A 224,915-nucleotide genomic window follows, 5' to 3' on the forward strand; every position below is an offset into this window, starting at 1 on the left:
GTCGCGCTGGGCGCAATGGTCTGCGTCTCGGTGATGCGGGACGCTACCGCCTGCCCTGCGTTGATCGCAGTGGATGAAATCGCCTCTAGCATTGTCAGCTCCTCAGAAGATCGATGGTCATGCCGAGCATCGATCTCACCTGCTTCACGACCTGGAGATTGGCTTCATAGGACCGGTTGACTTCCCGCATGTCCGCCATCTCGATCATCATGTTGACGTTCGGCATCTTGACGTAGCCGGCCTTGTCGGCCGCGGGGTGTCCCGGATCGTACTCGACGCGATAGGGCGTGGTGTCGACCCCGATCTCCTTGACCTTCGCCAGCTGCGTGCCCGAGGCTCGATCCATTGCGGCGTCGAAAGTGATCGTCTTGCGCTGATACGGATCGGCACCCGCGGTACGCCCGGTCGAGCTCGCATTCGCGAGATTTTCCGAGACAACCCGCATGCGCGTCGACTGCGCTTCGAGCCCGGAGCTTGCGACCGTCAGTGAGGCCGATAGCGCGTCAAGCATGTCAGTTCACCTCAGGTCTTCGCGCTGGTCAGGATCATGCGATTGAACGAGCGCACGATCGCCGAGTTCATCGAATAGTCGCGATTGACATCGCTCCCCTTGATCATTTCCTGCTCGAGGCTGACCGAGTTGCCGGAGTGGACGACGTCCCAGCTATCCTTCTTCGCGGTTGCCCGCGTATCGGTTTCGGCCGGGGACAGCTGCATATGCGTGGGCGATGTCGTCGCGAGCCTGACCGGCATTCCGTCGAGCACCTTGTTGAAGGGTTCGACGTCGCGCGCCTTGAAGCCCGGCGTATTGGCGTTGGCGACGTTGGTGGCGATGGTCGACTGACGAAGCTCGAGCCAGCGTGCCTGCGACGATGCGAGTTCGAAGAGAAAAAGCGGTCCCACGACAGCCCCATTATGATTCATTGGAAAGAACCCTAGGGCGTTAAGCTTTCGTCAAGCTGTTGGGCGAAGCATCATCCTCGTAAATCTACTGAACCTTTTCGGGCCGCGGCGTTTGCTTCGACTGCAGGAAGTAGATGATCTCGGCTACCGGGCGGAAGAATTCGGCGGGGATCACCTGATCAACCTGCACCGCTTCGTAGAGCGCGCGCGCGAGAGCCTTGTTCTCGATCACCGGGATCCTGTTCTGCTCGGCGGCCTCGCGGATCTTCAGCGCGATCACGTCCATGCCCTTGGCCACCACGAGCGGCGCCGGGTTTTCGTCGCGGTTGTAGCGCAATGCGATCGCAAAGTGCGTCGGGTTCGCGATCACCAGCGTCGCGCGCGGCACGGCGGCGATCATGCGCTGGCGCGAGCGGTCGCGCGCGAGCGAGCGCAGGCGCGCCTTGATCAGCGGATCGCCCTCGGACTGCTTGTGCTCGTCCTTGATCTCCTGCTTGGTCATGCGCAGCTCGCGCCGCCAGCGGAAGCGCGCCCAAGCGAGGTCGATCGCGACCAGAACGATCGTCGCAATGCAGATCGCCGACACGATCCGCATCGCGATGGTGAGGATCATCTCCGGCAACGCGACAGGATCTGTGTACATCGCCTCGAACGCCCTCGCCTCCGACGATCGCAGGACAAAGCAGACCACCGCGGTGACCGAGGCGAGCTTGAACATCGACTTGGCGAATTCCACGAGGCCCTGTGTTCCGAAAATGCGGCTCCAGCCGCTGGCCGGGGAGATTCGGGAGACGTCGGGCAGTATGCGCTGCAGCACCAGCCGCGGCGCGTTTTGCAGCAGCGAGGCGGCGAGCCCGAACACCGCAATGATCACGACCAGCGGCACCAGGAATCGCAGCGCCTCGAGGCCCACCACGGTGAGAAGATTCAGCGCGTCCGCCGCGGTGCTGAGAGGGAAGCCCTCGGGTTCGTCGATAAAGCTCTTCAATGTCGGCGTCAGCCGCTGCACGCCCTGGCCGATCAGGAACGCCTGAATCACCATCAGCGCCGCCATGGTCGCGAACATGGATGCCTCCCGAGAGACCGGAATATTGCCCTGTTCGAGCGCATCGCGGACTTTCTTCTCGGTCGGCTCTTCTGTTTTGCTCTCCTGATCGGATGACTCTGCCATGCCTGCTCAGCGGTCAGCGGAAGACCAGCTCATCCTCCTGGTCGGGATTGAGCTCGATTTCACCCTTCTCGGCGAGGTCGAGGGCGAGGTCGGTGATGACGCGGCGCGCCTCCAGCACATCGCGCTGGTTCGACGGCTCGCCGATGGCGAGCTCGTGCTCGACGACACGACGGACGCGCGAGGCGACCGCGGACAGGATCAGCTCGCGGAAGTGCTTGTCGGTACCCTTCAGCGCGACGACGATACGATCGGTCGGCACCTGGTCGAAGATCATAGTGCGCGCCTTCGGTGCCAGGTTGATGACGTCGTCGAAGGTGAACAGCAGCTCCTTCAGCACTTCGGCGGACTTCGGCCGCTTCTCCGACAGGCTCTTCAGCATGTCCTCGATATGGCCGCGCTCCATCTTGTTGATGATGTCGGCGACGCGGGCGTAGGTGTCGGCGCCGAGGTTGCGGGCGAAATTGAGCGTCAGGTCCTCGTGCAGCGTCTTCTCGAGGACCTTCATCGCATCGTCGACGATCGGCTTGAGGCTGAGCACGCGCCGCATCAGCTCGTTGCGCAGACCGGACGGCAACTGGCTCATCACCTTGGCGGCGCAGGATGGCTTGACTTTGGACAGGATCAGCGCCGCAGTCTGCGGATGCTCCTTGGAGAGGTAGGTCGCCAGCGAGTTTTCCGACACCGACGACACGCGGTCCCACACCGACCGGCTCGAATTGCCAAGCAAGTCCGACATGATCGCGGTGACCTGGTCGGCGGGAAGCACATCGCCGAGCACGGCTTCGAGGCCGCCGATGGTGCCGAGAATGTTCGCGCCCATCGAGAACTGCTGGGCGAACTCCTCGACGATCGACTCGAGTTCCTGCGCCGTGATCGGCCGCAGCTCGGCCGCGGCCTTGGTGACGATACGGATGTCCTGCGGCTCGAACTGCGCGAGCACGCTCGCAGCCGCCTGGCGGCCCATGGCCAGCAGGAGCGCCGCGACCTTTTCCGTTCCGCCCAGCGTGGCAACGCCTCGCTGCTTGATGGGAGCGATGCCGACCTGTGCCGCCATGGTCAGGAATCACCCTGCCCCAGAGGTCCGACGATCTCGGTCAGCGAGACACCGAAGCGCGAATTGTCCTCTTCGACGACGACCACTTCGCCGCGGGCGACGACGCGGCCGTTGACCACGACGTCGACGGGCTCGCCGACGCGGTGATCCAGCGGAACCACGGCGCCGCGGCCGAGCTTCATCAGGTTCGCCACCGGGATGGTCGCCGATCCCAGCACCACCTGCATGGTGACGGGAATGCGCAGGATGGCATCGACATTGGCGAACTTGCCGGTCTCCTCCGCGGTGCGCGCGGCGATCTCCGCCAGCCGCTCCAGCGGAGACGTTTCGGCATCATCGGATGCGGTTGCTGACTCGTAGTCGAAGGATTGCGCCATTTGGTATCGCCTCTTGGTATTTCCGCTCCCGGAGCGCCGCGACGTTCCGATCTATCCGTTCAGCCGGTCCCGGCCCTAATGCTTGTTGACCTCAGTGCTGTTCGCGGTCGCAGCGGGCTGGAGCCCGGTCCGCGCATCGAGCGCCGCGATCACCTCGTGAGCCTGGTCGATCTTCGTGGTCAGCACGTTGGCGAGCCGGCCAAGATTTGCGGTGGAATCATGCGCCGCGGTGATCACCGTATCGAAAGTGCCCGCGGTCTCGTGGACGATGGTCGAAAACTCGCCCTGATAGCTGCGCAGCCGCGCCAGCTCACGGTGCATCCGGGTCACCCGCATGCTGGTGAACGCCAGCGCAATCAGCAACACGGCATCAACGAGATAGGATATCATCGACGAACTCCCGCTTCTGATCGACGGGATCTGCCACCTGCATGGCGTAGTAGCCATCGAGCTGGCCGATCTGGCACCAGAACAGCACCTGGTTGTTGCTCTCGAGCCGCGCCAGCGTGCGGGGCGTGGCTTCTAGCTCGAGCACCTGTCCGACCTTGAACTTCACGACGTCCTCGAGGGATATCATCTTCTCGTCGAGCACCGCGCTCAGCGTCACCTCGGTGCGGTGAACCTCGCTCTCCATCTGCTCGCGCCAGCGCGGGTCGGCCGCGCGACCGTCGCTGACGACGACGTGGGCGAGCTTCTGCCGCAGCGGGTTGAGCGCGGAGTGCGGGATGATCAGAAACATCTGACCGCCGCGGTAGAGCGCCTGCAGCATGATGTTGGCGCAGATCGACATGTTGCCGCTCCGCCCGATCGCCAGCGATGCCATGGCGGTCTCGACCCGCTCGACGCGAAAGGTGACGTTCGAGGTGCCGGCGAAGGCGGTTTGCAGCGCCTTGGCGAAGCGCTCGAACAACGCCTGGACCAGGCGTATCTCGATGTTCGAGAACGAGCGCTCGACGTCGAGCGGCGGTTCGGCGCCGTCGGAGCCAAACATCGCCTCGACCATGGTGAACACAAAATCGCGGTCGAGCACGATGATGACGCGGGAATCCCACTGCTCGGCATAGAGCACGGCGGCGACGGCGTTGCCCTCGTAGTCCTTGATGATATCGCCGACGCGATCGTTGACGATACCATTGACCGAGAAATAGCAGGGTGTACCGGCTATCGGCTGCAGGCTGTCCGTACACGATGCCGCCATGCGATCGAAGATCACATTGAGCATCGGCATGCGTTCGATCGAGATGCCGGCCGCGTCCAGCAAGTAGTTCGGCAGCTGCTTCCGCTGATCGATCTCGACGTCTTCCATCGTCATGCGCGTGCAGCCTTGGGTTCAGCTTCGGTCACGACGGCCTTGGGACCTGCGATCGTCTCGTTCTCGACGACGTCGATCGACGGCCGCTCACCGCTCGCGATCATCTTGCGGCCGTGCTCGACGGCGATCTGCGGCATGGCGCCGTTCATGAACGCCAGCAGCGTCTGCTTGACGATGATGTAGGGCCTGCACTTCTTCTCGCGCGTCATCTTGATCTTCAGCGCGAAGGGCGAAATGATGCCGTAGGACAGGAAGATGCCGGCGAAGGTGCCGACCAGCGCCGCGCCGATGAAGCCGCCGAGCAGCTTCGGCGACTGATCGAGCGCGCCCATGGCCTTGATGACGCCGAGCACGGCGGCGACGATACCGAGCGCCGGCAGCGCCTCTGACACCGTCACCAGCGCATGGTAGGGCGTCAGCTTGCTCTTTACAATGGTGTGGATCTCCTCATCCATGAGCGCCTCGATCTCGTGCGTGCGCGCATTGCCCATGATGATGAGGCGGACATAGTCGCAGATGAACTGGAGCAACGCCGGGTCCCCGAGCACGCTCGGAAACGCCTTGAAAATCTCCGAGGACGAGGGATCGTCGATATGCGCCTCGACCTCGTTGCGGCCCTTGCCGCGCAACTCGCGCATCAGGGCATGAAGCGCTCCGAGCAGATCGAGATAATAGCGCTCACTCGGCACCGCGCCGGTGATGGCCTGCATGCAGGCGACCCCGGTATCCACGACCGTTTTCCACGGATTGGCCACGATGAAGGTGCCGACCGCGGTGCCGATGATGATCACGAACTCCCACGGCTGCATGAGCACGGCCAGATGCCCGCCCATGGCGGCAAATCCGCCGAGCAGCGCCGCCACCGTGATGAAAATCCCCACGAAACTGAGCAACCCGCCACTCCATCGCCGATCCCATCGGGAATATCTAGTCGGCGACGCTTGCGTGAAGCTGGCTTCGGCATGGCCAGCCCCGCGCAAGCAACTCGCGGCAGCTTGAGACGATGTCGCAATAGCGGCCAAAGGGGCGCGTGCCATGCTATCCACGATCGCGGATTACACCAGGCTGACCACGGATATGAGCAAGTCGCTGACTCAGGTCGAGCAGCAACCTGACGTCAGCCGCGATACCGCCTACTACCTGGCCAATATCGGCAACGTGAAGAGCATCGACGATTTCCTGAATAACTATAAGCTCTACTCCTATGCAATGAAGGCCTTCGGCCTGGACGACATGATCTACGCCAAGGCGTTCATGCGGAAAGTGCTGACCGAGGGCATCGCGACCGCGAACACCTTCGCCAACAAGCTGAGCGACAGCCGCTACAGGGACTTCGCCGCCGCCTTCAATTTCGCGGCGCTCGGCGCCAATGCGACCCAGAGCAGCGCAGCCACGACCGGCACGGCCAGCCAATATGCCACCCAGACCCTGGAGCAGGATGCCGGCGACCAGAACGAGGGCCTGCGGCTTGCGCTCTACTTCACGCGCAAGGCCTCCTCGATCACGAGCCCCTACCAGATCCTCGCCGACAAGGCCCTGACCCAGGTGGTGCAGACCGCGATGGGCTGGTCGTCGATGATCTCTTCGTCCGACATCGACATGCAGGCCAAGATGATCACGGACAAGATCAATCTCACCGATTTCAAGGACCCGACCAAGGTCACAAAATTCGTGCAGCGCTTCGCCGCGATGTGGGACGCGACCCAGGCCCAGAGCGACACCTCGACCAACCCCGCGCTGGTCCTCATCACCGGCGCATCGACGTCGTCGGCCAGCATGGACACCAACTTGCTCACGACGCTTCAGAACATCAAGTTCAACAGGTAAGCCATGCAATCGGCTCTTTATGTAGGATTGTCGGCGCAGGTCGCGCTCGAAAAGCGCCTGCAGACGATCGCCAACAACGTCGCCAACGTCAACACGTCCGGCTTTCGCACCGACGTGGTGAAATTCGAGACGGTGTTGTCCAAGGCTGCCGCGAACCCAGTCGCGTTCTCCTCGCCCGGCGAGAACATCATCTCGCGCGAGGCCGGCAACATCACCGAGACCGGCAACCCGCTCGACGTCGCCGTGGTCGGACAGGGCTGGATCGCCTTCGCCGGCCCCAACGGCACTGTCTATACCCGCGACGGCCGGCTCCAGATCGCCTCCAACGGCGACCTTCAGACGGTGTCGGGCTTCCCCGTCATCGATTCCGGCGGTGCGCAGATCTCGCTCGACCCGAACGGCGGGCCGGTCTCGATCTCCCGCAGCGGCGCGATCACCCAGGACAACAACGAAATCGGCACCATCGGCCTGTTCAACATTCCAGCTGATGCCGGTCTCGACCGGTACGGCAATTCCGGCGTCACGCCCGACCGTCCCGCGACCGCCATCGGCGATTTCAGCCGGGACGGCTTCAAGCAGGGCTATGTCGAGGGCTCCAGCGCCAATCCGATGATGGAATTGACGAAGCTGATGTCGGCCTCGCGCGCTTTCGACAGCACCAACTCGCTGATCGAGGGCACCGAGAGCACGCTCAGCAACGCAATCCGGACGCTGGGCGATCCGAGCAAGTAGGCTGCGCGTCGCGCGTAATTTGGGTGGACGGTTTCATTGAACGCTCTTCGTCAACTTGAGTGGGCGCTGCTCGAGCTCCAGCAGAGTACGCCGCTGGCGAGTATCAGCGGTGCGATCTCCGAGATCGCGCCGACGCATTTCCGCGTCTCCGGCCTGTCGCGCGCCGTCAAGCTCGGCGAGCTGATCGGAGTCAATTCCGGGGGCAAGCCCCAGATCGGCGAGGTGGTGCGGATCGACAGCGACGGCATCGTCGCAAAGCCGTTTGACCGGCAATTCGCCGGCGGGCTCGGCGCGGCCGCCTACCGCATGCCGGCATTGTCGTTCGCACCGGATTCGAGCTGGAAGGGCCGCGTCATCAACGCGCTCGGCGCCCCGCTGGACGGAATGGGCCCGCTCACCCCGGGATCGCGTGCGGTCTCGGCGGAGACGGACGCGCCGCCCGCGATGAAGCGGGCGCGCGTCCACAAGCCGCTGCGCACCGGCGTCCGCGTCATCGACCTGTTTGCGCCGATCTGCGCCGGCCAGCGCGTCGGCATCTTTGCCGGCTCCGGCGTCGGCAAATCGACGCTGCTCGCGATGCTCGCCCGCAGCCAGGGTTTTGACACCGTCGTGCTGGCATTGGTCGGCGAGCGCGGCCGCGAGGTGCGCGAATTCATCGAGGACGTGCTCGGCAACGACCGCAACCGCTCCGTCACCATCGTATCGACCGGTGATGAAAGCCCGATGATGCGGCGGCTGGCACCGAAGACGGCGATGGCCGTGGCCGAATATTTCCGCGACCGCGGCGAATCGGTGCTGCTCGTGGTCGATTCGATCACCCGTTTCGCTCACGCCGCCCGCGAGGTCGCGCTTGCGGCCGGCGAGCCCGCGGTGGCCCGCGGCTATGCCCCGACGGTCTTCACCGACCTGCCGCGCCTGCTGGAGCGCGCCGGGCCCGGCGAGGAGGGCTCCGGGACCATCACCGGCATCTTCTCCGTGCTGGTCGACGGCGACGACCATAACGAGCCGATCGCCGACACCATTCGCAGCACATTGGATGGGCACATCGTGCTCTCCAGGCACATTGCCGACCAGGCGCGCTATCCCGCCGTCGACGTACTGGCCTCGGTCTCCCGCCTCGCCCACAACGTCTGGGACCCCGAGGAGCGCGAATTGGTGAGCAAATTGCGCACCCTGATCGCCAAATACGAGGACACCCGCGACCTTCGCCTGATGGGCGGATATCAGTCGGGACGTGATTCCGGGCTCGACCAGGCGGTCGACATGGTCCCGCGAATCTACAACGCCATGCGACAAGACGTCTCAGCTCCACCGAGCGCCGATCCGTTCCGCGAACTCAGGGACATGCTCAAGGGCGAGTAGCGGCGCGGGCTGCTAGCCGGCCGCGCGACCCGCGCCCGCGCATCTCACCCTCGATGCGCGCATGTCGTGGCACAAACTGCATAGGCGTTTGTTCGCCAGCAATGTTCGCCACGCGAATCTCAACCATTTGGATGACACGATCAGCATGGTCGTAGAAAACGACACGCGGATGATACTCCAGGCACACCATGGCAACCGACACGTGTAATCCCTACAAATTCCCCTGATGCCGTCATGGCGATTCCGGAAGCAGATCGCGGAAGTTGTGGATGACTCCCTAAGTGCACAGCGACTGTCGTGCACAAGCTTCGATCATCTTGCATCAACGACGGACAGCAATATCCGTGCAATCAAACGGACGTAGAACTACGTGCATCTAGCCCGTTAGACTGCGTATTGCGTTCACCATCATGTGTCCTGAAGAGCGAGATTGTCTTGAACGTTACATCCGTCTGCAACGACATCCGCGCTCCACGAGTGTCTCTACTTGATTTTGTTGAGAAGCTCATTCATCGTTTCGGTCGAACATAAGAAACGTCTGCGTGTGACTTGAACTCAGGGGCTTCGGTTGTACAACTCCGATCCATCGTCCGGCAGTGACGGCAGCTCGGGCTTGCGTTCGACGACTCTGCGGTTGGCAAGCCATCGGCAGCAGCGTTTTTCGCGCAGTATCCTGCGATGCTCATCAGTCCAAGTCATGTGCCGTGCAGTCCAGGGCTTCGCGCTGAAGCCGGCCACGGCGCACGTATCGGATCTTGGTGGGCATCAGGAATCTCGTGAGACATTCGCGCGCCATGGCGGAAAGCGGCTTCGGGGCGCCGCACACGCGATTCCCGGGGCGAGGTAGGAATTTATGCCGTTGGCACGTGAAGCAGTCGAGCTGCTGGTTCAGGCGGCCAGAGCCTGGTATTTCGAAGGCAATCAACACGGGTTGCGCGATCGGGAGTGGATGGCGCTACGCTTCCTCGGCCGCGCCAATCGCTTCTCGCGCACACCATCCGCACTCGCCGGCTTCATCGGCGCGACCAGGGCGACCGCGTCGCAGATCGTGAAGACGCTGGAGAGCAAATCCTTCCTGGTGCGGAAACCGTCGCAGGAAGACAAGCGTTCTGTCGTGCTCCACGTCACCGCGCAGGGCGAGAAATGCCTGAGCCAGCACGATCCGATCAATCATGTCGTCAATGCCGTCAGGGCCCTCGAGACCGGCGAGCGCCTGCAGCTGCGCGACTCGCTGCGTGAGGTTCTCAATCATCTCGACGCAGCCCATCAGCGGCTCGATGCCAGCGTGTGCCGCGATTGCATGTTCCTGGCCGAGCGCAGCCCCGGCATGGGCAAGGGGCGCGCCGCCGCCGAGTTCATGTGCCGGCTGTATCGCGCGCCCGTCTCGCTCGAGGAGACGGAGCTGCTCTGCACCAGCTTCGAGCGCACCCGTGACCGCCCCAAGATCGAGGAGCATCTCGATCGCGCGCGCGTAGCAAGCCAGAGTTGAGGCAGCGGCGCGAGCGGCCGGCCAGAGGCCACGAGGCGTGTTGCGCGCAATCGCTTCTGCGTTGCCCTTGCGAGCGCAGCGCATCAATCCAGAATCCCTCCGCGGAAAGACTCTGGATTGCTTCGCTGCGCTCGCAACAACGGAGTATGAGGCAGTATCGCGCTTGCCCGCGCCTCTCGCGCCGTTACTGCGCGCCCGATCCGCCCTGCACGATCTTTTCGTTCAGCTTCTGATCGACGGTATCGACCGTGCGGTCGATCTCGGCATTGGGCGCGCCGATCTGATGCGAGATCAGTTTAACCAGAAGGTCGACACGCTCGATGAACGGCGCGCCGCCGGCCACGGCCCGCGCCGCCGACGACGGCTTGAGCAGGCTTTCGGCGGCCTTGGCATATTTCGCAAACGGCACCTGGTCCTGCGGATCGGCGCCGAGGCGGCGGGCGATGGCGTCGACATGGTCGTAGATCGTCTGCGAGCGCTTAAGGTCCCCGTGCACGGCGTCGCGGATCGACTGCGGCTCGTGCGGCGTGATGCAGCGATAATTGCCGGTGAGCAGCATTGACCATTTCGCCAGCGGCACGAACAAGGACTCGAACACTTTCAGCTTCACCGGCACATCAAGACCGTCGAGCGTCACCGCGTCGATATCGGCCTCGAGCTCGCGCAGCACCTTGTTGTGCTTCTCGTCGGCGAAGGCCGAGGCCTTGAAATTGGTGGGCAGCCCGACATGCAGCACGTTCGCCGCCTCTTCCGGCGGACGGAAGGCTTGCGGATCGGGCGAGCACAGCGTCACCAGCCCCGGCTCGAACCGCTCCCACACCTGCGCGTTGGTGTAGGCCTCCTCGAGATCCATGTTGGCGAGCGCCGGAATGCGCTTGAGATAGGGCAGCGGCGGCATATTCATGATCGAGAGGCACGGCAGCTTCGCCGCGGCGATCTTGACCATGAGCATGCGGACCGTGTGGTTGGTATATTGCGGCTCCTGCATTGCAAGGCCGACGAGATCGTAGCGGGAGACGTCGACATTCTGCGGCGTCACCGCGTCGAGCTTGCCGGGCAGGTCGCGCGAGAAGATCGCGCGGTGCACTGCCTCGTCACGCAGCTTGATGCGCACCTCGGTACCGTCGCGGTTGATCAGCTCCGCGGTCTTGGCGCGGCAGACCAGGGTTACGTTGTGCCCGGCCATCAGCAGCTTGGTGCCCAGCAGGGAGCCGTAGGAAGCTCCCAGAATCAGAACGTTACGCGCCATGTTCGTCCCCTCGACAATGTGTGTGATTTTTGAGCCCCGGGCGCCATCCGCGGGTGCGTTGGCGGCATCTAAGGCAAACCCGCCGGGGATGGCAACTGGGATAATGCATACAAGGAAGCACCAAATATTCCGTAATGCAGACAAAACCGGCAGCAGGGTTCCCTCGACATAATTTCGATTTTACAGAATTATGGATCCGCCGGTCATCTGCCCTCATCCCGGCCCACACTTCCACGGCCTTCGAATCCCGGCTGAAAATCCATCGTGGGCAACGCGACGTGATTCGCCGTGTTTCGCTCGACGCATCGCGCTTCGATTGATAAGCCCCTGTCCGCGAATGGAAGGGCCTGAGTCGGGATGACGGTTGCGATCGAGATGGGGTTGACCACGGCGGGCGCCGCGGCGACCATGGACCTCGAGGAACTCTTGGCGACCCGTCTCCTGGTGCAGGGCAATTCCGGCTCCGGCAAGTCGCATCTGTTGCGGCGCCTGCTCGAGCAGAGCGCGCCCTGGGTGCAACAGGCCATCATCGACCCCGAAGGCGATTTCGTCACGCTGGCCGAGCGCTTCGGCCATCTGGTGATCGAGGCCGAGGATCACACCGAGCGCGGCCTTCAGGTTGCGGGCGAACGCGCCCGGCTGCATCGGGTCTCCACTGTGCTCAATCTCGAAGGGCTGGATGCGGAGAACCAGATGCGGCGCGCGGCCGCATTCCTCGGCGGCCTGTTCGACGTGGAGCGCGACCATTGGTACCCGATGCTGGTGGTGGTCGACGAGGCGCAGCTGTTTGCGCCCGCGGTCGCCGGCGAAGTGTCGGACGAGGCGCGAAAACTCTCGCTCAGCGCCATGACCAATTTGATGTGCCGCGGCCGCAAGCGCGGGCTCGCCGGCATCATCGCAACGCAACGTTTGGCAAAGCTCGCCAAGAACGTCGCCGCCGAAGCTTCGAACTTCCTGATGGGCCGGACCTTCCTCGACATCGACATGGCGCGCGCCGCCGATCTGCTCGGCATGGAGCGGCGACAGGCGGAAGCCTTTCGCGATCTCGAACGCGGGCAGTTCATGGCGCTCGGACCTGCCCTGTCGCGCCGTCCGCTGCGGCTGAACATCGGCCCGACCGACACCTCCCCGCGCAATTCGACACCGCGGCTGATGCCGATGCCGGAAGCGGCGCTGGAGGACGCGCGCGCGGTGATCCTGGCCGCGCCGCCGCCGGATGCCAGCCGCCCGCAGCGTCGCCCTGCGCCGGATCTGCTCGAGCAGCTCCGCGCCGCAAAGGCAGCGGCGCCCGAGGTCAGCCCCGAGGTGGTCGAGATCCCGGTCAGTGCCGAAGAGCTCGCCGAGCGGCGCGAGCGCGTGGATCGGACATTGCGCGCCGTGCTGGCCGCGCCCGATGCCGGCTTCCGCGCCATCGGCGTGCTCTATCAGGAATTCGTGGTCCGCTGCCGCATCGAGGGACTCGGCGCGGCCGTGCCTGACCTCGGCGAATTCCGCCGCATGCTGACGCATGCGCGCGCAGGCCTCGGCACGGATATCGCCGAGGACGATGCCTGGCAGGAGGTGACACTGCGCGCCTCGATCCTGCCCGACGACATGCAGGGCGTATTCATGATGATCGCCCGCGCCGCCAAGGAAGGCTGGCCCTGCCCCGGTGATGCCGCGATCGCGCGCGCCTATGGCTCGCACTCGCTGCGCCGGGCGCAACGGCTGCTCGGCTATATGGAGGAGCAGGGCCTGATCGTCGTCCAGCTCGACGGCGGCGGACGCAGGTTCGTGACGCTGGTGGAGCTCGCATGGGCGACCGCTCCGGGCGATCCCAATGGCGACGATCAGCCGACGGAGACGGTCGCGAGCGCGGCTTCGGCTTGATCGCAACCACGGAGAAGGTGCGCTCCCTCTCCCGCTTGCGGAAGAGGTTGGGGAAAGGGTCTCTCCACAGTGGGATTCCCCCACAGAAGAAAGCCGCCGGTGCAGAGATTGTAGAGCACGACGCAACGACGGCTGGGCTCAGGCCGCCTCGGTCGCATCGAGACCATCTGGCGTAGCGCCGCGCGCGTCGGCGAACATGCGGCGGTAGAGCAGGCTTGAGACGAGCCAGGCAATCACGAACAGTACGATCACCGCGAAGCCTACATTGGCGAGCGACTCATTGAGGGCATCGACCAGTGCCCACACGCCGCCGCTAAGTCCAAGCCGGTCGGAGATCAGGCCAAGCGCCTCGATGCCGCCGATGAACAGCGCCACCGCGACGGACGCGCCGGTGATGGTGAGGTTGTACCAGAGCTTTCGCATGGGATCGACGAAGGCCCAGCGATAGGCGCTCACCATCAGCGCCGAGTCGGCGGTGTCGACCAGCGCCATGCCTGAAGCGAATAGCGCGGGGAAGACCAGGATATCGACGAGCGACGCGCCGCGCGCGGCTTCGGTGGCGGAGATGCTGAGCAGGCCGATCTCGGTCGCGGTGTCGAAGCCGAGCCCGAACAAGAGGCCGAGCGGAAACATGTGCCAGGGCTTTGTCACCAGCCGGAACATCGGGCCGAGCAGGCGCGCGAGGAAGCCACGATGGGCCAGCAGCGCATCGAGCCCGGCGGCGTCATGAACGCCCTGCTCGCGCGCCGTGCGAAAGGTTCGCCACAGGCCGACGAAGATAACGAGGTTGATGGCCGCGATCGCCAGCAGGAACAACGCCGACACCGAGGTGCCGATCAGGCCACCAATGTCCCTCAGAAAACTGTCGCCGCCGAGGCTGACCACGCCGAGCGCGAGCAGCATGGTCGCGATCACGACCACGCTGGAATGGCCGAGCGCGAAATAGAGGCCGACGCTGCGCGGCGTATCGCCCGCCTGCATCAGCTTGCGCACGACATTGTCGATGGCCGCGATGTGGTCGGCGTCGACGGCGTGACGAAGGCCGAACACCCAGGCCAGCAGCGCCGTCGCCATCACCGCGGGCCGGTCACCAAACGCCGCAAAAGCCCAGGCCCATGCGGCGACATTGGCGGCGACGAGCCCGCTGAACAGCAGCACCATTCCGGGCTCGACCGCCCGCAAAGACCTCGTCACAAAACTCATCCCGCCGCCGCGCCTCGTTGCGTCAACGGTATGATCTTTTCATAGAATGATCATACGGACCAGTGCAATCCCGCGCGACCAGGACGACTTTCGTGCATGCCCGCCTTACGCCGCCTCGGACCCGCCGAGATAGGCGTCGCGCACGCGAGGATCGTCCTTCAGCGTCCGCGCCGACCCCGACAGCACGATCTTGCCTGTCTGGAGCACGTAGGCCTCGTGCGCGATCTCGAGCGCGAGGCTGGCATTCTGCTCGACCATGAAGACCGAGACGCCCTCTTGGTTGATGGTGCGGATCAGTTCCAATACGCGGTCGACATAGAGCGGCGACAGGCCCATGGTCGGCTCGTCCATCACGATCATCCTGGGACGGCTCATCAGCGCGCGCGCCATCGCGACCATCTGCTGCTCGCCGCCGGACAAGGAGCCTGCCCGCTGCGACAGCCGCTGGCCAAGCTTCGGAAACAGCGTGAGCATCCTGTCGAGATCCTGCGCCACCGCATCGCGGTCGTTGCGCACGAAGGCGCCCATCAAGATGTTCTCGCGGACGCTCATGTCCGCGAACAGCCGCCGCGCCTCCGGCACCGAGGCGATGCCACGGCGGACAATCTGCGGCGTGGTGAGCCCGAGCAGCGAGGCGCCGTCGAACGTGACCTCGCCCGAACGCGGCTTTACGAGGCCCAGGATGATCTTCATCGTCGTCGATTTGCCGCTGGCATTGCCGCCGAGCAGGCAGACGATGTGGCCGCGGCCAACGGTGATGGACAGGTCGAAATGCACCTGGGCCTGGCCGTAAAACGTGTTGACGTTCGTCAGCGCCAGCAACGGTTCGGGTGCAGTCATGCCGCGCTCTCCTGCTCCGCCGTCCCCGACAGCCCGTGGCCGAGATAGGCCTCGATCACCTTGGGATCGTTGCGCACCTGTTCGCCCGGCCCTTCCGCGATCTTCTGGCCCTCGTCCATGACGATGACGCGGTCGGAGAGGCGCATCACCATCTCCAGCTTGTGCTCGATCAGGAGGATGGTCAGCCCTTCCGTCTTCAACTCGGCGACGAGGCCCTGCATCTCCGCGGTCTCGCTCGGATTCATGCCGGCGGTCGGCTCGTCGAGCAGCAAGAGGCGCGGCTTCAGCGCCAGCGCGCGGGCGATCTCGACGCGGCGGCGATTGGCGTAGGACAGGCTGTAGGCGGGCTGGTCGATCCGTGGCAGCAGCCGCTCGCCGAAGCGAGCGAGAATGGTTTTCACCTCTTCGCGCAGCCGCTCTTCCTCAGCCTTGACGCTGGAGGGCCGTAGCAGCGCCAACCCCAATTCGAGCAGCGGACCGATCACGGGCACCGCCGGCTTCACGGCGCGCAAGCGGGTATGGGCGCCGATCAGGACGTTGTCCATCACGCTGAGATTGCCGAAGACGCGGCCGAGCTGGAACGTGCGCGCGATGCCCTGCGACGCGAGCCGCTCCGGCGAAAGCCCGGTGATGTCCCGCCCCTCGAAGCTGACAGTGCCCGCGTCAGGCCGGTCCAGACCGGTCACGAGATTGAACAGTGTGGTCTTGCCGGCGCCGTTCGGACCGATGATGCTGACGAGCCCGCCCTTGGCGAGATCCAGATCGATGCCATCGACGGCCGTGAGGCCGCCGAAGCGGCGCGTCAGGCCGCGCAGGGACAACAGCGGTGCATGCGCCATCAGATCGTCCCCAACAGGCCCTGCGGCCTGAACCGCACGAGCAACAAGAGCACGATGCCGTAGATCAGGATACGGTACTCCGCCGCGATCCGGAACACTTCGGGGATACCAACCAGCGCGACCGCTCCGACGATGGCACCGACGACATTGCCGAGCCCGCCGAGGATCACGACGGTCAGCGCCAGGATGGATTGCTGCGTGTTGAAGGTTTCGTGGTTGATGTAGGAATAGAGATGCGCGGCGATGCCGCCGCTGACGCCGGCGGCGAACCCGCCGAAGATGAATGCCAGCGACTTGTAGCGGTTCAGGCTGAGGCCATAGGCGCGCGCGGCGATGTCGTCGTCGCGGATGGCGCGAAAGCTGCGGCCGAGATGCGATGAGAGCAGGCGCGCCTGGAGCAGCGCCAGCACGACCATCACGGCGAAGCTGAACCAGTACACCGATTTTGGATCGACCAGATCGTAGCCGAACAGCGATAGCGGCGGGATGCCGGAGATGCCAATCGGGCCGCGGGTGACGCTTTCCCAGTTCAAAATCACCAGCGACACGATCTCGCCGATGGCGAGCGTAGCGATCGAGACGTAGTGCCCGCGCAGGCGGAACGACGGCGAGATCAGGATCGTGCCGAGCGCGGCACTCATCAGGCCGCCGGCGATGATGGCGAGGCCTACCGGGACGGAGAGCGTCAACGACAACAGTGCAGACGTATAGGCGCCGATCGCGAGCAGCGCGGCATGTCCCAGCGAGACCTGGCCGATCGTGCCGGCAACGAGCGTAAGGCTGAGCGCGAGCATGCCGAGCAGCCAGGCGTTGATCAGAGTCTGGAGCACGTAGAAGGACACTGGCAACAGCGGCAGGACCGCGAACGCCGCGACCGTGACCAGCAAGACCCAACGTGGAATGCGCACCGGCCGGCTCGGCGCGATGAACGTGCCGGTGAGCGGTTCGGGCGGCGCCTGCCGCGCGCTGGCGAACAGCCCGTTCGGCCGCAACACCAGCACGACGACCAGCAGCAGGAAGGCGAACAGATTGCGATAGCTGGTGCCGAACACGGCGACGCCGTAGCTCTCGACGAGGCCAAGCAGCAGGCTGCCGACCACGGCGCCGGGCACGTTGCCGGCGCCGCCGACGACTTCCGCGACGACGCCCTTGAGCGTCGCCTGCAGGCTCATCGCGGTGTCGATCTGGTTGTAGTACATGCCGACCAGCAGGCCGGAGACGCCGCCGAGCGCAGCCGCGATGCCGAACACCGCCTGATTGACGCGGTTGACGTCGACGCCCATCTGCATCGCGGCGTCGCGGTCCTGCGAGGCCGCGCGCACCGCCCAGCCGAGCTTGCTGTAACGCAGGAACACGAACAGCAGCAGCGCGCTGGAGATGCCGACGCCGGCGATGAGCAGATCAAGCGGGCCGATCGTGCCGCCGCCGACCTGGAAGCGCACATCCGGCAACTGGCTCGGCAGCGCGCGCGGATTGGGCGAGAAGGTCAGCATCACCAGCTGGTCGAGCACGAAGCTGATGCCGATCGTCGCCAGCAGCGGCGCGATGCGCACCGAGTTCTGCAGCGGCCGCAGGCCGAACCGCTCGATGATCAGCCCGACCAGCGCCGCCACCACCGCGACCAAGATGATGGTGAGCGGCAGCGGCGTATGCAACTGCACCACCGCGACCCAGCCGATATAGGCGCCGACGAGATAGATCGAGCCTTGCGCAAAGTTGATCAGCCGGCTGACGCCGAAGATCAGCGCGAGCCCGACCGCAACGAGGGCGTAGACATTGCCGACGATCAGCCCGTTGATCGTGTAGTCGAGCCAGGAAGACACGCGATGGTCCCAATGAGAGAAAAGCGGCCGAGGCTAGCGCCCCGGCCATCATGTCAGGTCGGCTTGCCGTCCCAAAGCGCGAACTGGCCCTTGCGCACGACGAGCTCGGCATTCATCGCGCCCTTGACGCGGCGGCTGGCAACGTCGAACGTCGCGGTGCCGAAGATGACGCTCGGGACGTCCTTGACCTTGGTGAAGGCGTCGCGGATCGCCTTGCGGTCGGTGCCGCCGATCTTCACCACGGCAGCCGCCATGTTCATCGCGTCATAGGCATAGGCGTTGAAGGCATCGGGCTCGAGCCCATTGTACTTCTTCTTGAAGCCGGCGATGAATTTCTGCACCTCGGGACGCGGATCCTCCGGGAAGTAGCGCGTGCCGACATGGACGTCCTCGACGGCGTCGCCGCCGAGCTCGAGGAATTTCGGCGAGTAGACCGAGCTCGCGGCGCAGATCACCTGCTTCAGCCCGACCTGCCGCGCCTGGCGCGCGATCAGCGCACCGTCGGAATAATAGGAGATCAGGACCAGCCCGTCCGGATTGGCGTCGCGCACGCGGACCAGCGTGGAGCGGAAGTCGCGCTCCTCGGCGATATAGCCTTCGGTGACGACGATCTCCGCGCCGTATTCCTTGGCGGCGTTGTTGAAGTAGTCGCGGCTGGTGCGGCCCCAATCGGTGTTGAGGTGCAGCACCGCGAGCTTCTTCAGCCCGAGCTTCTTCACCGCATAGGCCGCCAGCAGCGGCTGCTCGTCGGCCTGGCTCACCGACGTGCTCCACATGAAGTCACCGCCCTTGGTGAAGTCAGGGTGCGAATTGGTGAAGCCGAACTGCACGAGGCCGCCGCGCTGATAGATCGGCGAGGCCGCCATCGAGGCGGGGCTGGAGAAATCGCCGAGCTCCAGCACGATGCGGGGATCGGAGACGAACTTTTGGGCGATCGCCACCGACTGGCGCGGATCGCTCTGGCTGTCCTCGAAGCTGTAGGCGAGCTTGCGGCCATTGATGCCGCCGCCGGCGAGGACCTCATCGAGCGCGAGGTCAAAGCCTTGCTTCCACTGCGTACCATATTGCGCGTTGGGCCCCGTGAGCGGACCGCTGACGCCGAGCAGGATCGGCTCGGCGCTGTCGGCAAAAGCTGTACGCGAAAGCGCCGTTCCCGCGATTGCGGCGGCGAGCGAACCCTTGACCAGGGTTCTGCGATTGATGTTGCTCATGCACGGCTCCATCCAGTCGGGTGTTACAAACAAGGCAGCAAGTTTTGTGCCGGTGAGAGTGCCTATTTCGAGGGCTCACCGAGCGACAGCATCAGCCGGTTCGCCCAGTTGAAGAACGAGGCGCCATTAATGACGTCGACGATTTCGGCATCGTCGAGGCCCGCGCTGCGCAGCTCCGCGATATTGTCAGGGCCGAACGCAATCGGCGTCGCAGCAAGCGCCACCGAGGCCTTGACCACGGCGTTCCAGCGTTCACCGAGATCGGCGCTGACGCCTTCGTCGAGCAGCTTCTGCACGTCCTCACGGCGCTTGGAATAGGTGCTGGCGAAGCGCGCATGTACCGAGGCGCAATAGATGCAGCCGTTGTAGCGTGAGGTCGCAGCCGCGGCGAGCTCACGCTCGGCACGCGGCAAGCCGTCGGCGACGTTGTAGAAAATGTCCTTGTCGGTCTTGGTGCGGGCTTCCAGCACCTCCGGATCGCGCACCAACAGGCGGAAATATTCCGACTTGGCGCGGGCGCGATCGACCAAACCAGCGTAATGCCGCTCGGTCAGCTCGGCCTCGGGCAGCGGCTCGATCCAGGAGACCCAGCCAAGCTCATCCTGGGTGAAGACGACGGGCGGATTGACGGTGGCGCTCATGATGCGGCCTCCTCTTATGCGTTCGCTGCGGCGAGCGTGCGCAAGCCGCTGACGACCCGCACCTGAAACGACAGGAACGCGACGAGTTGCGAGAAGGTGACGATGCCGGTGCTCGACCAGCCGGCGGCAAGCAGCGCCTTCATGTCGGTGGACGCCGCATCGCGCGGCCGGAACACCAGGAGATGCGCATGCTCGAGCGCCGCGACGAGCCGGGCGCCGAGAACGGATTTGCTCGCCGCGCTCACGCGATAAATCAGACCGGCCGTGTTCTCGACCGACAGCGGACCTGAAGGAAACGAGCCATACGGACCCGAGGTCTTGCCCCGCGCGATCTCGGCGTCGATCGCTTCAAGCAGGGCCGCCCCACCCGCGCTCGCCGCAAGCTTCTCGCGATAGAAGGTCGCAACGGGGGATTCGCCATGGAGCCCGGCCACGAAGGCCGCGACCGCAGCTCGCTCCAGAAGCGAGAAATCGCCGGTGTCGATCGGCTCGAACAGGGAGAGATAGCTCTTTTGCGCGTTGTCGCGCGCCTGCAGGCGCCGTGCGCGGATGGTGTCCAGCGCCGATCCCGGCTTGATCCCGGCGAGCGTGTCGATGATGTCAGGCGTACTCATCATAAGGCCTCGTACAATCCAAAAAAAATCCCGACTAGCCTGCCAGCGCCACGTCGGGCGCCGTCCGGGTCCAGCCCAGTGCCGGCGCGACCTTGTCCGCGACCAGCTCGATCGAGCGCAGGACGTAGGGGTGCGGCGCATCGACCGAGTGAACCTGGAAGACCAGATCGGTTACCCGTTCCAGCGTCGCGTCGGTGCGCAGCGAGGCGATGACCTCGTCGGCGCCGCCGACATGGGTGTCGAACGCCGTGATCATCTCCTCCAGCGTCTCGCCGGGGGGAAGATGACCGCTCTTCATGAATTGCGGTAGCGCGCGGCGCAGGCCGATATCGGCCAGCCGCAGCGCCTCGCGATGATCGTCGGCGACGAACACGCTGCGCGAGGCCATGATGCGTGGCTCGGCGCCCGGCGGCAGTGCCGCGAGATAGGCGTCGATGATCGGGTTCTGGATCTCGGCGAGCGTGGCATTTGGCGCGTCCTTGGCCCGCGGCTGGGTGCGCGAGAGCAGCAGGCCGTCGCCGGCCTTGCCGGCCCGCGCGCCGCCCGCCACCGAGAATGTCGCCTGCCAGATGCGCTTGTCCAGTTGCGGCCGCTGCGGGTAGAGCGTGTCGCCGCCGTCGAGCGGCTTGCCGGTCAGCGCCTTGCGGACGACCTCGAGATTGCGCGCAAATATCTCGTTGCGCTGGGTGCCGTCGAGGCCGAAGGCGGCAAACGCCGACGGGTTGCCGCCGGTGCCGACCCCGAGTTCAAACCGGCCGTTGCAGAGCAGATCAAGCACCGCGGCGTCCTCCGCCACCCGCACCGCGCTCTCCAGCGGCAAGGTGACGATGCCGGTGCCGAGGCGAATGCGCGAGGTTTGGGCTGCGACATAGCCGAGGAAGGTGAAGGGCGACGGCAGGCCGCCCTCGCGCTCGTGAAAATGGTGCTGCGCGATCCACGCGGAGTCAAGACCCGCCTTCTCGGCTCGCACGATCTGCTCGGCGGCGAAGCGATATCGCTCCGCCGGCGGCGCCTCGTCGAGCAGCCGCGTGAAGAATCCCAGGCGTTTCAGGTTTGCAAAGCGTTTCATACGACCCCTGTCGGGCGAGGATGGCCACGGCCCCGATGATGTCGGTTGCCGCGGCCCGAGACAAGCGGGCAATGTGCAAGGCTGCCCGCCGGGATCGGTCCCCGCGCTGGACCTTAGCTAGGCAGATTGCCTACCAGCTCGGCAACACCGCGCCCTTGAACTTGGTGAGGATGAACTCCTTCACCTCGGGCGTGTGGTAGCTATCGACCAGGATCTTGACCCAGGGCTTGTCCTTGTCGGCACTGCGCACCGCGATCAGGTTGACATAGGGGCCCTTGGGGTCTTCCCGCAGGATCGGATCCTTGACGGGATCGAGGCCCGCCTGGGTTGCATAATTGGTGTTGATCGCGGCGGCGTCGACGTCGTCGAGCGCGCGCGGCGCCTGGGCCGCATCGACCTCGACGAATTTCAGCTTCTTGGGATTCTCGGTAACATCCAGCACGGTCGGCTTAAAGCCTGTACCGTCCTTCAGCTTGATCACGCCCTTGTCGCGCAAGAGCAGCAGCACGCGGCCGCCATTGGTCGGATCGTTGGGGATCGAGATCTTGCCGCCGTCGGGAATGTCGGCGAAAGCTTTGTGCTTCTTCGAATAGACGCCGATCGGGAAATTCACGGTGAGGCCGACCGACTCGATCTTGTAGCCGCGGTCGGCCTTCTGGTTGTCGAGATAAGGCTGGTTCTGGAACGAATTGGCCTGGATGTCGCCGGCATCGAGCGCCGCGTTCGGCACCACATAGTCGGAGAATTCGATGAGCTGGATGTCGAGCCCCTGCTTGGCGGCAACCGGCTTCACGGCCTCGAAGATCTGTGCATGCGGGCCCGGCGTCACGCCGATCTTGATGGTCTCGGCTCCTGCAGCGGCCGACCATACGGCGAGCATGGTCGAGAGGATCAGGGCGGAACGAAACGACATCTCTGGTCTCCGGCTATAACAACGGTGGGAACCGTCTTCCCCTGCCCGGAGCGCAAAATCAATGGAAAGAACGTTCATATTTTCCGCCTGCGGCGGGCGACGTTTCTCCGTGAGACGTCAAATGGGAAACGAATCCAGGGCCACGCGCCCGCTCTAGCCGCGATCGGCACGCCAGGTCGACGGCGACAGCATGATCAGCACGCAGATCGCAGCGTAGGCGGCGAGCGATATCGTGACCATGGTGGCAAGCCCCGTCATTCCCGCGCCGAAGCTCGCGACCGCGATCCAGCCGCCGCCGGCCGCGATCAGGATGCGCGCGAGCGAGCCGACGAGCGGGCCCAGCGCACGGCCAGTACCCTGGACCGCGAAGGACGTGACGAAGCCGAAGCCGAGCGCGGCATAGGCCGGCGCCACGATGCGTAAATAAGTCATGCCTTCGTTCACCACTTCCGCGTCGTGGCTGAAGAGCTGCAGCCAGGCGTTCGGAAAGATCGCGACCAGCAGGCCGATCGAGCCGGTCATAATCATGCCGGCGGCGCCGCTGACCCAGCCGATCCTCCGCGCACGCGCCGTCTGCCCTGCGCCCATGTTGACGCCGACCATGGTCAGCGTCGCCGTGCTGATGCCGAACAGCAGCGGGATCATGATATAGTCGACCCGCGAGGCGATGCCGTAGCCGGCGAGCGCGGAGGTGCCGAATAGTCCGACCGCGCCGGTCACGAGGATGACCGTGAGGTTGGTCAGCACCGCGTTGAAGGCGGTGGGGATGCCGACCTTCAACATGTCGCCGAAGATCTTTGCGCGCAGCGGCACGATGTGCAGCCTCAGGCCCGATGCGCCCGAAGACATGTAGCGCAGCAGAAACAGCATCGCCGCGCCGTAATAAAGGCCGAAGGCAATGCCGGCGCCGCCGATGCCGAGGCTTGGCACGGGGCCGAAGCCGAAGATCAGCAGCGGCGACACCGGGATCGTCACGATCGCGCCGATCAGCGTTACCAGCGCCGGCACTTTGACGTTGCCGGAGCCGCGCAGCGCCGCCGCCTGGAGATTGACGATCCAGACGGGAATCGCGCCTGCAAACAGATAACTCGAATAGGTGATGGCCGCATCGAGCGCGCCGTCGCGACCGCCGAGGGTGCCGAACAGCGCCGGGCCGCCGAAGTGCACCCCCAGCGTGAACAGCGCGCCTGCGATGATGGCAAGCACGATCGCATGGAACAGTGCCGCATCCGCATCGTCGCGGCGGCCGGCGCCGACCGCGCGCGCCACCGACGAGGCGACGCCGGAGCCGAACCCGCCGTTCGACATCATGGTCATCAGCATGAAGATCGGAAACACCAGCGCGGCACCGGCCAGCGCATCGGTGCCGAGATAGCCGACATAATAGGCCTCCGCGATATTGACCGCGGTCTGCGCCACCAGAACGGTCACGGTCGGCAGCGCGAGCTTGAGCAGCGTCGGCAGGATCGGTGCGGTCAGAAGCGCGCCGCGCCGCTGATCGGCGGATGTCGGCGTCTTGTGCGGCGCGGCCGCGCTGCGCGCCGGGGGCTCGATCGCGGACAAGGGCGGTGCGGCGACGTCCTCGACTGACATTCCTGAGGTCCTGTTGTCTTTCGGGGCCGCCGCCGGCGCGTCAACCATTGAATTACGACCATAATGCTTTATTATGATCGTAATGCAATAGAAGATCGCTCACGATCCTGTGGCCGGCACTTCCAGGCCGGCCGGCAAGAGGGAGTTAGGCCCCATGCGCTACGACAAGGGACACAAGGACGAAACCCGCCGGCACATCCTCGATGTCGCCTCCGCGCAGTTTCGCGAGAGCGGGATCGCCGCGGTCGGCCTCGCCGGCATCATGTCGGAGGCAGGCCTCACCAACGGCGCCTTCTACTCGCACTTCGCCTCCAAGGAGGAGCTGGTGCGGGAGGTGCTGACCGATGCGCTCACCCGGCGCGAAGAGCGGCACAAGGCCAATCTGGAAAACGGCGTCGCGCTCGAGACCACGATCCGTGACTATCTATCGACGCGGCACCGCGACCGCGCCGGGACCGGCTGCCCGATCGCCGCGCTGGTCGCCGAGATCGCACGGCATCCAAAGGCGACACGCGATGCCTTCACCGGCAAGGTCGCTGACATCATCGTGCTGATGGCGGAGCAGATCAGGCAAGGCCCCGCGAAAGAGCGTCGGCGCAGGGTAATCACGATCTACTCGACCATGGTCGGCGCACTTCAGTTGGCACGCGCGGTGAACGACAAGTCACTGTCCGACGAAATCCTGGAGAATGCGGTGGAAGCGGCGGTTGCTCTTGCGAGCGAACGCTGATGCGCTCGAATTGCCCGGCCGCCATCTGTGGCGGTTTGGAGGCAGCAGTAATGAATCTCTGGCCGTTGCAACACAGCGAAACTTGATGTGCCCTCGGCGGTCGGGTTAGCGTCTGCGCGCGGCCTTACAACTTCCCCAAGTTCGCTGAGTTCGCACTGGACCCGTCGCCTGAACCTCGTGTCAGGCGACGGTCCAGTTTCTTTCAAGACGGTCTAGTCAAGCCCCTCGACCGCCACCATGTGGCGCTCGGACGTGCCAATGGTGTATTTGAGCGCCTCCGAATATTCAGGCGAGTTGTAGCATTTCACCGCGGCATCGAGGCTCGGGAAACGCGCAACGATGCTGCGTTCGTAATTGCCGCCCTCGAGGATCACCTGCTTGCCGCCACGCGCGAGAAACACGCCGCCATGCTTCTCGATCGCAGGCCCGGCGAGGGCGGCGTACTTTCCGTAAGTTTCGGGATCGGTCACGTGAACGCGCGCGCACCAATAGGCAGACATGGCTCTTCCTTTACGATTGGGAGGACGAAAGTGTGGGCGCGCAGGCGCCGCTGTGACGGTCGAAACCGTTCAGATGCTCCAGCACAGCGCAGATCGACGCGGTATCCCGCGCCGCAAAGCCGAGCGCCTCGCCCGCGTGATAGAGCTGCTCGGCCGCAGCGTAGACCGGCAACGTACATCCGAGCTCGGCTGCGAAGCCCGAGATGATCGAGAGATCTTTCAGATGCGTCCGGATTGTCGCGGTCGGATTGTCGTAGTTCTCGTCGCGCATCAGCGGCCCGCGCATCTGGAACATGCGTGACGTCCCCGCGCTGTCGGCAAGCGTATCGTAGACCAGGCCGGGATCGATCCCGGCCTTCATGCCGAGCAGAATCGCTTCCGCCGCAGCGGCATTGTGGATCGTCACCAGATGATTGGCGATGTATTTCATGATGCTGCCGGTACCGAACCGGCCGAGATAAACCTGACGCCGCGACATCCCGGCCAAGGCCGGCCCGCAACGTTTGAACGCCTGCTCGTCGCCGCTGCCGAGGATCACGAGATCACCGGTTGCAGCCTGCGCACCGGTGCCGCTGACGGGACAATCGAGCAGGATCTTGCCAGCGCTCTCCATCGCGGCGAACGCCTCACGCTTGGCGGAGAGCGGCAGCGTCGAACATTCGATCAGAATCTGTCCGGAGCCAGTCGCGCCGGCGACGCTAGCTGCGGCCTCCGCGAGCGCGGCCGCGCTAGGGAGCGAGGCAAAGCTGATTGCCGCGGCCTCCACCACATCCCTCGGCGACGACAGCGCCTTGCCGCCCATGTCGGAAAGACGATCCCGTGCCGCCGGCACGGGATCGTAGCCAACCACGGCAAAGCCGGCCTTGATCAAATTCCCCGCCATGGCGGAGCCCATGATCCCGATGCCGAGCATGCCGATTGTTTCAGTCATGACGTCTCGTTTCTTGTTTTGATGAGCATACCCGGGTTCAGTTCTGCGCGGCCTTCTGGGCGTTGGCGAAAGGATAAACCAGGTCGCCGGACTTGTACTTCGGCGGGAAGATGATCACTTCCTTGCCGGCCTGGGTGAACTGCTGGATGTCGTTGCCCTTGATGTTGCGGAATTGCACCGCGAACATCCGCGGTTCGACCCACTCGCCATCAGGACCGAAGGTGATGTCGCCGACCACGGTCTGGAACGTGTTGCCATGGATGTAGCTGATCAGCTTCTGTTGATCGACGCCGCCGGTCTTGGTCACGGCCTCGCCGAGGACCTGGAGCGCCGAGTAGACGAACGCCGGCACGTAATAGCCGAGTGCGTCGACGCCGACCTCCGCCGCTTTGGCCTGGTACTTCTTCAGCATGTCCTCGATCCCCGGGAATTTGACGGTCGGCTCGGGGATGTACTGCTCGAAGGAGACCACGCCATTCAGCGCCTCGCCGAGTTGCTGCTTGATCGCGGCATATTGGGTTCCGACCATCGCGCCGCCGAACACCTTTGGCTCGAGATTGATCTCGTGCGCGGTGCGGATGATGCCGACCGTATCGGACGGATAGGACGCGACGAACACCAGGTCCGGCGACGTCGCCTGCAGCGCCTTCAGCACCGGCGTGAAATTCACCGTCGTCGGCGGATAGACCTTGTCGTAGACAATGGTGAGGCCGAGCCGCTTGGCCTGCATGCGGGCGCCTTCCAGTGCATTCTTGGAGAACTCCGCGTCAGCGCCGACCAGCGCCACCGTGGTCGGCTTCGGGTCCATCGCGATCGCGTTCTCGAAGAAGCCGCGCGTCAGCGAGTCCTTGCCGTTCGGACCATAGGGCTGGATCTGGAAATAGCCGGGATATTTGAACTGCTCGTTGATGGCGAGCGCGAACATGCCCATGATCAGCCGCTTGTGCTGGATGATCGTCGGCATCGCCGGCGCAGTCTGGTTGGTGTTGTTCGACAGCAAGAGATCAACCTTGTCGACGTCGAGCAGCTTGGAATAGATGCCGGGCACGAGGCCGGGATTGCTCTGGTCATCATAAGGCACGAGCTCGACCTGCCGGCCGATCAGGCCGCCGGCCTTGTTGACCTCGTCGGCCCAGATCTGCGCGCCGAGCAGCGCCGCCTTGCCGTTGCCGGCGAGCGGTCCGGTCAATTGGATGCCGAAGCCGATCTTGATCGGATCCGCCGCGCGCGCCGCATCGCTGGACACATAGAGTGCGGCAATTATTGTCGAGAGCGCCAGTGCAACGCCCCTCAAGCCAGTCAGCCGAAACATCCTCACGTCGTCCTCCCTGTTTTATGTTTTGGGTTCTACATGCCGAGATAATGCTGTCGTATCAGGTCGCTCTGCCGCATCTCTTCAGGGCTCTCGCCCCGGAAGGCGATCTCGCCGTGGACGATCACATAGCCCTTGTCGGCGATCCGCATGGCTTGCGTAAAGTTCTGCTCCGCCATCAGCACGGTCAGATGATAGCGCTCCTTCAGCTGCGCAATCATGTCGATGGTGCGGCTGACGAACAGCGGCGCGAGCCCGACGGAGGGCTCGTCGACGATCAAGATGCTCGGCGCCGACATCAGCGCGCGTCCCAGTGCCAGCATCTGCTGCTCGCCACCGCTCATGGTGCCGGCGAGCTGCGCGCGCCGTTCCGCAAGCCGCGGGAACGCCTCATAGCAATAGGCCATGTTGTCCTTCAGCCGCGCCCGCGCCGTCGGACGGTAAGCGCCGAGCAGCAAATTCTCCTCGACCGTGAGGCGCGGAAACAGCCGCCGTCCCTCAGGCACCAGCGCCACGCCGAGGTCGATGATCTCCTCGGTCTCCTTGCCGATGAGATCGTGGTCTTTCCCGTCGATGGTCGCGACGATGCGGCCTGAGCTCGGCCGTACGACGCCCATGATGGTCTTGATCAGCGTGCTCTTGCCGTTGCCGTTGGTGCCGAGCAGCGTCACCGTCTCGCGGGCGCCAACGTTCAGTGACACGTTATGGAGGACGCGCACCGATCCGTAACCGGCATTGATGTTGTCGATGCGGATGCTACTGGCCAAGATACGCCCCTATCACCCGCTCGTCGGCGATCACGTCCTTCGGCGCACCGTCCGCGATCTTCTCGCCGGCGACGAGCACCACGAGCCGCTCCGAGAATGCCATTACGGCGCGCATGATGTGCTCGATGAAGATCACGGCGACGCCGCGCTTGTTGAGCGCGAGCAGCAGCGCCAGGATCTCATCCACCTCCGAATGCGACAGGCCCGCCAGGGCCTCGTCCGACACCAGCAGCGTCGGGTCCGTTGCCATGGCGCGCGCGAGCTCGAGCTTGCGCATCTCGACCTGGGTCAGATCGCCCGGCAGCCGATGCAGCTTGCCGCCAAGGCCGAACTCGCCGAGCAGCTCCGTGCTGCGCGCGCGGATCTGCTGCTCGGTCAGATGCGTGCCGCCGCGCGCGTTGACGGCGTAGACCAGCGGGATGCGCAAATTGTCGAGCAGCGACAGGCTGTGGAACGGCCGCGGCAGCTGGAAGCTGCGGCCAAGCCCGAGCCGCGCGCGCTGATAGGACGAGAGATGATCGATCGCCCTGCCCGCGAACGAAATCGAGCCGCCATCCGTCTTCAGCGCGCCGCACAGGCAGTTGGTCAGCGTGCTCTTGCCCGAGCCGTTAGGGCCGATCAAGCCGAGCCGCTCGCCGGGCCGGACCGCGAGATCGACACTGTTCAGTGCGACAAAGCCGCCGAAGCGCTTGGTGATGCCGCGTGCATCGAGGATCAGCTCCTTCGCCACAGCTGGGCTCGCCTCGATCGTCATTGGCTGCTCCGCTTCTCGGTCACGAGCATCGCTGCGAGCGGGTTGGTCTCGGGATCGACCTTCTTGCCCCCTAAGGACCGGATCAGTCCCAGAATTCCGTTCGGCGCGGCGATCACGAAGATCACGAGCAGCACGCCGACCACGAGCAGATTGACCGACGACGAAATCAAGACCGTCATCGCCTGTTGCATGGTGCCGAGCAGGACCGCGCCGATCACCGGCCCGAGCCAACTCGTGGTGCCTCCGACCAGCGGCATCGCGACGCTGTTGACGGTGTAAGCGAGGCTGAACGAGGAGGTCGGCTCGACATAGGTCAAATAGAACGGCAGCGGCGCGCCGGCCATGCCCATCAACGCGCCGCTGATGGCCGCGGCGACCAGCTTCAGCCGCAGCACCGGAACGCCGGATGCGGCAGCCGCCGTTTCGTCGTCGCGAATGGCGGCAAGGCCGAAGCCGAAGGTCGAGCGTTCGATGACGCGCGCGATGACGACGGAAGCGACCGCGAGCACCGTCATCACGAAGAATAGATAGGCGACGTAGCTGCCGAACACCGGAACATCGGTCGGCCGCATGATGTAGATGCCGCGCGAGCCGCCGACATAGTCCCAATTTGTGATGAAGGTCTGGACCACGACCGAGAGCGCCAGCGTTGCGATGGTGAAGTAGACGCCGCGCAGGCGGATCGTCAGGTAGCCCATGGCGAGGCCGACGGCGCCGCAGAGCACGCCTGCAATCGGGATCAGCACCGGAATCGGCAGGTCCAGCCATTTGTTCAGCGCCGCGGCGCTGTAGAGCCCGATGGCGAGGAATGCCGTCGTGCCGAAATTGACGTAGCCGACATAGCCGCCCAGGATGTTCCAGGCCGTCGCCAGCACGACATATTGAAGGACGAAGTACGCCGCGAACACATAATATTCGTTGGTCACGAACGTGCTGGCTACGACCAGCGCGACGCCGACCAGGCAGGCAAGCAGGATGAAGCGCCCGTTCGACATCAGGCTCTCCCGAACAGGCCGGCGGGCCTGACCACCAGTGCAATCAGCAGGAAGCCGAACGCGATCGCGGGCGACCATGACGGACCGTAGAACGTCGCCGTGATGCTCTCGGCGACGCCGACGATCACGGCCGCGATGAAGGTGCCCGGCAACGAGCCGACCCCGCCGAGCACGCAGATCGCAAAGATTCTCCCGATATAGTCGCGGCCCATCGACGGCTCGACCGGCTGGAGAATGATGAGGAAGACACCGGCCATCGCCGCCGTCGCAGTAGAGAGCCCGAAGGCGATGCGCTTGATGCGGACGGGTGCCGCGCCCATCAATTGGAGCGCGAACTTGTCCTGGGCAACGGCCATGATAGCGCGCCCGGTGAAGGTGCGCGTGAAAAAGATTTGCAGGCCGACCAGGAGCAGCACGGAGGCCAGGAACGGAATCAGCATCCGGACCGGCACCGAGACCGGTCCGATATTGTAGGACGGCCCGATATAGGGCGCCTCGACCAGACGGTAGTCGACGCCAAAGATCAGCTGAAGGCCGACCTCGGTGATGAAGAGCAGGCCGAAGAAGAACGCGAGGCCGCGGATCAGCTGCGTACCGCGCCGCTCGAAGGCGAATTCATAGGCGGTGTAGAGCAGCGTGCCGAGAAAATAGAACGGAACGGTCGCGAGTACGCCGACCAGGATCGGATCCCAGCCGAACTGGGAGTTCAGCACGTAGGCGATGAACGAGCCGAGCAGAATCAGCGCCGGATGGGCGATATTGCTGATGCCGAGCATGCCGAACGCGATCGAGATGCCGACCGCCATGGCGGCGTAGAAGCCGCCGACGAGAACGCCTGATACGATGGAATCGAGCAATAATCCTGCGACTTGACCCATCCGCTCCCGGCCCTCCTCCTGTTTGCGTACGCAACCGACGTTCTTGTTTTCGTTTTCGCAGAGTCACATGGAAGCGGCTGTCCGCCTCCATCAGAATAGTCAGGGTATGAGCAGCGACGACCCCTTGGTGGATCCGGCCTCGAGATCACGGTGCGCCACCGCCGCCTCGGACAGTGCATAGCGATGCCCGATCATCGGCTTGATCACGCCCTTGCCGACCAGGTCGAACACAGCGGCGGCCGAGGCCACGAGATCCTCGCGCGCGGCGATGTAGGTCGCAAGCGTCGGCCGCGTATAATAGAGAGATCCGTTCTTCTGGAGCAATGCCGCCTCGAGCGGCGGCGGCGCGCCGGTGGTCGCACCGAAGGTGACGAAGAAGCCGCGCGGGGCGAGCGAGGCCAGCGTCGCCTCAAAACTGTCCCTGCCGACGGAATCATAGGCAATCGCGACGCCTTTGCCGCCAGTCAGCGCCTTCACCTGCTCGGGGATGCGTTCGGTCTTGCGATCGATCACCGCATCGTAGCCGTGCGCGAGCGCGAGCTCCGCCTTCTTCCCACCGCTGGTGACGCCGATCATGCGTGCACCGAGATGCTTGCCCCATTGGCCGGCGATCAGACCGACGCCGCCGGAAGCCGCGTAGAACAGGACCTGCTGCCCCGGCTTGACTGCAACGCAGCGGTTCAAAAGGTACTCCGCCGTCATGCCCTTCATCAGCACGGCCGCGGCGGCCTCATCACTCACGGATTGCGGAATGGGAACGAGGCGTGCGGCCGGCATCAGGCGGTGGGTCGCATAGGCGCCCGGCGCCGAGCCGCCATAGGCGACGCGGTCGCCGGCTTTGAACTCGGTCACGCCCTCGCCGACGGCCTCGACAACGCCAGCGGCTTCCGCGCCGAGGCCAGCCGGCAGATCCAGCGCATAGGAGCCGTCGCGGAAATAGACGTCGATGAAGTTGAGGCCGATCGCGGTCTGCCGCATCAACACCTCGCCCTTGCCGGGCGCGGCCAGCTCGACCGTCGCCAGCTTCAGAACTTCAGGGCCGCCCTGCGCGGCCACGCGAATTGCCTTGGCTTTCGTACCCATACAAGAATTCCCTTGTCCCAATCCTGCCGGGCTACGATGCCATCTTGATGTCAGCGCCGTGCGGAGCCTTCAGCCGCACGCTGTCAGGCACCGCGAGAGGCATGTTGGCGCTGTCGAGAAACTCGACCGTGGTGAACAGCAGGTCCGTGGTGCCGATGTTTTCGACCGCATGCACCATGTACTCGCCGGCGCCGAAGGCGAGATGCCTGGTCTCGCCCTTGAAATGCTCGACATCGACGATGCGGCCATCCTCGAAATAGCCGCGCGCCTTCCCCGGATTATGCGCAGTCCAGAAATAGGTCAGCACGTGGCGATGGAAGCCGCAGCGCTTGCCGGGCGCAATCGACAGGTGCCAGACGCGCACGCGATCGGTCTCCGACACCAGCACGCTGCCGACGCAGCCGCTGTTGCGCCCTTCCTCGTATTCGCGCTGCACTTCGACGGGCCAATGAGCGCGGGGATTTGAGTCCGACATGAGCCGTTTCCTTCCAGATGCTAGCAATTGTCGTGGAGTGACGTCGTCACGCCACTTCCTTCCTGGTCTGGGTGACGCCGCCGCGGGTCTTAACCACGACCTTGATGGCGTCGTCGATACGATTGCGCGCGTAGTGCAGCGCCATCGGCAGGTCCGCGAGCGGGAATGTATGGGTGTGGATCAGCGTCGCGTCGAACCGCTTCTCCGCCATCAGCGCCATGGCGCGGTGGGTGGCGCTCTTGCCCTCGCCGCGGATGCCGTAAACATAGATGTTGTTCTTCACGAGAGCACCGATATCGGCGAGCACCGGCTCGTGCGGAAATGCGGCGAGGCAAATTTTTCCGCCGCGATTGACCATCTTGGCGGCTTCGTTGATCGCCGTGTCGGTGCCGGCGCATTCGACGACATAATCGGCGCCGCGGCCCGTCATCTCCTTGACGACAGAGACGAGATCCTCGTTTCGCACGTTGACGACGCGATCGGCACCGAGCTTGGTGCCGATGGCAAGCCGCGCATCGCGGGTGCCCGACAGGATCACCGGGCTCGCGCCGAGCGCCTTGGCGACGGCCACTGCAAGAAGCCCGATCGGCCCCGGCCCGGTGACGACCACGCTCTCGCCGGCCACGAGGCCGCCAAGCTCCGTGAGGCCGTACATCGAGGTGCCGGCGGTGACCACCAGCGTCGCCTCCTCGTCGCTCATGTCGTCGGGCACGCGCGACAGCGTGTTGATGTGGTTGACGGCATATTCGGCGAAGCCGCCATCGGTGGTGAAGCCGTTGGCGCGATGGCCCTTGTCGACATCGCCGTAGTTCAGGCCGTAGTTGTGGCAGGAGGTGTACATGCCCTGCCGGCAGCGCTTGCACTGCCCGCAGCCGGCATGGATCTCGACCGTGACGCGCTCGCCGATCCTGTATTCGTCGACGCCGGGACCGAGCGCGGCGACCGTGCCCATATATTCGTGGCCGGGCGTGAAATTCTTGTTGAAGGGCGGACCGCCATGGATCAGCGCCGGCGTGCCATGCTCGATGATCTCCAGATCCGTTGCGCAGATCGCAACCGCATCGATGCGCACCAACACCTCCGCGCGCTTCGGCATCGGCACCGGCTTTTCAGAGAGACGCAGCTGGCCGGGGTCGCCCAGCACCCAGGCCTTCATCATATCAGGAAGCGGCATGTCGGTTGACGTGCGAACGCTGGCAGCCTCGACCATCGCAACGACCCTCACCTATTGGTCAACCAATTTCACAATTGGCTTTTTGATTGGTTGGAGCCTCGCTTTCAAATCCACTGCTGTCAACGTCTAACTTCCATCACCGTCGTTTTGGTCTTGCATTTGTGAACGCAATAGGCGTGAAATAGAGATTGGTTGATATTGGTTGCGGGAGAGGACTGGACCCGTGTTCGATTTGTTGGCTCGATTGACTGAAGGCGGTCCCGGCACGCGCCTTCCTCCGGAGCGACAACTCGCGGCGCAATTCGGCGTTTCACGCAACGAGATCCGCAAGGCGCTTGCGCGCCTCGAACTCGACGGCCGCCTCTCGCGCGAGGTCGGCCGCGGCACATTCATCCGCGCGCCCGCGGACAACGGCAGCGCCAATCTCGCCGCGCTGCGCGACAGCACCAGCCCGCGCAACGCGATGGAGGCAAGGCTCGTACTGGAGCCGGAGATCGCCAGCCTCGCCGCGGTCAACGCCACCTTCAAGCAGATCGAAGGCATGCGCGTGCTGGCGCGGCAGATGCGCGAGGCCGAAACGTGGAAGGACTACGAGACGCTGGACGGGCGGCTGCACCGCCTGATCGCGGAGGCAACTGGAAATCCGCTGCTGTCGGCGATTCATCGGACAGTCGACGACGTCCGGCGCGCCGTGGTGTGGCGATGGCTCGACACCAGGCCGGAGCGACCGCCGGAGGATTATTCCTCCTTTGCCGAGCACGACGCGCTGATCGATGCGATCGAGCAGCGCGATCGCATGCGCGCGATGGAGGCGATGCGCCGGCATCTGCGAACCACAATGGACAAGCTGATGGGAACGCAGGCCTGATGTCCCACATAAAAACAACAAGGTGCCGGCCATGAAACTGGGCTTCTTCACGATGCCGATCCATCCGCTGGAGAAGGACTGGCGACAGTCCCTGCAGGAGGACCGCGAGGCGTTTCTGCTGGCCGACGAGCTCGGTTTCAGCGAGGCCTATGTCGGTGAGCATGTCACCGACCGGGCCGAGAACATCACCTCATGCATCGCGTTCCTGGCCTGGATTGCGGCTGCAACGAAGCAGATCAAGCTCGGCACCGGCACCGTCAACATGCCGAACGTTCATCCGGCCACCGTCGCCGCCACCATCGCGATGCTGGACCACATGCTCGACGGCCGCCTGATCTTCGGCATCAGCCCGGGCGGCCTGCTCTCGGATGCCGAGCTGTTCGGCACGCTCGAGCGCGACCGCAACGCCATGTTCCTCGAGGCGATCAACCAGGTGCTGCAAATCTGGGCGAGCGAACCGCCCTACGATATCAGGGGCCAGTTCTGGAACATCACGACCGAGAAGACGCTGATGGCCGACATCGGCCAGGGTTTTATCGCGCAGCCCTTGCAGCGGCCGCATCCGCCGATCGTCGTCACTGCCGTCGCGCCGTTCTCCAAAGGGGTTACTGAGGCCGCGGCGCGCGGCTGGGATCCGATCTCGGCCAACTTCCTGATGCCGAAGTGGGTGAAGAGCCATTGGCCGAAATATGTCGAAGGCTGCGAGCGCGTCGGCAGGACGGTCGATTCCGGCAATTGGCGCGTGGCAAAGAGCGTGTTCGTCGCCGAGGACATGGCGACCGCCAAGGCTTACGCCACCGATCCCGACAGCCCTTACGTCTATTACTACCGCTCGCTCTTCACCAAGCTGAAGCGCAATGGGCGCATCGAGCTGTTCAAGACGCGACGTGACCAGCCGGATGACGAGGTCACGCTCGAATCCGTCTGCGAGAAGCTGATCATCTACGGCACGCCCGACAGCGTTGCCGACCAGATCCTGGCGTTTCAGGAGGAGGTCGGCGAATTCGGCACGCTGCTCTATGCCGGCAAGGATTGGCGCGATCGCGAGCTTGGGCGCCGCTCGATGATCCTGATGGCCGAGCAGGTGATGCCGCGCGTCACCGCCGGTACAAAATAGTCTCAGCCCAGCACGACAGGAAGCTCACGATGGCCCTCAGTGACCGCATTCCCTATCAGGCCCTGATCGACCGGCCGAAGCTGAAGCTGCCGAACGGCAAGCGGCTTGCGGTCTGGGTGATCCTCAATGTCGAGGAGTGGCGGATCGAGAACGCGATGCCGCGCGTCGTCCTGAGCCCGCCGATGGGACAGCCGCTGCTGCCTGACGTGCCGAACTGGTCATGGCACGAATACGGCATGCGCGCGGGCTTCTGGCGGCAATTCAAGGCGCTGACGGATCGCAACATGAAGGTGACGCTCGCCGCGAATGCCGATGTCTGCAACGCCTATCCGCGCGTCGCTTCCGCCGCGCGCGAGGCCGGCTTCGAATTCATGGGGCACGGCTTCATGCAGGGCCCGATGCACCGGCTTCCCGACCAGGCCGATGCGATCAAGCGATCGGTCGAGACCATCGCCAACTTCACCGGGCGCGCGCCGCGCTCATGGGAGTCTCCGGGCCTGACCGAGACCGAGGAAACGCTCGACCTGCTGCGCCTCAACGGCATCGACTATGTCGCGGACTGGGTGATCGACGATCTGCCGCAGGACATCGCGACGCCACACGGCACCATCACGACGATCCCCTATACGGTCGAGACCAACGACATCGTCGTTCATGCGCTCCAGCATCTGCCGTCGGACCAGTTCTTGAAGCGCGGCATCGATCAATTCGACCGGCTGTATCTCGAAGGCGCGGACAATGCGCGGGTGATGGCGATCTCGATCCATCCCTACATCACCGGCGTGCCGCACCGGATCAAATACCTCGAACAGCTGCTCGACTACGTCATCGACCATGACGGCGTCGCGCTGATGACGGCGAGCGAGATCGGCGACTGGTATCGCGCCGAGATGACGCGGGTCTGACGCAGGCGACCGCGCCTGCCGGCCGCACGCGCCTCCTTTGCGCGCCCGCGGACTATTTCCGGCGCATCGCACCGGATCGCGCATCGAATCGGGCGACCGGCCGATCCATCTGCCAAAGCTCGATATCGTGGCCGTCGACGAGCTTTTGGGCACGGGTGATAGCGGCGTCATCATCGCTGCAATCCAGTTGGATCACGCCGATCGCTCGATCGTGTCGCCCGACGATCAATGCACGGTAAGCGGACATTTTGACCTCCAGGTCATGTGTCAAAGCCAGCATTCGTCCGGAAGATGACGCTGACGGCATTTAAATTCGATGGGGATCGCACCCTTCAGTTTTAGGCGCGGCATAAGTTTTTGCCTGGCGGCGAGATCGCATCCTATGCCGCTCATATACGGCGAGCGCCGGGGCAATCTCGAAATCATACTGCATCCGGCACCATATCGGCGGCGTCACGCACATTCGCGTGACGCCTGGCGGGCCTCTCCTGCCGGGCAGCAACGAACGTACCGGTGAACTCATGTCTACCCCTCTTGTCGGCGACAGGATCCTCGATCCGATGATGGCGATCACGGGCTGCACGGCGCGCCAGCGCATCATTGTGATCGGCGCGAAAAGCATGGAATTGATGATGGCGCTGCACCGCCGCGGGTACCTGCAGGCGGCTGCGGCAGGCAATTGCGGCGTTCCGGCCGGCCAGTATGAGGTCGCGCTGGTCGATTGGCGGCGGCGCACGCTGAATGCGCTGGATACGACAATGGACTGGCTCAACAATTTCCTCAGTCCGCGTGCCGTGCTCGCGATCTGGGTCGATGCACAGAAGCCGGCCGCGAAAGACAATCTCCGCGCCGCCGTGAGCAGGCACGGCTTTATCGTTCTGCAAGGCGCCGAGCATCCGTGTGGCAGCATGCTGTTGGCGCGACGTTCGCAGGCCTATCCCTTCCAGCAGGCGGCGTAAGCGGGAGACCAGCAGATGTTGAGATCCAGGATACGACGCGCCGTCATTCGCGAGTGGATGGCCCTTCCGCCGGCTCAGCGACGCTCCGGCGAGCAGGCCACAGCCTTTGCAAAGGGCGCAATCGTACGGCACGCGCTGCCCCGCAGTCGGCTGACGCCGCAGAGCGTGGTCATGGCCTGGCTGAGGCCCCGCACCGGACGCGCGTAGCAAGCGCTCCTACACCGGATCGAACGCGCGGATCGGCGGCAGATTGCCGGTGAACTTCTCCACCTCCACCGCCGTGAGCTGGCCGGTGCAGCCCTGCGCAAAGGACGAGGTGCCGATGTCGCGGGTGAGCACGTTGGGATTGCCGTGCACGCAGAGCGGCGCCTCGTCTTCCGGGTCCATCGGGTCGTACCAGGCGCCGGTCGACAGCTGCACCACGCCGGGCGCGATGCCGTCGGTAACGTTCACCGCGGCCAGGCAGGCGCCGCGCTCGTTGAAGAGGCGAATGATGTCGCCATCGACGATCCCGCGCGCGTCAGCGTCGCGCGGATTCATCCGCGCGACCTCCCGGCCGCGATGTTTTGCGGCAAGCGAATGTCCGCCGAAGTCGAGCTGGCTGTGCAGCCGCGTCACCGGCTGGTTGGCGACGAGGAAGCATGGCGCGCCGGGCTTCGGCATGTCGCTCTTCTCGAGCCAGACCGGGTGTCCCGGACAATCCGCATCGTTATGAGCAGCGATCTTCGCGGAGTAGATCTCGATGCGTCCGCTCGGCGTCGGCAGCGCGTGCGCGACCGGATCCTCGCGAAAACTGCGCAGCCGGCCGCCATCATCAGGCTGCTGCGGCACGACCAGGCTGCCGCGCTGCCAGAACTCCTCGAAGCTTGGGGCTTCCAGGCCGCGCTTGGCGAGTGAGGCGCGGGTCGGCTCGTAGAGATGCTCCAGCCATTGCCGCGAGGTACGGCCTTCGGTGAAGGGTTCGCGCGCGCCCAGGCGATCGGCGAGGTCGGCAAAGATCTCGTAGTCGTCACGCGCCAGCCCGAACGGCTCGGCGATGCGGTGCATGGCGACCATCAAAGGATCATTGGTGGAATAGCCGATGTCCTCGCGCTCGAGCGTCATCGTCGAAGGCAACACGATGTCGGCGTGGCGCGCCGTCGCGGTCCAGGCGAGCTCGTGCACGACCAGCGTGTCGACCTTCGCGAACGCCTTGCGCAGGCGGTTGATGTCCTGGTGGTGATGGAAGGGATTGCCGCCAGCCCAGTAGACCAGGCGGATGTCCGGATAGGTGCGCGTCTCGCCATTGTAGCGATAGGTGCTGCCGGGGTTGAGCAGCATATCGGCGATGCGCGCCACCGGAATGAAATCACGGACGCCGTTGCGGCCCTGCCCCAGCGTCGGCCCCGGCACGTCGTTGACGCGGCGGCCATAGTAGCCGATCGCGCCCAACGAATAGGCGTAGCCGCCGCCGGGAAGACCGATCTGGCCGAGCGCTGCCGCCAGCACCATGCCCATCCAAACCGGTTGCTCGCCATGTTCGGCGCGCTGCAGCGAATGCGAGACGGTGATGAGCGCGCGCTTGCCGGCAAGGCGCCGTGCCAGCGTGCGGATGGTGTTCGCGTCGACGCCGCAGATCGCGGCGGCCCATGCAGCGTCCTTGGCCTGCCCATCGCTCTCCCCGGTGAGATAGCGCAAGAACACCGGCCACCCCTCGGTGTAGCGATCGAGGAAGGCCTGATCATGCAGACCTTCGCTGACCAGCGTGTGGACCATGCCGAGCATCAGCGCGGTGTCGGTGCCTGGGATGCAGGTCATCCATTCCGCGCCGGCCTCGACCGGCAGGTCCTCGCGCAGCGGGCTCATCAGGATGAACGCGCAGCCGCGCTTGCGCGCTGCTTCCATCGCACCGCGCTCGACATGCTTGCTGATCGAACCGCCGGCCACCATCGAGTTCTTCAGCGCCATCCCGCCGAAGGCGAGCACGATCTCGGTCTCGGCCGCGATCTGCTCCCAGGTGACATTGCGCTTGGTGATGTCCTCGTAGCCCGCCATGATCTGCGGCAGCAGCACCGAGGACGCACCCGAGGAGTAGGAATTCACCGAGCGGACATAGCCGCCCATCGCGATGTTGAGGAAGCGATGCACCTGGCTCTGCGCGTGATGCAGCCGGCCCGCACTCGACCAGCCATAGGAGCCACCGAACACGGCGCCGGGCCCGCGCGTGTCGCGGAGGCGCATAAGCTCGTCGCCGAGCAGATCCAACGCCTTCTCCCAGCTGACGGAGACGAATTCGTCGCGGCCGCGCCGGTCGTCGGGACCGGGCCCGCGCTCGAGCCAGCCGCGACGGATCGCGGGCTGGGCGACGCGCGCCTGGTGGCGCAACGCGCCGGGGAAATTGTCGATGATGCCGTTCGGGTCGGGATCGCCCGCATAGGCCCTCACTTCCAGCCCGGCTGCGCTGTTGCGTGCGGAAAACACGCCCCAATGCGAGGTGTGCGGCTTGAAGCCGTCCGACAGGTCGAGACCGGGGTCGGGGAAGCCAATCGTATCGTCCATCGCGTGGCCCTCATCGCGGAGCACCGCGCAGGCAGCTCCGGTCGCAACTACGATGCCAATATAATGAGGCGCGTGCGTGGAGGGCAACGGATTACCGATGCCTGGAACCGCGCGCATGGCCGCATCCCGTAGATCGCACGCCGGCCTGCGGCGCGCTCTCCCTCAACTGGTCATCCCGAGTTGTGTGCCGCTCAGCACTGGGCATCGACCCGCCATTTCGCCGCAGGGCTTTCCGACGTTGTCGGCATTGCCGCCTCGTCCCTGATGCAACATGATGGGGTGCCGGTGACGACTGTTCTTTGACGGTTGGAGGTCATCTGATGGACGAACACGACATCCGCGGCTTCGTCGCCGAGGTGAAGCAGGGCACGCTCTCGCGACGCGCGTTCATCCAGACCATGGCCGCGGTCGGGATCGCTGCTCCCGTCGCAAGCCAGATCCTGCTCTGGAACGACGTGGCGATGGCCGACGCCACGCTGGCCTACAAGCCGACCAAGGCCGGCGGCGGCGGTCCGCTCAAGCTCCTGCTCTGGCAGGCTCCGACGCTGCTCAATCCGCATTTCGCGCTCGGCACCAAGGACCAGGTCGCCTCGCGCGTCTTTTTCGAGCCGCTCGCCGGCTGGGACAAGGAAGGCAACCTCATCCCCTGCCTCGCCGCCGAGGTCCCGACCAAGGCGAATGGCGGTCTCTCCGCCGACGGCACCACCGTAATCTGGAAGCTGAAGCAGGGCGTGCGGTGGCACGACGGCAAGCCCTTCACCGCCGACGACGTCGTCTTCACGTGGGCTTACGCCGCGGATCTCGCCACCGCCGCCTACACCACGGGGTCCTATCAGAATATTACGGTCGAGAAGATCGACGACCACACCGTCAAGGTGATCTTCAAGGCTCCAACTCCGTTCTGGGCCGATCCCTTCGTGGGCTCGGTCGGCCAGATTCTGCCGAAGCATCACTTTGGCGACTATGTCGGCGCGAAGTCGCGCGACGCGCCGGGCAATCTGAAGCCGGTCGGCACCGGTCCCTACAAATTCGTCGAGTTCAAGCCGGGCGATTTGGTTCGGGCCGAACGCAATCCCGATTATCACGTCAAGAACCAGCCGTATTTCGATACGTTCGAGATCAAGGGCGGCGGCGACGCAGTCTCCGCAGCGCGCGCCGTGCTGCAGACCGGCGAATATGACTACGCCTGGAACCTGCTGGTGGAGGACGAGATCCTCAAGCGCATGGAGAGCGGCGGCAAAGGCAAAGTGGAGTTCACAATCTCAGGCGGCGTCGAGTTCATCATCCTCAACACGACCGACCCCTGGACCGAGGTCGACAGCGAACGCTCCAGCGCCAAGACCAAACACCCGACGCTGTCCGATCCGGCGGTGCGCCGGGCGCTCAACCTGCTGATCGACCGCGACGGGATCCAGAAGTTCATCTATGGCCGCGGCGCCGTCGCAACCGCAAGCTTCGTCAACCAGCCCGGTCAGTTCAAGTCGAGCAAGCTGAAATACGAATTCAACGTCGACAAGGCGAACGAGATTCTCGACGAGGCCGGCTGGAAGATGGGCGCCGATGGCATCCGCGAGAAGGACGGCAAGAAGCTCAAATACGTATTCCAGACGTCGATCAACGCGCCACGCCAGAAGACGCAGGCCATCATCAAGCAGGCTTGCCAGAAAGCCGGCATCGAGATCGAGCTCAAATCGGTCACCGCATCGGTGTTCTTCTCGTCGGACGTCGGCAACCCCGACACCTATTCGAAATTCTATTGCGACATCGAGATGTACAACACGACGATGCCGCAGCCCGATCCGGAGCGGTTCCTGAATCAATGCGTCTCCTGGGAGATTGCCAACAAGGACAACAAATGGCTCGGCCGCAACGTCTCGCGTTGGTCCGATCCCGAGGCGGACAAGGCCTACAAGGCCGCGCAACAGGAGCTCGACCCGATCAAGCGCGCCGCGCTGCTGATCAAGGTCAATGAGATTTTCTGTGAGGCCAACATCTTCCTGCCGCTGCTGTCGCGCTACATCACCGGCGGCGCCGTCAACAACCTCATGACCGACATCTCGGGATGGGACGTCACGACGTGGAATGTGGCGAGCTGGTATCGGAGTTGACGGCCGTCGCCTGAACACCCGGCTCCGCTAGTCTCAGCGCGCCGGGCCGCATGCCGTATTTGCGCATGATGGCTTTGCTGAGGGCGCTCTCGGACGCATATCCGACCTCGTCCGCAATCTTCGCGATCGGATCGGACGTGCCAGCGAGCCGCTTGCGCGCGATCGCCAATCTCAGATCGGACAGGAACGTCATCGGCGCGACGCCTGCGCGCTTCTGGAAACCGCGCACCAGCGTTGCGCGCGAGGCGATCGCGACCGCCGCCATCTCGTCGAGCGTCCAGTCGCGGGCGAGATCGCCAAGGATCGCCAGCACGACGCGGGCCGTCGTGCGGTCCTGCAATAGCGAAAGCGTCCCATTTCCGGAAGCCTGCTCCGTCAGATGATCGCGAAGCATCATGACGAACAGGGCTCTGGCGAGGTCGGCCGCGACCATCTCCGATCCGGCCCGCCCCACATCCAGCTCTTCGCGGATATCGAGCAACAGGCGCCGAAACCTTTCCAGCAACGGCTCTCCTGCCGTGCGCAGGATGATCTCGTCCGGAAGGGCCGCAATCAGAGGGTTCTCGTCTGAGGTTTCGAACAGGAAGCGGCCGCAGAGCAGCTCGGTATCAACGGCGGCATCAAGTGTGGCGCGCTGGCGGACACCGTTTCGGACTTCGGTCGAAACCCGCCCTGCAACGCCCCTCACCTCGCTTCGCACCAGGTGACTGTCTCCGTGCGGCAGCAGGAGAATGTCGCCGGCCTCCAGCCTTTGCGCGCCCAGGCCCGGCCTCTCGACGACGCATGAGCCGCGCGTTACCATGTGGAATTGCGCCCATCCCCTGCCATTCGGCGCGTGCAGCGACTCCCAAGCGCCGCCGAACCTGCAGGAATCGTCAATCACGGGGCGGATCCTGAACAGCGGCACCATCGCCTTCAACAATTCGGCTGCTTCAGCCTCCGACATTCGCACTCCTTGATCCGCCCGGACATGTGCTCGAGCCGCCCGGCCATTTCCCGGCACGGCAACCGCCGGCACATTAGAGGCCAGGAGACCAATGGAGGTTAACATGGCCATGCTCGACTGGAACAACTATCGCCGGCAGGTCGTCGCCGGCGTCGGCGAGATCGGGAAGCTGTCACCGGAGACGGTCAAGGGCTACGCGACCCTGAGCGGCGCGGGCGCCAAGACCGCACACCTCGACGCCAAGACGCGCGAGCTGATCGCGCTCGCCGTCGCCATCAGCCTGCGTTGCGACGGCTGTATCACCGTCCATGCCGCCGAAGCGAAGAAGCACGGGGCGACGGAAGGCGAGCTTGCCGAGGCGCTCGGCACTGCGATCTCGGTCAATGCCGGCGCCGCGCTGGTCTACGCGACACGTGCGCACGAGGCCTTCAAGGAAGCTTGAACGACAATAGGAGTGAGCGCGTCAACGCTCACTCCTTCTAACACAACCTAACGAGCAATCGTCGCGGCATGCGGTAAATGTCACGACATCAAGGCGATCCGGTTTTCCAAATCACACGATTATCAGCGGGAGGTCGCATGACGTCCAAGGCGCCAATTGATTTATCGCCACGCTCCGCGAGCGTTTCGCGTCGGGGCTTTGTGGGAGGCCTGTCGGCGGGCATTTTGAGCGTCGCCGCGACCGAGGTGGCCAATGCGGAATCGCTGGCCGACGTTCCCGATCGCGGGCCTGGTGCTGATCTCAGCGCGCACAGCGAGCGATCCCGCTTCGCCAAGATCGATCGGATCCCGGAGTCCACACCCGGCAAGCGCAACATCGACCCCAGCGATGCGATCAACTCCAAGACACCGCATCAGAAGCTGGTCGGCAACATCACGCCGACCGATCTGCACTACGAGCGCAGCCATTCCGGCGTGCCCGATATCGATCCCGCACAGCACCGGCTCCTCATCCATGGCATGGTCGGCAAGCCGCTGGTTTTCAGCGTCGACGATCTCAAGCGGATGCCGTCGGTCTCGCGGGTGATCTTCATCGAATGCACCGGCAACGGCTGGGAGAACTGGAAGAAGGCCGATCCCGATTTGACGGTGCAGAACACGCACGGTCTCGTCAGCACCAACGAATGGACCGGCGTGCCGCTCAAATTCCTGATCGACCTCGTCGCCAAGGACAAGGGCTCGACCTGGATGCTGGCGGAAGGAGGCGACGGCGCCGGCGTCGACCGCAGCATTCCCCTCACCGGCGAGATCGTGAACGAGGCTTTCGTTGCTTACGGGCAGAACGGTGAGCCGTTGCGGCCCGCGCACGGCTTTCCGATGCGGCTGGTGATGCCGGGCTTCGAGGGCAACCTCAACATCAAATGGCTGCGCCGCCTCAAATTCGGCAACGCGCCCTGGATGACGCGCTGGGAGACGGCGCGCTACACGCAGTTGCTGGCAGACGGCAAGGCGCGGCAATTCCAATTGAGGATGGACACCAACTCCGTCATCACCCAGCCGTCGGGCATGATGCAGATCCAGCCTGGCTACGTCAGCATCTCCGGCCTTGCCTGGAGCGGCCATGGCAAGGTCGCCAAGGTCGAGATCTCGACTGATGGCGCCAGGACCTGGGCCCAGGCGCAATTGAGTCAACCGGTGCTGTCAAAGGCGCAGGTCCGCTTCCAGATGGATTGGGTCTGGGACGGCAAGCCGACCAGGATCGTGAGCCGCTCGACCGATGAGCAGGGCAATGTCCAGCCGGACCGGCAGTCCTTCATCGCTGCGATGGGGACCAACGCGCTGTTTCACTACAACGCCCAGCAGACCTGGAGCATCGACGAGGCCGGGAGGGTTCGCAATGTCCTCGCATGACAAGCTGTTTCTCGCCGGCATCCTCGCTGTCGGCCTACTCACCGGCCCCGCCTTTGCCTTCGATTTCGGACGCCCGGCAACGCCAGCCGAGATCAAGCTGTGGGATATCGATGTCGGGCCTGACGGCAAAGGCCTGCCTGACGGCAGCGGCACGGTCGCACAAGGCAAGCAAGTGTTCTCGGATTATTGCTCGGCCTGTCACGGCGAGAACGGTCAGGGCGGCATCAAGGATCGTCTCGCCGGCGGACAGGGCACGCTCGCCTCCAACATGCCGGTCAAGACCGTCGGCAGCTTCTGGCCCTATGCAACGACGCTGTTCGACTACATCCATCGCGCGATGCCGTATCCGACGCCAGGCTCGCTCAGCACCGACGAGACCTACGCCGTCACCGCCTACATCTTGAGCCTCAACGGCATTGTTCCCGCCGACGGCAAGGTCGACAAGGACAGTCTGCCGAAGATCAAGATGCCCAATCGCGACGGCTTCATTCCAGAGCCGGAATTCGACCCGGCCCGGCTATTCCACAACAAGTGAGCGGGCGACGATGAGGCTTTCGGTACTGATCAGGATCGTCGCTCTAATCGCAACCATATGTTCATGGGAGACACAAGCCATGGCCACAGACGGACTCATCACCATCAAGAGCAACTTCGGACCTGAGGACACGATGAAGCGGCTGGAGGCCGAGGTGAAGGCCAAGGGCCTGACCGTGTTTGCCCATGTCGATCACGCCGCGGGTGCGACCGCGGTCGACCTGAAGCTGCGGCCGACGGACCTTCTGATCTTCGGCAATGCCAAGGGCGGCACGCCGTTGATGCAGCAGGCGCAGACTGTCGGCATCGACCTGCCGTTGAAGGCGCTGGTCTGGCAGGACGACCAGGGCACGACCTGGCTGTCCTACAACGATCCGGCCTATCTCGCCGGCCGTCACGGCATCGGCGAACCGGCCAAGGCCGCCGTCACCGCGATGACGGCTGCGCTGCATGCCATCGCGACCAAGGCCACTGCGCCATAAGCGCGTCGCGCGCCCGAGGAGAGGCCCATGACCAGCACCGATAATCAGTCGACCGCGCCATCCAGCCCCGGAGGCGGCAAGCTCTCCAGATGGGTCGTCATCGCGGTCCTGTCCGCCCTGCTCATCGCCGCCTGCGTTCTCGGCTATCTCGGCTGGACCAGCACAGACACCAAGGTGCCTGAGGCGGGCTATGTCGCGCTGGTGCTCGGCGTGGTGTTCTCGCTGGTCGTCGGCGCCGGCCTGATGGCGCTGGTGTTCTAGAGCAGCCGCAAGGGCTACGACGAACCCGTGGTGCTGATTCAGGAGCCGGAGAGCGATCCGGACGATGGACGCAACCCGCACTGACGACACATGATCGCCGCGCGGAACTGGGCTGCGTTGCCATCTCTTGGACTTCAGTCAATTGGCAGGCTAGTTCTGGCTTGATCCGGAATGCTGAAAGGGCCTCGGTGTCAACCGAGGCCTTTTTCGTGCCCGGGCGTGTCCCCGTTGCAATTGTCTGAAATGAAGCCATACGACAACAGAGCCTGGTTCCTGGTGCTGCCTGCCCTGGTCATCGTGACCTTCGTCGGAATCCTCCCTCTGGTCGCCGTCACCAATTACTCCTTTCAGGACCTGTTCAGCCTGAACAACCCCTATTGGGTCGGCGTCGACTGGTACCGGAACATCGTCACCTCGGAGCGATTCTACGCGAGCTTGGGGCGAAGTTTTCTGTTCTCGGCCATCGTGCTGTCGATCCAGCTGCCGCTCGGCGTCTGGATTGCGCTTTTGCTGCAACGATCGCATCGCTTCGTCGTCAGCACCGTCCTCGTTCTGATCACCGTGCCGCTCGTGGTGCCCTGGAACATGATCCCGGTGATCTGGCTCAACTTCATCAATCCCAATATCGGTCTCGCCGGCCGGATGATGGCCTGGCTGGGTTTCGGCTTCGACTACAAGTTCAATGCCCTGCACACCTGGATCGTGCTGGTGGTGATGGACACCTGGCACTGGCTGGGTCTTGTCGTCGTGCTGGCCTATGCCGGCATCTCCAGCATTCCGCCCGCCTACTATCAGGCCGCCGCCATCGACGCCGCGTCGCCATGGCAGGTGTTTCGCTTCATTCAGCTGCCGAAAATGAAAACCGTGATGTCGATGGCCGTGCTGCTTCGGTTCATGGACAGCTTCATGATCTATATCGAAGCCTTCCGCATCAATGCCGGAGGCCCCGATAGCGCCACCGCATTTCTCAGCCTCGACCTCGGCGAGGAGATCCAGTCCTTCAACTACGGACCGTCCGCGGCCCGCTCGATCGTCTACTTCCTGATCGTCCTGACGGTCGCCTGGACTTTCAAGGCGGCGACGAGCACACAAGCGCCGGTCGCCATGGAGCCGGCCAAGTGAAATCGCCGTCATCCCTGGGACGGATCGCGTTGTTCACAATGGTCGGTGCCTTCGTCCTGGTGCCGCTGGCGCAGACCATCATCACGAGCTTCGTCTCGACGCTTCCGAGAGCGGGGATCGCGGAAGGGCATTTCAGCCTCGTCAACTACCAGAACATCCTTCATTCGCCGCTTCTGAAGGAAGCGATTCTGAACTCCATCATCTACGTCGTGCTCAACGTCGCGCTTTGTCTCGGCGTCGGATTGCCGGCCGCCTATGCGTTCGCGCGCTACAGCTTCGTCGGCGACCGGCAGCTGTTCTTCCTGCTGCTGGTGTTCCGCATCACCCCGACCGTCGTACTGTCGCTGCCGATCTTCGTTCTGTTTGCGCAAGTAGGCCTGGAAAATACCCCGGTCGGCATCGCGCTGGTTCACTGCGTCTTCAACATCCCGATCTCGATCTGGATCCTGGAGGGCTTTATCGCATCAGTGCCGCGCGAGTTCGACGAGACGGCCTTTCTGGACGGCCATTCGCTTCCCAGCTTCTTCTTCCGCCATCTCGTTCCGGCCATCGCGCCGGGCATCGGTGTGACCGCGTTCTTCTGCTTCATCTTCTCCTGGGTGGAGGTGGTGCTGGCGCGCATCCTGACGACGACCGGCGGCAAGCCGATCACCATGGCCATCAACGCGCTGTTCGGCTTCCGAACCGATTTCGGCCTCGTCATGGCGATGACCGTGCTCGCGCTCGTGCCGGGGGTAGCGATGATCTATTTTGTGCGGAACCATCTCGCCAAGGGCTTTGTGATCCGCACGTAAGCCGTATCGATCAGATGCCCCAGCGTAGCGCCGCGGTATGAACGGGAGCGTCCCACAATTCCTTTGACTGGCTGTCGAGCACGGAGACGGTAATCGAGGCACCGGCCATGTCGAGGGACGTCACATAGGATCCGGTCAGGAAGCGCGTCGCCGTGATCCCGGCTCCGTCCAGAATGCGCTTGGCGCTGTTGGCCATCAAATAGAGCTCGATCAGAGGCGTCGCGCCGAACCCGTTGATGAGAAGCAGGGCTTCGCTGCCCTTGCTGGGTGCGAGATCACCCAGGATCGCGTCGAGCATCTCGGCCGCAATCGCATCGGCAGATCCCAGCGGCACCCTGCGGCGACCCGGCTCGCCGTGAATGCCGACGCCCATTTCCATTTCGTTGTCAGCCAGCGTGAAATTCGGCCGGCCGGCCGCCGGAACGGTGCACGGCAGGAGCGCCACGCCCATCGAACGGGTGCGGCGATTGACGTCATCGCCGAGCGTCTTGAGCGCGGCGAGCGGCATGCCTTTTTCGGCCGCAGCGCCGATCATCTTCTCCACGATCAGCGTGCCTGCGACGCCGCGGCGGCCGGTCGTGTAGGTCGATTTCTCGACCGCGACGTCGTCGTTGGTCACCACACTGACGATCCCGCGCCCGGCCATCTCGGCGGCCATGGTGAAATTCATCACGTCGCCTTCGTAGTTCTTGACGATGAAGAGCACGCCTGCCCCGGTGTCGACGGCCTCCGCCGCCTCGATCATCTGATCCGGCGTCGGCGACGTGAAGACCTGGCCCGGACACGCGGCATCGAGCATGCCGACGCCGACGAACCCCGCATGGAGCGGTTCATGGCCGGAGCCGCCGCCCGAGATGAGCGCAACCTTGCCCGGCTTCAGGGTACGGCGGCGCACGAACTTCCGCTCGGCGCCGAGCAGCAGGATATCGGCATGTGCAGCCGCCAACCCGTCGAGACTCTCTTCGAGCACCGTGTCGGTGCTGTTGATCAGCTTTTTCATGGCGTCCTCCCGGTTATCTTTTTTTGCGTTTCGAATTCGTCAGCCGATGCTTTCGGCGTAGCGCGCGAGCTGAGCAGCGAAGTCGACGATCAGCTGCTCGAGCGCGCGATTCTTCTTGTCGTCACCGAGATCGGGCACCGTCACGGTAACGACACGGGTGCGCGCCTCGCGATGGGCTCCGCGCAGCCGCCCCGGATGCGCGCGCCCATAGGCTTCGAGGAAAGCCGCACGCTCGGCACCTGCGAGATGGCAGACCTCGAAGATGATGGGAACATGCTTTGCCGGAATCGGCACCAGATAGGCCGGATTGGTGATCTGGCTCACGAAGGAGCGGTTCTTGCCGAGCGCCGCCGCGAGCTTCAACCGCGTCCCGGACGGCCGGTTGTCGAGCGCCCGCCGCAGGATGAGCTTGTAATCTGCGACATTGCTGTCGCCGGGCCGGCTCGTGTCTTCGCCTGCATCATCAGTCATACGGTCACCCCGGCGATGGCGGCCTTGAGCCGAGCCACCGCAATCGGCGAGACCGAGAGGGTCGTCAGGCCTGTCGCCAGAAGCGCCGCCGTCAAGCGCGTATCGGCCGCGGCATCGCCGCAGAGCGAGACCTCGACGCCGCGCTTGCGCCCGGCCTCGACTGTCCGCGCGATCAGCGCCAGCACGGCCGGATGACCGGCGTCGTTGAGGTCGGCAACAGCGCTGATGTCGCGCGCCGCAGCCATCGTATATTGGGTCAGGTCGTTCGACCCGATGGAATAGAACGCCGCGCCAAAGTCCTCCGCGCATAGCGCTGCCGCCGGCACCTCGACCATGATGCCGAGCGGCGGCCGGGCGCAGGCGATGCCTTCTGCCGTGAGGGCCGCAAACTCCGCATCCAGCATGGCGTTGGCGCGATCGAGCTCTGCGGGGATCGCGACCATCGGCAGCATCACTTTCAGCGTCCCATGAACGGCTGCACGGCACAGCGCCCGCAACTGCACGCGAAACACCTCCGGCCGTGCAAGCGAGAGGCGGATCCCGCGCAGGCCCAGGAATGGATTGCGCTCGCCATCGACCGTCAAGCCGGCGATCGGCTTGTCGCCGCCGGCATCGAGGGTGCGGATCGTCACAGGCCGTCCCGCAGCCCATTCGAGAATGCGCCGATAGACCGCATGTTGCGCATCCTCGTCGGGCAAGCCCCTCGATCCCTCGAACAGAAACTCCGTCCGCACGAGGCCGATGCCGTCGCAAATAGCCGGATCGAGGCCTGCGAGGTCTTCGGGCGCGGCGACGTTGAGAAGGACGGCGATGCGCCGGCCATCGGCCGTCAGCGCCGGCTTCAGGCGGCCGGCATCGGCAGCAATCTGCGCGGCATTCGCGGCCGCCATGCGGTGCTCGAACAGGCGGCGCGTTTCGGGCTTGGGATCAAAGATCACGGTGCCGGCGTCGCCGTCGACCAGCGCCAGTGACGGCGGCTGTCCGTTCCATGGCAACGGCCCCAATCCGACCACCATGGGAGCGCCGCGCGCCCGCGCGAGCATCGCGACATGCGACGACGGCGATCCACTAGCCAGGGCAATGGCGCCACCACGGGCCCAGTCGACAGCCAGAAACGTCGACGGCGAAATGTCATCACCCATGACGACGGAATCGCCCGAGATCTTTGCAATCGCATCAGCACCATTCAGACCCGCGAGCACGCGGTCGCGGATATCGACCAGATCGGCGGCACGGGCCCGGAAATATTCCTCATCCGCCGCGCGATAGCCGGCGATCTCCGCGTCGAGCGCCGCGCGCCAGGCTTCATCGGCCGCCGCACCGCCTGCAACAGCTTCGTAGGCCCCCTCCGCAAGCGCGTCGTCGCCGAGCATCGCGACCTGGAACTCCAGAATCTCAGCGGCCTCGCCATGAACCGTCGCAATCAGCTCGACGAGCTCCGCTGCTGCCCGCTCGATCGCTGCTTTCAGCGCTGCGGCCTCCTGAGCGGGATCGCCCTTCACCGCTCTGCGCACCACGGCACTCGTCAGCACGGCGACCGGGCCGATGGCGAGACCTGGCGAGGCGGGGCGGCCGGTGAGATGGATCTCGCCCACGATTCTACGCCTCGCCGAAACCGTCATGCACCAGCGCCAGCATGGCCGCGAGCGCCGCCTCGCCATCGGGACCTGCAATGCGGAAATGCAGCGTTGCGCCCTGCGGCGCCTTCACACGCATCACCTTCACAGGGCTCTTGGCGTCCGTCCAGGGTCCGTCGGCGGCGAGCGCGATTTCGATCTTTGCGGTAAAGCCCTTTGCCAATTGCGTGAGCTTCACCGATGGCCGTGCGTGCAGGCCGACCGGATTGACGAGGACCGCGGAGGCGGTCAGCGGCGCAAACGTCTGGGCCGCCCGGTTGGCGTTGGCATCATGCATAGAATTCCTCCGCGCTGCGCTTGACGGCGGCAAGCGGCGAGCCGCCCGAAGACTCGGTCGCAGCGATCACAGCCCCCTCGACCACCGGGGCATTGCAGACCAGGACGCGCGCGCGCCGATCCTCAGGGAGCATCTCCACCGCCATCTCCGAATTGGTCTCGGCGCCGCCGAGGTCGACAAGGATCGCAACGCCTGCCGGTGACCAGGCCGTCTCGATCGCCTCGAGGATTCCTGCAACGTTCGTACCGAGCCCGCCGTCCACATCGCCGCCGGTCCAGGCCAGCGGCACCGCGTCTCCGACCATCTGGCGCACCATATCGGCCGCACCTTCCGCGATCTTCGGCGAATGCGACACGATGACAATTCCGACATTGCCGGGACGTAGACTGCTCATGTATTGACCTCGAACTCCAGTGTCTCAATTGCTGCGCCGATCAGAAGGGACACCGAGCGCGAGCCCGGGTCCATATGACCGATGGAGCGTTCGCCAAGAAACGACGCACGGCCGCGAATCGCCTGCATCGGCGTGGTGCGATCGGCCGCTTGCGCAGCCTCGGCCGCAATCGCCTTGGCGTCGCCGCCTCCGGCTAGAACGGCGTGAACCGGCACCAGGACATCCAGCAGCGTCTTCTGCCCGGCTTCGGACCGGCCGCGCGCCTTGACGGCATCGATCGCCTTCTCCGTCGCCGCGACGAGATCGGCCCGGCTCGGCTGTTCCGGAAGCGCCTTGCCCAGCTCCATGAAGAAGGTCCCGACCAGCGGCCCCGAAGCACCACCGACCTTCATGACCAAAGTCATTCCGATCGCCTTCAGCATCTCCGGGAGCGATTTGTCGGCAAGGCCCGGCAATGTCGCGAGCACGGCCTCGAAACCGCGCTTCATGTTCAGACCATGATCCCCATCGCCAATCGCCTGGTCGAGGCTCGTCAATTCGTCCGCGTGTTCGATCACCGCCCCCGCCAGCGCCCGCACCAGTCTTTCCCTGGCTACCCGATCAAGGCTCATGCCGCTACCCTCCAGCCCTTCGCATCGAAAAACAGCGGCTTGTTCAGATGGAGCGAAACAACATCTCCGGCACCGAAGCCCGCCTCGGGATCCGCCAGGGTCACAACAGGCCGGCCGGCGAGATCGAGATGGAGATGGCTCTGGTCGCCGAGGTGTTCGACCCGTTTGACGGTCGCCGACACGTCGCCACCGCCGCGCGCAATTGTGAGGTGCTCGGTCCGCGCACCGATCGTCTCGGCGCCATCAGGCGCGCGGCCGAACAGTGCTGCCGGCAGCAGATTGATCGTGGGCTGGCCCAGCCTTGCTGCGACATGCGCGTTGATCGGGTTCTCGTAGATCTCGCGTGGCGATCCGATCTGCATCAGCCGTCCGCCTTCGATCACGCCGATGCGCGAGGCCATGGTCATCGCCTCGGTCTGGTCGTGGGTGACATAGAGGATGGTCGCGCCGAGATCGACCTGGATGCGCTTGAGCTCGAGGCGCAGCTCGCCGCGCAGCTTGGCATCCAGCGAGGAAAGAGGCTCGTCCATCAGATAGATCGAGGGCGAACGAACCAGGGCGCGGCCGATTGCAACGCGCTGCATCTGCCCGCCCGACAGCTGCGTCGCCTTGTTGTCCAGCTTGGTCTCGATGTGAAGCAGGCGCGCCACCTCCTGCACCTTCGCGCGAATATCGGCTTCGGGCACGCGGCGGGTCGGCGCGCGCAACGCGAACGCCATGTTCTCGAACACGGTCAGATGCGGATACAGCGAATATTGCTGGAAGACAAAGGCGACATCGCGGTCCGCCGGCGCATCGCCGGTCACGTTGCGTCCGTCGATCCGAATCGAACCGCTGTCCGGCTGCTCCAATCCGGCGATCAAACGCAAGGCCGTGGTCTTGCCGGCACCCGTCGGCCCGAGCAATGCGACGAATTCGCCGTCGCCGATGGTCAGCGACAGATCGCTCACGGCCTGCGTCTTGCCGAAGGCCTTGGAAACAGCGTTGATCTCGACCTCAGCCATGCGCACCTCCCTCATGCAGCGCGGTGCGAATGGCCCGGCCCGACGCCTTGTCGAAGATCGACAGCGTATCGGGGCGGAAGTCGAGCCCGACGGTCTCGCCAGTCCGAAACGATTTGCTGCTCGGTGAGCGGGCCTTCAGCGCGCCGTAGTGCGTCGTCACGGTCACGATCTGCGTCGTGCCCAGATATTCCGTCCCATAGACCTCGCCGCGCACCATGCCGCGATCGGTGAAGCGCACATGCTCGGGCCGCACTCCAAGCACGAGCTCGCTTTCCGCCATCGCCTCGCGCGCAGTCGGAATTGCAACGTCGCGCTCACCGAGCCGGATCGCCTCTGCGCCGGTCTGCAGGCCGCCACGGAACGGCAGGAAGTTCATGGGCGGCGAGCCGATGAAATCCGCGACGAACAGCGAAGCCGGCCGGTCATAGATGTCGCGGGGGCTAGCAACCTGCTCGACGACGCCATTGTTCATGACCGCGATCCTGTCGGCCATCGCCATCGCCTCGAGCTGGTCATGCGTGACATAGACGGTCGTTGCTCCCAGGCGGTCATGCAGGGCCCGCAGCTCATGAATCATGGCCTCGCGCATCTCGGTATCGAGCGCGCCGAGCGGCTCGTCCATCAGAAAACACTTGGGCTTGCGCACGATCGCCCGTCCCAGCGCGACGCGCTGACGGTCGCCGCCGGCAAGGCCCGACACGGAGCGGTCGAGGAGATGGGAGATCCGCAGGATGCGCGCGGCCTCGACGACACGCCGGTCGCGCTCGGCCGCACTGATTCCTTCGCATTTCAGGGGAAAGCCGATGTTGCGCCGGACATTCATGTGTGGATAGAGCGCGAAGAGCTGGAACACGAAGGCGATGTCGCGCGCCGATGCGCGGTTCATCGTCACGTCCTCGCCATCGAGCCGGATGGTGCCTGCCGTCGGCAGCTCCAGGCCGGCAATCATGCGGAGCGTGGTGGTCTTGCCGCAGCCGGACGGTCCGAGCAGGCATAGGAATTGGCCGTCTTCCACCGTGAAGCTGGCGGACTTGACCGCATGAAACGCACCGAAGGATTTGTCGAGCGCCTCGACCCTGATCTGTGCCATCGCGTCCTACTCCCGAACCTTCGACACGATGGTGAACATCACCGTGCCGAACAGGGTCGTCGCAAACGACCAGGAATACAGCGTCAGCGAGAATGGCTGCATCAGCATGACGACGCCGGCGGCGATGATCGTGGTCGCTGCGGCCTCTAACGGACCACGGCGCAGAATGCGGTCCGCAAGACCGTGACGCGCGATGGATGGGGTGGCATCGATACTCATTTGCGGACGGCTCCAAAGGTGATGCCACGCAGCAGATGCTTGCGCAGAAGCACCGTGAACACCACGATCGGCACCAGGAACAGCGTGGTTCCGGCAGCCACTGCGGGCCAGTCCTGCCCGCCCTCGCCGATGATGATCGGAATGAAAGGCGGCGCCGTCTGCGCGTTGCCCGAGGTGAGAAGCACCGCGAAGGCGTATTCGTTCCAGGCGAAGATCAGGCAGAAGATCGCGGTTGCCGCAATTCCTGTGGTCGCCTGCGGCAGCACCACTTTCACGAAGGCCTGGAAGCGGGTGTATCCGTCGATCATCGCCGCCTCCTCGTACTCGCGCGGGATTTCGTCGATGAAACCCTTGAGCAGCCAGACCGCGAGCGAGACGTTGACCGAGGTGTAGAGCAAGATCATCCCGAGCCTCGTGTCAGACAATCCGATGGTGCGGTACATCAGATAGATCGGGATCGCGACCGCAATCGGCGGCATCATCCTGGTCGATAGAATGAAGAACAGCAAATCGTCCTTCAGGGGTACGCGGAACCGCGAGAAGCCGTAGGCCGACAAGGTGCCGAGCGCGACGGCGAGCACGGTCGAGCCGAACGCGATGATCAGGGAATTGATAAAGCGCGGCACATAGTTCGAGGGACCGGCGACCACCATGTTGCGGCTGCGCGCGATGCTGTCGCACATCCCCTGCGGCGGGCCCAGTGAGCGGATGAACTCCGGCGTCTGGCGCGAGCGCGTCGTGAACAGGTTGCAGAAGCCTTCAAGCGACGGCTTGAACATCACCTTGGGCGGATAGGAGATCGCATCGTCCGGCGACTTGAAGGCAGTGAGCATGATCCACACCAGCGGGATCATGGTGATGACGGCATAGAGCACGACGAGCGAGCCGGCAAAGCGCCGCGTAGTGGTCGACGGCTCGACGACGGAATGGGCTGCGGTGGCTGAGGTCATCGGCTTTTCACCTTGTTCAGCGCCTTGACGTAGATGTTGGCGAGGCCGAAGACCGTCACGAACAGGATGATCGCGAAGGCCGAGGAATAGCCGGTGCGCCAGCTCTCGAACGCCGCACGCTTGAGCGTGATCGAGGCGACTTCCGTGGTTGATCCCGGCCCGCCGCCGGTGAGCAGATTGACCATGTCGAACATCTTGAAATTCTCGATGCCGCGGAACAGCACCGCCAGCATGATGAACGGCAGCGCCATCGGCAGCGTGATCGACCAGAACTGCCGCCATTTCGACGCGCGATCGACCTCGGCCGCTTCATAGATGTAGTCCGGGATCGAGCGCAGGCCTGCCAGGCAAATCAGCATCACATAGGGCGTCCACATCCAGGCATCGACGATGACGATGGCCCAGGGACTCAGCGTGACATCGCCCAGCATCTGGAACGACGAGGCCGCGCGACCGGTGAAGAAGGCGACCACGTAGTTGAACAAGCCGATCTGCGGCTGGTAGAGGAACGTCCAGAAATTGCCGACGACCGCGGGCGACAACATCATCGGCAACAGGATGATCGTGGTCCACATTCCGTGGCCACGGAACTTCTTGTCGATGAGGTAGGCCAGGCCAAATCCAAGCACGGTCTCGATTACAACGGTCCAGATCACGAAATGCGCCGTCACCTGCATCGCGGCCCAGATGTCCGGATCGGTCAGGATCGACTGATACCAGTCGGCCCCGAGCCAGATCGTCGGCACGTTGGCGCGATTGGCGCGGTAGTTCGTGAACGAGAGATAGATCGTCCACAGCAGCGGGAAGATATTGATCGCCAGCAGCAGCACGATCGTCGGCGTGATGAAGAGCCAGGCGAGCGTCTTGTCCGACAGGCCCCGGATACGACGCGCCATGCCTGGCCGGACCATGACGGCCCGATAGGTGATCCGCGAAGAGGCACTCAATTCATTCATTGCATCGACCGATCCTGGAACCCGGCGCGTCGACGATGCGACAGTTCCGGTCATCTCGAAGGAAAGTCCGGAGCGCGAGCGCACGCGCTCCGGACGAGCTACTTCAGAACTTCTTGCCTTCTTCCTTGAAGATCGCCTTCCAGTCCTTCACCAGACCGTCGAGCGCTTCCTGCGCGGTGCCCTTGTCGGCCACCACATAGTCATGCACGCGCTTCTGCTCGGCCTGCAGCAGCTGGGCGTAGGACGGCTCGGCCCAGAAATCGACGACCATTCCCATCGACTGCAGGAACTCCTTCGCGAACGGCGCGCTGGTCGGGAAGCTCGGATCGTTCAGCACGGACTTGGCGCAGGAATAGCCGCCGAGCGCCCACCACTTCTTCTGGACGTCGCCGCCCGAGAACCACTTGATGTATTGCAGCGCCTCGGCCTGGTTCTTGGAGTAGGAGACCACCGAGATGCCCTGGCCGCCGAGCTGCGTCGCCTGCCCGGCGGGACCTGCCGGATTGACGAAGAAGCCGATCTTGTCGCCGCCGACATTCGGGTCCTTGTAGAGGCCCGGGAAGAAGGCGAAGAAGTTCATCTGCAGCGCGACCTGGCCGGACTTGAAGGCATCAAGCCCCTCCGACATGTAGGAGTTGGAGGCGCCGGGCGGCGTGCAGCACTTGTAGAGCTCCTTGTAGGCTTCGAGCCCCTTCACGGCGCCGGCTGAGTTCACGAACCCGTCCATCGCATAGGGCTTCTTCGGATCGTCGTATTTGAAGCCGTAGTCGTAGAGGTAGTTCGAGACGCCCATGGTGATGCCTTCCGAGCCACGCTCAGTGTAGATCGATGCGCCATAGACCTTCTTGCCGTCGATCTCGCGGCCCTGGAAGAATTGCGCGATGTCCTTGAGCTCATCGAGCGTCTTCGGCACCCCGATATCGCGGCCGTATTTGGCCTTGAAGTCCTTCTGCACGTCCGGCCGTGCGAACCAGTCCTTGCGATAGGTCCAGCCCACCGCATCGCCCATCGCCGGCAGCGCCCAGTAGTTCGGCGTGTTCTTCGGCCACTCGGAATAGCCGACCACCGTGGCCGGCATGTAGTCGTCCATGCTGATTCCTTCCTTCTTGAAGAAATCATTGAGCTTGACGTACTGGCCGTTCTCCGCGGCGCCGCCGATCCATTGCGAATCGCCGATGATGAGATCGCACAGCGAGCCGTGCGAATTGAGTTCGTTCAGGAAGCGATCGGCGTAGTTGGTCCACGGCACGAATTCGAACTTCATGCCGATACCCGACTTGGCAGTGAAGTCCTTCGACAATTCGACCAGCGCGTTGGCCGGATCCCATGCGGCCCAGCACAGCGTGATGGTCTTGCCTTGCGCCTGTGCGGGCGTGGTCCCCGCTCCGACACTGAGCGCGGCGGCAACAGCCCCGCATGCCACAACAAGCGTCTTCATCGTTCGTTTCATTACACGTTCCCTCCGAGTGGGCCGGCCATCGACATGGCGCGGCTTTCCAACCCGCTCGAATGCTTCGAGCAGAGCGACACAGTCCGTGACGAGCTGAATAACTAAACTAGCGTTTCCTCGCGCCACCCGGATTCTAGAGGCCCGGCAGGCTCGATTTGTTTAGTGAACCACCATTTACTAAACATTGCAAGCGACGTCGGCGCCTTCTTCGACGCGGGCGCCCGGCGCCGACGGCGCGATCGGTGTTTGGGATGTTGTGAGGGCTCGCGCACAACGCGCTGTTGAGCTCCGAGGTCGCAGCTGAGTAGCCGGGACTCTCGCGCCAGCATCTGCCCCGTTTTCAATGCGCCGCCAGGATTTCTCCCAGAAACTTCCTGGTACGATCGTGCTGCGGGTTCTTGAAGAAGCTTTCGGGCGCTCCTTCCTCTACGATTCTGCCGTCGGCCATGAAGATCACGCGATCGGCGACCTGCCGCGCAAACCCCATTTCGTGAGTGACGCAGATCATGGTCATGCCGTCGGTTGCGAGCGCGATCATGGTATCGAGGACCTCCTTGACCATCTCGGGGTCGAGCGCGGAGGTCGGCTCGTCGAACAGCATGACCTTCGGCTCCATGCAGAGCGCGCGCGCAATCGCGACGCGTTGCTGCTGGCCGCCCGACAGCTGAGCCGGATATTTTCCGGCCTGGTCCGCTATTCTGACCCGATCGAGCAAACGGCGCGCTGTCTGTTCGGCGCGGTCCCTCGGCACAGATCGGGACCGCATCGGGGCCAGCATGCAGTTTTCCAGCACGGTCATGTGCGGAAACAGGTTGAACTGCTGGAACACCATGCCGACCTCGCGGCGCACGGCGTCGATCGAGCCCGCGGCATCATTCAGCCGCGTGCCGGCAACGACGACTTCGCCGCGCTGATAGGCTTCCAGCGCATTGATACAGCGGATCAGGGTCGACTTACCCGAACCGGACGGCCCGCACAGGACGATCTTCTCGCCCGGGCGGACAGTCAGGCTGATGTCCGTCAGAACCTGATAGGTGCCGTACCATTTGCAGACGTCGCGCATGGCGATCATCGGATCAGGAGCGGATTGCATCACGATTTCGCCCGACATGACATTCGCTCCCTGGCTAACTGACGTTGAAGGGGATACCGGGAATGCTGTCCGGAAAATCCGGCAGCGGATTGTTCATCCACTTCTGATAGATCTTCGCCAGCTCGCCATTGGCCTTGATCTTCTCGATGAAGCCGTTGGCGAAGGCGTTGATCTCCTTCTCGCCGAGCCGGGTGCAGGCGCCATTGTAGAGTTTTGTGAATTCGAGCTTGTTCTCGTAAGTGCCGGGTTTCGATTCATTGAGGCGCGGAACGTAGAAGATGTTGCCGCCGACCGCCTGGACCTGTCCCGACAGCAGCGCTTGCATGGTCGGCGCGTCGCCGTCAAAGCGGCGGATGGTGGTGCCCGACGGTGCGGCCTTGGTCACGTCGGTGTCCTGCACGCTGCCGCGCGCAACGCCGATGACGTATTTTCCCATGTCGGCGGGGGATTTGATCTCGATATCCTTCGGCGCGATGAAGGTGATGATGTTCGCGCCATAGGGTTTTGAGAACTGTACGGCCTTGGCGCGCTCCGACAGCATGGCCATGGTCGCGAACAGGATATCGACTCGTCCCGAGGTCAGGGCCGGGATGCGATTGGCGACCGCCAATTGCGTGAACTCGGCCGGCACGCCAAGCTCCCTGGCGAACAGCGCCGAAATCTCCGCGTCGTAGCCATCCTGCTTTCCCGTCGCATCGACGAATCCCCAGGGCGGATTGTCGCCCTGGATGCCGATCAGAACCTTGCCCCTGGCCTTGATCTCCGCTGGCGTCACGGCATAGGCGGCGCGCATCAGCACAAATGGTGAGGCAATCGTTACGGCTCCAAGCGTCAAAACGCGGCGCCGGCTCAATCCTGTGGTGTTCTTGCTGGTCATCATTCCCTCCTCTGTCCTCGTCCTGTTGTCTGTTGTTGCCTCTTCATCGCGCGGCGACGGCCATTCGGCGCTCAAGCTGTGCGCCATAAAGCGACAGCGGCCAGCAGATGGCGAAATAGAGGGCGCACACCAAGCCGAGGACGAGCAGCGGCTTGAAGTTCTGGTTGGAAACGATGGTTCCGGCCCGCATCAATTCGGTGAAGCCGATGATCGCGGCGAGCGACGTCCCCTTGATCAACTGGACCAGAAACCCGATCGTCGCGGGCAGCGAGATGCGGATCGCCTGCGGCAGCACGACGTCCCTCGTCCGCGAGATATAATCGAGGCTCAGCGCCTTGGCGGCTTCGACCTGGCCTTTCGGCACCGCCTCGATCGCGCCGCGCCAGATCTCGCCGAGGAAGGCGCCGGAATGCAGCGTGAAGCCGATGGCGACCGAGACCCAGGCGTCCAGCTTGAGGCCGGCCAGCGCCAGCCCGTAATAGACGACGAACAATTGCATCAGCAGCGGCGTGCCCTGGAACAAGGCGATGTAGCCGGCCGCGCAGCGCTCCAGCGCAGGGCGGCCCGACGTGCGCGCCAGCGCCACGCCGAGGCCGGCGGCTGAGCCGACCACAAAACCAATCGCGGACAGCGCAAGCGTCCATTTGAGGCCGCCGAACACGAAGAGAAGCTGGTTCCGATCCATGGCGCCCTCACTTCACGGGATAGCTGAAGTAACGGGCGTTGATCAGCGCGAACATCTGCATCAACATCCACGACATCGCGAAATAGAGCAGCGTGACGACGCCATAGACCTCGAAGCTGCGGAAGGTGTTGGTCTCGATGGTCTGCCCGACCGAGGTCAGCTCATAGGCCGAGATCGCAGATGCAATGCTGGTCGTGAGCGTCAGCATGATGAACTGGCTGGTCAGCGACGGATAGATTGCGCGCAGCGCCGGCTTCAGCACGATCAGGCGGAACACCTGCGCCCGGCTGAGACTGAGCGCGAGCCCGGCTTCGACCTGCCCCTTGTTGATCGACTGCACACCACCGCGGATGATTTCGATCGCATAAGCCCCGCCGTTGATGCCGAGTGCGATGATCGCGGTCAGAGTTGGATCGAGGCGAACGCCAACCAGCGGCAGCGCGAAGAAGATGAAATAGATCTGCCCGAGGAACGGCGTGTTGCGGATCGCCTCGACAAAGGCGATGACGAGCCATCGCAGCGCGGCGATGCGGGACTGACGAAGCACGACGCCGCCGATCCCGATCGCGAGAGCCAGCACCATGCCGGACAGCGCGAGCTGAAGCGTACCGGCGCAACCCCAGAGCAGGTCCGGCAGTCCTTCCAGCACGGGGCCAAAATCGAACGTGTAGTTCACCTCGTTCCTCCCTCCGGGCGGCCTTGTTGCCGGCGTCGTTGAGATCGCGCCGCGGCTCTGCCCATTCTGATCCGCCGAGCGGCGGCGAATTTGTTTGCGGCTAGGAAGCGCTTTGCTTGTCCGGCTCAGTCAGCGCGAGCGCTTCGTAGCGACTGCGCAGTTCGACGCGTCGTCCGCTCGCGGCCGCCTCAGCGACCGCCAGGGTCGCGATCAGGCTTCGTGCGCCATCCTCGGCCGGCTGCAGCGACTGCGCCGTCCCGCTGATGATGTCGCGGAAATGGTCGAGCTGGGCGACATAGGGATCGAGCGAAGTGGCATGAAGGCGCTGGGCCTGGATCGGCTTGTTCCAGTCCTGGGCGTCTTCGGCTTGCGACCATTGCACGAGCGCCGGAAATTCGATCGACCCGCGGCGGCCGAGGAAACGATAACTGCTCTCGCCGCTGAACGGGAATTCGGGTGCCTCGCCGAGCCCCTGCTCGGACGTCCAGGGCGAGACGGCGCTGTCGCTGATGAAGAAGGTGCCGAGCGCGCCAGTGTCGAACTCGATCAGCGCCGCGGCGGTATCCTCGACCGCAAAGCCACGCTGGCGGTTCGACGCAATTGCTTCCACCGCGACGATCTCGCCCATTGTGAAGCGCAGGAAATCGATCTCATGGATGAGGTTGATCAGGATCGGACCGCCGCCGGCCTGCGAGCGCCATGGCGCGATTTCGAAATAGGCGGCGGGCTTGTGCGTGGCCCAGATCGCCGATACCCCGACGACATCGCCGATCCGCCGATCCCCCAAGCTCGCCTTCAGCATCCTGACCTGCTGATGGTGGCGGCGGTGATGCCCGACCAACGACTGGATACCAGCCTTGCGGACCTCGGCGATCAGGCTTGCCGCGCTTTCCAGCGTATCGGTGACCGGCTTCTCGATCAGGATGTGAATGCCGCGTCTAGCGCATGCGATGCCCTGCTCGGCATGAAGCTGGTTTGGCGAGGCGATGATCACGGCTTCCGGCCGCGCCTCGTCGAGCAGTTTCCGGTAGTCGGCAAACACAGGGGTGTCGGGATGCTCGGTGGCGACCCGATCGGCATTCACGTCCGCGATGCCGACGAGCTCATAGTCTTCTCGCTCGGCGAGCTTGGCGAGGTGCTTTCGCCCGATCAGGCCTGCGCCAATGACGCCTATGGTGATGTTTTTCATCTCACGTCGTCCGTATCAAGGTTGAGCCGCCCTCTTCGCGGCGATGCTCTGGTCTCAATGTTCCCAGCGGCTGATGGTCGAGCAGGCGCCTCGCAGCGCTGTACGCCGTGGTAAGCCGGGCCCGCACATCAAGAGCGGGCAACGGCATCTCGACGCTGAGGCTGGCGTCGGCCGGAAGCACGTCGAGTAGCCCGCTGAGCGGCAACGCCCCCTCGCCGGGCGGCAATCGGCCTTCGCGCGCCTCGGCGATGATGGCCGCATCGCTCGCGGGGATGTCCGCCGCAGCGTCGCACAGCTGCGCGGTACGCAGATAGCGCGCGGGGAGCGCGATCAAGTCTGCCGGCTTGCCGCCGGACCGATTGAGGTGCAGCGCATCGACGAGAATGGCGCCATTCGCCTTGCCCGCCCCACGCACGATCGCCTCGGCCTGCGGCAGCGAGCCAACCGCGCGCCAGCGCATGAACTCAAGATCGACACGCAAGCCAAATTGCCGCGCCAGGTCGCAGAGTTTTGCGAAATGCGCGGTGAGCCGGGCGTGATCGTCGTCATCTCCCGATGCAGTCACTGCCACCGCGCCGAGATCGACCGCGGCTTCGAACAGGCCCGCAAGGGCCGGAATGTCGATGACGGGCGTGAGCTGAACGAACTCGATCTCGTTCAGCCGCACGCCCTCGTCGGCGAGGAGTCGTTTGAGGTCGCGGTGCGCGGCCGTTCCTACCTGCGTCGGATAGGCCGGTCCGCCGGTGGTTGCAGGGATCATGCGCAGGCCGATGAAGCTGAAGCCGGCGCGCGCGGCCTCGGGCACCAGCGTCGTCGGCTCAAGATCCAGAGCCGTCAGATGAGCAAGACCGAGATCAATCACTGCTAATTATCCTATGGGATAATTACAATTAACCCATAGGATAATTGATGTCAAGCACGGCTGATTGGGTTATGAATGGAGAGGCAAGCAGGCTTGGCCGGACGCGAAGGACCGAACCGCCAGATGAGACCCAAGGAAAAGCCCGTCGCGGCGGACTCGAAGCAGCCGCCGGTCCGGCGGCGCGACCGGGAGCGCACCAAGCGCGAGATCCTCGAGATCGCGTTCGCGGAGTTCGCCGAGAACGGCCTGGCCGGCGGCAATACCGATGCCATCGCCGCGCGCGCCAACATCACCAAGCGGCTGATCTTCTACTACTTCAATTCCAAGGAAGAGCTGTTCACGGCCGTCCTCGAAATGGCCTATGCCAAGATGCGCATCGCCGAGCAGGATCTTCATCTCGAAGCGCTCGAGCCGGAAGCTGCCATTCGCAGGCTGGCCGAGTTCACCTTCGATTTCGACCAGGCCAACCCGGAATATGTCCGGCTGGTCACGATCGAGAACATCCATCGCGGCCGGCACATCCGCGGCAGCAAGAAACTCAAGGAGATGACGCGGCCGATCATCAGCCAGGTCGCCGCGGTGCTGGACAGAGGGGTTCGCATCGGCGCGATCAGGCCCGGCATCGACCCGATCGAGCTGCACATGTCGCTGAACGCGCTCTGCTTCTTCTCGGTTGCGAACCGGCATACGTTCGAGGCGCAATTCGCATCCGACATGTCATCGCAGAAAGCCAAGACCCAGCGCCGGCACGAAATCGCCGACCTGCTCTGGCGCTATGTGCGCAGCGACTAGCGCGGGCGGAGAGCCGCCGCTACGAACGCATCCGTCTCTCGGCCTCGGGGCAATCGCTGCGTCTTATCTCCCGATGAAGGCGATCTTCGGCGGCTCGATTCCACGCTTGATGGCATCCGCCCGCGCGGTACGGCCACGCCTTGCATCTTCCGAGCTGTGAAGCGGCATGGTGACGTCCAGGATCATGGCATCGGCCGATGGCACGCCACCCCCGGACCACGCCTTCAATAAGGTTCGTATCGCCGCATAGGAGCGCGTCGGTCCGGTCGACAGATCCTGCGCGAATGTCAGCGCGGCCGCCTCGACCTTGTCAGCAGGAAGTACCGTTGTCGCAATGCCCAGTTCGCCGGCGACGGCGCCCGTCATCGGCTCGCACAGCATCGCGTAGCGCGCCGCGCGCGAGCGGCCGATACGCTCCGCCAATCGTTGCACCGCGCCGGCAACCGGTGCCGACCCGACCGACGCCTCGATGCAGCGAAAAACTGCGTCGTCAGCCGCGACAATGAAGTCGCAGGCGAGCGCAAGCTCGAAGGCGCCGCCATAGGCGGCGCCCCGAACGGCCGCGACCGTCGGGACTTGCAGCGCTTCGATGGCGCGGAACGACTGGTTGCATTCGGCAATGAAGGTGCGGAACTGATTGGTGCTCTTCTCAAGGAAATCGAGCACGTCGCCGCCCTGGCTGAAATTGGGACCTTCCGCCCTCACCAGCAACGCCCTGATGTCGCTCTCGCTGGCCTCCTGAACGGCCTGCTTGAGGTCGCTCGAGAAGGCCGAAGCGATGAGGTTTTTCGGTGGATTGGCCAGCACGATGTGACCAACGGCTTCCGACTGTTCGAACTTGATAACGGGCATTTCAACCTCCCTAGTTTGCGTTTGTGAACCTTGAAAGCAGCGTTTCGTCCCTAGCCCGTCTCGCGCACCAGCGACGTGACCGTTTCGCTCGGTCGCAGTTGCCAGTACACGACAAGGAGACACAGCCCACCGAGCGCAGCCAGCGTCCCGCCGACGGTCGAGAGCGCCGAGCCCAGTGCGCCCTGAAAGAGATTTTCGGCGACGATGGCCACCAGGGTCGGCGCAATCGCTGTTCCCGTGATACCGACCCAGGCAAAATGAACGGCCGTGATCTTTCCGATCGCGACTCCCGGCGACAGATGCACGATCGTCGACGTTCCGATGGTGAAGAGGCTTGCTGCCAGAAGATTGAATACGGCAAGCAGCATCCAGACCGAGACAATCGACTCCGCTGCCGGAGCAAAGACCGCTGGAAGGACAATCAGCGCGGAGATCACGACGCCAAGGGCCGGGATCGCCGGCAATCCCCATCTCCGATAAACCGTATCGACGAGAAACCCGGCGATGAACTGGCTGGCAGTGCTGAGGAACAGGACGATGAGACCGTAGGTCAGGCCGATCTCGCCGGCTGGAATCTTCCATACCCGCCCGAGAAAGGCCGGTATCCAGGACGCGTAGCCCACCGACAGCATGATCGTCGCGGCGTTCGCCAGAAACAGCGGAGCAAAGACAAGCCACTGATCGCGAACGGCTTCGAGGGCATCCCTCAGTGCGATGGGGCTATCCGTGCTTGCGGACCGCCGCGTTGGCTCCTTGAACGTATAGACCAGGACGGCGACCGGCAGCGCGATCGCGCCGCACGCAATCAACACGAGCTGCCACGAGCGAACCGGAATTCCCAGCACAGGAAGGATATAACTCCCGTTCTCGCCGACGAAGTGCAGAATTGCGCCGCCACCGAGCAACGCAAGCCCGCCACCGACGCTCGCCCCCATCGCCCAGATCGCGACGGCCCGGCCACGAAAGCGCGGATGGAATGCGTCCCTGACGAGCGACATGCTCGAAGGCCCGCAGGTGGCTTCACCCGCGCCGACACCACAGCGGCCGAGAAAGAGGCCAGCATAGGTCGTGACCGAGCCGCAGAACATCGTCGATATCCCCCATGTGGCAATCCCAATGGCCAGGATGCGCCGGCGCGGAAAGCGATCGACCAGCATGCCGACGAACCAGCCTCCGACGGCGTAGGTGATGATGAAAGCCGCGCCGATCAGGAAACTCATCAGCGTGTCGGATATTTGCAGGTCGCGCTTGATCGGCTGTACCAGCAGCGGCAGCGCCGCGCGATCGATGAAAGCGACGGCATTTACGAGGCAGAGCACGCTCACCAACCACCAGTGCCCGGGGCTGGGCCGCTCGACGTCCTGTTCAGCTTCCATGCGTTTCTTTCTCCCTGGCGCGACTGCGCCCATCCCTTCACGCTTGCGCTGCGATGCTGCGGACGACCGCATTGAATTTCGAGGGCGCTTCGAGCTTGAGCATATGGCCGCAATCCTCGAACGAATGCGATGTCGCCCAGGGCGCCGCCGCGAGAAGCCGCTCGGCGTGATCCCGATGGGGCGCGACCTGGTCGAGGCTGCCGAAGAGGATAGCCATCGGACACTTGACCGCCGGAATGACATCAGGCGTATGAACGGTGAACAGCGACCGGATCGCCTGACGCCAGCCATCGGTCGTCATGTCGTCGCGCAAGCGCTCGACATATTGCCTGACCAGCGCTGGCGTGCGTGGCGTGAGCAGCCTGCTCGCGATCGCCTCGCGCGACACCGGGATGTCGACATCCGCCGTCTGAAGCCATGCATTGAGCTCGGCATCGCGGGCCTCACCGGTGATGTGGCCCCTTGCGACATTGGGCGCGGAAAGAACCAGACTGCCAATCAGCGCGGGATAGCGTCGCGCGAAGGCCAGCGCGACGACGCTCCCCCATGAGCTGCCGACCAGCGCAGCCGGCCGTCGCACCTTGAGCGCGCGAAGCAAGCTCTCCAGCGCGTCTGCATAGTCGTCGATCCCTGCGTCTTGCCCCAGGATGGGCGAACTGCCGCCGAAGCCCGGCGCGTTCCAGGCGATGACGTGAAAGTCTCGCGACAGCCCTGCGAATTGCGCGCGGTATCCCGCCGAGCTGGAGCCGAGCCCATGAAGCATCAGCACCGTCGGTTTGTTCGGATCTCCGGCGGCGCGATATTCCATCTGGCCGCGCTGCCCGGAGAAGACCGAAGACGCGACGTCAACCTGGGCAAGCCGGGGCAAATCCTGCGCGAGCAGATCGGCATCGAGCGTGGACAATTCAGCCATCACTCAAGCTCCGGCCGCAAGCGCAAGAGGCCCGGCTGGCTTGCGAGACCGCTCCGCCTCGTAACCGAGCCGATACGACAGGTCCTTCGCCGTCTCGCGCAAGGCAGTTGCGAATTCTCCGTCGAGATCGGCGCGAAACCGGTTTGATTCACCCACCGCTGTCAGGGCCAGCACAGCGCGACCATCCGCATCGAGCACCGGCGCGCTAAGTGCGTTGATCAAGGTCTCGCTGCGATAGAAGGTCTCCAGTCCCTGCCGGGCGAGACCTTGCCAACGCACTTCTGCAAGGCGTTCGTTCCAATCGTCCTCTCCTGGCGCCGTATCCAGACCCGGCCAGTCAGCCTGCGCGATGGCTTCGGGAGGAAGATGTGCCGCGAAGGCCAGACCGGTTGCGCTCGATGTGACCGGCAGGATCAACCCGACGGGGAGGGCTTCGCTCACCGGAGCCGACGACGGCTCCCAATGGGTGATCGTGGGGCCGTGGGCGCCCCAAACGGCGAGCGCCATCGTCTCGTCGAAGCGCCGGACGAGGCGCTCGATCGCACGCGTGCCGAGCCGCATCGCGGTGAGCTGAGACTGCTTGCGATCAGCCGGCAATGCGCCGTCGGCCAGATCGTGAGGATCCGCCAGCAGGTACCGGCCGTTGCCGAAGACGAGCGGCTTGCGCTCGGCCTGATCGATCGCAAGGACTTCGCCGACATAGATCGTGTGATCGCCACCGGGCACACGTGACACCACCCGGCATTGCAGACGGGCGCTGCAATCGCGGAGCAGCGGCACGCCGCCCACGCCGGTATCGACATCGATGCCAGCGAACTTGTCATGCGACGACTTCGCAAAGCGGTTCGACAACCCGATCTGGTCCTCGGCCAGGATGTTCACCGCAAAATGCCCGGCCTCGAAGAACGCAGGATGACTGTGGCTCTTCACCGCCTGGCTCCAGAGAACCAGCGGCGGATCGAGCGACACCGAACTGAACGAATTGGCGGTCACACCGTGGAATTGACCCGCCTCGTCGACTGTCGTGACCACAGTCACCCCGGTGACGAAGCTTCCGAGCACGCGCCGCAAGTCGCGGCTGTCGAACCGAGGCGTATCGGGCATTTCTACCTCCTTGCGCTGATCCGTTTCCCCTAAGCGTTCATGCGGCGACCGCTTCAGCCGCTTCGACTGCCGGCATGACCTGCTCGGCGAAGCGGCGGATCGAAGCCGCGGCCGCGGCGTGCGGCATGGTTCCGAACATGAAGCTTCCGATCACGTAGTTCAGTCCGCCCAACGCGACCTGCTCGGACAGAATCTGCGTCACCGTTCGGGCCGAGCCGACTATCGCATGGCCGGCTTCGACGAGTTGATCGAATGCGGGTGGCAGCTTCGCATTCACGGGCTGCGTGCCATGCTTGCGCCAGAGCTTGATGAAATTGTCGTAGAACGACGGCCAGGCCTTTCGACCCAGCTCGTGAGCTTCGCGGTCGGTCTCGCCGACAATGATGTAGCGATTGACGCCGATCAGTGGGCTATTGCCATTGAGGCCCGCCGCGGCCATCTCCTCGCGGTAGCGGTCCGAGATCGCACGCACGCGCGAGACCTGCCCGCCGCAGACCACGTTCACACCGTTGCGCGCCGGCCAGACCACGGAGTCCGGCGAGCCGACCGCGTACCACATCGGCGGACGTGGCCGCTGCAACGGCTTCATCTCCACCGCATAGTCATTCAGGCTCCAGAACTCGCCCGTCGTCGTGACGGAGTCCTGCCTGAAGCAGCGCTGGATCGTGTCGAAGGCCTCCGCATACATCTTTGCGGCCTTCGTGGAGTCGATCCCGAGCGCGTCGAGCTCGTGCGGTGAGGCGCCGCGCCCAATTCCGAACTCGAAGCGGCCGCCGCTCAAATGATCGAGCATGCAGATCTCTTCATACAGGCGCGCGGGATTGTAGGTCGGCAACAGATAGACCAGCGGACATAGCCTCAACCTCTCGGTCCGCTGGGACAGCGCGGCCATCCACACGCTGGGCGATGGCGTCGTGCTCAGCGGTGTGCCGTGGTGCTCGCTCATGTGGAAAGCGTAGAAGCCGAGGCGATCATAGAGCTCGGCGAGACGGAGCCGATTCTCGTATTGCTCCGCCAGCGGCAGACCGGACCTGTCATTCTGATCGAAGACGCCGAACTTCATGATGACTCTCCTCGTTGGATTCGATTGGCGTCGTCGGCTTGGGCCGAGGCGCCGGGTCGGATGTGAAGCTGAAACAGATTGCCTTCGGGGTCGGCGAAGGTTGCGACGCCGCCATGCGCGCCCATGTCGCGGCTGGCGAGATGCCGGCCGCCGAGCCGTTCGATCCGCGCTGCGACCGGCGCGACATCCACCGCCTCGAACACGATCACGCTGCCGCGCGCGTCCTTGGCCGCCTCGGATGCCGAGCTCAGCGCAAACGCGATCGGGCCGGCCTTGAACTGGCACCAGTTGTCGCGATCCCGAAACGCCAGCGGAAGCTCCAGCGCCTCGGCATAGAAGGCCTGCATCCGATCCATGTCATTGGCGACGGTGTAGACGCTGCGGATGGCACCAAGGGGCATCGCTTTTCCTCTCTCTGAGATATTCAATATAGTTGAATACATATTTTATTGTTGTATTCTGCTCCCGCCGGCCATTTGTGTCAATCTGGATTCGCTGAACCGCTCGAAGGAAGCAGATGCAAGAGAAGAAGCCGCGCCGAGGCATTCAGTCGGTCGAAATTGCCTTTCGGATTCTGAGTGTTATGCAGACGAGCCAGCAGGCGATGGCCTTGAAGGACATCGCGCCGCTGGCGGATCTGACGACGAGCGCCGCGAATAACTATCTCGTGAGCCTCGTCAGAATTGGGCTCGCCGCCGCGGACGAAAAGCCGGGCCACTATCGCCTCGGGCCTGCGGCGCTCTCGCTCGGCGTCAGTGCCATCCAGCAGATCGACGGTTTCGAGATCGTTCGCCGCGAGGTCACCAATCTGCGTGACGCGACGCGGAGAAGCGCCGCCGTCACCACTTGGACCGATGATGGGCCGATCAGCCTGTTCAAGCAGGACGGCGACCAGCGCGGCGCGTTCGAGTTTCGCACCGGACTGATCCCGATGTTGAGTTCTGCTGCAGGCAAGATCTACGCGGCCCGATTGCCGATGAACCTGACCACGCATCTTATCGAGCAGGAATGGGACGCCGTATTCGGCGGCAAGGCCGATGTCGGCAAATTCAGAGACGATGCGGCACGCGAGCTCAAACGAAAGGGCTACACGACCATCGTCCGCTCTGATCTCGCCGGCTACGTCTCCGTTGCGGCGCCCGTGTACGACTGGAATGGTGACGTTCGCTTCACGCTCAGCCTCGCCGGCACCCGGGCTTCCATGACGGTCGACACGTCGAGCGACCAAGTGAAGGCGTTGATCGAAAGCGCCGCACGCGCAACGCGGGCTCTCGGCGGCAAGTTCGACGCGCGCGACTAGACCACGATCCGGATGCGCGCGAATCTGTCAAACAGCAGACGCGCCTTTGCGGCCTCGCGGCCGATATCGCCCGAGCTTTGCTTCGTCGTTCCACCCTCTCGTCCAAGAGGGCGCAGGGAAGACCGGGTGCTGACCTCGCACCCGCGGTCCGCTGCGCGAAATGTGTAGCGCAGGAAAACCGCACAGCAGCATACAGGTGGTGCCAATCACTCGGCCTTCCCTGCGCAGTGGGTTGACGGCTTATGCCGTGCTCTCCCGGGAGCCGAGTTCCTTCTGGCCTCCCTCGCCTCGCAGATGAGCGATGCAGTTGACCCGGTTGGGCGCTCCGCACCTCCGCGAAAAGCTTGACCGTAGCAACGACGGCCAGGACCACACGGTTTTGCCGTACGCACGGCTCGCTTGTTCGCCGCATGATCTTCCAGCGTTGTCGACGTTGCCGGAAGAATGCTGGCGAGACGAACCTAGACAACGCCGCTCGTCGGCACGCGGTTTCGGGCTCACAGGGACTACCCGCCCTGCCCGCACCTCTCGTACCCAACGCTGCCCGCGTCCACCGCAAGCCCGGCTCGCAATCAAGACGACACGAGATCGCCCCTCAAGGATGAGCCGGGATGCCGCGATGCATACGCCATTTCCGAATTTCGGTAAAGTGGAATATTTTTGTAGGGAGGGGTTGACGGGGTGGCGAAACAGGCTGTTTTTTGCCCGACGTGTCATCGAGCGGGCAATCCTTCACGCTTTTCCCGTCTCAAGGGCTTGCGTCAACGAACGCTAGAAGCGCTGCCGGCTCAGACCATTTTTCTATTTCCCTTCTCCTCGTCATCTCGATACACGTCTTGCTTGGGTATGAGGGGCGTTCGTATGCCGCATGGCTTCGTCTATATTCTCGTTTCACCGAACAGCGATCACATAAAAATCGGCCGTACTGAGCGGCCCATCAGCGAACGCTTACGCGGAATAAATGGTGGTGAAGCGTACGCAGCTCACGGACCGTGGGAGCTATCAGACTTCGTTCATGTCACGGACTGCACTGTCGTCGAAAGCGCAACGCATCGCCATTTCAGCGCCAGAAAGGTCAATGTAGAGGGGACGAACGAGTTGTTCAGCGTCGCTCCTCACGAGGCGAGGAAGGAATTGCGGCGGATAAGCGCACCTCTCCGCGTCGATAGCGACAGGACGGATCAGCTCTTCCATAACCCCGATGTGACCTTGTTTCTTTTCAGTTTGTTTCAGCTCTCGGGGTTGTACGGAAACCTCGACATGCAGGGCTCGTGGACTTTGAGCGTGCTTCCCCAGACGAACGGAGGCCGCTGGTTCACATTGAATATCGGGTCGCATGAAGTTGCATTTAGCACCCGCACGTCAAACGGCGCCAAGTTTTCGCACTACCTCGTGCTGGACCGCCTGATTTTGGAGTACCCAAACACGATCATGTGGCTCGGCCAACACGGCGGCGACGTTCGACGGGCCGAATACAAGGCGGCCGAAAGAGCGGTATGCGTGAGCTTTGACGAAGATTTTGCAAAGGCTGAACGCTTCTTCGCGCGCGAAGGAGTTCGCCGCGCAATGGTCGCTTACTGGGCTGACGCTCTAGCCGATCTTCGCGAGCGGAATGCGAAGAGTGTCTACGCAAGGTATCATTCCTACGATGCCGTTTCGCAGCTCCTGGAATACAAGAGAGCGCGAGATAAGGTGGTGCTAAGTCCGTAGCCCGCAGAGTTACGGTGCACCGAATTCCGAATAGCAATCGCTCGATAGATACCGATCCCATCATCACTGCATGCCGCCTGGGCGGGATCGGCGGAAGGTGCGATCGGAGACCTTCCCCGGACATGGTCAGCCAATGAGGCGGGCTGTTGCCTGAAGAAAGCGTGAGCTTGGCGTTGCTCTGTAGGAGAGATGCGGGAGGCGATGCACTCTATCCTACAACGTCAGCGCCGTAGCGGCCCCTTCGTTTAGGTCGCACTGTTGTTTTGAGGCAGAAGCAGAGGCCCTCGGAGTCCAGACAACCCTTTCGTCAGACAGCCTTTGATCGCTGCTAGAATCACTTCTTTGTTCTCCGTACCCTTGTCCCAGACGTAGCCATGGGCGAGGCTAATCACTATGCCGCTGCTCAGATGCAGCAGGAAGCCACCCGGAATCGCTGTAATCAGCAGAATGGTGGCTCCTCCGCGCGTGAGCCCCTTCAAGGCCGGTTCAATTAAGCCATGGAGATCGTCTTGCTCAGATTTCCTGATTAGGAAATAGGCTCGACCGAGAGCGACTAAACTCACCAACGGTGCGACCACGTTTGCGTAAACAATCCCGCTGCATTCAGTCGCCGTAGCAGACGCCACCAATTTCGTTGGGTCGTTCCAGTTGCAATAGATTGACACGCCGCAAATGTCGCCACCCACAATCTGAGCTACATTCACGCTATCTAAGTGCTTAAAATATTCGCTTACCTGATCCACCTGATCGATTATCAGAATCGGCATGCCGCGCGTAGTGATTAGGTCTTTCCAATACTCATTTGCCCAGATGCCAAGTTTGTCTAGCGCGGCAACGTCGGGCAACGCCGAACTAACGGCCTTCCAGCTACCAGCAAGAGTATGACCACCGTCGCATAGCCTGTGCCAACCGCCGCCCACGTGAGTGCTAAGATACTCAGCGTCCATAGCCCTACTAGCGATGGTCGCGCATTGGTTACTCAGATGATTTGTCAGCCAACTGCTAAATTCGCTGTTGTTCTTCCAATCAAGCGCCGCCGTGTATGCCTCGCCAGCAACAGAGGCCGTTGCACTCAATCCGCCTGCTACCGAGGTGCTAATACGTTCAGAGACTAAGCGGCCAGCATCCCGCAAGCGGGATACGGCGCTCACGGTGCGCTGACGCAAACCATCCTTCGAATCCATATGGCCCCGCCCCAACAAAGCTCGAAGTCTCGTTCAATGACCCATTCAACGTTCCCGAGCGCAACCGCCCTAACTAATACCTTCGTCGAGACGCTTCGACGCGGTCTTATGTCGCAAGCGTACCTTAAGCTACGAGGAATACGTTCTGAAACGGAAGGCATGCCTGGACCGTAGCCGCTATTCACGGCTCATCCGATGAGCCATCGCCCTTTATGGATATCGAACTTCACCGAGCCTTCGTCTCGCATTTTCAACAGGAGGGACTGGCAAGCTTCCTCGTTCGCGACGTTGGCGCGTTTCATGACTTCGTAGACTTTGAGCGGCTTCTCCCGAAGCGCCATCAGGATATTTTCTCGATCATTCAACACGACGAAACTCCTCCTGCCAACAAGCGCGCCAGATCACTGAAAGTACGACAGCTGATCTTCCGTTACGACCCGCTCGACATTCCCCGACTTGCTCTTGATACGGTATCGAAGACGTCCATCTGCTTCGATGGGCATACATTGAACGATGGTGTAAACCATTGCCGGATCAATTACTGCACGTCCTTGTGGACCTTGGGGCTGGTGGCGAACGTCTTCATTCAGCTTATAGGCATATGACATGTGCTCACCTCTAAAGTCGTCTATGGTTGCTCTAGCGTAGAGCATGCTGTGACGCAATGTAACCAAGCGTTCGTATGACAGCTTCGCCGGTGCGCAGGGACCGTTGAGCGAGACGCCCTGCACTTTTGAGGTCGCCGCCTGCGCGACAAGCGTCTATTGGCCCAGGACTCATTTGGATAGTTCCGGACAAATCGCAGGTGCAGGGATCGAGCAATGACCAAACGGAAGCGCTCCGCCGAGCAACAAGTCGCGGATGAAGCAGACCGAAAGGCGCAAAATCCAATCGGGGCGCGGCAAACGATAGCGGACAGCCACGCCGATCCGGAGTTCCAGGAAAACCACAAGCGCCTCAGGGCGGAGCGCCTGGCGCGAGATGCCGATCGAGGAGATTCGACGATGGATACGCTTCAGGCCACGCCGCAAATCACCCCCGCTCCAAGTAACCTGTCGCTTCACGTGGCGGAAGCTGCCGCGGAGGCCGAACGATCTCGTGGCGGAAGGCGATGACGTTTGTAGCTGACGGCGCGTAAGCTCATCTGGACCAATTACGAAGATTTCGCTGATCAAGCGTTAACCTGACATCGCCGGCAACGCGATCTGGAAGGACGTCGCGCAGCGGCTGCTCGACAAGACGTGCCAGCAGCGCACCGGCAGGTATGAAGAAGACGGGTGCTGGCCAGCGTTCGAGACGCCGTAGCCCGCTCCAGATCGCCAATCCGATCTCTTTGCGTCTGGATGTCTGGATGGCCCCGAAGTATCACCCTACGCCCCTGTCGGGCGGCGACCGCAAGGCTCTGACGAAAGAGCTTGGCAAGGCGCGGGCAATGGCCAACATCCTGGCTACCCACCCGGCGGAGATGCAGGCGAAGGGGGAAGCGCTTATCCAGCGGGCCGACAAGTTGTTATTTGAAAGTTGAAACGAACGCATCTGGTCAGACGGCGAGGCGCAACCACCGATACCGAGATTGGGTCCAAGTCGCGATCTGACCAAGATCTCCAAGGGGCGCGCTAAACACAGCGCAACGGCGAAGGCCGTGTGCCATTATCGCGTGTCGACGCGGCCAAGTGACTCGGATAGGCTCAAGACTTGACTATCGGACGCCGCCCCCCGCGGCGCTCCAGGCAGCACGGCAACCGAGCTGCCTGGCAGAATTTCGGAAATTAAATGAACATCAGACTGATTCAATTGCAGAAGCACGGTGATGAGCGTGGCATGCTCATCGCCCTTGAGGACGGCAAGAACGTGCCCTTCGTCATCCGAAGGGTGTACTATCTCTTCGACACCAAAAGCGGCGTTCACCGCGGCCTTCATGCCCATCGAAATCTACGGCAGCTTGCCGTCGCGATGCGCGGTTCGATGACGTTCCGCTTGAGCGATGGATTCAGCCGCAAGGAAATTGTCTTGAATAATCCGGCCCAAGGTCTGTTGCTCGATTGTATGATATGGCGTGAAATGCGCGACTTTAGCGAGGACTGCGTATTGATGGTTCTTGCTGACCAGCTCTACGATCCAACCGACTATATTTGGGACTACGACGAATTTTGCCGACTTGCTCAGGAGGGCGCTCGACGGTGAAGCCTCTCATCCTGATCGGCGCCGGCGAGTTCGCCCTGATCGCGCTCGAATATTTCACCCATGATTCCGAGTACGACGTTGCCGCCTTTTGCGTTGAACGTGAATATCTCAAGCAAGCGGAGATCGAGGATCGGCCGGTCGTACCTTACGAGGAAATCGAAACCCATTTCCCTCCCGCGACGTTTGAGGTGTTCGTCGCGATTCCATCCTCCGGGCTGAACAGATTGCGGACGCGTTTCTATCTGGATGCAAAGCAAAGGGGCTACCGCTTCGCCACCTACGTGAGTTCGCACGCTTTTGTCTGGCGCAATGCGAAGATCGGCGAAAACACCTTTATCTTCGAGAACAATGTCATTCAACCGTTCGTCACCATAGGAAACAACTGTATTCTGTGGAGTGGCAATCACGTTGGGCACCGAACAGTGATCCGAGACCACGTCTTCGTTGCATCACACGCAACCATTTCAGGTTACTGCGAAATCGGCGAGAGCTCTTTTATCGGCGTAAACGCAACGATCAACGATTTCGTCAAAGTTGCCGAGAACTGCGTCATAGGATCGGGCGCCCTTATCGCTCGGGACACAGAGCCCGACCGGATTTATGCGAGTTCGCCCGCCCGAGCCGTACCGGGGAAGTCGAGCTTCGACGCAGGCCTCTAAAATGTTCGCATGGGAGAAGAAAGGGCTCGTCTTCGACGTGGCGAAGCACGGAGTGGGCGGATGGATGGATAACTCCGCGCTAACGCCTACGCCCTTTCGCATCAACGATGAGATCATCCGGGTCTTCGCGGGATTTCGCGACAGCGCGGGGGTGAGCCGGATCGGTTATGTCGACGTTTGCGCCGACAACCCGACTCGTATCGTCTCGGTATCGCGCGAGCCGGTGCTCGATATCGGCCGGGCAGGCTGCTTCGACGACAACGGAGTGATACTGGGCGACGTCGTCACCGGACCGGGCGGCCTCTACATGTTCTATGTAGGGTTTCAACTGGTCGCGAAGGCCAAGTTTCTAGCCTTCAGCGGAATGGCCAAGTCCGTGAATGGCGGCGACAGCTTCGCCAGGGTTTCCGAGGCTCCAATTCTCGATCGCGCACCTGGCCAGACCACGATTGGCGCCATCCACTCCGTCATGTTCGAACGAGGACTCTGGAAGATCTGGTACGCGAGTGGTGACGATTGGCAGTTGATCCAGGGTCTGCCCTATCCCCGATACCACATCCGCTACACCGAGGTTCGTGATCCGCTCGCGGTGCCCCGCACCGGAACCACTTGCCTGGTCGCCCAAGGCGATGAATACCGGATCGGTCGTCCAAGGGTTTATCGCATTGGCGGACAATACGTGATGTACTTCACCAAAGGCACGATCACCGGAGATTATCTCGCTGGGCTTGCATACTCGCGGAACGGAATCGACTGGGACCGGAAGGATGACGAAGTGGGAATTGGGCTGAGCCCGACCGGCTGGGATTCGCGAGCGCTGTGCTATCCGGCCATCATCCGACATCGCGATGCGCTCCTCATGTTCTACAACGGCAATGACATGGGACGAGACGGTTTCGGCTTGGCTCTGGCCCCCAGCGACCTCGAAGAACCGGCAGGATGAGCCGATGATCGAGATACGTCCTTTCGAAGCGGCCTATGCACCGATTTGGAATACGGTCGTATTACAGTCCCGGTCTGGCAACTTACTGCACTTGCGCCACTACATGGAATATCATGCCGACCGGTTCGTTGATCAATCGCTGATCGTTGTTCGAAAGGGCCAGCCGGTCGCGGTGTTTCCCGCGAGCCAGGACGGTGAAGCGATCGTCAGCCATGGCGGCCTTTCGTACGCGGGGTTAATCTCGACGCCGGCCTTGCGCGCGGAGGCCACGTTGGCTGCGCTGGAGCATATCGCGACGCATTATCGGCAGCGCCGCTACACCAAGCTTTTGTACAAAGCGATACCGCACGTATTCCATCGTTATCCCACCGAAGAGGACCTCTACGGATTGTTCCGGTTGGGCGCTCGGCTGGTTCGTCGCGATCTTTCCTCCGTCATCGATATTGGCCGGATGGCAGCTTTCCCCAGCTTGCGGACGAGGTCGGTCAGCAACGCCAAGAAGAAAGCTATCACTGTCGGTCGTGGCACCGATCTCGAGACGTTTCACGGTATGCTCAGCGAGAGAGCCGAACAACTCGGCAGGATGCTCACACACAGCGCAGCAGAACTGCGGCTTCTCTCGACCCGCTTCCCACAGGAAATCGTTCTCCACGAGGCACGGGACGACGACGGGCGGTTGCTCGCGGGCGTCCTGATATATGATTTCGGTCCAACCGTACACACACAGTACATTGGCGCTTCTGACACCGGACGAGCGATGTCTGCGCTTGATGTGCTCTTGATCGAACTCATTGATCGAACCTACGCAGACCGGCGCTTTTTCAGCCTCGGAATCTCCACCGAGCATTCTGGCCGTTTCCTTAACGAAGGGCTGGTCACACAAAAGGAGCGCTTTGGTGCGCGTGCCGTCACGCATGATTTTTATGAACTGGACCTTTAGATGACGACTCCGTTTCTGAGTCTCAAATCCGTCAATGCGCAGTACGCCGACGAGCTGAAAGCCGCAGCAGGCCGCGTCATCGACTCCGGCTGGTACATTCTCGGTGACGAGCTCGTCTCCTTCGAGCGTGAATTTGCCGACTATTGCCAGTCCCGATTCTGCATTGGGGTAGGAAATGGTCTCGACGCGCTAAGCCTCATCCTTCGAGGCTACAAAGTGCTGGGGATTCTCGACGAGGGCGACGAGGTCATCGTGCCGGCCAACACCTTCATTGCGTCGCTTCTCGCGATCTCCGAGAACCGCATGCGTCCGTTGTTGGTCGAGCCGGATCCCGCCACGTATAACCTTGATCCCGCGGCGGTCGAGAAGGCGATCACGTCGCGCACCCGGGCTATCATGGCCGTCCACCTCTATGGTCAGATTTCGGGGATGAATGAACTCGTGGCAATTGCCCGTCGTCACGGGCTTCTGCTGATCGAGGATTGCGCACAAGCGCATGGTGCAATGAGCAACGGCGTGAGGGCCGGCGCTTTTGGCGATGCAGCGGGTTTCAGCTTCTTTCCCGCCAAGAATCTCGGCGCACTCGGCGATGGCGGCGCGGTGATCACCGGCAACGAGGTCCTCGCCGAGCAAATCGCAACCTTGCGCAACTACGGCTCCCGGACCAAGTATCACAACCTTTATCAAGGCGTGAACTCGCGCCTGGATGAAATGCAAGCTGCCTTGTTGCGTGTGAAGCTAAGATATCTCGATACTGAAAACGCCCTCCGGCGAAATGTCGCCGAACGGTATCTGGCCGAGATCCGCCACCCTTGGATCGAGTTGCCACAACCGGCCACCACAGACGAAGCTCATGTCTGGCACCTCTTCGTGATCCGCAGTTCGCGACGAGATGCACTGCAGCTTCACCTGGAGCGCCACGGCATTCGCACGCAGGTGCACTACCCCGTTCCACCACATAAGCAACCGGCCTATGCAGCGCTGAACGGCCTTGTATTACCGGTGACAGAGGCCATTCATCGGGAGGTGCTGAGTCTTCCGATTGGGCCGACGATAGTGATGGAAGACGTAGATAAAGTCATTACCGCATGCAACAGCTTCTAGCGGAGCACACATGAGTATCCTCCGCTCGGGTGCGCTTTCTGCAATCGCTACGGCAGCTCGTCTCATCTCCGGTCTTGTGATCATCAAGCTCGTAGCCTTGTTCGCCGGCCCGGAAGGGGTGGGAAAGTTTGGCCAATTCATGAGTCTCACGGCACTGCTCGCTGTTCTCGGCAGCGGCGGGATCACGACCGGTGTCGCCAAATACGTCGCGGAATATCGCACCGATCCCGACAAGCTGAGCCGCCTTCTCGGCGCCAGCGCACACTATGTGCTTGTAGCCGCGTGTCTAGTGTCAGCGCTAACGTTCATTTTGTCGGCTCCACTGTCGTTGTGGCTGTTCGACGACATACGCTATCGCAACCTGGTGTGGGCACTGGCGGCCGCGCAGCCGGCGATCGCCGCCGGCAACTACATAATCGCCGTCCTCAACGGACTGATGGACGTCTCGCGCGTCGCCACCGCCTATGTCGTGGCATCCTCGTTGGCAGTCATTTTAACGGGCACTCTCGCTTATTCCTTTCGGCTCCACGGAGCCATTCTTGCACTGGTGCTGGGTCAGGCGGCCGTGCTGATGATCAGCCTTCCGTTGATCAGGCGCAGCCCGCACTTCGACGCATCGATTCTCAAGCGTCCTTTCGAGCGGGTTATGACCTCTCACCTCGCCGCCTACTCCACCATGACACTATCGTCCGCTCTGTTGAGCCCATTGGTCAGCATCGGGATTAGGAACTATCTGGCGGGGCGCTTTTCCTGGGAGGAGGTTGGGTACTGGCAGGCCGTCGGCAAGATATCAGAAGCATATCTGGCGTTTTTCACGGGCTGGGTCGGCGTCTACTATCTTCCGAGATTGTCCGCTATCGGCAACCGCAAAGCGTTCGTGGTCGAACTGCGGAAAGCCTATACGCACGTGTTGCCCATGGCCGCGGCGATCGCGACCATGATCTACATTCTGCGCTACACGATAACGACGCTTGTCTTCGGCGAGCAGTTCGCGGCGGCGAGTTCGCTGTACGGGCCGCAACTTCTCGGAGACGTTCTCAAGGTCGGCTCCCAACTCTTGGCCTATATCATGATGGCCAAGGCGATGAAGGGCGCATTCATAACCTCAGAAATATTCTTCAGCGCCAGCTATGCGGTTCTGGTGTACTTTTTCACTGACTGGTTTGGCTTGGTGGGCTCGATGTATGCTTTTGCGATAAACTACGCATTATATCTTGTCTTTTCCGTCGTTCTGGCCCGCATCTACATTCTGCGCATGTAGTTTAAGGTTCGTACAGCTCTTACACCAGCCAAGTCCCTATGTGCTTCACGTCTTCGTCGCCACTTGTGTCGTTGTTGATCCCGGCTTTCAACCACGAGAAGTTCGTGGGGGATTGCCTTGCCAGCGCCTTGGCAGACCCCTACCCCAACAAGGAACTGATAATTATCGACGACGGCTCGGTTGACCGTACCCCGGACATCATCGAAGCGTGGGCGGAAATGCACCGCTCCGTGATAAGAGTCGATTATCTCAGGCGACCCAACCGGGGTATCGCGGCGACACTGAATGAACTCGCTGCACGTGCTAACGGCGATTTCCTGAGGCTCGGGGCCAGCGATGACTGTTTCATGGCTGGCGGGTTGCAGGCACAGGTTGAATACCTTCTGGACCATCCAGACAAGCTGGCGGTCATCGGCGACTGCACCGTCGTCGATGCCACGGGCGACAGGTTGCACGACAGTGCCATGGTCGACCTGTACCGGGTAGACAAAGCTGCATACGCTTCCGACAGCGGGATCCGCCGCCAAATCATTAGCCGATGGGCAATCAGTGGCCCCTCCACAATGATTCGTCGGGAAGCCCTTTCAGAGGCAGGTGAATGGAGCGAAGATCTCCGGATCGACGACTGGAGCTTCTTTCTCCGGTTGGCTGCTCTCGACCGACTTGGTTTCATCGACGCGAAAGTCGGCGCTTATCGAATTCACGACGACAACACATCCCGAACGCGCAATGTCGCGAGGCGCATTGCCAATCTTTCGGATGCCATCAAAACAGCTCGTCGGCACCTACCTCTTTTCGGTCGGTCGGATCAGGCGTTATTGGCCGCGCAATCCAACCTGATCGCAGCCAAGATTTCTTTTCTTGAACGACGCCCGGTTTCTCTGGTGGCGAGCATGATTCGATTCATGCTGCTGAGCGCAAGGGCGCACATGCATGCGAGGATCGATCGTTGGGGGAAGCGGCCATGAAAGCCCTTCTTCGCTATCCGTCATTCTATTTCACAGTCCCGATGTTCGTTTCGTGCCTGGTGACGCTGGCCTGCTTCAGGTTGCCGGACAACTACCTTCCGGGAATTTACCTATTGGCAGGCGTGTCGGCCGTGTTTGTTGTAGTCGATAGCGTCATTCAGATACGCCTGCCGCCAGGAAGCACGTTCGCGGCAATGCAATTCGTAGGCACACGCGAAGGACTCGTCGCCGCTGTCTTCGGCATGATTATCATCGCCTTCTGTCTTATCGACGTCACGCTCTTTCCGATCCCGCTGATCGTGGATCCTTCCTCTTACGCAACATTGGAAGATGGGCGGGCCGCCATCCGCCATGTCTCCTACATGAGCTGGACTCTCCCTCCGATCGCGCTGCTTTGTCTGCGGAACAGAACGTCACGCTATTTGTTCATCCTGGTTGGTTTCATTTTCCCCATCCTCGTTATCGACCGCAACAGGCTGTTGGCTGCCCTGTTCTCTACCCTCGTCGTTTTGGCTCTTCGGAAAAAGACAACTGCTCCCTTACCTTGGGTTACTATTGCGCTGCTAACTACAATTGTCGCCGCGACGTTCTCGGTACTTGGCATTATACGGACTGGCTCGCTGGACTTCCTGCCGCTCCCCTTCAGTGACTTTTTCCAAAGCTCGCCGCCGGCCCTGAAGTGGCTGTTCCTCTATGCAAGTGCGGGCACCTACAACTTCAGCGCTATTCTGGCGAAGAACTATCACAATGCCGATTTTCTCTTGAACCAGCTCGTGCCACTCCGCGGATCGATAGCGACACTCGGCACGGACATTCCACTAGACGCACAAACCATCAACGTCGGCACGGAATATTTCCCGTTTCTTATGGCCCTTGGTTGGCCTGGGGCCCTTGGTGCCATCCTCGCGCTTTACGCGATGCTGGTGTTAAGCGTCACGCTGCTTTGCTGGCGGATAACTCCATTTTTGATATTGATCTTCCTGCGCATGTCTTACGTGTGCGTCATGGCTCCTTTTGCTCCGCAGGCCTTCACATGGAGCAGCTTCGCGTTTGTACTTCTGTGTCTGTTGTGCCACTGTTTCGCGATAACTTTGCCTACGGCCGCGACGCGATACCAATGACCAAAACGCCAACATTATCGATTTCGATCGTGACCTACCGATCTGACGTCGGAGCGTTTCGCAAGGCTTTGCTCGCGCTTCATCGTGCCTTGGCGGTCGCCTCTGAAGCATATCCTCTCTCGACCACTCTGTTCATTGTCGACAATTCATGCGACCCGGCCTGGTCGAACTGCCTTGAGGCAACGATGCTGCAAGCATTCCCCGAGACGGCGACCGCGCGTGCCGAGTTCATCAAGTCGACATCGAACTCCGGCTACGGGCGAGGCAACAACATCGCCATCGAGAAAGCGCGCTCGGATTACCACTTGGTTTTGAATCCGGACGTCTACCTGGAGTCCGATGCACTCCGCGGAGCGATTTCCTACATGGAGCACAACCATCAGGTCGGACTGCTTTCACCAGCCGTATATGGTAGCGACGGGCGTCGTCACCACATATGCAAGCGCGATCCGGACCTTCTCGTGATGACTCTTCGCGGCTTCTGCCCGAGCCGGCTCCGGAGCTTTTTTCAGCGGCGGCTCGATCTTTTCGAAATGCGGGACCGTGACTACGCGCAGATAATCACCGACGTCCAGTACCCAACTGGCTGCTTCATGTTCTTCCGCACCCGCGACCTGAAGCGAATCGGCGGCTTCGATCCCCGCTTCTTTCTGCATTTTGAGGATGCAGATGCCGGCAGACGGCTTCGTCAGATCGCAGCCATCCACTATTTGCCGAGCGTTCAGGTCGTTCACGATTGGGCGGGAGGAGTACGTCAGTCCTGGCGTCGTCGGTGGCTGGCGGCGAAATCGGGCATCATTTACTTCTCGAAATGGAATGGAGCTCTTGGCGCCTCAGAATCCGTAGCCATGCCCAGACCTGAGTTGCGAGAGAAGCGATGACAGAAGATGAAGTTCAATTGGTCGAAATCTTCCGGGTTCTGGCGCGTCGCAAAGCCTGGCTATTCGGGGTCCCTCTCGCAGCCATGGTTTGCGCCTTGATTGCTGTTCTTCTGTTGCCTCAAGAATGGGAAGCTTTGGCTGTTGTTCGGATCGGCCATACTGGCCAAGCTCAGGGCGATCGGCTGATCGAGCCGGTGGCCAGCAGCATCGAGCGACTGCAACTACGGCCGTTCCAAGACGAAATCCTGAAAGCCCTTGCGCAGCCTGTCGATGGCTCCGGGGGGAAACTCTATCGCCGGAGCATCACCGTTACGGCGGTCCCGGGTGCGGATGATCTCGTCCGCATCAAGGTACGTGGCTATACGACAGGAGAAGCTCGACAGTTAGCGCAAAGCAACACCGACGCACTGATTGCGATTCATCGCGGAATGCAGCAACCCGCGATCGATCTGATGCGATCGCAATTGGATCAAATCCTCGGAGCATTGCAAGAAGCGAGCAGTATCCGAAGCGAGCTGGGACACAATGCTGTTGCTCGCAACACGGAGGCTACCGCAGCAGACGCTCTTCAAATAAATGTCGTTCAATCGGCCATGAACACGGAACTCAATGCTCTTCGCCAGATCAAACTCAACGTCTCTGAACGGCTGAGTCCGGTTCACACCTTTCCCACCGCATTGCTCGACGAAGTCTCTGTTTCCGATAGAGCCGTCTTCCCAAACAGACTTCTCATTTTTGCGCTGGCCGGAATCGTTGGCCTTGTCTTGGGAATCCTTGCCGCCCTGATACGAGACTACGTTTTTCGAGCACTGACGGAACAGAGTCCCGCGCTCGTGGGGTCCAGGTGAGCCGCTACAGGTTCAGCAGGAGGAGTTGGCTTCGGAGGGGACGGAGGCAGATCCGCAGGGATAAGCCGTTTCCGAAAGGTGGCGCTTGGATGCGGCGCGCATCAATCCAACTTGTGGGTTGAAGGCCGAGAAATGTCTTCTTACCATTTGCTTGCTCGTTCATGGGGATGCAAATGGGTGATGTCAGGTTGAATTTCGGCTGGCCAAGGAGAAGTGCGTAAGGGCAGATTTCAGGCCGTGTTGGTGATGGCCTTCCAATCGGCCATAGCTTTGAGACGATGAAGATGGGTGGGGAAAGCGCGCCGTTTTGAGCGGGGCGGGACGAAATGGTTTCTGATTGCGGAAAAGACCGAACCAAAGCGCTGAAGGTTAATCGACGACCGAAAGCCTTGCATCGCCCGCTCGCGCTTTCGGATCGGCAGGTGCGAATTCTCGGCCCGATTGTTCAGGCCTTTGTGTGATCGGTGCTCGACATCGGGCATGACCTGTCGTTTCGCAGCGCCATAGGACCGAAGCTTGTCGGGGATGATGCGTTTCGGTACCAGCCCCTGCTTCTTGAGCAAGCGCGCCAGTAAGCGCTTCGCCGCGTTGTTGTCGCGGCGGTCCTGAACGATCTCGTCGAACACGTAGCCGTCATGGTCGACAGCCCGCCACAGCCAGCGCTTCTTGCCGCAAATCGAGATTACGACTTCATCGAGATGCCAGATGTCGTGCCGCGAAGCCAGCTTGCGGCGAAGCCGGTGGACATACCCAGGGCCGAACTTCCTGGCCCAGCAGCGCACCGTTTCATACGAGACCATGATGCCGCGTTCCAGCAACATCTCCTCGACCAGGCGCAGGCTCAGCGGAAACCGATAATACAGCCACACAGCGTGGGCGATGACTTGGGGCGGAAAGCGATGACGTTTGTAGCTGACGGCGCGGAAGCTCATCTGGACCAATTACGAAGATTTCGCTGATCGAGCGTTAACCTGACATCGCCGATCCAAGGCCTCCAATTCCCGTCGGAAGACTGGCAGAGTGAGAAGCGCTTCGATGTCGGACTCCCTAATCTTCTAGATCTCCGACGGAAAGAAGCCGTGCACTCTTAGCTCAAATAGCTCAAGAATTGAGTAGATGATCTCGTGCGCCACTCGACGCTCGTCTGTCGCCATTTCTACGCTGCTGTAAGCACCGCCTTCTACAAAAGCAGTCATTGGTCGGCGACGCCGCAGGTCGGAAATTCGGTCCGAATATTTAAGGAAGATATCAGCTCCCAAACGCCGATTGTTGGTGTACAGCGCTGTGAATATAGCGATACATCCAATGATGACGGTCCCAAGAGTCATAAATCTAAGAATGTGATCAATCACCGAAAAATCTCCCTCTTCACGACGTTGCGTTTGGAACCAGATGAAAATCAAATTGCGCGCAGCGTTGCTGACGCGTCGAAGGCATAAGCCACTCACGCGCCTGACATCAGCAAGGGTGCAGCAACACGGCAAAGACAGCGCAACGGCCCAGTATTGTTATATCTGCCCGGAGCCTTCTCCCCCTCCAAGCCGTCAACCCTCCGGCAGGACGCAGCTACGAACGAAACGTGCGGCGATACACCGCGGGAGGCATTCCTGTGGCCCGCCGGAACGCACGGGTAAAGCGTTGAGGCTCAAAGCTGCGACCAAGACGGCAGCCATGATACGAAGGATCGGCATATTCTCATCTTTCGTTGGCGCACGCATTCCTTCTCAAGGACGAGTAGATTGGCGCGATAGGCGCGACCTCACTGCGTCCTCGTTCGGGGCGATCACGCCGACTTTTGCTACGTCAGAGGGATGGACGGCTTTAGGAACGCGAAAGCTTGGATCTAGGAAGATGGCATCGGGAGGCTGCAACGTCTTTCCCCTGCTTGCGGTCATTTTTGCCGTTCTTGCTTGGACCGCAGACTTTTATGGCCATGATCATTGCGTCGCGCCGGATCGGCGTCATTACCGCGCCGGTCACGCCATTTGGCGGGGATAAGCGAGGCGCCGCTCAGCGGTGCCATGCAGCACGCCCTCAAGGTAGGCGCGGCGCAGTCCGTGGGCGTGCGGGAAGTCGAGATGGGGCTCCATCCACTTCCATCCCTCGGCAGCCCGTGGGGCGTCCGCCTCCCGGCCAAGCCGTGCTGTCACCAAGAGATCGAGCCGCGCCAGGCCTTCCAGATAGCCGCCGCGATCCTCGGTGAAGAGGTCCCGCAGAATCGTACCGCCCGCCTCGATGTAGGCCTCGAGCCCGACAAACCGCGCGCGGCGATCCGTCGCGGCGACATGAGTTTCGGTGAGCAAACGGCGGATGGTACTGGCATCGCGGTCGTAGGACAGGCGTTCATAAACGCTTTCCTGCCGCGCCTGATCGTCGGTGATGCGATATGGAAGACCTCGCAGGCATTCATAAGCGGCTATCCTTTCTCGGGATCGAGATCCGCGCGGTCCATGAAGGCGTCGTCAATACCGTGCTGGTCGGCCTTCGCGGTTTGGTCGGACAACTCTATCGCGAAGACAACGCACATAAAGTGCGTCGCGGTCTGGCCGGGCGGATCAAACAGGGCTTGGCTGGAGGCGGCCCGACATACGGATATGCCGCGATCGCCGGAAGAAGCGGCGAGCGCGCCATCGTCGAGGCCGAGGCACAAGCTGTTCGGCGCATCTTCCAGGAATACGTCGAGGGTCGAACCCCTCGCGAAATTGCGCACGATCTCAACAAGGACGGGGTATCACCTCCGCGAGGCCGAGCATGGAATGCTTCGACGATCAACGGCAACCTTGAGAGGGGAGCCGGCATCCTGCAGAACGAGCTTTATGTGGGACGTCTCGTTTGGAACGAGGTCAGGAAGGTGAAGGATCCTGACACGGGAAAACGACTGTCACGCCCGAACCCGCGGAGTGAGTGGCAGGTTGCTGACGTGCCGCATCTTGCAATTATCAAACCCGAACTGTTCGCAGCGGCTCAGAAGCGCAAAGAAGAGCGCGGTCATACCCATCCCAGCCATCAACGTCGGCCACGCCGGATGCTGTCTGGTCTGCTCCGTTGCAGTGCGTGCGGCGCCGGTATGTCGACCAATGGCAAGGACAAATCGGGGCGCGTTCGCATTCGATGCTCAGCTGCGACGGAGAGCGGCACGTGCTCTGACCCAAAGACCTTCTATTTAGACACAGTTGAGAGCGCGGTTCTCAGTGGTTTGCGGGCCGAGTTGCGTGCGCTGAAAGTTATTGCGGAGGACGTGCGTACTTACCTAGAAGAACGAAACGCCTCGGAATCACATCGAATGCAAAGAGGCAGCGTCTCGAACAGCAGCTCGGGCAGTTGAATCGGGAAATCGAACGGTTAGTGGACACGATTGCAAAAGGGCACGGCGACCCATCCGTTCTCGGTCCGCAATCGACTGCCCTGGATGTCAAACGAAAGCGGATATCTGAAGCGTTGCAGAGCGAACCGCCGGCCGCAAAAGAGGTCGCGCTGCATCCAGCTATTCTCAAGCGATATGAGGAACAGCTAGATCGGCTCGAGGAGGCGCTAACGAAGGGTATCCGTTCGGGCGACGGAGAGGCCGCCGAAGCCATCAGAGACCTGATCGACACGGTCACCGTCTTCCGAGATCCATCACGCCTCGGTGGCGTCACGGTGGAGATATCTGGCCCGTTAAACGCCCTGTTGGGCGAAAAAGCTTTCCCGAACCAAGTCAAAGGGGTGTGGGGAAAGATGGTAGCGGGAGAGGGACTCGAACCCCCGACCCCAGGATTATGATTCCCGTGCTCTAACCAGCTGAGCTACCCCGCCACAGGGTCACGAGGGCCGAAACAGGCCGATCTCGCGAACGCGCGGCATATAAAGAAGGGGGCGGCGGGAAGTCAAGCAAAGTGCTCCGCCTTTTCCGCCTTCGCTGAGGCCACGGCGGGATGTGCCGCCTTGTGAATATGGCCTTTTTTATCGCTGAAGCCGTCATGGCCGGGCTTGTCCCGGCCATCCACGCCTTCGTTGCCCCGGCCAAAGAACGTGGATGCCCGGGACAAGCCCGGGCATGACGGAGATTGGGACGCGGAACAGGCCTTATTTCGGCCGGACCGTGGGGTCGCCGCCGGGGCTGCCGGGAGGCGGGATGACGGGCATGCTGCCGTCCGTGCTCGGCGCGGGGGCGTGCATGTCAGGGTCGACGCCGGCGGGCGGGCAAAGCACGCCGTCGGATTTTGCCAGCTTGTCACCGAGCGGTTCCCGGGACTGGCCGGTGGTGATCCCGTCCGGCGCGGTGGCGCGGTTCGGGCGATCCTGCGGCGTGCAGTCGGCGGCACGCTGGGTGGATTGCGGCGCGGTCGCTTGCGGCGGCGTTGCAGGTCGCGGCGGGGCCTGCGCGATCGCTGGCGCGGAGGCGGCGATCAGGAGGCTGGCCAGGATGATGTTTGCTGTGGTGCGCATGGACAGGAAACGCGCGAGGCGCACGCCCTGTTCCAGCCTCTGAACATTACGATTTGTGGTAGCGGATCAGCGAGAAATGGCCCATCGGCGGCATGGGGCGGCGCTCGGCCAGCGTGACGCCGCCGTGCTTTGCGGCCCAATTCGCCAGACGCTGCCACGGGAATTCCGGACGCCAGCCGAGGCGGCGGGCGAGTGGCGCAAACGCTAGCTCGGAGAGCTTGCGAAAACCCCTTTCGGCGCCGATGTGGTTGACGAGGATGAGCTCGCCGCCGGGCTTGAGCACGCGCACGAACTCGTCGAGCGTGCCTTCGGGATCGGGCACGGCGGTGATGACATATTGCGCGACCACCGCATCGAAGGCGGCGTCGGGAAATGCGAGATTCTTCGCGTCCATCACCGAGAGCACTTCGACGTTGGAGAGGCGAAGGGCCCGCACGCGCGCTTGCGCCTTGCGCAGCATCGGCTCGGAAATGTCGACGCCGCAGATCTTTGTGGTGCGCGAATAATCCGACAGCGACAGGCCGGTGCCGACGCCGACGTCGAGGATGCGGCCGCCGATGCGGTCGGCCTCCGCGATGGTCGACTGCCGTCCGGCATCGAACACCTTGCCGAACACAAGATCATAGACCGGCGCCCAGCGGCCATAGGCCTTCTCGACCCCGGCCCGCGAGATGTCTGCTGCCATGCCCCCTGCCCTAAATCTTCTCAGCCGCGCACGGCTTCGGCGAGCGGACGCGCGGTGTGGCCTGCGACCTTCGCCGCGGCGCTCTGGATAAAACCGCCGCCGAGCACGTGCGCCTGGCCGCTGGGCGCGTCGTAGAACACGCAGGCCTGGCCGGGCGAGACGCCCTCTTCGCCGGCAACGAGCTCAACCTCGTAATGGCCGTTCGCGCCGCGCAGCCAGGCCGGCTGCGGCGCGCGCGTGGAGCGCACGCGGACGAACAGCTCGAGGCCCGAACCGATGGCGCGGTCGATGTCGCCGCCGCCGATCCAGTTGACGTCGCGCAAGGTGATGCGGTGCATCTTCAGCGCATCGCGCGAGCCGACGACGACGCGGCGGTTGGCGGCGTCCAGGCGCACCACGTAGAGCGGTGCAGCGGCCGCGATGCCGAGGCCGCGGCGCTGGCCGATGGTGAAATTGGCGATGCCGTGATGCTGGCCGAGCACGCGGCCGTCGAGATCGACGATGTCGCCGGGGTCCATCGCGTTCGGACGCAGACGGGTGATGATGTCGGTGTAGCGCCCGGTCGGCACGAAGCAGATGTCCTGGCTGTCGTGCTTGTCGGCAACGGAGAGACCGAAGCGGCGCGCGAGCTCGCGCGTCTCGGGCTTGGTCATGTCTCCGAGCGGGAAGCGCAGGAAGTCGAGCTGCTCCTGCGTGGTCGCGAACAGGAAATAGCTCTGGTCGCGATCGCTGTCGGCCGCACACACCAGCGCGCGCGAACCGTCATCGCGGCGGCGCGAGGCGACGTAATGGCCGGTGGCGAGCGCCTGCGCCCCTAACTCACGCGCGGTCTTCAGCAGGTCGCGGAATTTGACCGAGCGGTTGCACTCGATGCACGGCACCGGCGTCTCGCCGAGCGCGTAGCTGTCGGCAAAGTTGTCGATGACGGACTCGCGAAAGCGGTCCTCGTAGTCGAGCACGTAATGGGGAATGCCGAGCTTGGCGGCGACGTCGCGGGCGTCGTGGATGTCCTGGCCTGCGCAGCAAGCGCCCTTGCGGTGGGTGGCAGCGCCATGATCGTAGAGCTGCAGCGTGATGCCGACGACGTCATAGCCCTCCGCCTTCAACAGCGCAGCCGTCGTCGAGGAATCGACGCCGCCCGACATGGCAACGACGACTCTGGTGTCCTCGGGACGGCCTTCGAGATCCAGACTGTTGAGCATGGGTTTTACGAGTTGACGGCGGCGTTCGGTGATCCGCGATTTCTGTGCCTTTGACCGGGACATCGGCGATCCCCGGGAACTTCGGTTCCCGAAGGGCAGCGCGGCTTGCCCGGTCGAAAGCGGCTGAGAGCACCCTTTAATATAGGCGGCATTCCGGTGAAGCAATCGCACCGGTCGAAAGCTTAGGGCAATTCTTGCCGGGGCGGCAGAATTGACGGGGCTGGAAGGGCACCGGCAAAGGTGGCACCAAACAATCAAGATATTGATTTCATTATATAAATTATCACATCGCGAGATTGGCCCGCTCCTTGCTGACCTCCTGACCCGAAGATGTTTTCAAGGGGTCGCCTGTGGTTGGTGTGACGTCAGACGTAGCGGCAAGTGCGCCGGCCTCCAGCGCGCAGCAAAAGCCTGCCCGGTCGCAGACCAAGGACCAGACGCCGAGCGACTCCTTCGGTGCCCTGGTCGACAGCAACACCCAGGCCATCAGCAACAGCGCCTCGTCCTCGAGCCAGGACAACGCGCCGCGACGCGGTGACTCGTCCTCGTCGTCGTCCTCCTCGTCCGACCGGAGCACGCGCGACTCGTCCTCGAGCGACCAATCCTCGCAGAACCAGGCGAGCAGCAGCACCGACTCCTCGACGCAGGCGGCGAGCAATACGCCGGCCGATCCGACCAACGCGACGACCAAGACCAAAGACAAGTCCGACGCCTCCGCCACCAAGGCGGGCGACAAGTCCGACGATTCGAAGAAGAGTGACAAGACCGACGGCACCACCACCGATGGCCTCGCCGCCGCGGTCGATGCCTCGGCCGCGGCACAGGCCGCCGGAACGCCGGCGACGCCCAATCCGACCGCTTTCCCCGTTGCCGCGCCCGTGCTGCCGGTCGATCCGAACGCGACAGCCAGCCAGGCCGCCAACACCGCCTCCTCGCCGCTGACGATTGCAGCCGCCGGCATCGCCGCCAGCGCCTCGACCGCAGCACAGATCGCCGGCGCCAAGACCGATACGACCGGCAAGACCGACGGCAAGACCACCGACGCCAAGGCCGCGCTGACCGACGCGGCGACCACGACAACGGGTGCGACCGCAACCGATCCCGCGGCCAACGCCGCGCAGCTCACGGCGGTCGATCAGGGCACGCCGAAGACGTCGTTCAAGGCTGCGGCGACCGCGCAAGGACAAACCGACGTTTCCAATATCGGCCAGGACACCGGCAAGACCGCGCAGACTGCGGCCACCGCGCAAAATCCCGCGATTGCGACGACGGCCAACGCCGCCGCGCATCCGCAAGCCGCCAAGCCGCAGACTGATGCAGCTGCTGCCGACGCCAAGGCTGATGCCGCCAATCGCACGGCTGATGCGGCGCCGGCCACGCCGACCACGCATGCGCATGCCGACACGCAAGCCGTTGCCGCTGCGACGACCGACGCCAGCACGCAAGCGGCCAACGCCGTGCAGGCGCCGCTGACCAATACGACATCAACGGCCACCGCTTCCACCGCGACGCTGACCGCGACCGCGGCGACTTCGAACGCCGTGCCGATCAGCGGCATTCCGGTCGAGATCGCGGCCGCCGCGCGCTCCGGCAAGACCCGCTTCGACATCAGCCTCGATCCGGTCGATCTCGGCCGCATCGACGTGCGCATCAATGTCGACCGCAACGGCCAGGTCACCTCGCATCTCACCGTCGAGAAGCCGGAGACGCTGCAGATGCTGCGGCAGGACGCGCCGCAATTGCAGCGCGCGCTCGACGATGCCGGCCTCAAGACCGGCAGCAACGGGCTCTCCTTCAGCCTGCGCGACCAGAATTCGTCGGGACAGAACTCCGGCCAGAACAATGACAATTCCGGCAATTCCCGCCGGCTGATCATCAGTGACGAGGATTCTGCCGCGGCCGCGCCCGTGAGCCGCAGCTACGGCCGCATGCTCGGATCGAGCAGCGGCGTCGACATCAGAGTGTGAGGAGTATTCGCCAATGACCACCACATCAGGCACCGCACCTTCGGTTGTTTCGGGTACGACCCAGCTTCCAGCGTCATCCTCGTCAAGCTCGAGCCTCGGCTCATCCACGGGCGCGACGCTCGCCGGCAACTTCCAGACCTTCCTGACGCTGCTGACCACGCAGCTGCAGAACCAGAACCCGCTCAGTCCGCTCGACACCAATCAGTTCACCCAGCAGCTGGTGCAGTTCGCCGGCGTCGAGCAGCAGCTCAAGACCAACGACTCGCTGTCGCAGCTCGTCACCTTGCAAAAAACCACGCAAGCGACCCAGGCGCTCGACTACGTCGGCAAGACCGCCGTGGTCGACGGCACCACCGCGACCATGTCGCAGTCCTCGGCGACCTGGCACCTCAACGTGCCCTCCAGCGCGACCGTCGATATTTCCATCGCCAATTCCAGCGGCCAGACCGTGTTTACCGGCAAATATACCGCCGGCGCCGGCAGCGACATTCCCTTCACCTGGAACGGCCAGGGCAATGACGGCACGCAATGGCCGGACGGAAAATATACGATCACGGCGACCGGCAAGGACACCTCGGGCAACAATGTCGGCGTCGCAGCGCAGGTGCAGGGCACGGTGTCGTCCGTCGACCTGACCCAGTCGCCGCCGCTGCTCACGATCGACGGCAACAGCTACACGCTGAGCCAGGTGAAGAGCATCGTCGCCACCAGCAGCAGCTCCGGCAGCTGAGGCGGCGCGCTGAGGCTACAAATACGGTGTCATCCCGGCGAAAGCCGGGATCCATACCGCGTGATGGATCGGTGAGACGCAGGTAACAGTACCGCCGAAGACTTCTCGACTGCGAGACTTCGCCACACTGCCCCCTGTGGTCATGGGTCCCGGCTCCCTGTGCGCGATTGCGCAACTCGGCCGGGGCGACAGTAAAATTAGTAAAATATTTACGAAGACCCCGCTCGGCCCGCTGAAATTGCGTTTTCAGCCCGCCGGGCCGGCCGTGTTCCCGCAAGTTTCAACGAGAATTGTATTGAAGCCTTAGGCTTAGCGGATTTTTAAGCCGCGATGCGTACGGTTGTGGAGTGAGTTCAGTGGTTGAGAGTTTGTGAGTACGCCATGACAGAACCCCATCGCCCGAGGGTAAAATACGTCATCGGGCCGGACGGCAGTCCGCTGACGATTGCAGATCTGCCCGCACCCGGCACCAAACGCTGGGTCATCCGCCGCAAGGCCGAAGTCGTTGCCGCTGTCCGCGGCGGACTTCTCTCGCTCGAGGAGGCCTGCAGCCGGTACACCCTGACGGTCGACGAATTCCTCTCCTGGCAGTTTTCCATCGACCAGCACGGTCTGGCGGGCCTTCGCACCACCCGCATCCAGCAATATCGCCAGTAAGCAATCCGGAAATCTGCTGCTTTTGACGAAAATCGGCCCCGCTTTGCGAGGCCGATTTTTTTCATGTTTCGTTTTGGCGCTACTTTTGTCCGAGCTCTTAACCTTCGTTAACCATATCGAAACCATCACCTAGGCAATAATTGCCCACTCGGCCGCTCAGTTGCGGGTCGAAGCTTCGGGGCGGTTGCTTGCAAGGTCTTGCGGACTTCTTAAAAGGTATCGGCGCCGCCCGCTTCGGGGCGATGATCGCGGTCACCGCCGCGCTCATCGGCTTCTTTGCCTTCGTCATCATGCGCGTCACCACGCCGCAGATGACGACGCTGTTCACCGACCTCTCGGTTGAAGATTCTTCCAGTATTATCAAGGACCTGGAACGCCAAGGCATCCAGTTCGAGCTGCGCAACGAAGGCACCATCATCATGGTGCCCAAGGACAAGGTCACGCGTTTACGGATGAAGCTCGCCGAGGGCGGCCTGCCCAAGGGCGGCGGCATCGGCTATGAAGTGTTCGACAAGTCGGACGCCCTCGGCACCACCTCTTTCGTCCAGAATATCAATCACCTGCGCGCGCTGGAGGGCGAGCTCGCCCGCACCATCCGCGCCATCGACCGGATCCAGGCCGCCCGCGTCCACCTCGTGCTGCCCGAGCGTCCGCTGTTCTCGCGCGAGGCGCCGGAGCCGTCGGCATCGATCGTGGTCCGGGTCCGCGGCTCGCTCGAAGCCCAGCAGATCCGCGCCATCCGCCACCTCGTCGCCTCCGCCGTCAACGGGTTGAAGCCGCAGCGGGTCTCGATCGTCGACGAGGCCGGCACGCTGCTCGCCGATGGCGCCCAGACCGATCCGGACCAGGAGATCGGCGACGAGCGTCGCACCGCCTACGAGAAGCGGCTGCGCAAGCAGGTCGAGGACATCGTGTCCTCCGTGGTCGGCTCAGGCCGCGCCCGCGTCCAGCTCTCCGCCGATTTCGACTTCAACAAGGTCACCCAGACCTCGGACAAGTTCGACCCCGAAGGCCGCGTGCTGCGCTCGAGCCAGACCCGCGAAGAGCAGAGCATGACCGCCGACAATAACGGCCAGGTCACGGTCAACAACGAGCTTCCCGGCCAGCAGCAGAACAGCGGCCCGGCGGCGAAGGACCAGAGCAAGAAGACCGAAGAGACCAACAATTACGAGATCTCCCGCACCACCAAGACCGAAGTGACCGAGGCCGGCCGGGTCAACCGCATCTCGGTCGCGGTGCTGGTCGATGGCATCTACGCCAAGAACGACAAGGGCGAGCTCGCCTACACCGACCGCACCAAGGAGCAGCTCGACCGCATCGCCACCCTGGTGCGCTCGGCGATCGGCTTCGACCAGAAGCGCGGTGACCAGGTCGAGGTCGTCAATCTGCGCTTTGCCGACGCGCCCTCCACCGCCCCGATCGCCGAGCCAAGCGGCTTCCTCGGCATGCTGCAGTTCACCAAGGACGACGTCATGTACTTCGTCGAGCTTGGCGTGATGATGCTGCTCGGCCTGGTCGTGATGTTCATGGTGATCCGCCCGCTGGTGAAGCGCATCCTCGCCTCCGACGAAGTCGCCGCCGCGATCTCCGGCGTCCTCAGCGGCCCCGCGGCGTCCGAAGAGGGCGCAGCCGCCGGCGCAGGCGGCCAGGCGCTCCTGCCGAGCGGCGCCGCCAGCGCCATCGACGTCGCCACCATCCAGGGCCAGGTCCACGCCCAGTCCGTTCATCGCGTCGGCGAGCTCGCCGAGCGCAACCCCAACGAAACCGTCGCCATCATTCGCCAGTGGCTGGCCGAACCCACGAAATGATCGAGAAGTGAACTGACATGGCCGCCTCCCTGCAGAATGCCAACTCCAACGACATCACCAGCGTGATCTCCACCCTCGGTCAGCGTGCCGGCGACCGCGCCAAGGGCGGCAAGGGTCCGGACCCATTGGCCGGACCGCGGCGCGCCGCGATCCTGATGCTGGCGCTGGGCGAGCAATATGGCGGCAAGATCTGGAGCCTGCTCGACGATGACGAGGTGCGCCAGCTCTCGCTAGAAATGTCGACGCTCGGCACCGTCGAGGTCGACACGGTCGAGGACATGCTGCTCGAATTCGTCTCGCGCATGTCGGCCTCCGGCGCACTGATGGGCAATTTCGACGCTACCGAACGCCTGTTGCAGCAATACCTGCCGCCTGAGCGCGTCAACGGCATCATGGACGAGATCCGCGGCCCCGCCGGCCGCAACATGTGGGAGAAGCTTTCCAACGTGCAGGAAGAGGTTCTCGCCAACTACCTCAAGAACGAATACCCGCAGACCATCGCCGTGGTGCTGTCGAAGCTGAAGCCCGAGCATGCCGCGCGGGTGCTCGGCATCTTCCCCGAAGAGCTCGCGCTCGACGTCGTCAATCGCATGCTGAAGATGGAGGCCGTGCAGAAGGAGGTGATCGAGAGCGTGGAGAAGACGCTGCGCACCGAATTCATGTCCAACCTGTCGCAGACCCGCCGCCGCGACGCCCACGAGGTGATGGCGGAAATCTTCAACAATTTCGACCGCCAGACCGAAACCCGCTTCATCACCTCGCTGGAAGAGGACAACCGCGAATCCGCCGAGCGCATCAAGGCGCTGATGTTCACCTTCGACGACCTCGTGAAGCTCGATTCCGGCTCGGCCCAGACGCTGATGCGCAACGTCGACAAGGACAAGCTCGGCGTGGCGCTGAAAAGCGCCAACGAGGACGTCCGCAACTTCTTCTTCGGCAACATGTCCTCGCGCGCGGCCAAGATGCTGCAGGACGACATGGCGGCGATGGGCCCGGTGCGCCTGCGCGACGTCGACGAGGCCCAGGCGCTGCTGGTCAACCTCGCAAAAGACCTCGCCGCCAAGGGCGAGATCATGCTGACCAAGAACCGCGCTGACGACGAGCTGGTGTATTGATGGGCGCTCCCGCCAAATTCCTGTTCGATACCGACTTCGCCGCGCCAGACCGGACGCGCGAGAAGGCCGCGACCGCGGCCGAGATGGCGCAGAAGGTCGCGGAAGCCGAAGCGCGCGCCTATCAGGACGGCTTTGCCGCGGGCCAGCGCGAGGCCAAGGCCGAGAGCGACCGCCGCGTCGCGCTCGCCATGGAAGAGATCAACATCGCGATCCGCGGCATCGCCGCCGGCATCGGCGGCATCGAGACCAAGATGGAGACCGAGGCGGTCGACGTCGCGGTCGCGGTCGCACGCAAGCTGTGCGCCGATCTGGTCGCGGCCGAGCCGCTCGGCGAGATCATGGCGCTGGTCAAGGACTGCTTCTCGCATCTGGTGGCGACGCCGCATCTCGTCGTCCGTATCAACGACGCGCTCTACGACAGCGCGCGCGAGAAGATCGAGCGGCTTGCCAAGCAGAGCGGCTTCGAAGGACGGCTGGTGATCCTGGCCGAGCCCGAAATTGCCACCGGCGACTGCCGGATCGAATGGGCCGATGGCGGCGTCGTGCTGGAGCGCAGCGCCATCGCGGCCAAGATCGACGACATGGTCGGACGCTATATCGCGTCCCGCAGGGGGAATTAAGCCATGAGCGACAACGACGGACAGGTCCCGCTGCCCGACCTCAACGGCCCATTGCCGCCGACCGGCGCCGACGTGAGCTACAACGAGGACGAATATGCCTCGCGCGTCGCCGCCGACCTCGAAGCCGTCTTCGACGTGCCGGTGCAGGTCTCGGCCGTGCTCGGGCGCTCCAAGATGGACGTCGGCGAGCTGTTGAAGCTCGGGCCCGGCACCGTGCTGGAACTCGACCGGCGCGTCGGCGAGGCCATCGACATCTACGTCAACAACAAGCTCGTCGCCCGCGGCGAGGTGGTGCTGGTCGAGGACAAGCTCGGCGTGACCATGACGGAAATCATCAGGACTGAACGCGGCTAGCGCCAAACAGGGAATGACGCGCGGCAGCGCGAACAGACGGACAGGAGACTGACATGCGGCTTCTCATCGTTGGCACACTGAAGGGCCAGCTCACCACCGCCACCAAGATCGCGATGGAGAACGGCGCCACCGTAACCCACGCCGAGGATCACGAGCAGGCGATGCGCGTGCTGCGCGGCGGCAAGGGCGCCGACCTGCTGCTGGTCGACGTCGCCCTCGACATCCGCGACCTCGTGATGCGGCTCGAGGCCGAGCACATCCACGCTCCGATCGTCGCCTGCGGCATCACCAATGACGCTCGCGCGGCGGTCGCCGCGATCCACGCCGGCGCCAAGGAATACATCCCGCTGCCGCCGGATCCGGAGCTGATCGCAGCGGTGCTCGCCGCCGTCGCCAACGATTCCCGCGAGTTGATCTACCGGGACGAAGCCATGGCGCGCGTCGTCAAGCTCGCCCAGCAGATCGCAGGCTCCGACGCCTCGGTGATGATCACCGGCGAATCCGGAACGGGCAAGGAAGTGCTGGCGCGCTACGTCCACACCCGCTCGGCCCGCGCCAAGCGTCCGTTCATCTCGATCAACTGCGCCGCGATCCCCGAGCATCTCCTGGAATCCGAGCTGTTCGGCCACGAGAAGGGTGCCTTCACCGGCGCGATCGCCCGCCGCATCGGCAAGTTCGAGGAAGCGACCGGCGGCACGCTGCTGCTCGACGAAATCTCCGAGATGGACGTCCGCCTGCAATCGAAACTGCTTCGCGCCATCCAGGAGCGCGTGATCGACCGTGTCGGCGGCACCAAGCCTGTACCGGTCGACATCCGCATCATCGCGACCTCGAACCGCAATCTGGCGGAAGCCGTGCGCGAAGGCACGTTCCGCGAGGACCTTCTGTTCCGCCTCAACGTCGTGAACCTGAAGATCCCGCCGCTGCGCGAGCGTCCCGCCGACATTCTCGAGCTCGCCCAGCATTTCGTGAAGAAATATGCCGAGGCCAACGGCGTGCCGGTGCGGCCGATCTCGGCCGAGGCGCGCCGCGTGCTCTCCACCAACCGCTGGCAGGGCAACGTCCGCGAGCTCGAAAACACCATGCACCGCTCGGTGCTGATGGCGCAGGGCGACGAGATCGGGCCCGATGCGATCCTCACCCCGGACGGCGACCGCCTCGACCTCGCCAAGACAGCACCGGCGGTGGCGCATGCCACCATGGCCGCCGAGCAGGTGACGCGGGCGCTGGTGGGACGCACCGTCGCCGACGTCGAACGCGACCTGATCCTGGAGACACTCAAGCACTGCCTCGGCAACCGGACCCATGCCGCGAACATCCTGGGCATCTCGATCCGCACGCTGCGCAACAAGCTCAACGAATACGCCGACGGCGGCATCCCGATCACGCCGGCCGGCACGCCGGGCGAGTATCCACGGATGCCCGCGATGGGGTAAGCGCTGAGCTTCAGGCTCCACGTCTGCAAACAGGCCCGGAGTGCGCAAGCGCTCCGGGCCTGATCATGTCGCGATCGATCCGAACTATTTGCCCGGCGGGACGTAGGAGCTTGCGAGCTTCGCTGCCTTTTCCGCGATGCTCTTGAATTCACCCATCTTCCATGCGCGCACGGTCTCGATCTTGGAGATGGCGCCAGTGGCGGCGGCCACCATTCCAATCGCAATGGCATCGGAGCCATCGGGAAACTCCGTGACGAGCACTGCGTCGTGCTGACCAGTTGTCATGAAAGCTCCCTGGAGCTTTCCGCCGGCCTTTTCGACCAGCGCACCGATGACTGAGGTACGATCGATCGGCTTGTCGACCATTCCCTTGATACCCGCGTTTGAGTATGAGACGTACGAGATGAACAGCGGCATGTTTCTCTCCGTCGAGGGTTACGACAACAGCAATGAGGTTCTGAAAAAGCGCTCTGATTGGGAGCGAGGCATGGCCTGCCGACGGCATGCGAGCTGCCTTGAAATCAGAGAGTGGACTTCGGCACGTCCAATTGGCAGCTGGGCGCGAACTATAGCCGCTTTTCGCTGCGACACAATGCAGCCATGTGCGAGCGCGAAGCCAGATCGATCAATCCAGAATTGAGCTGACTTACCTGCCCGACGCCGTGTTCCTTCAACGATGTTCGTGTCGTCCGCTCAGGGGAGGGCTGCATTCGGCGACTAGGTCGCGGACGAAACAGGAATTATAGGTACGTCAGTATTGATGCACGAGGTGATGATGCTGGAAGCTCAAATCACGGATTGGCTGGCGTCGCAGCGGCAGGCGATGATCGATCTGCTGCGCGATGTCGTCAACATCGATTCCGGGTCCTATGACAAGGAAGGCGTCGATGCGGTCGGTGCGCGGTTCGAGCGGCACTTTGCCGAGCACGGCATTCCCTCGCGCAGAGAGAGCCACGGCACGTTTGGCGACGCGCTCCACGCAGAAGTCGCAAAACCCGGCAGCAACGAGAGGCCGGTGCTGTTGATGGGGCATCGCGACACCGTGTTCGGCAAGGGCGAGGCCGGACGTCGACCGTTCACGATCAAGGACAAGCGAGCCTATGGGCCGGGCGTCGCCGACATGAAGGCCGGCCTCGTCATGAACGTGTTCGTGGCGACCGCCTTCCACAAATTCGGCGGCAACCCGCATCCGATCAAGGTGCTGATCACCTCGGACGAGGAGATCGGCTCGCCGTCGTCGCGGCCCGTGATCGAACGCGAGGGGCGCTCTGCGCGCGCCGTGTTCAATTCCGAGCCGGGCCGCCCCACCGGCAATGTCGTCACCAGCCGCAAGGGCGGCATCTTCATGCATATGGCCGTCACCGGCAAGGCGGCGCATTCCGGCGCCAATTTCGCCGCGGGCATCAGCGCGATCGGCGAGCTTGCGCACAAGATCATCCAGATCCACGCGCTGACCGACCTCACCAAGGGCATCACGCTCAATGTCGGCCTCATCTCGGGCGGCCAGTCGGTCAACACGACGGCGCCTAATGCCGAGGGTCAGATCGACATGCGTTATGTCGATCCGAAGGACCGTGCGACGGTGATGGCAGAGATCGAACGCATTGTTGCTACGCCTTACGTGCCCGGCACCAGCGCTGTGCTGACCATCAAGGGCGAGTTCGTGCCGGTGGTGCAGAGCGAAAGCTCGAAGGCGCTGTTCGAAAACTATCAGGCCGCCGCAAAGCAGGCCGGCCTCACCACGCTGCAAGGCGAATTCTCCGGCGGCTGCGCCGATTCCGGCTTCACCGCCGCGGTGGGGACGCCGACCATCTGCGGCGTCGGCCCCGTCGGCGGGCTCGCCCATTCGCCGGAGGAATATCTCGAGCTCGACAGCATCGTGCCGCGCGCGCAGACGCTGGCGCTCGCGATCTTGCGGGGATGAAGGTGTGCTGACCTCGTAGGGTGGGTTAGCCGAAGGCGTAACCCACCCCACGAATCCCGTCACGAATAGCTCGGCGCGTCGGGCTTGCGGAAAATGTGGATCGGATCGCCCGGCACGAACGGCTGGCCGCGGAACATCGCATAGGCGTAGAGCACAAGATACGCGATCGCCAGCGCGCCGACTGCATAGAAGGCCCAGGTCCCGACGCGCTTCATCATCTCGCTCCGTTGCCTCCCCGATACGGGAGGCTCAGGAGCGGCTTCTAGAGCGATGATGGGGAAAAGGCCAGCCTGGGGCGCTCAGATGCCGCGGCGGCCGCGCGCGGGAACGCTGACGTCCGCAAGCCTCGCGGCATCCTCGTCTTGATCGACCGCCACATACTGGCCGTGCCAATAGGCGAGCGCAGCCGTTCGGGTGGAGTTCCTGATGTCCCTGACGCGGCCGATGACGATGCCGTGCGAATGGCGCTCGACGATCTCCTCGACTTCGCAATCAACGGCAGACAGTGCGCCGACCAGCAGCGGAACACCGGAGACCGCCGTGACCCACTGGGCGCCGGCGAAACGATCCGCACCCTTCAGGCCACCCTTGCCGGCAAAGCGCTCGGCCACATCGAGCTGATCGGCTGCGAGGATATTCACGCCGAAGGCACCGTAACGACGGATCAGCGGAAATGACGAGGCATCGCGGTTGATGCTGACGATCAGCGTCGGCGGATCGACCGACAGCGATGTTACGGACGTCACCGTCATGCCGGTGATGTCCCTGCCCCGCCCGGCGGTGATGACGCTGACGCCGCCGGTGAGATGGCGCATGGCGCCGCGGAAATCGGCGGACGAGACGGCAGTTTCGGTCATGAGATCGCGGGGCACTACATTCATGGCGTGGTCCCCGAAGCGGGGCTCCCTTCTATTTAGGTACGATCGTCCGCCGACAAAAGATGGTTCAGGATCGAGCCCTCGAGGCTCGCAAGCTCGGCGGAGCCGCGTTCGCGCGGCCGGGCGGTGTTGACCATGACGTCATGGGCAATCCGGCCCTCGTCGATCACCAGCACCCGGTCCGCCAAAGCGACAGCCTCGGCCACGTCGTGGGTCACCAGGATCGCAGTAAAGCCCTGGTCGCGCCAGACCCGCTCCAGAAGCTGCTGCATCGAGATCCGGGTCAGCGCATCGAGCGCGCCGAGCGGTTCGTCGAAGGCCAGCACGCGCGGACGGGAGACCAGCGCGCGGGCCAGCGCAACGCGCTGCTTCTGGCCGCCCGACAGCACCGACGGCCACTGGTCGCGCTTGTCGGTCAACCCGACCTCGGCAAGCGCCTTCCCGGCACGGGCGTGCGCATCGCTGGACGAGCGATCGCGACCGAGACCGACCTCGACATTGGAGAGCACCCGCGCCCATGGCAATAGCCGCGGCTCCTGGAACATCACGCGGATATCCTCGGGCTGGATCGCCGCATCGCCAAAACTGATGCTGCCGGCGTCGACCTTTTCCAGGCCGGCGATGAGACGCAACAGCGTGCTCTTGCCGCAGCCGCTCTTGCCGACGATGGCGACGAACTGGCCGGCGGGAATGTGCAGATCGATGCCGCGCAGCACCTCGTTGTCGCCGAAGGATTTGCGCAGGCCGCGGATGCTCAGTGGCAGGCCACTGACATGCAGCGGCCGCTCCTCGCGCGCCACGCGGGCCGCCGGCGCAAAATTGGCGCGGCTGGCGAACTCGGTTTCCGGGAGGGAGGTCCGAAGGGCTGTCTGCATGTCACACTCAGCGTTTCTGGAAGGCGGGGTGCCACGAGAGCGTCAGGCGCTCCAGCACGCGGGAGGCGCTGTCGGCGAGCTTGCCGAGCAGGGCGTAGATCAGGATCGAGAGCACGACGACGTCGATCAGCATGAACTCGCGCGCCTGCATCGCCATGTAGCCGAGGCCCGAGGACGCCGCGATGGTCTCGGCGACGATCAGGGTCAGCCACATGATGCCGAGCGCAAAGCGGATGCCGACGAAGATCGACGGCAGCGCGCCCGGAAAAATCACGCGGCGGAACAGCTCGCCGTCGCTCATGCCGTAGATGCGGCCCATCTCGATCAGCTGGGGATCGACGGTGCGGATGCCATGCAGCGTGTTGAGATAGATCGGGAAGAACACGCCGAGCGCCACGAGAAACAGCTTTGCGCTCTCGTCGATGCCGAACCACAGGATGACCAGCGGGATCAGCGCCAGATGCGGCACGTTGCGCACCATCTGCAGCGTGGTGTCGGTGAGTTTTGCGGAGAGCTGCGACAGGCCGTTGGCAAGTCCGAAGGCAAAGCCGATGCTGCCGCCGATCAGGAAGCCGATCGAGGCGCGCCAGAACGAGACCCAGATGTTGCGGGGCAACTCGCCGGAGAGCAGCAGCTTCCAGCCGGCCAACGCGACATCGCTCGGCGCCGGCAGCACGCGCACCGGGACGAAGCCGGTGACGCTCGCCACCTGCCAGATCGCGATGATGGCGAGCGGCACGATCCACTGGACAAGACCATCGACGCGCGGCAAACGGAAGTTGCGCGGGAGTGAGACGCTGTCGATGAGGCTCATGATTGCGACACCCGATGCTGCGGACGGTAATCGCTGCCGACCGTCTCGCCGAACGGACCGCCGTTGAAGTGCAGCTTGGTCACGTTGCTCGGCAGATCGAGCGAAAGCAGCGGGAACACCAGCTCGGCGAAGCGATAGGCTTCTTCCAGATGCGGATAGCCCGACAGGATGAAAGTATCGATGCCGATGTCCTGATACTCCTTGATGCGGGCCGCGACGGTCTCGGCATCGCCGACCAGCGCCGTGCCGGCACCGCCGCGCACCAGGCCGACTCCGGCCCAGAGGTTCGGCGCGATCTCGAGCTTGTCGCGCTTGCCGCCATGCAGCTGCGCCATGCGCTGCTGGCCGACCGAGTCCATCCGCGCAAAGTTCTTCTGCGCGGTCGCAATGGTGTCGTCGCTGACATGCTTGATCAGCTCGTTCGCGGCGCGCCAGGCTTCTTCGTTGGTCTCGCGAACGATCACGTGAAGGCGGATGCCGAAGGAGAGCTTGCGGCCACGCGCAGCAGCGATGTCACGCACCTTCGCAACCTTTTCGGCGACCAGCGCCGGCGGCTCGCCCCAGGTGAGATATTTGTCGACGGCGTCCACCGCGACATCGATGCCGGCATCCGACGAGCCGCCGAAATACAGCGGCGGACGCGGCGACTGGACGGGGTGGAACAGCAGCTTGCCGTCCTCGATGTGGATGTGCTTGCCCTCGACATTGACGGTCTTGCCCGCGAGCAGGTCGCTATAGACGTTGAGGAACTCACGAGTGACCTCGTAGCGCTCGTCATGGCCGAGGAAAATGCCGTCGCCCTTGTTCTCGACGGGATCGCCGCCGGTGACCACGTTGATCAGAAGCCGGCCATTGGTGATGCGGTCGAGCGTCGCGGTCATCCGCGCCGCCACGGTCGGCGATTGCAATCCGGGACGGACCGCCACGAGATAGCGCAGCCGCTCGGTGAAAGGCGCCACGCTGGAGGCGACGACCCAGGAATCCTCGCAACTCCGTCCCGTCGGCAACAGCACGCCGAAATAGCCGAGCTGATCCGCCGCCTGCGCGACCTGGCGCAGATAGTTGAAATTGACCTCGCGGCCGCCGATGCCGGTGCCGAGATAGCGGCCATCGCCGTGGGTCGGCAGGAACCAGAGGATGTTGGCGCTGGATTGCTTGCTCATGTTCCTGGCCTCCGCGCCACGTCGGAAATCTTGATGGCTTTGGGGATCAGGTTGAGCGCGAAGAACGCATCTGCAACCTGCTGCTGATCGGCAATGACGGCATCGGTCAGCGGCTTGATGCCGTAGGCCTGCCGCTTCAGCGCCACCTCGACCACCGGGACGGACAGGCCGATCGCCGGAGCCAACTGCTCGGCCACCGCATGGATGTCGCCCTTGGCCCAATCATCCACTGAGCTCAATTCGGCAAGCACGGCGTCGACGATCTTCGGATTGGCGTCGAGGAATTTCTTCGAGGAGAAATAGAACTGGTAGTTGGCGACGATGTCAGTGCCATCGACCAGCGTACGCGCGCCGGTCGCGGCTTCCGCCGCGGCCTGGAACGGATCCCAGATCACCCAGGCATCGACCGCGCCGCGCTCGAAGGCAGCGCGTGCATCGGCCGGTGCCAGGAACACCGGCTCAATTTCCGAATATTTGATGCCCGCTTTCTCCAGTGCCTTGACCAGGAGATAGTGAACGTTGGAGCCCTTGTTGAGTGCGACCTTCTTGCCTTTGAGGTCAGCCACCGATTTCAGCGGGCTGTCCTTCGGCACCAGGATCGCCTCGCCCTTCGGCGCCGGCGGCTCATAGGCGACGTACTGGATCGGCGCGCCCGCGGCCTGCGCGAAGATCGGCGGGGCTTCGCCGGTGTTGCCGAAATCGATCGCGCCGACATTGAGCGCTTCGAGCAGCGGCGGGCCGGACGGGAATTCTGTCCACACCACCTTATAGCCGTCGGCAGCTAGCTTCGGCTCCAGCGTGCCCTTGCTCTTGAGCAGCACCAGCTTGCCGTATTTCTGGTAGCCTATGCGGACCACCTTGTCCTGACCGTAGGAGGTGCCGACCGCAGCCGCGACGATGCCGATCGAGAGCACGATCGCCGCGATCAGACGCTGAATGATACGCCTCATGTTCAACCCTTTTGAAATGGGGAGATTGGTTGGCACGATCAGGTCGCCGTGCTGCGCCAGACGATGTCGCGGATGACGATCGGCTTCGGAATCAGGCCGAGCTTGGCGAAGCGGTCGGCGACGCCCTGCTGGGTGGCGACGATGTCGTCGGTGACGGGGCCGATCACGAAATTCGCGCGATCGGCCGCGACGGCCTGGATGTCCAGCGGGACGCCGGTGATCGCGGCCAGCGACCTTGCAACCTCGTCGCGGTGCTGTTCAGCCCATTGACCGGTCGCGGTGGTCACGTCGACGATCTGTTGCAGGATCGCGCCGTGGTTGTTCGCGAACTCGCGGTTGGCGATGTAGAAGGAGTTGGTCTTGGTGACCTCACGGGCATTGATCAGGATCCGGCCGTTCTGCCTGGTCTCGCCGATCGCGAAATAAGGATCCCAGATCGCCCAGGCCTCGATGCTGCCATTGGCGAAGGCGGGACCGGCATCCGGCGGGGTCAGATAGACCGGGGTGATGTCCGCGTAGGTCAGGCCCGCCTTCTCCAGCGTCTGCACCACGACATTGTGGGCGCTGGAGCCCTTGGTGAAGCCGACGCGCTTGCCCTTCAGGTCCGCGATCGAGCGGATCGATGAATCCTTGGGCACCAGAATGCCCTGGCCGTTGGTGATGGGCTGGCCGGCGGCATAGACGATCGCCGCGCCGGCGGCCTGGGCGAACACCGGTGGGGAATCGCCGACCGCACCGTAATCGACGCTGCCGACATTCATCGCCTCCATCATCGGAGGCCCCGAGGAGAACTCGACCCATTTCACGTCGATGCCCTGCGGCGCGAAATGTTTTTCCAAGGTCGCCCGTTGGCGCGTGATGACCAGCACGCCGGTCTTCTGGTAGCCGATACGAATTTCCTTCACCGCGCCCTGCGCGTTGGCGCGCGAGACGAACGCGGCGGCAACGGCGGTTCCAGCCGATAGTTTCAGAAAATCACGACGCTGCATTCCGAACTCCCGGCCGTGACCGGCCGTCATCATTCATGTCTGGGGATGATGGTGCGGAGCGGGAAAGGTGTCGAGACGTGCGGGAAAATAGCGATGCATGCACTGCCCGTGTGGCAGAGCGCATGATTAATCTTTCAAACGGCGGAGCGAATGAAGATGGAATTTTTCTGCACGCGGATGTGAAAGCCGCGCATGTTCAGTCTCGGACTCGCGACCGGAACAAAAACGCGAAAACAACCCCATGCACAGTAGCCGGGATGTGCGAAAACAATCACTTACGAATTATCCGAAATAAATTTGACACGTCGGGCAAAACAGGTGCAGGATGGCATGATGGCGGACTGGAGCTGGCGTGGCGCGAAGCGTATTCCACTTCCGCTGTCATTCCCCGCGAAGGCGGGGAATCCAGTATCCCAGAGACGTCAATGCATCACACGACTGCCGCGGCGTACTGGATCGCCCGCCTTCGCGGGCGATGACACCGAAACTGTTAATGCCACCGCACCGGCAAATTCTGCAAGCCGCGGAACGCCCAGCCGCCGATCCGCGCCGGCTCGTCATCGGCAATCTCGATATGCCCCGCACGCGCAAACACCGTCGGCAGCGCGACGTCGGCAATCATCGCGCGCGAGGCCCAGGCGCCGGCGCAGAAATGCGGACCGGCACCGAAGGCGACACTCTTGGACGTATCACGCCGCACGTCGAACTGGTCGGCGCGCTCAAAATGCTTCTCGTCGCGGTTGGCGGAACCGAACATCAGGAACACGCGCTCATCAAGCTCGAACGCAACGTCGCGGATACTCCACGGTTTTGCGATACGCCGCGGCGACATGCCGATCGGCGAGATCCAGCGCGCGTATTCCTCGAAGGCCTCGAGCCACGTCACCTCGCCCTTGCGCACGAGCTCTAGTTGATCGGGATGGGTCAACAACGCCCACACCGTGCCGGCGATCGCCTTGCGCGGCTCGTTCTGGCCGCCGGAGATCGCGAGTTTTACATTCGCGCGCACGCTCTCCATCGGCATGCCGGAGGCGAGCAGCACGCCGAGAATGCTCTGATCAGGATTCTTGCGCATCACCGGCAGGATGTCGTCGATCGCGGCATCGATGCCCGACGTCGCCGCGTAGCAGCGCGCCTCGACCGCGGGATCGCCGCCGTAATTGGCGATGCCCTCGATCATGCCTTGCGACCACGCATCCATGTCGGCGAAGCCGATATTGGTGAGGCCGGTGATCGACTTCAGGCATTCGCCGGAAAACGGCAACGCGAAGTCACGCATGAAATCGATCCGTGTCCCCGGCGCAATCGCATCGATGATGCGATCGGCATGGGCCTGGAACAGCGCGGTCCAGTGCGCCTTCACCGTCTTCGGCGACACTGTCGGAAACATCGCGCGGCGCTCGACCTGATGCGCCTCGCCGTCCTTGCGCATCATGTTGTGTCCCATCAGCCGGTTCATCAGGCCGGCGGGCTGGTGCGAAGAGAACACGTCGATCTGCTTCTCTGAGATCGAGATGTCGTCGCGGCAGCTCAGCAGCGTCGAGCCGAGTTGCGGCACAAACGCGATCGGCGCTTCTTTCCGCAGCTTGGCGAGCATCGGATAGGGATCGGCCCAGAACGAGGCCGGGTCGATGTCGATGCGCGGCGCAGTGCTCAAGGCGGTCTCCCTGGATTCTCGTGTGATCCCGGCCAGCCTAGCGAACTCAGGGGACCGACGTCTGTCCCTAGCGATAGGGACAGACAGTATCAGGGCGAGTCTCCGCAGGCCGGGTGCGCGCGGGCACGATGGCGGGTCCGCATGGCCCCCATGTCGATGACGATCAATCGATGGTCTTTCGCCTCCGGATTGCCGGTTCCGGTATGTTCTGGTACAACCTGCAGCTGTCGGGACGGCATTCCCGTCCCGCATTTGGGGAGATGTCTCATGAGATTGTCATCAGGCTTCGCCGTGCCGTCAGCCGTCGCTATTGTGTCAACTCTCTTGCTGTGCAGCACAAGTGGTACGGCACTGTCGCAACCCACAACAGGCTCCGACTCCTCGCTTCCCGCCGTCTCGGTCGAAGCGCCGAAGCAGATGGCAAGACCAACGGTTGCGTCGCCGCGGAAGTCAACGACTGTGACCGCCCACCGGACATCCGGCCCGTCATCCGCTCAAACGCCGGTCTTCGCGCCGAATACAGCTTTGGGGCGGCTTGCCCGGCTGGAGAGATCCGCGAGCACTTGCAACGGTGGTTGCGAAACAAGTTACAGGGTCGGCAACGCCCCCTGGGTCGGATGCAGCCAGCATACGGATCAGTGGATCGGAAGTTTCTCGTCAACCTGCCGAGACACACTGACCTACAACACCTACGCGCAGTGCATCGAAACCAAAACCTTCCTGGGCTCGACATCCAGGGAGTCTCGGTGGCTTTGCAGCAGCTTACAAGCCGGAGGCAAGTTGGCCGGCGAAAATCGAGTCGCCGAAATCAGGCAATCGGGCCACCGCTAGTCAACGCCGCCCGCCGGCTGCGCCCAAGACACAGGATCGCATGGCTCGAGGGATTTCGAGCCATGCAGAATGCCCGCGTCGGGCTAAAAGCGGCGGCCGACCCGACAACCGTAACGTCACGTCTTCCCCGGATAGCGGAAGTTGCGGCGGCTCTCGTAGTGTTTAGCCGAGGGCCAAAAGCTGCGACCACGCGAAATGACGCGATAGGTTGGCTTCGGATTACAGAAGCTGCCGTCAACAACTCGGCCAGGATTCCACCAAGAGTCCGGGAATTGCTACGCAGGCTGATCGTCGATCACGCCTCATACGATGCATCATGCTTTGCGCTGAGAATCGCTTCAAACAAGCGACCAAGCTGCAGAGGCGAAACGACTCGGCCCGCATCCGTATCAACCCTGTGCACCAATATGAGGTCCTGCTCCGGCAGCACCATCATCACATGACCACCGGCTCCTTGAGCACTGTAGCCTGGAGGCATGATCGTTGCCGGGAAATGAATGCCATCGCGGACCACCCACCACATGTAACCATAAGCTCCGGCCGGGCCCGCATCTGAATAGGGTTGCACACTGAGCTTCACCCATTTCTTCGGGACCACTTGGTGACTGCCCCAGCGTCCGCCACGGAGGTAAAGCAACCCAAACCGCGCAAGATCCCTGGCCGTGAGACGGAACGGATAGGCGCGGTGGATGCTGTTCTCGAGCTCCACATAATCGCCGTCCTTCGCGTCCGGCCCATAGCGAAAATCTTCCATGCCGCAGGGTGTGGCGATCCGATCCCGAAAGGCCTCATACAAACTAAGACCGGCGCATTGCTCGAATATCGTGCCGAGCGCGTTGAAGTCCCAGTTGTTGTAGCACCAGAACGTTCCTGGACCGTGGCTGTGACGCGCTTCCCGCCTTGCGATCATTAAAGCGGTTTCGTACCCCGTCGGATGGAAGACACCGGAGCGTGCCATGAGCAGCGAATTTATGGACGCCAGGCGCTCGCGATCGGTCAGTCCCTCCTTGTCGTCGATTCCGAGTGACGCAAGAGTGGAAGACAGATCAATTTTTCCTTCAGCAACGTAGATACCGAACAGAGCCGACAAGAGGCTCTTACGAATCGAATGACACATGAAGCGATGGGCGACCGCGCCCCTCTGATGAACGACTGCGCCGCGTTCGATAATCATCAGAGCAGCGGTCCCAATCTCATCCGCGATTGCGTCTACATAAGCGAGCGCGTTTGGAGACCAGCCCTCGGCCTCGGGCGGTGTAATTTGCCAGATCGGCTCCGGCCACTTTTCCTCGGTTCCAAGCCCATCCACAAAATGCCCCTCGACCTTCGCGAAAATCCAGGAGGCCGCCCGGGTACCTGCTCCAACCTTGCCCCCGGTTCAATGTTAGCTTGTGGCGGTCCCGCTTACTAGCTCAGAGCGAGAAGCAGGAGACAGCAAGGTACATCGTATTGGTCTTCGAGTTGGGGAAGGAAAATTCCACAAAGGGCCATAGGAATGTTGAGGATCGGGCCTCTCCGACATGGGCCTGTTGACCTCAAGAGGTGGTTTGACGCTATTTCCCCAGTGCCGCGGCGACTTCGCCGACCAGTTGCTCTGCCAGCGTGTGATAGCCCTCTGGCGTAAGATGTTGGCCATCAGGCTGATGCGGAAGTCCGTGCAGCATTCCGTTCGGGAGCATAACAACCTTGATTCCCATCGCGCTCAGCCGACTTTGGATGGCAGGCGTGTTGTCGGCGGCTAGCTTTCTCCGATCGTTTCCGCCGGGTTGAAGGATCACAACGCTCGTTCCTTTCGGGACCACGCGATCGAGTCGGGCCAGCATGCCTCCCGTGGTGTCGCCGTTGACGCCAGCATTGATGACATGGACGTTGAGACCCTTCGCACGAAGAAGCGTTTCAAGCTGTGCAGGATAGGATTGGCTACGCGATACACCCTTACCGAAGGTGTTGCTGGCTCCAAGGGCCACAACGGTTGCAGCGTGAGCAGTGCCAAGCGCGGAGAGCATCACGAATGCACCAAGAAGAATGATCTGGCTAAGCTTTGCTGCCACTCCCGCGTCCCCCGATAGGCATGAATTCCCATCGCATGCTTATCACCAATTGCTCATTATGAGAACGCGGAATTCGCCTGTGAGTCACAAACCGACGATCCCAGAGGGCGGGCCGCGTGTCCGCCCCGCGCTCGGAAGCAGAGATCGCGGACTACTTAAGCGCACCCCTCAGTTCAGGCGACCAGGCTCCGCAAGCAAGCGCAGCACGATTCCGAACAACTCGTTCTGCGAGGAAATGCCGAGCCGCTCATAGGCGCGCTTGCGGTAGGTCAGGGTCGAATGCAGGCTGATGCCGAGCGCCTGAGAGATCGCCTCTGAGCTGAGACCGAGCAGGATATGGCGGCAGACCTCCTGCTCGCGCGGCGTCAGCGCGGAGAGTGGCGCGCGCGTCGCGAACAGCGCAGCGAGGTTCTGGTCCGGCGTTGCGGTCGCGGCCGGCTGGAAATGACGCGCGACGCTGGCGCCGATCGCCGGCGCGATCGCCTGCAGCCGCGCACGCTCAGCGTCGCCAAAGCGGCCCTGCGCCGTGACGCGGTAGAAATTGACGTAGAAGCAGGTGTCGTCGACCCAGATCGCTGTCGCGCATTTGTCGACGATCTTGGAGTCGTTGAAGAAAATTTTCCGGTAGCGCGCGCCGTACATGCGCGGCGCGAACGACGGCAGCATGATCGGCGCGCTGCCCGCGCCTTCGAACAGCGCATCCCGATTGGGATCGGATTCGTGGAACTGCCCGGCATAGGCCGCGCCGAGATCGCCGCCGGTCGGGATATTGCCGGCGTCGAGCAGACAGCTCGCCGCGCCGGCGCGGCCCAGCGCGAACACCATGCAATGGCCGACGCCGGCCTGCCGGCGCAAGGTGTCGATGAGGATGTTCGGGAAGTCCGGACGGCCAATGGCGAGCACCGCGGGCGTGACGTCGCTTGAAGCCGGGTTTGAGGGCCGCATTGGTTTCCTCCGTCAAGGTCCTTTTGACGGACGATATCAGCAGGGGGATTTGGCTGGAAGTCGATAGGCCGACGTATGTCGCCACATGGGTCCCGGCTCTGCGCAGCATCGCTACGCGCTGCAGCGCGTCCGGGACACGAGAGTTATTGTTTCGCCGACAGACTCGTGCCCCGGATGCAGCGCAGCGCTTCTTCAGCAGTGCGCTGCTGGGCCGGGGCCCATGCCTCCGCAGCAGGAACGCTCGACTGCCCCTACCCCGCCGCCGCCTTCGCGGGCGCGACGTTGATGGCGAGCTTGCCGTAGCGGTCCGTAAAGGCTTCGGTGTCGATCTCTTCCAGCTTGATCTCGCCGCTCATCACGCCCTGCTTCCAGGCGGCCTGCGCCGGATCGTTCTGGAACTCGGGCATCACCTCGCGGCCGAACAGCTCCAGCGACTCGCAGATGTGCTCGTGGCTGTTCTTGCCGGCCTGGTTGAGCAGGATGACCTGGTCGATATGCGAGCTCTGAAAGCGCTTCAGCTTCTTGCGGATCGTCTCCGGCGAGCCGATCAGGCCGCCGCGCAAGGCCGCCTCCTGCGCTTCCGGGTTGTCGCGCTTCCACTTGTTGTACTCGTCCCACATGTTGACGGTGTAGGGCGCGGGACGCTGGCGGTTTTGCGAGGCGCCGTAGAAGCGCAGCGCGAACTGGAAGAAGGTGGCGCCGTCGGCGCGCGCACGCGCCTCTTCATCCGTCTTGGCACACATGAAGAACGACACCAGCGCCATGTTCGGGTTGATCTCGTAATCGGCGAGCTTGGCGAGACGCTTGGTCATCGCATTGTAGTAGGCATGCACCCAGGCGTGTGCGGCATCGGCGCTGACGAACTGGAAACCGAGTGCGCCAAAACCGTGGCGGCCGGCACGCTCGATGGTCGGCAGCTGCGAGCAGGCCATCCACAACGGCGGATGCGGCTTCTGCACCGGCTTCGGCACGACGTTGCGCAAGGGGATGTCGAAATACTTGCCGTGATGCTCGCTCCCCGCATCCCTGAACATCGGGAAGATCGCGGCGACGGCCTCCTCAAAGACTTCCTTCTTGGTCTCCATGTCGCGGCCGAACGGCGTCAGCTCAGTGATCGACGCGCTCTCGCCCATGCCGAATTCGCAGCGGCCATTGGACAAGAGATCGAGCACCGCGACGCGCTCGGCGACACGCGCCGGATGATTGGTGGTGAGCTGGAGGATGCCGTGGCCGAGCCGGATGTTTTTTGTGCGCTGGCTTGCGGCAGCGAGGAACGACTCAGGTGACGGCGAGTGCGAATACTCTTCGAGGAAGTGATGCTCGACGACCCAGGCGTGGTCGTAGCCGAGACTGTCGGCGAGCTCCATCTGCGAGAGCGCGTTCTGGTAGAGCCTGAGCTCGTCGCCGGCCACCCAGGGCCGCGGCAGTTGCAGCTCATAGAAGATGCCGAACTTCATGACGCCATCTCTCCCGCTTATTTTTGTTGCGGGCATCTTAATGCGCGAGGCGGCGCTGTCTACGCAGTCGCAATTCCGCCTTGCGGGAGAACGCGCTTTGGGGCGCGGCGGCCATTCAGGATCGTACCGATGAAGGTGAAGCGCACCAAGAGATGATAGCTCGCCAGCATCGGCGGAAGCGCGACGACGAGAATGATTGCGAACTTGATCAGCCCGGGCCAGTCGAGTTGCGACAGCACGACCTGCAGCGCCATCACGATCGGCAGGTGGATCAGATAGAGCCAGTAGGACGCATCTGCGAGGTAGCGCCGGGTCGGGCTGAAGCCCGACATGAAGCGAAGCGCGAGACCGATGGCCGCGAAAGTCGAGATCCAGATCGCCGGTGCATAAAGGATCGCGGAGACAAGCCGGAGCGTGGCGAAGCTGAAAGGCAGTTTCGGCGCGCCCGGCGCAGACAACATCACACCCGACAGCACGAAGCTGATCAGGATCAGCACGACTGCGAGCAAGAGATACGGAAGCCAGCGCCGCTCGAGAATCCGCAGCAGATCGATCTGCCGATGCAACAGCCAGCCGACGGCGAAGGCGGTGCCGAAGCCGATCCAGGCCTGCGCATTGGTGATGAGCGATTGATCCGGCGTCCTCACCCCCATCACATTGATCCAGCGCTGGTCGAGGCTGAAAACGATGCCGATCGGGATCGCTAGAAGCAGGGGAGCCAGCGGGCTTCGCATGATGCCTGCGAAAAAGCGGTCAAGGATCGTTCGCAGCGTGCCGGATGCATCGAGCCAGACCATCGCGCCGCGCAGCAGCAGCATGGCGACATAGAGCTCCAGCAACACGTAGAGAAACCAGAGATGGGTCAGCGGGAAATTCGGCAACACCGGTGGCCAGCGCGGCGCGCCGGGGATCGGACCGCCATTCGGAAAGTTCGAGGCCCAGATGACCACCAGAACGATCGGCGTAAACACCAGCGGCCAACCTATCACGAGCGGCAGGGCGATCCGCTGCAACCTATCCTTGACGAACCCCCAGTTCCCTCGGCGATGAAAGCTCATACGGGCGAAGAAACCGGCCAGCAGGAAGAAGGTCGTCATCCGGAAGACGTGGATCGTGAACAACAACAGGCCCAGGGCGAGACTCGGATGAATGTCCTGGATGATCCAGAACCGGGGCGAGGCCGGCACAAACGACAATGTCGCATGCAGGACGATGCCGAGCAGCAGCGCAAAGCCCCTGACCGCATCGAGGGCGTGGAGCCGTTCCGATGCAGGGGTGACAGCGGTTGAATGGGACATGAACAGGCTCTTGCTGGCTGGACGGGGCTTTCTGCCGGACAGTCTGCCAAATCGGGGCAAGTCTCTCTCTCCCGTTCCAAAAATCGGCTAGCCGATTTCTCGGCGCGATTGGCTGATCCCGGGATCGCAGTCAGTTTCCGGCCGGCTCAGCGCCTCGCGCCGGAATTCGGTCGGGGTCACCCCGGTCTCGGCCTTGAAGGCGCGATTGAAAGGCCCGATCGACTGGAAGCCCGCATCCATGGCGATGGTCAGGATCGGGACCTCCCGTTGCGTCACGTCGGACAGCGCCAGCTTGGCATCCTCGATGCGATAATGATTGAGGAACGCATTGAAGTTCCGATAGCCTAGCCCTTCGTTAATGGCCTGGCGTAGCCGGTGCTCGGGAACCTCGAGCCTCGCCGCCAGTGCCCCGATCGCGAGGCCTTCCTGGCGGTAGGTCCGCTCCACCGTCATGAGATGGTCGAGGCGCCGCAGCAGGATCGGATCGACAACGACCCGTTCCGCGGCGGCGCGATCGGCCACCTGGACCGGCTTCCCCGCGTCACCGGATGCGATCGCGGCCGTGGCGTCGCTGACGGCCGCGACCGGCGGACTGAGCACGCCCAGGGCCGCGAGCGTCGCCACCACGAACAGGCTGAGCGCGGTCGGCAGGCTGCCGTACGCGCCGGGTGCCGCAACGGGAATATCGGCGACAGCAGCAACTGCGACGGGAACGATGGTCGCGACATTGATGGCGAGCACCGCCAGCCGCAGCCGGCGCCGCCGCATCACCAGATCCACGCGCCAGGTCTTGACCGTCTGGATCGCGGCGGCCAACGCGAGCCCCAGGACGAGCAACGACAGGACCTTGCCGCCGGACCTGGCCAAAGCGGGCCATTGCGGGAAACTGAGCGACACTGCAAATCCCCAGGCAACGACGGCCAGCCACAGGGCGCCGTGCCAGCGCCTGAGCACGAAATCGTCATCGAACGCTGCGCGCGCCCATAACCAGAAGACGGCGGCGAGCGAGGATATGAACGGCATCGTCCACCACCAGGACGCCTTGGGAAAGAAGGGCGCTGTGACGATCGCATAGAACACGCCTCCCGCGCACATCGCGATGCCCAGCAAAGCGTTCTGATTGATGGCACGGCGCTGCAGCGCCACCAGGACGATCAACAGGAACACGCCGCTCGCCGCGCCGCGAAGCCCGAGATCGATGGCCGTCAGCCCGCTCACGCTGTTCATTCTCCCGCTCGAGAGCTCAACTCTCGCATCGCCTTCGCACGCGCACAATCCAAACTTGTGCTTGCGGTCGTGGCAACTGCAGTTTTGGCGGCTGCGACGATCGCAACTTGATCGGTTGATCCAGATCAACGCGTCAGCCGGCCTGTTGCATCTAAACTGCAGCAAGGCAACGGCCCGGATGCCGTCCCGATTCCCCAGACCATTTCAGAGAGACCGAATATGTCGGCCCCTGACGACACGATGTCGCGCGTGCGCCGTAAGCGCATGGAGATCTTTGCGTTCCTGTTCCTGACCGCGGTCGTGATGCCCGTCCTCGCGGTCGGAACGGTCGGCTCCTACGGGCTTGGCGTCTGGATCTACCAGATGTTTGCCGGCCCTCCCGGCCCACCACCCTCCCCGCATTAGTCCCTCAAAGCGAAAGACAGGCATCATGGCTCACGCCACACTCAACCGCCGTGCATTGATCACCGGCCGGGTGCTCAGCACCGACCGCGTCGTCCCGCCGCCCGGCTGCGAGATCGCCAGCATCATTGTGCAGGCTCGCCCCGAGCGCCTCGCCGCGCTGGAGGCCGAGATCATCGCGATTCCCGGCTGCGAAATCCATGGCCGCGATGCGCGTGGAAAACTCATCGTCGTCACCGAAGCGCCGGACTCCGGCAGCCTCGGCACCATCCTCAACACCATCCAGTCGCTGGGAGACGTCTATTCCGCAGCGCTGGTCTTTCACGCCATCGAAACGGCCTGAGGGCCGGGAGAGCCATCATGACATCGCCGAAGCTCGACCGCCGCCAGATGCTGAAGCTCGAGGCCGCCGCGATCGCGGCCGCCGCGGCCGGCATGCCGGCACCTTCGCTGGCCGCCAATCTGGTCACCGAGCGCGACTCGTCCGAGCTGAAATGGGACAAGGCCGCCTGCCGCTTCTGCGGCACCGGCTGCTCGGTGATGGTCGCGACCAAGGACAACCGCGTCGTCGCCACCCATGGCGACATCAAGGCCGAGGTCAATCGCGGCCTGAACTGCGTCAAGGGCTACTTCCTCTCCAAGATCATGTACGGCCATGACCGACTGACGCAGCCGATGCTGCGCAAGACCAACGGCCAATACGACAAGAACGGCGACTTCACGCCCGTGTCCTGGACCGAAGCCTTCGACATCATGGAGCTGAAGTGGAAGGAGGCGATGAAGAAGCGCGGGCCCAACGGCGTCGCCATGTTCGGCTCCGGCCAGTGGACGATCTGGGAGGGCTATGCGGCGTCGAAGCTGTTCAAGGCCGGCTTCCGCACCAACAATATCGATCCCAATGCGCGGCACTGCATGGCCTCCGCCGTCGCCGGCATGATGCGCACCTTCGGCATCGACGAGCCGGCCGGCTGCTATGACGACATCGAGGCCACCGACGCCTTCGTGTTGTGGGGCTCCAACATGGCGGAGATGCACCCCATCCTGTGGACGCGTCTGGCCGACCGCAGGCTGTCCGCGCCGCATGTCCGCGTCGCCGTGCTCTCGACCTTCGAGCACCGCTCGTTCGACCTCGCCGACATCGGCATGGTGTTCAAGCCGCAGACCGACCTCTACATCCTCAACGCCATCGCCAACCACATCATCAAGACCGGCCGCGTCAACAAGGATTTTGTCGCCGCGCATACCATCTTCAGGCGCGGCCAGACCGATATCGGCTATGGCCTGCGGCCCGAGCACCCGCTGCAGAAGAAGGCGACGGGCGCAGCGAAGGCAAATGATTCCACCGAGATGAGCTATGACGAATACGTCAAGTTCGTCTCGGACTACACGCTGGAGAAGGCGTCAGAGATGTCCGGCGTGCCGATGAACCGGCTGGAGGCACTCGCCGAGCTCTATGCGGATCCGAAGACAAAAGTGGTCTCGTTCTGGACCATGGGCTTCAACCAGCACACCCGCGGCGTCTGGTGCAACAATCTCGTCTACAACATCCATCTTCTGACCGGAAAGATCTGCTCGCCCGGCAGCAGTCCGTTCTCGCTGACCGGCCAGCCCTCGGCCTGCGGCACCGCGCGCGAGGTCGGCACCTTCTCGCACCGCCTGCCCGCCGACATGGTCGTGACCAACAAGGAGCACCGCGACAAGGCGGAGCATCTCTGGCTGCTGCCGGAAGGCACCATTTCCGATAAGAACGGCGCGCACGCCGTGCTGCAAAGCCGGATGCTGAAGGACGGCCTGATCAACGCCTATTGGGTGCAGGTCAACAACAACCTCCAGGCAGGCCCCAACGCCAACGAGGAGACCTATCCGGGCTTCCGCAATCCCGACAATTTCATCGTGGTCTCGGACGCCTATCCGTCGGTGACGGCGCTCGCCGCCGACCTGATCCTGCCGACCGCGATGTGGGTGGAGAAGGAAGGCGCTTACGGCAATGCCGAGCGGCGCACGCAGTTCTGGCACCAGCTCGTCCACGCCCCCGGCGAGGCCAAGTCAGATCTGTGGCAGCTGATGGAATTCTCAAAGCGTTTCAAGATCGAGGAGGTCTGGCCGGAGGAACTGATTGCGAAGAAGCCCGACGTCCGCGGCAAGACGCTGTTCGACGTGCTCTATAAAAACGGCCAGGTCGACAAGTTTGCGACCTCGGAGATCGAGGAAGGTTACGCCAACGAGGAATCCAAGGCGTTCGGCTTCTACGTGCAGAAGGGATTGTTTGAGGAATACGCCTCGTTTGGCCGCGGCCACGGCCACGACCTCGCGCCGTTCGAAAGCTATCACAAGGAGCGCGGCCTGCGCTGGCCGGTGGTGAACGGCCAGGAGACGCGCTGGCGTTTTCGCGAGGGCAGCGATCCCTACGTCAAGCAGGGCACCGACGTGCAGTTCTACGGCTACCCCGACGGCAGGGCGCGCATCTTCGCGCTACCCTACGAGCCGCCGGCGGAATCGCCCGACAATGACTATCCGTTCTGGCTCTCGACCGGCCGCGTGCTGGAGCACTGGCATTCCGGCACCATGACGCGCCGCGTGCCCGAGCTCTACAAGGCTTTCCCCGAGGCCGTCTGCTTCATGCATCCCGACGACGCACAGGAGGCAAAGATCCGGCGCGGCGACGAGGTGAAGGTGGAATCCCGCCGCGGCTTCATCCGCGCCCGCGTCGAGACCCGCGGCCGCGACCGGCCGCCGCGCGGTCTCGTGTTCGTGCCGTGGTTCGACGAGTCCAAATTGATCAACAAGGTGACGCTAGATGCCACCGATCCGATCTCGCTGCAGACCGACTACAAGAAATGCGCCGTGCGGATCGAGCGGGTAACCCAGTCATGATGAAACGATTTGGCATAGCCCTGCTCGCCTGCGCGATCGCAGCCGGCGCGAGCTCGCTGACCGCGCAGACGGTGAATTCAGGCCTGCGTGGTCCGACCCCGCTCAACGACGAGGGCCCGGCGCCGCCGATGCTGCCGAACCGCAACACGTCGGAGCGGGAGGTGCGCAACTATCCGGAGCAACCGCCGGTGATCCCGCACACCATCGACGGCTATCAGATCGATCTCAACGGCAACAAATGCCTGTCGTGCCACGCGCGGGCACGCATCGCGGAATCGCAGGCGCCGATGGTCTCGATCACCCACTTCATGGACCGCGACGGCCAGTTCCTGGCCTCGATCTCGCCGCGGCGCTTCTTCTGCACCGAATGCCACGTGCCGCAAAACACTGCCACGCCGCCGGTGAGCAACGATTTTACGGATATCGACACCTTGCTGTCACGTGCAAGTCCGGGTGGCCGGCGATGACGACGACAGCTGACGAGCCAAAAGCCAAGCGCGGCTTCATCGCGCGTTGCTGGGATTTCGCGCTCGAACTGTGGGGCGTGCTGTCGCGGCCGAGCACGGTCTTCGCGCTCGGCACGCTGGTGCTCGCAGGCTTCGCCGCCGGCGTGATCTTTTGGGGCGGCTTCAACACCGCGCTGGAATTGACCAACACCGAAAAGTTCTGCACCGGCTGTCACGAGATGCGCGAGAACGTCTTCGCCGAGCTGAAATCGACCATCCACTTCACCAACCGCTCCGGCGTGCGCGCGACCTGCCCGGATTGCCACGTCCCGCACAACTGGACCGACAAGATCGCGCGCAAGATGCAGGCCTCCAAGGAGGTCTGGGGCAAGATTTTTGGCACGATCGACACCCGGGAAAAGTTTCTGGATCACCGGCTCGAGCTCGCCGCGCATGAATGGGCACGATTCAAGGCCAATGATTCCCTGGAATGCCGCAACTGCCACAGCGCCGACTCCATGGACATCACCAAACAGTCGCCGCGGGCCTCGGTGGCGCACCAGCGCTTCCTGTTCACCGGCGAAAAGACCTGCATCGACTGCCACAAGGGCATCGCCCACCATCTGCCCGACATGCGCGGCGTTCCCGGCTGGCAATAGGGCCGCGGGCGACCGGATTCGCACCGCTTGAACCGGCGGGGCGAATGGTTAGTTTCGGGGGATGGCGAATCGCTTCGTTTCGCCCCTTCTCAAGACAGACATGCCCACATTCACCCCGCATCAGGATGCCGCCCTCAAGGCCGTCGACGACTGGCTGAAGGCAAAACCCGGCCGCAACGGCACGCCGCCGGTGTTCCGCCTGTTCGGCTTTGCCGGCACCGGCAAGACCACGCTGGCGCGGCACATCGCCGACGGCGTGGACGGCGATGTCAAGTTCGCCGCCTTCACCGGCAAGGCGGCGCTGGTGATGCGCAACAAGGGTTGCGACGACGCCTCCACCATCCATTCGCTGATCTATCGCGCCCGCGAATCCGGCGAGGAGCAGCCGAGCTTTGAATTGTGGGACGACGCGCCGGCGTCCAAGGCCAAGCTGATCGTGATCGACGAATGCTCGATGGTCGATGCCGAATTGGGCCGCGACCTGATGTCGTTCGACTGCCCGCTGCTGGTGTTAGGGGATCCCGCGCAGCTGCCGCCGATTCAGGGCGGCGGATTCTTCACCAATACCGAGCCCGATGCGATGCTCACCGAAGTGCATCGCCAGGCCCAGGACGATCCGATCGTGCGGATGTCGATGGACGTGCGCGAGGGCCGCGAGCTCGACATCGGCCGCTACGGCGAGAGCGAGGTGGTGTCGCGGAAAGAACTCGACCCTGATCGCGTCATGGGTGCCGACCAGGTCCTGGTCGGCCGCAACAACACGCGACGCGCCTACAACATGCGGGTGCGGCAACGCCAGAACATCGAGGACACCTTTCCGGTCGCCGGCGACAAGCTGGTCTGCCTGCGCAACAACCGCAAGAAGGGCCTGTTCAACGGCGGCCTGTGGCGCGTGAAGTCGCGCAACACCTCCCGCTCGAAGTCGCGCATCCTCAGCATGCGGCTCTCGCCCGACGAGGACTTCGGGCACAAGGTCACAAAAGTCTCGGTGCGCGCCGACTGCTTCGAGGGGGGCGTCGAGGCGATCGCCTGGGAGCAGCGCAAGCCCTATGACGAGTTCGACTACGGCTACGTGCTGACCGTGCACAAGTCGCAGGGCTCGCAATGGGACGACGTCGTTCTGTTCGACGAGAGTTTTGCGTTTCAGGAGAGCCGCGCAAGGTGGCTGTATACGGGCATCACGCGCGCGGCGAAGCGGTTGAGCATTGTGGTTTGAAGCCGGCTGACGTTCAACAAAGTCCGACCGACGTCATCAAGGTTGCGGACCCGATAGACCCGGCTCGCGCTCGGCCCGGAAAACATTGCTATAAAGATTTGCGATCCATTGCCGACCGCTCGAGGTGATATTGAGATAGCGTATCGCGGCCTGAATTTGTGGAGCAACGTTGTTCCAATAGAACTGCGGGTATTTGTAGACGACGTCGGCAGGCGTTTCATAACCGAGCTTCTTGTTCAGGCCGATTTCCTCGAACTCGTGGAACAGGGCGTTTGACTTTCTCAAGTAGTTGGGATCGCCAAGCTGGCCGATCAGGTCGGCAGCGCGAAGCAACATGCCCTCCTCGTCCATCAGACTGTCGTTTGCGGATTCCGAATAGGGAAAGCGCGTAAATTCAATGGCTCGGGCAATTCGGCTTGCCTCGATCTCTTCGACGTCGTCGAAGCGCTCCAGGACGAACAATTTTGAGCGGTCCACATGATAGGGAGCGAGCGCGGCGTCGGAGGCCCCCCGTGGAAGACGGATCATGCGGCCTTCCAAATCCGCGACATAGGAATCGTCGCTGTCTCCTTGAACGACTCCGCGCACATATCCGATATCATGGGTGAGGCACGCCAGGGTGAAATTCGCATAGTCGGCGACCGTCGTTGGCCGCAACAGCATTCGCCCCATCAGGATGTCGTGCCCGGCAAGAGTCACAAGCATCGAGTGCTCTATGTTGTGATACAGGGCGTCGCTGTTACCGATGCACTCCAATGTGAGTCTGGCCGCAAAGGGAAGAACTTCAGCCAGGCGGGCATGCGAAGAGCCAAACCGATCTCGTGTGTCCGAAGTCAAGAACGACGCTAGAGTCTGCGCTACCAGTTCTGGAATTGTGATCATCTGAACACCCATCTCAATGTGCGCCGCGGGTTCTGACAAACTCCTTTGTTAAGCCTTCAATAGCACATCGCGGCTGCGTTTGGGGCGGCATCTCACTTCCCCGCCACGAAATAGAAATCCTCGCGGCCCGGCGGCGAGCCATACGAAAACGGCTGCTGCGCGTGCTTGGTCGCGGACCAGACGTCGTCGCGGACGATGTCGAACAGCTTCCGGATCTCGACCTTCGGCATCTTGATCTCGCGGGCGAGCGCGGTGGAGAACGGGCTGTCGGCGCCGTTGTCGCCGTCGATCGCGGTCTCGCCGTGCTTGGCGGCGTAGACCACCATGAAGCCGGCACCGGGCTCGATGTTGGAAAAGCCCTTGTCGACCAGCTTCAGCGACAGCGTGTGCTGCATGGTCGGTGCGAACGGATTGTCGCGGCAGGCATCCAGAATCACCAGACGCACTTTTCTCGCAGCGCCCACTGCTGCGATCACCTGCTCCAGGGCGACGGCTTGAGTCTCGGCGTCCCGGTCGACGGCGAGCTTGGCATCAACAGGAACGAGATAGTTCACCCCGCCGATCTCAAAACCGTGGCCGGCGTAATAGACCACGGCCCAGTCGGCCTTCTCCGCTTCCTCGGCGAAGGTCTTCAGCGCGTCGAAGAACTTGTCGCGGGTGAGGTCGCTGGCGGAGATCACGGCCTGGAAGCCGACATCCTTCAACACGCTCGCGATCATCTTCGAGTCGCGCGGCGGATTGGGCAGAGCATGGACGTTCTTGTAGGCGCCGTTGCCGATCACCAGCGCAACGCGGCGCCCGCTGGGCGCGCCGCCCGGCATCTGCGGCGTCAGCGCCGCGAGCCGCTCCTGCGCGATGGTGCGGGCGCGGGCGACGTCAAGCTCGTCGAACTTCGTCAGGGAATAGGCCGCGGAGCGATAGTCGGCGCGCGCCTGGGCGAGATCTTTCCTGCGCTCGTAGATCTGGCCACGGCCGGAATGGGCGCGGATGTTGTTCGGGTTGATCTGGAGCGTCGCATTGTAGTCCTTCAGCGCGGCGTCAAAATCGCCCTTCATCATGCTGACATCAGCACGATTGTTGATCGCGCCCGTGTTCTTCGGTTGCTTTTCGATGATGCCGTTGCAATCGGCAAAGGCCTGGTCGAACTTACCCATCAGGCCGTAGGTGATGCAGCGGTTGCCGGCAATCTGCGGCGCGGTCGGATCGATCTTCTCGGCCTCCGCGAAATCGGCGAGCGCGCCGTCATAATCTTTCATCAGCGTGCGGACGCGGGCCCGGTTGGTCCAGCCGAGAATGAATTTGGGCGTGTATTTGATCGACAGGCTGAAATCGTCGAGCGCGCTTTGCAGCGCGTTCCGACGCAGCTGTATGACGCCGCGATTGTTGTAGGGAACGCCGTAGGTCGGCCGCTTCTGGAGCGCAAGATTGAAGTCCGCCATCGCAAGGTCGTCCTGGCCCGTGCGTTCATAGGCGATGCCGCGCAAATTGAGGATGATGGCATTGTCGGGATCGAGACCTAAGCCCATGGACAAGGTCTCGATCGCATGGACGTTGTCGCGCTTGTTGATCAAATTATTGCCGCGCACGGACAGCGCGACCGCCTTGTCCTTGCCGGTGACGCGGTCGGCGTTGAGCAGGTTCTCGCAGGCCGTCGTCCGCGCCTGGGCGTCGGCCTGCCGGTCGCGGCAGGTGGCGAGGTCGTCGCCGGATTGTGGCTCGGCCGCGGCGATCGCAAGGCTGGAGACGAGTATGACAAATGTCAGGGGGACGACGCGCGGCATGTTGTGAGATCAGTTCCTGCCATCATATTCTTAAGTCGACCACCGGTCGCCCGGGTTCACCCCGGGCTCTTTGGTCCGGACCGGATGGAGAACCTGTCGAAAGCTCGCAGCTAACACACCCCTACGCTCCCGTCACTTCCCCGCCACGAAGTAAAAGTCCTCGCTGCCCGATGGGGAGCCGTAGGTGAAGGGCTGCTGCGCATGCTTGGTCGCGGACCAGACGTCGTCTCGGACGATGTCGAAGAGTTTTCGGATCTCGACATTGGGCTGCTGCACGTCGCGGGCGAGCGCGACCGCGAACGGGCTGTCGGAGCCCTCGCCATCCATCGCGGTCTCGCCATGCTTGGCGGCATAGACCACCATGAAGCCGACGCCGGGCTCGATGTTCGAAAAGCCCTTGTCGACCAGCTTGAGCGATAGCGTTTGCTGCATGGTCGGCTTGAAAGGATTGTCGCGGCAGGCGTCCAGGATCACCAGGCGCAGCTTGTGCGCGCCTCCGACCGCGGCAACGACCTGCTCAAGCGCCACGGCTTCCTTTTCGGCGTCCTTGTCGACCGCAAGCTTGGCATCGACCGGCACGAGGTAGTTCACGCCGCCGATCTCGAAGCCATGACCGGCATAATAGACAACGGCCCAATCCGCCTTCTCCGCTTCCGCTGCAAAGGCGCGCAACGTCTGGAAGAATTGATCTCGACTGAGATCGTTCGACACCATCACCGTCTGGAAGCCGACATCGCGGAGCGCGCCGGCGATCAGCTTGGAGTCGCGCGGCGGATTGTTGAGCGCGTGAACGTTGCGGTAGGCGCCGTTGCCGATCAGCAGCGCCACGCGGCGCTGCGTCGCGCGGATGGCCGGCGACTTCGGGTCGAGTACGGCAAGGCGGGACTTGGCGTTGGTGCGCGCCATCGCGATCTCGATCTCGTCGAATGGCGTGAGCGCAAAGGCGGCCGCGCGGTAGTCGGCGCGCGCCTGGGCCAGATCCTGCTTGCGCTCGAACACCTGGCCGCGGCCGGCATGGGCGCGGACATTGTTCGGGTTCATATCGAGGATGAAATTGTAGTCATGGAGCGCGGCATCCAGATCGCCCTTGGCCAGATAAGCGTCGCCGCGATTAGCGAGCACGTACTGGTTCTTCGGCTGCTTTTCCAGAATGCCGTTGCAATCGGTGAGCGCTTCGTCGAAACGCTGCATCGCTGCAAAGGTCACGCAACGATTGCTGGCGATCTGTGGCGCATTCGGATCGATCTTGGCCGCGTCGGCGAAGTCCGCGAGCGCGCCGTCATAGTCCTTCATCATCGTGCGCACGCGGGCGCGATTGGTCCAGCCGAGAAAAAATTTCGGCGCGAATTTGATTGCGGCATTGAAATCATCCAGCGCGCTTTGCAACGCGCCTTTGCGCAAATAGAGCAAGCCGCGGTCGTTATAGGCGCCGCCGTAGGTGGGTTGCTGCTGCAGCGCGAGATCATAGGTGGTTAAAGCAAGATCATCCTGGCCCTTACGCCAATAGACCTGGGCCTGGCCGTCGATGGCGACGACGTTGGCGGGATCGGCCTCGCGTGCCGCGGAAAAGGCCTCGAAGGCGTGATCGAAATCACGTTTGGTGTTCAGCAGCCAGAAACCACGCGCGAGCAGCGCGATGGCCTTGTCCTTGCCGGTGACGCGATCGGCGTCGAGCAGGCTTTCGCAAGCCCGTAGCCGCGCCTGTCCATCCGCCTGCCGGTCGCGGCAGGTCGCAAGGTCGTCGCCAAGCTGGGGATCGGCAGCGGCCGTCGTCGCATATGACGACCCGAGGAGAAGGATCAGGACAAGGCCGCGCCACATGTTGAAAGGCAAGCTCCAGCGCCACATTTCGTAAGTCGAGGTCCGGACCGTGGGGTTCATTCAAGCCGGATTTCCCCGGCCGCGCCAACCCGATTTGTCATGTCTTGTTGTAATGCCTTGTCGTTATGCCTTGCCTTTTTCACAGACTCGTGTCCGTCGCGCCGTAACAATCGCCCGATCCGCCCGTATCTCCGGTGTCTGAAAACGCCGGGCAGGCTGTTCGCCCGCCCTCAACCGCCCTAAACTGTCAGGCCTTCCGAAAGAGGATCCGCCATGCGCCGCTCCGTCCTGTCCCTGCTCGCCGCCACCACCGCCTTGACGCTGGCCTTTGCCGCACCGACCCGGGCCGCGGAAGACGCCGTCGTGATCCCCGCCCCCACGGTCGACGCAGCACCCGCAAGTGGCATCCAGACCGCGGTGATCGCCGGCGGCTGCTTCTGGGGCGTGCAGGGCGTGTTCCAGCACACGGCGGGCGTCGTCAATGCCGTCTCCGGCTATGCCGGCGGCACCAAGGCGACCGCCGATTACCAGACCGTCTCGAGCGGCCGGACCGGCCACGCCGAGTCGGTCGAAATCAAGTTCGACCCGAAGAAGATCTCTTACGGCAAGATCCTGCAGATCTACTTCTCGGTGGCGCACGACCCGACCCAGCTCAACCGCCAGGGACCGGACAGCGGCACGCAATATCGCTCGGCGATCTTCACCACGTCCGACGAGCAGAAGAAGGTCGCGGAGGCCTATATCGCCCAGCTCGACGGCGCCAAGGTGTTCAGCAAGCCGATCGTGACCAAGGTCGGCGCGTTGGAGGCATTCTATCCGGCGGAGGCCTATCACCAGGACTATCTGACGCTGCACCCGACCCAGCCCTACATCGCCTATAACGACATCCCGAAGGTCGAGAACCTGAAAAAACTGTTCGCGGATAACTATATCGAGAAGCCGACGCTGGTCAGCGCCAGCAAGGCCACCAACTGATCGCGAGATCATCGAGAACAAGATCATCAGACAAACGGGAGACCCATGCCCGACACCAAGACGAAAACCACCAACGACAAGGTCATCAAGAGCGAAGAGCAGTGGCGGCGCGAATTGTCGCCGATGCAGTACGCCGTGCTGCGCGAGAAGGCGACCGAGCGTCCCTTCTCCGGCGAATATGAGCACGACCACCGTGCCGGCACCTATGTCTGCGCCGGCTGCGGCAATGTGCTGTTCGAGTCCGATGCCAAGTTCGACTCCGGTTGCGGCTGGCCGAGCTTCACCGCGCCTGCGGTCGAGAGCCATATCGACGAAGAGCACGATACGACGCACGGTATGATCCGCACCGAGGTGCTCTGCTCCAAATGCAGCGGCCATCTCGGCCATGTCTTCCCCGACGGACCGGGGCCGACCGGCCTGCGCTACTGTATCAACTCGGCGGCGTTGAAGCTGGAGCCGAAATAAGGTTGCGCCCCGCCGGGTTCCGACATGGAACCCGGCGGCGCGATATGCTTTTCTTATCTGGCGGTGCAGCCGATGAGCCTCTTCCGGCCGCCGCCAGGGAGGACGCCATGTCACTCGGGACCATCCTGATCATCCTGGTGCTCATCTATCTCTTGGGCGGCTGGTCCGGCCGGATCGGCGGCTACGGCTACGGCATGGGCCATTCCGGCATGGGGATCGGCGGCGTTGTTCTGGTGGTGCTGCTCGTCCTGCTGCTTCTTGGCAAGTTGTAAATCATATAACTTATTGAAATTACTTGGTTTACAGCCTCTGCGGGGCTGCCATGCGCGGATTCATCATCTCCCATCGCAGGGGTCGCATTTCTGTCAAAACAGCCTATATTAGTGGACGAAAATGATGTGCGGCGGGCCCGCTTGATTGCGGCCTCCGCCCTCCCAAACCCCACGCGCTTAAAGCCCCAGACAAGATCACGAGGTCTTTGACCATGCGTCCACTGCGTCCGTTCAACTTCAACACCTCCGCCGAGCTCTTCCCCGCCGCCATCCGCAAGAAGAAGCGCGCGGGCTTCACCTATCGCCGGTTCGGCACCGCGGCCGAAGCGGTGCAGTTCGCGATGGAGCAGTTGCCGACGGATTCGCTGAACGGCGCCTATCTCCAGGTCGAGGAAGCGCGGTTCGACCAGAACGGCATCCGCTCGCTCTATGAGAGCGAAGCTTTCCCGCTGCCGCGCAGCCGCAAGCCGGAATCGGTCGCCGAGACCGACGCCGACGCGGCGTAAATTTCTTAAAGCCTCCGATGTGGGCAGAAAGCGCGACGGCCGAAAGGCTGTCGCGCTTTTTGCGTTTTGAGTTCTCCCTCTCCCGCTATCTCTCTTTCCCCTCTCCCCGTTCTTACGGGGAAAGGGGGTAGGGTGAGGGGCTGCTTCAGCAATCTCGGTGAGAGTGGGGCTCGCGGAGAGTCCCCCTCACCCGCCGCCGCTCCGGACGATGCTTCGCATCGCTCGGCGCGCGTCGGCCTCTCCCCGCAAGCGGGGAGAGGCGAAGAAGAATAGAGCGAGCCTCAAATCCGCGGCTGCTTGTCGAGCCAGCGGCGCAAGAGGCGGACGTTGCGCATGTTGGCGCGGAACATGACGTCGAAGGCGTCGCCCACGAACGGCACGATGCCGACCACGCCGTCGACCGCGACATTGCCGAGCATCCGCGCGGTGATGTACCAGGGCGCGCCGATCGCGCGGGCCTCGCGCACCAGCCACAGCGAGATCGCGGTGGTGATGATGTCGCCGACAACGGGGATCAGGCCGATCAGCCCGTCGATGCCGTAGCGGATATTGGTGCCCGGCAGGATGAAGGCGACGTCGAGCAGCTTTGCGATCGCCTCGAGCCGTGCAATGCGCTGCTCGCGCGTCAGATTGCCGAACGGGTTGCCTTGACCGAACTCGAAGCGAAACTCCTGAAACCCCTGCTCCAGGCTTTCAGGGCGGATCTGTTCAGGGCGAATCTCTTGGCCATCCTGGTCGATGATCGGCCCGCGCGCCGCGCGGCCCGCAAAATCGGCGCGCGACTGCGTCCCTGAGCGGGACTTGCGTGGCGCGAGAATGTCGTCGTCGGGCATGGTCATGGTCATCAGGCAACGCACGAGCGCAACGGAGGTTGCTGCACCGCGTCCGAAGGTCGCGCGCTCAGCTCGCCGCCGCCGCAGGCCGCGGCTCCTCGACATAATGATGCACGAACCAGGATGACAGCACCGCCGGCACGAAGCCGACCAGGCCGTACAGGATGAACTGCACCGCGCCCGAATCCGACCCGCGCGAGCCGTAGGTGAACGCGGCGAGGATGAAGGCGATCAGGCCGACCAGCAGCATCCGCAGCACCGGCCCGACCCGCCTGACATGGATCAGGATGTCGTCGACCGCACCGATCATCAGCGACGGCAGGAAGCCGAACAGATAGCTGTATTGCAGCGTCTTGAAGAACACGACGAACAGCTTGCCAATCTCGCCGAGACTGATCTGGGTCCAGTAGCCGGACTGGTAGGTCGTCGTCAGCAGCAGCAGGAAGCCGCCCACGAACGGACCAACGAGCGCAAACACCAGATAGCGTTTCATCAAGAACTCCTCATACCCAGGGCGTTTATAGCAGCGCGGCGGGAACCTTGGATAGCGGGGGTGCGGGCTGTTTGGGGGAACAAGTGGCAACGCGGCGGGTTCAGAATGGACCTGCAATTCACCCTGTCAGATCTGGAGCCCGCCGATGTCTCGAAAACTGTTGTTGCTGGCGACGATCACGCTCTCGGCCCTCGGCGGCCTGTCGAACGCACCCGCCTTCGCGCAAGGCCATATGGGCACGCCGCAGGAGCAGCGGGCCTGCTCGCACGACGCCTCGCGGTTGTGCCGCAAGGACCTCGGCAATGACGGTGCGGTGCAGGGCTGCCTGCAGGCCAACCGCGCGAAGCTGTCGAGATCGTGCAGCAAGGTGTTCGAGAGCCACGGAATGTGAGATCGGTTTCGCGTTTTGCGTGACGGTCGCGCAACAGCTGCGAATTCCTTCGCATCTCCCATTGAAGCTTCGTAACAATCGCGCATACTCGAATCGGGCGGCGCAGCACTTTTCGATTCGAAGATCAAGAAATCGAGCGACCACATGCGGGATTCAGTTCCCGGCGTGAAGGCTGTGACATGCGGCAGATCAAGCTGCGTGCGGCGCCCCAAAATCAAGCGGTTCAATCCGCGGAACTCGGGGACGCATTCTTCATGACACGCACCATCGCTACGCTGTTCGCCTTCGCCGCCACCGCCTTGGCACTCCAGACATCACCCGGCCTCGCCTTCTCGCCCGAAGCGCAGCAGATGTGCTCGGGCGATGCGATGCGGCTGTGCTCGAGTGAAATCCCCGACATCCCGCGCATCAGGGCCTGCATGGTGCAGAAAAAGGCGCAGGTCAGTCCCGGCTGCCGCGCCGTGATGGATCGCGAAGCGGCCGCAGCAGCGTCATCGCGCAAGCGAGAAGCGGCGGCGCAATAGCGGTCATTTCGCCAATCGCGCCACGGCTTTGACGATTGGCGAGCGCCACAGCGCGTTGGTCGTCAGCATCCAGCATTCGTACTGGAAATCCCGCTCCAGCGGGATTTCTACCAGATCGCCGCGCGCCAGCTCCTGCTCGAACACGAAGCGCGGCCCGCGCGCGACATAGCCCGGCGTCAGCGCCATCTGTTTGATCAGGTCGTAATCGTCGGACAGGAAGGCTTCGAGCTTGCGCTTCTGGTGATCGCCGGGCTCGCCGAGCCAGGCGCCGAAGTCCGGCGTGATCCCGGCGCTGGCCAGCGGCAACCGGGAGAATTCCTGTGCCGACAGCGGTGTGCCGTCGCAGGCCGGATGGTCGCGTCGCGCCACGACGACATAGCGGTCCTCAAAAATCTTGATCCGGATCAGGTCCGCTTGCGACGCCGCGATCTCGCGGTGGCAGAATACGACATCAAACGTTCCCGCACGCAACGCTCGCATCATCAGATTCGGCCCGGCATAGCGGGTGACGATTTGGAGTTGCGGAAAAGCTTCCGCCGCCTTGCGGATCAATAGCGGCAGCGGGCGCAGCCGCGTCGCAGGCCCGACGCCGATGCGGAGAAGCCCGGCCTCGCCTTTGGCCATCTGCTCAAGCTCGTGGCCGAGCGCAGTGACGTTCTGCAGCAGGGTTGCGGCGTGATCGGCGACAAACAGCGCATAGACGGTCGGCCGCGCATTGGCATTGGTGCGTTCGAACAGCTTGACGCCGAGCTTGGCCTCGAGGCGGCTGATGCTCTTGCTGAGGGTCGGCTGCGCGATGCCGAGCGCCTTGGCTGCGCCGCTGAAGCTGCCGGAGCGGCAGACCGCGACGATCTGTTCGAGATGGCGAAGCTCCATCCCGAAATCTATAACAGAGCCGGTCACGCGCGACGAGCGGCCCTGGACGTCACCGGTCGCGCCTCGCCTTGATCGGCACGGCGATCAGCGAGCTCAGCACCAGCGAAATGCCGGCTGCGGCCAGCGCAAGCGAGAACGTGCCGGTCTGTGTCTTCACCACGCCGAAGAAATAGGGACCGACCGTGCCGCCGAGATTGCCGGCCCCGTTGATGAGGCCGATGCCGACGCCGATGACGGCGGGCGGCAACACCTCGCCCGGCAAGGTCCAGAACGGCCCAAACCGTCCGAGGAAGACCGCGATCGCGAGCGACAGGCAGAGCACGGTCCAGAGCGTGCTGCCGTCGGTGAGTTGCATTGCCAACAGCGGCAGGCCAGAGATCGCCGTCGTTGTAATCATGTGCCATTTGCGCTCGCGCAGGCGATCGGAGCTGGTCGCCGTGCCGACCATCAAGACGATCCCCAGAGCGGGCGGCAGCGCGGCCAGCAGACCGACGATGCCGATCGGTAGGCCGGTCTCCTTCAGCACCGTCGGGAACCAGAAATTGACGCCCCATTCGGCCATCAGCGCGAAGAAATTATAGAGGGCGAGCAGCAGCACGCTCGGGTGCCAAAGGGTCGATAGCCAATGCCCGGAAATACGTGCCGCCGCGTCGTCTTCCGCCGCCAATTGCCGGACGAGCTGTTCGCGTTCGTCCTCAGCCAGCCAATTTGCATCCTGCGGACGATCGTCGATCGCCCAGGCCCAGACGAGCGCCCAGAGAAAGCCGGGAACAGCTTCGATCACGAACATCCAACGCCAATCCGCATAGGACAGGATCAATCCGGAGATCGGGCTCGCGATCATCGGACCTATCGGAAGGCTCAACAGGAACAGCGCATTGGCGCGGGCACGTTCCGCGCGGGTGAACCAGTTGCGTATCAGAACCAGCGTGCACGTCAGCACGCCGCCTTCGGATAGGCCGAGTGCGAAGCGATTGATGGACAACTCGGTCTGGGTGTGGACGAAGGCGGTCGTCAGCGAGACCGAGCTCCACAGCAGGAGAAGGCACAGCAACACCCGCTTCGGGCTCCAGGTGGAGGCCAGCCGGCCGGCCGGGATTTGCAGGACGATGTAGCCCCAGAAGAACAGTCCGGTCGCAAGGCCCAATCCGGCCGGCGACAGCGACAGCTCTTCGCGGACGTAAGGCGCGGCCATCGACAGGTTCACCCGGTCGACATGGGCCAGCACATACATCACGAAGGAGACGCCGAGGATGCGAACCGAGCGATTGCCGAGCAGCGCAACGCTGCGACTGACGGTCGGCGCGGACACGGAGGAGACGTTTGTCATCTTGCGCTCCGTATCGGCTCAGGACAGCAGTTCTGGCGGCACCGGCGTATAGAGTTTCTTGGTCGGTAGATTGGCCATGACGGCGTCGGGCCCGCCCTTGCTCTCGATCAGAAGGCGCTGCGCTTCGTTGGCGCGGCGATCCTGCTCCTCGGGATCGAGAATACGGCGGAGTTCGGCCTCGAGCTCGCGGACGGTTGCAGCGTATTCGGGCCGCGCGGCAAGGTTTTCGCTCTCCGCCGGATCGGCCTCGAGATCGAACAACTCCGGCGCGAAGCGGACGTAGTAGATAAATTTGAAGCGGCCCTTGCGGATCATGTAGGACGCCGAGGGCGAGGCCGCCGCGTGATATTCGCTGAACACGATGCGATCACGATCATCGCTCTTCGCTGCAAGCTCGAACAGCGAGCGACCGGGCAGGCCCGCTTCCGCCGGCCGTCCGGCGCAGTCGAGCACGGAGGGATAGGCGTCTGCGAGCGAGGCCGGCGTCGCCGACAGCTTTCCGGCCGGCACATCGGGCCCCGCCACGATCATCGGAACGGCGACCGCTTCCTGGTAGTGGTTGGATTTGCCCCAGATGCCGCGCGCACCGGCGTTCTCGCCGTGGTCGGAGGTGTAGATGATGCGCGTGGTGTCGCGCAGGCCTGCAGCATCAAGCGCACCGAGCACCCGGCCGACTTGCGCATCCATGAAGCTGATCAGGCCGAGATAAGCGGCATAGGCCACGCGCTGGTCTTCCGGTTTAGGCGGACCGCCGGCGGTGAGGTCCGCAAGCCACGGATGCGGCTGATAGCCGGAGCCAGGTCCGAACTTCGCGTCGGGCATCCGCTCGACGGGATAGAGATCGAAAAACTCTTTTGGCGCGACCAGCGGATAATGCGGCGTCACAAAGCTGACGAAGAGAACCCAGGGCTTGTCCGTCGTGGTAGCCGCTTGCAGCCAGTCGACGGCGACGTCGGCAACGCGGCGGTCATACTGGGTGTACTCGCTCTCGCCGGGGCCGGCGCTTTCGGCGATGGCCGCGCGACGCCGGGGCGGTGCCACGAAATCGGGAAACTGCTTGCGGATCGAGAGCTGGATCATGCCGACGCCGCCGGTGATGTGCATCGGGATGTGCTGGCGATCGAAACCCGACGGATCGTCGCCGCTGCGATAATGCAGCTTGCCGATTGATTCCACACGTACGCCGGCCTGTTGCATCCGATGGCCCCAGCTCGGCACGCGGCCGTCATAGGCGATCGAATTGTCCCAATAGCCGATGTCGTGGATGTAGCGGCCGGTGGCAAAGCTCGCGCGCGCCGGCACGCAGATCGGGCAGGTCGTGTAGGCATCCGTGAAGCGGGTGCCGCGCGCGGCGAGCGCATCGAGATTGGGGGTCTTCGCCAGCGGATCACCCGCGCAGCCCATCATCCGCGCATTGTGTTCGTCTGACATCAGGACGAGGAGGTTTTGGGGTTTCACCGACGCTCTCCCATATTTTGTTTTGTCCGCGTTTTGATGCGGTGATCCGCATTGCCACACGGGCGGGAGCAGCGGCATCGAAATAAATGCCGGACCGCCATAGCTCGCGGCTATGGCGGGTGCGCGTCGTTCAGGCGGGGATGGAGCCTAGTCGCCCCACTGCGCGAAGGCGTCGTTGAAGGCGCGCTCGCCGGGGGCGCCCTTCTCGATGGCGATGATGGCGCGGCGCTGGTTGGCGTAGACCAGCGGCACGTCGAACCACGAGCGCTCCTTCAGGAGCTGGACGTTGCGGGCGCGGTCGGCGTCGACATTGGAGAGGCCGACCAGGAAGAAGCCGTCGGTGACCTTGACGGCGAGGCCCGCGAGCGGCGTGCCGCGCGCCTGCTCGTTCGACTTCATCAGGATGCCCGGCACGTTGGAAACGCTGCCGCCCGGAAAGTCCGGCGGCAGGATGAAGGTCAGCTCGGCCGTGTGGCTCGCCGGCAGCGACGAGTCGGTGTTGCGGCGGAACGACATCGTCATCTTGAACTTGCGGTCGGGGATCTCGATGTCGGCGCGCACGGCGATGTCGGCCTTCTGGTTGCCCGACGCCTTGATCGGCTCGAGCCGCCACACCACCGAGCCGACATATTGCTTGCCCTTGGGGTCGGACGGATCCTCGTCATAGAGCACGACCTTCTGCGCCACCGGTGCGGCCGGCTGGTCGCTGGCCGAGGGCTGGCCGACGCGATCCGGAATCTTCGGCTTGCTCTGCGGCTGCGAGGCATCCTTCGGCGCCTCCACCACCTGGGTGGGCGAGGGCTTGAGCAGATTGGTCGCGGTCTGCACCAGCTGTTTGCCCCAGAGGATGCCGGCGCCGACCAGGATCAGCACGATGCCGATGGCGATCGCGCTCTTGAACGGGAAGATCGAGCCGGTGCGCTTGGGCTTCCTGGCGCCGCGGTCGGCTGCGATGCGCGGACGTGACGACGGCGGCTGGGCCTGCGGCGCGTAGCGCTCGGCCTCCTCCATCGACTCGTCATAGGAATAGGGTGCGTCAGGTTCGGCGGCGCGGTTTTCCAGGCTCGGCTCGAGCCGGTCGAATTCCGGCGAGGGCGACGGCACGTTGGCATAGGTGCGGCGCGCGGCGCGATTGGCCTGCGCTGCGGCACCGCCGAGATCATTGACGTCGGCGGTGATATCGCGGAAGCCGCGCACGCCCGGTGCCGGCGCCGGCGGCGGACCGCCCTCCGCCGGACGACGCGGGGGAGAGCGCCCGGCCGGCGGCTCCGGCGCAGCCGGCTGGCGCGGCGCATCGAAACGCGGAGCGCGGGGCGGACGCGGAGGGTCGTTCTGGTCATCACCGCCAAGCGGCGGGCGTTCGTTGCGCGGCGGCGGTGCGGCGGGACGGGCCCGCGGCGGCGCGGCCGACTGAGGAGATGCGGGCGGGTTGTTGTCGGCCGCTCGCGCACTGGCCCGGCGGAACGCATCGCCGCTGCCGCTGGGGCGAGCACCGCCACCCGGGCGCGAGGCCTCGCGGGCCCGCTGGGCGGCTTCCGATTCGACCTTGCGGACGGCCTCTTCCAGCGACAGCCGTTCGCGGGTGATCTCGGATTCGGAGAGCGGCGGCTGCACACTGCGCAGTTGCGCAATCAGGGCCGTGCGCGCCCGCTCATAGAGCGCGCGCCGGCTTTCGCCGGGAGCGTTGGGGTCCAGGGCGGCAATAGCGCGGGCGATCAGCGGATAGTAATCAGCCATTTCTACTCAATTATACGCGCGGCCCGGTAAGAGATCGTTAAGCCTCAAACGGATTTTGCACCAGGATAGTATCCTCGCGTTCGGGGCTGGTGGAAAGAAGTGCGACCGGGCACCCCACCAATTCCTCGATCCGGCGGACATATTTGATGGCTTGGGCGGGCAGGTCAGCCCAGGACCGCGCGCCGGCGGTCGGCTCCTTCCAGCCCTCGATGGTCTCCCAGATCGGCTCGACCCGGGCCTGGGCGCCCTCGCCGGCCGGGAAATGATCGATCTCCTTGCCGTCGAGCGTGTAGCCGACGCAGACCTCGATCGAATCGAAGCCGTCGAGAATGTCCAGCTTGGTCAGCGCCAGCCCGTTGATGCCGCAGGTCCGCACGGTCTGGCGGACCAGCACGGCGTCGAACCAGCCGCAGCGGCGCTTGCGCCCGGTATTGACCCCGAACTCGCGGCCACGACGGCCGATCTCCTCGCCGATCTCGTTCAGGAGCTCGGTCGGGAACGGCCCCTGGCCGACCCGGGTCGTATAGGCCTTGCAGATGCCGAGCACGTAGCCGACTCCGCCCGGACCGATGCCCGTTCCGGTCGCGGCCTGCGCCGCCACCGTGTTGGACGAGGTGACGTAAGGGTAGGTGCCGTGGTCGACGTCGAGCAGGGCACCTTGCGCGCCTTCGAACAGGATGCGCTTGCCCGCGCGCCGCTCGGTATCGAGCAGGCGCCACACGGTCTCCGCATAAGGCAGCAGCTGCGGCGCCAGCGCGCTCAGTTCCTTCAGGATCTCGTTGCCGTCGAACTCCGGCAGGTTGAGGCCGCGACGAAGTGCGTTGTGGTGCGCAAGGAGCCGGTCGATCTTGTGCGGGAGCGTGTCGAGGTCGGCCAGGTCCATCAGCCGGATCGCGCGGCGACCGACCTTGTCCTCATAGGCAGGTCCGATGCCGCGGCGGGTGGTGCCGATCGCCGTCGCCGCGTTGGACGATTCGCGGAGCGCATCGAGCTCGCGGTGCAGCGGCAGGATCAGGGTCACGTTCTCCGCGACGCGCAGATTCTCCGGGCCGACCGCGACGCCCTGATTGCGCAGCTTGGTCACCTCGTCGAGGAAGGCCTGCGGATCGAACACCACGCCGTTGCCGATCACCGCCAGTTTCGACGGGCGCAGCACGCCCGAGGGCAACAGCGCGAGCTTGTAGGTCTCGCCATTGATGACCAGCGTATGGCCGGCATTATGTCCGCCCTGGAAGCGCGCGACGATGTCCGCCTGCTCCGACAACCAGTCGACGATCTTGCCCTTTCCTTCGTCGCCCCACTGGGCGCCGACGACGACAACATTAGCCATTCGCGGGTAATCCTTCGAAGAATCTAGATGCGCCCAGCCCAATTCCCGGCTTTGAGCCGTTCGTATGCGGAGCAGCCAACCGGATAAAGGAAGCAGCCTCTCTAAGCAAGCAAGAACGGGGCTTTTTGAGGACCCAACGCCCGATCCAAGCCTTTGATATCCCCCGAAAATCCGGAAATCTTCCAAGGCCATGCACCGACCTCGGCCAAAGCGCCGGGCGCAGCGTCGGCCGCTGCATGGTCGCGATGCGCCCGCCCCCGTTGATGCAGCCTCGATTTCCGTGTTTTTGAACGGGGCCGGGTTTCGAACGGCCCGGATGCCGCCGGGCTGGTGGCCTTGGTGCATTCCACCGCGGGGCCATAACAATCACAATGTCCGCCACCGGCCAGACCACGAGCGCCGACACATCCGGCCAGCACTGGATTGCCAACCAGCCTTATCTCCTGCTCAGCATCACCGCGCTGTGCTGGGCCGGCAATGCGGTCGTGGGGCGCCTCGCCGCCGGCCATATCCCGCCGGTGACGCTGTCCTTCCTGCGCTGGACCTTCGCCTTCCTGCTGGTGCTGCCGTTCGCCTGGAAGCATCTCGCCCAGGACTGGCCCGCGATCCGCAAAAAACTCGGCCTGATGATCGTGCTGTCGATCACCGGCATCGGCGCCTTCAACACCCTGCAATATTGGGCGCTGGAGCATACCCAGGCGCTCAACACCCTGCTGTTGCAGTCGGCTGCGCCTTTGGTCGTGGCGCTGTGGTCGCTGGTCATCCTCGGCATCCGCCTCACCGCGGCGCAGGCCTTCGGCGTGGCTCTCTCGATGTGCGGCGTGCTGATCATCCTGCTGCACGGCGATATCACCACGCTGTCGAACATCGCCTTCAACAAGGGCGATCTGATCTTCATCGTCGCGCTGATCATCTTCGCGCTCTATTCGGTGCTGACCTTGAAGCGGCCGCCGATCCACGGCCTCTCGTTCCTCGCCTTCACTTTCGGCGCGGGTGCGGTCTGCCTCATTCCGCTCGAGATCTGGGAATTGTCGGCGCGCCCCGTCATGAAGCTCGACGGGCCGAACCTGCTCACCCTGTTCTACGTGTCGGTGTTTCCCTCGACGCTCGCTTATCTCTGCTTCAACCGCGGCGTCCGCCTGATCGGCGCCAACCGCGCCGCACCGTTCTTCCACGTCGTGCCGGTGTTCGGCTCGATCATGGCGATGGCCTTCCTGGGTGAGCACCCGCAGGCCTTCCACTTCATCGGTTTTGCGCTGGTGCTGTCGGGCGTGTTCGTGGCGTCGAGGAAGCAGACGACCTAGCTCGCCTTGAACTTACTGTACGCCTCGCTCGTCGCGATGATGACGTGCTCGGCGCAGCCGTTGACGCGATGCGGATCGGCATCGCGCTCGTAGGCTTCGGACGTCATCATGTCGAGGAATGCGGCGACGGACGGATAGAAGACCAGTGCGACGAAATCCCAGTCGTTGCCAGCATGCGGGCCGAGCGCGACCGCCTTGGCCTCGCCGGTCCACAGCAGCGTGCCGCCGCGCGCCTTGATCATGGGCACGGTGATCGCGCTGTAGCGCAAGTAAGCATCCCAACCAGAGCCGTCGCCGTCGCGCGAGCGCGCGTGGAAACGCATCAGGTTCAGCATCACCACCGGCGCATGCCGGTCGAGCCGTTCCAGGCCCACAATGTTCAACATATTGACCGCCAATGGCACCTCCTCGGGTCGTACCTGCATTGTAGCATTGCGGCGGCGTGACTTGTGCCACGACGGCAATCCGGCGCAAGGTCGTAGGTGACGCCAATGACGATCGCATCGCCCGCGCCCCCTGCCTCGAATCCGGCCAACTGGCTCAACAACCAGCCTTATCTGCTGCTCAGCCTGAGCTCGCTGTTCTGGGCCGGCAACATCGTGCTCGCGCGCCATGTCGGCGCGCATGTGCCGCCGCTGACGGTGACGACGATCCGCTGGTTCGGCGTATTCCTGATCCTGCTGCCGTTCTCATGGCCGCATCTGAAGCGCGACTGGCCGGCCCTGCGCAAAAGCCTGCCGCTGATGCTGTTCCTGTCGCTGGTCGGCTTCGCCTTCAACAACGCGATCTCCTACTGGGCCCTGCAATATACCGAGGCGCTGAACGCATTGCTGATCCAGTCGGCCGGGCCGCTGTTCGTGGCGCTGTGGTCGCTGGTGTTGTTTGGCGTGCGGCTGACCGGCGGGCAGCTCGCCGGCATCGCGATCTCGCTGCTCGGCGTGCTGATCATCATCCTGCGCGGCGATCTTGCGGCGCTGGCAAGCATCTCGTTCAACAGGGGCGACATCATGTTCGCCTCCTCGCTGGTGGCGTTCGGAATCTACTCCGCCTTCATCCCGCGCCGGCCGAAGGTCCATCAGCTCTCCTTCCTGTCCTTCACCACCTGCTGCGGCGCCATGATGCTGCTACCGGCGGCGATCTGGGAAGCCTGGAGCGGCAATGTCATACAGTTCGACACGGTGACGCTGCTGACACTCGGCTACATCCTGATCTTCCCCTCGACGCTCGCCTATCTCTTCTTCAACCGCGGCGTCGCGCTGATCGGGCCGAATCGCGCCGCGCCGTTCTTTCATCTGGTGCCGGTGTTCGGCTCGGCGATGGCGATCCTGCTGCTCGGCGAAAAGCTCCAGCCGTTTCACCTGATCGGCTACGCGCTGGTGCTCGCCGGCGTCGTCATCGCCTCGCGACAGGGCTCGGCGGTGAAGTAATTTCGCGGCACGCGGACGCACAACAAGTCTCGCGTCCCGGGCGCAGTGCAGCACGCAGTGATGCGCTGCTGAACCGGGACCCAGTTTGCCGCGGCATGGGCCCCGGCTCTGCAGCGCACCGCTGAAGAAGCGCTGCGCTGCGTCCGGGGCACGAGACTTGTAGGGTGGCAGAGCGTAGGCGTGCCCACCGAGACGTCACCGCGAACTCAAAAAGAAAAGGTGGGCACGACGCTTTCGCGTCTTTGCCCACCCTACGAATTCAGCGCAAAGCGTTACGCCGCGCGCACCTTCGCGAGGAAGCCGTCCACTGCGCTGCGCAGCGCGCCGGACTGGCTGTCCAGCTCGCGGGCGTTGGTCAGCACGTCGCTGGCCGCACTGCCGGTCGCTTCCGCGGCCGAGGTAACGCTGCCGATATTGGCGTTGATCTCGTTCGAGCCGGCCGCGACCGACTGGATGTTGCGGGCGATCTCGCGGGTGGCCTCGCCCTGCTGCTCGATCGAGGCCGAAATGCCGGCGGTGATCTCGCTCATCTCGGCGATGGTCTGGGTGATGCCGCCGATCGCTGCGACGGCATCGCTGGTCGAGGTCTGCATCGCCGCCACTTGCGCGGAGATTTCCTCGGTGGCCTTGGCGGTCTGGTTGGCCAGCGCCTTGACCTCGGAGGCGACGACGGCGAAGCCGCGGCCGGATTCACCGGCACGCGCCGCTTCGATGGTGGCGTTGAGCGCGAGCAGATTGGTCTGCGCCGCGATCGAATGAATGAGCTTGACCACCTCGCCGATCTTCTCGGCACCGGTCGAGAGCTCCTGCACCGTCGCGTTGGTGCGCTCGGCGTCGCTGACGGCGCGGCTCGCCACTTCGGTCGAGCGCGTCACCTGGCGGGAGATCTCCGTGACCGAGCTCGACAGCTCTTCGGCGGCCGCCGCAACCGTGCCGACATTGCCGGAGGCCTTCGACGAGGCCGCACCGACAGTGGCGGCGCGCGACGAGGCGTCGCTGGCGGTCGCGGTCATCGACTGCGCCGTCGACTGCATGCCGGCAGCGGCCGAGGAGACCGAGCGGACGATGCCGTTGACGCTGCGTTCGAAGTCGTTGGCGATATCTTCCATCGCGCTGCGACGTTCGGCCGCGGCGCGTTCCTTCGCCGCCGCCTCGGTCTTCTCGAGGTCGCGGATGCGGACCGCGTTGTCCTTGAAGATCTGCACGGTCGCAGCCATCGCACCGACCTCGTCGCCGCGGCCGACGCCGGGGATGTCGCCCTCGAGCTTGCCGTCGGCGAGATCCTTCATGCGCGTGCCGAGCAGTGCCAGCGGACGGCTGATGCTGCGGCCGATCATCCAGGCGACGCTGCCGGCGACGATGACGATGCCGAGCAAGGCCAAGCCGAGCAGCCAGTAGACCGGGCCCATCTTCTGGTCGATGTCCTCGAGGTACGCACCGGTGCCGAGATACATGTCGAAGCCGGGAACGGCGACGGCGTAACCGATCTTGCGGATCGGCGTTTCCTGGCCGGGCTTCACATATTCATAGTACAGCAGGATCGAGCCGTTGGCCTTGACGCCGTCCATCAGTTCGACTGACAGCTTGCGGCCGTTGGTCACGACATCCATGCGGTTGGTGCCGATCTGCTTCGGATCGGGTGCGAGCTGGGTGATGCCGTCATAGGACGTGCCGAACAGATAGCCCGAGCCGTTGTCATAGGTCATCGCGTTGCCGTAGCGGCGAAGCTCGGCCATGGCCGCATCCTTCGTCAGCTCGCCGGCATCGACGCGCTTCTTCAGCGCGGCCGCATAGTTGCGACCAAGATCGACGATCGATTTGGTCTGGTCGATGCGCGCATCGACCATGGCGCGCTTCATCAGATAACCGGCGAGGACTCCGGAGATGCACAGGCCGAATAAAGTAACGCCGACAAGAATGCCAAGCTTGGGCGCGATCTTCAGATTGCTCAACTTCACGGGGTGGGCTCCGGGGAAAAGAGATGCGGGCGCGCGAGTGAATCGGTCGAAATTGAATCAACTTTTAGTGTGAGACCCCTTAGCAAGTTACTTACGTGCCTCCGTAGAAGCCCGTACGATGCCGGGGAATTCGGCAAATATTCGCTGGATCAGCAACCGGGAATTGTACGCGACTGCATCGATTTCGCGTAAAAGACGCAAAGGCTCGGCGAGAAGGCCGGGTCACAACAAGAACCGACAAACCAAATCGGGAGCAGGAAATGCCGAAATACAGGGTGGTGACGCCGAAGGGTGCGAGCTTCACGGTCGCGGGCAGCGATTACTCTTACGAGCGCGAGGCGCTCGATCCGATCGATGCCGAGATCGTCGAGGCGCCGGCCAACGAGGCGGAGTTCATCGCCGCAGCAAAGAATGCCGACGCGATCTACGCCAAGGGCATCCCGATCACCAAGACCATCATCGACGCTCTCGAGAACTGCAAGGTCATCACGCTAGGCTCTGTCGGCGTCGACAGCGTCGATGTGAAGGCGGCGACTGCGCGTGGCATTCCCGTCACCAACATCCCCGACACCTTCATCGAGGAAGTCGCCGACCACGCCATGATGCTGCTGCTCGCCGGCTTCCGCCGCCTGGTCGATCAGGACAAAATGGTGCGCACCGGGCGCTGGGCCGAGGGCCGGCCGGCACTGCTCAAGGTTCCGCGGCTGATGGGCCAGACGCTCGGCTTCGTCTCGTTCGGCCGCGTCGCGCGTGCGGTTGCCAAGCGCGCCGCGCCGTTCGGCCTGCGCATGATGGCCTACGATCCCTTCATCCAGGAAACGCTGATGTGGGACCACGGCGTCATCCCGGCGACGCTGAACGAGGTGCTGTCGCAATCCGACTTCGTCTCGATGCATGCGCCTGCCCGGCCCGAAGTGCATCACATGCTCACGGAGAAGCATTTTCGGCAGATGAAGAAGGGCTCGATCTTCATCAACACCGGGCGCGGCGCCACCGTGGACGAGGAGAGCCTGATCAAGGCGCTGCAGGAGGGCTGGATCGCGCATGCCGCCCTCGACGTGCTGGAGAAGGAACCGCCGTCGCACAACAACCCCATCCTCAACATGGAGAACGTGACCCTGACCGCCCATGTCGCCTCGGCCTCGGCACGGTTCGACGAAGCGCGCAAGCGCCGGGTGGGCTACGAATTGTCACTGGTGCTTCAGGGCATGTGGCCGGTAAGCTGCGTGAACCCGTCGGTGCTGCAAGACACCGCGCTCCGCCGCTGGCAGCCCGTCGGCATGGATCGCGGCCCGAACAGCTAAGGCGGCTGGCGCAAAGCGCGCCGAAAGACCGAAACGGCCCTTCACCGGCGATCAACGCCGGGAGGGGAGACATCATAGGGAGGAACTGATGAGGAATGACATCACACGTCGTGATGCCTTGGCGCTGGGCCTGTCCGCTGCAACGGTCGCTGCCACTGGTGTTGCAGCGCACGCTCAATCCGCGATCAAGGCCGCCGACGTCCCGGCCCCGAAGCTGCCGATCGAGAAAGGCGCAAGCTTGCGCATGCTGCGGCCGGTGCGCTTCGTCCAGGCCGACGAGGACGTGTTCCGCGCCAATGCGGCCAAGTTCACCAAGGAGACCGGCGTCGAGGTCAAGGTCGATTTCGTCGGCTGGGAGGACATCAACCAGCAGACCGCAGTCACCGCCAATTCCGGCGCCGGCCCCGACATCATCATCGGCTTCTCCGATGCACCGCACATCTATATCGACAAGCTGATCGAGCTGACCGACGTCGCCGACTATGCCGGCAAGCGTTACGGCGGCTGGCTGCCGCTGGCGCAGCGCTACGGCAAGAAGAACAAGAGCGACACCTGGATCGGCCTGCCGTTCGGCGCGACCGCGGGTCCCCTGATCTACCGCAAGTCGATCCTGCAATCGGTCGGCTTCGACAAGGTGCCGGAAGACCATGCCGGATTCCTCGACCTGTGCCAGAAGCTCCACAAGGCCGGCAAGCCGGCCGGCTTCGCGCTCGGCAATGCCAAGGGCGACGGCAACGGCTTTGCGAGCTGGGCGCTGTGGTCGCACAACGCCGCCCTGCTCAACGAAGAAGGCGACGTCATCATCAACAGCAAGGAGACGATCGCCGCGCTGAACTGGGTCAAGCAGCTCTACCCGACCTTCATCGCCGGCACGACGTCGTGGAACGACGTCAGCAACAACCGCGCCTACGCCGCGCAGGAAATCGCGCTGACGGCCAACGGCGTGTCGCTGTATTTCTCGCTGAAGAACGACCCCGCGACCAAGGCGATCGCCGACGACAGCGAGCATCAGTTGCTGCCCAAGGGCCTGGCCAAGGTCTCGCCGATGGCGGGCCTGACGCTGAATGCCATGGTGTTCAAGCACAGCCAGTACCCCAACGCCGCAAAGGCCTTCCTGCAATTCATGCTGGAGAAGGACCAGTACGAGCCGTGGCTCAACGCCAACTCCGGCTACTGGGCGCAGCCGCTCGCGGCCTATGCCGAGGCCGCCGTGTGGTCGCAGGACCCCAAGGTGAGGATCTTCAAGGACACCATGAACACCACTTATTACGACGGCTATGCAGGTCCGATCTCGACCGCGACCGGCGCCGTCAGCGCCGACTACGTGCTGATCCAGATGTTCGCGTCGGTTGCGACCGGGGCTGCCACGCCGGAGGCGGCCGCCGCAGAAGCCGAGCAGCGTTGCAAGCGGTACTTCCGGCGGCAGAAGTAGCGTCCGACGGCAAAGCAACCGTCATTGCGAGCTTCGCTCGCAATGACGGCGTGGTGACATTTCAGACAGGACGCCGACCCGATGTCCGTGACCACACTTCCCCCTCTCGCCGTCGTCCAGCGGCAACCGAACTGGCTGGTGCGCCTGTTCGACTACAAGCCGTTCCTGGTCGTGATGTGCCTCGCGCCGGCGATCGGGCTGCTCGCGGTATTCCTGACCTATCCGCTTGGGCTCGGCCTCTGGCTCGCTTTCACCGACACCACGATCGGCCGGAAGGGCGAGTTCATTGGCCTTGAGAACTTCCAGTACCTGCTCACCGATTCCTTGTGGTGGAACGCGGTGTTCTACAGCGTGGTCTACACGGGAATCGCGACCTTCGGGAAGTTCGCGCTCGGCTTCTGGCTCGCGCTGCTGCTCAACAACCATTTTCCGTTCAAGAGCCTGCTGCGCGCGATCATCCTGCTGCCCTGGATCGTGCCCACGGTGCTCTCGGCACTGGCGTTCTGGTGGATCTACGATCCGCAATTCTCGATCATCTCCTATCTGCTGGTCGACGTGCTGCACTGGCGCACGAGCAATATCGACTTCCTCGGCTCGCCCTGGCCGGCGCGGTTCTCCTTGATCGCCGCCAACATCTGGCGCGGCATTCCCTTCGTCGCGATCTCGCTGCTGGCAGGCCTGCAGACCATCTCGCCCTCGCTCTACGAGGCCGCCATGCTCGACGGCGCCAGCGCCTGGCAGCGCTTCCGCTACATCACCTTCCCGATGATGATGCCGATCCTCGCCATCGTCATGACTTTCTCGATCATCTTCACCTTCACTGACTTCCAGCTGGTCTACGCCATCACCCGCGGCGGCCCGGGCAACTCGACGCATTTGCTGGCGACGCTCGCGTTCCAGCGCGGTATCGCCGGTGGCGAGCTCGGCGAAGGTGCCGCCATCGCCGTGTCGATGATCCCGTTCCTGGTGTTCGCGACGCTGTTTTCCTATTTCGGCCTGGCACGCCGCAAATGGCAGCAGGGAGAGGCCAATGACTGACGCTGTCGCGCAAGCCTCAACTGTCGCCGACGCAAAAGCTGCACCCGACACCATGGCCTGGGATTCCGGGCTGCGCCGGCTGATGATGATCTATCTGCCGCTCGGCTGCTTCGTGCTGATCCTGCTGTTTCCGTTCTACTGGATGGCGATCACGTCGTTCAAGCCGAACGCCGAGCTGATGAACTACAAGGAGCACAATCCGTTCTGGATCACCTCGCCGACGCTGGCGCACATCAAGCATCTCTTGTTCGACACCGCCTATCCGCGCTGGCTGTGGACCACGATGCTGGTCGCGATCGGTTCGACCACGCTGTCGCTGATCGCCAGCACGCTGGCTGCCTATGCGATCGAGCGCCTGCGCTTCCGCGGCAGTCCGTATGTCGGCCTCGGCATCTATCTCGCCTATCTCGTGCCGCCGTCGATCCTGTTCATCCCGCTCGCCACCGTCGTGGTGCAGTTCGGCCTGTTCGACTCGCCGCTGGCGCTGATCCTAGTCTATCCGACCTTCCTGGTGCCGTTCTGCACCTGGCTGCTGATCGGCTACTTCAAGTCGATCCCCTACGAGCTCGAGGAATGCGCGCTGGTCGACGGCGCGACGCGGCTGCAGATCCTGCGACGGATCACACTGCCGCTCGCGGTGCCCGGCCTGATCTCGGCCGGCATCTTCTCCTTCACGCTGTCCTGGAACGAGTTCATCTACGCGCTCGCCTTCATCCAGAGCGGCGCCAACAAGACCGTGCCGGTCGCGATCCTGACCGAGCTCGTCACCGGCGACGTCTACCAATGGGGCGCCCTGATGGCGGGATCGCTGCTCGGCTCGCTGCCGGTTGCGATCTTCTACTCGCTGTTCGTGGATTATTACGTATCCTCGCTGACCGGCGCAGTGAAGGAGTAACCCCATTCTCTCGCCCGCTCCCCGTTCTTACGGCCGCAAGCGGGGAGAGGCGGAGAGGCCTGCGGCGTTTGGCCCGGTTTCACAAAACTGCAATGTGCGATCCGCATAAGGCGTCGTCCGCTAACAGGAGACGCACATGCGCGCGACTTTTCTCAGCACCGTCGCAACGATCATTCTCACCGCGAGCACCGCGCTCGCGCAGAGTGAAGGAGAATTCCCGGCCAAGCTCGCCGGCCACGTGGTGATGCCGGCCGCGACCTTCATCGACGCCCCGGCCGACGCGCCCGCCGATCTCAAGACCTCCGGCAAATACACCACCGGCAAGCGCGTCGACGCACTCGGCACCGTGATGGGCAAGTCCTTCGAGCGCTCGACCGGCATTTCGCTGCCGTTCAAGGGCCAGCCGCTGCAGGGCCATTCCGGCATCAAGAAGATGCCCGACGGCACCTTCTGGGTCATCACCGACAACGGCATGGGCGCGCGCGCCAATTCGATGGACTCAATGCTGTACCTGAACCACTACAAGATGGATTGGGCGAGCGGCAAGATCGAGCGCGAGGGGACCGTCTTCCTGCACGATCCCGACAAGAAGGTGCCGTTCCGCATCGTGCATGAGGACACCCAGAAGCGCTATCTCACCGGCTCCGACTTCGACACCGAAGGCTTCCAGATCATCGGCGACACCTTCTGGATCGGCGACGAGTTCGGCCCCTACATCCTGAAGGCCGACAAATCAGGCAAGATCCTCGCCGTGTTCGAGACCATCGCCGACGGCAAGCCGGTGCGCTCGCCCGATCATTGGGCGGTGGCGACCCCGGGCGCGCCGGGCGCGACCTACACCAACGTCAATCTCCGCCGCTCCAAGGGTTTTGAAGGCTTTGCCTCGTCGAAGGACGGCAAGTTCCTCTACGGCCTGCTCGAGGGCCCGCTGTGGGATGCCGACAAGAAGGATTGGGAGCGCGTCGACGGCAAGGAAGCGTCCCGCATCCTCGAATTCGATGTCGCTGCGGAAAAATTCACCGGCCGCTACTGGCAGTATGTGTTCGAGCAGAACGGCAACGCCATCGGCGACTTCAACATGATCGATCCGAGCGCCGGCCTCGTCATCGAGCGCGACAATGGCGAAGGCACGGCCGACAAGGCCTGCCCGCAGGGCACCCGCGGCGAGAACTGCTTCCCCGACGTCGCCAAGTTCAAGCGCGTCTACAAGATTGAGCTCACCGACGCCAATGTCGGCAAGCCCGTGCGCAAGATCGGCTATATCGACCTCATGAAGATCCAGGATCCCGACAAGAAGGCGCGCAAGCCGCTCAATGACGGCGTCTACACCTTCCCGTTCTTCACCATCGAGAACGTCGATCGGGTCGACGACACCCACATCATCGTCGGCAACGACAACAATCTGCCGTTCTCGTCCAGCCGCGATCCCAACAAGGCCGACGACGACGAGTTCGTCTTGCTCGAAGTCGCGGATTTCCTGAAGGCGAAGTGAGGCAGCGCTCTTTCCTCTCCCTCTCCCCATTCTTACGGGGAGAGGGTTGGGGTGAGGGGCCTCTCTCCGCGAGTGAGACTGTCGAGGGACCTGTACCCCCTCACCCGGATTGCATGTTCGATGCAATCCGACCTCTCCCCGCAAGCGGGGCGAGGTAAGAAAGCGCGACCGGCGGCGAAAACTAGCCGGACGGCACGATCACCATGCTCTTGTCCTTCGGCCAGCGGGCGCGCCAGGCGAAGTTGATGTCCCGGGCCTCGCCGGGCTTGGCGTCGAACGACCATTCCAGCACGCCGCGCTTGTCACGGATGTCTTTTGCCGTGGGCGGCGTGGTCGCGGGCAGCATCTCGACGACGATCTCCTCGTTCTCGCTGACCGGCAGCTGATCCTCGATCGCGACATGAATCGGGAAATCGTGACCATTGCGGACGGTGGTCTTGAACGCACGCTCGTCGGTCTTCGACGTCGTGACGAGCAGACCAGCTGAGCCCTCATTGCGCTTGAGCACGGCGCGCTCAACCTTGACCTTGTCGTCGGCGCCGAAGCCGAGCCGCACGACATCGTCCTTGGCCGAGGCCGAGAGCTTGCCGCGACCGACGAAAACGCCGTCACGGTAGATCGCGACCTTGCCCGGCAGCAACGTCGTATCGTCGGTCTGCTTGAAGCTGGCTTCGAGGAAGGCGGTCGGGTCCAGCACCGGCGCGGCGCGCACCGCGAGATCGGCAGGCACACTCATCGAGGCGATGCGCAGGCTCTTGGCACCCTCGGCGGCGCCGAGGCTGACGCGGCCGGGAATTTTGAAGGTGGCCTGGAAGTCGCCGATCTCGGCAGCCGCTTGCTGCTCGTCGGCGCGCTGGGCCGGCAGATCAAATTCCTCTCTGCTCCTTGCCGCCTCCATCTTTCGCAGCATCGGCGCCGCCGCAGGCGCCGGCATGGTGGTATCCGCGACCGAGCCCAGCGCGCGCGGCTTCGGCAGCTGCGGATATTGCGCCACCAGCGAGCCCAGCTCCGGCGCGCTGCCGCCACGGGCGATACGGACGGTGGAAACGCCGAGCGTGACGTTCGACCAGTCCTCGCCGGTCGATTGCGTGACCTCGGCGCGGCGGACCAGCTCTAACTGCGGCTTGCGGTCCTTCGAACCGGTGTCGAGCCGGGCGTCATAGAGCGGCAGCCAGCGCGCATTGCGCACGGCGTACGTGACGCGCAGCGTTGCCTTTGTCGCGGCCGTTGAGGCGACATCGATGCGTACCTCGAGCTTGCTCGGCGGCTTGGCGGCTCGGTCGGCTTCGAGTTGCGCGATCTGGCGATCGATCTCGCGCTGTTTTCGCGCGGCATCACGGATCGCCGTTTCAGCGGCCGCGACCTCCTCGGCCACGGCGGTGAAGGCCGCACGCCACTCGGTGATCGGGCGCGCCTCGCCCTTCTCGCCGAGGCCGGCGGGAGAGGCTTCGGCAAAGCGTTGTGCGAATTTGCGCCGGGCGGCCGCCGCATCGATCGCGCCTTGCAGGTCGGCGCGCTCGTCCTTGAGCGCCTCGATGCGCTTGTCGAGCTCGGGCAGATTGACCGGCGGCGCCGCGCGTGGCGGCCGTGCATCAATGGTTCCGATGGTGAGCTTCGCGCCCGCCTCACCCTCGACGCGGAGCGAGGATGGGTCGAGCGAGAGCGGAAAATCCTTGGCGACCAGCGTGCTGTCGCCGGAGGCGAGGTCGATCGCGATCACGCGGGTGACGGTCGCGCCATCGGGGTAAACGGTGACGGTGTCGATGGCCGATGTGGCGTCCACATCGGCGGCCCATGAGGACGAGGCGAGCGCCGCGGTCACCAGGACCAGGCTCGTCGTCGCCAGACATCTTGCGATCGTGCGCATCAAACTTCTCCCTGCCGATATCGCCGCGCCGCCAGCCGGACGCTGCGAAAACATGCCACGCCATCGTAGTGAGACGCGGCAGGGAAGGAACCGGTTCGATTGGGGTTTCCGTTGGGCGCCGCCGGGGCAGCACCATGGCCGCAGAACGCGTCACCGCGCCGCGGCCCGAGCTGGTCTCAAGCCGAGTTCAGACCTGACTGGGCGAACCCTGGCCGAAGATACGGCGGAGCAAATCCGTCACGTTACGGGCACCGGCCTTCTTCAAAATGCTGGCGCGATAGCCTTCCACCGTACGTGCGCTCAGATGCATCCGCCGGGCGACCTCCTTGTTGGTCAGGCCGACAGCGAGATGCGCGAGCACATCGCCTTCGCGCGCGGTCAGAGGCTCGCAACCGGGCAGCCAGCGCTGCCGGCTCGAATCGGGCTGCGCAGACTCGTCGATCGCAGCATCGATCCGGCCGACGACGTCGTGGGTGCGAAACGGCTTCTCGATGAAATCGGCCGCGCCACTCTTGATGGCGTCGACCGCCATGGCGATGCTGCCGTTCGCCGCGGTCACCAGGACCGGCGCCATGCAATTTTCTTCGCGCAGGCGCCTGAGCACGTCGAGGGCGGAGCGGTCCGGCGGCATCTCCAGCACCACGCAGGCCGGCATCCGCGCCTTGGCTTCCGACAGCAGCGATGCACCGTCTGCGAAACAGATCACGTCATAAGCACTCTGCTGGAGCGCGTTGGACAATTGTTCGCGGGAGGCGGCATCGGTTTCAATGACGAATACCTCACCCTTGGAAAGCATGTTTCCCGGCATAATCCCGATCCAGTAATGTCTTGGTCAAATGGCACGTGACGGCCGGAGGGCCCATCGCGCCCCGCCGTCATGAGCACGGCATTCACGCCAGTGCTTCGCTTTCCGCTATGTATGTTCCGTCCTGTTCCCGGATTTGACGGATCGGGACAGAAACTTTACATTTCGGGACATCTGCGGGAATGGCTGACAGGAACAGGTCGCATGACCGACCTCATTCGCAGCGCAGGCTTGAGCTGTTACCCGGAGGTCGCCCGGTCGGTCGGGCTCGATCCCAGGCAAATGATGCGCAAGGTCAGATTGCCGCTGGCCATCCTCGACAAGCCCGACACACCCATTGCGGTCTCAGCGCTACGTCGTCTGCTCGAATTGTCGGCAGCGGAGTCCGGCGCCGAAGATTTCGGCTTACGGCTGGCCGAGCGCGGCGGACTGACCAATTTCGGCGCGGTCGGCCTGATCGTGCGCGAACAGGCGACCGTCGGCGAAGCGATCGAGGCTTTCTCCCGCTTCATCCATGTCCATCACGACGGCATGAGGCTCGACGTTATCAGGGACAAGCAGACCGTGACCGTCACGCTGCATCTGCGCGGGCGGCAGCCGACGGCGCCGCGCCAGTCGATCGATATGGCGCTGGGTAGCGTCCATCGCATCATCCATTCGCTGTTCGGCAGTGACTGGCGGCCGCAGGAGGTGCGCCTGCACTACCCGCCGCCGCACGACCGCAGGCGCTACCGCGAGTTCTACGGCTGCCGCGTGATCTTCAACGCGGAGGAGGACGCGATCCTGCTGTCAGCGCACGACATGGAGCGGCGGATTCCGAGCGCGCATCCGCTGATCGCGAACTATTTGCGCAAGCGGATCGAGGCGATCGAAAACCGCCCCGCCAGCTGGGAGGAGAAGGTCGACGAGGTCGTGCGCACCCTGCTTGCGAGCGGCGACTGCACGGTCGAGCGCGTGGCCGAGCGTCTCGCCTGCACCCGCCGCACCATCCACCGGCATCTCGCCGTGGCCGGCACCAGCTTCTCGGCCATTCTGGATGCGCAGCGCGCCGATCTCGTGATCCATCTGATCGAGGACCCTGGCCGGCCGCTGGCGGACGTCGCCGCGCAGCTCGGCTTCTCAGCGCAGAGCGCCATGGCCCGATGGTTCCGCGGCCGCTTCGGCTGCACCATCACCGACTGGCGCAAGGGCGTGCGGCCGCTGGGCAAGCCCGTCGGCGTCGCGTCGGCATCAGCCGCTTAGGGTTCAGCGCGCCGGGACGGCCACACCCATAATGGCGAGTGCGCGCCGTGGATTGCCGGCGAGCAGCGGTCCGAACGCAGCTGCAAAGCCGAGAAACGCGACGATCCAGCCGCACGCGGCGGTGTGCAGCTGCACATCGCTCTGCGCGGGCAACACCACGGCAGCGACCCGCGCCAGTGCCGCGAGGACGATCGCGACGTAGATGGCTTGCGTCGCCAGTGACGCAGTCAGCGCCTGCCCGGTATGGCCGAGGCTCGCGCGCGTCATCACCGCGAGCGTCATGATTCCGGCCGCGCCCGTCATCCAGGCATGAATGCCCGCACTCGGCGGCAGCGCACCGAAGCCGGCCAAGGCGTTCAGGAGGAAGCCGAGAGGTACGAAGACGTAGCCGACATGCAGGATCAGCAGCAGCCGTTCGCGCGTGGTGCGATCACCGGCCCAGCGCGCGAGCCGCACCAGGTGCAACGTGCCGACAAGTGCCATCGCAACACCGGTGACCCAATTGAGCGGCGCCACGATCCACGCGACAAGCGCCAGCGCGCTCAGCCCGATCACCACGCCGTCGAACCGTCCGAACGGCACCGGCAGGCGGCCGGGGTTGAACTTGACCAGCCAATTGCGGGTGAAGCTCGGGATGATGCGGCCGCCGATCAGCGAAATCAGCAGCACGACCACGCCGATCCCGACGCGAATGCTGACATCGGCTGCACCTTCGACATGCGCTTCGAGATGGAAGGCGACATTGCCGGCAAGCAGCACCAGCACGAGCACCACGACCGGCAGATTGCGCCAATTGCCGCCGGCGATGATCTCGCGCGTTGCGGCCGCAACGACCAGCGCCAGAAAGGCGGCATCGACGACAAGCGCGAACGCCCAGCCGATCTCGGCGGACAGAACCACCGCGGCGCGCCCGGTGAGCCAGACCACCAGCAGCGCGCCCAGCGACGTGCCCTGGATCGGCAGCCGTCCGGTCCAGTTCGGGATCGCCGTGAACAGGAACCCGGTGATGACCGCCGGCAGAAAGCCATACAGCATCTCGTGGACATGCCAGTCCCGTGGCGCGAAGGCGGACGTCACCGACAGCTCACCATAGAACATCGGCAGCCAGACCAGGATCGACAGCCCCGCCTGGATCGCGGCGAGCAAGAAAAAGGGCCGAAAGCTGTTCGCAAACAGCGGCCAGCCCTGAAAATTACGGGATCGGGCGCCTGCCATGGGGCAACTCCTGTGAATTCGGACCGTCACTTGGATCCTTATTTGGAAAAATACTGCCGTCCGGCCGGCACGTTTTGCGCTATCGCAAACTATCGGACGATTGCAGGTGCCATCACACTCCCGAGCGCCAAGGAGGCAGAATGGTCAAGGTCGACACATCGCTGGTTGCGCATTTGCCGCTGTTTGCCGGCGTCAAACCGGAGGATCTCGACGAGATCCTGCGCGAGGCCCGCTCGGCGCGCTATCCCAGGAACACCGCCATTTTCGAGCAAGGCGCGGACGCACAGTCCTTCTTCCTGCTGCTGCACGGCCATGTCCGCGCCGCCAAGACCACGCCGACCGGCGAGCAGATCGTGGTGCGCTATGTCGCGCCCGGCGAAACCTTCGGGCTCGCGATGGCGATTGGCGCCGCGCAGTATCCGGCGACCGCGATGGCGGTCGACGACAGCGTCGTGCTGATCTGGCCGAATTCGGCCTGGCCGCGGCTGATCGCGCGGTTTCCCGCGCTTGCCGCCAACACGATGCAGACCGTCGGCAAGCGGCTGCAGGAGAGCCACACCCGCATCCTGGAAATGTCGACCCAGCAGGTCGAGCAGCGCGTCGCGCATGCGCTGCTGCGGCTCGCCAGCCAGTCCGGCAAAAAGCTCGACCACGGCATCGAGATCGACTTCCCGATCAGCCGCCAGGACATCGCGCAGATGACCGGCACAACGCTGCACACGGTGAGCCGCATCCTCAGCGGCTGGGAGAGCCAGGGCCTTGTCGAGAGTGGCCGCCAGCGCATCATCCTGCGCGATCCGCACAGGATCGTCGTGCTGGCAGAGCGCAACCCGGACAGCGGCATGACGTGACGATAGGGGTGAGGGTGCTCTCGCTTACGGCGAAAGCTCGCCCTCACCCGGGACTCCGCGCACCCCGCGCAGACTCCAATTCACGTCATGCCGGCACGCATTGGCTCAGCGCGGCCAAGAATTTGTCGCGGTCGATGCCGTGCTCGCGGCAGGCGTCGTCCACGGTGTGGAAGGTCGCGATCGGACAGCCGACACAGGCCATCCTGAAGGCGAGGAACACGCGGATCGTGTGCGGCGCCGTACGCATGATGTCATCGACCAGATCGTCGGATCGGAAGGGCATGGACAACTCCGTTCCGAACTGACGATAGCGGAGCGGGGCTGAGTTTCTTTGTGGAAGCGCAAGCTGACGGCCACTACACCGCCCGGCTGTGCAACTGCTTGCCCGGATCCAGATGCGCATCGAACGCGGCTGCAACGCTGCGGACGAGGAAGCGCGAGTCGCTCGCGACCGCGAGGCGATCGCCGTCCAGCCTCACCACACCGTCTGAAATCAGCGGCTTCAGCCGCGACGCAGACCTGAGCATCACCTCCGGCTCTGCGCCATGACGCGCGCAGATGTCGCCGAGATCGGCGCCGAACTCGCACATGATGCGCTCGATGATGTCGGCACGCAGCCGGTCGTCATCGGTGAGCCCATAGCCCTTCGCGGTGGCGAGGCGGCCATCCGCGATGCCCTGCGCATAAGCACCGATCTGCACCGCGTTCTGGACATAGCCCTGCGGCAGATGTCCGATCGCGCTGGCGCCGAAGCCGAGCAGGACCTCGCCCTGGTCGGTGGTGTAGCCCTGGAAATTGCGCCGTAGCGTCCCCTGCTCGAACGCGACCGCCATGGCGTCGTCGGGGCGCGCGAAATGGTCGAGCCCGATCTGCACATAGCCGGCCTCCGTCAGCGCATTGGCGATGGCGCAGGCCTGGTCATGACGCGCAAGGCCGTCGGGCAGATGATCCTCATTGATCATGCGCTGGTGCTTCTTGAATTCAGGCACATGCGCATAGCCGAACACCGAGAACCGGGCCGGTGCGAGTTCCAGCGAACGTCGCACCGTATCCAGGCAGGACACGATGGTCTGGTGCGGCAGGCCGTAGATCAGATCGAAATTGATCCCCTTGATGCCGGCGCACTGGAGCATGTCGACGACGGAGGCGGTCTGTTCAAAGCTCTGCACGCGGTTGATCGCGCGTTGCACGACGGGATCGAAGCTTTGAACGCCGAGGCTCGCGCGATTGACGCCGGCGAGCCGCATGGCCTCCACCATCTCGGCGGTCAGCGTGCGCGGGTCGATTTCGACCGCGATCTCGGCCGAGGGCAGCACGAAGAACGCGTGACGCATCACCGCCATCAACTCGGCAAAGGCGTCCGGAGCCATGATTGTCGGCGTGCCTCCGCCGAAATGGATGTGCTCGACCTTGATGCGGCGGCCGATCGTGTCCACGACCTGCGCAATCTCGCTGAGCAGCGTGCGTTGATAAGCCGCGATCAGACCGTCGCGGCGGACGATCTGGGTATGGCAGCCGCAATACCAGCACATCTCGCGACAGAACGGTACGTGCAAATAAAGCGATGCACTGGCGTTCGAGGAAAGCTCGGACAACCAGCGTGCGTAGGTGTCGGCACCGATCACCGGCGAGAAGTGCGGCGCGGTCGGATAGCTCGTGTAACGCGGCAATCTCTCTTCGCCGTAGCTCGCTGCGAGGTCAGTCCTCATATCTTGCTCATTCGTAAATTGATGCGGCTTGCGGTTACGGCAAGCGCCGGATGGCACTGGATTACCCGCTTTCGAACCCAGGACCTTGCGCTCGCTCAAAGTCCGAGCGCCGTGCCGCACTTCGGCACACCTCTTAAGGATTTTACCGGAGGCGAATCCGGCAGAACCTTGTCGCAGCGCAAACACTCTTGCCGCAACGGGCGCACACTGCATCCGTCATCAAAACCCTTTCACATGAAGGATGCTTTACGATGTTCACCCGCAGAGCCGCATTGATCGGCGCCGCCGCGAGCGCCCTGATGCTCGCGACACCCGCCTTCGCTGCCGGCGATCTCAAGCTGCCGCGGCAGAAGGTCGAGCTGGTCGCCCCGCCCTTCGTGCATGCGCACGAGCAGGCCACGACACAGGGCCCCAAGATCATGGAGTTCAAGCTCACGATCGAAGAGAAAAAGGTCGTCATCGACGACAAGGGCACCACCTTTCAGGCGATGACTTTCAACGGCTCGATGCCCGGCCCGCTGATGGTCGTGCACGAAGGCGACTATGTCGAAGTGACGCTGGTCAATCCCGCGACCAATACCATGCCGCACAACATCGACTTCCACTCCGCGACCGGCGCACTCGGCGGCGCCGAGCTGACGCTGGTCAATCCCGGCGAACAGGTCGTGCTACGCTGGAAGGCAACGCGGACCGGCGTGTTCGTCTATCACTGCGCGCCGGGCGGCCCGATGATCCCCTGGCACGTCGTCTCCGGCATGAACGGCGCCGTGATGGTGCTGCCGCGCGACGGACTGAACGACGGCAAGGGCCACGCGCTGAAATACGACAAGGTCTACTATGTCGGCGAGCAGGACATGTACGTGCCCCGCGACGAGAAGGGCAATTTCAAGTCCTACGACTCGCCGGGCGAGGCCTTCACCGACACCGAAGAGGTGATGAAGAAGCTGATCCCCTCGCACGTCGTGTTCAACGGCAAGGTCGGCGCGCTCACCGGCAAGAACGCGCTGACGGCCAAGGTCGGCGAGACCGTGCTGATCGTGCATTCGCAGGCCAACCGCGACAGCCGTCCGCATTTGATCGGCGGCCATGGCGACTATGTCTGGGAGACCGGCAAGTTCTCCAACCCTCCGGAGACCGGACTCGAAACCTGGTTCATCCGCGGCGGCTCGGCGGGGGCAGCGATGTACAAGTTCCTGCAGCCCGGCATCTACGCCTATGTCACGCACAATCTGATCGAGGCCGCCGATCTTGGCGCCACCGCGCACTTCAAGGTCGAAGGCAAGTGGGACGACGATCTGATGACCCAGGTGAAGGCGCCTGCGGAGATACCGGCTCCCAATACCAACTAGATGCGACAAGGGGCCGGCCAACGCCGGCCCCTTCTTCTTTCGGGGGAATCACCATGCTGTTTGCATTCAAGCTCAAGTTGCTCCTCGCCTGTGCGGCCGGCTTCGCCGGACCGCTGGCTGTTGCGCCCCTGGTCTCGGAGATGACGACGCGCGGCACGCAAGACGAGCCTGCGATCGTCGAGATCGCGCGGGGCAGCTTCGCCTATCGCGAAGCTGGCGATTTCACGCGCGCCGGGCAGCAGGCCGAGGCGCCGCTGCGCACACTGCAATTCACGCGGCCGCTTCACATCATGCGCGAGCAGGTCTCCTCCGCCGACTACCAGCTTTGCGTGCAGGACGGCGAATGCCACGCGCTTGATCGTGGCGTGGTGATCGCGCCCGACCGCCCCGCGGTGCAGGTGAGCTGGCACGATGCACAGGCCTATGCCAGCTGGCTGTCGCGCACGACCGGCCACCATTACCGCCTGCCGAGCGATGCGGAATGGGCCTTTGCGGCGGGCTCGAAGTTCAGGGATGACGGCGCGCCGGTCGACGCAGGCGATCCCGCCAAACGCTGGATCAGCCGCTACGAGCGCGAATCCGAACGCGACCTCTCCGACACCACGGCCTATCCGTTCGGCAAGTTCGGCCTGAACGAGCGTGGCGTGTCCGATCTCGCCGGCAATGTCTGGGAGTGGACCTCGACCTGCTTCGTGCGTTCGCGGGTCGACGAAGCCGGCAAGGCCGGCCGCCCGACGGTCAATTGCGGCGTGCGCGTCGCCGAGGGCGCGCACCGCGCCTATGTCACCGACTTCATCCGCGACGCCCGCGCCGGCGGCTGCGCGCAAGGCGTGCCACCTGCCAATCTCGGCTTCCGCCTCGTGCGTGAGGAGCGGTCGTGGGTGGCGAGCGTATCGGCAAGGTGGGTGTGGGCGGCGCGGTCATAGCCGAATCTCGCGCGTGAACTGGAAGGGCCGCAGCCGCGCCTCATCCTCGGTCATTGCGAGCGAAGCGACGCGATCCAGAGTCCCTCCGCGGAGGCAGCCTGGATTGCTTCGTCGCAAGAGCTCCTCGCAATGACGGTTTAGAGGCAGCGCGTCCCACACAAACAAAAATGGCCGGGACGAAGCCCGGCCATTCCTAATCGTTCGCGATCGTTGCCCTACGTGTTCTTCAGCGCGACGCGGAATTCGGCTTCGGTCTTGGCCTTGACCTCGTCGAGCGTGACGCCGTCGGCGAGTTCGATCAGCGCCATGCCGCCGTCACCGTGCTTGTCGATGGTGAACACGGCGAGATCGGTGACGACCATGTCGACCACGCGCTCGCCGGTCAGCGGCAGATTGCACTTTTTCAGCAGCTTGGCGCCGTCCTTGGCGGAATGCTCCATCACCACGACGACGCGCTTGACGCCGGCGACGAGGTCCATCGCGCCGCCCATGCCCTTGACCATCTTGCCGGGGATCATCCAGTTGGCGAGATCGCCGTTCTGGGCCACCTGCATGGCGCCGAGGATCGACAGATCCATGTGGCCGCCGCGGATCATGCCGAAGGAATCCGCGCTGGAGAAATAGGAGGTCGACGGCAGCTCGCTCACGGTCTGCTTGCCGGCATTGATCAGATCGGCGTCCTCTTCGCCCTCATAGGGGAACGGGCCCATGCCGAGCATGCCGTTCTCGCTCTGGAGGCTGACGTCGACACCGTCAGGGATGTAGTTCGAGACCAGCGTCGGGATGCCGATGCCGAGATTGACGTAGTAGCCGTCGCGCAATTCCTTCGCGGCGCGCGCAGCCATTTGTTCACGGGTCCAGGCCATCTTTGTGCTCCTGTCGATTCTTTAGTGGCGCATGATCTGATCGGAAAACCGGCTTCCACTTTTCCGGATCATGCGCTGGTGCGCGGGCGGGTGTTGCGGAATTCGATGCGCTTGTTGGCCGTGCCGACCTCGACGATGCGCTTCACGAAGATGCCGGGCGTGTGGATGTGGTCGGGATTGAGTTCGCCCGCCGGAACCAGATGCTCGACCTCGGCCACCGTGATCTTGGCGGCGGTCGCCATCATCGGGTTAAAATTGCGCGCGGTCTTGCGGTAAATCAGGTTGCCGGCGGTATCACCCTTCCAGGCGTGCACGATGGCGAGGTCGGCGAACAGGCCGCGCTCCATCAGATACTTCTCGCCGTCGAACTCCTTCACTTCCTTGCCTTCGGCGATTAGCGTGCCGACGCCGGTCTTGGTGTAGAAGGCCGGGATGCCGGCGCCGCCGGCGCGGATGCGCTCGGCCAGCGTGCCCTGCGGATTGAATTCGAGTTCCAGCTCGCCGGCGAGGAATTGCTGGGCGAACAGCTTGTTCTCGCCGACATAGGACGAAATCATCTTCTTGATCTGGCGGGTTTCCAGCAGGCGCGAGAGCCCGATGCCGTCGACGCCGGCATTGTTCGAGACAACGGTCAGACCCTTGACGCCGGAGTCGCGGATCGCGTCCGACAGCGCCTCGGCGATGCCGCAGAGGCCGAAGCCACCCGACATGATCATCATGTTGTCCTTGAGAACGCCCTCAAGAGCCGATTTGGCGTCGGGATAGACCTTGTTCATGCAAAAAACCCTCGACTGAAGCTGCGGCCTGCAGGCGTCGCGCCCTTATTGGCGGCGATTATTAGGCGAAATCGTCCGAAGCCGTCAATGATACGGGGTTCTCCGTTCCGAGAGCCGGTGGTAGAAGCTGCCCACGCTGTGGGCAGACCCGTCCCCGGCCTTGAAAGCGACAAGAAAACCCATCAAGTTGCGGGGGTTGGGCGTGGGGGCGTGCAGGTTTCCCGCTCCGCCCTTCCGGCTCCAGCGACCAACCCGATCAGGACATGCCATTGACCATGGCCCAAGGAATGAAGCGCCTCGGGACGCCGATCGCGGCGCTGCTCGGCGTCGCGCTGATCGCCCTGATCGCGACCTCCTGGCTCATCAACCGCGACGCGCTGCGCAAGGCCGTGGAAGCGCAGATTCGCGACGTCACCGGGCTCGAGCTCAGCGTAGCCGGCAACATCGACATTTCCGTGCTGCCGGCGAGCTACATCTCCTTCCATGACGTCGGCCTGAAGGGCGGCGGCACCGCCGACCCCGCGCTCCATGTCGACGTGCTCACCGCCAATCTCAGGCTCTTGCCGCTATTGCTGCAACGGTTCGAGATCGCCGACCTGACGCTGCTGCGGCCGCACATCCATGTCAGCCTGAAGCCGGACGGCGAGAGCAACTGGACGCCCTTCATCCAGACCATCGCCCGCACCATGAAGCCCGGCGCCGACAGCCAGGTCTCGTTCTCCGAGATCAGGATCCAGGACGGCTTACTCGACTATTTGGACGTCGCCACGAACGCCACCGAGAAGTTCGAGGACATCGACCTGTCGCTGGCCTGGCCCTCGATCTCGCGCTCCTTTGCCGCGACCGGGCAGTTCGACTGGCGCGGCGAGCGCGTCGACGGCTCGATCAGCTTTGCCGATTTCGTCGCCGCGCTTTCGGGCGACCGCTCCGGATTGAAGGCGCGGATCGCCAGCGCGCCGCTCAAGCTCGCCTTCGACGGCAGCGTCGCCAACCGCACCAGCCCGATGATGGAGGGCACGCTCACCATCGACAGCCCGTCCTTGCGCAACGCGTTGCGCTGGACCGGCCAGCCGCAGCCCGGCAGCGGCGGCTTCGGCCGCTTCGCGCTGAAGGCTCGCGCCAATGTCGTCGGCGCCTCGATTGCGCTCACCAATGTCAATGTCGAGCTCGACGGCAACACCGCCGAAGGCGTCATGACTTACGCCAATAACGGCCGGCAGACGCTGCAGGCGACGCTCGCCGCCGACGCGCTCGACTTCACGCCCTATATCTCCACCTTCCGCCTGCTCGCGAGCGGCGCGCGCGACTGGAACAGGCAGCTGTTCGATCTCAACGGGCTTTCCAGCACCGACCTCGACATGCGCCTCTCGGCCGCCAAGCTGACTGTCGGCCCCACGAAGCTCGGCCGCACCGCGATCGGCGCGAACTTGCGCAACGGCACGCTGGCGCTCTCGGTCGGCGAGGCACAGGTCTATGGCGGCATCGCCAAGGGCTCGTTCGGCATCTCGCGGTCCGACAGTGTCGCCGACATCAAGGCGCAATTCCAGTTTACCGACGTCGACCTCCAGGCCTGCGCCTCCGAACTGTTCGGCCTCAACAAGCTGTCCGGCCGCGGCAATATCAACGTGTCGCTCCTTGCTTCCGGCTCGAGCCCGTTCGGCCTGGTGCAGTCGCTCGACGGCACCGCCACCGTGACCGGGCATGACGGCGCGATCGCGGGCTTCAACGCCGAGCAGCTCTTGAAGCGGCTGGAGCGTCGGCCGTTGTCCGGCGGCGGCAATTTCCGCAACGGCTCGACGCCCTTTGACAACCTCACCATCGCCGTGAAATTCGCCGACGGGATCGCCACCGCCGAGGACATCCGTATCGAAGGGCCGGCAGCGAAGATCACACTGACCGGCACCGCATCCGTGCCGACGCGCGAATACGACATGAAGGGTGTGGCGAGCCTCAACACAACGTCCGGCTTTCAACTGCCCTTCATGGTGCAGGGTCCCTGGGACGATCCGCTGATCTTCCCCGATCCCGAGGCCCTGATCCGCCAGTCGCCTGCGGCGTCTCCTTTCCTCGACCTCTTGAAGCAGCGCATCACCGGCGGAAAGCGACAGGCCCCAGAGGGATCGCCGACCGCGGAGAACGCCAAAGAGGGTGCGAAGTCCAACTGAGGACGGCGTCCGCGACATCAGCGAATTGATCGGGGCGAATTGATGCGGCGATCGCATCGATGCCCGCGTTAAGCATCTCCTTTGGCCCGATACCCCTCGACCTAGGTCTGACAACATGCCGCTAGATCGGATAGCGGCCATGGGCTAGTGTTTTATCCGACCGGTTAAAACACCGGCGGCTTGAGGGAGAAAAACGTGAAATCCAAGGTTATTGGCGCAGTATCACTGGCGGTCGCTGCGGCCGGGCTGTTCGCAGCCGCTGCACCCGCATTTGCGCAGCAAAAGACGATTACGGTCTGGTGGGGCAAGGGCTTCTATCGCTCCGAAGACGACGCGCTGCTCGACACGATCAAGAAGTTCGAAGCCAAGACCGGTATCAAGGTCGAATTGTCGCAGTACGCGATCCAGGACATGATTCCGAAGACGGTCGCCGCGCTCGACGCCGGCACCGTGCCCGATGTCGCCTATTCCGATTCCTACGACGTGCAGGCGCAGGGCAAGTGGGCCTATGAGGGCAAGCTCGAGGACCTGACCGACGTCATGGAGCCGATCAAGGACCGGTTCGTGCAGAACACGCTGGACGCCTCGATCCTCTATAACGACGTCACCAAGAAGAAGGCCTACTACGGCTTCCCGCTGAAGCAGCAGAGCATGCACGTCCAGATCTGGAACGACATGCTGGAGAAGGCCGGCTTCAAGCAGAGCGACATCCCGACCGACTGGGCGGGCTACTGGACGTTCTGGTGCGACAAGGTGCAGCCGGGCATCCGCAAGGCCACCGGCCAGCGCATCTATGCCGTCGGCCAGCCGATGGGCGTGGAATCCACCGACGCCTTCCAGTCGTTCTACACCTTCATGGACGCCTATCACGTCAAGCTGGTCGACGACGACGGCAAGTTGCTGGTCGACGATCCCAAGGTGCGCGAAAACCTGATCAGCGCGCTGAAGGACTACACCGACACCTACATCAAGGGCTGCACCCCGCCGTCCTCGACGACCTGGAAGGATCCGGACAACAACGTCGCCTTCCACAACAAGACCATCGTGATGACCCACAATTTCACGATCTCGATCGCGGCGAAGTGGTACGAGGACTCGCAGAACCAGGCGCTGACGCAAGAGCAGCGCGACGCCGGCAAGAAGGCCTATGAGCAGGACATCATCACAGCGTCCTTCCCGAAGGCGCCGGATGGTTCGACCATCCGCTACCGCTCCGACGTCAAGACCGGGCTAATCTTCACCGCAGCCAAGAACAAGGCCGAGGCCAAGCAGTTCATCAGCTTCCTGCTCCAGGAAGAGAACGTCCGTCCCTACATCGAGGGCGCGCTCGGCCGCTGGTTCCCGGTGACCAAGGAAAGCCAGGAGAGCCCGTTCTGGCAGGCTGACAAGCACCGCAAGGCCGTGTACGCGCAGTTCAAGGGCGGCACCGCGCCGTTCGACTTCACCAAGAACTGGAAGTTCACGATCCTGAACAACGAGAACATCTGGGCCAAGGCGATGAACCGGGTCGTCAGCGAGAAGGTCCCGGTCGACAAGGCCGTCGACGAGATGATCGTCCGCATCAAGCAGGTTGCAGGCTAAGTTCTCCTTCTTCCTCTCCCCGCTGGCGCGGGGAGAGGCAAAACGCTAACACCGGCCGCCTCGTGCGGCCGGAAGTCCTTTCAAAGAGTCCCAAAAGAATGGCGATCACGCTCTCTGGCGATCAGTCGATTCCCGCCCCGCCCCTGTCGCCGCGGCTGACCCCGGCGCAGGTCTGGGGCATCGTGCTGCTCGCGCCCTATCTGCTCGTTTTCCTCGCCTTCGTTGTCTATCCCGTCTGCTACGGGCTTTGGCTGGCGCGGGCCCCTTCGAACTATGTCGCGCTCTATAACGACCCGATCTTCGCGCGCGCCGCGGTCAACACGCTGATCTTCCTGGTCATCGGCATCAACATCAAGATGCTGATCGCGCTGTTCCTGTCCGGCTTCTTCGCCCAGCAGCGCACCTGGATCAAATGGCTCTCGGTGATCTTCATCCTGCCCTGGGCGGTGCCGTCGATCCCGACCATCCTGTCGGTGCGCTTTATGTTCAACCCCGAATGGGGCGTGGTCAACCACCTCATTTTTTCTTTGACCGGCGATGACGGCCCGAACTGGCTGAACGACCCGACCGTGGCCCTGAGCATGGCAATCGGAGTGCACATCTGGAAATCGCTGCCGTTCTGGACGCTGATCCTGATCACCGGGCGCCTCGCGATCGCGCACGACCTGTTCGAAGCCGCCGAAGTCGACGGCGCGAGCTGGTGGCAGAAATTCCGCTTCATCACCTGGCCGTCGATGCAGACACTCTACATCACCTGCACGCTGCTCTCGATGATCTGGACGCTCGGCGACTTCAACAGCGTCTATCTGCTCACCGGCGGCGGCCCGGCCGACCTCACGCATGTGCTGTCGACGCTCGGCATTCGCTATCTCCGGCTCGACCAGCTCTCGCTCGCGATGGCCTCCATCGTCTGCGCGATGCCGTTCGTCCTGCCGCTCGTGTACTTCATGATGAAACGGTTGTCGCGATGAAGCTTCCCTCTCTCCGTGACGTCGCGACGGAAGCGCGGCTGCTGCTGATCGGCATTCCCGTCTTCCTGTGGACGATGATCCCGATCTACCACATGTTCCTGTTCGCGATCTCCCCGAAGGAAGACGCGTTCTCGGGCAAGCTGTGGCCGGACCATCCGACGCTGCACAACTTCGAAATCGTGTTCAAGCAGCAGCATTATTTCCTGCGCGACTTCTACGCGCAATTCTGGAATTCGCTGGTGATCGCGGCCGCCGTCGGCGTGCTGACGCTGGTCATCGCCACGGCCGCAGCGTTCTCGATCTCGCGGCTGAAGGTGCCGGGCGGGCGCATGGTGCTGAACCTCGCGCTGTTCACCTATTTCATCCCCGCGGCGTTCCTCGCGGTGCCGATGTACCGCACCATGGGCAATTACGGCCTGCTCAATAATCATTGGTCGCTGATCCTGGCGATGGTGACGATCGCCAGTCCTTACGCGATCTGGGTGCTCAAGCAGGCCTCCGACAAGCTGCCGGTCGAACTGGATGAAGCCGCGGTGATGGACGGCGCCACCACGCCGCAGATCTTCCGCCTGGTCTATCTGCCGCTGATGATGCCCTCGCTGGTCGCGATCGGCACCTATGCGGTGCTGCTCGCCTGGAACGAATATCTCTACGCGTTCCTGCTGCTCTCGAACGATCGCGAGATCACGCTCCCCGTCGCACTCGGCAACTTCCTCGCCGCCGACGACTCGCCCTGGGAGCTGCTGATGACCACCGGCTTCATCTACGCGCTGCCGCCGGCCGCGGTCTATTACGCCTTCCGCCGCTACATGGTGGGCGGGCTGACGGCGGGCGCCGTGAAGTCCTAGACATCGGCTGCGCGCTTCCTGCGGTAAGCGATCAGGAGCGCGATCATCGAGCCGAAGAAATAGCCGGCGGTCGCGCCCGAGATGGCGCGGCCGACGATGAAGGCAACGGCGCGGTCGCCTGCGTCGATGGCCGAGATCACGCTCACCGCGTACTGCAGAGTAAACACGATGAGATTGCGGATCAGCCCGAACGCGCTCCCCGGACGGATGATCTCACCCGTCTTATGATCCACGTCGAACGGACGCGGCGTCAGCGCGCCGAGAGGCAGGAGCACGAGCGCCGCTACGATCCACGCGACGAGCGGCCATGGATTATCCTGCTGACCAAGGCCGATCCGCGAGACGCCCCAAACGATAAACACGACGGGGACGATCAGCGCACGCCAGATCGGAACCATGCGCGGCTGCATCGCCTTGATGCCCTGCCAGACCAGATAGGCGAGCAGGATCCAGACCCAGGGCGGCGTATGGATCAGGATCTGATAGGCGAACATCATGACGACCTCCGGATCACAGCGGCGCCGCGCTCTCGCCCTGCGAGCTCGACAGCTTTGACGCAAGCGAGGCGATAACGATGACGACGGCGATCAGGGCGATCACCAGCGTGCAGATCGCATTGATCTCGGGCTTCACCCCCAGTCGCACCTCGGAATAAATCCGGATCGGCAGCGTCGCCGAGCCGGGCCCTGTGGTGAAGCTCGCAATCACGAGATCGTCGAGCGAGAGCGTGAAGGCGAGCATCCATCCGGCGGCGATCGCAGGCGCGATCAACGGCAGCGTCACCGACAGGAAGGCGCGGACGGGGGCGCAGCCGAGGTCCATCGCCGCCTCCTCCAGCGAGCGGTCGAGCGAGCCGAGGCGCGACTGCACGACGACGGCGACGAAGCACATGGTCAGCGTGGTGTGGGCGATCGTCACCGTCCAGAAGCCGCGCTCGGCGTTCAGCGCGACGAACAGCAGCAGCAGCGACAATCCCGTGATCACCTCCGGCATCACCAGCGGCGCATAGAGCATGCCGGAGAACAGGGTGCGGCCGCGAAAACGCTCGCCGCGCGACAGCGCCACGGCAGCCAGCGTACCGATCAGCGTGGCGATGGTCGCGGACGCAACCGCGACCCGCAAGCTCATCCAGGACGCCTCGATCATGGCGCGGTCATTGAAGAACTCATGATACCAGCGCAGCGACCAGCCGCCCCACACCGTCACCAGCCGCGAGGCGTTGAAGGAATAGATGACGAGAATGAGGATCGGCAGATAGAGGAAGGTGAGCCCGAGCGCGAGCGAGGCGATATTGAAGCGGGACAGGCGGGAGACTTTGCGCATCTCACTGCTCCCCCAACTGCCGCCGCTGCAGCCGCTCGTAGAGCAGAAGCGGCAGCAGCAATACCACGAGCAGCACGATCGCCGCGGCGGACGCAACCGGCCAATCCTTGTTGGTGAAGAATTCGAGCCACAGCGTCTGGCCGATCATCAGCGAGTTGGAGCCGGCCAGAAGATCCGGGATCACGAACTCGCCGACGATCGGGATGAAGCACAAGAGCACGCCGGCGCCGACGCCCGGCAGCGACAAGGGAAAGGTGACGAGCCAGAACACCTGCCACGGCGGCGCGCCGAGATCGCCTGCCGCCTCCTCCAGCGCCGGCTCCATCTTGGCAAGCGTGGCGTAGAGCGGCAGGATCATGAACGGCAGATAGGAATAGACGATGCCGATATACATCGCGGTGTCGGTGGACAGCCACACCACCGGCTGGCCGACCAGATGCAGCGCCAACAGGATCTGATTGAGCAGGCCGTCATGCTGGAGGATGTTGATCCAGGCATAGATGCGGATCAGGAACGAGGTCCAGAACGGCACGATCACCAGCACCATCGCCACCGCCTGCCAGCGCTTCGGCAGCCGCGCCATGCCATAGGCGATGGGATAGCCGATCAGCAGCAGCAACGCGGTCGCCATCACCGCAACGGTGAGGCTGCGCAGATAGGCGAACACATAAAGGTCGTCGGAGGCGAGCAGCCTGAAATTGTCGAGTCCCAGCGCGGCAAAGGCCGCCCGGATCGCGGCCCACCCCGCCGTCAGGTCGAACACCGGCTCGTAAGGCGGCTGCGCGATTGCCGTCTGCGACAGGCTGATCTTCAGCACGAAGCCGAACGGCACCAGGAAGAACAGCACCATCCAGACATAAGGCGCGATCGCGGCAAAGCGCGCCGGTCGCGCGAAAATCCGGCGCGCGCTCATGACGGCAGCACCACGCAATCGTCCGGCGTGAACCAGGCGACGATTTGCTGGTTCAGGCTATAGGCATCGACATCGAGGCGCGCGCTGTTGACGACGGACGCCTGCACCGTGCCGCCGGTATCGAGCTTCACCTTGTAGGTGGTGGTGCCGCCGAGATAGCAGATGTCGGCGATCACGCCGTCCAGCCGGTTGATCGCGGTTTCACGACCGGCCTCGCTCACGGGACCGCGACGCGACAGCTTGATCTTCTCGGGGCGGATCGCGACCGAAAACCTGCTCTCGCCGACAGGCTGGCGCGGTTCGGCGACCACCAGCGTGCCCGCATCGCGCGTGCCAATGATCAGGCGATGACCGTCGCGCAATTTGGACTCGGCGTCGAACAGATTGATGTCACCGACGAACTCCGCGATCCAGCGCGATCGCGGTGCCTCGTAGAGCTCGCGGGGGCCGGCGACCTGGGCGAGCTTGCCGGCATTCATCACGCCGATTCTATCAGCCATCGTCATCGCTTCTTCCTGGTCGTGGGTGACGATGATGAAGGTCATGCCGAGCCGGCGCTGCAGCTCCATCAGCTCCCCCTGCGTGCTTTCGCGCAACTTCTTGTCGAGGGCTGCGAGCGGCTCGTCGAGCAGCAACAATTGCGGCCGGCGCGCCAGCGCGCGGGCCAGCGCGACACGCTGGCGCTGGCCGCCGGAGAGCTGATCGGGCTTGCGCTTCTCCAGCCCCTCCAGCTTCACCAGCGCAACCATCTCCGCGACGCGCGTTGCGATGTCGGCGCGTGCCATGCCGGCGCGCTTGAGGCCAAACGCGATGTTGTCGCGCACCGAAAGATGCGGAAACAGCGCGTAATTCTGGAACATCATGTTGATCGGGCGCTCATGCGGCAGCGCATGCGCGATATCCTTGCCACCGAGCAGGATGCGTCCCTCGTCCGGCGCCTCGAAGCCCGCGAGCATGCGCAGCAGCGTGGTCTTGCCGCAGCCGCTGGGACCAAGCAGCGCAAAAAACTCGCCGGCCTTGATATCGAGCGATACGCCGTCGACCGCGCGGAATGTCCCGAACGTCTTGGCCACGCCCTCGATGCGCAGCAGCGGTTCGCCCGCGGCCGGATGCGCATCTCCAGCCGCATGGGCCGCGGCGTCCGTCCTGGGCAACTCGTCAATCATCGTCCCTGCCAACCCCAATGCCGCCGCACGCTAGCGGCGGATCGGCCTTTGCTCAACCGGTTCGGGATAACTTCCATTGCAGCCCTGTAGCCCGGATGGAGCGCCAGCGTAATCCGGGGCGGTCCATCGGAGGTAAGACTTTCCCGGATTGCGCTTCGCTCCATCCGGGCTACGTCAGGTTCACACCCGCCATGAACGCGGCCAGCGCATCGCGGTCCGCCGCCGGCATGGTCAGGCCGAGCTTGGAGCGGCGCCACAGGATGTCGTCCGGAAAGCGCGCCCATTCATGGGCCATGAGATAGCGCACCTCGGCGCCGGTCAGGTCGGGGCCAAAGGCCGGTCCCAGCTCATCGCGCGTCTTCGCCTCGCCAAGCATGGCCTGCAGTCGCGAGCCGTGGGCCGCGACCAGACGCCGGGCCTGCGGCTCGGAGAGAAACCGCCAGCGGTGGCGCGCGAGGTCGACCTCGGTCTCGAAACGATCCCAGGCAAAATCTCCGCCGGGCAGCGCTGCGCCGGCGGTCCAGCGCGGCGACATCGGATAGAACGGCGTCAGCCGCGTCACTGCCCGCTCCGCGCGCAGCCGCGAGGTCGTAACGTCGCCGCCGAACATCGTAAGCAGCGGCGCCTTGCGCCGGCGCGCGTGGAACAGAGTCGTGCCGTCGCGATGCCGCGCGGACGCGGGCGTCAAATTGACGCCGGAGACCGTGCGCACCACGTCGGTCGGGGCGACGCGCTCGCGGAAATAGCGGCTCACGGCCTCGCAGAGATAGCTGACATCGGCACCCGGCATCGCGACGATTGCGGGATCGCCGGTGAAATCATGCGTGACTGTGCCGACCAGCGTGAAATCACGCTCGAACGGGCTGGCAAAAATCAACCGTCCGTCGCTGTTCTGGAACACATAGACGTTGTCGGACTCGAACAGCCTGGGCACGACGATCTGGCTGATCTGCATCGCCGCCATGGCCGGCTGCGGCTGCCGCAGCACGGTCTCGGCGACCATCGACGTCCAGCCGCCGGTGGCATTGGCCAGCGCACGTGCCGTGACGACACGGCGATGGCCGCGGTCGACCAGCGCGAGCCGCCAGATGTCGGTCCTGTCGGCGCGCACGCAACGTGCCCCGGTCCGGATCGCGGCGCCACGCTCGGCGGCATCTAGCGCCGTGAGTACCACCAGGCGCGAATCGTCGACGACGCAGTCGGCATATTCGAACGCGATGCCGAACGGCCGTTTCAGCGCGTTGCCGACCGGATGATGCGTGATGTCGAGCGTGGTCGATCCGGGCAGGCCGCCGCGGTTCGTCAGCGCGTCATAAACATATAGCCCGGCGCGCAACAGCCATGGCGGGCGTTCGTCGGAATGGGCGGGGATCACAAAACTCATGGGCCGCACCAGATGCGGCGCGATCCGGAGCCAGGTCGCCCGCTCGGCCAGCGCCCGGCGCACCCGCCAGAAGCCACGGCGCTCCAGCACGGACAAGTCACCATGGATCAGCCGCGGTGTCGCCGACGAGGCAGCACCAGCCAGATCGCCCTGCTCGATCAGGATCACCCGCAGCCCGCGGCCGGCCGCATCACGCGCGAGGCTGACACCGTTCAGGCCGCCACCGATGATCGCGAGGTCGTAATCCGCCATGAAGCCGTCGAGTGGGAGCGAGACGAAACGCTCTCACCACTAGAGCCATTTCCGTTCCGATGAAATCGGAACGGGGCTCTAGATTCTTATTTTGACGCGTTTTCTTGACGCGAACCGGTGCCCACTTCGCTTGAAAACGCTTCAGCCGGTCTTGAGTGCAAGCTCCATGGCCTCGACGCGGCCGACGAGGCCGGCATATTTCCCGATGGGCAGCGGCTTGCCGAGCAAATAGCCCTGCACACCATCACAGCCTTCCCTGGCAAGGAAGGCGAGCTGGTCGATCGTCTCGACGCCCTCGGCGATGATCGACATTTCGAGGCCGTGACCGAGATCGATCACGGCGCGGACGATCGCGGCCGATTGCGGATTGCGACCGAGATTGATGATGAAGGCACGATCGATCTTGATCTTGTCGAACGGGAACGCCTGGAGATAGCTCAGCGAGGAATAGCCGCTGCCGAAATCGTCCATCGAGATACGGACGCCCAGCGCCTTCAGGCGCCGCAGCAGCGCCAGGCCGCGATCGAAGTCCTCGATCAGCACGCCCTCGGTGATTTCGAGCTCGAGCCGGCCAGGCGCAAGCCCGGTCTCGATCAGGATCGAATGGACGAGCCCGACCACGTCGCCGTGCATGAATTGCGCCGGCGACAGATTGACCGCGACCTGCAGCGGCTTCGGCCACGACGCCGCCTCGCGGCAGACCTGCCGCAGGATCCACTCGCCCATCTCGACGATCAGGCCGCTTTCTTCCGCGATCGGGATGAATTCGGCCGGTGAGACCTGACCCCGCACCGGATGCTGCCAGCGCGCCAGGGCCTCGAAGCCGATGATCTCGCTCTCGGCGACGCTGTTGCGCGCGATGCCCTGCGGCTGGAAGGCCAGCGACAGCTCGCCGTTCTTGATCGCCTTCGACAGATCCTGGTGCAGCACGCGGCGGTCGCGGATCTGCTGGTCCATCTCGGGCTGGTAGAGACTGATCGTGCCGCGCGATTTCTGCTTGGCGCGGAACAGGGCAGCGCCGGCATTGGCAAGCAGCGAGGCACCGTCGGGGCCGTTGTGCGGGAAGATCGACATGCCGGTGGTGATGCCGGCGCGGACCGCGCGGCCGTCGATGTGGAATTCGGGCGCAAGCGCCTCGCCGAGCTGGTGCGCCAGCGCGAGACCGGCGTCGGGCTGCTTGCCGTCGATGATCAGGCCGAATTCGTCGCCGGAGAGGCGCGCCACCAGGCCGCCCCGCGCAGTGTCCTGCAGCCGCTGGGCCACCTCGATCAGCAGCTTGTCGCCAAGAGCATGGCCGAACACGTCGTTGACTTCCTTGAGGCCGTCGAGATCGACGCAAAGGACCGCGAATTCCTCGTCGGTCCCCTCGCAAGCCTCGATCATCTGGTTCAGCGCCTGAAGAAAGGCGGCGCGGTTCGGCAAGTCGGTGAGGCCGTCATGATAGGCCATGTGCGCCATCCGCGATTCGGTCTGCCGGCGGTTGGTGACGTCCTCGTGGGTCTTGATCAGATATTGCGGCTCGCCGGCGTCGTTGAGCACCGTGGCGCGCCGGGTCAGGAACAGGCGCAGGCCGTCCTTGGTGGAGATCGGATGCTCCTCGGTGATCATCCCGCGCTTCTTGATCGCCGCCTCGTCGCGCGCGATGATCAGCTTCGCTTCCTTGGCATTGAAAATGTCGGAGGCGGTCAGGCCGGTGGCTTCCTCGCGCCTGCGGTTGAGGATCGTCTCGGCGCTGCGGTTGGCGAGCAGGTAGCGGCCGTCCTTGACCTGCTCCACGATCAGCGCCACCGGGATGTTGTCGACCACCAGCTCGAGGAATTTCTTGGTGCTCTCCAGCTCCATCGACAGCGATTGCCGATCGGTGATGTCCTCGAACACCACCAGCAGGAATTCCGGCTTGTTGCTCTCGTTGCGGACCACGATGCGGATCGAGGCCACCATGCGCCGGGCCTGATCGCGCTGGACCTCGACCTCGAATTCGTTGCGATACTGTCCTTCCGGCGCCAGCAGCGCGGCCCGGTCGGTCGCCTCGATGCTATCAGCCGATTTTGGGCCGAACAGCTCGCGCGCATTCTTGCCGACGACCTGGTCGCGCGAAAAGCCCCAGAACCGCTCATAGGCGCTGTTGGCAAAGATGTAGCGGCCGTCCTCGATGTTCTTCGCAGCCACGCAGGCCGGCACGTTGTCCAGCACCGTTTCCAGGAACTGCTTGGTCGACGCGAGCTGCCGCGACAGCTTCCGCTGCTCGCTGACGTCGAGATGAGTCGCCACCGAGCCACCGTTCGGCAGAATGAAATATTTAACCAGGATGGCGCGGCCGTCCGGCAGTTCGGTGATCAGGCCGTTGGAGCTTGCCGCCTTCTCGTAGAAGTCGTCGTCGGAGACGGCGAGGACCCCGCGCTGGCGCCGCAACTCGAGGATGTCGTAGCCGCTCATGCCGGTCCACAGATCCGAGCGCGCCAGGCCGTAGATCTCGAGATAGCGGTCGTTGCAGAAGATGATGCGCCGCTGCGCATCCGTCATCACCACGCCCTGGTTGAGATTGTTCATGGCGGAGGAGACGAAGGCGTTGCGCCGCAACTGCGAACGCTTGCTCCGGCGCAGCGCGGAATGGATCCACAGCGCGACAGCTGCCAGGAACGCGCTGACGACAACGCCCCCGATCAGGACTTCCCACACCAGATTGGGGTCGAGATTGCCAAGATAGCTCGGCGGAGCGAAGCTGCCGGCATAGGCACGCGAAGGCGCGACCGCGCTGGCCAGGCACACGACGGCCTGCACAGCAATCGGAAGCATGCTGCCTTCGTGCCAGTTCTTCTCAGCCATCAGCCACCCGCGATTTCAACTGCGGATTGTCTGGCTTCACGGGTTTGGATCGGGTAAACGCCTGTACGCCCAATAGAAATATGTGACGCGAAATACGGCAATTGCCCTGACATGATAAATGCTTCCTTAACGGACAACGGCCGCGCGGCTCGTTTCCCAGGCAAACCGACCCCCTCGGCAATTTCAACGGGACTTCTGCGCAACCATGGATAGGGTCGACTGCGTCGTCATCGGAGCCGGCGTGGTCGGGCTCGCGGTGGCCCGGAAGCTGGCCCAGGCCGGGCGCGAAGTGATCGTGCTCGAGGAAGCCGAGGCCATCGGCACCATCACCTCCTCACGCAACAGCGAGGTGATCCATGCCGGGATCTACTACCGCGCCGGAAGCTGGATGGCGCGCATGTGCGTCAGCGGCAAGCATGCGCTGTATCGTTATTGCGGCGAGCGCGGCATCCCCCACAAGAACTGCGGCAAGCTGATCGTCGCGACCAATGCAAGGGAAACCGAGAAGCTGCAATCGATCAAGGCGCATGCCGAGGCCAACGGCGTGCTCGACATGCAGTTGCTCTCGGGCGAGGCCGCCCGCGCGCTGGAGCCGGCGCTGGCCTGCGACGCCGCGCTTCTGTCGCCGTCGACCGGCATCATCGACAGCCATGCCTACATGCTCTCATTGCGCGGCGAGGCCGAGGAAGCCGGCGCAGCCTTTGCGTTTCACACACCGCTGATCCGCGCCAAGGCGGACGCTGGTGTGATCGAGATCGAAGCCGGCGGCGAAGCGCCGATGACGCTGCAATGCGGCCTGCTCGTCAACGCCGCCGGGCTTTCGGCAACGACCGTGGCGCGCCACATCGACGGCATGCCGATTGACCGGATTCCGCCGTCCTATCTTGCCAAGGGAAACTATTTCAGCTGCAACGCGCGCGCACCGTTCTCACGCCTGATCTATCCCGTGCCTGAGCCCGGCGGGCTCGGCGTACATCTCACCTTGGACATGGCAGGACAGGCGCGCTTTGGCCCCGACGTCGAATGGATCGAGACGATCGACTATGAGGTCGATCCGTCGCGCGCCGAGCGCTTCTATCCAGCGATCCGCAAATACTGGCCGACGCTTCCCGACGGCGCGTTGATGCCGAGCTATTCGGGCATCCGCCCGAAGATCGTGCCGCCGGCCGTAGCAACGCAGGATTTCCTGATGCAGGGTCCGCGCGATCATGGCGTCGCGGGTTTGATCAATCTGTTCGGCATCGAATCACCGGGACTGACATCGTCGCTCGCGATCGCAGACCACGTCGCGGAGCTCGCAGAAATCTAGAGTGTTTTCGAGCGAAGTGGATACCGGTTCGCGTCGAGAGAACGCGTCCAGACAAAAGCTGACGCCCGCGCAACGATGATTGCGCGGCGCGCACCATTCAGGCAGGGACGAGCGCAAAGGCTCTCATCCCTGCCTGAAAGGATACGTTCAAACTCTACGCTGTTACGAGGGTTGCTAGTGAAGCGTGTCGCCGGTGTGCTTCAGACGCTCGATCTGGTCCTTGACCATCAACTTCCGGCGCTTCAACTCAACAATTTGCAGGTCGTCTGTTGAAAGGTGCACGAGAGCATCGTGCAATTCGTTTTCGAGAGTTTTGTGCTTCCGTTCCAATTCAACCAGATGTGCCTGAATTGTCATTCGAAACCTCCTCGGTAGGGGTGAACCTTGGATTCGATCCGGACGAAGAAGTGTACATCACCGATTCGTTCTGTCGATGGGTATCCATCGTCGCACCGTCATTTTTGAAAATTCATATGTAACGAAGCGTGAGTAAGGAACCACGCGGTGAAAAATCCATGATATCAACGTGCTTACGCTACACGCTCGCGAATCGTTGAAATATCTTGCGAGAGAGCGGTGCGCGAAGGTCGCAGATCGCTTGCGATCACGCCGCGCAAGGACGATAATTTCCACAGGGCATCCACAGCCTTAATCTCAGCCTATCGGTTTTCGGCCACCGCAAACATGACCAATGAAGACGAGCGTGAGCTCGAAGCCGAGCTTACCCGGTTGCAGCAGGAACACCGAGATCTCGATGCGGCGATCGATGCACTGCATCAATCGCCCGCCCCCGACCTGTTGCGGTTACAGCGGTTGAAGAAACGCAAGCTGTTGTTGCGCGACCGTATCGCCTTCATCGAAGACCAGATCACGCCCGACATCATCGCCTGATCCGCGAGCAGTCACGGATTGCCGCCGCATGAATCCGCTTGACTCAAAAAGAACAAAAGAGGAACATAAATCCCGCGCCAGGAAGCGCCCAAGGACAACCTCCAAGGACAACCCGCAAGGACACCGCAGATGTCAGTCCCCGCCCTTCTCGACAACAGCTACTACGAGCAAGCCTGCGATCAGGCGATCGCGATGTGTGACGGCAATCTGCGCAGCACCATCAAGGCGCTGATCATGGCCAACGAATATCTGGAAGCCGAGCTGGAAGAATTGCAGGCGGCGATTGCGGCCGGCTGCATTCCCGAGACCTCGCGCAGCTGGACGCGGGGCAAGAGCGGCGCCGCCTAGTTTTGATCGCCGGAGCAACGCCATGTCGGATGTGACCTATTACGTTGCAATGCCTTTTCTGATCGATGCCGACGGATCGCCTGTCGCGGGCGCCGCGGAGGAATGCCAGAGTTCGACGGCCGCGTTGCGGCGCGCCGAGGCCTTGGCGCGTGGGACCGGCCATATCGGCGCGGTCGCATTCAGCCGCAGCGGCGATCCCATGACCGGCGAATTCGGTGACGCCACGCTGCTGCGCAAATTCGGCAACGTGCCGGAAGATCTCGCAACGCTCTAAAGTCAGCTGCTCGCAAGCCTGATCTGGGGCTCGTGTCGCCGGTGGGCCTTGCGCACATACATGGCGGCGTCAGCCTCCTCCAGCGCGCGGACGGCATCGGACTGCGCACCAAGCAACGCGACACCAGCGGAGGCGCCCGCCGTCACGTGCTGGCCGCGAAAGACAAAGGACAATTCGTCGATCGCCTGCTCGAAGATCAGAGCCTTCGCCTTGGCATCGGTCTCGCTGAGATTCCACAACAGCAGGGCAAACTCGTCACCACCGAGACGGCCGACCACGTCGGAGGCGCGGATTTGCCGCGTCAGCGTCGCGGCGATCGCCTTCAGCACCTCGTCACCGGCGCCATGACCGAAGGAATCGTTGATCGGCTTCAACCGGTCGACGTCGAGCACGATCAGCGCACCGCTGGCGCGGTAACGCTTCATGTAGGCGATGGCGCGCTGGAGCTCGCGCTCGAAGCCGCGCCGGTTGGGTATGTCCAGCAGGAAATCTGTGTCGGCCGCCGCCTCGAGCTCGGCGACGCGCCGCAATGCCTGCGTGAGCTTGGTCCGCAGGCCGCGGATGATCGCCTTGCTCGTATCCTTGGTTTCCCCGGCGGCGCGGGCTGCGGGCGCGCGGCGCGGCGCCGCAGCCGCGGACCGCTTGGGTGCAGTTCTCGTTCGGCTCCCGCTGGTTTTTCGGCCTTTTTTGGCCTTCGCAGCGGTCGCCCTTTTTGATTTCTTCATGGGCATCCTGCTCAATGAAGGCTTGCGGGGATTCACCAAGACAGGATAGTGCATTCCCTTCTCCTTGCCACCGCCTTGCGAGCCGCCGGCCGGAACCGTTAATCTGGCCTATCTTTCTGTTTTCCGAGCACAATTGACGTCATGACCGCGCCGATCGCCATCATCATGGGAAGCCAGTCGGACTGGGAGACGATGCGGCACGCCGCCGACACGCTCACAGCGCTTGGCGTCACCTCCGACACCCGCATCGTTTCGGCCCACCGCACCCCCGACCGGCTCTTCAGCTTCGCCAAGGGCGCCAAGGCGGCCGGTTTCAAGGTCATCATCGCGGGCGCCGGCGGCGCCGCGCATCTGCCCGGCATGGCTGCGGCGCTGACGGAACTGCCGGTGTTCGGCGTGCCAATCGAGTCCAGGACGCTGAAGGGCATCGATTCGCTCTATTCGATCGTTCAGATGCCCGCCGGCATTCCGGTCGGCACGCTCGCGATCGGCAAGGCCGGCGCGATCAACGCGGCACTGCTCGCGGCGTCCGTGCTGGCGCTGTCCGATCCGGCCCTGTCCGACCGCCTCGCCGCCTGGCGCAAGGCGCAGACCGAGGCGGTCGCGGAGCGCCCGGAGGACAAGGCGTGACTGACGCAAAGCAGGTGAAGCTGAAGCCCGGCGACACCATCGGAATCCTCGGCGGCGGACAGCTCGGACGGATGCTGGCGATGGCCGCCGCGCGGCTCGGCCTGCGCTGCCAGGTGTTCTCGCCCGATCCGGATTCGCCGGCCTTCGACGTCGTGCTGAACGCGACCTGTGCCGAATATGCCGATGTCGAGGCGCTGGAGCTGTTCGCCCACGACGTCGACGTCATCACCTACGAATTCGAGAACGTGCCGTCCGCGGCCGCCATGGTGCTGGACGCGCGCCGCCCGGTGCTGCCCAACCGCAAGATCCTCGAAACCACCCAGGACCGGCTCGCCGAGAAGGATTTTATCACCCGGCTCGGCATCGGCACCGCCGCTTACGCCGACGTCACCTCGGTCGCGTCGCTGCGCGAGGCGGTCGCCAAGATCGGCTTCCCCGCCGTGCTGAAGACCCGCCGCTTCGGCTATGACGGCAAGGGCCAGGCCATCATCCGCGAGGGCGACGACATCGCGAAGGTCTGGACCAGCCTCGCCACCAAATCGGCGATTCTGGAAGCCTTCGTGCCGTTCGAGCGCGAGATCTCCGTGATCGCCGCGCGCTCGGCCGCCGGCCAGGTCGAATGCTTCGACGTCACCGAGAACGAGCATCGCGACCACATCCTGAAGATTTCCCGCGCGCCGGCGCCGATCCCGGACGCGCTGGCCGAAGAGGCGCGCAGCATCGCCGGCAAGATCGCAACCGCGCTCGACTATGTCGGCGTACTGGCGGTGGAGATGTTCGTGCTCGCCAATGGCACCGGGCCGAAGGTGCTGGTCAACGAGATCGCTCCGCGCGTGCACAATTCCGGACACTGGACGCTCGACGGCGCGTCAGTCTCCCAGTTCGAGCAGCACATCCGCGCCATTGCCGGCTGGCCGCTCGGCAAGCCCGTGCGTCACGGTGAGGTCGTCACCATGACCAATCTGATCGGCGACGAGATCAATGATTACGAGACCTGGCTGAGCGTGCCGGGCGCGACCGTGCACATCTACGGCAAGGGCACGCCGCGCCCCGGCCGCAAGATGGGCCACGTCACCGAAGTCAGGCCTTCAAAAAGCAAGTGAGGGGACCGCAGCAAAAGCTGCGGTCCCGTTTTGGTCTAGAGTTTTGGTTTTGACGCGTTTTCTTGACGCGAACCGGTAGCCACTTCGCTCGAAAACGCTTTAGCTAGGCCGTCTTCACGCCCGCGACGACGCCCGAGGGCTCCTCGCTGAGCCAGCGATAGATCACGCCGCCCAGCGCGCCGCCGATCAGCGGCGCGACCCAGAACATCCAGAGTTGCGCCAGCGCCCAGCCGCCGACGAACAGCGCGGGGCCGGTGCTGCGCGCCGGATTCACCGACGTGTTGGTGACGGGGATGCTGACGAGATGGATCATCACCAGCGTGAGCCCGATGGCGAGCGGCGCAAATCCCGCAGGCGCCCGGCCGTGGGTGGCGCCCATGATGACGAACAGGAACATCATGGTCATCACCACCTCGGTAACGAAGCAGGCGACCATGCTGTACTGGCCGGGCGAATGCGCGTCATAGCCGTTGGAGGCAAAGCCCTTGGTGACGTCGAATCCCGGCGCACCGCTGGCGATCACGTAGAGCAGCTCGGCGGCGACGATCGCTCCGCAGACCTGCGCGATCACGTAAGGCAGGATCTGGCCTGCCGGAAAGCGTCCACCGGCGGCAAGGCCGACCGTGACGGCCGGGTTAAGATGGCAGCCCGAAATATGGCCGATCGCATAGGCCATGGTGACGACGCTCAAGCCGAAAGCCAGGGACACGCCGACCAGTCCGATGCCGACCTGCGGAAAGCCGGCCGCGATGACCGCGCTGCCGCAGCCTGCGAATGTGAGCCAGAATGTGCCGATGGCCTCGGCAGCATATTTCTTCATGTCCATGTGGCGTCTCCCCTGATTTCAAAGATTCCGGAACTATATCCGTCGCGCCCCCGTCTTGGCGCCAAATCTCCCGAATCGGGGCCGCGAGAGAACATTTTCGCCGCATTTAGTGGCTGAACTTGGTCCGAAATCCCGCTTGGCAGGTGGACATGGCGGGTTTTGTCTGATACATCCGCGCCCTCAAGGTTAAGGGCTTGCGCTTTTTGCCATCCCCTTTGACTTACCAGAATTCAAATCCGATCCACTGAAGAGGATGCCGCGTGCAGGTTCTCGTTCGCGATAACAATGTCGACCAAGCCCTCAAGGCGCTGAAGAAGAAGATGCAGCGCGAGGGCATTTTCCGCGAGATGAAGCTCCGCGGTCACTACGAGAAGCCCTCTGAGAAGAAGGCCCGCGAAAAGGCCGAAGCTGTGCGCCGCGCGCGCAAGCTGGCCCGCAAGAAGCTGCAGCGCGAAGGCCTGCTGCCGATGAAGCCGAAGCCGGTGTTCGGCGCTGGCCCCGGTGGCGAGCGTGGCGGCCGCAGCGGCCCCGGTGCAGGTCCGCGCGGACCGCGCTGATCTTGCCGAAGTTGCAGGACTGAGTTTTCAGTGACGCGGGCCCCGGGCCCGCGTTATTGTTTTGTGAGCAGTGCCTTTCTGGGACGGGGCACTACAGATGCGGCACCAGCGCGAGCGAACCGTAGATGGCTTCCCCTTTCCCCGAGCCCGGCTTGGCGCGGTTGCGCCGGATCTGGCGCCAGCCGCTTGCGCTGACCTTGGTGGGGATCGCACTCTGCGGCTGCTCCTTCGATCTCGGCTCGCTGATGCCGGAGAAGGACAAGCCGCAGGAAGCGCCCAAGGCGGCGGCCGCCCCGGACAACGCAGTCAGCGCCGGCAATGTCACCGACGCCCAGGCCCACACGGCAAAAGCCCAGGCCCTGGCGAAGTCCGGCGAGACGCAGGCAGCGCTCGACGAGTTCAATCGCGCCGTCGCGCTCGATCCCTACAATGCGCAGGCGCTCTACGGCCGCGCCCTGCTCTACCAAGGCAATAACGAGCACGACTTCGCGATCGCCGATTTCGGTGCCGCAAGCGGGCTCAATCCGCAAAAGGCCGAGCCGCTGCTCGGCCGCGCCGTCAGCTATCTGGCCATCGGCAAGATCAAGGAGGCCGCAGCCGATCTCGACGAGGCGTCCGAGGCCGATCCGCACAACGCCCAGGTCTGGACGACACGGGGACAGGCCTATGAGCGGCTGGGCGACAAGACCAAGGCGGCGGCGTCCTACAACAAGGCAGTCAGCCTGCGCCCACGCGACGACGCCGCCCGCAGCGGGTTGGCCCGCGTCGGCGGCTGACGGAAAGCCTCGATTTGACGCGTTTTCTTGACGCGAACCGGCATCCACTTCGCTCGAAAACGCTCCGGGACAGCCCAGGCGCCGTCCTAATTAATCGGCTGTAGGGCTCTTCGGCAGAACCGCGTGGAACATCGACTTCATGCCCGACAGCATTTCGTCGGCGACATTGGTCTTGGGCCGCGGCGCGGCTACGCCAGCGTCGGCGCGCAGATCGAGCGGCGGCGCAATCACCGGCACCGGAATATCGGCCGGCGGCGTCAGCCGATTCGGGTTGTCGTTGCCGACCGAGGCCGTGTAGGGCGGATTTGCCTGCGACGAGCCACCATTTCCATAAGCGTCCGGTGACGGCGTCGACACATTGATCGGCGGCGGCAACGGGCGCACCGTCGATGGCACCGCAGTCACGATCCGGGGGGCCTCGGGTATGCGGGACGCTTCCTGCACCGCAGGCTCCTGCGTCCTCTCGGCCGCCTTGCTTTCAGACGACTTAACCTCAGAAGGCTTGGCCTCGGAAGACTTGGCCTCGGAAGGCTTGGTTTCGAAAGGCCTGGTTTCGCTAGATTTGGCCTCGGCGGCCTTGCCCTCAGGCGACTTGCGCAGGCGCTCGATGGCGGCCCGCGCCAGATCGTTGGCGTCGGGGGTCGCGGCCGGGGAAGCCGCAGCCGACGCTGAATTGGCCTCAACCACCGGCGCGGCGGTGGGCGCTGCCGGGGAGGACTTGGCAACCGCCTTCTCATGCGCCGAAGTACGGCCGCCGGGAGCCACATCAGCAGCCTTGGTCTCAGCAGGCTTTTCGGCCGCCGGCTTGTCCGACGCGCTCTTCTCGGAAACGCTCTTCTCGGAGACGCCCTTGGCCTTGACGCCGGGCGCCGGGAGGTTGGCCACATCGGCAGGTTTGCCGTTCTTGCCGGCATCGGCAGGCGCCACCACCGCGGCTGGCGTATCCGCCGCCGGCCTGGCGTTGATGTAGTGATTGACGATGTAGGCCCCGATGATCGTCGCGAGCACCGAGGGGAAAATGTCCATCGAAATCTTAGCGAGGTATTTCAGCATTTCTCGGCCACTCCCCGCGCGATCTGATGCGGGAACTTTGGGGCATTGTAAGGGATCAACTGCGACGGATCGATGGCAAAGGTTACGCGTGCCTTACCGCTTCAGCTCAATCTCAAGGAACACGATCTCGGTTGAAGTTTCGTTAAGTACGTCGTGTTGGACACCGGCCTTGCGGAAGTAGGATTTTCCGGCCGCAAGCTGCGCCTTGGAACGCTCCCCATTGGGCGCCACGATGGTCATTTCGCCGGCCAAGACGGGAACGATCACATAGTCCATTCCGTGGGTGTGATGCCCGGTCGCGCTGCCCGGGGCAAGCCGCCATTCGGTCACCCGGACCTCTTCATTGTCGACCTGAACCTCGGGCCTGGCGGCAAGCATCGGAACTCTCCTTAAGGAATCGGTTCAGGGTACGAAAACCATGAACACGTAGACGGCAAATACCACCATATGGACCAGCCCGAACAGGACATTGGTCCTGCCGGTCCCGAAGGTCATCATGCTCAACAAGAATGTCAGGAACAGCAGCGCCGTGTTCGCCGGATTCAAGCCCAGAACGAGCTGCTGGTCGAGCGCGTAGGTCGCGATCCCGACCGCCGGAAAGGTCAGGCCGATGGTTGCCAGCGAGGACCCGAGCGCCAGGTTAATGCTCTTCTGCAGGTCGTTCCGGCGGGCGGCCGTGATCGCGGAGACGCCCTCCGGCATCAGGATCAGGAGCGCGACCAGGAGGCCCGCAAACGCCGGCGGAGCGCCGATCCTGTCGGCGACGGCGTCCACCACCAGCGAGAATTTCTTGGCGAGGAGAACGACGGCCAGCAGCGAGATCAGGAGCAACGCGATACTGAGGGTCAGCATCTTGCCCGTCAGATGGGCCGCCCCGCCCTCGCCGTCCGCCCGCTCGTGAACGAAATAGTCCTTGTGCAGGACCATCTGGGTGTAGAGGAACACGCCATAGAGCACGATGGTCACGAGGTCGACGAAGCCGAGCTGAAGCGTCGAATAGATCGGCCCCGGCGTCGTCAGCGTGTAGTTGGGCATGATCAGCGTCAGCGTCGCGAGCGCAATCAGCACGCTGAGATAGACGTTGGCGCCGGAGAGCTGAAAACCCTGCTCGCGATAGCGAAGCCCGCCGATGAAGACGCAGAGGCCGACGAGGCCGTTGCAGACGATCATGACGACCGCAAAGACGGTATCGCGCGCCAGCGTCGGCGCGGGCTTGTCGCCGAGCATGATCGTGGTGATCAGCGCGACCTCGATGATGGTCACCGCAAGCGTGAGCAGCAGCGTGCCGTAGGGCTCGCCGATCCGCTCCGCGATCACCTCGGAATGATGCACGGCCGCGAACACGGTGCCGAACAGGATCACCAGCAAGACGACCGCGAACAAGCCGCCGCCGACCGACAGGGTGAAGCTGTAGCCGGTCACGGTGACGATCAGGAACAGCAGCACCGCCAGAGCGGGGAAGATCCAGGACGACCGCGGCATCGGTCCGTATGCGCTCATGCCAACAATTCCTCCAAGCGAGTGAGGGGCGATTATGCGCGAGAACATCGCGCCCGTCAGCCCTCAACCCCCATTGATGAATTCTCGCGCGATCTCGATGGCCCCGAAGCCGGCGAGATCGTCGTGGCCACCGCCGGGAATACGGACGAACCGCTTCGGCTCGTGGGCCAATGCAAACAGCCGCTCGCCGAGCACGAACGGCACGGTGCGGTCCTCCGTGCCGTGCATGATCAGCAGCGGCACTGTGACTCGCGCAATGCGCTGGTCGGAATGAAACTGGTCGCGCATCAGAAGGCGGACCGGAGCGAACCAGTAATGCGGGGCCACGACATCGGCGATCGATGTGTAGGGAGCTTCGAGGACGAGCTTCCCGATCGCCTGTTCTGATGCGATCGCGACCGCAACGCCTGTCCCGAGCGAGAAGCCCCATGCGATGATGCGTTGCGGCTCGTAGCGGGCCGTCGCGAATGAATAAGCCGCCGCAGCGTCACGCAGCAGGCCGTCCTCGCTCGGCGCGCCGCTCGAACCGGCATAACCGCGATAGGACAGCGCGACGAGACCGGTGCCGTCAGCCGTGATGGCCTTGAAGCGGCCGACCGCGCCGGCGAGAAAATCGCCATTGCCGTGGAAATAGAGGATCACAGGGCGGCCGGGCCGCGCCGGCACGTGCCAGACGATGACCTTCTCGCCGTCGGAGGCCGCCAGGACGTGCTCCTCCGCTTCCGGAAAGCCGGCGGCAGCGGGCGCCGTCCGCTCGATGGTCGGAATCGGGAACAGCATGTCGCGCTGCCTGAGATAGAGCAGCACGAGACCGGCGAGATAGCCGGCCGCAAGAATGATGGCGATCCACTTGATGACGGTCATGCCGGCTGGAATCTCACGTCAACCGCACATCACCGCATGAACCGCGCGCCAATTGACACGCCGTTCCCGCGCGATGCTACATCGCCTTGACGATGTTCTCGGTGACCTTCTTGGCGTCGCCGAGCAGCATCATGGTGTTGTCGCGGTAGAACAGCGGATTGTCGATACCGGCATAACCCGACGCCAGTGACCGCTTGATGAACATCACCGTGCCGGCCTTCCAGACCTGAAGCACAGGCATCCCGTAGATCGGCGAGGTCTTGTCCTCTTCGGCCGCCGGGTTGGTGACGTCGTTGGCGCCGATCACGAAGGCGATGTCGGCCTGCGCGAATTCGGAGTTGATGTCCTCGAGTTCGAACACCTCGTCATAGGGCACGTTGGCCTCGGCCAGCAGCACGTTCATGTGGCCGGGCATGCGGCCCGCGACCGGGTGAATGGCGTACTTCACCTCGACGCCTTCCTTCTTCAGGATGTCGCCCATTTCCCGCAGCGCGTGCTGGGCCTGTGCCACCGCCATGCCGTAGCCGGGCACGATGATGACCTTTGAGGCGTTCTTCATGATGAAGGCCGCGTCGTCCGCCGAGCCGAGCTTGGCCGGTTTCTGCTCGCCGCCTGCTCCGCCGCCGGCCGCTGCCGTCTCACCGCCGAAGCCGCCGAGGATGACGGAGATGAAGGAGCGGTTCATCGCATGGCACATGATGTAGGACAGGATCGCACCGGAGGAACCGACCAGCGCGCCGGTGATGATCAGCGCGGAGTTGCCCAGCGTGAAGCCGATGCCGGCCGCGGCCCAGCCGGAGTAGGAGTTCAGCATGGAGATGACGACCGGCATATCGGCGCCGCCGATCGGGATGATCATGAGCACGCCGAGCGCCAGCGCCAGGATGACGATCATCCAGAAGTCGAACGCGCTGCCCGACATCACCAGCCCGACGATGAAGACGACGAGCGCGATCGCGAGCGCGATGTTGATGACGTGGCGGAACGGCAGGATGATCGGGGCGCCGCTCATGCGGGCCGACAGCTTCAGGAACGCGATCACCGAGCCGGTGAAGGTCAGCGCGCCGATGGCGACGCCGAGCGACATTTCGACCAGGCTCTGCGAATGGATGTTGCCGGGAGTGCCGATGTCGAAGGCTTCGGGCGCGTAGAACGCACCGGCGGCGACCAGCACCGCGGCCATGCCGACCAGCGAGTGGAAGGCGGCGACCAGTTCCGGCATCGAGGTCATCGGCACGCGACGCGCGATCACCGCACCGATCGCGCCGCCGATGGCGATGCCGACGATGACGAGCACCCAGGCGAGACCGTCCGCGGGCGGATGGTTGGCCAGCGTGGTCGCGACCGCGATCGCCATGCCGATCATGCCGAACAGATTGCCCTGGCGCGACGATGCCGGGCTCGACAGCCCGCGCAGCGACAGGATGAACAGCACCCCCGCCACGAGATACAAGAATGCAGAGAGATTAGCGCTCATCTCAGGTCCCCATTGATCCCATCAGCCCGAGGTGGCCGCTTACTTCGACTTCTTCTTGTACATCGCCAGCATGCGCTGGGTGACAAGGAAGCCGCCGAAGATGTTGATGCAGGCAAAGATCAGCGCGACGAAGCCGAAGGCGCGCGCCCAGCCCGAACCGCTCGAGACGTTGGCGACGCCGCCGGCCAGCAACGCGCCGACCACGATCACGGAGGAGATCGCGTTGGTCACGCTCATCAGCGGCGTGTGCAGTGCAGGCGTCACCGACCACACCACGAAATAGCCGACGAACACGGCGAGGACGAAGATCGACAGCCGGAAGATGAAAGGATCGACAACCTGTGCGGCATGCTCCATGGCGGCTCTCCTTATACCTTCGGCTGGAAGTTCGGGTGGATCACGGCGCCGTCCTTGGTTAGCGCTGTGGCCTTGACGAGCTCGTCGTCCCAGTTGACGGCGAGCTTCTTCTCTTTCTTGTCGACCATGGTCTCGATGAAGGAGAACAGGTTGCGTGCGTAGAGGCTGGAGGCCGAGGCTGCGACGCGGCCGGCGACATTGGTGTAGCCGACGATCTTGATGCCATCGAGGTCGACGACCTCGCCCGGCCTGGCGCCCTCGACATTGCCGCCACGCTCGACGGCGAGATCGACCAGCACCGAACCCGGCTTCATCGACTTGACCATCTCGCCCGAGACGAGCATCGGCGCGGGCCGGCCCGGGATCAGAGCGGTGGTGATGACGATGTCCTGCTTCTTGATGTGCTCGGCGGTGAGCGCGGCCTGCTTGGCCTGATACTCCTTGGACATCTCCTTGGCGTAGCCGCCGGCGGTCTGCGCGTTCTTGAACTCCTCGTCCTCCACGGCGAGGAATTTTGCGCCGAGCGATTCGACCTGCTCCTTGGTCGCGGGCCGCACGTCGGTGGCCGTGACGATGGCGCCGAGACGGCGCGCGGTCGCGATCGCCTGGAGACCGGCGACGCCGACGCCCATCACGAACACCTTGGCGGCAGGCACGGTGCCGGCCGCGGTCATCATCATCGGGAAGGCGCGGCCGAAGGCCTCGGCACCCTCGATCACGGCACGGTAGCCGGCAAGATTGGCCTGCGACGACAGCACGTCCATCACCTGCGCGCGGGTGATACGGGGCATCAATTCCATCGCGAAGGCGGAGACGCCGGCATCGGCGATCGTCTTCAGCGCGGCCTCGTTGCCGTAGGGATCCATGATGGCGATGACGAGCGCGCCGCGCTTGTATTGCGAAAGCTCGGACGCCTCGGGGCGCTTCACCTTGATGATGATATCGGCGTCCTTGAGCGCATCGGCGCTGACCGTGGCGCCCACAGCGGTGAACTCGGAATCCGGCAGGCCCGATTTGAGGCCGGCGCCCGGCTCGACGGCGATCTCGGCGCCCAGTGCCTTGAACTTCTTCACCGTGTCAGGCGAAGCGGCAACGCGCGGCTCGGATGGATCGATTTCCTTGGCAACGGCGATCTTCATAGGCCCTCCGGCGACGCGGGAAAAAGCGCGCGCACAAACTTAGCGTTACTCCCGCAACGTTGCTTACCGGCTTTGGAACCGGCTTGTTTGCAAATTTAGTGGGCAGCTGCCGCCGCAGACGTGGGCAGCCGCCGAAGACGTTTAGGTGAGGAAGATCGCCATCAGAATGACGATAAGCGCGACCGAGGCCGTGCCGTACTTCACGAGCTTGATGAAACCCTCATAGGTCTGCTCGTGGGCAACGTAGTCATTGCCGTCGGCGGTGGTGTACGCCACTTCGCTATGGTCAGCCATGGAATGTCCCCAGTCGAAAGTCGAATTCTTAGGCTGGGATACCTTAAAGCTTCGGGCAGGGCAACGGCGCGGACGGACAGTTTTCCGCCAAATCAGGTCATTTGGAATTCAGATTGTCACGGATCCAGCGGACGAGGCTCTGCTCGCTGACTTCACCGGCGGCGAGGGAGAGGATGATGGTCGTCGCTTCCGCCGGATCGGGACTGAAAGCCACAGCATTCCGGTGCAGAAAGACCATCATCGCCATGAAGGCAATGCGTTTGTTTCCGTCGACGAATGCATGGTTTTTCGCGAGGCCGAACGCGTAGGCTGCGGCGAGTTCGTCGAGCGGCGCCTGCTCATAGCGCCATTTGTTGATCGGCCGCTCCAGTGCGGAGCGCAGCATGCCTTCATCGCGCAGCCCCGCCGCGCCGCCGAAGCGGCGAAGTTGTCGACCGTGAATTGCGACCGCCTGCTCGTAAGTGATCCAGAGGGGCTCCACGGGCTCGCTCATCCGAGCAGCCAGCTACTTTGCGAGAGCAGCGAGCGTGTCGCGATACTTGTCCATGAGATCGTCGGCGATTTCCATCGTCCGCTCGAAATCGGGATCGTACGGCAGCAGTTGAAAACCGCCTCCCGGCAATTCCACGATATGCAATTGCTGCCCGCGCTTGAGGTCAAGGCGCTGCATGAGTTCGCGCGGCAGCAGCAGCCCGTCAGAATTCCCGATCTTCTTGATCTCAATCTTCATGGCCGATCCATCACCAAATTCCGATGTTATACATATGTATAACATCGCCTCGGCAACGGTTCAACACATGTTTTACGAAGGGAGGGAACTGGCGTCCTCCGCGCCTCAGCCCATCGCCTCCAGCTCGTCGATCATCCCGGCGATGACCGAGAGCCCGCCGTCCCAGAACTTCGGGTCCTTGGCGTCGAGCCCGAACGGCCGCAGCAGCTCGGAATAATGCTTGGTGCCGCCCGCGGCGAGCATGTCGAGATAGCGCTCGGCAAAACCTTCGGCCGCGTTCTCGTAGACGGCATAGAGCGAGTTCACGAGGCAATCGCCGAAGGCATAGGCGTAGACATAGAACGGCGAGTGGATGAAGTGCGGGATGTACATCCAGTAGTTCTCGTAGCCCGCCTTGATCTCGATCGCCGGCCCCAGGCTCTCGCCCTGCACCGACAGCCAGAGTTCGCCGAGCCGCGTCGCGGTGAGCTCGCCGTTCTTGCGCTCGGTGTGGACCGCGCGCTCGAACGAATAGAACGCGATTTGCCGCACCACGGTATTGATCATGTCTTCGACCTTGCCGGCGAGCAGCGCCTGGCGCTGCTTTGCGCTCTTGGTCTGCGCCAGCAATCGCCTGAACGTGAGCATCTCGCCGAACACGCTGGCGGTCTCGGCCAGCGTCAGCGGCGTCGGCGCCATCAGCGCGCCGTTCTTCGCCGCCAGCACCTGGTGCACGCCGTGGCCGAGCTCATGGGCGAGCGTCATCACGTCGCGCGGCTTACCCTGGTAGTTCATCAGAACGTAAGGGTGCGCCGACGGCGTGGTCGGATGCGAGAAGGCGCCCGGCGCCTTGCCCGGGCGCACCGGCGCGTCGATCCAGCGGTCGGTGAAGAAGCGCTCGGCGATGTCAGCCATTTTTGGCGAAAAGCCGCGATAGGCCGACAGCACCATGTTGCGCGCATCGGGCCAGCCGATGGTATCGGTCGCGGCGAACGGCAGCGGCGCGTTGCGGTCCCAATAAGCCAGCCGCTTCTTGCCGAACCACTTCGCCTTGAGTGCGTAGTAGCGATGCGACAATTTTGGATAGGCCGCGCGGACCGAGGCGACCAGCGCATCCACCACCTCGCGCTCGACGCGATTGTTCAAATGGCGGGAGTCCGCGACATCCTTGAAACCGCGCCAGCGGTCGGAGATGTCCTTGTCCTTGGCGAGCGTGTTGGTGATCAGCGCGAAGGTACGCTCACTGGCCTTGAAGGTTTTCGCCAAAGCTTCCGCCGCAGCCTTGCGCTTGGCGCCGTCGCGATCCTGCAGGAAATTCAGCGTCGGCTCGATCGCGAGCTCCTTAGGCCCGACCTTGAAGCGCAGGCTGGAGATGGTCTGGTCGAACAATCGGTTGAAGGCCGAATAGCCGGTTTGCGCCTTCTCGAGGAAGAGCTGCTCGAGCTTGTCGTCGAGCTGATACGGCTTCTCCTTACGCAGATCCTCGATCCACGGACGATAATGCGCAAGCTCGGCGGCTTGCATCGCGCGGTTCAAAATATCGTCATCGACGCGGTTGAGCTCGAGCGCGAAGAACAGAAGATGCGTCGACGCCGCCGTCAGCCGCTCGGAAACGTCGCCGTAAAACTTTGATATCTTGGGATCAACGCTGTCGCCGGCGTGGACGAGGCCGGCATAAGAGCCGAGACGGCCGGCGAGATCGTCGATCGCCTCATAACGTCGCACGGCTTCCGCGAGCCATTTTCCGCCATCTTCGTTTGCTGTGCCTGTTGCGAGCTTGCCCTTGTAGTCCGTCTCGAACGCGACGCAATCGGCATCCATCGTTTCGAGATCGCGCGCCACTTCCGGCGCATCGATCCCGGAATAGAGATCGGCAAGGTTCCACTCCGGAAGCTTGCCAGTCTTGCTCGCGGGTTTGGAGGGCTTTGCCTTGACGGCAGATTTCTTAGCGGCGGATTGCTTGGCAGCTGGCTTGCGGAGAGCAGGCTTCTTAAGCGCAGTCTTTTCAGGAGCAGTCTTTTTGAGAGCAGTCTTGGAGCGCGAAGTCATTGTGTGGGAAACCTGTGTTCAACAAACGCTGCGGCGGGCGGGGGCATCAAGGTTTAAGAGTGCGTTAATCGGCTTCGGCCAGAGTGACCCGATTCGAGACAGATAGTAGTAGCGTGCGGGGAGCACCATGGCTGCCAGTATTTTGATCGCCGACGACGACGCCGTAGCCCGCCGTCTGGTCGAGAACATGGTGCAGAAATGCGGCTATGAGACGATCGTCGTCGAGTCCGGCGACGCTGCGATCGCAGCCCTCACTGCCCCCGATGCACCAGCGATCGACGCCGTGATCCTCGATCTCGTCATGCCCGGCCTCGACGGCATGGGCGTGCTGGCGAAAATCCGCGAGGCGGGCCTCAGCGTCCCCGTCATCGTGCAGACCGCCCATGGCGGCATCGACAACGTGATCTCGGCGATGCGCGCCGGCGCTGCCGATTTCGTGGTCAAGCCGGTCGGCCTGGAGCGGCTCCAGGTCTCATTGCGCAACGCGCTTAACGCCTCCGCGCTCAAGGGCGAATTGCAACGCATCCGTCACAGCCGCGAGGGCCGGCTGACCTTCTCCGACATCATCACGCGCGCCGAAGCGATGGCGCCGGTGATGCGTGCGGCCCAGAAGGCGGCGAACTCCTCGATCCCGGTGTTGATCGAAGGCGAGTCCGGCGTCGGCAAGGAGATGTTCGCGCGCGCCATCCACGGCAGCGGCGAGCGCAAGGCAAAGCCCTTTGTCGCAGTCAATTGCGGCGCGATCCCCGACAACCTCGTCGAGTCCATCCTGTTCGGCCACGAGAAGGGCGCGTTCACCGGCGCGACCGAGCGGCATACCGGCAAGTTCCTCGAGGCCCATGGCGGCACGCTGTTTCTGGACGAGGTCAGCGAGCTGCCGCTGACTGCGCAGGTCAAATTGCTCCGCGCCCTGCAGGAAGGCGCCGTCGAGGCCGTCGGCGGCCGCAAGCCCGTGAAGGTCGACGTCCGCATCATCTCAGCGACCAATCGCAAGCTCCTGGAGCGGGTCAAGCAGGGGCACTTCCGCGAAGATTTGTTCTACCGCCTGCACGTGCTGCCGCTGACGATCCCGTCGCTCAGGGCCCGGCGTGAGGACATCCCGCATCTCCTGCGGCATTTCCTGGCGCGCTTTGCCGCCGAGGAGAACCGCCCGATTTCCGGCGTCAGCGGCGAGGCCATGGCGCATCTCGCCCAGCTCGACTGGCCCGGCAACATCCGCCAGCTCGAAAACGCGGTCTACCGCGCGGTGGTGATGAGCGAGGGCGACCAGCTCGGTCTCGACGATTTCCCGCTGGTAGCCTCCCATCCGCACACCGCAACGGAGATTCCGACCGCGCCGCTGATGATCGAGCCGATCGCAGCGCCCTCGGTGGTGTCGGGTAATGATATACCGATCGCGCCGCTGCCTCTGGCAGGGGCTCTCTCGATGTTGACCCCCAACGGCGATGTTCGCCCGCTGGAAGACATGGAGAACGAGATCATCCGATTCGCGATCTCGCACTACCGCGGACAGATGTCCGAAGTGGCGCGTCGCCTCAAAATCGGCAGGTCCACGCTCTACCGCAAACTCGACGAAGCCGGGGTTCCCGGACATGGCGGGAAAAGCGGTGAGGAGACGCACTGAACCTGATGCGAACGGAGATTCGCGCGGCCCGACATTGCGCCCGCAACCCGTTGAATTACGGCAAAATTCGGCAGCAAGCCGAACCGTGACTTGGAAGTGACAGACACCGGGAAAAGCGCGTGATGAAAGCGCACAATCCGTTGCAAAACGGCCTGTGTTGAAGTCAGTTTGTCGTGAGTTGTCCCGAGTAGCGCTGGCCGCAAAAACGGGGCCTGTATATCGTCTGCGTATGAATCGTTGCGTGCAGGCGTGCAACTTTCAAGAGGCCGGCACGATTTAGCCGAAACTCAATTAGGCGATAACGAAAGCTGTTCCACAGGGGACAGTTCACCCAAGGGGTGCGACACAATGCGTGACTGTTTGAACCACCGTGCAGGCCTTGACCGCGTTTTGGCGACGGTCGCAGCGACCTTCCTCACGGTATCGGCCGGCTCGGCGCTGGCGCAGGATCAGGCGCGCAGCAGCGCTGCCGAACTTGCGATCGAAGCCGCAATCCCGCGCCCCGAGCCTGCAAACGTCCCGCCCCCGACCGCAGCCGACATCAAGCTCGACACCACCGCCACCGTCCAGGACGCGCCGAAGGAAGCCGCCAAGGAAACTGCGAAGGAACCCGTGAAGGCCGAGGCAGCTCCAGCCGCCGACAAGGTCGAGACCAAGCCCTCTGACGTCGCCACCACGCCGCCCGCAGCTGAAGCGCCGAAGAGCGAGACGGCCAAGACAGAGCCTGCGACGACCGAGCCCGCCAAATCTGAACCAGCGAAGGCTGACACCGCCGCGGCACCGGCTGCTCCCGCAGCCCCCGCCGTTGCGGTCACCCCGGCCGCCGAGCCGGTGAAGGCCGCGAGCAACGTTCCGGCCGCCGACCAGCCGGTCGCCGACAAGATCAAGGACATCATCGGCGCCAAGACCTCGCGTCATTTCGACCGCAAGAACGAGCGCGCCGCCGTCGAGAAGTTTTATGGCGCCCGTGACTTCGCGCCGGTCTGGACGCAAGCCGGCAGCCTGACGGCCGCGGCCAAGGGTGTGATCGCGCGGCTGAAGGATGCGGCCTCCGACGGTCTCAATCCCGCCGACTATCCGGTGCCGGATTTCGCCGCCGCCACGACGCCCGATGCGCTGGCCGACGCCGAGCTGAAGCTCACCGCCAGCATGTTCGACTATGCGCGCCAGGCGCAGAGCGGCCGCATGCACTGGTCCCAGGTCAGCGCCGACATCCTCTATCCCGAGCATCCGGTCGATCCGAGCGAAGTGCTCACCAAGGTCACGACCGCAACCGACGCCTCCGCAGCGCTCGACAGCTACAATCCACCGCAGAAGCTCTACAAGGATCTGAAGGCGAAGCTCGCGCAGCTACGCGGCCAGGGCGACGGCCCGGTGATCGAGATCACCGACGGTCCGGCGCTGAAGTACACGCCTGCCAAGGGCAAGAAGCAGGCGGAAGTCGTGGTGCAGGATCCGCGCGTGGTGCAGCTTCGCGCCAAGCTCGGCATCACCGAGAACGCCAGCGACGATCACTATGACGCCACGGTTGCCGAAGCCGTGCGCAAATTCCAGGACGGCGCCGACATGAAGGCGACCGGTGTGCTCGACGCACCGACCGTGAAGGCGCTGAACAGCCCGAAGCGTGACAAGCAGATCGATACCGTGCTGGTGAACATGGAGCGCTGGCGCTGGCTGCCGCGCGACCTCGGCGTGCCCTCGCTGGGTGATGCCTATGTCATCCTCAACATTCCCGACTACACGCTGAAGGTGATGCAGCGCGGCCAGCAGGTCTGGACCACCCGCGTCGTCACCGGCAAGCCGGGCCAGCATGCGACGCCACTGCTGACCGAGACGATGAAGTACATCACGGTCAACCCGACCTGGAACGTGCCGCCGTCGATCGTTTATGGCGAATATCTGCCGGCGCTGCAGCAGGACCCGACCGTGCTTCAGCGCATGGGCCTGAAGCTCGAGCAGAACCGCGACGGCTCGGTGCACATCTCGCAGCCGCCCGGCGAAGCCAACGCGCTCGGCCGCATCCGCTTCAACTTCCCAAACAAGTTCCTGGTCTATCAGCACGACACGCCGGACAAGTACCTGTTCGCCAAGGACGAGCGCGCCTTCAGCCACGGCTGCATGCGCGTGCAGAATCCGGATCAGTACGCCTCCGTGCTGCTCAACATCGCCATGCCGAACGAGAAGTACACGCCGGAGCGTATTCGCGGCATGTACGGCTCGGGTGAGATCGACCTGAAATTCCCGACGCCGATCCCGGTCAACATCACCTATCAGACCGCGTTCGTGGACGACGGCGGCAAGCTGCAATTCCGCAAGGACGTCTACGGCCGCGACGCGTCCATGATCAACATCCTGAAGAACAGCCGCGGCAAGGACCTCGAGAACGTCGTCGCTCACTCGCAGCCGAGCTATTCGCGGCCGGCGACGACGCTGCCGTCCGGCGTGGCGGTGGCCAACAATGGTGGCGGCTTCGGCTCGTCCGGTCCGAACTTCTTCGAGCGGCTTTTTGGGGCACCAACCCCGCCGCCGGCTCCGGTCGGTCGCCGGCCTCAGCGGGTATTCACCCGCTGAGCCGCGCTCGGCGCCTCGCCTCCTGAAATTCTTCAATAAAATCAGCGATCCCGTCGCCGAGATGGGATCGCTTAACGTTAACCATTCTCGCCCCCTGCTCGGGCAGAGGGCGTTTTTTCGCCACACTCAGCCGTTTAGGATCGTAGTCTGACTTGGTTTGGGGGCGGGAAGGTCAACCTCGAATTAACCTTCTCGTTTTAACAAAGCGTTCACCCTCTTTCGCGCGCTTACGGGGTTGGCGGGAGAGTCCATTTTGAACGCTCGTCGACTGGGTGGGCTCATACGTGCTGGCTGGTTTCGCACGCCAATTTGCTGCGGTGTCGTTGTCCCATGCGGGAGTGAAGGTCGGATCTCGGATCGGCCTCGCCTCGCTGGTGCTGCTTGCGGCTGCCGGTTCGGTCCATAACGCCGCGGCGCTGAATGAAACCAAGACGCTCTCCTTCCACCATACCCATTCCGGCGAAGATCTCACCGTCACCTTCAAGCGCGATGGCCGCTACGACGAAGCCGCGCTGAAGACGCTGAACCACTTCCTGCGCGACTGGCGCACCCAGGACGAGACGGTCATGGACCGTCACCTCTTCGATATCCTCTGGGAAGTCTATCGCGACGTCGACGGCAAGCAGCCGATCCAGATCATCTCCTCCTACCGCTCCCCCGCCACCAACGCCATGCTCCGCCGCCGCTCCTCGGGTGTGGCGCGCTTCAGCCAGCACATGCTGGGCCATGCGATGGATTTCTACATTCCCGGCGTGCCGCTGGAGCAGATCCGCTTCGCCGGCCTGCGCTTGCAGCGCGGCGGCGTCGGCTTCTACCCGACCTCCGGCTCGCCCTTCGTGCATCTCGACACCGGCAGCATCCGGCATTGGCCGCGCATGACGCATGACCAGCTCGTCCGCGTCTTCCCGGACGGCCGCACGGTCCACGTCCCGACCGACGGCACGCCGCTGAAGGGTTACGAGCTCGCCAAGGCCGACATCGAGCGGCGCGGCAGCGGCGACGACGGCGCCAGCAAGCCGGGCTTCTTCGCCGCGTTGTTCAAGGGCAAGTCGGCCCCTGCCAGCAGCGACGAGGACGACGAGGGCGCGGCCGAGAAGCCGGCGGCACCCACCGTGGTTGCAGCCGCCGCCAAGCCGGCCGATCCGGTCCCGACGCCCCGCGCCAAGCCGTCAGTCGCCGCCGCGATCCAGCTCGCTTCGGCCGATGCGCAGCTCGTTGTACCGCCCAAGCCAAAGCCCGCGCCCGTGGCTGACAAGCCGGCTGCCGGAAAATCTGCTGACGGAAAGCCCGAGACCCCGGCCGACATCATCAATGCCCGCGGCTTCTGGGATGCACCCGCCACGCCGCAGCAGGCGACGCCCGCCCAGGTCGCGGCCCTGAGGGCCCGCCAAGCGCTTGCCGCCGCTACCGACCCGCAGCCGACCGCGAGCGTCTCCAACGCCGCTTATCAGGCACTGGCCTATGCGCCGGCTTCCGCCTCCCCGGTTGATCGCGCCAAGGTCGTCGCCGCCTCCGCGCCGATCCCGCGCGGCGTGCGCCCGGTGTCCGCGGCGCGCAATTCCGCGACGGCCACCGAGATCAACACAGTCGTCGGCAAGAGCACCGACGGCATGATCGCCACCGCGACCCGGCTCTCCGCCGCCAAGGGCGAGAGCATCTGGCTCAAGATCGTGATGCTATCGCCGAGCGCGAGCCGCGCGATGTCGGTGACACTGATGGGCGAGCTGGATATGGCCGCGATGCGGTCCTATTTCGTCAAGCCGCGGACCGTGGTCGCGATGGGCTTTGCCGACGATCCGATGCAGGGCCTGTCCTGCGACAGTTTCTCGGGCAGCGCCACCGCCAAGCTCGAGACGACGTCGTTCGTCGTGCACACCGCCGCGCTGCGCTGAGGCGGTATTTCCACGAACACAGTGTCGTAGCCCGTAGGGTGCACAGCGTAATCCGGGGGCATGACAGCGCCACATCCTCAGTGTCATCCCGGCCTGGTGCGCGCGCACTATGTTCGCTTGTCCGTGACGACAGATGAACGGATTTTGCCCAGGCTTGGTGCGCATATGCACTAAGGAGGATTCCCCCACTTCCAACGGGTAATCACCCGGTATCGCCGCGCATTCTGAACGGGTAATGTGGCAATGCGCGAAGATCCCAGAAGGGAGCGTGTGATGTCGGTTCCATGCATGTCTGAACTCAGCCTTCTGAACCACGACGAGCGCGAAGTCATATTGAGTACGCACCATCCCGTGGTTGGAGAGATGGGGCGCGATGGACTTGAGAGCCTACGCGCCCGCCTTCGGGATCTGCGCGACAGGGAGCGCACATTGTCGCGGCATCGACGCCGCGAAACAAAGGGAACAGCCGACCCGCGCGGCAATAGTTTCTCCGGAACGGCAGAGCACGCAAACCGACGCCAATCGGTCTTCGCTGCCGCCATCAAGCGCGTTAAGAACGAGCTGAGGCGCATCCGAAAGTTTGAGGCACGACGGGAACTCGGGGAAGCGGCGCGACGGGCGTTAGCACTTCGTCGGGCACGTCAGTTTTCTCGACCGCAAACGACCCCAACTTCGCATGACGGGATGCGGTCCATCCCAAGCCGTCGCCGGATCAAGAAACTTCCACCGGAAAAAGTCGGAAGGGTCTCGCAGGCCAACAAGCGGGCGCAGGCCCGGCGAGACTCCAAACGCTGACGACGCGGCAATTGAGACGAGACCGACAATCTTGCGGATTGAGACCGCGTGCCGGACCGGCGCAATGGCGTGCTCGCCATGTCCAAGACTACAGTGTCGAACCCCGCAGCTTTTACCGCGCCTTCCTGCCCCGCCGATCCAGATGATACGTCAGCGCCAGCGACAGGCAGATCGACAGCTCCTGCTTCGGCAGCTTGCCCGACACCGGTAACAGCAACGCCCTGGTCTGCCGGTACTCGAACTGATCGGGAAAGCGCTCGCGAAAGGTATCGACCAACGTCGTCTTGCAGTTGAACAGAATCGCGGCGTGCTCGGAGTTTTTCACGCGCCCGAGCCGGATGGTTGAGCCGCTGCCGGTCTCGTCAGTCAGGTAAGCAGGCTCGCCCCATTTGAGCGTCTCTGTGATCCGGCCGACACCCTCATGCGCTGCAGCGGTCGCGAAGATCAGGTCGCGCACCCGAAGCAGCCGCTTGCCGATCGGCGCCGGAAAAGCACCGAACGCACGGTTCACCTCGCGCGGCAGCAGCGGTGCAGTCACGGCGGTCTCCATTCACAAACGAAGTGACGCGTAATTTGTAGCCCGGATCGAACGTAACGCAATCCGGGACCAGCCGACGAGCGCTTTGACGGCGTTCGATCGGCTCTCTGTCAGGGCATAGCCCTCCGTAGACGCTGCGGTAGCTGCTTCGCTTCCGGCAGCGATCAAACATGACAACGTCCTTTCCAGGCTGTGCGGTTTCGCCGCAATGCATCTGGAGCAACCGATACCTATACTTGATCCTGTCATGACCTATTTCGTCGACATTGATCCGCGCATTGCGCGGTTTGGTCTGCACGCCGGTCGCCTTCAAGCAGGCGGTTAGCCGGACGGCTGTCGCGCCGTCCGGGCTCTTTTCCAAGCTTTTTGACTTACCGACCAAGGTCGGCTCGTTGAAGCAGAAGGAGTTTGTCGTGCAGCCGCTTCCGAAAATCACACTCGCCGCATCCGACTATCCCCGCCTGGAAAAGCTCGCACGCGTCGCGGCTCAACAGGGGGATGCGACCGGGATCTTCCTCGCAGGCGAAATCGAGCGGGCCAAGATCATACCCGACGAAGCAAGCGAGGTCGCATCCCTGGTCACCCCCGGATCATGGGTCACTTACTGGATAAACTGGGGTGTTCCACCTCGCACCGTGCAATTGGTTTGGCCCGACGAATGCTCGCCCGATCCATCGCGCATCTCGGTCCTGTCGCCGTTAGGCGCGGCCCTTCTCGGGCTGCGAGAGGGCGATCGGATGCCCTACCCCGTCGCAGGATGCCTCAACCTCGTAACTGTGCAGAGCGTGAGTCAATCGGGGCCGAATGTTGTGCCCTTGTTTCCGCGTTTCACAACCGCGGGACCATCATCGCCCGGCGACGATCCGGGACCGACGGCCGCCTAATAAGAAAGGAGAAGCACATTGAACAATCTTGAAACGAACGTCGCCGGCAACAAAGAGCTTGCGCTTCCATCAATCAGGGTCAGTGAAGACGATCTGCGGCGCCTCACCGCGCTCGCGGACTCAACGATGGAGCTCTTTCCACGTGTCGCTCAGTTTCTGGCTCGGGAACTGGATCGTGCGACCGTGGTCCCGACCGAGACGGATTTGCATGGGGTCATCAGGATGGGCTCCGAGGCGACCTACCGGGATGAGGAATCTGGCGCGACCCGAACAATCGTGCTGGTCTATCCGCACGAGGCGAACATCGAACGCAATCGTGTCTCGATCCTCACGCCCGTCGGAGCGGCCCTTATTGGGCTGTCTGCGGGACAGCGGATTGATTTCCAGGCGCCCGGCAACGAAGCCAAAGGACTTACTGTCCTTGCCGTGTCCGAATGAGACCCCCTCGTCGCGCGAGCTATCTCGCGCGGCGGTGGTGGGCGGCCACAATCTGTCCCTCAGCGTCACGTCGGGTTTCGGATCAGACCGGCAGGCCAGCCTTGAGCAGGCCCGACTCGTAGCGTTGACGATCAACATCCTGCTTGTAGTGCTGCGTCGCGAGGTGGGTCGCCACCGAAAATGTCGGCTCGCGCTTGAGGACTTCCGCCGTGTGAGCCCCCGCCGCAACCGCGTTGCCCATTTGCGCGAAGATCCCCGCAAGGAACGCGTGATGGGTGTGATCGGGGCGTGTGATCCGTGAGAAGGCCTCGGCGGCTGCGGCGTATTTCTCGGCACAATAATAGGCGCGCCCAAGATGGCTCCAGAAGCGTTCGGGATGATACGGGTTGAGCCGCATCGCCTTCTTGATCCAGTCGATGCCCTCTTCCGGCCGGCCCAGCCAGGTCAGCAGTTCGCCCTGTTGCACCACGACCAGGTCGTAGTTCGGGTTGAGCGCGAGCGCCCGCTCCTGATGGTAGGTGGCCTTGTCGTGGTCGTCGCGGTTCAGATTGAGCGCCGCGAGAATGCGGTGGACGTCGCTGTCATTGTCGTCGAGGCCCAGCGCGATCTCCAGCTCTGAAGCCACCTGTTCGAAGGTGGCATCGCGATCCGCGCACCAGCTATAGACCCAGGTCTGGCCCAGGACACACGCCTTCCACGCATGTGCGTGCGCATAATTCGCGTCGAGTTCGAGCGCCCTGTCGAGCAGAAGTTGCGCCCGCGCATTGTCTTCGCGATTGGAGCGATGGTGCAGGACCTTGGCGGCCAGCACGCATTCATAAGCCGCCATGTTGTCCGTGGGCTTGCGGTTCGCCCGATCTTGCGTGGCCGCCTCGACGCGGCCGGGCAACGTGGCGGCGATCGCCCGGGTCATCTCGTCCTGGATAGCGAAGATGTCCTTGATCTCGCCGTCGTAGCGTTCGGCCCAAATGTGCCGGTCGGTTTCCGCATCGATGAGCTGCACGGTAACGCGGACGCGATCTCCGGCCTTTCGCACACTGCCCTCGATGACATAATCGACGCCGAATTCGCGGCCGACGTCCTGCACCTTGACCGCCTTGCCTTTGTACACGAAGGCCGAGTTGCGCGAGATCACCAACAGGTCGTGGAAGCGTGAAAGCTCGGTGATGATGTCTTCGGTCAAGCCATCCGCAAAGAACTCCTGCTCCGGGTCGCCGCTCATGTTGGCGAAGGGCAGCACGGCGATGGACGGCTTCTTCGATTTGCCCGCCGCCTTTGCGGCGCCCGTCGTGCTTGCTGGCCCATCCTCCAATCGAATCCGGTAGACGCGGATAGGACGGACGATGTTCTTGACGTTCTGCTCGCCGATATCCTCGAATTCAACACCATCGAGGCGCTGGCCGAGTTGGTCGCGCACCGCGCTCGAGATGCAGATACCCCCAGGCTCGGCCAGTGCCTCCAACCGCGCCGCGACGTTGACGCCGTCGCCGAAAATATCGTTCTGGTCGACGATCACGTCACCCAGATTGATGCCGATGCGGAATTGTATCCATCGCGGCGGCGGGACGTCGGTATTGCGTCGCCCCATCCGGCTCTGAATTTCAGCAGCACACAGCACCGCGTCGACGACGCTATGAAATTCGACGAGCATGCCGTCGCCCGTCGTCTTGATGATGCGGCCGTGATTTTTGGCAATGGCCGGATCGATCAGCTCGATCCGGTGGGTCTTGAGGCGCGCAAGCGTGCCAGCCTCATCGACCTCCATGAGCCGACTAAAGCCGACCATGTCAGCCGCGAGGACCGCTGCGAGCCTGCGCTCAGGTCCAGGCACATCCATTGCTCGGTCCCTTCACCGAGCACTTTAGCAGACGAGCGGATTTTGCCCAAGCTGGTTGCGCTGCAACCGTAGCCCGGTCAGGACTCAGATCATCCCCAGCGCCTGCATGTAGGTCTCGAGAATCGTCTCGGCCTCGGCGCGCTCGTTGGGGTCCTGCTTGCGCAGGCGCACGATGGTGCGCAGCGCCTTGACGTCGTAGCCGTTGCCCTTGCTCTCGGCATAGACGTCGCGGATGTCGTCGGAGATCGCCTTCTTCTCTTCCTCCAGCCGCTCGATGCGCTCGATGATGGATTTGAGCTGGTCCTTGGCAAATTTCGTCGCGGGCTCATCGTCGCGGACGGCGGCGGAGGTGGCCATCTAGGTACTCCCAATGGAACTGGCAAAACGAGGTGACGCCGGCATCCTCACCGCGCGTGCTGCGAGAACCCTTAGGGTTGGCGCCGACTGCGTTCAAGCAAGCATCACGCTCGTCCACAGCGCGCCCACACCTTCCTGCGGGGAGGCGAAGAAAGCTGTTGTGTGGTGCGACTCAAGCCGCGCACCCCGGACATCCCCTCAGTGGCTGTGGGGATGGACCTTCGTCATCGCCTCGAGCTGCTCAGGGCTGGCCGCGCCCTGGTACTTCGCCTTCCAGGTCTCGTAGGGCATGCCATAGACGGCCTCGCGGCTCTCGTCCTTGCTCAAGCTCACGCCCTGGGCATCGGCGGCGTCCTTGAGCCAGTTGGACAGGCAGTTGCGGCAGAAGCCGGCGAGATTCATCAGGTCGATGTTCTGGACGTCCGTCCGCGTCTTCAAATGATCGACCAGGCGCCTGAAAGCGGCCGCCTCGAGCTCCGTTCTGGTTTTGTCGTCGATTGCCATGGCTGGATCCCTTGGCCTTTCCGTTTGTTGCTGGTCACCCTTACGGGATCAGGTGGGGTCCTGTCACAGATTTTGCCATATCGCGGCGCAAACGGCCTCGAAGCAGCCCAAGGGGCAGTTCCCCGCCCCCTACGCCAAATCGTCAATGATCTGATATAGCTTCCGCGACAATGATCGCCGAATCTCCCCGCTCCCCCCTTCGCCTGCTCGCCCGGTTGGTCCCGGTGCTGGCGGTTGCTTTGCTGTGCCTCTGGGCCAGTCCGGCCTCGGCCGATTTCCGGCTTTGCAACAACACCTCGAGCCGGGTCGGCATTGCACTTGGCTACAAGGACGCCGACGGCTGGACCACCGAGGGCTGGTGGAACATCTCGTCCCGCTCCTGCGAGACCCTGCTGCGGGGCACGCTGGTCGCCCGTTACTATTACATCTACGCGATCGACTATGACCGCGGCGGCGAATGGTCGGGGCAGGCCTTCATGTGCTCGCGCGACAAGGAATTCACCATCCGCGGCACCGAGGACTGCCTGGCGCGCGGCTACGACCGGACCGGCTATTTCGAGGTCGATACCGGCGAGCAGCGGGCCTGGACGGTCCAGCTCACCGATGCCAACGAGCAGCCCTCCCAGCAACGTGTCCCCGGGATGCCCGGCCCTGTTGGCCCCGGTGGCGGCGTTCCGGGTTTGCCCAATAGCCCGCCCGGTGGTACGCCCCCCGCCGCGCCTGGCCTTCCGCCAGCCCCCTCGCCACCGTCTGGAAATAAGCCATGAGGCGTCTTCGCCGTATCAAGATTCTCGCGACCCTTGGACCTGCCTCTTCGGATCTCGCGATGATCCGCCGCCTGTTCGAGGCCGGCGCCGACGTGTTCCGCATCAATATGAGCCACACCCCGCATGACAAGATGCGGGAGCTGGTGACGACGATCCGCAATGTCGAGAGCAGCTACGGCCGCCCGATCGGCATCCTGGTCGACCTGCAAGGCCCGAAGCTCCGGCTTGGCGCGTTCGCGGAAGGCGCGGTCCAGCTCCAGAACGGCCAGACCTTCACGCTCGATTCAGACAAGACCCCGGGCGATGCCACGCGCGTCAATCTCCCGCATCCGGAGATTCTGGCAGCGCTGCGGCCCGGCCATGCCCTGCTGCTCGACGACGGCAAGGTACGGCTGATCGCGGAGGAGACCACGAAGGAGCACGCGGTGACGCGCGTCGTGGTCGGCGGCAAGATGTCCGACCGCAAGGGCGTCAGCCTTCCGGATACGGACCTGCCGGTTTCGGCGATGACGCCGAAGGACCGCGCCGACCTCGAGGCCGCGCTGGTCACCGGCGTCGACTGGATTGCGCTCTCCTTCGTGCAGCGCGCCGACGACGTGCTCGAAGCCAAGAAGATGATCCGCGGCCGCGCCGCCGTGATGGCCAAGATCGAGAAGCCGCAGGCGATCGACCGCCTCGCCGACATCATCGAGGCGTCCGACGCGCTGATGGTGGCGCGCGGCGATCTCGGCGTCGAGCTACCGCTGGAGCGCGTGCCGAGCCTGCAAAAGCAAATGACGCGCATGGCGCGCCGCGCCGGCAAGCCGGTGGTGATCGCGACGCAGATGCTGGAATCGATGATCCAGTCGCCGGTGCCGACCCGTGCCGAAGTCTCCGACGTCGCCACCGCCGTCTATGAGGGCGCCGACGCTATCATGCTGTCGGCGGAATCGGCGGCCGGCAAATTCCCGGTCGAGGCGGTGTCGACCATGAACCGCATCGGCGAGGAGGTCGAGCGCGACCCGATCTACCGCTCCGTGTTGACGGCCCAGCGCCCCCCGCCGGAAGCCACCGCCGGCGACGCCATCGCCGACGCCGCGCGGCAAATCGCCGAGACGCTCGACCTGCCCGCCCTGATCTGCTGGACCAGCTCGGGCTCGACCGCGGTGCGCGTGGCGCGCGAGCGGCCGAAGCCGCCGGTCGTGGCGATCACGCCGAACATCCAGGCCGGCCGCCGGCTCGCCGTCGTGTGGGGCGTGCATTGCGTGGTGGCGGAGGATGCGCGCGACCAGGACGACATGGTGAGCCGCGCCGGCCAGATCGCCTTCCGCGACGGTTTCGTCCGCGCCGGCCAGCGCGTGATCATCGTCGCCGGCGTGCCTCTCGGCATTCCCGGCACCACCAATATGGTGCGGATCGCCTCCGTCGGCCCCGAGGGCGACGCGAATTTGTGAGACGGCCAGCAGGCCGCCAACCAAAACCGCGAAAACAACCCCATGCACAGTAGCCGGCCCGTCCGGCCGCTGTGCTCGGGTTTTGCGAAAAGACGTGCTCAGGCAACGGCCTGAGCGCGATCAGACCCCCGTCCCCATCGCAGCGGCGTTGTCAGGCCCCGACCAGCGCCTTGGTCGTCGGCAGCAGCGTCTGCTGCACCACCAGACCACGGGCGCGGGCGTCCATGACGCCGACGGCGCGCAGCGCAAGCAGCGTCACGGTCTGAACCGCATCGCGCATCTTGACGGGATCTTCGAGATTGTCGGGCGCAAGCGGGCCGACCAGCGCCTCGTGCAGCGCACCCAGCAGCGCGGTCGCGGCGAGCGCGGTGTCCTGCGCCGGCAGATGGCCGGCACGCACCGCAGCATCGATCCGGGCCGCGATCTCGCCGGCAATCTCGCGGCGGCTGGCCAGGCGTGAGGCGCTGACATCGACATCGACAGGCTCGGCCAGGATGCCCCAGGCCAGCCGGCGCTGCGACAGCGTATAGACGGCCACCGTGGTCACGGCCGCCGCCAGCGCGGAGGACGGACCGGGCGCGGCATCGGCCGCGCGCCGGATCGCTGCGAGCTCGTCGCGGGAGACCTCGGAGATCAATTCGGAGATCAGCTCGGCCTTGGAGGGGAAGTAGCGATAGACGGTGCCGGCCGCCACACTGGCCCGGACCGCGACCGGCGCGATCTGCACCGCCGCCATGCCGCCTTCGGCTGCGGCTTCCCTTGCCGCCGCCAGGATGGCGCTGCGCCGAGCCGCAAGGCGCTTAACCACTTGATGCGTTCGCCGATAAACCATGGCGCGCTTCCTGTCCCACACGCTTGCCGCACGCCCGCGGCCGAACGCTTCGTCACTGCAATAGATGCAAATCGCCCCGCAAGGACTGAACAACTATTCAGGGAGGATGACAAGAAGCAAATGCGTGATGCCGGTTTTCGCGCTTTGCATCAGCGGCGAGAATAGCCCGCTTCGGTAGACCCGAATCTCGACAGCTTCAGGCGACGGCATCCCGCTGCGTCTGCCGGATCGCAGTGCGACGGCTCGACCGTGCGCGACCTTTGCGCGCAAAGCAGCAAAGTTCCCGCACAGATTCATGCGACCTTAACTGGCTGGCCATAGTCCTGCGTATACAATCGGAATCCGCCTTATGCTGCAACGCGCGACAACCGCCGCTGACTTGCGAGAGGCCATGTCCATGCCCGCGGCCGGAGGCCTGCGGCAATCATGGACGACGAACCTGCGCGGACAAGCGCTTACACCCATCGCCATTGTCGTCTGCTCGATGCTGGCAGGCGCGCTCTACACCTTCGCGATGGGCGAGGACGTCAACTGGGATTGGCAGAACTACCACGAATACAATGTCTGGGCCGTGCTGAACGGCCGCTATGGCGTCGATGCGGTCCCGCCGGGGTTTCAAACCTACTTCAATCCGATCGTCTATTTTCCGGTCTATTACCTCCGCCACTATCTGCCGTCGCCGTATGGGTTGATGATCATCGGCGCAATTCACGGCCTCAACCTCGCGCTGATTTGCCTGTTTGCACGCGTCGTCCTGCGTCAGGCCGCGACCTTCGCTGCGATCGCAGCGGCGGTCGCCATCGCGGCCTCAGGTCCGATGACGCTTTCGGAAGTGGGCACGAGCTTTTCCGACGTGCTGCTGGCATTGCCGGTGATTGGCGGTTTCCTTCTGATCCTGGCTGCGGATCGCCAGCCCGTAGCCAGCTATCTGCTGGCCGGGCTCCTGATCGGCGCCGCGGTCGGCCTGAAGCTGACCAACGTTGTCTACGCGATAGGCGCAGCCGCGGCGGTGCTCGCCGCCGCGCGTCCGCTTCGGGCGACTGTCCTGCTCGGACTCGGCGGGATCGTCGGCGCGGCGCTCACCGGCGGTGAATGGTGCCTGATCGCCTGGCGCGACACCGGCAATCCGATCTTCCCGCTGTTCAATGCCGTCTTCCAGTCAGGCGAGGTGGCTTCCGTCAATCTGATGGACGCGCAGTTCATGCCGCACAGCGTGTCCGACGCGCTGGCCTATCCGTTCTATTGGCTGATCGGCGACCACAGAGGCGCGGAGCATCCGTTCCGCGACGCGCGCTTCGCGGTCGTGGCGGTTCTGCTCGTGCTCAGCCTGTTTGTGCGCATGACGCGCGCCAGCGCGATCCTCACACGACGTGACGTGCAGCTGGTGGTGCTGTTTGCAGTCTCGTACCTGGCGTGGCTCGGCCTGTTCTCTATCCAGCGCTATGCGGTGGTTCTGGAATTGTTGTGCGGACCGATCATCGTCCTCCTGCTCGCGCGCCTCGCTGCGAGCGTGGGACCGACATTGCCCGCGGCGTCCCCCGTTCCACTGAACGCGCTGATGTTGACGGTTGCAGCCGCGATCGCATTGTGGTCGCAGCCGGCGGATTGGTGGCACCGCGCGTGGTCCGACGCCTACCGGCCGAAGATCGCCGATGCGCTCGATCAGCCCGCGACCTACTTCATTCTCGGCAAGCCGCTCGCCTATATCGCGTCGCAGCTTCCGCCGCAGTCGCGCTTCTACCTGCTCGCCGATATCGGCGTGCCTATCGTCCCCGGCGGCATCTTCGACCAGCGCATCCGCGCCGGGCTGAAGGCTCCCCTGCCCGGCGGTCTCCGCGAGTTGCACATGCGCGGCGAACCGGACCGCAGCGCGCTGCTGGATCGCTACGCGCTTGCCATCGATCCCACCAAGCCCTGTGTCGCCATCGAGGGCGCCCGTCCCGGCACGATCCTCGAAAGCTGTCCGCTCATTGAGCGGGCCTCGCGGTAGAGCCCGATCGGAGCTTGCTTCGCGCTTCTTAGGGCATGTACTCATTAGACGGCTGGCCGACTGATGCCTGGTCCCCCTGACAGCGGCCGAAGAGCGGCCATGTCCGGAGGTCGCAGATGGGCCAGAAGCGGAAGTGGTCATTGAGTTGAACGATATCGGGCACGAGGTTATCCTCGTCGACGCGCACACAAGAACGTGTGCGGGAGACGAGTACAATGAGTTGGGGAGCGCTCTGCACACCGCGCGGTTGCCGCAGGCTTTTCTTGACTGTCATTTTCGCATCCGCGGTATGGGCGCCGTCAGCATACGCACAGGACGTCCGCGAGCGCAGCGGAAGCGAGGCGGGACCGGCATTTTCGAATAGCGGCCCCGATGCCGAGAGCTACGGCGCGTCTTTCGGCTATCCGGTCGGCACGCGGGCGACCGCCACCCAGCTGGACAAACTCGTCGGGGTCTACAGCCATTTCGACGAACTCTACCCCTCGCGCCCGATACGCCGCGCGACGGCACCTTGGCAATTCAAACGCGCGCCAGAGCCATCGATCGCCTATGGTTTTGGCACGGAACGGCTGAGCATTGCGGATTATCTCAAGCGCAACCCCGTGACAGGACTCCTGATCGCCAGGGACGACACCATCCTGTACGAGCACTATCAATATTCGCGGACCGACCACGACCGCTTTCTTTCGCAGTCCATGGCCAAGACGATGGTGGCGATGCTGGTCGGGATCGCGATTTCGGAGGGACGGATCAAGTCGATCGATGACCTCGTCTCAACCTACGTCTCTGGTCTTGCAGGAACGGAATATGGAAACACATCTATCCGGGCCCTACTGAATATGGCCTCGGGCGTTGAGTTTTCGGAAGTTTATGATGGGCACGATGATATCGCCCGGCTTGGGAGAGCCTTGTTCGTTGGAGAGACGCAAGATCCCGCCGCCGTCATCGCGCAATTCAACACGCGCAGCGCGCCGCCGGGTACCAGATGGCACTACGCCAGCGTTGAAACCGAGATACTCGGTCTGGTGCTGCGCTCCGCCACGGCGACCCCAGTTGCCGAATATCTGCACGACCGGATCTGGGATGCCATCGGCACCGAGGCCGATGCCTCATGGGCGATCGACGGCAGCGGGCAAGAGATTGCCTTTTGCTGTGTCAACGCAACCTTGCGCGACTACGCGCGCTTTGCCCGGTTGCTTGCACACGACGGCGCTTGGGAAGGTCGTCAGTTGATTCCCCGGCAGTGGCTGTTGGATGCCACGACCGTCAAGCCAAGCGATACTTATCTCGCGCCGCGAGTGGCCACACCCTATTTCGGGTACGGCTATCAGGTGTGGATCCTCCCCGGCGAACAGCGCAGATTTGCTCTGCTCGGCATACGCGGTCAGATGATCTTAATCGATCCGATCTCGAAGCTCGTCATGGTGCACACTGCCGTGCGCCAAAAGCCGAACGAGCCGGGATCCCTGAGAGAGACGCTTGCGTTGTGGTCCGCCGTGCTTCAACAGCTTGGGAAATGATGATCTGACGGCTCACTGAACTTCAATACCGGCGCACTCGCCTGTCCGCCTTGGGTCAAAAGTGTCGGTTTGGCTCCCGACGGCAAACTTCCGGTCTCCCCCAACGAACCGACATGTAGCTGCACCACGTCAACGGAAGCGATGGGCCATGAACGCGACATTCCTGGACACGCGAAACTCGGCGCAAACGTGTTAGCTGTCGCTAGTTCCACATCACCCCGTCGTAGAATTGCTTTCGTTCCTCATACGCCTTCACCATGCATGGCTTCGCGGCTAAGAGCGCGCCTAGGGGAGCGTCAGGATCCATCGAGCTTAGTCCACAGACTACGTTTCGCTCCCTGATCCAAGTCCCATGGCTTATTTCGCGAGCCTGTCTGGCGGGCCCCTCGACGTTAGACCGCCACGAATTGAATTCCCCGTAAACTTCCCCCTCCAAGTTCGATAGCTCTGGATCGGCACAAATCAACCGAGCAACCGCGCTATGACCTGAAGGGCAGAGCGCGAGTGCTGCGGAAGAACTGAAGACCATCAGGACCGCGATGGCTATTTTCATGTTTGTACCCTTCGGGAATTGGCAACAGTTGCATAATTTGAAAATATCAACCTACCGGAACGCAAAAAGCTACAATTGTTACCAATTGCATGCGGGGGCTGCTCAGGGTCAAACCGAGAAGAACTCAGGGTGAGAAAGTCTAGTCGGTTAGCTCCACTAAGCGGACCTCAATGAGGTGTGTCGCCACTTCGCTGATGGGCCAACGACGGAAGAAGCTCTGCAAGAGGTGACCGTCGGACATTGATTGCAACATCAATCCGCATCTACGTGCTAGTCGCGCGCGGGCACCGGCTTCCGTGTGATGGTCGCCGCCGGAAGCGGCGTGAAATCCGGGCTCTGGTCGTTACCGACCCGTATGCCGGAATAGGCGACGAGCCCGTCAGCGGTGGCGACCGCGTCGCCCGAGCGTAACGAGCCGTCCATCGCGAGATCGACTGACGCAAGACCGGCGGGGCTTTGGCCGTTGCAAGTGCAATCGGCGCGCAGCGCCTTCCGATAGGCAAAGGCGTTTTCGCTATCGGCGTAGCGTTCGCCGGTTGCGGCATAGGCTCTGTCGATGCTGGAGCCGAAGAAAACTTTGGTCGGGCTTGCCGGACAGAAGGCCTGACACATCTGCGCCGGCGAGGCCGCGCCGCGCATCAGCGGAAAATATTTGCCGTCGCAACTGCGCACGCAGAAGGCAGGTCCCGCGCTTACGACGACCGGCCGCGGCGGTGGTGATTGCGGATCAAAAGACGAGGGCTGCTGCTGTTGCTTCTGGCCGCCACCGAAAAAGAAATCAAGCAAGCCCTCGGCCGCACTCATTTCGGGCGTCAGCGCCACGGGGCCAACGATGGCGACAGCAACAAGCATGCGGCGCAGCTTGCGCTGAAAGCACAATTCGGTACGCATCGCTTGCTCCATCGGAGGCAACGAACTCTCTTCAGCACAAGGGGCGCTTGCGGCAATCGTGGATACGAAACGCGCTCTAAGCTGGGCGGAGAAGGGGAAAGAAATAGGCGAGTGGGCACGGCAAGCGCCGCATTTCGGCCGTTATGGAACGCCGTCGGAGCCGTGATCCCCCGGAGTTCGCGCCGCGTTGAAACCGACCGATGTCCGGTTCGGGTCCAGAAGCAGCAGTCCAGGCAAGCGCGGCTTGGAGTCCGGCTTGCTGTGATTAGCCGACATGGCAATGCGCCACGGCGCTAATGAGTCACGTCCTAGTTCGTTCGCGTTGCAACGAGTTGCATCGATGCGACTTCGGCAGCCCGCCAGGCTGCGCAGCGACTGAGGATCAGGGCGAAGACGATGAGGATTGCCGGGAAGCCCACCGGCATCCCGAGAAACAGGAAGGTCGCAAGCAGCGCGAAGACGAGCGCCAGGGCCATCACCTCATGGCGCGCGAAACCTTCATCGAGCCCGGCGCGGATGAGGAAGGCCACCGCGATGCCCAGCACAACCAGATCGTACATGAAGAGATAGGGCGTCGTGAGCAGCGTTGCCGCCGCGAGCATCGCCGCCTTTAGCGCGTAGGGCAGCCTGCTCCGCCACATCGCGACCAGCACGATGGCAACCGCTGCCGTCAGCACCCACTGGAAGATCCATCCGAGCTGCTCGGTGCCGCCGACATAGCGCACGAACGCGAAGATGCTCTGCATCTTGAACCAGGGCGCCCGTCCTTCGGTCAGGAAGGCCTGCGAGAACATCGGAATCCAGTGGAAGAAGGCCTGCCAGCTTTCGGTCCCGAATGCGAGCCAGGACGCCACTGCGATCGTCGCCGTGACGATGGCCGCGGTGAAAAGCACCGTCCACTCGGCGGCGGCGATCAGCACCAGCGGAAACAGCAATCCATATTGGGGCTTGTAGCTCAGAAGGCCCAGGCAGATTCCAGCCAGCACGGGCCGCGTCGGCAGCAGATAAAGCATGCCGCCGATCAGGGAGGCGGTGAGGAAACCGTTCTGCCCGACCAGGATATTGATGAAGGTTGCAGGAAATCCAATCGCCAGCACCAGGCCCGCGTTGCGCCCGATAATCGCGCGCATCACGGCGAGATAAGGCACCATGCTGAACGCGGCCCAGCCGATGAAAGCCACCGCATAGGGAAACTGCGCGAGGAAGGACGCGACGAACAGGAAAGGCGGCGGATAGTGCCAGGCGAAATGGCCGACAAAATCTTGCTTGAGCAGCGCAAGCTCGACCTGCTTCTGGATGTCCCAATCCCAGGCCTGCGCGGGATGGCCTTCGAGCGCCAGTTTTCCGGCCGCCCAGACATTAACGAAATCCGTCGGGATTCCGCGTCCGTCCGCACCAAAGATCCACGCATGCGTGAGATAGGCCGTCGGAAAATACGCCAGTGTGACGATCGCCAGCACGAAGGAGATGTTGAGGAGCGCCGTAGGGAGTGCGCCGTGACGAGCAACAGCAGGCGGGGCGGACGAAGCTTCGGCCATGCGGCTTCCTTTGACGCAATACGGTGACGCAGATGCGTTCAAGCCATACACCCCGGTGACTTGAAGGAGGCTTAAGCCCGAATGTCGAATGCCCCGCGCTGATGTTGCGGGCACAGCAAAAGAGCCCCGTCGATGACGGGGCTCTTCGCTATTCCGTTGATCGTCCGGCTTACTTGAGGCTGGACGAGATCGAGCCGAACTTGGCGTTCAGCGAGGTGCCGAGGTTGTTGACGACGGTGATGATCGCCAGCGCGATGCCGGCGGCGATCAGGCCGTATTCGATGGCGGTGGCGCCGGATTCGTCCTTCACGAAACGCGAAACGAGGTTCTTCATAGACTGCTCCAAAGGATACACGTGGCTTCAACTGGTCTGGTCTTTTCGGCTTCCCAGCGCCGCCCGACCATGGAACTCAACGTAAGGGCAAAGAATTGCGCCGCAGTTAATTCGACTGCGCAAACACGGAACCGTTTGTATGTATTCGCCGATGGTAAACCGAAATCTAAAACAATCGGTTAAATTGCCGGGGACATGGAGGCTCGCTCTCTCCATTCCCTCCCCCACAAGGGGGGAGGGAACGTAGCTCCGTTGCGGCGCTGCTCGAATTCATCGCGCTCCAGTTCCGCCGATTTACGGGAAGTTATGACCGCCATGGTCAAATGCCGCCCGCTCGGCCAATCCGACAAGAACAAGACGAGGCGGCATGTCCCTATCGTTCACCAACAGCATGACGGTGCAGAGCCGCGCGCGAGCGCTGGTGCCGCTGTGTGTCGGCGCGGGCGCCTATCTCTTCTTCCTCTATATCGGCGACACGCTGCTTCAGGATTCCGACTCGTTCTGGCAGATCAAGATCGGGCAGTGGATCCTCGATCATCACGCCCTGCCCTATACCGACTTCTATTCCTTTACGCGGCCCGGCGAGCCATGGATCTCGACGTCCTGGCTGTCGCAGATCCTGTTCGCGGTCTCCTACGCGCAATGGGACTGGGCCGGACCGGTCGTCCTCACTGCGCTCGCGATTGCGGCGTCGGCCGCGATCTTCGTCTATCTCCTCGACGCGCATCTCGAAATTCCGCGCGCGGTGCTGTTCGCGATGCTGGCCGTGCTGCTGTCGCTGCACCATATCCTGGCGCGGCCGCACATCCTGGCGCTGCCGGTGATGATCGCATGGGTCGGCATTCTCATGAATGCGGCCGACCGCAAAGTCACGCCGTCCTGGGTCTGGCTGCCGCTGATGTCGCTGTGGGCGAACCTTCACGGCGGCTTCGTACTCGGCCTCGCGCTGATCGGCCCGATGGCGATCGAAGCCATCTGGACGCTCGATTCCGGCAAGCAGATACGGCTGCTCGCGCGCTGGTTCCTGTTCGGCGTCGCCGCGATGGCGGCTGCTTGTGTCACGCCCTATGGCTGGCGCACGCTGCTGGGCGCGACCAACATCCTCAATCTCGGCGAGCTGCTGTCGGTCATCTCGGAATGGATGCCGGCGAATTTCGCCTCGTTCTCCGCCTTCGAAGGCGCGATCCTCGGCCTCATCGCGATCGGCCTGTTTCGTGGCCTGACGCTGTCGCCGCCGCGCATTCTGCTGATCCTGCTCTTCACCTGGATGGGGCTCACCCATGTCAGGAGCATCGAGGCCTTTGCCTTCCTGGTGCCGCTGGTGCTGGCCAAGCCGCTCGGCGAGACATCGCCGCTGCCGCAACCCGCGCAGGGCGCCGAGAGCTGGACCGCGCGTTATGTCACGATCATGGGCGCACTGATGATCGCGGCCGCGGCCTGGACCACGACTTCGATCTACATGTCGCATCATCGCTTCACCTTCACGATGGACCAGACGCCGGTCGCCGCCGTCGACCTGCTTCAGCAACGCAAGGCGCAGCGCATCTTCAACGCCTACCAGTTCGGCGGCTATCTGATCTCCCGCGACATCCCGGTGTTCGTCGACGGCCGCGCCGAGCTCTATGGCGAGAAGTTCGTGATGGACTTCTTCAAGGGGGTCGAGGCCAAGAAGCTCGATAACCTGACGCGGCTGCTGGAAGAGTACAAGATCGACGCCACGCTGATGGTCGCCGACAGCCCGGCCGCCCAGGTGCTCGATCATATCAAGGGCTGGAAGCGGCTCTATGCCGACGACATCGCCGTGATCCATGTGCGGGATGGCGTGCCCGATGGGGCCGCGCCGGCCAAGCCATGACCATCGCGGCCAGTGTTCCGATCGCGCGCGCCCAGCGCAATCTGGCGCCGCTGTGCATCGCGGCCGCGACCTTTCTGCTGCTGCTGGTGAGCGGCGACAGCCTGCTGCACGATCCCGACACGCTCTGGCAGATCAAGGTCGGCGCGTGGATCCTCGATCATCGCGCCGTGCCATGGACCGACGTCTATTCGTTGACGCGCCAGGGTGATGTCTGGCTCTCGACCTCATGGCTGTCGCAAGTCCTGTTCGCGACCGCCTATTCGCATTGGGGATGGGCCGGGCCCGTCGTGCTGACCGCGGCCGCGATCGCGCTGGCGATGGGATTGCTGCTGAGCTTCCTGCAACGGCACCTCGACCTGCCCTATGCGCTGGTGTTCTGCCTGCTGGCGATGACTCTTGCCGCGCCGCATCTGCTGGCCCGCCCGCACGTGCTGGCCTTGCCGGTCATGGTCGCCTGGACCGGCGCCCTGATGGCCGCTGCCGATCGCGGCCGCGCACCATCCTTCCTGCTGCTGCCGCTGATGGTGCTGTGGGCCAATCTTCACGGCGGCTTCGTGCTCGGGCTCGCCTTGATTGGCGCGATCGGCCTCGAAGCGCTCTGGCGCGCGGCGCCGCCGCGCCGGCTGGCGCTTGCGATGCGCTGGACCGCGTTCGGGCTCGGCGCGCTGGCAGCGAGCTGCTGCACGCCCTATGGCATCGACACTTTGCTCGGTGCGGTCCGCATCCTCAGCCTCGGCAAATCCTTCTCCGTCATCGCCGAATGGCGCCCGGCCGATTTCAGCACGTTCAGCCCGTTCGCGGGCGCGCTGCTCGGCCTGCTCGGTCTCGGCCTCACGCGCGGCCTGACACTATCACCGCCGCGCGTGCTGCTGATCCTCGGCGCCACCTGGATGGCACTGGCGCATGTCCGCAGCATCGAGATCTTCGGCATCCTCGTTCCTCTGGTGCTGGCGCAGCCGCTGAGCGGCTGGTTCAGGTCCGCGCCCGATGCGCCACGCGGCTTGCGGATGGCTCCCAGCGCCCCGGCGGCGCTGGCCGCGGTGGCGATCGTGCTCGCGACCGCAGGCGCGACCGCGACCTTTGCCAGCCATCATGCCTTCGAATTCTCCACGGCGCAGACGCCGGTCGCGGCGGTCGATGTGCTGACGGAGCGCAAGGCCGCGCGCATCTTCAATTCCTACGGTTTTGGCGGCTACCTCATCGTCCGCGACATCAGGCCTTTCGTCGACGGACGGTCGGAGCTCTACGGCGAGCAATTCCTGATGGACTATTTTGCCGCCGAAGACGGCCGCGACGTCTCCGGCCTCTTGCGCATGCTCGACGATAACAGGATCGACGCAACCCTGCTGACGCCGGATTCACCCGCGGCGCAGATGCTGGACCATATCAAGGGCTGGAAGCGGATGTATGGCGACAAGATCGCGGTGGTCCATGTGCGGGACGATGCCGAAGGCGCGGCCGCAATGCCGTCGAAATGAGGACGCAGCTCCAGGGAGCCGGTCATTCATCTTCGATCACGCGAACAGAAAGGTCCCAATCAACAGGCCCGCAGCGAAAGCGAGCAGCCCCAAAGTGGAGGCTGAAACGATGCGGATGAGGATGCGAACCTGCTCCTCGTACTCCTGTTCGGCGGTCTTGTGGGACTGAGCCGTCATTGCAACTGCCCTGCCATCGCCCAGATTCGCCGAATGTACCCCCCAAATCATGGCCAGCAAGAGGCAATTTAGCCCCGCCGCAATGCCCTCTTCGTGATCTGGCGGGCATAGCGCGGATTCACCTATGGCGCGTCTTCCTCTCTGTCCCGGACGCGCTGCAACGCGCGAGCGTTGCTGCGCAGAGCCGGGGCGCGAGAGCTGAGTGACCAGCCAACAAAAAACGCGGCGTTTCCGCCGCGTTTTTCAATTCAATCTGCCGCTTGCGATCACGCCTGCGGCTGCGGCTCCAGGCCGGGATCCGGATCGGGCCGCGGGCGCGACTTGCCGGCCGGGGGCACGGCCGAGGCGCGCGGCGTGGCCGGCTCGAGCACGGACTCGCGGTTCGGCTTCTTGCCCTTGAGGAGATCGACGATCTCGTCACCGCTGAGCGTTTCGAACTCAAGCAGGCCCTTGGCCAGCGCTTCGAGGTCACCGTGCTTCTCGGTGAGAATGCGGGTCGCTTCCTTATAGCCTTCTTCGACCAGACGACGGATTTCGGAGTCGATCTTCTGGACGGTCGCCTCGGAGGCGTTCTGGGTCCGCGAGACCGACATGCCGAGGAACACCTCGTCCTGGTTCTCGCCGTAGGAAACGGTGCCGAGTTCTTCCGACAGGCCCCAGCGCGTCACCATCATCCGGGCAAGGCGGGTGGCCTGCTCGATGTCGGAGGCAGCGCCGGACGTCACCTTCTCGCGACCGAAGATCAGCTCTTCGGCGACGCGGCCGCCCATCATGATGGCGAGGCGCGAGGTCATCTGCTCCAGAGACATCGACAGCTTGTCGCGCTCGGGGAGCTGCATGACCATGCCCAGCGCACGGCCGCGCGGGATGATGGTCGCCTTGTGGATCGGATCAGTCGCGGGCACGTTGAGGCCGACGATGGCGTGGCCGCCCTCGTGATAGGCCGTCAAGAGCTTCTCTTCCTCGGTCATGACGAGCGACTTGCGCTCGGCGCCCATCATCACCTTGTCCTTGGCTTCCTCGAACTCGGCCTGAGTCACCATGCGCTTGTTACGGCGCGCAGCGGTCAAGGCGGCTTCGTTGACGAGGTTCATCAGGTCGGCGCCGGAGAAGCCCGGGGTGCCGCGCGCGATGGTCTTGAGGTTGATATCCGGCGCCAGCGGCACCTTGCGGACGTGAACCTTGAGGATCTGCTCGCGGCCGACGACGTCGGGGTTCGGCACCACGACCTGACGGTCGAAGCGGCCGGGACGCAGCAGCGCGGGATCGAGCACGTCGGGACGGTTGGTCGCGGCGATCAGGATCACGCCCTCGTTCGCCTCGAAGCCGTCCATCTCGACCAGCAACTGGTTCAGCGTCTGCTCGCGCTCGTCATTGCCGCCGCCGAGACCGGCGCCACGGTGACGACCGACCGCGTCGATTTCGTCGATGAAGATGATGCAGGGCGCGTTCTTCTTGGCCTGCTCGAACATGTCACGCACACGAGAGGCGCCGACGCCGACGAACATTTCGACGAAGTCCGAACCCGAAATGGTGAAGAACGGCACGTTGGCTTCGCCCGCGACCGCACGCGCGATCAGGGTTTTGCCGGTGCCGGGAGGGCCGACCAGCAGCACGCCGCGCGGAATGCGGCCGCCGAGGCGCTGGAATTTGCCGGGGTCGCGCAGGAATTCGACGATCTCCTGCAGGTCCTGCTTGGCTTCGTCCACGCCGGCGACGTCCTCGAAGGTGACGCGGCCATGGGCCTCGGTCAGCATCTTCGCACGCGACTTGCCAAAGCCCATCGCCTTGCCGGCGCCGCCCTGCATCTGCCGCGACAGGAAGATCCACACGCCGATCAGCGCGATGAACGGCAGCCAGGAGACCAGCAGCGAGACGAACCACGGCACGTTGTCGCCCGGCGGCTTCGCGGTGATCTGGACCTTGCTGTCATACAGGCGCTTCACCAGCGTCGGGTCGTTCGGCGCATAGGTCTGGAAGCTCGAGCCGTTGGTGAAGGTGCCGTGGATATCCGGCCCCTGGATCACGACGTCGCGGACACGGCCCTGGTCAACTTCGCTCAAGAGCTGCGAGAAGGCGATGTCCTGCGAGGAAGCCCGCTGACCCGGATTCTGGAAGAGCGTGAACAACGCCAAGAGCAGCAAAACAATGATGACCCAGAGGGCGAAATTGCGCAGATTGGCGTTCATCGATCTTCCTTCGTGGTCGCGCGGATCGCGGCCTGATCCTTGGGTAGTTATCTCGGGTTGCTATTTGGGCAGTAACGAGGAAATCCCCAAGGAATCCTCTCTGTTAGACGGATACAATTTAGGTGCCGCCCCGGTCGCTGCCAAGGGAACGAGATGGGACTATTTATCCCATCTTAGAGCGATTCCCGCTGAAATAATGGCGTCAAGGCCGGGGTTTCTCCTGCCTGGTTAAGGTGTCCTGACGAGCTCCGGCTGAAACGGCCGGTGTCATGATCCGCCCTCTTCCGCCCTTCAAGCCCCTTTTCACGTTTGCTTTTTCAAGTTTCCTTGGGACCGCCGGGCCGGCGCAGGCGCGATGTGGATACGCCCCCCGGCGAGGCTGATCAAGGCTCCCGCCAGGGTCTGCTTCAGGATGGCACGGCCCTTTGCAGGTGCACGGGAGCGGGCGGACATTTCCCGGTCGCGCATGGCCTGATCGAGCGCGGCCAGCAGGGTCTCGACCTTGCCGAGTTCCGCCGGCCCCTCATGCCCGAGCGCGTCGATGGCCCGCAGCAACAGCCGCAGCCGGACTTCCTCCGGCAGGGTAGCAAAGGCCGCGGCCTCGAAGCTGCGAACGCCTGGCTGTTGCGGCGCATCGCCGCGATCCCGCAAATGGAGGAAGCGCTCGGCGCCGTCGGTCAGCACCTCGACCGCCGCGTTCGCCCGGGCGAGCCGCGCCGATAGACGGACCAGCGTGCGGGCGTCGCCGCCCTCGGCTGCAAGCTGCGGCAGCAGCGCCCGCAACCGCGGCCGTGTGAAGGCCGCGTCGCGGTTGGTGGGATCGTCGGCAAACCCGACCCGGGCCCGCTTGAGGGTGGCGATGAGCTGCGATTTCGGCACATCGAGCAGCGGACGCGCCAGCACGAGGCCGTCGCGCGTCGAGAGGCGCGCCATCGCCGAGAGACCTGCGATGCCGCTGCCGCGGAGCAGCCGCATCAACAGCGTCTCGGCCTGGTCGTCGCGGGTATGGGCGGTCAGCACATGGCTCGCGCCGGCTGCGCGCGCGGCCTGCGCGAGCAGGCGGTAGCGGGCTTCGCGCGCGGCGGCCGGCAATCCGGTTGCCGGCTTTGCACCGCGCCAGCGCAGGGTCCGGTGCGTCAATCCGAGGTCAGTGGCGAGCCGCTTGACCTCACGCGCCTCGCGCGCCGCCTCCGCCCGCAAGCCATGATCGACGGTGACGACGGTGAGCTCCGGGCCGCGCGCGAGGCTGCGCCGCCAGCGCGCCGCGAGCCACATCAGCGCGACCGAGTCGGGCCCGCCGGAGACCGCGAGCACCAGCGCCGGCGCGGCTTTCAGCTCGGCGAAGAGCTGCTTGGCTTCGCGTGCGGAGATCGGAGAATTGTCGTCGTCTGACATGACGCGGCCCAGCAATCACAGGCGGATGGCCCGTCATATCTAGCGCAGCATCATCCGCATTGTCAGGACGCAAACGCCGCAGATCAGCACTTCACCCGCTTCTGCTCGCGGTCGACGGCGGCTTTGACGCCGGCCGAGGCGCGCGGATATTTGCGGCCGACCTCGCCGAAGGCGGCGCAGGCGGCTTCCTTCTCCTTCAGCGCGGCGAGCGACTGGCCGAGCCGCAGCAGCGCATCCGGCGCCTTGGCCGATTTGTCGTATTTGGTGGTGACTGCGAGGAAGGCCTCGGCCGAGTCGCGATATTGCTGGCGCTGGAAATAGCTTTCGCCGAGCCAGTATTGCGCGTCGCCAAGCAGCGGGTCGGTCGGATATTTCGCCGTGAAATTCTTCATGGTCTGCTCGGCGAGCGCATAGTCCTTGCGCTGCATGTAGCCGATGCCGAGGTCGAACTCGTCGCGCGGCGTCGCCGAGGGCGGCAAGGTCGCGAGAGCCGGAGCACCAGCCTGCGCGGGAGAGCCCTGTTGCGCCGGCGGATAGCCGGGCTGTGCTGCGGCCTGCGGATAACGGCCACCATTGTTATTGAGGTCGAGCGGCTCGCCGGGGGCGCGGCCACCGGGCGCGCCACCCTGAGCCGACATCGGCTGCTGGCCACCACCAAGCGCGCGCGGGGCGCCGGGCGCATTCGGCGTCTGGCTCGGGTCGAACGCATCACCGCGGCGACGCGTGCCGGGCGCGCCGGGACCCGGCTGTTCCTGAACGATCGGCGCGGGAGAAGCGATCTGCGGCTGCTCGTAGTTCGGCTGCGCTGCCTGTTGCTGCTGCGGAGGCTGCTGGCGATAGCCAGGGGCGACCTGGGCCGGCGGCAGGGCCGCGACGTTGGGAGCCTGGCCGGGAGCCGCGCCTGGCGCGCCGCCCTCGAGCTGCCGGATGCGATCCTCGAGCTGGCGGTTGCGATATTGCAGCTCTTCGTTCTGGCCGGTGAGCTGGCGCAGCTGGTTCTCCAGCCGCTCGATCCGCATCTCGGGATCATCATCCGACTGGGCGAAGACGGGCGCGCACAAAGAAAGCAGCGCGGCGAACGCCACGGTGCCGGTAATTGCCTTGAATTTGGATGACATCTTGCCCTGACGACGAAAACGAAATCTGCGACGGAACATGCGACGCGCCACACTTTGAAAGGCAGTACGCCAAAAATGTGACTGGCACCACGGGGTTTCTGTCACAGATCGCTGAAACGAAACCGGCGCCCGAGAGGGCGCCGGAATAATCGGTTTCCAAAGATGAACGGCGCCTGACTGAGTATCAGGAGCTCGCGTTCAGCACGGTCACAGCGCGACGGTTCTGCGACCAGCAGGAGATGTCGTTACAGACGGCGACCGGACGCTCCTTGCCGTAGGAGATCGTGCGCATGCGGTTCGCATCGATGCCTCGCGAGGCGAGGAACGAGCGCACCGACTGGGCGCGGCGGGCGCCGAGCGCGATGTTGTACTCGCGGGTGCCGCGCTCGTCGGCGTGACCTTCGATGGTGAAGGAGTAGCGCGGATAGGTCTGCAGCCACTGCGCCTGCTTCTCGAGGGTCACGATCGCCTGCGGGGTCAGATCGGTCTGGTCACTCTCGAAGAACACGCGGTCGCCCACGTTCACCACGAAGTCCTGCTGGCTGCCCGGCGTCGCCGCGCTCGCGTTCGCATCCAAGCCCGCGTTCTGCTTGGCGCAGGCGCCCATCGACAGTGCGATGGCAACCACCGCGGCCAGCTTCAATCCCTGGAGGATACGCATAGGATATTTCATTCCGGAGCCTCCACGCTCACGTTCGTCCACTGCTGTCCGGTCTACAGGGGGTTGGTTAAGCGAACGTTCCGTCAACCTTGACGGAACCTTGCCTCAGCCGGTCAAATGCCCCCAACCAGCGAAAAGCACCCGCCATGGTTAATGGGTTGTAAATGTGGCGCGAGGGTGAAGGCAAGCGGTGTTAGCCGGCAAAAACGCCGAGTCTGCTTGAATTTTGGGCCTTTGCGGGGACCTTGGCGGGAACCGGCGTTAGCCGATCAGGCCACGGTGGTGGCTGGAACGAGGACGGGCCGGGACACAGGCTGGGTCTGGCCGACCCGATCGAACAGCATCCGTCGCTCAAAGGCGCTCGAGCGCATGATGGGAAAGCGGGTCAAGACCCGCTCCCGGAGCTTGGCGAAATCGGAGGCCATCAGGACCACCTTCCGCGAATGCCAGCCCGGGAACGGACGCGGCTCCGTGAGGGTCTCATGCAGGAAGATCCGGCGATAAAACGCCTGGTGATCCGTACGCACCATCGCAAGTCCGAGATCGGCATTGAAATGATCGCAGGCCAGATAGGCCAGCCGCAGCGTCAGATAAGGGAGCTCGTGAAACCGCTGGCTCTTGTCCGGATCTGCTGCAAAACGCGCGGGATCGACGAAAACCTCGCCTCGATCGAGGCGAGAGTTGAGAACATCGCCGAACAATTCCGTGGTGTAGGACATCCGCCATTCTGACGTCAGGACGTGAAGGCGCAGAGAGCTGCAGAGTTCTCCGTCGAGATAGATCCCGAATATCCAGGCGTTGGGCGCATCGTCGTAAGTGTCGACGATCCGCTGAGATGCCGATGGTGAGATCAGTCCGCCGTGAAGATAGGCCCTGTAGCGCATCGCGTAGACGGCATCACGGTCCTCGGGAGTCTCGATGAGGCGGTAGTCGAGGCGGTCGAACAACCCTGCCCCTCGAATTTCGAGCGGCGCGCGCGGCTCGGCTCCTGACTTCATCACATACTCCCGCCCACTCAAGGCAACTTCCGCGAGTGTGGACAAGATTAATGTTTCCTTAACCGAATTGCAAAGGGTTCGAATTGTTAGGGTTAAGGATCATGGCCCGTAGGACCCCGGGGAAATGCGGAGAAACGTTGAGGAAATGGCGACGGCCGGGAGCGCGGCGCTAGCCAAACGACCGCGAGGAGATCGAGACGATCTGAGCGTCCGCGATGCGGCGACCATACGAGGCGTCGAGCAACTGGCGGATCCGGACGGCCGGAACCGGCCGGCTGAACAAGTATCCCTGTCCCTCGGAGACGGTGCCGTCGGCGCTAACCAGCTCGAGCTGCTCGTTGGTCTCGATGCCCTCGACCACGACCGCCATGCCGAGGTCGGCGGATAGCCGCGCCACGCCGCGCAACAGCGTCAGCGGGCGGTCGGTGTCGATGCCCTCGAGGAAAGAGCGGTCGATCTTGACCTTCTGCATCGGGAAGTTGTGCAGATAGCTGAGGCTGGAATAGCCGGTGCCGAAATCGTCCAGCGAGATGCGCACGCCGAGCGCATGCAGCTGCGACAGGATATCGTGGGTGAGCTGGGTGTTGCGCAGCAGTGAGGATTCGGTGATCTCGATCTCGAGGCGGTGCGCCGGCAGGCCCGACACTTCGAGCGCGTAGCGGATCTCGCTCAGCACGTCGCGCTGGTGGAATTGCTGCGGTGAGAAGTTGACGGCGACGCTGACGCCCTCCGGCCACTTCATGCATTCCATGCAGGCGCGGCGCAGGATCCAGCGGCCGAGATCGACGATCAGGCCCATGTCCTCGGCGACCGGGATGATATCGACCGGCGAGACCGTGCCGCGCACCGGATGATTCCAGCGCAGCAGCGCTTCGCAGGTGGTGATCTTGCCGGACTTCAGATTGACCAGCGGCTGGTAGAACAGCTCGAACTCCTCGTTGGCGAGCGCCTTGCGCAGGTCGAGCTCGAGGATGCGGCGGGCCTCGACGGTGGCCGCCATCTCGTCGCGGAAGAAGCAGAAGGTGCCGCGGCCGTCGGCCTTGGCGCGGTAGAGCGCCATGTCGGCGTTCTTGAGCAGCGTGTCGGCACTGGCGCCCTCCGGCGAGGTCAGCGCGATGCCGACGCTGGCGCCGATCTCGACCAGGTGATTGTCGATCCGGTAGCGCTCGCTCAGGCGCTCGACGATGCGGCGGGCAAGGCTCGCGGCATCCTCGGCCGCGTTGATATTCTGCTGGAATACGACGAACTCGTCGCCGCCGAAGCGGGCGACGAAATCCTCGGGGCGCAGCATCTCGCGCAGGCGGTTGGCCACCGCACAGAGCAGCTGGTCGCCGCAGGGATGGCCGAGCGTGTCGTTGACCTGCTTGAACTGGTCGAGGTCGATGAACAGCAGCGCGGAGAGCCGGTCGGAATGACGCGAGGCCGCCAGCAGGGATTCGATCTCGTTGCGGAAATGGACCCGGTTGGGGAGCGCCGTCAATTCGTCGTAACGGGCAAGATGGGTAATCTTGGCCTCGGCATTACGCCGCTCGGTCACGTCCTCGAGCAGCAGCACTGCGCCGCCGTCGGCCATCGGCTGGACCGTCCAGGACAATGACCGGTTTCTCTCCGCGTCGGGGTCGATGGTCACGATCTCGTTCGGGTGCGAATTCTCGATCTCGGCGACGATCATCTCGCCGCTCGCGGCCGAGATGGAGCCGGAGCTGACGCACGCAGCCAGGATGTCACGCGCGCTGATGCCGTTCCGGGCGAGATCGTTGGGGAGGTCCAGCATCTCGCTGAACCGGTGATTCATCACCGCGAGCTGCCTGTCGACGCGGAACATGCACAGACCGTGCGGCATGTTGTTCAGGGCGGTATCGAACTGGCCGGCGAGCGCGGCTTCGCGCTCACGGGCCACGACCGCGCGCATGAATATTCTGTGCAGATTGGCCGAGAGCTGCATGATCGCCAGCAGGAATGCGGCGCTCACGAGTGCCATGGCGATGTAGTAGGGCGTACCGTGCGATGCCAGCGCGATGACGGCAGGACCGAACATGAGGCCGGCCTGCAGATGGTAGATCGACGGCCGCCCGTAAGCGCGTCCGGCGCCTCCCCCGACGATCCCCGTGGTGATGGAGAGAGCGATCATGTGGACGACGGCGTCGTCAGTGCTCACCAGAGCGAGCGCGCACCATGTCCCAATGGCAGCCGCCTGGATCAGCGCGCCGATCAGATAACGCCTTTGCCAGACCACGGCTTCTTCGGCGGTCAGGCTGGCTTTGCGCGGCAGGAAGCGCCGCAGATCGAACAACCGGAGAGCTCCGGCCAGGATGATCAGCGCCACCGTCGCCCAGGTCAGGGTTTGTCCGGTCCTCAGCGCCGTGATGGCGGCCCCGATAGCGACGAAGACGATACCCGCAAACAGCGGACCGGGCGCTTCGAACAGGGAATCATTCAGCGCCGCCGACACTGGGGGCGCCGTCTGTCCTCGATCGGATTTTCCGGTCTGGCTTGCGAACTGCATTTTCGTTTGTACGCGCGTCCTGTTTGGCGCGTACTTTTACCCACACCAGATGAAGCCTTTCTGAGGGAACATCGTTAAAGTCGAGTTGTTTTTCGGCAATAGCGAAACCGTTTCTGCTGAGAAATCAAGCAACTAGGCAAGCCTTGCCGGGCACAAGGTGAAGGAAAGCTTGCCGCGCACGCAGAAACCCGAAAAATCGGCGTTTTTTTTAAACCCCGCGCGTTGCAAACGCGCGATCGACCTATTGGCCTGCGGTCGCAGACAGCAACGGCGACCAAGCCGGATCGGAAGCGAAGCCCGGCGTCGGCACCTTCAACTCGTTG

The 224,915-nt window shown here is 63.6% G+C and carries 223 protein-coding genes, 1 tRNA gene and 2 pseudogenes (2 of these 226 cut by a window edge); 91 read left to right on the plus strand and 135 right to left on the minus strand.

Going from position 1 to position 224,915, the window contains the following annotated elements; translation table 11 throughout:
* The 9 genes from ACLFLU_RS33480 to motA all read right to left on the minus strand — a co-directional run.
* Positions 1-92, minus strand: the 5' portion of a protein-coding gene (locus ACLFLU_RS33480; protein ID WP_426408973.1) for a flagellar hook-basal body complex protein FliE. It extends 241 nt beyond the left edge of the window; only the first 92 of its 333 coding nucleotides appear in the window; its start codon is at positions 90-92; its stop codon lies beyond the left edge, outside the window.
* A 2-nt stretch (positions 93-94) separates the two neighbouring features.
* Entirely contained in the window at positions 95-511 is a 417-nt protein-coding gene (gene flgC, locus ACLFLU_RS33485) for a flagellar basal body rod protein FlgC (RefSeq protein WP_234680266.1), read from the minus strand.
* 11 nt (positions 512-522) lie between these two features.
* The gene (gene flgB / locus ACLFLU_RS33490) at positions 523-924 is read right to left on the minus strand and encodes a flagellar basal body rod protein FlgB (protein WP_200469623.1); all 402 of its coding nucleotides are present in this window, start codon (positions 922-924) and stop codon (positions 523-525) included.
* A gap of 64 nt (positions 925-988) precedes the next feature.
* The gene (gene flhB, locus ACLFLU_RS33495; protein WP_426408974.1) at positions 989-2,074 is read right to left on the minus strand and encodes a flagellar biosynthesis protein FlhB; all 1,086 of its coding nucleotides are present in this window, start codon (positions 2,072-2,074) and stop codon (positions 989-991) included.
* Between the two features lie 13 nt (positions 2,075-2,087).
* The gene (locus ACLFLU_RS33500) at positions 2,088-3,128 is read right to left on the minus strand and encodes a flagellar motor switch protein FliG (protein ID WP_426408975.1); all 1,041 of its coding nucleotides are present in this window, start codon (positions 3,126-3,128) and stop codon (positions 2,088-2,090) included.
* A 2-nt stretch (positions 3,129-3,130) separates the two neighbouring features.
* Positions 3,131-3,505 carry a flagellar motor switch protein FliN gene (gene fliN, locus ACLFLU_RS33505; RefSeq protein WP_027535981.1) on the minus strand — a complete coding sequence of 125 codons (375 nt, stop codon included), beginning with the start codon at positions 3,503-3,505 and terminating at the stop codon, positions 3,131-3,133.
* Between the two features lie 75 nt (positions 3,506-3,580).
* The gene (locus tag ACLFLU_RS33510; RefSeq protein ID WP_426408976.1) at positions 3,581-3,895 is read right to left on the minus strand and encodes a hypothetical protein; all 315 of its coding nucleotides are present in this window, start codon (positions 3,893-3,895) and stop codon (positions 3,581-3,583) included.
* Positions 3,876-4,817: a flagellar motor switch protein FliM gene (locus tag ACLFLU_RS33515; protein WP_426408977.1), complete on the minus strand. Its 942-nt coding sequence runs from the start codon at positions 4,815-4,817 to the stop codon at positions 3,876-3,878. The genes ACLFLU_RS33510 and ACLFLU_RS33515 overlap by 20 nt, the downstream gene beginning before the upstream one ends.
* Positions 4,814-5,710, minus strand: a complete 897-nt coding sequence (gene motA, locus ACLFLU_RS33520; protein WP_426408978.1) for a flagellar motor stator protein MotA — start codon at positions 5,708-5,710, stop codon at positions 4,814-4,816. The genes ACLFLU_RS33515 and motA overlap by 4 nt, the downstream gene beginning before the upstream one ends.
* 142 nt (positions 5,711-5,852) lie before the next feature.
* Here motA and ACLFLU_RS33525 point away from each other — a divergent pair, with 142 nt between their 5' ends.
* From ACLFLU_RS33525 to ACLFLU_RS33540, 4 genes are all read left to right on the plus strand, one after another.
* Positions 5,853-6,644, plus strand: coding sequence for a DUF1217 domain-containing protein (locus tag ACLFLU_RS33525; RefSeq protein ID WP_426408979.1), 792 nt, complete (start codon positions 5,853-5,855; stop codon positions 6,642-6,644).
* A 3-nt stretch (positions 6,645-6,647) separates the two neighbouring features.
* Positions 6,648-7,376 (plus strand): flagellar basal-body rod protein FlgF, encoded by a 729-nt coding sequence (gene flgF / locus ACLFLU_RS33530; RefSeq protein ID WP_426408980.1) that lies wholly within the window; start codon positions 6,648-6,650, stop codon positions 7,374-7,376.
* 36 nt (positions 7,377-7,412) lie between these two features.
* The gene (fliI, locus tag ACLFLU_RS33535; RefSeq protein WP_426408981.1) at positions 7,413-8,738 is read left to right on the plus strand and encodes a flagellar protein export ATPase FliI; all 1,326 of its coding nucleotides are present in this window, start codon (positions 7,413-7,415) and stop codon (positions 8,736-8,738) included.
* An 853-nt stretch (positions 8,739-9,591) separates the two neighbouring features.
* Positions 9,592-10,227, plus strand: a complete 636-nt coding sequence (locus ACLFLU_RS33540) for a MarR family winged helix-turn-helix transcriptional regulator (protein WP_426408982.1) — start codon at positions 9,592-9,594, stop codon at positions 10,225-10,227.
* Between the two features lie 184 nt (positions 10,228-10,411).
* Here the strand turns inward: ACLFLU_RS33540 and ACLFLU_RS33545 are convergent, their stop codons facing one another.
* The gene (locus ACLFLU_RS33545) at positions 10,412-11,476 is read right to left on the minus strand and encodes a ketopantoate reductase family protein (protein ID WP_426408983.1); all 1,065 of its coding nucleotides are present in this window, start codon (positions 11,474-11,476) and stop codon (positions 10,412-10,414) included.
* Between the two features lie 357 nt (positions 11,477-11,833).
* Here ACLFLU_RS33545 and ACLFLU_RS33550 point away from each other — a divergent pair, with 357 nt between their 5' ends.
* A complete protein-coding gene (locus ACLFLU_RS33550) occupies positions 11,834-13,345 on the plus strand; it encodes a helicase HerA domain-containing protein (protein WP_426408984.1) in 1,512 nt (503 codons plus the stop codon).
* 138 nt (positions 13,346-13,483) lie between these two features.
* On the opposite strand, the gene ACLFLU_RS33555 is transcribed toward ACLFLU_RS33550, so the two are convergent.
* The 10 genes from ACLFLU_RS33555 to ACLFLU_RS33600 all read right to left on the minus strand — a co-directional run bounded on the left by ACLFLU_RS33555 (position 13,484) and on the right by ACLFLU_RS33600 (position 24,091).
* A complete protein-coding gene (locus tag ACLFLU_RS33555; protein ID WP_426408985.1) occupies positions 13,484-14,548 on the minus strand; it encodes a HoxN/HupN/NixA family nickel/cobalt transporter in 1,065 nt (354 codons plus the stop codon).
* A gap of 105 nt (positions 14,549-14,653) precedes the next feature.
* On the minus strand, positions 14,654-15,388 hold the full coding sequence (locus tag ACLFLU_RS33560) for an ABC transporter ATP-binding protein (RefSeq protein WP_426408986.1): 735 nt from the start codon (positions 15,386-15,388) through the stop codon (positions 14,654-14,656).
* On the minus strand, positions 15,385-16,227 hold the full coding sequence (locus ACLFLU_RS33565) for an ABC transporter ATP-binding protein (RefSeq protein WP_426408987.1): 843 nt from the start codon (positions 16,225-16,227) through the stop codon (positions 15,385-15,387). The genes ACLFLU_RS33560 and ACLFLU_RS33565 overlap by 4 nt, the downstream gene beginning before the upstream one ends.
* Positions 16,227-18,050: an ABC transporter permease gene (locus tag ACLFLU_RS33570; protein ID WP_426408988.1), complete on the minus strand. Its 1,824-nt coding sequence runs from the start codon at positions 18,048-18,050 to the stop codon at positions 16,227-16,229. The genes ACLFLU_RS33565 and ACLFLU_RS33570 overlap by 1 nt, the downstream gene beginning before the upstream one ends.
* A gap of 53 nt (positions 18,051-18,103) precedes the next feature.
* Positions 18,104-19,261, minus strand: a complete 1,158-nt coding sequence (locus ACLFLU_RS33575) for an ABC transporter substrate-binding protein (protein ID WP_426408989.1) — start codon at positions 19,259-19,261, stop codon at positions 18,104-18,106.
* A 62-nt stretch (positions 19,262-19,323) separates the two neighbouring features.
* Complete coding sequence (locus ACLFLU_RS33580) at positions 19,324-19,902, minus strand: alkylhydroperoxidase domain protein (protein ID WP_426408990.1); 579 nt, start codon at positions 19,900-19,902, stop codon at positions 19,324-19,326.
* A gap of 14 nt (positions 19,903-19,916) precedes the next feature.
* Positions 19,917-20,516, minus strand: a complete 600-nt coding sequence (locus tag ACLFLU_RS33585) for a CMD domain protein (protein WP_426408991.1) — start codon at positions 20,514-20,516, stop codon at positions 19,917-19,919.
* 34 nt (positions 20,517-20,550) lie between these two features.
* Entirely contained in the window at positions 20,551-21,585 is a 1,035-nt protein-coding gene (locus tag ACLFLU_RS33590; protein ID WP_426408992.1) for a putative FMN-dependent luciferase-like monooxygenase, read from the minus strand.
* A gap of 130 nt (positions 21,586-21,715) precedes the next feature.
* Positions 21,716-22,498, minus strand: coding sequence for a MetQ/NlpA family ABC transporter substrate-binding protein (locus ACLFLU_RS33595; protein ID WP_426408993.1), 783 nt, complete (start codon positions 22,496-22,498; stop codon positions 21,716-21,718).
* Between the two features lie 153 nt (positions 22,499-22,651).
* Positions 22,652-24,091, minus strand: a complete 1,440-nt coding sequence (locus tag ACLFLU_RS33600; protein ID WP_426408994.1) for an MATE family efflux transporter — start codon at positions 24,089-24,091, stop codon at positions 22,652-22,654.
* A 154-nt stretch (positions 24,092-24,245) separates the two neighbouring features.
* Here ACLFLU_RS33600 and ACLFLU_RS33605 point away from each other — a divergent pair, with 154 nt between their 5' ends.
* A complete protein-coding gene (locus ACLFLU_RS33605; RefSeq protein ID WP_426408995.1) occupies positions 24,246-24,821 on the plus strand; it encodes a TetR family transcriptional regulator in 576 nt (191 codons plus the stop codon).
* A 212-nt stretch (positions 24,822-25,033) separates the two neighbouring features.
* On the opposite strand, the gene ACLFLU_RS33610 is transcribed toward ACLFLU_RS33605, so the two are convergent.
* The 10 genes from ACLFLU_RS33610 to ACLFLU_RS33655 form a co-directional block, all read right to left on the minus strand.
* Positions 25,034-25,321 (minus strand): DUF1330 domain-containing protein, encoded by a 288-nt coding sequence (locus ACLFLU_RS33610; protein ID WP_234680289.1) that lies wholly within the window; start codon positions 25,319-25,321, stop codon positions 25,034-25,036.
* 10 nt (positions 25,322-25,331) lie between these two features.
* The gene (locus ACLFLU_RS33615; protein WP_426408996.1) at positions 25,332-26,252 is read right to left on the minus strand and encodes an NAD(P)-dependent oxidoreductase; all 921 of its coding nucleotides are present in this window, start codon (positions 26,250-26,252) and stop codon (positions 25,332-25,334) included.
* Between the two features lie 37 nt (positions 26,253-26,289).
* On the minus strand, positions 26,290-27,564 hold the full coding sequence (locus tag ACLFLU_RS33620; RefSeq protein ID WP_426408997.1) for an amino acid ABC transporter substrate-binding protein: 1,275 nt from the start codon (positions 27,562-27,564) through the stop codon (positions 26,290-26,292).
* Positions 27,565-27,599: 35 nt separating this feature from the next.
* Entirely contained in the window at positions 27,600-28,331 is a 732-nt protein-coding gene (locus ACLFLU_RS33625) for an ABC transporter ATP-binding protein (protein ID WP_426408998.1), read from the minus strand.
* Positions 28,321-29,085 (minus strand): ABC transporter ATP-binding protein, encoded by a 765-nt coding sequence (locus ACLFLU_RS33630; protein WP_426408999.1) that lies wholly within the window; start codon positions 29,083-29,085, stop codon positions 28,321-28,323. The genes ACLFLU_RS33625 and ACLFLU_RS33630 overlap by 11 nt, the downstream gene beginning before the upstream one ends.
* Positions 29,082-30,080, minus strand: a complete 999-nt coding sequence (locus ACLFLU_RS33635; RefSeq protein WP_426409000.1) for a branched-chain amino acid ABC transporter permease — start codon at positions 30,078-30,080, stop codon at positions 29,082-29,084. Before ACLFLU_RS33635 ends, ACLFLU_RS33630 begins: the two co-directional genes overlap by 4 nt.
* Complete coding sequence (locus ACLFLU_RS33640) at positions 30,080-30,958, minus strand: branched-chain amino acid ABC transporter permease (protein WP_426409001.1); 879 nt, start codon at positions 30,956-30,958, stop codon at positions 30,080-30,082. The genes ACLFLU_RS33635 and ACLFLU_RS33640 overlap by 1 nt, the downstream gene beginning before the upstream one ends.
* Positions 30,959-31,057: 99 nt before the next feature.
* Positions 31,058-32,041: a quinone oxidoreductase family protein gene (locus ACLFLU_RS33645; protein ID WP_426409002.1), complete on the minus strand. Its 984-nt coding sequence runs from the start codon at positions 32,039-32,041 to the stop codon at positions 31,058-31,060.
* Between the two features lie 31 nt (positions 32,042-32,072).
* Positions 32,073-32,516, minus strand: a complete 444-nt coding sequence (locus ACLFLU_RS33650) for a hypothetical protein (protein WP_426409003.1) — start codon at positions 32,514-32,516, stop codon at positions 32,073-32,075.
* 46 nt (positions 32,517-32,562) lie between these two features.
* Entirely contained in the window at positions 32,563-33,741 is a 1,179-nt protein-coding gene (locus tag ACLFLU_RS33655) for a zinc-dependent alcohol dehydrogenase (protein WP_426409004.1), read from the minus strand.
* Positions 33,742-33,913: 172 nt separating this feature from the next.
* Between ACLFLU_RS33655 and ACLFLU_RS33660 the strand changes: the two genes are divergently transcribed.
* From ACLFLU_RS33660 to ACLFLU_RS33670, 3 genes are read left to right on the plus strand one after another with little or no spacing between them, the layout of a single operon-like run.
* Positions 33,914-34,558, plus strand: a complete 645-nt coding sequence (locus ACLFLU_RS33660) for a FadR/GntR family transcriptional regulator (RefSeq protein WP_426409005.1) — start codon at positions 33,914-33,916, stop codon at positions 34,556-34,558.
* Between the two features lie 31 nt (positions 34,559-34,589).
* Positions 34,590-35,675: an LLM class flavin-dependent oxidoreductase gene (locus ACLFLU_RS33665; RefSeq protein ID WP_426409006.1), complete on the plus strand. Its 1,086-nt coding sequence runs from the start codon at positions 34,590-34,592 to the stop codon at positions 35,673-35,675.
* A gap of 29 nt (positions 35,676-35,704) precedes the next feature.
* Positions 35,705-36,580, plus strand: coding sequence for a polysaccharide deacetylase family protein (locus tag ACLFLU_RS33670; RefSeq protein WP_426409007.1), 876 nt, complete (start codon positions 35,705-35,707; stop codon positions 36,578-36,580).
* A gap of 52 nt (positions 36,581-36,632) precedes the next feature.
* Here the strand turns inward: ACLFLU_RS33670 and ACLFLU_RS33675 are convergent, their stop codons facing one another.
* Positions 36,633-36,827, minus strand: a complete 195-nt coding sequence (locus ACLFLU_RS33675) for a hypothetical protein (protein ID WP_426409008.1) — start codon at positions 36,825-36,827, stop codon at positions 36,633-36,635.
* Positions 36,828-37,101: 274 nt separating this feature from the next.
* On the opposite strand from ACLFLU_RS33675, the gene ACLFLU_RS33680 reads away from it, so the two are divergent.
* Positions 37,102-37,539 carry a hypothetical protein gene (locus ACLFLU_RS33680; protein WP_426409009.1) on the plus strand — a complete coding sequence of 146 codons (438 nt, stop codon included), beginning with the start codon at positions 37,102-37,104 and terminating at the stop codon, positions 37,537-37,539.
* A gap of 216 nt (positions 37,540-37,755) precedes the next feature.
* Here ACLFLU_RS33680 and ACLFLU_RS33685 read toward each other — a convergent pair whose 3' ends face one another.
* On the minus strand, positions 37,756-40,077 hold the full coding sequence (locus ACLFLU_RS33685; RefSeq protein WP_426409010.1) for a molybdopterin guanine dinucleotide-containing S/N-oxide reductase: 2,322 nt from the start codon (positions 40,075-40,077) through the stop codon (positions 37,756-37,758).
* 320 nt (positions 40,078-40,397) lie between these two features.
* Here ACLFLU_RS33685 and ACLFLU_RS33690 point away from each other — a divergent pair, with 320 nt between their 5' ends.
* Entirely contained in the window at positions 40,398-42,185 is a 1,788-nt protein-coding gene (locus ACLFLU_RS33690; protein WP_426409011.1) for a peptide ABC transporter substrate-binding protein, read from the plus strand.
* Here ACLFLU_RS33690 and ACLFLU_RS33695 read toward each other — a convergent pair.
* The gene (locus ACLFLU_RS33695) at positions 42,148-43,131 is read right to left on the minus strand and encodes a cupin domain-containing protein (protein ID WP_426409012.1); all 984 of its coding nucleotides are present in this window, start codon (positions 43,129-43,131) and stop codon (positions 42,148-42,150) included. The two genes, ACLFLU_RS33690 and ACLFLU_RS33695, sit on opposite strands and share 38 nt — an antisense overlap.
* A gap of 103 nt (positions 43,132-43,234) precedes the next feature.
* Between ACLFLU_RS33695 and ACLFLU_RS33700 the strand changes: the two genes are divergently transcribed.
* From ACLFLU_RS33700 to ACLFLU_RS33730, 7 genes are all read left to right on the plus strand, one after another.
* A complete protein-coding gene (locus ACLFLU_RS33700) occupies positions 43,235-43,573 on the plus strand; it encodes a carboxymuconolactone decarboxylase family protein (RefSeq protein WP_426409013.1) in 339 nt (112 codons plus the stop codon).
* Between the two features lie 224 nt (positions 43,574-43,797).
* On the plus strand, positions 43,798-44,982 hold the full coding sequence (gene soxC, locus ACLFLU_RS33705; RefSeq protein ID WP_426409014.1) for a sulfite dehydrogenase: 1,185 nt from the start codon (positions 43,798-43,800) through the stop codon (positions 44,980-44,982).
* Positions 44,969-45,517 (plus strand): c-type cytochrome, encoded by a 549-nt coding sequence (locus tag ACLFLU_RS33710; RefSeq protein ID WP_426409015.1) that lies wholly within the window; start codon positions 44,969-44,971, stop codon positions 45,515-45,517. Before soxC ends, ACLFLU_RS33710 begins: the two co-directional genes overlap by 14 nt.
* 10 nt (positions 45,518-45,527) lie before the next feature.
* A complete protein-coding gene (locus ACLFLU_RS33715) occupies positions 45,528-45,998 on the plus strand; it encodes a DUF302 domain-containing protein (protein WP_426409016.1) in 471 nt (156 codons plus the stop codon).
* A 27-nt stretch (positions 45,999-46,025) separates the two neighbouring features.
* Positions 46,026-46,259, plus strand: coding sequence for a hypothetical protein (locus ACLFLU_RS33720; protein ID WP_426409017.1), 234 nt, complete (start codon positions 46,026-46,028; stop codon positions 46,257-46,259).
* Positions 46,260-46,502: 243 nt separating this feature from the next.
* Positions 46,503-47,381 carry a carbohydrate ABC transporter permease gene (locus tag ACLFLU_RS33725; protein ID WP_426409018.1) on the plus strand — a complete coding sequence of 293 codons (879 nt, stop codon included), beginning with the start codon at positions 46,503-46,505 and terminating at the stop codon, positions 47,379-47,381.
* On the plus strand, positions 47,378-48,175 hold the full coding sequence (locus ACLFLU_RS33730) for a carbohydrate ABC transporter permease (RefSeq protein WP_426409019.1): 798 nt from the start codon (positions 47,378-47,380) through the stop codon (positions 48,173-48,175). The genes ACLFLU_RS33725 and ACLFLU_RS33730 overlap by 4 nt, the downstream gene beginning before the upstream one ends.
* A gap of 10 nt (positions 48,176-48,185) precedes the next feature.
* Here the strand turns inward: ACLFLU_RS33730 and dhaK are convergent, their stop codons facing one another.
* From dhaK to ACLFLU_RS33820, 18 genes are all read right to left on the minus strand, one after another.
* Entirely contained in the window at positions 48,186-49,175 is a 990-nt protein-coding gene (gene dhaK / locus ACLFLU_RS33735) for a dihydroxyacetone kinase subunit DhaK (RefSeq protein ID WP_426409020.1), read from the minus strand.
* Between the two features lie 39 nt (positions 49,176-49,214).
* Positions 49,215-49,646: a hypothetical protein gene (locus ACLFLU_RS33740; protein WP_426409021.1), complete on the minus strand. Its 432-nt coding sequence runs from the start codon at positions 49,644-49,646 to the stop codon at positions 49,215-49,217.
* On the minus strand, positions 49,643-51,241 hold the full coding sequence (gene ptsP / locus ACLFLU_RS33745; RefSeq protein WP_426409022.1) for a phosphoenolpyruvate--protein phosphotransferase: 1,599 nt from the start codon (positions 51,239-51,241) through the stop codon (positions 49,643-49,645). Before ptsP ends, ACLFLU_RS33740 begins: the two co-directional genes overlap by 4 nt.
* Before the next feature lie 4 nt (positions 51,242-51,245).
* Entirely contained in the window at positions 51,246-51,560 is a 315-nt protein-coding gene (locus ACLFLU_RS33750) for an HPr family phosphocarrier protein (RefSeq protein ID WP_426409023.1), read from the minus strand.
* Complete coding sequence (gene dhaM / locus ACLFLU_RS33755; RefSeq protein ID WP_129267357.1) at positions 51,553-51,954, minus strand: dihydroxyacetone kinase phosphoryl donor subunit DhaM; 402 nt, start codon at positions 51,952-51,954, stop codon at positions 51,553-51,555. Before dhaM ends, ACLFLU_RS33750 begins: the two co-directional genes overlap by 8 nt.
* Positions 51,951-52,565: a dihydroxyacetone kinase subunit DhaL gene (gene dhaL, locus ACLFLU_RS33760; RefSeq protein ID WP_426409024.1), complete on the minus strand. Its 615-nt coding sequence runs from the start codon at positions 52,563-52,565 to the stop codon at positions 51,951-51,953. The genes dhaM and dhaL overlap by 4 nt, the downstream gene beginning before the upstream one ends.
* Positions 52,562-53,569 (minus strand): ABC transporter ATP-binding protein, encoded by a 1,008-nt coding sequence (locus tag ACLFLU_RS33765; protein ID WP_426409025.1) that lies wholly within the window; start codon positions 53,567-53,569, stop codon positions 52,562-52,564. Before ACLFLU_RS33765 ends, dhaL begins: the two co-directional genes overlap by 4 nt.
* Complete coding sequence (locus ACLFLU_RS33770; RefSeq protein WP_426409026.1) at positions 53,562-54,659, minus strand: ABC transporter ATP-binding protein; 1,098 nt, start codon at positions 54,657-54,659, stop codon at positions 53,562-53,564. Before ACLFLU_RS33770 ends, ACLFLU_RS33765 begins: the two co-directional genes overlap by 8 nt.
* A 6-nt stretch (positions 54,660-54,665) precedes the next feature.
* The gene (locus tag ACLFLU_RS33775) at positions 54,666-54,878 is read right to left on the minus strand and encodes a hypothetical protein (protein ID WP_426409027.1); all 213 of its coding nucleotides are present in this window, start codon (positions 54,876-54,878) and stop codon (positions 54,666-54,668) included.
* Positions 54,875-55,828, minus strand: coding sequence for a carbohydrate ABC transporter permease (locus ACLFLU_RS33780; protein WP_426409028.1), 954 nt, complete (start codon positions 55,826-55,828; stop codon positions 54,875-54,877). The genes ACLFLU_RS33775 and ACLFLU_RS33780 overlap by 4 nt, the downstream gene beginning before the upstream one ends.
* Positions 55,825-56,784: a carbohydrate ABC transporter permease gene (locus ACLFLU_RS33785; RefSeq protein ID WP_148773015.1), complete on the minus strand. Its 960-nt coding sequence runs from the start codon at positions 56,782-56,784 to the stop codon at positions 55,825-55,827. Before ACLFLU_RS33785 ends, ACLFLU_RS33780 begins: the two co-directional genes overlap by 4 nt.
* Positions 56,785-56,887: 103 nt before the next feature.
* Complete coding sequence (locus ACLFLU_RS33790; protein ID WP_426409029.1) at positions 56,888-58,222, minus strand: ABC transporter substrate-binding protein; 1,335 nt, start codon at positions 58,220-58,222, stop codon at positions 56,888-56,890.
* Positions 58,223-58,574: 352 nt separating this feature from the next.
* Positions 58,575-59,345: an amino acid ABC transporter ATP-binding protein gene (locus ACLFLU_RS33795; protein ID WP_426409030.1), complete on the minus strand. Its 771-nt coding sequence runs from the start codon at positions 59,343-59,345 to the stop codon at positions 58,575-58,577.
* Positions 59,346-59,361: 16 nt separating this feature from the next.
* Positions 59,362-60,204 (minus strand): transporter substrate-binding domain-containing protein, encoded by an 843-nt coding sequence (locus ACLFLU_RS33800; protein ID WP_426409031.1) that lies wholly within the window; start codon positions 60,202-60,204, stop codon positions 59,362-59,364.
* Positions 60,205-60,247: 43 nt separating this feature from the next.
* The gene (locus ACLFLU_RS33805) at positions 60,248-60,889 is read right to left on the minus strand and encodes an amino acid ABC transporter permease (protein WP_426409032.1); all 642 of its coding nucleotides are present in this window, start codon (positions 60,887-60,889) and stop codon (positions 60,248-60,250) included.
* Between the two features lie 7 nt (positions 60,890-60,896).
* Positions 60,897-61,565, minus strand: a complete 669-nt coding sequence (locus ACLFLU_RS33810) for an amino acid ABC transporter permease (RefSeq protein WP_426409033.1) — start codon at positions 61,563-61,565, stop codon at positions 60,897-60,899.
* Positions 61,566-61,665: 100 nt separating this feature from the next.
* On the minus strand, positions 61,666-62,754 hold the full coding sequence (locus tag ACLFLU_RS33815; protein ID WP_426409034.1) for a Gfo/Idh/MocA family protein: 1,089 nt from the start codon (positions 62,752-62,754) through the stop codon (positions 61,666-61,668).
* Position 62,755: 1 nt separating this feature from the next.
* Positions 62,756-63,559: a sugar phosphate isomerase/epimerase family protein gene (locus ACLFLU_RS33820; RefSeq protein ID WP_426409035.1), complete on the minus strand. Its 804-nt coding sequence runs from the start codon at positions 63,557-63,559 to the stop codon at positions 62,756-62,758.
* 180 nt (positions 63,560-63,739) lie between these two features.
* Here ACLFLU_RS33820 and ACLFLU_RS33825 point away from each other — a divergent pair, with 180 nt between their 5' ends.
* Positions 63,740-64,408 carry a TetR/AcrR family transcriptional regulator gene (locus tag ACLFLU_RS33825; RefSeq protein WP_426409036.1) on the plus strand — a complete coding sequence of 223 codons (669 nt, stop codon included), beginning with the start codon at positions 63,740-63,742 and terminating at the stop codon, positions 64,406-64,408.
* A gap of 63 nt (positions 64,409-64,471) precedes the next feature.
* Here ACLFLU_RS33825 and ACLFLU_RS33830 read toward each other — a convergent pair whose 3' ends face one another.
* The 6 genes from ACLFLU_RS33830 to ACLFLU_RS33855 are packed head-to-tail and all read right to left on the minus strand — an operon-like array spanning position 64,472 to position 70,117.
* Positions 64,472-65,260: an enoyl-CoA hydratase/isomerase family protein gene (locus ACLFLU_RS33830; RefSeq protein WP_426409037.1), complete on the minus strand. Its 789-nt coding sequence runs from the start codon at positions 65,258-65,260 to the stop codon at positions 64,472-64,474.
* 50 nt (positions 65,261-65,310) lie between these two features.
* Entirely contained in the window at positions 65,311-66,669 is a 1,359-nt protein-coding gene (locus ACLFLU_RS33835; protein WP_426409038.1) for an MFS transporter, read from the minus strand.
* Between the two features lie 4 nt (positions 66,670-66,673).
* The gene (locus ACLFLU_RS33840; protein WP_426409039.1) at positions 66,674-67,549 is read right to left on the minus strand and encodes an alpha/beta fold hydrolase; all 876 of its coding nucleotides are present in this window, start codon (positions 67,547-67,549) and stop codon (positions 66,674-66,676) included.
* A gap of 3 nt (positions 67,550-67,552) precedes the next feature.
* Positions 67,553-68,653, minus strand: a complete 1,101-nt coding sequence (locus tag ACLFLU_RS33845; protein ID WP_426409040.1) for a flavin reductase — start codon at positions 68,651-68,653, stop codon at positions 67,553-67,555.
* Positions 68,654-68,690: 37 nt separating this feature from the next.
* Entirely contained in the window at positions 68,691-69,716 is a 1,026-nt protein-coding gene (locus ACLFLU_RS33850; protein ID WP_426409041.1) for an LLM class flavin-dependent oxidoreductase, read from the minus strand.
* Positions 69,713-70,117 (minus strand): VOC family protein, encoded by a 405-nt coding sequence (locus tag ACLFLU_RS33855; protein WP_426409042.1) that lies wholly within the window; start codon positions 70,115-70,117, stop codon positions 69,713-69,715. Before ACLFLU_RS33855 ends, ACLFLU_RS33850 begins: the two co-directional genes overlap by 4 nt.
* Before the next feature lie 182 nt (positions 70,118-70,299).
* On the opposite strand from ACLFLU_RS33855, the gene ACLFLU_RS33860 reads away from it, so the two are divergent.
* Positions 70,300-71,016, plus strand: a complete 717-nt coding sequence (locus ACLFLU_RS33860; RefSeq protein WP_426409043.1) for an IclR family transcriptional regulator — start codon at positions 70,300-70,302, stop codon at positions 71,014-71,016.
* Between the two features lie 861 nt (positions 71,017-71,877).
* Positions 71,878-72,726, plus strand: coding sequence for a GIY-YIG nuclease family protein (locus tag ACLFLU_RS33865; protein ID WP_426409044.1), 849 nt, complete (start codon positions 71,878-71,880; stop codon positions 72,724-72,726).
* A gap of 245 nt (positions 72,727-72,971) precedes the next feature.
* Here the strand turns inward: ACLFLU_RS33865 and ACLFLU_RS33870 are convergent, their stop codons facing one another.
* Positions 72,972-73,910 carry a hypothetical protein gene (locus tag ACLFLU_RS33870; protein ID WP_426409045.1) on the minus strand — a complete coding sequence of 313 codons (939 nt, stop codon included), beginning with the start codon at positions 73,908-73,910 and terminating at the stop codon, positions 72,972-72,974.
* Between the two features lie 212 nt (positions 73,911-74,122).
* Between ACLFLU_RS33870 and ACLFLU_RS33875 the strand changes: the two genes are divergently transcribed.
* From ACLFLU_RS33875 to ACLFLU_RS33935, 13 genes are all read left to right on the plus strand, one after another.
* On the plus strand, positions 74,123-74,515 hold the full coding sequence (locus ACLFLU_RS33875; RefSeq protein ID WP_426409046.1) for a hypothetical protein: 393 nt from the start codon (positions 74,123-74,125) through the stop codon (positions 74,513-74,515).
* A gap of 216 nt (positions 74,516-74,731) precedes the next feature.
* A complete protein-coding gene (locus ACLFLU_RS33880) occupies positions 74,732-75,025 on the plus strand; it encodes a hypothetical protein (protein ID WP_426409047.1) in 294 nt (97 codons plus the stop codon).
* Between the two features lie 149 nt (positions 75,026-75,174).
* Complete coding sequence (locus ACLFLU_RS33885) at positions 75,175-75,435, plus strand: hypothetical protein (protein ID WP_426414230.1); 261 nt, start codon at positions 75,175-75,177, stop codon at positions 75,433-75,435.
* Positions 75,436-75,683: 248 nt separating this feature from the next.
* Entirely contained in the window at positions 75,684-76,094 is a 411-nt protein-coding gene (locus ACLFLU_RS33890) for a sugar 3,4-ketoisomerase (protein ID WP_426409048.1), read from the plus strand.
* Positions 76,091-76,753 (plus strand): acetyltransferase, encoded by a 663-nt coding sequence (locus tag ACLFLU_RS33895; protein WP_426409049.1) that lies wholly within the window; start codon positions 76,091-76,093, stop codon positions 76,751-76,753. Before ACLFLU_RS33890 ends, ACLFLU_RS33895 begins: the two co-directional genes overlap by 4 nt.
* A gap of 1 nt (position 76,754) precedes the next feature.
* Positions 76,755-77,696 carry a glucosyl hydrolase gene (locus ACLFLU_RS33900; protein ID WP_426409050.1) on the plus strand — a complete coding sequence of 314 codons (942 nt, stop codon included), beginning with the start codon at positions 76,755-76,757 and terminating at the stop codon, positions 77,694-77,696.
* Between the two features lie 4 nt (positions 77,697-77,700).
* Positions 77,701-78,636: a GNAT family N-acetyltransferase gene (locus ACLFLU_RS33905; RefSeq protein WP_426409051.1), complete on the plus strand. Its 936-nt coding sequence runs from the start codon at positions 77,701-77,703 to the stop codon at positions 78,634-78,636.
* Positions 78,637-79,740, plus strand: a complete 1,104-nt coding sequence (locus ACLFLU_RS33910) for a DegT/DnrJ/EryC1/StrS family aminotransferase (protein ID WP_426409052.1) — start codon at positions 78,637-78,639, stop codon at positions 79,738-79,740.
* 10 nt (positions 79,741-79,750) lie between these two features.
* Positions 79,751-81,001: an O-antigen translocase gene (locus ACLFLU_RS33915; protein WP_426409053.1), complete on the plus strand. Its 1,251-nt coding sequence runs from the start codon at positions 79,751-79,753 to the stop codon at positions 80,999-81,001.
* A gap of 74 nt (positions 81,002-81,075) precedes the next feature.
* Entirely contained in the window at positions 81,076-81,969 is an 894-nt protein-coding gene (locus ACLFLU_RS33920; protein ID WP_426409054.1) for a glycosyltransferase, read from the plus strand.
* Positions 81,966-83,090 carry a hypothetical protein gene (locus ACLFLU_RS33925; RefSeq protein WP_426409055.1) on the plus strand — a complete coding sequence of 375 codons (1,125 nt, stop codon included), beginning with the start codon at positions 81,966-81,968 and terminating at the stop codon, positions 83,088-83,090. Before ACLFLU_RS33920 ends, ACLFLU_RS33925 begins: the two co-directional genes overlap by 4 nt.
* Positions 83,087-83,971, plus strand: coding sequence for a glycosyltransferase (locus ACLFLU_RS33930; protein ID WP_426409056.1), 885 nt, complete (start codon positions 83,087-83,089; stop codon positions 83,969-83,971). The genes ACLFLU_RS33925 and ACLFLU_RS33930 overlap by 4 nt, the downstream gene beginning before the upstream one ends.
* Positions 83,968-84,819 carry a Wzz/FepE/Etk N-terminal domain-containing protein gene (locus tag ACLFLU_RS33935; protein WP_426409057.1) on the plus strand — a complete coding sequence of 284 codons (852 nt, stop codon included), beginning with the start codon at positions 83,968-83,970 and terminating at the stop codon, positions 84,817-84,819. Before ACLFLU_RS33930 ends, ACLFLU_RS33935 begins: the two co-directional genes overlap by 4 nt.
* A 230-nt stretch (positions 84,820-85,049) precedes the next feature.
* On the opposite strand, the gene ACLFLU_RS33940 is transcribed toward ACLFLU_RS33935, so the two are convergent.
* The 3 genes and pseudogenes from ACLFLU_RS33940 to ACLFLU_RS33950 form a co-directional block, all read right to left on the minus strand.
* Positions 85,050-85,751, minus strand: a complete 702-nt coding sequence (locus ACLFLU_RS33940; RefSeq protein ID WP_426409058.1) for an IS6 family transposase — start codon at positions 85,749-85,751, stop codon at positions 85,050-85,052.
* Positions 85,752-85,874: 123 nt separating this feature from the next.
* Positions 85,875-86,171, minus strand: coding sequence for a hypothetical protein (locus ACLFLU_RS33945; RefSeq protein WP_426409059.1), 297 nt, complete (start codon positions 86,169-86,171; stop codon positions 85,875-85,877).
* Between the two features lie 675 nt (positions 86,172-86,846).
* Positions 86,847-87,212: pseudogene (locus ACLFLU_RS33950) on the minus strand (chromosome partitioning protein ParB); the annotation flags it as partial.
* Here ACLFLU_RS33950 and ACLFLU_RS33955 point away from each other — a divergent pair.
* Positions 87,206-88,144 carry a recombinase family protein gene (locus ACLFLU_RS33955; protein WP_426409060.1) on the plus strand — a complete coding sequence of 313 codons (939 nt, stop codon included), beginning with the start codon at positions 87,206-87,208 and terminating at the stop codon, positions 88,142-88,144. The pseudogene ACLFLU_RS33950 and the gene ACLFLU_RS33955 sit on opposite strands and share 7 nt — an antisense overlap.
* 393 nt (positions 88,145-88,537) lie before the next feature.
* On the opposite strand, the gene ACLFLU_RS33960 is transcribed toward ACLFLU_RS33955, so the two are convergent.
* From ACLFLU_RS33960 to mnmA, 4 genes are all read right to left on the minus strand, one after another.
* Positions 88,538-88,614: transfer RNA gene (locus ACLFLU_RS33960), tRNA-Met, on the minus strand.
* A 270-nt stretch (positions 88,615-88,884) separates the two neighbouring features.
* Positions 88,885-89,247, minus strand: a complete 363-nt coding sequence (locus ACLFLU_RS33965; protein WP_426414126.1) for a hypothetical protein — start codon at positions 89,245-89,247, stop codon at positions 88,885-88,887.
* A gap of 46 nt (positions 89,248-89,293) precedes the next feature.
* Positions 89,294-89,932, minus strand: a complete 639-nt coding sequence (locus ACLFLU_RS33970) for a class I SAM-dependent methyltransferase (RefSeq protein WP_426409061.1) — start codon at positions 89,930-89,932, stop codon at positions 89,294-89,296.
* Between the two features lie 20 nt (positions 89,933-89,952).
* Positions 89,953-91,134 carry a tRNA 2-thiouridine(34) synthase MnmA gene (gene mnmA / locus ACLFLU_RS33975; RefSeq protein ID WP_426409062.1) on the minus strand — a complete coding sequence of 394 codons (1,182 nt, stop codon included), beginning with the start codon at positions 91,132-91,134 and terminating at the stop codon, positions 89,953-89,955.
* A 350-nt stretch (positions 91,135-91,484) separates the two neighbouring features.
* On the opposite strand from mnmA, the gene ACLFLU_RS33980 reads away from it, so the two are divergent.
* The 8 genes from ACLFLU_RS33980 (at position 91,485) to ACLFLU_RS34015 (ending at position 99,821) form a co-directional block, all read left to right on the plus strand.
* The gene (locus ACLFLU_RS33980; RefSeq protein ID WP_426409063.1) at positions 91,485-93,101 is read left to right on the plus strand and encodes a flagellar hook-length control protein FliK; all 1,617 of its coding nucleotides are present in this window, start codon (positions 91,485-91,487) and stop codon (positions 93,099-93,101) included.
* 13 nt (positions 93,102-93,114) lie between these two features.
* Positions 93,115-93,831 (plus strand): flagellar hook assembly protein FlgD, encoded by a 717-nt coding sequence (locus tag ACLFLU_RS33985; protein WP_426409064.1) that lies wholly within the window; start codon positions 93,115-93,117, stop codon positions 93,829-93,831.
* 381 nt (positions 93,832-94,212) lie between these two features.
* On the plus strand, positions 94,213-94,488 hold the full coding sequence (locus ACLFLU_RS33990; protein ID WP_002714638.1) for a DUF1153 domain-containing protein: 276 nt from the start codon (positions 94,213-94,215) through the stop codon (positions 94,486-94,488).
* Positions 94,489-94,676: 188 nt separating this feature from the next.
* Positions 94,677-96,296, plus strand: coding sequence for a flagellar basal-body MS-ring/collar protein FliF (fliF, locus tag ACLFLU_RS33995; RefSeq protein WP_426409065.1), 1,620 nt, complete (start codon positions 94,677-94,679; stop codon positions 96,294-96,296).
* A 17-nt stretch (positions 96,297-96,313) separates the two neighbouring features.
* Positions 96,314-97,411: a flagellar motor switch protein FliG gene (gene fliG / locus ACLFLU_RS34000; protein WP_426409066.1), complete on the plus strand. Its 1,098-nt coding sequence runs from the start codon at positions 96,314-96,316 to the stop codon at positions 97,409-97,411.
* Positions 97,411-98,031 (plus strand): FliH/SctL family protein, encoded by a 621-nt coding sequence (locus ACLFLU_RS34005; protein WP_426409067.1) that lies wholly within the window; start codon positions 97,411-97,413, stop codon positions 98,029-98,031. Before fliG ends, ACLFLU_RS34005 begins: the two co-directional genes overlap by 1 nt.
* A gap of 3 nt (positions 98,032-98,034) precedes the next feature.
* Positions 98,035-98,385, plus strand: a complete 351-nt coding sequence (gene fliN, locus ACLFLU_RS34010; RefSeq protein ID WP_254133770.1) for a flagellar motor switch protein FliN — start codon at positions 98,035-98,037, stop codon at positions 98,383-98,385.
* 53 nt (positions 98,386-98,438) lie between these two features.
* Positions 98,439-99,821 carry a sigma-54 interaction domain-containing protein gene (locus tag ACLFLU_RS34015; protein ID WP_426409068.1) on the plus strand — a complete coding sequence of 461 codons (1,383 nt, stop codon included), beginning with the start codon at positions 98,439-98,441 and terminating at the stop codon, positions 99,819-99,821.
* An 84-nt stretch (positions 99,822-99,905) separates the two neighbouring features.
* Here ACLFLU_RS34015 and ACLFLU_RS34020 read toward each other — a convergent pair whose 3' ends face one another.
* Entirely contained in the window at positions 99,906-100,238 is a 333-nt protein-coding gene (locus tag ACLFLU_RS34020) for a GYD domain-containing protein (RefSeq protein WP_426409069.1), read from the minus strand.
* Between the two features lie 358 nt (positions 100,239-100,596).
* Between ACLFLU_RS34020 and ACLFLU_RS34025 the strand changes: the two genes are divergently transcribed.
* Entirely contained in the window at positions 100,597-101,745 is a 1,149-nt protein-coding gene (locus ACLFLU_RS34025) for a M20 family metallopeptidase (RefSeq protein WP_426409070.1), read from the plus strand.
* Positions 101,746-101,804: 59 nt separating this feature from the next.
* Here ACLFLU_RS34025 and ACLFLU_RS34030 read toward each other — a convergent pair whose 3' ends face one another.
* The 7 genes and pseudogenes from ACLFLU_RS34030 to ACLFLU_RS34060 form a co-directional block, all read right to left on the minus strand.
* Positions 101,805-101,960, minus strand: a complete 156-nt coding sequence (locus tag ACLFLU_RS34030) for a hypothetical protein (RefSeq protein ID WP_271672623.1) — start codon at positions 101,958-101,960, stop codon at positions 101,805-101,807.
* Between the two features lie 84 nt (positions 101,961-102,044).
* Positions 102,045-102,626 carry a flavin reductase family protein gene (locus ACLFLU_RS34035; protein WP_426409071.1) on the minus strand — a complete coding sequence of 194 codons (582 nt, stop codon included), beginning with the start codon at positions 102,624-102,626 and terminating at the stop codon, positions 102,045-102,047.
* Between the two features lie 32 nt (positions 102,627-102,658).
* A pseudogene (locus ACLFLU_RS34040) lies at positions 102,659-103,306 on the minus strand (ABC transporter ATP-binding protein); the annotation flags it as partial.
* A 199-nt stretch (positions 103,307-103,505) separates the two neighbouring features.
* Positions 103,506-104,312, minus strand: a complete 807-nt coding sequence (ssuC, locus tag ACLFLU_RS34045) for an aliphatic sulfonate ABC transporter permease SsuC (protein WP_426409072.1) — start codon at positions 104,310-104,312, stop codon at positions 103,506-103,508.
* Positions 104,309-105,475, minus strand: a complete 1,167-nt coding sequence (ssuD, locus tag ACLFLU_RS34050) for an FMNH2-dependent alkanesulfonate monooxygenase (RefSeq protein ID WP_426409073.1) — start codon at positions 105,473-105,475, stop codon at positions 104,309-104,311. The genes ssuC and ssuD overlap by 4 nt, the downstream gene beginning before the upstream one ends.
* A complete protein-coding gene (locus tag ACLFLU_RS34055; RefSeq protein ID WP_426409074.1) occupies positions 105,472-106,425 on the minus strand; it encodes a sulfonate ABC transporter substrate-binding protein in 954 nt (317 codons plus the stop codon). The genes ssuD and ACLFLU_RS34055 overlap by 4 nt, the downstream gene beginning before the upstream one ends.
* Positions 106,426-106,463: 38 nt before the next feature.
* On the minus strand, positions 106,464-107,414 hold the full coding sequence (locus tag ACLFLU_RS34060) for a sulfonate ABC transporter substrate-binding protein (RefSeq protein ID WP_426409075.1): 951 nt from the start codon (positions 107,412-107,414) through the stop codon (positions 106,464-106,466).
* A gap of 122 nt (positions 107,415-107,536) precedes the next feature.
* Between ACLFLU_RS34060 and ACLFLU_RS34065 the strand changes: the two genes are divergently transcribed.
* Positions 107,537-107,893, plus strand: coding sequence for a hypothetical protein (locus tag ACLFLU_RS34065; RefSeq protein WP_426409076.1), 357 nt, complete (start codon positions 107,537-107,539; stop codon positions 107,891-107,893).
* Positions 107,894-107,904: 11 nt separating this feature from the next.
* Here the strand turns inward: ACLFLU_RS34065 and ACLFLU_RS34070 are convergent, their stop codons facing one another.
* The 7 genes from ACLFLU_RS34070 to ACLFLU_RS34100 form a co-directional block, all read right to left on the minus strand.
* Positions 107,905-109,071, minus strand: a complete 1,167-nt coding sequence (locus ACLFLU_RS34070; protein WP_426409077.1) for a cytochrome P450 — start codon at positions 109,069-109,071, stop codon at positions 107,905-107,907.
* 1,126 nt (positions 109,072-110,197) lie between these two features.
* Positions 110,198-111,211, minus strand: a complete 1,014-nt coding sequence (locus tag ACLFLU_RS34075) for a serine hydrolase domain-containing protein (RefSeq protein ID WP_426409078.1) — start codon at positions 111,209-111,211, stop codon at positions 110,198-110,200.
* 244 nt (positions 111,212-111,455) lie between these two features.
* A complete protein-coding gene (locus tag ACLFLU_RS34080) occupies positions 111,456-111,953 on the minus strand; it encodes a GDSL-type esterase/lipase family protein (protein ID WP_426409079.1) in 498 nt (165 codons plus the stop codon).
* 168 nt (positions 111,954-112,121) lie between these two features.
* Positions 112,122-112,898 (minus strand): helix-turn-helix transcriptional regulator, encoded by a 777-nt coding sequence (locus tag ACLFLU_RS34085; RefSeq protein ID WP_426409080.1) that lies wholly within the window; start codon positions 112,896-112,898, stop codon positions 112,122-112,124.
* Positions 112,899-113,149: 251 nt separating this feature from the next.
* Positions 113,150-114,355 (minus strand): LLM class flavin-dependent oxidoreductase, encoded by a 1,206-nt coding sequence (locus tag ACLFLU_RS34090; RefSeq protein WP_426409081.1) that lies wholly within the window; start codon positions 114,353-114,355, stop codon positions 113,150-113,152.
* A gap of 59 nt (positions 114,356-114,414) precedes the next feature.
* Positions 114,415-115,653, minus strand: coding sequence for an acyltransferase family protein (locus tag ACLFLU_RS34095; protein WP_426409082.1), 1,239 nt, complete (start codon positions 115,651-115,653; stop codon positions 114,415-114,417).
* An 87-nt stretch (positions 115,654-115,740) separates the two neighbouring features.
* Positions 115,741-116,880, minus strand: a complete 1,140-nt coding sequence (locus ACLFLU_RS34100; RefSeq protein WP_426409083.1) for a helix-turn-helix domain-containing protein — start codon at positions 116,878-116,880, stop codon at positions 115,741-115,743.
* A gap of 219 nt (positions 116,881-117,099) precedes the next feature.
* Between ACLFLU_RS34100 and napE the strand changes: the two genes are divergently transcribed.
* The 6 genes from napE to ACLFLU_RS34130 all read left to right on the plus strand — a co-directional run bounded on the left by napE (position 117,100) and on the right by ACLFLU_RS34130 (position 122,477).
* Positions 117,100-117,285, plus strand: coding sequence for a periplasmic nitrate reductase, NapE protein (gene napE / locus ACLFLU_RS34105; protein WP_129275299.1), 186 nt, complete (start codon positions 117,100-117,102; stop codon positions 117,283-117,285).
* A gap of 25 nt (positions 117,286-117,310) precedes the next feature.
* The gene (locus ACLFLU_RS34110; protein WP_426409084.1) at positions 117,311-117,625 is read left to right on the plus strand and encodes a chaperone NapD; all 315 of its coding nucleotides are present in this window, start codon (positions 117,311-117,313) and stop codon (positions 117,623-117,625) included.
* A 17-nt stretch (positions 117,626-117,642) separates the two neighbouring features.
* A complete protein-coding gene (gene napA / locus ACLFLU_RS34115) occupies positions 117,643-120,156 on the plus strand; it encodes a nitrate reductase catalytic subunit NapA (RefSeq protein WP_426409085.1) in 2,514 nt (837 codons plus the stop codon).
* The gene (locus ACLFLU_RS34120) at positions 120,153-120,623 is read left to right on the plus strand and encodes a nitrate reductase cytochrome c-type subunit (RefSeq protein WP_426409086.1); all 471 of its coding nucleotides are present in this window, start codon (positions 120,153-120,155) and stop codon (positions 120,621-120,623) included. Before napA ends, ACLFLU_RS34120 begins: the two co-directional genes overlap by 4 nt.
* Positions 120,620-121,261: a NapC/NirT family cytochrome c gene (locus ACLFLU_RS34125; protein WP_426409087.1), complete on the plus strand. Its 642-nt coding sequence runs from the start codon at positions 120,620-120,622 to the stop codon at positions 121,259-121,261. The genes ACLFLU_RS34120 and ACLFLU_RS34125 overlap by 4 nt, the downstream gene beginning before the upstream one ends.
* A 100-nt stretch (positions 121,262-121,361) precedes the next feature.
* Positions 121,362-122,477, plus strand: a complete 1,116-nt coding sequence (locus ACLFLU_RS34130; RefSeq protein WP_426409088.1) for an ATP-dependent DNA helicase — start codon at positions 121,362-121,364, stop codon at positions 122,475-122,477.
* A 36-nt stretch (positions 122,478-122,513) separates the two neighbouring features.
* Here ACLFLU_RS34130 and ACLFLU_RS34135 read toward each other — a convergent pair whose 3' ends face one another.
* From ACLFLU_RS34135 to ACLFLU_RS34145, 3 genes are all read right to left on the minus strand, one after another.
* Positions 122,514-123,359: a metal-dependent phosphohydrolase gene (locus ACLFLU_RS34135; protein ID WP_426409089.1), complete on the minus strand. Its 846-nt coding sequence runs from the start codon at positions 123,357-123,359 to the stop codon at positions 122,514-122,516.
* Positions 123,360-123,451: 92 nt separating this feature from the next.
* Positions 123,452-125,140 (minus strand): caspase family protein, encoded by a 1,689-nt coding sequence (locus ACLFLU_RS34140; protein ID WP_426409090.1) that lies wholly within the window; start codon positions 125,138-125,140, stop codon positions 123,452-123,454.
* Positions 125,141-125,272: 132 nt separating this feature from the next.
* Positions 125,273-126,961, minus strand: coding sequence for a caspase family protein (locus ACLFLU_RS34145; RefSeq protein WP_426414127.1), 1,689 nt, complete (start codon positions 126,959-126,961; stop codon positions 125,273-125,275).
* A gap of 273 nt (positions 126,962-127,234) precedes the next feature.
* Here ACLFLU_RS34145 and msrA point away from each other — a divergent pair, with 273 nt between their 5' ends.
* The 4 genes from msrA to ACLFLU_RS34165 all read left to right on the plus strand — a co-directional run bounded on the left by msrA (position 127,235) and on the right by ACLFLU_RS34165 (position 129,179).
* Positions 127,235-127,936 (plus strand): peptide-methionine (S)-S-oxide reductase MsrA, encoded by a 702-nt coding sequence (gene msrA, locus ACLFLU_RS34150; RefSeq protein WP_426409091.1) that lies wholly within the window; start codon positions 127,235-127,237, stop codon positions 127,934-127,936.
* Positions 127,937-127,981: 45 nt separating this feature from the next.
* A complete protein-coding gene (gene msrB, locus ACLFLU_RS34155; protein ID WP_426409092.1) occupies positions 127,982-128,401 on the plus strand; it encodes a peptide-methionine (R)-S-oxide reductase MsrB in 420 nt (139 codons plus the stop codon).
* A gap of 107 nt (positions 128,402-128,508) precedes the next feature.
* Positions 128,509-128,673, plus strand: a complete 165-nt coding sequence (locus ACLFLU_RS34160; protein ID WP_426409093.1) for a DUF3309 family protein — start codon at positions 128,509-128,511, stop codon at positions 128,671-128,673.
* Positions 128,674-128,885: 212 nt separating this feature from the next.
* Positions 128,886-129,179, plus strand: a complete 294-nt coding sequence (locus tag ACLFLU_RS34165; RefSeq protein ID WP_426409094.1) for a hypothetical protein — start codon at positions 128,886-128,888, stop codon at positions 129,177-129,179.
* A 281-nt stretch (positions 129,180-129,460) separates the two neighbouring features.
* Here ACLFLU_RS34165 and ACLFLU_RS34170 read toward each other — a convergent pair whose 3' ends face one another.
* Together ACLFLU_RS34170 and ACLFLU_RS34175 are read right to left on the minus strand one after the other, a co-directional pair.
* Entirely contained in the window at positions 129,461-130,018 is a 558-nt protein-coding gene (locus ACLFLU_RS34170) for a DUF4112 domain-containing protein (RefSeq protein WP_426414128.1), read from the minus strand.
* A gap of 61 nt (positions 130,019-130,079) precedes the next feature.
* On the minus strand, positions 130,080-130,505 hold the full coding sequence (locus ACLFLU_RS34175; RefSeq protein WP_426409095.1) for a DUF5413 family protein: 426 nt from the start codon (positions 130,503-130,505) through the stop codon (positions 130,080-130,082).
* Between the two features lie 145 nt (positions 130,506-130,650).
* Between ACLFLU_RS34175 and ACLFLU_RS34180 the strand changes: the two genes are divergently transcribed.
* Together ACLFLU_RS34180 and ACLFLU_RS34185 are read left to right on the plus strand one after the other, a co-directional pair.
* A complete protein-coding gene (locus ACLFLU_RS34180; protein WP_426409096.1) occupies positions 130,651-130,896 on the plus strand; it encodes a hypothetical protein in 246 nt (81 codons plus the stop codon).
* A 254-nt stretch (positions 130,897-131,150) separates the two neighbouring features.
* Complete coding sequence (locus tag ACLFLU_RS34185; protein WP_426409097.1) at positions 131,151-131,420, plus strand: hypothetical protein; 270 nt, start codon at positions 131,151-131,153, stop codon at positions 131,418-131,420.
* 3 nt (positions 131,421-131,423) lie between these two features.
* Here ACLFLU_RS34185 and ACLFLU_RS34190 read toward each other — a convergent pair whose 3' ends face one another.
* The 5 genes from ACLFLU_RS34190 to ACLFLU_RS34210 form a co-directional block, all read right to left on the minus strand.
* A complete protein-coding gene (locus ACLFLU_RS34190) occupies positions 131,424-132,296 on the minus strand; it encodes a LysR family transcriptional regulator (protein WP_426409098.1) in 873 nt (290 codons plus the stop codon).
* A gap of 49 nt (positions 132,297-132,345) precedes the next feature.
* Positions 132,346-133,626: an MFS transporter gene (locus ACLFLU_RS34195; protein ID WP_426409099.1), complete on the minus strand. Its 1,281-nt coding sequence runs from the start codon at positions 133,624-133,626 to the stop codon at positions 132,346-132,348.
* A gap of 18 nt (positions 133,627-133,644) precedes the next feature.
* Positions 133,645-135,084, minus strand: coding sequence for a sulfatase-like hydrolase/transferase (locus ACLFLU_RS34200; protein ID WP_426409100.1), 1,440 nt, complete (start codon positions 135,082-135,084; stop codon positions 133,645-133,647).
* A 147-nt stretch (positions 135,085-135,231) separates the two neighbouring features.
* The gene (locus ACLFLU_RS34205) at positions 135,232-136,821 is read right to left on the minus strand and encodes a hypothetical protein (protein WP_426409101.1); all 1,590 of its coding nucleotides are present in this window, start codon (positions 136,819-136,821) and stop codon (positions 135,232-135,234) included.
* A gap of 37 nt (positions 136,822-136,858) precedes the next feature.
* Positions 136,859-138,151, minus strand: a complete 1,293-nt coding sequence (locus tag ACLFLU_RS34210) for an adenylosuccinate synthase (protein ID WP_426409102.1) — start codon at positions 138,149-138,151, stop codon at positions 136,859-136,861.
* 371 nt (positions 138,152-138,522) lie between these two features.
* Between ACLFLU_RS34210 and ACLFLU_RS34215 the strand changes: the two genes are divergently transcribed.
* Complete coding sequence (locus ACLFLU_RS34215; RefSeq protein ID WP_426409103.1) at positions 138,523-139,455, plus strand: DMT family transporter; 933 nt, start codon at positions 138,523-138,525, stop codon at positions 139,453-139,455.
* Here the strand turns inward: ACLFLU_RS34215 and ACLFLU_RS34220 are convergent.
* Positions 139,452-139,841: a DUF1330 domain-containing protein gene (locus ACLFLU_RS34220; protein ID WP_426409104.1), complete on the minus strand. Its 390-nt coding sequence runs from the start codon at positions 139,839-139,841 to the stop codon at positions 139,452-139,454. The genes ACLFLU_RS34215 and ACLFLU_RS34220 overlap by 4 nt on opposite strands.
* Positions 139,842-139,946: 105 nt before the next feature.
* Between ACLFLU_RS34220 and ACLFLU_RS34225 the strand changes: the two genes are divergently transcribed.
* Complete coding sequence (locus ACLFLU_RS34225) at positions 139,947-140,882, plus strand: DMT family transporter (RefSeq protein WP_426409105.1); 936 nt, start codon at positions 139,947-139,949, stop codon at positions 140,880-140,882.
* 272 nt (positions 140,883-141,154) lie between these two features.
* On the opposite strand, the gene ACLFLU_RS34230 is transcribed toward ACLFLU_RS34225, so the two are convergent.
* Positions 141,155-142,840 carry a methyl-accepting chemotaxis protein gene (locus tag ACLFLU_RS34230; RefSeq protein ID WP_426409106.1) on the minus strand — a complete coding sequence of 562 codons (1,686 nt, stop codon included), beginning with the start codon at positions 142,838-142,840 and terminating at the stop codon, positions 141,155-141,157.
* Positions 142,841-143,100: 260 nt separating this feature from the next.
* On the opposite strand from ACLFLU_RS34230, the gene ACLFLU_RS34235 reads away from it, so the two are divergent.
* From ACLFLU_RS34235 to ACLFLU_RS34255, 5 genes are all read left to right on the plus strand, one after another.
* Entirely contained in the window at positions 143,101-144,144 is a 1,044-nt protein-coding gene (locus ACLFLU_RS34235) for a C-terminal binding protein (RefSeq protein WP_426409107.1), read from the plus strand.
* 88 nt (positions 144,145-144,232) lie between these two features.
* Entirely contained in the window at positions 144,233-145,576 is a 1,344-nt protein-coding gene (locus ACLFLU_RS34240) for an ABC transporter substrate-binding protein (RefSeq protein WP_426409108.1), read from the plus strand.
* Positions 145,577-145,657: 81 nt separating this feature from the next.
* Positions 145,658-146,614: a carbohydrate ABC transporter permease gene (locus ACLFLU_RS34245; RefSeq protein WP_426409109.1), complete on the plus strand. Its 957-nt coding sequence runs from the start codon at positions 145,658-145,660 to the stop codon at positions 146,612-146,614.
* Positions 146,615-146,666: 52 nt separating this feature from the next.
* Positions 146,667-147,509: a carbohydrate ABC transporter permease gene (locus ACLFLU_RS34250; protein ID WP_354082569.1), complete on the plus strand. Its 843-nt coding sequence runs from the start codon at positions 146,667-146,669 to the stop codon at positions 147,507-147,509.
* A gap of 136 nt (positions 147,510-147,645) precedes the next feature.
* Positions 147,646-149,001, plus strand: a complete 1,356-nt coding sequence (locus ACLFLU_RS34255) for an esterase-like activity of phytase family protein (protein WP_426409110.1) — start codon at positions 147,646-147,648, stop codon at positions 148,999-149,001.
* A gap of 181 nt (positions 149,002-149,182) precedes the next feature.
* Here the strand turns inward: ACLFLU_RS34255 and ACLFLU_RS34260 are convergent, their stop codons facing one another.
* Together ACLFLU_RS34260 and ACLFLU_RS34265 are read right to left on the minus strand one after the other, a co-directional pair.
* Complete coding sequence (locus tag ACLFLU_RS34260; protein ID WP_426409111.1) at positions 149,183-150,868, minus strand: mucoidy inhibitor MuiA family protein; 1,686 nt, start codon at positions 150,866-150,868, stop codon at positions 149,183-149,185.
* Between the two features lie 187 nt (positions 150,869-151,055).
* Positions 151,056-151,676, minus strand: coding sequence for a response regulator transcription factor (locus tag ACLFLU_RS34265; RefSeq protein WP_426409112.1), 621 nt, complete (start codon positions 151,674-151,676; stop codon positions 151,056-151,058).
* Between the two features lie 201 nt (positions 151,677-151,877).
* Here ACLFLU_RS34265 and ACLFLU_RS34270 point away from each other — a divergent pair, with 201 nt between their 5' ends.
* Positions 151,878-152,915 carry an AraC family transcriptional regulator gene (locus ACLFLU_RS34270; protein WP_426409113.1) on the plus strand — a complete coding sequence of 346 codons (1,038 nt, stop codon included), beginning with the start codon at positions 151,878-151,880 and terminating at the stop codon, positions 152,913-152,915.
* 3 nt (positions 152,916-152,918) lie between these two features.
* Here ACLFLU_RS34270 and ACLFLU_RS34275 read toward each other — a convergent pair whose 3' ends face one another.
* On the minus strand, positions 152,919-154,130 hold the full coding sequence (locus tag ACLFLU_RS34275; protein WP_426409114.1) for an NnrS family protein: 1,212 nt from the start codon (positions 154,128-154,130) through the stop codon (positions 152,919-152,921).
* A gap of 140 nt (positions 154,131-154,270) precedes the next feature.
* Here ACLFLU_RS34275 and ACLFLU_RS34280 point away from each other — a divergent pair, with 140 nt between their 5' ends.
* Positions 154,271-154,981 (plus strand): Crp/Fnr family transcriptional regulator, encoded by a 711-nt coding sequence (locus tag ACLFLU_RS34280; RefSeq protein WP_426409115.1) that lies wholly within the window; start codon positions 154,271-154,273, stop codon positions 154,979-154,981.
* An 85-nt stretch (positions 154,982-155,066) separates the two neighbouring features.
* Here ACLFLU_RS34280 and ACLFLU_RS34285 read toward each other — a convergent pair whose 3' ends face one another.
* Positions 155,067-155,264 (minus strand): DUF1858 domain-containing protein, encoded by a 198-nt coding sequence (locus ACLFLU_RS34285; RefSeq protein WP_426409116.1) that lies wholly within the window; start codon positions 155,262-155,264, stop codon positions 155,067-155,069.
* Between the two features lie 73 nt (positions 155,265-155,337).
* Positions 155,338-156,690, minus strand: coding sequence for an oxygen-independent coproporphyrinogen III oxidase (hemN, locus tag ACLFLU_RS34290; RefSeq protein WP_426409117.1), 1,353 nt, complete (start codon positions 156,688-156,690; stop codon positions 155,338-155,340).
* Between the two features lie 251 nt (positions 156,691-156,941).
* On the opposite strand from hemN, the gene nirK reads away from it, so the two are divergent.
* A complete protein-coding gene (gene nirK, locus ACLFLU_RS34295) occupies positions 156,942-158,039 on the plus strand; it encodes a copper-containing nitrite reductase (RefSeq protein WP_426409118.1) in 1,098 nt (365 codons plus the stop codon).
* Between the two features lie 53 nt (positions 158,040-158,092).
* The gene (locus ACLFLU_RS34300) at positions 158,093-158,965 is read left to right on the plus strand and encodes an SUMF1/EgtB/PvdO family nonheme iron enzyme (RefSeq protein ID WP_426409119.1); all 873 of its coding nucleotides are present in this window, start codon (positions 158,093-158,095) and stop codon (positions 158,963-158,965) included.
* Positions 158,966-159,180: 215 nt separating this feature from the next.
* Here ACLFLU_RS34300 and ACLFLU_RS34305 read toward each other — a convergent pair whose 3' ends face one another.
* A complete protein-coding gene (locus ACLFLU_RS34305; RefSeq protein WP_212298191.1) occupies positions 159,181-159,831 on the minus strand; it encodes a CoA transferase subunit B in 651 nt (216 codons plus the stop codon).
* Between the two features lie 68 nt (positions 159,832-159,899).
* Positions 159,900-160,607: a CoA transferase subunit A gene (locus ACLFLU_RS34310; protein WP_426409120.1), complete on the minus strand. Its 708-nt coding sequence runs from the start codon at positions 160,605-160,607 to the stop codon at positions 159,900-159,902.
* Positions 160,608-160,882: 275 nt separating this feature from the next.
* Here ACLFLU_RS34310 and ACLFLU_RS34315 point away from each other — a divergent pair, with 275 nt between their 5' ends.
* The 4 genes from ACLFLU_RS34315 (at position 160,883) to ACLFLU_RS34330 (ending at position 166,172) form a co-directional block, all read left to right on the plus strand.
* Positions 160,883-162,772: an AsmA family protein gene (locus tag ACLFLU_RS34315; protein WP_426414129.1), complete on the plus strand. Its 1,890-nt coding sequence runs from the start codon at positions 160,883-160,885 to the stop codon at positions 162,770-162,772.
* Between the two features lie 195 nt (positions 162,773-162,967).
* Complete coding sequence (locus tag ACLFLU_RS34320; protein ID WP_426409121.1) at positions 162,968-164,353, plus strand: ABC transporter substrate-binding protein; 1,386 nt, start codon at positions 162,968-162,970, stop codon at positions 164,351-164,353.
* A gap of 98 nt (positions 164,354-164,451) precedes the next feature.
* On the plus strand, positions 164,452-165,324 hold the full coding sequence (locus ACLFLU_RS34325; RefSeq protein ID WP_426409122.1) for a carbohydrate ABC transporter permease: 873 nt from the start codon (positions 164,452-164,454) through the stop codon (positions 165,322-165,324).
* Positions 165,321-166,172: a carbohydrate ABC transporter permease gene (locus ACLFLU_RS34330; protein ID WP_426409123.1), complete on the plus strand. Its 852-nt coding sequence runs from the start codon at positions 165,321-165,323 to the stop codon at positions 166,170-166,172. The genes ACLFLU_RS34325 and ACLFLU_RS34330 overlap by 4 nt, the downstream gene beginning before the upstream one ends.
* On the opposite strand, the gene ACLFLU_RS34335 is transcribed toward ACLFLU_RS34330, so the two are convergent.
* The 6 genes from ACLFLU_RS34335 to ACLFLU_RS34360 form a co-directional block, all read right to left on the minus strand.
* Complete coding sequence (locus ACLFLU_RS34335; protein ID WP_426409124.1) at positions 166,169-166,669, minus strand: DUF6622 family protein; 501 nt, start codon at positions 166,667-166,669, stop codon at positions 166,169-166,171. The genes ACLFLU_RS34330 and ACLFLU_RS34335 overlap by 4 nt on opposite strands.
* Positions 166,670-166,682: 13 nt before the next feature.
* The gene (locus tag ACLFLU_RS34340) at positions 166,683-167,495 is read right to left on the minus strand and encodes an ABC transporter permease (RefSeq protein WP_426409125.1); all 813 of its coding nucleotides are present in this window, start codon (positions 167,493-167,495) and stop codon (positions 166,683-166,685) included.
* 1 nt (position 167,496) lies between these two features.
* Entirely contained in the window at positions 167,497-168,408 is a 912-nt protein-coding gene (locus ACLFLU_RS34345) for an ABC transporter permease (protein WP_426409126.1), read from the minus strand.
* Complete coding sequence (locus tag ACLFLU_RS34350; protein WP_426409127.1) at positions 168,405-169,574, minus strand: ABC transporter ATP-binding protein; 1,170 nt, start codon at positions 169,572-169,574, stop codon at positions 168,405-168,407. The genes ACLFLU_RS34345 and ACLFLU_RS34350 overlap by 4 nt, the downstream gene beginning before the upstream one ends.
* 169 nt (positions 169,575-169,743) lie before the next feature.
* Positions 169,744-171,210, minus strand: a complete 1,467-nt coding sequence (locus tag ACLFLU_RS34355) for a glycerol-3-phosphate dehydrogenase (protein ID WP_426409128.1) — start codon at positions 171,208-171,210, stop codon at positions 169,744-169,746.
* A gap of 141 nt (positions 171,211-171,351) precedes the next feature.
* Entirely contained in the window at positions 171,352-174,036 is a 2,685-nt protein-coding gene (locus ACLFLU_RS34360) for a sensor domain-containing protein (protein WP_426409129.1), read from the minus strand.
* Between the two features lie 205 nt (positions 174,037-174,241).
* Here ACLFLU_RS34360 and ACLFLU_RS34365 point away from each other — a divergent pair, with 205 nt between their 5' ends.
* Complete coding sequence (locus tag ACLFLU_RS34365; protein WP_426409130.1) at positions 174,242-175,345, plus strand: NAD(P)/FAD-dependent oxidoreductase; 1,104 nt, start codon at positions 174,242-174,244, stop codon at positions 175,343-175,345.
* A gap of 174 nt (positions 175,346-175,519) precedes the next feature.
* On the opposite strand, the gene ACLFLU_RS34370 is transcribed toward ACLFLU_RS34365, so the two are convergent.
* Positions 175,520-175,702: a YdcH family protein gene (locus tag ACLFLU_RS34370; protein ID WP_027532476.1), complete on the minus strand. Its 183-nt coding sequence runs from the start codon at positions 175,700-175,702 to the stop codon at positions 175,520-175,522.
* Positions 175,703-176,029: 327 nt separating this feature from the next.
* On the opposite strand from ACLFLU_RS34370, the gene ACLFLU_RS34375 reads away from it, so the two are divergent.
* The 3 genes from ACLFLU_RS34375 to ACLFLU_RS34385 all read left to right on the plus strand — a co-directional run bounded on the left by ACLFLU_RS34375 (position 176,030) and on the right by ACLFLU_RS34385 (position 176,858).
* The gene (locus ACLFLU_RS34375) at positions 176,030-176,236 is read left to right on the plus strand and encodes a YdcH family protein (protein WP_008546179.1); all 207 of its coding nucleotides are present in this window, start codon (positions 176,030-176,032) and stop codon (positions 176,234-176,236) included.
* A 129-nt stretch (positions 176,237-176,365) separates the two neighbouring features.
* Positions 176,366-176,584: a hypothetical protein gene (locus ACLFLU_RS34380; RefSeq protein WP_283049717.1), complete on the plus strand. Its 219-nt coding sequence runs from the start codon at positions 176,366-176,368 to the stop codon at positions 176,582-176,584.
* Positions 176,585-176,606: 22 nt separating this feature from the next.
* Positions 176,607-176,858, plus strand: a complete 252-nt coding sequence (locus tag ACLFLU_RS34385; protein ID WP_008131177.1) for a hypothetical protein — start codon at positions 176,607-176,609, stop codon at positions 176,856-176,858.
* A 2-nt stretch (positions 176,859-176,860) separates the two neighbouring features.
* Here the strand turns inward: ACLFLU_RS34385 and ACLFLU_RS34390 are convergent, their stop codons facing one another.
* The gene (locus ACLFLU_RS34390; RefSeq protein ID WP_426409131.1) at positions 176,861-177,583 is read right to left on the minus strand and encodes a GGDEF domain-containing protein; all 723 of its coding nucleotides are present in this window, start codon (positions 177,581-177,583) and stop codon (positions 176,861-176,863) included.
* 141 nt (positions 177,584-177,724) lie between these two features.
* Between ACLFLU_RS34390 and purE the strand changes: the two genes are divergently transcribed.
* Together purE and ACLFLU_RS34400 are read left to right on the plus strand one after the other, a co-directional pair.
* Positions 177,725-178,213 carry a 5-(carboxyamino)imidazole ribonucleotide mutase gene (purE, locus tag ACLFLU_RS34395; protein ID WP_426409132.1) on the plus strand — a complete coding sequence of 163 codons (489 nt, stop codon included), beginning with the start codon at positions 177,725-177,727 and terminating at the stop codon, positions 178,211-178,213.
* Positions 178,210-179,316, plus strand: a complete 1,107-nt coding sequence (locus ACLFLU_RS34400; RefSeq protein ID WP_426409133.1) for a 5-(carboxyamino)imidazole ribonucleotide synthase — start codon at positions 178,210-178,212, stop codon at positions 179,314-179,316. Before purE ends, ACLFLU_RS34400 begins: the two co-directional genes overlap by 4 nt.
* Positions 179,317-179,419: 103 nt before the next feature.
* Here the strand turns inward: ACLFLU_RS34400 and aqpZ are convergent, their stop codons facing one another.
* The gene (aqpZ, locus tag ACLFLU_RS34405) at positions 179,420-180,142 is read right to left on the minus strand and encodes an aquaporin Z (protein ID WP_426409134.1); all 723 of its coding nucleotides are present in this window, start codon (positions 180,140-180,142) and stop codon (positions 179,420-179,422) included.
* Positions 180,143-180,402: 260 nt separating this feature from the next.
* Here aqpZ and rpsU point away from each other — a divergent pair, with 260 nt between their 5' ends.
* Positions 180,403-180,699: a 30S ribosomal protein S21 gene (gene rpsU / locus ACLFLU_RS34410; protein WP_092291984.1), complete on the plus strand. Its 297-nt coding sequence runs from the start codon at positions 180,403-180,405 to the stop codon at positions 180,697-180,699.
* 125 nt (positions 180,700-180,824) lie between these two features.
* Positions 180,825-181,475, plus strand: coding sequence for a tetratricopeptide repeat protein (locus ACLFLU_RS34415; protein ID WP_426409135.1), 651 nt, complete (start codon positions 180,825-180,827; stop codon positions 181,473-181,475).
* A 90-nt stretch (positions 181,476-181,565) separates the two neighbouring features.
* Here ACLFLU_RS34415 and ACLFLU_RS34420 read toward each other — a convergent pair whose 3' ends face one another.
* The 11 genes from ACLFLU_RS34420 to ACLFLU_RS34470 all read right to left on the minus strand — a co-directional run bounded on the left by ACLFLU_RS34420 (position 181,566) and on the right by ACLFLU_RS34470 (position 190,917).
* Positions 181,566-182,528, minus strand: a complete 963-nt coding sequence (locus ACLFLU_RS34420; RefSeq protein WP_426409136.1) for a hypothetical protein — start codon at positions 182,526-182,528, stop codon at positions 181,566-181,568.
* 93 nt (positions 182,529-182,621) lie between these two features.
* Positions 182,622-182,906, minus strand: a complete 285-nt coding sequence (locus tag ACLFLU_RS34425) for a cupin domain-containing protein (RefSeq protein ID WP_426409137.1) — start codon at positions 182,904-182,906, stop codon at positions 182,622-182,624.
* A gap of 24 nt (positions 182,907-182,930) precedes the next feature.
* Complete coding sequence (locus ACLFLU_RS34430) at positions 182,931-184,028, minus strand: calcium:proton antiporter (RefSeq protein WP_426409138.1); 1,098 nt, start codon at positions 184,026-184,028, stop codon at positions 182,931-182,933.
* Positions 184,029-184,091: 63 nt separating this feature from the next.
* Positions 184,092-184,892 carry an alpha/beta hydrolase gene (locus ACLFLU_RS34435; RefSeq protein ID WP_426409139.1) on the minus strand — a complete coding sequence of 267 codons (801 nt, stop codon included), beginning with the start codon at positions 184,890-184,892 and terminating at the stop codon, positions 184,092-184,094.
* Positions 184,893-184,968: 76 nt separating this feature from the next.
* Positions 184,969-186,369 (minus strand): NAD(P)(+) transhydrogenase (Re/Si-specific) subunit beta, encoded by a 1,401-nt coding sequence (locus ACLFLU_RS34440; protein ID WP_426409140.1) that lies wholly within the window; start codon positions 186,367-186,369, stop codon positions 184,969-184,971.
* 39 nt (positions 186,370-186,408) lie between these two features.
* A complete protein-coding gene (locus ACLFLU_RS34445; RefSeq protein WP_014492434.1) occupies positions 186,409-186,726 on the minus strand; it encodes a proton-translocating transhydrogenase family protein in 318 nt (105 codons plus the stop codon).
* A gap of 11 nt (positions 186,727-186,737) precedes the next feature.
* Entirely contained in the window at positions 186,738-187,865 is a 1,128-nt protein-coding gene (locus ACLFLU_RS34450; protein ID WP_426409141.1) for a Re/Si-specific NAD(P)(+) transhydrogenase subunit alpha, read from the minus strand.
* A 141-nt stretch (positions 187,866-188,006) separates the two neighbouring features.
* Positions 188,007-188,159, minus strand: coding sequence for an aa3-type cytochrome c oxidase subunit IV (locus tag ACLFLU_RS34455; protein WP_008136857.1), 153 nt, complete (start codon positions 188,157-188,159; stop codon positions 188,007-188,009).
* 97 nt (positions 188,160-188,256) lie between these two features.
* Positions 188,257-188,652, minus strand: coding sequence for a type II toxin-antitoxin system death-on-curing family toxin (locus ACLFLU_RS34460; protein ID WP_426409142.1), 396 nt, complete (start codon positions 188,650-188,652; stop codon positions 188,257-188,259).
* 12 nt (positions 188,653-188,664) lie between these two features.
* Positions 188,665-188,889, minus strand: a complete 225-nt coding sequence (locus ACLFLU_RS34465; RefSeq protein ID WP_314960266.1) for an AbrB family transcriptional regulator — start codon at positions 188,887-188,889, stop codon at positions 188,665-188,667.
* 105 nt (positions 188,890-188,994) lie between these two features.
* Positions 188,995-190,917 carry a M3 family oligoendopeptidase gene (locus tag ACLFLU_RS34470; RefSeq protein ID WP_426409143.1) on the minus strand — a complete coding sequence of 641 codons (1,923 nt, stop codon included), beginning with the start codon at positions 190,915-190,917 and terminating at the stop codon, positions 188,995-188,997.
* A gap of 127 nt (positions 190,918-191,044) precedes the next feature.
* Between ACLFLU_RS34470 and ACLFLU_RS34475 the strand changes: the two genes are divergently transcribed.
* The 3 genes from ACLFLU_RS34475 (at position 191,045) to ACLFLU_RS34485 (ending at position 197,004) form a co-directional block, all read left to right on the plus strand.
* Positions 191,045-192,541: a sigma-54-dependent transcriptional regulator gene (locus tag ACLFLU_RS34475; protein WP_426409144.1), complete on the plus strand. Its 1,497-nt coding sequence runs from the start codon at positions 191,045-191,047 to the stop codon at positions 192,539-192,541.
* Between the two features lie 348 nt (positions 192,542-192,889).
* On the plus strand, positions 192,890-195,112 hold the full coding sequence (locus ACLFLU_RS34480) for a L,D-transpeptidase family protein (RefSeq protein ID WP_426409145.1): 2,223 nt from the start codon (positions 192,890-192,892) through the stop codon (positions 195,110-195,112).
* 272 nt (positions 195,113-195,384) lie between these two features.
* Positions 195,385-197,004: a DUF882 domain-containing protein gene (locus ACLFLU_RS34485; protein WP_426409146.1), complete on the plus strand. Its 1,620-nt coding sequence runs from the start codon at positions 195,385-195,387 to the stop codon at positions 197,002-197,004.
* Between the two features lie 907 nt (positions 197,005-197,911).
* On the opposite strand, the gene ACLFLU_RS34490 is transcribed toward ACLFLU_RS34485, so the two are convergent.
* Positions 197,912-198,337, minus strand: a complete 426-nt coding sequence (locus ACLFLU_RS34490) for a DUF1801 domain-containing protein (RefSeq protein ID WP_426414130.1) — start codon at positions 198,335-198,337, stop codon at positions 197,912-197,914.
* Between the two features lie 278 nt (positions 198,338-198,615).
* On the opposite strand from ACLFLU_RS34490, the gene ACLFLU_RS34495 reads away from it, so the two are divergent.
* Together ACLFLU_RS34495 and rnk are read left to right on the plus strand one after the other, a co-directional pair.
* Positions 198,616-199,221 carry a GreA/GreB family elongation factor gene (locus tag ACLFLU_RS34495; protein WP_426409147.1) on the plus strand — a complete coding sequence of 202 codons (606 nt, stop codon included), beginning with the start codon at positions 198,616-198,618 and terminating at the stop codon, positions 199,219-199,221.
* An 18-nt stretch (positions 199,222-199,239) separates the two neighbouring features.
* Positions 199,240-199,659 carry a nucleoside diphosphate kinase regulator gene (rnk, locus tag ACLFLU_RS34500; protein ID WP_426409148.1) on the plus strand — a complete coding sequence of 140 codons (420 nt, stop codon included), beginning with the start codon at positions 199,240-199,242 and terminating at the stop codon, positions 199,657-199,659.
* A gap of 82 nt (positions 199,660-199,741) precedes the next feature.
* On the opposite strand, the gene ACLFLU_RS34505 is transcribed toward rnk, so the two are convergent.
* The 3 genes from ACLFLU_RS34505 to ACLFLU_RS34515 all read right to left on the minus strand — a co-directional run bounded on the left by ACLFLU_RS34505 (position 199,742) and on the right by ACLFLU_RS34515 (position 202,357).
* Positions 199,742-201,496 (minus strand): adenylate/guanylate cyclase domain-containing protein, encoded by a 1,755-nt coding sequence (locus ACLFLU_RS34505; RefSeq protein WP_426409149.1) that lies wholly within the window; start codon positions 201,494-201,496, stop codon positions 199,742-199,744.
* A gap of 84 nt (positions 201,497-201,580) precedes the next feature.
* Positions 201,581-201,853 (minus strand): DUF2312 domain-containing protein, encoded by a 273-nt coding sequence (locus ACLFLU_RS34510; RefSeq protein ID WP_008546273.1) that lies wholly within the window; start codon positions 201,851-201,853, stop codon positions 201,581-201,583.
* Positions 201,854-202,051: 198 nt separating this feature from the next.
* A complete protein-coding gene (locus ACLFLU_RS34515) occupies positions 202,052-202,357 on the minus strand; it encodes a DUF1244 domain-containing protein (protein ID WP_426409150.1) in 306 nt (101 codons plus the stop codon).
* 170 nt (positions 202,358-202,527) lie between these two features.
* On the opposite strand from ACLFLU_RS34515, the gene ACLFLU_RS34520 reads away from it, so the two are divergent.
* Both ACLFLU_RS34520 and pyk read left to right on the plus strand, forming a co-directional pair.
* A complete protein-coding gene (locus tag ACLFLU_RS34520; RefSeq protein WP_426409151.1) occupies positions 202,528-203,124 on the plus strand; it encodes a DUF1036 domain-containing protein in 597 nt (198 codons plus the stop codon).
* Entirely contained in the window at positions 203,121-204,557 is a 1,437-nt protein-coding gene (gene pyk / locus ACLFLU_RS34525; protein ID WP_426409152.1) for a pyruvate kinase, read from the plus strand. Before ACLFLU_RS34520 ends, pyk begins: the two co-directional genes overlap by 4 nt.
* A gap of 151 nt (positions 204,558-204,708) precedes the next feature.
* On the opposite strand, the gene ACLFLU_RS34530 is transcribed toward pyk, so the two are convergent.
* Positions 204,709-205,389, minus strand: coding sequence for a TetR family transcriptional regulator (locus tag ACLFLU_RS34530; protein ID WP_426409153.1), 681 nt, complete (start codon positions 205,387-205,389; stop codon positions 204,709-204,711).
* Between the two features lie 391 nt (positions 205,390-205,780).
* Here ACLFLU_RS34530 and ACLFLU_RS34535 point away from each other — a divergent pair, with 391 nt between their 5' ends.
* Positions 205,781-207,379, plus strand: a complete 1,599-nt coding sequence (locus ACLFLU_RS34535; protein WP_426409154.1) for a glycosyltransferase 87 family protein — start codon at positions 205,781-205,783, stop codon at positions 207,377-207,379.
* 263 nt (positions 207,380-207,642) lie between these two features.
* Positions 207,643-208,899, plus strand: a complete 1,257-nt coding sequence (locus tag ACLFLU_RS34540) for a serine hydrolase domain-containing protein (protein WP_426409155.1) — start codon at positions 207,643-207,645, stop codon at positions 208,897-208,899.
* An 823-nt stretch (positions 208,900-209,722) separates the two neighbouring features.
* Here the strand turns inward: ACLFLU_RS34540 and ACLFLU_RS34545 are convergent.
* The 3 genes from ACLFLU_RS34545 to ACLFLU_RS34555 all read right to left on the minus strand — a co-directional run bounded on the left by ACLFLU_RS34545 (position 209,723) and on the right by ACLFLU_RS34555 (position 212,215).
* Positions 209,723-210,343 carry a DUF2865 domain-containing protein gene (locus tag ACLFLU_RS34545; protein WP_426409156.1) on the minus strand — a complete coding sequence of 207 codons (621 nt, stop codon included), beginning with the start codon at positions 210,341-210,343 and terminating at the stop codon, positions 209,723-209,725.
* Positions 210,344-210,651: 308 nt separating this feature from the next.
* The gene (locus tag ACLFLU_RS34550; protein WP_426409157.1) at positions 210,652-211,881 is read right to left on the minus strand and encodes a glycosyltransferase family 87 protein; all 1,230 of its coding nucleotides are present in this window, start codon (positions 211,879-211,881) and stop codon (positions 210,652-210,654) included.
* Positions 211,882-212,050: 169 nt separating this feature from the next.
* Entirely contained in the window at positions 212,051-212,215 is a 165-nt protein-coding gene (locus ACLFLU_RS34555; protein WP_195802394.1) for a Flp family type IVb pilin, read from the minus strand.
* Positions 212,216-212,582: 367 nt separating this feature from the next.
* On the opposite strand from ACLFLU_RS34555, the gene ACLFLU_RS34560 reads away from it, so the two are divergent.
* Together ACLFLU_RS34560 and ACLFLU_RS34565 are read left to right on the plus strand one after the other, a co-directional pair.
* Positions 212,583-214,070 (plus strand): hypothetical protein, encoded by a 1,488-nt coding sequence (locus ACLFLU_RS34560; RefSeq protein WP_426409158.1) that lies wholly within the window; start codon positions 212,583-212,585, stop codon positions 214,068-214,070.
* Complete coding sequence (locus ACLFLU_RS34565) at positions 214,067-215,548, plus strand: hypothetical protein (protein ID WP_426409159.1); 1,482 nt, start codon at positions 214,067-214,069, stop codon at positions 215,546-215,548. The genes ACLFLU_RS34560 and ACLFLU_RS34565 overlap by 4 nt, the downstream gene beginning before the upstream one ends.
* 36 nt (positions 215,549-215,584) lie before the next feature.
* Here ACLFLU_RS34565 and ACLFLU_RS34570 read toward each other — a convergent pair whose 3' ends face one another.
* The 8 genes from ACLFLU_RS34570 to tolB form a co-directional block, all read right to left on the minus strand.
* On the minus strand, positions 215,585-215,725 hold the full coding sequence (locus ACLFLU_RS34570; protein WP_426409160.1) for a hypothetical protein: 141 nt from the start codon (positions 215,723-215,725) through the stop codon (positions 215,585-215,587).
* A gap of 266 nt (positions 215,726-215,991) precedes the next feature.
* Positions 215,992-217,914, minus strand: coding sequence for an ATP-dependent zinc metalloprotease FtsH (gene ftsH, locus ACLFLU_RS34575; RefSeq protein WP_200469746.1), 1,923 nt, complete (start codon positions 217,912-217,914; stop codon positions 215,992-215,994).
* 303 nt (positions 217,915-218,217) lie between these two features.
* The gene (tilS, locus tag ACLFLU_RS34580) at positions 218,218-219,309 is read right to left on the minus strand and encodes a tRNA lysidine(34) synthetase TilS (protein WP_426409161.1); all 1,092 of its coding nucleotides are present in this window, start codon (positions 219,307-219,309) and stop codon (positions 218,218-218,220) included.
* A gap of 83 nt (positions 219,310-219,392) precedes the next feature.
* Positions 219,393-220,427 carry a tol-pal system protein YbgF gene (gene ybgF, locus ACLFLU_RS34585; RefSeq protein WP_426409162.1) on the minus strand — a complete coding sequence of 345 codons (1,035 nt, stop codon included), beginning with the start codon at positions 220,425-220,427 and terminating at the stop codon, positions 219,393-219,395.
* A 184-nt stretch (positions 220,428-220,611) separates the two neighbouring features.
* Positions 220,612-221,100, minus strand: coding sequence for a peptidoglycan-associated lipoprotein Pal (gene pal, locus ACLFLU_RS34590; protein WP_148772002.1), 489 nt, complete (start codon positions 221,098-221,100; stop codon positions 220,612-220,614).
* A 257-nt stretch (positions 221,101-221,357) separates the two neighbouring features.
* On the minus strand, positions 221,358-222,086 hold the full coding sequence (locus ACLFLU_RS34595) for an N-acyl amino acid synthase FeeM domain-containing protein (RefSeq protein WP_426409163.1): 729 nt from the start codon (positions 222,084-222,086) through the stop codon (positions 221,358-221,360).
* A 169-nt stretch (positions 222,087-222,255) separates the two neighbouring features.
* Positions 222,256-224,592 (minus strand): putative bifunctional diguanylate cyclase/phosphodiesterase, encoded by a 2,337-nt coding sequence (locus ACLFLU_RS34600; RefSeq protein ID WP_426409164.1) that lies wholly within the window; start codon positions 224,590-224,592, stop codon positions 222,256-222,258.
* Positions 224,593-224,833: 241 nt separating this feature from the next.
* A protein-coding gene (gene tolB / locus ACLFLU_RS34605) for a Tol-Pal system beta propeller repeat protein TolB (RefSeq protein WP_426414131.1) crosses the window boundary here: on the minus strand, positions 224,834-224,915 show its 3' end. The gene runs 1,274 nt beyond the window's last position; only the last 82 of its 1,356 coding nucleotides appear in the window; its start codon lies off the right edge, out of view — the gene reads right to left on this strand; the stop codon is at positions 224,834-224,836.

Origin of the sequence: Bradyrhizobium ganzhouense, assembly GCF_049949285.1 — a bacterium.
Lineage (GTDB): Bacteria > Pseudomonadota > Alphaproteobacteria > Rhizobiales > Xanthobacteraceae > Bradyrhizobium > Bradyrhizobium ganzhouense.

Bases quoted from the DNA above. Each gene is read 5' to 3' on its own strand.
- ACLFLU_RS34125 (WP_426409087.1), top strand. From the start codon at position 120,620: ATGACGACGACAGCTGACGAGCCAAAAGCCAAGCGCGGCTTCATCGCG.
- ACLFLU_RS34385 (WP_008131177.1), top strand. From the start codon at position 176,607: ATGTCGGATGTGACCTATTACGTTGCAATGCCTTTTCTGATCGATGCC.
- ACLFLU_RS34450 (WP_426409141.1), bottom strand. From the start codon at position 187,865: ATGAAGATCGCCGTTGCCAAGGAAATCGATCCATCCGAGCCGCGCGTT.
- ACLFLU_RS34275 (WP_426409114.1), bottom strand. From the start codon at position 154,130: ATGGCAGGCGCCCGATCCCGTAATTTTCAGGGCTGGCCGCTGTTTGCG.
- ACLFLU_RS34565 (WP_426409159.1), top strand. From the start codon at position 214,067: ATGACCATCGCGGCCAGTGTTCCGATCGCGCGCGCCCAGCGCAATCTG.
- ACLFLU_RS34460 (WP_426409142.1), bottom strand. From the start codon at position 188,652: ATGAGCGAGCCCGTGGAGCCCCTCTGGATCACTTACGAGCAGGCGGTC.
- ACLFLU_RS33575 (WP_426408989.1), bottom strand. From the start codon at position 19,261: ATGAGCAACATCAATCGCAGAACCCTGGTCAAGGGTTCGCTCGCCGCC.
- ssuC (WP_426409072.1), bottom strand. From the start codon at position 104,312: ATGAGCCTCATCGACAGCGTCTCACTCCCGCGCAACTTCCGTTTGCCG.
- ACLFLU_RS33605 (WP_426408995.1), top strand. From the start codon at position 24,246: ATGCGCTACGACAAGGGACACAAGGACGAAACCCGCCGGCACATCCTC.
- ACLFLU_RS33930 (WP_426409056.1), top strand. From the start codon at position 83,087: ATGACCAAAACGCCAACATTATCGATTTCGATCGTGACCTACCGATCT.
- pyk (WP_426409152.1), top strand. From the start codon at position 203,121: ATGAGGCGTCTTCGCCGTATCAAGATTCTCGCGACCCTTGGACCTGCC.
- ACLFLU_RS34030 (WP_271672623.1), bottom strand. From the start codon at position 101,960: ATGAAGCGCGTCGGGACCTGGGCCTTCTATGCAGTCGGCGCGCTGGCG.
- fliN (WP_254133770.1), top strand. From the start codon at position 98,035: ATGAGCGACAACGACGGACAGGTCCCGCTGCCCGACCTCAACGGCCCA.
- ACLFLU_RS33665 (WP_426409006.1), top strand. From the start codon at position 34,590: ATGAAACTGGGCTTCTTCACGATGCCGATCCATCCGCTGGAGAAGGAC.
- flgB (WP_200469623.1), bottom strand. From the start codon at position 924: ATGAATCATAATGGGGCTGTCGTGGGACCGCTTTTTCTCTTCGAACTC.
- ACLFLU_RS34260 (WP_426409111.1), bottom strand. From the start codon at position 150,868: ATGCGCACGATCGCAAGATGTCTGGCGACGACGAGCCTGGTCCTGGTG.
- ACLFLU_RS34160 (WP_426409093.1), top strand. From the start codon at position 128,509: ATGTCACTCGGGACCATCCTGATCATCCTGGTGCTCATCTATCTCTTG.
- ACLFLU_RS34225 (WP_426409105.1), top strand. From the start codon at position 139,947: ATGACGATCGCATCGCCCGCGCCCCCTGCCTCGAATCCGGCCAACTGG.
- ACLFLU_RS34255 (WP_426409110.1), top strand. From the start codon at position 147,646: ATGCGCGCGACTTTTCTCAGCACCGTCGCAACGATCATTCTCACCGCG.
- ACLFLU_RS34135 (WP_426409089.1), bottom strand. From the start codon at position 123,359: ATGATCACAATTCCAGAACTGGTAGCGCAGACTCTAGCGTCGTTCTTG.
- ACLFLU_RS34095 (WP_426409082.1), bottom strand. From the start codon at position 115,653: ATGTCCCATTCAACCGCTGTCACCCCTGCATCGGAACGGCTCCACGCC.
- ACLFLU_RS34120 (WP_426409086.1), top strand. From the start codon at position 120,153: ATGATGAAACGATTTGGCATAGCCCTGCTCGCCTGCGCGATCGCAGCC.
- ACLFLU_RS33965 (WP_426414126.1), bottom strand. From the start codon at position 89,247: ATGCGCACCACAGCAAACATCATCCTGGCCAGCCTCCTGATCGCCGCC.
- ACLFLU_RS33545 (WP_426408983.1), bottom strand. From the start codon at position 11,476: ATGGCGCGTAACGTTCTGATTCTGGGAGCTTCCTACGGCTCCCTGCTG.
- ACLFLU_RS33865 (WP_426409044.1), top strand. From the start codon at position 71,878: ATGCCGCATGGCTTCGTCTATATTCTCGTTTCACCGAACAGCGATCAC.
- ACLFLU_RS34560 (WP_426409158.1), top strand. From the start codon at position 212,583: ATGTCCCTATCGTTCACCAACAGCATGACGGTGCAGAGCCGCGCGCGA.
- ACLFLU_RS34140 (WP_426409090.1), bottom strand. From the start codon at position 125,140: ATGCCGCGCGTCGTCCCCCTGACATTTGTCATACTCGTCTCCAGCCTT.
- ACLFLU_RS33830 (WP_426409037.1), bottom strand. From the start codon at position 65,260: ATGCCCGTTATCAAGTTCGAACAGTCGGAAGCCGTTGGTCACATCGTG.
- ACLFLU_RS33990 (WP_002714638.1), top strand. From the start codon at position 94,213: ATGACAGAACCCCATCGCCCGAGGGTAAAATACGTCATCGGGCCGGAC.
- ACLFLU_RS34375 (WP_008546179.1), top strand. From the start codon at position 176,030: ATGACCAATGAAGACGAGCGTGAGCTCGAAGCCGAGCTTACCCGGTTG.
- ACLFLU_RS34165 (WP_426409094.1), top strand. From the start codon at position 128,886: ATGCGTCCACTGCGTCCGTTCAACTTCAACACCTCCGCCGAGCTCTTC.
- ACLFLU_RS33510 (WP_426408976.1), bottom strand. From the start codon at position 3,895: ATGATATCCTATCTCGTTGATGCCGTGTTGCTGATTGCGCTGGCGTTC.
- flhB (WP_426408974.1), bottom strand. From the start codon at position 2,074: ATGGCAGAGTCATCCGATCAGGAGAGCAAAACAGAAGAGCCGACCGAG.
- ACLFLU_RS33880 (WP_426409047.1), top strand. From the start codon at position 74,732: ATGACCAAACGGAAGCGCTCCGCCGAGCAACAAGTCGCGGATGAAGCA.
- nirK (WP_426409118.1), top strand. From the start codon at position 156,942: ATGTTCACCCGCAGAGCCGCATTGATCGGCGCCGCCGCGAGCGCCCTG.
- ACLFLU_RS34345 (WP_426409126.1), bottom strand. From the start codon at position 168,408: ATGAGCGCGCGCCGGATTTTCGCGCGACCGGCGCGCTTTGCCGCGATC.
- tilS (WP_426409161.1), bottom strand. From the start codon at position 219,309: ATGTCAGACGACGACAATTCTCCGATCTCCGCACGCGAAGCCAAGCAG.
- ACLFLU_RS34380 (WP_283049717.1), top strand. From the start codon at position 176,366: ATGTCAGTCCCCGCCCTTCTCGACAACAGCTACTACGAGCAAGCCTGC.
- fliN (WP_027535981.1), bottom strand. From the start codon at position 3,505: ATGGCGCAATCCTTCGACTACGAGTCAGCAACCGCATCCGATGATGCC.
- ACLFLU_RS34285 (WP_426409116.1), bottom strand. From the start codon at position 155,264: ATGCCCTTCCGATCCGACGATCTGGTCGATGACATCATGCGTACGGCG.
- ACLFLU_RS34480 (WP_426409145.1), top strand. From the start codon at position 192,890: ATGCGTGACTGTTTGAACCACCGTGCAGGCCTTGACCGCGTTTTGGCG.
- ACLFLU_RS33750 (WP_426409023.1), bottom strand. From the start codon at position 51,560: ATGCATGATGCCAACGCCAACCGGGCGGCCCAGACGTTTGCGCCGCTG.
- ACLFLU_RS34035 (WP_426409071.1), bottom strand. From the start codon at position 102,626: ATGAATGTAGTGCCCCGCGATCTCATGACCGAAACTGCCGTCTCGTCC.
- ACLFLU_RS33955 (WP_426409060.1), top strand. From the start codon at position 87,206: ATGGAAGACCTCGCAGGCATTCATAAGCGGCTATCCTTTCTCGGGATC.
- ACLFLU_RS33825 (WP_426409036.1), top strand. From the start codon at position 63,740: ATGAGACCCAAGGAAAAGCCCGTCGCGGCGGACTCGAAGCAGCCGCCG.
- ACLFLU_RS34365 (WP_426409130.1), top strand. From the start codon at position 174,242: ATGGATAGGGTCGACTGCGTCGTCATCGGAGCCGGCGTGGTCGGGCTC.
- ACLFLU_RS33845 (WP_426409040.1), bottom strand. From the start codon at position 68,653: ATGCCCGATACGCCTCGGTTCGACAGCCGCGACTTGCGGCGCGTGCTC.
- ACLFLU_RS33970 (WP_426409061.1), bottom strand. From the start codon at position 89,932: ATGGCAGCAGACATCTCGCGGGCCGGGGTCGAGAAGGCCTATGGCCGC.
- ACLFLU_RS34430 (WP_426409138.1), bottom strand. From the start codon at position 184,028: ATGAGCGCATACGGACCGATGCCGCGGTCGTCCTGGATCTTCCCCGCT.
- ACLFLU_RS33985 (WP_426409064.1), top strand. From the start codon at position 93,115: ATGACCACCACATCAGGCACCGCACCTTCGGTTGTTTCGGGTACGACC.
- ACLFLU_RS34015 (WP_426409068.1), top strand. From the start codon at position 98,439: ATGCGGCTTCTCATCGTTGGCACACTGAAGGGCCAGCTCACCACCGCC.
- ACLFLU_RS34445 (WP_014492434.1), bottom strand. From the start codon at position 186,726: ATGGAGCATGCCGCACAGGTTGTCGATCCTTTCATCTTCCGGCTGTCG.
- napE (WP_129275299.1), top strand. From the start codon at position 117,100: ATGTCGGCCCCTGACGACACGATGTCGCGCGTGCGCCGTAAGCGCATG.
- ACLFLU_RS33590 (WP_426408992.1), bottom strand. From the start codon at position 21,585: ATGAAACGCTTTGCAAACCTGAAACGCCTGGGATTCTTCACGCGGCTG.
- ACLFLU_RS34570 (WP_426409160.1), bottom strand. From the start codon at position 215,725: ATGACGGCTCAGTCCCACAAGACCGCCGAACAGGAGTACGAGGAGCAG.
- ACLFLU_RS33805 (WP_426409032.1), bottom strand. From the start codon at position 60,889: ATGGATCGGAACCAGCTTCTCTTCGTGTTCGGCGGCCTCAAATGGACG.
- ACLFLU_RS34195 (WP_426409099.1), bottom strand. From the start codon at position 133,626: ATGACAAACGTCTCCTCCGTGTCCGCGCCGACCGTCAGTCGCAGCGTT.
- ACLFLU_RS34340 (WP_426409125.1), bottom strand. From the start codon at position 167,495: ATGCGCAAAGTCTCCCGCCTGTCCCGCTTCAATATCGCCTCGCTCGCG.
- ACLFLU_RS33815 (WP_426409034.1), bottom strand. From the start codon at position 62,754: ATGAAAAACATCACCATAGGCGTCATTGGCGCAGGCCTGATCGGGCGA.
- ACLFLU_RS34170 (WP_426414128.1), bottom strand. From the start codon at position 130,018: ATGACCATGCCCGACGACGACATTCTCGCGCCACGCAAGTCCCGCTCA.
- ACLFLU_RS33935 (WP_426409057.1), top strand. From the start codon at position 83,968: ATGACAGAAGATGAAGTTCAATTGGTCGAAATCTTCCGGGTTCTGGCG.
- ACLFLU_RS34060 (WP_426409075.1), bottom strand. From the start codon at position 107,414: ATGCAGCGTCGTGATTTTCTGAAACTATCGGCTGGAACCGCCGTTGCC.
- ACLFLU_RS34300 (WP_426409119.1), top strand. From the start codon at position 158,093: ATGCTGTTTGCATTCAAGCTCAAGTTGCTCCTCGCCTGTGCGGCCGGC.
- ACLFLU_RS33560 (WP_426408986.1), bottom strand. From the start codon at position 15,388: ATGACTGCACCCGAACCGTTGCTGGCGCTGACGAACGTCAACACGTTT.
- ACLFLU_RS33500 (WP_426408975.1), bottom strand. From the start codon at position 3,128: ATGGCGGCACAGGTCGGCATCGCTCCCATCAAGCAGCGAGGCGTTGCC.
- ACLFLU_RS33620 (WP_426408997.1), bottom strand. From the start codon at position 27,564: ATGTTTCGGCTGACTGGCTTGAGGGGCGTTGCACTGGCGCTCTCGACA.
- ACLFLU_RS33890 (WP_426409048.1), top strand. From the start codon at position 75,684: ATGAACATCAGACTGATTCAATTGCAGAAGCACGGTGATGAGCGTGGC.
- ACLFLU_RS34205 (WP_426409101.1), bottom strand. From the start codon at position 136,821: ATGGCTGATTACTATCCGCTGATCGCCCGCGCTATTGCCGCCCTGGAC.
- ACLFLU_RS33695 (WP_426409012.1), bottom strand. From the start codon at position 43,131: ATGTCGGAGGCTGAAGCAGCCGAATTGTTGAAGGCGATGGTGCCGCTG.
- ACLFLU_RS33900 (WP_426409050.1), top strand. From the start codon at position 76,755: ATGTTCGCATGGGAGAAGAAAGGGCTCGTCTTCGACGTGGCGAAGCAC.
- ACLFLU_RS34265 (WP_426409112.1), bottom strand. From the start codon at position 151,676: ATGCCGGGAAACATGCTTTCCAAGGGTGAGGTATTCGTCATTGAAACC.
- ACLFLU_RS34130 (WP_426409088.1), top strand. From the start codon at position 121,362: ATGCCCACATTCACCCCGCATCAGGATGCCGCCCTCAAGGCCGTCGAC.
- msrA (WP_426409091.1), top strand. From the start codon at position 127,235: ATGCGCCGCTCCGTCCTGTCCCTGCTCGCCGCCACCACCGCCTTGACG.
- ACLFLU_RS33585 (WP_426408991.1), bottom strand. From the start codon at position 20,516: ATGAGTACGCCTGACATCATCGACACGCTCGCCGGGATCAAGCCGGGA.
- ACLFLU_RS34520 (WP_426409151.1), top strand. From the start codon at position 202,528: ATGATCGCCGAATCTCCCCGCTCCCCCCTTCGCCTGCTCGCCCGGTTG.
- ACLFLU_RS33885 (WP_426414230.1), top strand. From the start codon at position 75,175: ATGAAGAAGACGGGTGCTGGCCAGCGTTCGAGACGCCGTAGCCCGCTC.
- ACLFLU_RS33700 (WP_426409013.1), top strand. From the start codon at position 43,235: ATGGCCATGCTCGACTGGAACAACTATCGCCGGCAGGTCGTCGCCGGC.
- flgC (WP_234680266.1), bottom strand. From the start codon at position 511: ATGCTTGACGCGCTATCGGCCTCACTGACGGTCGCAAGCTCCGGGCTC.
- pal (WP_148772002.1), bottom strand. From the start codon at position 221,100: ATGAAATATCCTATGCGTATCCTCCAGGGATTGAAGCTGGCCGCGGTG.
- ACLFLU_RS33905 (WP_426409051.1), top strand. From the start codon at position 77,701: ATGATCGAGATACGTCCTTTCGAAGCGGCCTATGCACCGATTTGGAAT.
- ACLFLU_RS34435 (WP_426409139.1), bottom strand. From the start codon at position 184,892: ATGACCGTCATCAAGTGGATCGCCATCATTCTTGCGGCCGGCTATCTC.
- ACLFLU_RS34390 (WP_426409131.1), bottom strand. From the start codon at position 177,583: ATGAAGAAATCAAAAAGGGCGACCGCTGCGAAGGCCAAAAAAGGCCGA.
- ACLFLU_RS33540 (WP_426408982.1), top strand. From the start codon at position 9,592: ATGCCGTTGGCACGTGAAGCAGTCGAGCTGCTGGTTCAGGCGGCCAGA.
- aqpZ (WP_426409134.1), bottom strand. From the start codon at position 180,142: ATGGACATGAAGAAATATGCTGCCGAGGCCATCGGCACATTCTGGCTC.
- ACLFLU_RS33925 (WP_426409055.1), top strand. From the start codon at position 81,966: ATGAAAGCCCTTCTTCGCTATCCGTCATTCTATTTCACAGTCCCGATG.
- mnmA (WP_426409062.1), bottom strand. From the start codon at position 91,134: ATGCTCAACAGTCTGGATCTCGAAGGCCGTCCCGAGGACACCAGAGTC.
- ACLFLU_RS34090 (WP_426409081.1), bottom strand. From the start codon at position 114,355: ATGAAGTTCGGCATCTTCTATGAGCTGCAACTGCCGCGGCCCTGGGTG.
- ACLFLU_RS34240 (WP_426409108.1), top strand. From the start codon at position 144,233: ATGAGGAATGACATCACACGTCGTGATGCCTTGGCGCTGGGCCTGTCC.
- ACLFLU_RS33595 (WP_426408993.1), bottom strand. From the start codon at position 22,498: ATGTCGTTTCGTTCCGCCCTGATCCTCTCGACCATGCTCGCCGTATGG.
- ACLFLU_RS34245 (WP_426409109.1), top strand. From the start codon at position 145,658: ATGTCCGTGACCACACTTCCCCCTCTCGCCGTCGTCCAGCGGCAACCG.
- dhaM (WP_129267357.1), bottom strand. From the start codon at position 51,954: ATGAGCAGTCTACGTCCCGGCAATGTCGGAATTGTCATCGTGTCGCAT.
- ACLFLU_RS33690 (WP_426409011.1), top strand. From the start codon at position 40,398: ATGGACGAACACGACATCCGCGGCTTCGTCGCCGAGGTGAAGCAGGGC.
- ACLFLU_RS34210 (WP_426409102.1), bottom strand. From the start codon at position 138,151: ATGGCTAATGTTGTCGTCGTCGGCGCCCAGTGGGGCGACGAAGGAAAG.
- ftsH (WP_200469746.1), bottom strand. From the start codon at position 217,914: ATGAACGCCAATCTGCGCAATTTCGCCCTCTGGGTCATCATTGTTTTG.
- ACLFLU_RS33515 (WP_426408977.1), bottom strand. From the start codon at position 4,817: ATGACGATGGAAGACGTCGAGATCGATCAGCGGAAGCAGCTGCCGAAC.
- ACLFLU_RS34545 (WP_426409156.1), bottom strand. From the start codon at position 210,343: ATGCGTACCGAATTGTGCTTTCAGCGCAAGCTGCGCCGCATGCTTGTT.
- ACLFLU_RS34145 (WP_426414127.1), bottom strand. From the start codon at position 126,961: ATGTGGCGCGGCCTTGTCCTGATCCTTCTCCTCGGGTCGTCATATGCG.
- ACLFLU_RS33835 (WP_426409038.1), bottom strand. From the start codon at position 66,669: ATGGGCGCAGTCGCGCCAGGGAGAAAGAAACGCATGGAAGCTGAACAG.
- ACLFLU_RS34550 (WP_426409157.1), bottom strand. From the start codon at position 211,881: ATGGCCGAAGCTTCGTCCGCCCCGCCTGCTGTTGCTCGTCACGGCGCA.
- ACLFLU_RS33915 (WP_426409053.1), top strand. From the start codon at position 79,751: ATGAGTATCCTCCGCTCGGGTGCGCTTTCTGCAATCGCTACGGCAGCT.
- ACLFLU_RS33875 (WP_426409046.1), top strand. From the start codon at position 74,123: ATGGATATCGAACTTCACCGAGCCTTCGTCTCGCATTTTCAACAGGAG.
- ssuD (WP_426409073.1), bottom strand. From the start codon at position 105,475: ATGAGCAAGCAATCCAGCGCCAACATCCTCTGGTTCCTGCCGACCCAC.
- ACLFLU_RS34235 (WP_426409107.1), top strand. From the start codon at position 143,101: ATGCCGAAATACAGGGTGGTGACGCCGAAGGGTGCGAGCTTCACGGTC.
- ACLFLU_RS34305 (WP_212298191.1), bottom strand. From the start codon at position 159,831: ATGGCCTGGACCCGTGAACAAATGGCTGCGCGCGCCGCGAAGGAATTG.
- ACLFLU_RS34325 (WP_426409122.1), top strand. From the start codon at position 164,452: ATGGCGATCACGCTCTCTGGCGATCAGTCGATTCCCGCCCCGCCCCTG.
- ACLFLU_RS34220 (WP_426409104.1), bottom strand. From the start codon at position 139,841: ATGTTGAACATTGTGGGCCTGGAACGGCTCGACCGGCATGCGCCGGTG.
- ACLFLU_RS34185 (WP_426409097.1), top strand. From the start codon at position 131,151: ATGACACGCACCATCGCTACGCTGTTCGCCTTCGCCGCCACCGCCTTG.
- ACLFLU_RS33910 (WP_426409052.1), top strand. From the start codon at position 78,637: ATGACGACTCCGTTTCTGAGTCTCAAATCCGTCAATGCGCAGTACGCC.
- ACLFLU_RS34100 (WP_426409083.1), bottom strand. From the start codon at position 116,880: ATGAACAGCGTGAGCGGGCTGACGGCCATCGATCTCGGGCTTCGCGGC.
- ACLFLU_RS33940 (WP_426409058.1), bottom strand. From the start codon at position 85,751: ATGAGCTTCCGCGCCGTCAGCTACAAACGTCATCGCTTTCCGCCCCAA.
- ACLFLU_RS34475 (WP_426409144.1), top strand. From the start codon at position 191,045: ATGGCTGCCAGTATTTTGATCGCCGACGACGACGCCGTAGCCCGCCGT.
- ACLFLU_RS34470 (WP_426409143.1), bottom strand. From the start codon at position 190,917: ATGACTTCGCGCTCCAAGACTGCTCTCAAAAAGACTGCTCCTGAAAAG.
- ACLFLU_RS34110 (WP_426409084.1), top strand. From the start codon at position 117,311: ATGGCTCACGCCACACTCAACCGCCGTGCATTGATCACCGGCCGGGTG.
- ACLFLU_RS33670 (WP_426409007.1), top strand. From the start codon at position 35,705: ATGGCCCTCAGTGACCGCATTCCCTATCAGGCCCTGATCGACCGGCCG.
- ACLFLU_RS34335 (WP_426409124.1), bottom strand. From the start codon at position 166,669: ATGATGTTCGCCTATCAGATCCTGATCCATACGCCGCCCTGGGTCTGG.
- ACLFLU_RS34270 (WP_426409113.1), top strand. From the start codon at position 151,878: ATGACCGACCTCATTCGCAGCGCAGGCTTGAGCTGTTACCCGGAGGTC.
- ACLFLU_RS33600 (WP_426408994.1), bottom strand. From the start codon at position 24,091: ATGTCAGTCGAGGACGTCGCCGCACCGCCCTTGTCCGCGATCGAGCCC.
- ACLFLU_RS33780 (WP_426409028.1), bottom strand. From the start codon at position 55,828: ATGACCTCAGCCACCGCAGCCCATTCCGTCGTCGAGCCGTCGACCACT.
- ACLFLU_RS33650 (WP_426409003.1), bottom strand. From the start codon at position 32,516: ATGTCGGACTCAAATCCCCGCGCTCATTGGCCCGTCGAAGTGCAGCGC.
- ACLFLU_RS34355 (WP_426409128.1), bottom strand. From the start codon at position 171,210: ATGGCGGATTACGACCTCGCGATCATCGGTGGCGGCCTGAACGGTGTC.
- ACLFLU_RS34215 (WP_426409103.1), top strand. From the start codon at position 138,523: ATGTCCGCCACCGGCCAGACCACGAGCGCCGACACATCCGGCCAGCAC.
- ACLFLU_RS34330 (WP_426409123.1), top strand. From the start codon at position 165,321: ATGAAGCTTCCCTCTCTCCGTGACGTCGCGACGGAAGCGCGGCTGCTG.
- ACLFLU_RS33680 (WP_426409009.1), top strand. From the start codon at position 37,102: ATGTCTACCCCTCTTGTCGGCGACAGGATCCTCGATCCGATGATGGCG.
- ACLFLU_RS33740 (WP_426409021.1), bottom strand. From the start codon at position 49,646: ATGACTGATGATGCAGGCGAAGACACGAGCCGGCCCGGCGACAGCAAT.
- ACLFLU_RS34180 (WP_426409096.1), top strand. From the start codon at position 130,651: ATGTCTCGAAAACTGTTGTTGCTGGCGACGATCACGCTCTCGGCCCTC.
- ACLFLU_RS34310 (WP_426409120.1), bottom strand. From the start codon at position 160,607: ATGAACAAGGTCTATCCCGACGCCAAATCGGCTCTTGAGGGCGTTCTC.
- ACLFLU_RS34025 (WP_426409070.1), top strand. From the start codon at position 100,597: ATGCTGGAAGCTCAAATCACGGATTGGCTGGCGTCGCAGCGGCAGGCG.
- ACLFLU_RS33720 (WP_426409017.1), top strand. From the start codon at position 46,026: ATGACCAGCACCGATAATCAGTCGACCGCGCCATCCAGCCCCGGAGGC.
- ACLFLU_RS33640 (WP_426409001.1), bottom strand. From the start codon at position 30,958: ATGGGTCAAGTCGCAGGATTATTGCTCGATTCCATCGTATCAGGCGTT.
- ACLFLU_RS34440 (WP_426409140.1), bottom strand. From the start codon at position 186,369: ATGAGCGCTAATCTCTCTGCATTCTTGTATCTCGTGGCGGGGGTGCTG.
- dhaL (WP_426409024.1), bottom strand. From the start codon at position 52,565: ATGAGCCTTGATCGGGTAGCCAGGGAAAGACTGGTGCGGGCGCTGGCG.
- ACLFLU_RS34535 (WP_426409154.1), top strand. From the start codon at position 205,781: ATGTCCATGCCCGCGGCCGGAGGCCTGCGGCAATCATGGACGACGAAC.
- ACLFLU_RS33850 (WP_426409041.1), bottom strand. From the start codon at position 69,716: ATGAAGTTCGGCGTCTTCGATCAGAATGACAGGTCCGGTCTGCCGCTG.
- ACLFLU_RS34280 (WP_426409115.1), top strand. From the start codon at position 154,271: ATGGTCAAGGTCGACACATCGCTGGTTGCGCATTTGCCGCTGTTTGCC.
- ACLFLU_RS33785 (WP_148773015.1), bottom strand. From the start codon at position 56,784: ATGAATGAATTGAGTGCCTCTTCGCGGATCACCTATCGGGCCGTCATG.
- ACLFLU_RS33860 (WP_426409043.1), top strand. From the start codon at position 70,300: ATGCAGACGAGCCAGCAGGCGATGGCCTTGAAGGACATCGCGCCGCTG.
- ACLFLU_RS33525 (WP_426408979.1), top strand. From the start codon at position 5,853: ATGCTATCCACGATCGCGGATTACACCAGGCTGACCACGGATATGAGC.
- ACLFLU_RS33795 (WP_426409030.1), bottom strand. From the start codon at position 59,345: ATGTCGGGCGAAATCGTGATGCAATCCGCTCCTGATCCGATGATCGCC.
- ACLFLU_RS34510 (WP_008546273.1), bottom strand. From the start codon at position 201,853: ATGGCCACCTCCGCCGCCGTCCGCGACGATGAGCCCGCGACGAAATTT.
- ACLFLU_RS33715 (WP_426409016.1), top strand. From the start codon at position 45,528: ATGAGGCTTTCGGTACTGATCAGGATCGTCGCTCTAATCGCAACCATA.
- ACLFLU_RS33555 (WP_426408985.1), bottom strand. From the start codon at position 14,548: ATGAGTTTTGTGACGAGGTCTTTGCGGGCGGTCGAGCCCGGAATGGTG.
- ACLFLU_RS33675 (WP_426409008.1), bottom strand. From the start codon at position 36,827: ATGTCCGCTTACCGTGCATTGATCGTCGGGCGACACGATCGAGCGATC.
- ACLFLU_RS34005 (WP_426409067.1), top strand. From the start codon at position 97,411: ATGGGCGCTCCCGCCAAATTCCTGTTCGATACCGACTTCGCCGCGCCA.
- ACLFLU_RS33775 (WP_426409027.1), bottom strand. From the start codon at position 54,878: ATGAGTATCGATGCCACCCCATCCATCGCGCGTCACGGTCTTGCGGAC.
- ACLFLU_RS33855 (WP_426409042.1), bottom strand. From the start codon at position 70,117: ATGCCCCTTGGTGCCATCCGCAGCGTCTACACCGTCGCCAATGACATG.
- ACLFLU_RS34315 (WP_426414129.1), top strand. From the start codon at position 160,883: ATGGCCCAAGGAATGAAGCGCCTCGGGACGCCGATCGCGGCGCTGCTC.
- ACLFLU_RS34455 (WP_008136857.1), bottom strand. From the start codon at position 188,159: ATGGCTGACCATAGCGAAGTGGCGTACACCACCGCCGACGGCAATGAC.
- ACLFLU_RS34555 (WP_195802394.1), bottom strand. From the start codon at position 212,215: ATGAAGAACCTCGTTTCGCGTTTCGTGAAGGACGAATCCGGCGCCACC.
- ACLFLU_RS34370 (WP_027532476.1), bottom strand. From the start codon at position 175,702: ATGACAATTCAGGCACATCTGGTTGAATTGGAACGGAAGCACAAAACT.
- ACLFLU_RS34515 (WP_426409150.1), bottom strand. From the start codon at position 202,357: ATGGCAATCGACGACAAAACCAGAACGGAGCTCGAGGCGGCCGCTTTC.
- purE (WP_426409132.1), top strand. From the start codon at position 177,725: ATGACCGCGCCGATCGCCATCATCATGGGAAGCCAGTCGGACTGGGAG.
- ACLFLU_RS34190 (WP_426409098.1), bottom strand. From the start codon at position 132,296: ATGGAGCTTCGCCATCTCGAACAGATCGTCGCGGTCTGCCGCTCCGGC.
- ACLFLU_RS33870 (WP_426409045.1), bottom strand. From the start codon at position 73,910: ATGGATTCGAAGGATGGTTTGCGTCAGCGCACCGTGAGCGCCGTATCC.
- ACLFLU_RS34065 (WP_426409076.1), top strand. From the start codon at position 107,537: ATGATTAATCTTTCAAACGGCGGAGCGAATGAAGATGGAATTTTTCTG.
- ACLFLU_RS33840 (WP_426409039.1), bottom strand. From the start codon at position 67,549: ATGGCTGAATTGTCCACGCTCGATGCCGATCTGCTCGCGCAGGATTTG.
- ACLFLU_RS34465 (WP_314960266.1), bottom strand. From the start codon at position 188,889: ATGAAGATTGAGATCAAGAAGATCGGGAATTCTGACGGGCTGCTGCTG.
- fliG (WP_426409066.1), top strand. From the start codon at position 96,314: ATGGCCGCCTCCCTGCAGAATGCCAACTCCAACGACATCACCAGCGTG.
- ACLFLU_RS34055 (WP_426409074.1), bottom strand. From the start codon at position 106,425: ATGAGGCGTATCATTCAGCGTCTGATCGCGGCGATCGTGCTCTCGATC.
- ACLFLU_RS33645 (WP_426409002.1), bottom strand. From the start codon at position 32,041: ATGGGTACGAAAGCCAAGGCAATTCGCGTGGCCGCGCAGGGCGGCCCT.
- ACLFLU_RS34020 (WP_426409069.1), bottom strand. From the start codon at position 100,238: ATGCCGCTGTTCATCTCGTACGTCTCATACTCAAACGCGGGTATCAAG.
- ACLFLU_RS33630 (WP_426408999.1), bottom strand. From the start codon at position 29,085: ATGACGATCGAGGCGAGCCCAGCTGTGGCGAAGGAGCTGATCCTCGAT.
- ACLFLU_RS33765 (WP_426409025.1), bottom strand. From the start codon at position 53,569: ATGGCTGAGGTCGAGATCAACGCTGTTTCCAAGGCCTTCGGCAAGACG.
- ACLFLU_RS33790 (WP_426409029.1), bottom strand. From the start codon at position 58,222: ATGAAGACGCTTGTTGTGGCATGCGGGGCTGTTGCCGCCGCGCTCAGT.
- hemN (WP_426409117.1), bottom strand. From the start codon at position 156,690: ATGAGGACTGACCTCGCAGCGAGCTACGGCGAAGAGAGATTGCCGCGT.
- ACLFLU_RS34250 (WP_354082569.1), top strand. From the start codon at position 146,667: ATGGCCTGGGATTCCGGGCTGCGCCGGCTGATGATGATCTATCTGCCG.
- ACLFLU_RS34505 (WP_426409149.1), bottom strand. From the start codon at position 201,496: ATGGATGTGCCTGGACCTGAGCGCAGGCTCGCAGCGGTCCTCGCGGCT.
- ybgF (WP_426409162.1), bottom strand. From the start codon at position 220,427: ATGTCATCCAAATTCAAGGCAATTACCGGCACCGTGGCGTTCGCCGCG.
- ACLFLU_RS33610 (WP_234680289.1), bottom strand. From the start codon at position 25,321: ATGTCTGCCTATTGGTGCGCGCGCGTTCACGTGACCGATCCCGAAACT.
- ACLFLU_RS33770 (WP_426409026.1), bottom strand. From the start codon at position 54,659: ATGGCACAGATCAGGGTCGAGGCGCTCGACAAATCCTTCGGTGCGTTT.
- ACLFLU_RS34415 (WP_426409135.1), top strand. From the start codon at position 180,825: ATGGCTTCCCCTTTCCCCGAGCCCGGCTTGGCGCGGTTGCGCCGGATC.
- ACLFLU_RS34600 (WP_426409164.1), bottom strand. From the start codon at position 224,592: ATGCAGTTCGCAAGCCAGACCGGAAAATCCGATCGAGGACAGACGGCG.
- napA (WP_426409085.1), top strand. From the start codon at position 117,643: ATGACATCGCCGAAGCTCGACCGCCGCCAGATGCTGAAGCTCGAGGCC.
- ACLFLU_RS34085 (WP_426409080.1), bottom strand. From the start codon at position 112,898: ATGCGGCCCTCAAACCCGGCTTCAAGCGACGTCACGCCCGCGGTGCTC.
- ACLFLU_RS33565 (WP_426408987.1), bottom strand. From the start codon at position 16,227: ATGGCGCATGCACCGCTGTTGTCCCTGCGCGGCCTGACGCGCCGCTTC.
- ACLFLU_RS33800 (WP_426409031.1), bottom strand. From the start codon at position 60,204: ATGACCAGCAAGAACACCACAGGATTGAGCCGGCGCCGCGTTTTGACG.
- ACLFLU_RS34595 (WP_426409163.1), bottom strand. From the start codon at position 222,086: ATGAAGTCAGGAGCCGAGCCGCGCGCGCCGCTCGAAATTCGAGGGGCA.
- ACLFLU_RS34175 (WP_426409095.1), bottom strand. From the start codon at position 130,505: ATGAAACGCTATCTGGTGTTTGCGCTCGTTGGTCCGTTCGTGGGCGGC.
- ACLFLU_RS33635 (WP_426409000.1), bottom strand. From the start codon at position 30,080: ATGTCGAACGGGCGCTTCATCCTGCTTGCCTGCCTGGTCGGCGTCGCG.
- ACLFLU_RS33710 (WP_426409015.1), top strand. From the start codon at position 44,969: ATGTCCTCGCATGACAAGCTGTTTCTCGCCGGCATCCTCGCTGTCGGC.
- ACLFLU_RS34360 (WP_426409129.1), bottom strand. From the start codon at position 174,036: ATGGCTGAGAAGAACTGGCACGAAGGCAGCATGCTTCCGATTGCTGTG.
- ACLFLU_RS34420 (WP_426409136.1), bottom strand. From the start codon at position 182,528: ATGCTGAAATACCTCGCTAAGATTTCGATGGACATTTTCCCCTCGGTG.
- msrB (WP_426409092.1), top strand. From the start codon at position 127,982: ATGCCCGACACCAAGACGAAAACCACCAACGACAAGGTCATCAAGAGC.
- ACLFLU_RS33550 (WP_426408984.1), top strand. From the start codon at position 11,834: ATGACGGTTGCGATCGAGATGGGGTTGACCACGGCGGGCGCCGCGGCG.
- ACLFLU_RS33580 (WP_426408990.1), bottom strand. From the start codon at position 19,902: ATGAGCGCCACCGTCAATCCGCCCGTCGTCTTCACCCAGGATGAGCTT.
- dhaK (WP_426409020.1), bottom strand. From the start codon at position 49,175: ATGAAAAAGCTGATCAACAGCACCGACACGGTGCTCGAAGAGAGTCTC.
- flgF (WP_426408980.1), top strand. From the start codon at position 6,648: ATGCAATCGGCTCTTTATGTAGGATTGTCGGCGCAGGTCGCGCTCGAA.
- ACLFLU_RS33615 (WP_426408996.1), bottom strand. From the start codon at position 26,252: ATGACTGAAACAATCGGCATGCTCGGCATCGGGATCATGGGCTCCGCC.
- ACLFLU_RS34530 (WP_426409153.1), bottom strand. From the start codon at position 205,389: ATGGTTTATCGGCGAACGCATCAAGTGGTTAAGCGCCTTGCGGCTCGG.
- ACLFLU_RS33725 (WP_426409018.1), top strand. From the start codon at position 46,503: ATGAAGCCATACGACAACAGAGCCTGGTTCCTGGTGCTGCCTGCCCTG.
- ACLFLU_RS33685 (WP_426409010.1), bottom strand. From the start codon at position 40,077: ATGGACGATACGATTGGCTTCCCCGACCCCGGTCTCGACCTGTCGGAC.
- ACLFLU_RS34350 (WP_426409127.1), bottom strand. From the start codon at position 169,574: ATGATTGACGAGTTGCCCAGGACGGACGCCGCGGCCCATGCGGCTGGA.
- ACLFLU_RS34425 (WP_426409137.1), bottom strand. From the start codon at position 182,906: ATGCTTGCCGCCAGGCCCGAGGTTCAGGTCGACAATGAAGAGGTCCGG.